At 63.9% G+C, this 225,313-nt stretch carries 215 protein-coding genes, 2 tRNA genes, 1 pseudogene and 1 other annotated feature (1 of these 219 cut by a window edge); of the genes and pseudogenes, 113 read left to right on the top strand and 105 right to left on the bottom strand.

Going from position 1 to position 225,313, the window contains the following annotated elements; all coding sequences use genetic code 11:
- Positions 1–529: the 3' portion of a DUF7847 domain-containing protein gene (locus tag F4U94_RS03545; RefSeq protein ID WP_120251876.1), read on the top strand. Its footprint begins 287 nt before the window's first position; the window shows 529 of its 816 coding nt (coding positions 288–816); its start codon lies off the left edge, out of view; it ends in the stop codon at positions 527–529.
- 4 nt (positions 530–533) lie between these two features.
- Here the strand turns inward: F4U94_RS03545 and F4U94_RS03540 are convergent, their stop codons facing one another.
- Genes F4U94_RS03540 through F4U94_RS03530 form a run of 3 tightly spaced genes read right to left on the bottom strand, consistent with a single transcriptional unit; the run spans position 534 to position 2,481 of the window.
- Positions 534–1,124, bottom strand: a complete 591-nt coding sequence (locus F4U94_RS03540; RefSeq protein WP_120252326.1) for a GNAT family N-acetyltransferase — start codon at positions 1,122–1,124, stop codon at positions 534–536.
- Positions 1,124–2,014: an oxygen-dependent coproporphyrinogen oxidase gene (gene hemF, locus F4U94_RS03535; protein WP_120251877.1), complete on the bottom strand. Its 891-nt coding sequence runs from the start codon at positions 2,012–2,014 to the stop codon at positions 1,124–1,126. The genes F4U94_RS03540 and hemF overlap by 1 nt, the downstream gene beginning before the upstream one ends.
- Positions 2,011–2,481 (bottom strand): tRNA (cytidine(34)-2'-O)-methyltransferase, encoded by a 471-nt coding sequence (locus F4U94_RS03530; RefSeq protein WP_120251878.1) that lies wholly within the window; start codon positions 2,479–2,481, stop codon positions 2,011–2,013. The genes hemF and F4U94_RS03530 overlap by 4 nt, the downstream gene beginning before the upstream one ends.
- A gap of 194 nt (positions 2,482–2,675) precedes the next feature.
- Here F4U94_RS03530 and petA point away from each other — a divergent pair, with 194 nt between their 5' ends.
- The 5 genes from petA to F4U94_RS03505 all read left to right on the top strand — a co-directional run bounded on the left by petA (position 2,676) and on the right by F4U94_RS03505 (position 7,173).
- Positions 2,676–3,242 carry a ubiquinol-cytochrome c reductase iron-sulfur subunit gene (petA, locus tag F4U94_RS03525; protein WP_120251879.1) on the top strand — a complete coding sequence of 189 codons (567 nt, stop codon included), beginning with the start codon at positions 2,676–2,678 and terminating at the stop codon, positions 3,240–3,242.
- An 11-nt stretch (positions 3,243–3,253) separates the two neighbouring features.
- A complete protein-coding gene (locus tag F4U94_RS03520; RefSeq protein ID WP_120251880.1) occupies positions 3,254–4,546 on the top strand; it encodes a cytochrome b in 1,293 nt (430 codons plus the stop codon).
- A 14-nt stretch (positions 4,547–4,560) separates the two neighbouring features.
- Positions 4,561–5,412, top strand: a complete 852-nt coding sequence (locus F4U94_RS03515; RefSeq protein ID WP_120251881.1) for a cytochrome c1 — start codon at positions 4,561–4,563, stop codon at positions 5,410–5,412.
- A 133-nt stretch (positions 5,413–5,545) separates the two neighbouring features.
- The gene (locus F4U94_RS03510) at positions 5,546–6,082 is read left to right on the top strand and encodes an adenine phosphoribosyltransferase (protein ID WP_120251882.1); all 537 of its coding nucleotides are present in this window, start codon (positions 5,546–5,548) and stop codon (positions 6,080–6,082) included.
- Positions 6,083–6,096: 14 nt separating this feature from the next.
- The gene (locus F4U94_RS03505; RefSeq protein WP_120251883.1) at positions 6,097–7,173 is read left to right on the top strand and encodes an endonuclease/exonuclease/phosphatase family protein; all 1,077 of its coding nucleotides are present in this window, start codon (positions 6,097–6,099) and stop codon (positions 7,171–7,173) included.
- Here F4U94_RS03505 and F4U94_RS03500 read toward each other — a convergent pair.
- A complete protein-coding gene (locus F4U94_RS03500; protein WP_120251884.1) occupies positions 7,125–7,790 on the bottom strand; it encodes a 5'-methylthioadenosine/S-adenosylhomocysteine nucleosidase in 666 nt (221 codons plus the stop codon). The genes F4U94_RS03505 and F4U94_RS03500 overlap by 49 nt on opposite strands.
- A 120-nt stretch (positions 7,791–7,910) precedes the next feature.
- Here F4U94_RS03500 and F4U94_RS25310 point away from each other — a divergent pair, with 120 nt between their 5' ends.
- On the top strand, positions 7,911–8,036 hold the full coding sequence (locus F4U94_RS25310) for a hypothetical protein (RefSeq protein ID WP_282957464.1): 126 nt from the start codon (positions 7,911–7,913) through the stop codon (positions 8,034–8,036).
- 82 nt (positions 8,037–8,118) lie between these two features.
- On the opposite strand, the gene F4U94_RS03495 is transcribed toward F4U94_RS25310, so the two are convergent.
- Positions 8,119–8,193, bottom strand: a tRNA-Val gene (locus F4U94_RS03495).
- Between the two features lie 129 nt (positions 8,194–8,322).
- Between F4U94_RS03495 and F4U94_RS03490 the strand changes: the two genes are divergently transcribed.
- The gene (locus F4U94_RS03490; RefSeq protein WP_120251885.1) at positions 8,323–9,654 is read left to right on the top strand and encodes a dicarboxylate/amino acid:cation symporter; all 1,332 of its coding nucleotides are present in this window, start codon (positions 8,323–8,325) and stop codon (positions 9,652–9,654) included.
- 24 nt (positions 9,655–9,678) lie between these two features.
- Here the strand turns inward: F4U94_RS03490 and cpdR are convergent, their stop codons facing one another.
- On the bottom strand, positions 9,679–10,065 hold the full coding sequence (gene cpdR, locus F4U94_RS03485) for a cell cycle two-component system response regulator CpdR (RefSeq protein ID WP_120251886.1): 387 nt from the start codon (positions 10,063–10,065) through the stop codon (positions 9,679–9,681).
- A gap of 142 nt (positions 10,066–10,207) precedes the next feature.
- On the opposite strand from cpdR, the gene F4U94_RS03480 reads away from it, so the two are divergent.
- Positions 10,208–11,101 (top strand): N-formylglutamate amidohydrolase, encoded by an 894-nt coding sequence (locus F4U94_RS03480; protein ID WP_120251887.1) that lies wholly within the window; start codon positions 10,208–10,210, stop codon positions 11,099–11,101.
- Positions 11,102–11,103: 2 nt separating this feature from the next.
- On the opposite strand, the gene F4U94_RS03475 is transcribed toward F4U94_RS03480, so the two are convergent.
- Entirely contained in the window at positions 11,104–12,957 is a 1,854-nt protein-coding gene (locus F4U94_RS03475) for an acyltransferase family protein (RefSeq protein WP_120251888.1), read from the bottom strand.
- A 485-nt stretch (positions 12,958–13,442) separates the two neighbouring features.
- Positions 13,443–14,459 (bottom strand): class 1 fructose-bisphosphatase, encoded by a 1,017-nt coding sequence (locus F4U94_RS03470; RefSeq protein WP_120251889.1) that lies wholly within the window; start codon positions 14,457–14,459, stop codon positions 13,443–13,445.
- A 232-nt stretch (positions 14,460–14,691) separates the two neighbouring features.
- Here F4U94_RS03470 and F4U94_RS03465 point away from each other — a divergent pair, with 232 nt between their 5' ends.
- Together F4U94_RS03465 and F4U94_RS03460 are read left to right on the top strand one after the other, a co-directional pair.
- The gene (locus tag F4U94_RS03465) at positions 14,692–15,477 is read left to right on the top strand and encodes a TerC family protein (RefSeq protein ID WP_120251890.1); all 786 of its coding nucleotides are present in this window, start codon (positions 14,692–14,694) and stop codon (positions 15,475–15,477) included.
- 626 nt (positions 15,478–16,103) lie between these two features.
- Entirely contained in the window at positions 16,104–16,448 is a 345-nt protein-coding gene (locus F4U94_RS03460) for a DUF2322 family protein (RefSeq protein ID WP_120251892.1), read from the top strand.
- Positions 16,449–16,584: 136 nt separating this feature from the next.
- Here F4U94_RS03460 and F4U94_RS03455 read toward each other — a convergent pair whose 3' ends face one another.
- The 3 genes from F4U94_RS03455 to F4U94_RS03445 form a co-directional block, all read right to left on the bottom strand.
- On the bottom strand, positions 16,585–17,955 hold the full coding sequence (locus tag F4U94_RS03455; RefSeq protein WP_120251893.1) for a class II 3-deoxy-7-phosphoheptulonate synthase: 1,371 nt from the start codon (positions 17,953–17,955) through the stop codon (positions 16,585–16,587).
- A 129-nt stretch (positions 17,956–18,084) separates the two neighbouring features.
- On the bottom strand, positions 18,085–18,432 hold the full coding sequence (locus tag F4U94_RS03450; protein WP_120251894.1) for a Rap1a/Tai family immunity protein: 348 nt from the start codon (positions 18,430–18,432) through the stop codon (positions 18,085–18,087).
- Positions 18,433–18,474: 42 nt separating this feature from the next.
- Entirely contained in the window at positions 18,475–19,710 is a 1,236-nt protein-coding gene (locus tag F4U94_RS03445; RefSeq protein WP_120252327.1) for a YceI family protein, read from the bottom strand.
- 257 nt (positions 19,711–19,967) lie between these two features.
- Between F4U94_RS03445 and F4U94_RS03440 the strand changes: the two genes are divergently transcribed.
- Complete coding sequence (locus F4U94_RS03440) at positions 19,968–20,405, top strand: acyl-CoA thioesterase (protein WP_120251895.1); 438 nt, start codon at positions 19,968–19,970, stop codon at positions 20,403–20,405.
- A gap of 21 nt (positions 20,406–20,426) precedes the next feature.
- On the opposite strand, the gene F4U94_RS03435 is transcribed toward F4U94_RS03440, so the two are convergent.
- Positions 20,427–20,816: a DUF983 domain-containing protein gene (locus F4U94_RS03435; RefSeq protein WP_120251896.1), complete on the bottom strand. Its 390-nt coding sequence runs from the start codon at positions 20,814–20,816 to the stop codon at positions 20,427–20,429.
- A gap of 92 nt (positions 20,817–20,908) precedes the next feature.
- Between F4U94_RS03435 and pabB the strand changes: the two genes are divergently transcribed.
- The 5 genes from pabB to F4U94_RS03415 all read left to right on the top strand — a co-directional run bounded on the left by pabB (position 20,909) and on the right by F4U94_RS03415 (position 25,839).
- A complete protein-coding gene (gene pabB, locus F4U94_RS03430) occupies positions 20,909–22,090 on the top strand; it encodes an aminodeoxychorismate synthase component I (protein ID WP_120251897.1) in 1,182 nt (393 codons plus the stop codon).
- 47 nt (positions 22,091–22,137) lie between these two features.
- Positions 22,138–22,761, top strand: coding sequence for an aminotransferase class IV (locus F4U94_RS03425; protein ID WP_120251898.1), 624 nt, complete (start codon positions 22,138–22,140; stop codon positions 22,759–22,761).
- Between the two features lie 140 nt (positions 22,762–22,901).
- A complete protein-coding gene (locus F4U94_RS03420; RefSeq protein WP_120251899.1) occupies positions 22,902–24,104 on the top strand; it encodes a pyridoxal phosphate-dependent aminotransferase in 1,203 nt (400 codons plus the stop codon).
- Between the two features lie 301 nt (positions 24,105–24,405).
- The gene (locus tag F4U94_RS24275; RefSeq protein ID WP_170271897.1) at positions 24,406–24,570 is read left to right on the top strand and encodes a hypothetical protein; all 165 of its coding nucleotides are present in this window, start codon (positions 24,406–24,408) and stop codon (positions 24,568–24,570) included.
- A gap of 153 nt (positions 24,571–24,723) precedes the next feature.
- On the top strand, positions 24,724–25,839 hold the full coding sequence (locus tag F4U94_RS03415) for a zinc-binding dehydrogenase (RefSeq protein ID WP_150411839.1): 1,116 nt from the start codon (positions 24,724–24,726) through the stop codon (positions 25,837–25,839).
- Between the two features lie 215 nt (positions 25,840–26,054).
- On the opposite strand, the gene infC is transcribed toward F4U94_RS03415, so the two are convergent.
- Together infC and thrS are read right to left on the bottom strand one after the other, a co-directional pair.
- Positions 26,055–26,588 carry a translation initiation factor IF-3 gene (gene infC, locus F4U94_RS03410; RefSeq protein ID WP_120251901.1) on the bottom strand — a complete coding sequence of 178 codons (534 nt, stop codon included), beginning with the start codon at positions 26,586–26,588 and terminating at the stop codon, positions 26,055–26,057.
- Positions 26,589–26,718: 130 nt separating this feature from the next.
- Complete coding sequence (gene thrS, locus F4U94_RS03405) at positions 26,719–28,701, bottom strand: threonine--tRNA ligase (RefSeq protein ID WP_120251902.1); 1,983 nt, start codon at positions 28,699–28,701, stop codon at positions 26,719–26,721.
- Between the two features lie 176 nt (positions 28,702–28,877).
- On the opposite strand from thrS, the gene F4U94_RS03400 reads away from it, so the two are divergent.
- Together F4U94_RS03400 and F4U94_RS24270 are read left to right on the top strand one after the other, a co-directional pair.
- Positions 28,878–29,312 carry an ExbD/TolR family protein gene (locus tag F4U94_RS03400; protein ID WP_120251903.1) on the top strand — a complete coding sequence of 145 codons (435 nt, stop codon included), beginning with the start codon at positions 28,878–28,880 and terminating at the stop codon, positions 29,310–29,312.
- A gap of 196 nt (positions 29,313–29,508) precedes the next feature.
- On the top strand, positions 29,509–29,685 hold the full coding sequence (locus F4U94_RS24270) for a hypothetical protein (protein ID WP_161600372.1): 177 nt from the start codon (positions 29,509–29,511) through the stop codon (positions 29,683–29,685).
- 1 nt (position 29,686) lies between these two features.
- Here the strand turns inward: F4U94_RS24270 and F4U94_RS03395 are convergent, their stop codons facing one another.
- From F4U94_RS03395 to F4U94_RS03355, 9 genes are all read right to left on the bottom strand, one after another.
- Positions 29,687–30,052: a DsrE family protein gene (locus F4U94_RS03395; protein WP_120251904.1), complete on the bottom strand. Its 366-nt coding sequence runs from the start codon at positions 30,050–30,052 to the stop codon at positions 29,687–29,689.
- Positions 30,040–30,807 (bottom strand): HesA/MoeB/ThiF family protein, encoded by a 768-nt coding sequence (locus F4U94_RS03390; protein WP_120251905.1) that lies wholly within the window; start codon positions 30,805–30,807, stop codon positions 30,040–30,042. Before F4U94_RS03390 ends, F4U94_RS03395 begins: the two co-directional genes overlap by 13 nt.
- On the bottom strand, positions 30,804–31,208 hold the full coding sequence (locus F4U94_RS03385) for a hypothetical protein (protein WP_120251906.1): 405 nt from the start codon (positions 31,206–31,208) through the stop codon (positions 30,804–30,806). Before F4U94_RS03385 ends, F4U94_RS03390 begins: the two co-directional genes overlap by 4 nt.
- Before the next feature lie 4 nt (positions 31,209–31,212).
- Positions 31,213–31,668: a dUTP diphosphatase gene (dut, locus tag F4U94_RS03380; protein ID WP_120251907.1), complete on the bottom strand. Its 456-nt coding sequence runs from the start codon at positions 31,666–31,668 to the stop codon at positions 31,213–31,215.
- Positions 31,643–32,914 (bottom strand): bifunctional phosphopantothenoylcysteine decarboxylase/phosphopantothenate--cysteine ligase CoaBC, encoded by a 1,272-nt coding sequence (gene coaBC, locus F4U94_RS03375; protein ID WP_120251908.1) that lies wholly within the window; start codon positions 32,912–32,914, stop codon positions 31,643–31,645. Before coaBC ends, dut begins: the two co-directional genes overlap by 26 nt.
- Complete coding sequence (locus F4U94_RS03370) at positions 32,911–33,261, bottom strand: HepT-like ribonuclease domain-containing protein (protein WP_120251909.1); 351 nt, start codon at positions 33,259–33,261, stop codon at positions 32,911–32,913. The genes coaBC and F4U94_RS03370 overlap by 4 nt, the downstream gene beginning before the upstream one ends.
- Positions 33,261–33,557: a nucleotidyltransferase family protein gene (locus tag F4U94_RS03365; RefSeq protein WP_120251910.1), complete on the bottom strand. Its 297-nt coding sequence runs from the start codon at positions 33,555–33,557 to the stop codon at positions 33,261–33,263. Before F4U94_RS03365 ends, F4U94_RS03370 begins: the two co-directional genes overlap by 1 nt.
- A gap of 4 nt (positions 33,558–33,561) precedes the next feature.
- Positions 33,562–35,100 carry a 2-polyprenylphenol 6-hydroxylase gene (gene ubiB / locus F4U94_RS03360; RefSeq protein ID WP_120251911.1) on the bottom strand — a complete coding sequence of 513 codons (1,539 nt, stop codon included), beginning with the start codon at positions 35,098–35,100 and terminating at the stop codon, positions 33,562–33,564.
- Positions 35,101–35,251: 151 nt separating this feature from the next.
- A complete protein-coding gene (locus tag F4U94_RS03355; protein ID WP_120251912.1) occupies positions 35,252–35,983 on the bottom strand; it encodes a class I SAM-dependent methyltransferase in 732 nt (243 codons plus the stop codon).
- Between the two features lie 134 nt (positions 35,984–36,117).
- Between F4U94_RS03355 and mutM the strand changes: the two genes are divergently transcribed.
- From mutM to F4U94_RS03335, 4 genes are all read left to right on the top strand, one after another.
- Positions 36,118–36,930 (top strand): bifunctional DNA-formamidopyrimidine glycosylase/DNA-(apurinic or apyrimidinic site) lyase, encoded by an 813-nt coding sequence (gene mutM / locus F4U94_RS03350; protein WP_120251913.1) that lies wholly within the window; start codon positions 36,118–36,120, stop codon positions 36,928–36,930.
- A 116-nt stretch (positions 36,931–37,046) separates the two neighbouring features.
- Positions 37,047–37,310, top strand: a complete 264-nt coding sequence (gene rpsT, locus F4U94_RS03345) for a 30S ribosomal protein S20 (RefSeq protein WP_120251914.1) — start codon at positions 37,047–37,049, stop codon at positions 37,308–37,310.
- A 441-nt stretch (positions 37,311–37,751) separates the two neighbouring features.
- Positions 37,752–39,143 carry a chromosomal replication initiator protein DnaA gene (gene dnaA / locus F4U94_RS03340; RefSeq protein ID WP_428842946.1) on the top strand — a complete coding sequence of 464 codons (1,392 nt, stop codon included), beginning with the start codon at positions 37,752–37,754 and terminating at the stop codon, positions 39,141–39,143.
- Between the two features lie 45 nt (positions 39,144–39,188).
- Positions 39,189–39,806, top strand: coding sequence for a peptidylprolyl isomerase (locus F4U94_RS03335; RefSeq protein WP_120249210.1), 618 nt, complete (start codon positions 39,189–39,191; stop codon positions 39,804–39,806).
- A 3-nt stretch (positions 39,807–39,809) separates the two neighbouring features.
- On the opposite strand, the gene F4U94_RS03330 is transcribed toward F4U94_RS03335, so the two are convergent.
- From F4U94_RS03330 to secB, 5 genes are all read right to left on the bottom strand, one after another.
- Positions 39,810–41,027, bottom strand: coding sequence for a dicarboxylate/amino acid:cation symporter (locus F4U94_RS03330; protein WP_120249211.1), 1,218 nt, complete (start codon positions 41,025–41,027; stop codon positions 39,810–39,812).
- A gap of 161 nt (positions 41,028–41,188) precedes the next feature.
- The gene (locus F4U94_RS03325; RefSeq protein ID WP_120249212.1) at positions 41,189–41,845 is read right to left on the bottom strand and encodes a DUF4136 domain-containing protein; all 657 of its coding nucleotides are present in this window, start codon (positions 41,843–41,845) and stop codon (positions 41,189–41,191) included.
- A gap of 218 nt (positions 41,846–42,063) precedes the next feature.
- Entirely contained in the window at positions 42,064–43,068 is a 1,005-nt protein-coding gene (gene trpS, locus F4U94_RS03320; RefSeq protein ID WP_120249213.1) for a tryptophan--tRNA ligase, read from the bottom strand.
- Between the two features lie 18 nt (positions 43,069–43,086).
- Complete coding sequence (gene murJ / locus F4U94_RS03315) at positions 43,087–44,676, bottom strand: murein biosynthesis integral membrane protein MurJ (protein ID WP_120249214.1); 1,590 nt, start codon at positions 44,674–44,676, stop codon at positions 43,087–43,089.
- A 144-nt stretch (positions 44,677–44,820) separates the two neighbouring features.
- Positions 44,821–45,321, bottom strand: a complete 501-nt coding sequence (secB, locus tag F4U94_RS03310) for a protein-export chaperone SecB (protein WP_120249215.1) — start codon at positions 45,319–45,321, stop codon at positions 44,821–44,823.
- Positions 45,322–45,523: 202 nt separating this feature from the next.
- Between secB and F4U94_RS03305 the strand changes: the two genes are divergently transcribed.
- From F4U94_RS03305 to F4U94_RS03290, 4 genes are all read left to right on the top strand, one after another.
- Positions 45,524–46,180 carry a Tim44/TimA family putative adaptor protein gene (locus F4U94_RS03305; protein WP_120249216.1) on the top strand — a complete coding sequence of 219 codons (657 nt, stop codon included), beginning with the start codon at positions 45,524–45,526 and terminating at the stop codon, positions 46,178–46,180.
- Positions 46,177–47,439 (top strand): murein transglycosylase A, encoded by a 1,263-nt coding sequence (gene mltA / locus F4U94_RS03300; RefSeq protein ID WP_120249217.1) that lies wholly within the window; start codon positions 46,177–46,179, stop codon positions 47,437–47,439. The genes F4U94_RS03305 and mltA overlap by 4 nt, the downstream gene beginning before the upstream one ends.
- 3 nt (positions 47,440–47,442) lie before the next feature.
- Positions 47,443–48,006: a Smr/MutS family protein gene (locus F4U94_RS03295; RefSeq protein ID WP_120249218.1), complete on the top strand. Its 564-nt coding sequence runs from the start codon at positions 47,443–47,445 to the stop codon at positions 48,004–48,006.
- A gap of 95 nt (positions 48,007–48,101) precedes the next feature.
- A complete protein-coding gene (locus tag F4U94_RS03290; RefSeq protein WP_120249219.1) occupies positions 48,102–49,784 on the top strand; it encodes a putative bifunctional diguanylate cyclase/phosphodiesterase in 1,683 nt (560 codons plus the stop codon).
- 147 nt (positions 49,785–49,931) lie between these two features.
- On the opposite strand, the gene dapE is transcribed toward F4U94_RS03290, so the two are convergent.
- Positions 49,932–51,071: a succinyl-diaminopimelate desuccinylase gene (dapE, locus tag F4U94_RS03285; RefSeq protein ID WP_120249220.1), complete on the bottom strand. Its 1,140-nt coding sequence runs from the start codon at positions 51,069–51,071 to the stop codon at positions 49,932–49,934.
- Positions 51,072–51,149: 78 nt separating this feature from the next.
- Here dapE and F4U94_RS03280 point away from each other — a divergent pair, with 78 nt between their 5' ends.
- The gene (locus F4U94_RS03280) at positions 51,150–52,190 is read left to right on the top strand and encodes a S66 peptidase family protein (RefSeq protein WP_150411848.1); all 1,041 of its coding nucleotides are present in this window, start codon (positions 51,150–51,152) and stop codon (positions 52,188–52,190) included.
- A gap of 247 nt (positions 52,191–52,437) precedes the next feature.
- Here F4U94_RS03280 and F4U94_RS03275 read toward each other — a convergent pair whose 3' ends face one another.
- Positions 52,438–53,703 carry a dipeptidase gene (locus F4U94_RS03275; RefSeq protein WP_120249222.1) on the bottom strand — a complete coding sequence of 422 codons (1,266 nt, stop codon included), beginning with the start codon at positions 53,701–53,703 and terminating at the stop codon, positions 52,438–52,440.
- 101 nt (positions 53,704–53,804) lie between these two features.
- On the opposite strand from F4U94_RS03275, the gene aat reads away from it, so the two are divergent.
- On the top strand, positions 53,805–54,545 hold the full coding sequence (gene aat / locus F4U94_RS03270; protein WP_120249223.1) for a leucyl/phenylalanyl-tRNA--protein transferase: 741 nt from the start codon (positions 53,805–53,807) through the stop codon (positions 54,543–54,545).
- A gap of 35 nt (positions 54,546–54,580) precedes the next feature.
- Here aat and F4U94_RS24925 read toward each other — a convergent pair.
- The 4 genes and pseudogenes from F4U94_RS24925 to F4U94_RS03250 form a co-directional block, all read right to left on the bottom strand.
- Positions 54,581–54,751: pseudogene (locus F4U94_RS24925) on the bottom strand (DUF2155 domain-containing protein); the annotation flags it as partial.
- A gap of 245 nt (positions 54,752–54,996) precedes the next feature.
- Entirely contained in the window at positions 54,997–55,395 is a 399-nt protein-coding gene (locus F4U94_RS03260) for an NADH:ubiquinone oxidoreductase subunit NDUFA12 (RefSeq protein ID WP_120249224.1), read from the bottom strand.
- 57 nt (positions 55,396–55,452) lie between these two features.
- Complete coding sequence (locus F4U94_RS03255) at positions 55,453–55,998, bottom strand: DUF192 domain-containing protein (RefSeq protein WP_172598738.1); 546 nt, start codon at positions 55,996–55,998, stop codon at positions 55,453–55,455.
- Between the two features lie 185 nt (positions 55,999–56,183).
- Entirely contained in the window at positions 56,184–56,525 is a 342-nt protein-coding gene (locus tag F4U94_RS03250) for an endonuclease domain-containing protein (protein ID WP_120249225.1), read from the bottom strand.
- A gap of 138 nt (positions 56,526–56,663) precedes the next feature.
- Between F4U94_RS03250 and F4U94_RS03245 the strand changes: the two genes are divergently transcribed.
- The gene (locus F4U94_RS03245; protein ID WP_120249226.1) at positions 56,664–56,975 is read left to right on the top strand and encodes a terminase small subunit; all 312 of its coding nucleotides are present in this window, start codon (positions 56,664–56,666) and stop codon (positions 56,973–56,975) included.
- Between the two features lie 214 nt (positions 56,976–57,189).
- Here the strand turns inward: F4U94_RS03245 and F4U94_RS03240 are convergent, their stop codons facing one another.
- Positions 57,190–57,711: a regulatory protein RecX gene (locus F4U94_RS03240; RefSeq protein ID WP_120249227.1), complete on the bottom strand. Its 522-nt coding sequence runs from the start codon at positions 57,709–57,711 to the stop codon at positions 57,190–57,192.
- Between the two features lie 139 nt (positions 57,712–57,850).
- On the opposite strand from F4U94_RS03240, the gene F4U94_RS03235 reads away from it, so the two are divergent.
- Both F4U94_RS03235 and F4U94_RS03230 read left to right on the top strand, forming a co-directional pair.
- Positions 57,851–59,620, top strand: coding sequence for a fatty acyl-AMP ligase (locus F4U94_RS03235; protein WP_249042022.1), 1,770 nt, complete (start codon positions 57,851–57,853; stop codon positions 59,618–59,620).
- Positions 59,621–59,733: 113 nt separating this feature from the next.
- Positions 59,734–62,019, top strand: a complete 2,286-nt coding sequence (locus F4U94_RS03230) for a putative bifunctional diguanylate cyclase/phosphodiesterase (RefSeq protein WP_120251916.1) — start codon at positions 59,734–59,736, stop codon at positions 62,017–62,019.
- 2 nt (positions 62,020–62,021) lie between these two features.
- On the opposite strand, the gene F4U94_RS03225 is transcribed toward F4U94_RS03230, so the two are convergent.
- From F4U94_RS03225 to aroQ, 5 genes are all read right to left on the bottom strand, one after another.
- The gene (locus F4U94_RS03225) at positions 62,022–62,771 is read right to left on the bottom strand and encodes a ParA family protein (protein WP_120249229.1); all 750 of its coding nucleotides are present in this window, start codon (positions 62,769–62,771) and stop codon (positions 62,022–62,024) included.
- A gap of 85 nt (positions 62,772–62,856) precedes the next feature.
- On the bottom strand, positions 62,857–63,201 hold the full coding sequence (locus F4U94_RS03220) for an arsenate reductase family protein (protein ID WP_120249230.1): 345 nt from the start codon (positions 63,199–63,201) through the stop codon (positions 62,857–62,859).
- A complete protein-coding gene (gene accC, locus F4U94_RS03215; RefSeq protein WP_120249231.1) occupies positions 63,198–64,550 on the bottom strand; it encodes an acetyl-CoA carboxylase biotin carboxylase subunit in 1,353 nt (450 codons plus the stop codon). Before accC ends, F4U94_RS03220 begins: the two co-directional genes overlap by 4 nt.
- Positions 64,551–64,565: 15 nt before the next feature.
- Complete coding sequence (gene accB / locus F4U94_RS03210) at positions 64,566–65,051, bottom strand: acetyl-CoA carboxylase biotin carboxyl carrier protein (protein WP_120249232.1); 486 nt, start codon at positions 65,049–65,051, stop codon at positions 64,566–64,568.
- Positions 65,052–65,144: 93 nt separating this feature from the next.
- On the bottom strand, positions 65,145–65,585 hold the full coding sequence (gene aroQ / locus F4U94_RS03205) for a type II 3-dehydroquinate dehydratase (protein ID WP_120249233.1): 441 nt from the start codon (positions 65,583–65,585) through the stop codon (positions 65,145–65,147).
- Positions 65,586–65,695: 110 nt separating this feature from the next.
- On the opposite strand from aroQ, the gene thiS reads away from it, so the two are divergent.
- The 13 genes from thiS (at position 65,696) to F4U94_RS03140 (ending at position 76,826) form a co-directional block, all read left to right on the top strand.
- Positions 65,696–66,697, top strand: coding sequence for a sulfur carrier protein ThiS (thiS, locus tag F4U94_RS03200; protein ID WP_120249234.1), 1,002 nt, complete (start codon positions 65,696–65,698; stop codon positions 66,695–66,697).
- A 536-nt stretch (positions 66,698–67,233) separates the two neighbouring features.
- Entirely contained in the window at positions 67,234–68,709 is a 1,476-nt protein-coding gene (gene ffh / locus F4U94_RS03195; RefSeq protein WP_120249235.1) for a signal recognition particle protein, read from the top strand.
- A gap of 117 nt (positions 68,710–68,826) precedes the next feature.
- Positions 68,827–69,276 (top strand): 30S ribosomal protein S16, encoded by a 450-nt coding sequence (rpsP, locus tag F4U94_RS03190; protein WP_120249236.1) that lies wholly within the window; start codon positions 68,827–68,829, stop codon positions 69,274–69,276.
- 5 nt (positions 69,277–69,281) lie between these two features.
- Entirely contained in the window at positions 69,282–69,776 is a 495-nt protein-coding gene (gene rimM / locus F4U94_RS03185) for a ribosome maturation factor RimM (protein ID WP_120249237.1), read from the top strand.
- A gap of 32 nt (positions 69,777–69,808) precedes the next feature.
- Positions 69,809–70,081: an antitoxin gene (locus F4U94_RS03180; RefSeq protein WP_120249238.1), complete on the top strand. Its 273-nt coding sequence runs from the start codon at positions 69,809–69,811 to the stop codon at positions 70,079–70,081.
- Positions 70,078–70,476, top strand: a complete 399-nt coding sequence (locus F4U94_RS03175; protein ID WP_120249239.1) for a type II toxin-antitoxin system VapC family toxin — start codon at positions 70,078–70,080, stop codon at positions 70,474–70,476. The genes F4U94_RS03180 and F4U94_RS03175 overlap by 4 nt, the downstream gene beginning before the upstream one ends.
- 29 nt (positions 70,477–70,505) lie before the next feature.
- Positions 70,506–71,975 carry a serine hydrolase domain-containing protein gene (locus tag F4U94_RS03170; RefSeq protein WP_428842945.1) on the top strand — a complete coding sequence of 490 codons (1,470 nt, stop codon included), beginning with the start codon at positions 70,506–70,508 and terminating at the stop codon, positions 71,973–71,975.
- A 59-nt stretch (positions 71,976–72,034) separates the two neighbouring features.
- Positions 72,035–72,307 (top strand): hypothetical protein, encoded by a 273-nt coding sequence (locus F4U94_RS03165; RefSeq protein ID WP_120249241.1) that lies wholly within the window; start codon positions 72,035–72,037, stop codon positions 72,305–72,307.
- Entirely contained in the window at positions 72,304–73,041 is a 738-nt protein-coding gene (trmD, locus tag F4U94_RS03160; protein ID WP_120251917.1) for a tRNA (guanosine(37)-N1)-methyltransferase TrmD, read from the top strand. Before F4U94_RS03165 ends, trmD begins: the two co-directional genes overlap by 4 nt.
- A gap of 6 nt (positions 73,042–73,047) precedes the next feature.
- Entirely contained in the window at positions 73,048–73,413 is a 366-nt protein-coding gene (gene rplS, locus F4U94_RS03155; protein WP_150411837.1) for a 50S ribosomal protein L19, read from the top strand.
- Positions 73,414–73,460: 47 nt separating this feature from the next.
- Positions 73,461–73,742, top strand: a complete 282-nt coding sequence (locus F4U94_RS24735; RefSeq protein ID WP_120249242.1) for a hypothetical protein — start codon at positions 73,461–73,463, stop codon at positions 73,740–73,742.
- A gap of 19 nt (positions 73,743–73,761) precedes the next feature.
- On the top strand, positions 73,762–76,239 hold the full coding sequence (locus F4U94_RS03145) for a TonB-dependent receptor plug domain-containing protein (RefSeq protein WP_120249243.1): 2,478 nt from the start codon (positions 73,762–73,764) through the stop codon (positions 76,237–76,239).
- Between the two features lie 65 nt (positions 76,240–76,304).
- Complete coding sequence (locus F4U94_RS03140) at positions 76,305–76,826, top strand: GNAT family N-acetyltransferase (RefSeq protein ID WP_120249244.1); 522 nt, start codon at positions 76,305–76,307, stop codon at positions 76,824–76,826.
- A gap of 228 nt (positions 76,827–77,054) precedes the next feature.
- Here F4U94_RS03140 and F4U94_RS03135 read toward each other — a convergent pair whose 3' ends face one another.
- Positions 77,055–78,356 (bottom strand): MFS transporter, encoded by a 1,302-nt coding sequence (locus F4U94_RS03135; RefSeq protein ID WP_120249245.1) that lies wholly within the window; start codon positions 78,354–78,356, stop codon positions 77,055–77,057.
- Positions 78,357–78,444: 88 nt separating this feature from the next.
- The gene (locus F4U94_RS03130; RefSeq protein WP_120249246.1) at positions 78,445–79,245 is read right to left on the bottom strand and encodes a TrmH family RNA methyltransferase; all 801 of its coding nucleotides are present in this window, start codon (positions 79,243–79,245) and stop codon (positions 78,445–78,447) included.
- A 130-nt stretch (positions 79,246–79,375) separates the two neighbouring features.
- Between F4U94_RS03130 and F4U94_RS03125 the strand changes: the two genes are divergently transcribed.
- Complete coding sequence (locus tag F4U94_RS03125) at positions 79,376–80,470, top strand: AI-2E family transporter (RefSeq protein WP_120251918.1); 1,095 nt, start codon at positions 79,376–79,378, stop codon at positions 80,468–80,470.
- A gap of 109 nt (positions 80,471–80,579) precedes the next feature.
- On the opposite strand, the gene F4U94_RS03120 is transcribed toward F4U94_RS03125, so the two are convergent.
- The 6 genes from F4U94_RS03120 to F4U94_RS03095 all read right to left on the bottom strand — a co-directional run bounded on the left by F4U94_RS03120 (position 80,580) and on the right by F4U94_RS03095 (position 84,983).
- A complete protein-coding gene (locus F4U94_RS03120) occupies positions 80,580–80,852 on the bottom strand; it encodes an HPr family phosphocarrier protein (RefSeq protein WP_120249247.1) in 273 nt (90 codons plus the stop codon).
- Entirely contained in the window at positions 80,849–81,253 is a 405-nt protein-coding gene (locus tag F4U94_RS03115) for a PTS sugar transporter subunit IIA (RefSeq protein WP_056683923.1), read from the bottom strand. Before F4U94_RS03115 ends, F4U94_RS03120 begins: the two co-directional genes overlap by 4 nt.
- Before the next feature lie 28 nt (positions 81,254–81,281).
- Entirely contained in the window at positions 81,282–82,208 is a 927-nt protein-coding gene (rapZ, locus tag F4U94_RS03110; RefSeq protein ID WP_120249248.1) for an RNase adapter RapZ, read from the bottom strand.
- Complete coding sequence (locus F4U94_RS03105; protein ID WP_120249249.1) at positions 82,205–82,645, bottom strand: HPr kinase/phosphorylase; 441 nt, start codon at positions 82,643–82,645, stop codon at positions 82,205–82,207. Before F4U94_RS03105 ends, rapZ begins: the two co-directional genes overlap by 4 nt.
- Positions 82,646–82,714: 69 nt before the next feature.
- Entirely contained in the window at positions 82,715–84,310 is a 1,596-nt protein-coding gene (locus F4U94_RS03100; protein WP_120249250.1) for a sensor histidine kinase, read from the bottom strand.
- Entirely contained in the window at positions 84,279–84,983 is a 705-nt protein-coding gene (locus F4U94_RS03095; RefSeq protein WP_120249251.1) for a response regulator transcription factor, read from the bottom strand. The genes F4U94_RS03100 and F4U94_RS03095 overlap by 32 nt, the downstream gene beginning before the upstream one ends.
- A 290-nt stretch (positions 84,984–85,273) precedes the next feature.
- Between F4U94_RS03095 and F4U94_RS03090 the strand changes: the two genes are divergently transcribed.
- The 3 genes from F4U94_RS03090 to F4U94_RS03080 all read left to right on the top strand — a co-directional run bounded on the left by F4U94_RS03090 (position 85,274) and on the right by F4U94_RS03080 (position 88,289).
- A complete protein-coding gene (locus tag F4U94_RS03090; RefSeq protein ID WP_120249252.1) occupies positions 85,274–86,875 on the top strand; it encodes a phosphoenolpyruvate carboxykinase in 1,602 nt (533 codons plus the stop codon).
- A gap of 111 nt (positions 86,876–86,986) precedes the next feature.
- Positions 86,987–87,304, top strand: coding sequence for a hypothetical protein (locus F4U94_RS03085; protein WP_120249253.1), 318 nt, complete (start codon positions 86,987–86,989; stop codon positions 87,302–87,304).
- 166 nt (positions 87,305–87,470) lie between these two features.
- On the top strand, positions 87,471–88,289 hold the full coding sequence (locus F4U94_RS03080; RefSeq protein WP_120249254.1) for a ferredoxin--NADP reductase: 819 nt from the start codon (positions 87,471–87,473) through the stop codon (positions 88,287–88,289).
- Positions 88,290–88,359: 70 nt separating this feature from the next.
- On the opposite strand, the gene F4U94_RS03075 is transcribed toward F4U94_RS03080, so the two are convergent.
- Together F4U94_RS03075 and F4U94_RS03070 are read right to left on the bottom strand one after the other, a co-directional pair.
- A complete protein-coding gene (locus F4U94_RS03075) occupies positions 88,360–90,186 on the bottom strand; it encodes a DUF885 domain-containing protein (RefSeq protein WP_120249255.1) in 1,827 nt (608 codons plus the stop codon).
- Positions 90,187–90,270: 84 nt separating this feature from the next.
- Positions 90,271–90,810: a hypothetical protein gene (locus tag F4U94_RS03070; RefSeq protein ID WP_249042021.1), complete on the bottom strand. Its 540-nt coding sequence runs from the start codon at positions 90,808–90,810 to the stop codon at positions 90,271–90,273.
- A 214-nt stretch (positions 90,811–91,024) separates the two neighbouring features.
- Here F4U94_RS03070 and F4U94_RS03065 point away from each other — a divergent pair, with 214 nt between their 5' ends.
- Complete coding sequence (locus F4U94_RS03065) at positions 91,025–92,332, top strand: family 1 glycosylhydrolase (RefSeq protein ID WP_120249256.1); 1,308 nt, start codon at positions 91,025–91,027, stop codon at positions 92,330–92,332.
- Positions 92,333–92,883: 551 nt separating this feature from the next.
- On the top strand, positions 92,884–94,950 hold the full coding sequence (locus tag F4U94_RS03060) for a TonB-dependent receptor domain-containing protein (protein ID WP_427772785.1): 2,067 nt from the start codon (positions 92,884–92,886) through the stop codon (positions 94,948–94,950).
- Between the two features lie 140 nt (positions 94,951–95,090).
- On the opposite strand, the gene F4U94_RS03055 is transcribed toward F4U94_RS03060, so the two are convergent.
- Positions 95,091–95,543 (bottom strand): NfeD family protein, encoded by a 453-nt coding sequence (locus F4U94_RS03055; RefSeq protein ID WP_120249258.1) that lies wholly within the window; start codon positions 95,541–95,543, stop codon positions 95,091–95,093.
- A gap of 145 nt (positions 95,544–95,688) precedes the next feature.
- Positions 95,689–96,663 carry an SPFH domain-containing protein gene (locus F4U94_RS03050; protein ID WP_120249259.1) on the bottom strand — a complete coding sequence of 325 codons (975 nt, stop codon included), beginning with the start codon at positions 96,661–96,663 and terminating at the stop codon, positions 95,689–95,691.
- Between the two features lie 77 nt (positions 96,664–96,740).
- Here F4U94_RS03050 and F4U94_RS03045 point away from each other — a divergent pair, with 77 nt between their 5' ends.
- Positions 96,741–97,556, top strand: coding sequence for an HpcH/HpaI aldolase/citrate lyase family protein (locus F4U94_RS03045; protein WP_120251919.1), 816 nt, complete (start codon positions 96,741–96,743; stop codon positions 97,554–97,556).
- Between the two features lie 75 nt (positions 97,557–97,631).
- On the opposite strand, the gene F4U94_RS03040 is transcribed toward F4U94_RS03045, so the two are convergent.
- Positions 97,632–98,219 (bottom strand): YdeI/OmpD-associated family protein, encoded by a 588-nt coding sequence (locus tag F4U94_RS03040; RefSeq protein ID WP_120249260.1) that lies wholly within the window; start codon positions 98,217–98,219, stop codon positions 97,632–97,634.
- Between the two features lie 81 nt (positions 98,220–98,300).
- A complete protein-coding gene (gene ubiG / locus F4U94_RS03035) occupies positions 98,301–99,032 on the bottom strand; it encodes a bifunctional 2-polyprenyl-6-hydroxyphenol methylase/3-demethylubiquinol 3-O-methyltransferase UbiG (protein ID WP_120249261.1) in 732 nt (243 codons plus the stop codon).
- 278 nt (positions 99,033–99,310) lie between these two features.
- Between ubiG and F4U94_RS03030 the strand changes: the two genes are divergently transcribed.
- The 3 genes from F4U94_RS03030 (at position 99,311) to F4U94_RS03020 (ending at position 102,752) form a co-directional block, all read left to right on the top strand.
- Entirely contained in the window at positions 99,311–100,576 is a 1,266-nt protein-coding gene (locus F4U94_RS03030) for an aspartate kinase (protein ID WP_120249262.1), read from the top strand.
- Positions 100,577–100,734: 158 nt separating this feature from the next.
- Complete coding sequence (locus F4U94_RS03025; protein ID WP_120249263.1) at positions 100,735–101,748, top strand: NAD(P)H-dependent flavin oxidoreductase; 1,014 nt, start codon at positions 100,735–100,737, stop codon at positions 101,746–101,748.
- Positions 101,749–101,834: 86 nt separating this feature from the next.
- Complete coding sequence (locus F4U94_RS03020; protein ID WP_120251920.1) at positions 101,835–102,752, top strand: hypothetical protein; 918 nt, start codon at positions 101,835–101,837, stop codon at positions 102,750–102,752.
- Positions 102,753–102,866: 114 nt separating this feature from the next.
- Here the strand turns inward: F4U94_RS03020 and F4U94_RS03015 are convergent, their stop codons facing one another.
- Positions 102,867–103,301 (bottom strand): winged helix-turn-helix transcriptional regulator, encoded by a 435-nt coding sequence (locus tag F4U94_RS03015; RefSeq protein ID WP_120249264.1) that lies wholly within the window; start codon positions 103,299–103,301, stop codon positions 102,867–102,869.
- Between the two features lie 99 nt (positions 103,302–103,400).
- Between F4U94_RS03015 and F4U94_RS03010 the strand changes: the two genes are divergently transcribed.
- The 6 genes from F4U94_RS03010 to F4U94_RS02985 all read left to right on the top strand — a co-directional run bounded on the left by F4U94_RS03010 (position 103,401) and on the right by F4U94_RS02985 (position 107,084).
- Complete coding sequence (locus F4U94_RS03010) at positions 103,401–104,141, top strand: SDR family oxidoreductase (protein ID WP_120249265.1); 741 nt, start codon at positions 103,401–103,403, stop codon at positions 104,139–104,141.
- A 215-nt stretch (positions 104,142–104,356) separates the two neighbouring features.
- Positions 104,357–104,677: a DMT family transporter gene (locus F4U94_RS03005; RefSeq protein WP_120249266.1), complete on the top strand. Its 321-nt coding sequence runs from the start codon at positions 104,357–104,359 to the stop codon at positions 104,675–104,677.
- Between the two features lie 120 nt (positions 104,678–104,797).
- Complete coding sequence (locus F4U94_RS03000) at positions 104,798–105,160, top strand: DUF1428 domain-containing protein (RefSeq protein WP_120249267.1); 363 nt, start codon at positions 104,798–104,800, stop codon at positions 105,158–105,160.
- Positions 105,161–105,328: 168 nt separating this feature from the next.
- Positions 105,329–106,129: a VOC family protein gene (locus tag F4U94_RS02995; RefSeq protein WP_150411836.1), complete on the top strand. Its 801-nt coding sequence runs from the start codon at positions 105,329–105,331 to the stop codon at positions 106,127–106,129.
- Positions 106,129–106,620, top strand: a complete 492-nt coding sequence (locus tag F4U94_RS02990; protein ID WP_120249268.1) for a VOC family protein — start codon at positions 106,129–106,131, stop codon at positions 106,618–106,620. The genes F4U94_RS02995 and F4U94_RS02990 overlap by 1 nt, the downstream gene beginning before the upstream one ends.
- A complete protein-coding gene (locus F4U94_RS02985) occupies positions 106,617–107,084 on the top strand; it encodes an SRPBCC domain-containing protein (protein WP_120249269.1) in 468 nt (155 codons plus the stop codon). The genes F4U94_RS02990 and F4U94_RS02985 overlap by 4 nt, the downstream gene beginning before the upstream one ends.
- On the opposite strand, the gene F4U94_RS02980 is transcribed toward F4U94_RS02985, so the two are convergent.
- From F4U94_RS02980 to F4U94_RS02970, 3 genes are all read right to left on the bottom strand, one after another.
- A complete protein-coding gene (locus tag F4U94_RS02980) occupies positions 107,074–108,000 on the bottom strand; it encodes a hypothetical protein (protein WP_120249270.1) in 927 nt (308 codons plus the stop codon). The two genes, F4U94_RS02985 and F4U94_RS02980, sit on opposite strands and share 11 nt — an antisense overlap.
- Before the next feature lie 77 nt (positions 108,001–108,077).
- A complete protein-coding gene (locus F4U94_RS02975; RefSeq protein ID WP_120249271.1) occupies positions 108,078–109,349 on the bottom strand; it encodes an oligogalacturonate lyase family protein in 1,272 nt (423 codons plus the stop codon).
- Between the two features lie 248 nt (positions 109,350–109,597).
- The gene (locus F4U94_RS02970) at positions 109,598–111,058 is read right to left on the bottom strand and encodes an amidohydrolase family protein (RefSeq protein WP_172598739.1); all 1,461 of its coding nucleotides are present in this window, start codon (positions 111,056–111,058) and stop codon (positions 109,598–109,600) included.
- Between the two features lie 103 nt (positions 111,059–111,161).
- Here F4U94_RS02970 and F4U94_RS02965 point away from each other — a divergent pair, with 103 nt between their 5' ends.
- Positions 111,162–112,007 (top strand): LysR family transcriptional regulator, encoded by an 846-nt coding sequence (locus F4U94_RS02965; RefSeq protein ID WP_120251922.1) that lies wholly within the window; start codon positions 111,162–111,164, stop codon positions 112,005–112,007.
- 350 nt (positions 112,008–112,357) lie between these two features.
- Here F4U94_RS02965 and F4U94_RS02960 read toward each other — a convergent pair whose 3' ends face one another.
- Positions 112,358–113,524, bottom strand: a complete 1,167-nt coding sequence (locus tag F4U94_RS02960) for a pyridoxal phosphate-dependent aminotransferase (RefSeq protein ID WP_120251923.1) — start codon at positions 113,522–113,524, stop codon at positions 112,358–112,360.
- A gap of 168 nt (positions 113,525–113,692) precedes the next feature.
- On the bottom strand, positions 113,693–114,853 hold the full coding sequence (locus F4U94_RS02955; protein WP_120249272.1) for a pyridoxal phosphate-dependent aminotransferase: 1,161 nt from the start codon (positions 114,851–114,853) through the stop codon (positions 113,693–113,695).
- Positions 114,854–115,013: 160 nt separating this feature from the next.
- Here F4U94_RS02955 and ptsP point away from each other — a divergent pair, with 160 nt between their 5' ends.
- From ptsP to F4U94_RS02890, 13 genes are all read left to right on the top strand, one after another.
- Entirely contained in the window at positions 115,014–117,287 is a 2,274-nt protein-coding gene (gene ptsP / locus F4U94_RS02950; protein WP_120249273.1) for a phosphoenolpyruvate--protein phosphotransferase, read from the top strand.
- Positions 117,288–117,361: 74 nt separating this feature from the next.
- Positions 117,362–118,342, top strand: coding sequence for a helix-turn-helix domain-containing protein (locus F4U94_RS02945; protein WP_120249274.1), 981 nt, complete (start codon positions 117,362–117,364; stop codon positions 118,340–118,342).
- 69 nt (positions 118,343–118,411) lie between these two features.
- Positions 118,412–119,335, top strand: coding sequence for a tol-pal system YbgF family protein (locus F4U94_RS02940; protein WP_120249275.1), 924 nt, complete (start codon positions 118,412–118,414; stop codon positions 119,333–119,335).
- A complete protein-coding gene (gene tilS, locus F4U94_RS02935; RefSeq protein WP_120249276.1) occupies positions 119,326–120,270 on the top strand; it encodes a tRNA lysidine(34) synthetase TilS in 945 nt (314 codons plus the stop codon). The genes F4U94_RS02940 and tilS overlap by 10 nt, the downstream gene beginning before the upstream one ends.
- A gap of 138 nt (positions 120,271–120,408) precedes the next feature.
- Positions 120,409–120,597, top strand: coding sequence for a hypothetical protein (locus tag F4U94_RS02930; protein ID WP_120249277.1), 189 nt, complete (start codon positions 120,409–120,411; stop codon positions 120,595–120,597).
- 99 nt (positions 120,598–120,696) lie between these two features.
- Positions 120,697–122,646, top strand: coding sequence for an ATP-dependent zinc metalloprotease FtsH (ftsH, locus tag F4U94_RS02925; protein ID WP_120251924.1), 1,950 nt, complete (start codon positions 120,697–120,699; stop codon positions 122,644–122,646).
- A 135-nt stretch (positions 122,647–122,781) separates the two neighbouring features.
- Entirely contained in the window at positions 122,782–123,195 is a 414-nt protein-coding gene (locus F4U94_RS02920) for a hypothetical protein (RefSeq protein ID WP_170271896.1), read from the top strand.
- 266 nt (positions 123,196–123,461) lie between these two features.
- Positions 123,462–124,391, top strand: a complete 930-nt coding sequence (gene msrP / locus F4U94_RS02915) for a protein-methionine-sulfoxide reductase catalytic subunit MsrP (protein WP_120249279.1) — start codon at positions 123,462–123,464, stop codon at positions 124,389–124,391.
- Entirely contained in the window at positions 124,391–124,999 is a 609-nt protein-coding gene (locus F4U94_RS02910) for a protein-methionine-sulfoxide reductase heme-binding subunit MsrQ (RefSeq protein ID WP_120249280.1), read from the top strand. The genes msrP and F4U94_RS02910 overlap by 1 nt, the downstream gene beginning before the upstream one ends.
- A 99-nt stretch (positions 125,000–125,098) precedes the next feature.
- Positions 125,099–126,556 (top strand): IMP dehydrogenase, encoded by a 1,458-nt coding sequence (guaB, locus tag F4U94_RS02905; protein ID WP_120249281.1) that lies wholly within the window; start codon positions 125,099–125,101, stop codon positions 126,554–126,556.
- A 149-nt stretch (positions 126,557–126,705) separates the two neighbouring features.
- Positions 126,706–127,881, top strand: coding sequence for an RsmB/NOP family class I SAM-dependent RNA methyltransferase (locus F4U94_RS02900; RefSeq protein WP_120249282.1), 1,176 nt, complete (start codon positions 126,706–126,708; stop codon positions 127,879–127,881).
- Between the two features lie 77 nt (positions 127,882–127,958).
- A complete protein-coding gene (locus tag F4U94_RS02895; RefSeq protein WP_120249283.1) occupies positions 127,959–128,480 on the top strand; it encodes a tetratricopeptide repeat protein in 522 nt (173 codons plus the stop codon).
- 114 nt (positions 128,481–128,594) lie between these two features.
- Positions 128,595–129,746, top strand: a complete 1,152-nt coding sequence (locus tag F4U94_RS02890) for a ribosomal protein uL16 3-hydroxylase (protein WP_120249284.1) — start codon at positions 128,595–128,597, stop codon at positions 129,744–129,746.
- Positions 129,747–130,012: 266 nt separating this feature from the next.
- On the opposite strand, the gene F4U94_RS02880 is transcribed toward F4U94_RS02890, so the two are convergent.
- The 5 genes from F4U94_RS02880 to F4U94_RS02860 form a co-directional block, all read right to left on the bottom strand.
- Positions 130,013–130,564: a pseudouridine synthase gene (locus tag F4U94_RS02880; protein ID WP_120249286.1), complete on the bottom strand. Its 552-nt coding sequence runs from the start codon at positions 130,562–130,564 to the stop codon at positions 130,013–130,015.
- An 89-nt stretch (positions 130,565–130,653) separates the two neighbouring features.
- Complete coding sequence (gene rsmA, locus F4U94_RS02875) at positions 130,654–131,490, bottom strand: 16S rRNA (adenine(1518)-N(6)/adenine(1519)-N(6))-dimethyltransferase RsmA (RefSeq protein WP_120249287.1); 837 nt, start codon at positions 131,488–131,490, stop codon at positions 130,654–130,656.
- A complete protein-coding gene (gene pdxA / locus F4U94_RS02870; RefSeq protein ID WP_120249288.1) occupies positions 131,483–132,478 on the bottom strand; it encodes a 4-hydroxythreonine-4-phosphate dehydrogenase PdxA in 996 nt (331 codons plus the stop codon). The genes rsmA and pdxA overlap by 8 nt, the downstream gene beginning before the upstream one ends.
- A 4-nt stretch (positions 132,479–132,482) precedes the next feature.
- Entirely contained in the window at positions 132,483–133,868 is a 1,386-nt protein-coding gene (locus tag F4U94_RS02865; RefSeq protein ID WP_120249289.1) for a peptidylprolyl isomerase, read from the bottom strand.
- Positions 133,869–133,954: 86 nt separating this feature from the next.
- Positions 133,955–136,204: an LPS-assembly protein LptD gene (locus F4U94_RS02860; RefSeq protein ID WP_120249290.1), complete on the bottom strand. Its 2,250-nt coding sequence runs from the start codon at positions 136,202–136,204 to the stop codon at positions 133,955–133,957.
- Positions 136,205–136,392: 188 nt separating this feature from the next.
- Here F4U94_RS02860 and F4U94_RS02855 point away from each other — a divergent pair, with 188 nt between their 5' ends.
- The 3 genes from F4U94_RS02855 (at position 136,393) to ndk (ending at position 138,990) form a co-directional block, all read left to right on the top strand.
- Positions 136,393–137,838, top strand: a complete 1,446-nt coding sequence (locus tag F4U94_RS02855; protein WP_120249291.1) for a leucyl aminopeptidase — start codon at positions 136,393–136,395, stop codon at positions 137,836–137,838.
- 61 nt (positions 137,839–137,899) lie between these two features.
- Complete coding sequence (locus tag F4U94_RS02850) at positions 137,900–138,337, top strand: DNA polymerase III subunit chi (protein WP_120249292.1); 438 nt, start codon at positions 137,900–137,902, stop codon at positions 138,335–138,337.
- A 230-nt stretch (positions 138,338–138,567) separates the two neighbouring features.
- The gene (gene ndk / locus F4U94_RS02845; RefSeq protein ID WP_093010670.1) at positions 138,568–138,990 is read left to right on the top strand and encodes a nucleoside-diphosphate kinase; all 423 of its coding nucleotides are present in this window, start codon (positions 138,568–138,570) and stop codon (positions 138,988–138,990) included.
- Positions 138,991–139,192: 202 nt separating this feature from the next.
- Here the strand turns inward: ndk and F4U94_RS02840 are convergent, their stop codons facing one another.
- From F4U94_RS02840 to F4U94_RS02830, 3 genes are all read right to left on the bottom strand, one after another.
- Positions 139,193–140,038 (bottom strand): sulfite exporter TauE/SafE family protein, encoded by an 846-nt coding sequence (locus tag F4U94_RS02840; RefSeq protein ID WP_120249293.1) that lies wholly within the window; start codon positions 140,036–140,038, stop codon positions 139,193–139,195.
- A 99-nt stretch (positions 140,039–140,137) separates the two neighbouring features.
- Positions 140,138–140,797 (bottom strand): hypothetical protein, encoded by a 660-nt coding sequence (locus F4U94_RS02835; protein ID WP_120249294.1) that lies wholly within the window; start codon positions 140,795–140,797, stop codon positions 140,138–140,140.
- Between the two features lie 5 nt (positions 140,798–140,802).
- Positions 140,803–141,477 (bottom strand): glutathione S-transferase family protein, encoded by a 675-nt coding sequence (locus F4U94_RS02830; RefSeq protein WP_172598740.1) that lies wholly within the window; start codon positions 141,475–141,477, stop codon positions 140,803–140,805.
- 133 nt (positions 141,478–141,610) lie between these two features.
- Between F4U94_RS02830 and F4U94_RS02825 the strand changes: the two genes are divergently transcribed.
- Both F4U94_RS02825 and F4U94_RS02820 read left to right on the top strand, forming a co-directional pair.
- Positions 141,611–142,282, top strand: a complete 672-nt coding sequence (locus F4U94_RS02825) for a response regulator transcription factor (RefSeq protein WP_120251926.1) — start codon at positions 141,611–141,613, stop codon at positions 142,280–142,282.
- Positions 142,279–143,619, top strand: coding sequence for a sensor histidine kinase (locus tag F4U94_RS02820; protein WP_120249295.1), 1,341 nt, complete (start codon positions 142,279–142,281; stop codon positions 143,617–143,619). The genes F4U94_RS02825 and F4U94_RS02820 overlap by 4 nt, the downstream gene beginning before the upstream one ends.
- 120 nt (positions 143,620–143,739) lie before the next feature.
- Here the strand turns inward: F4U94_RS02820 and F4U94_RS02815 are convergent, their stop codons facing one another.
- Both F4U94_RS02815 and F4U94_RS02810 read right to left on the bottom strand, forming a co-directional pair.
- Positions 143,740–146,283 carry a TonB-dependent receptor gene (locus F4U94_RS02815; RefSeq protein WP_120249296.1) on the bottom strand — a complete coding sequence of 848 codons (2,544 nt, stop codon included), beginning with the start codon at positions 146,281–146,283 and terminating at the stop codon, positions 143,740–143,742.
- A 331-nt stretch (positions 146,284–146,614) separates the two neighbouring features.
- Positions 146,615–146,688: transfer RNA gene (locus F4U94_RS02810), tRNA-Cys, on the bottom strand.
- Positions 146,689–146,889: 201 nt separating this feature from the next.
- Here F4U94_RS02810 and F4U94_RS02805 point away from each other — a divergent pair.
- From F4U94_RS02805 to F4U94_RS02770, 8 genes are all read left to right on the top strand, one after another.
- Positions 146,890–147,522, top strand: a complete 633-nt coding sequence (locus F4U94_RS02805; RefSeq protein WP_120249297.1) for a protein-L-isoaspartate O-methyltransferase family protein — start codon at positions 146,890–146,892, stop codon at positions 147,520–147,522.
- Between the two features lie 20 nt (positions 147,523–147,542).
- Positions 147,543–149,045: a TolC family outer membrane protein gene (locus tag F4U94_RS02800; RefSeq protein ID WP_120249298.1), complete on the top strand. Its 1,503-nt coding sequence runs from the start codon at positions 147,543–147,545 to the stop codon at positions 149,043–149,045.
- 70 nt (positions 149,046–149,115) lie between these two features.
- Positions 149,116–149,604, top strand: coding sequence for a DUF2497 domain-containing protein (locus F4U94_RS02795; protein ID WP_120249299.1), 489 nt, complete (start codon positions 149,116–149,118; stop codon positions 149,602–149,604).
- 110 nt (positions 149,605–149,714) lie between these two features.
- Positions 149,715–151,757 carry an alpha/beta hydrolase family protein gene (locus F4U94_RS02790; RefSeq protein ID WP_120249300.1) on the top strand — a complete coding sequence of 681 codons (2,043 nt, stop codon included), beginning with the start codon at positions 149,715–149,717 and terminating at the stop codon, positions 151,755–151,757.
- A gap of 38 nt (positions 151,758–151,795) precedes the next feature.
- Complete coding sequence (locus F4U94_RS02785) at positions 151,796–152,011, top strand: hypothetical protein (protein WP_120249301.1); 216 nt, start codon at positions 151,796–151,798, stop codon at positions 152,009–152,011.
- A complete protein-coding gene (locus F4U94_RS02780; RefSeq protein ID WP_120249302.1) occupies positions 152,008–152,604 on the top strand; it encodes an ATPase in 597 nt (198 codons plus the stop codon). The genes F4U94_RS02785 and F4U94_RS02780 overlap by 4 nt, the downstream gene beginning before the upstream one ends.
- A 47-nt stretch (positions 152,605–152,651) precedes the next feature.
- Positions 152,652–155,474, top strand: a complete 2,823-nt coding sequence (locus F4U94_RS02775; RefSeq protein WP_120249303.1) for a valine--tRNA ligase — start codon at positions 152,652–152,654, stop codon at positions 155,472–155,474.
- A gap of 166 nt (positions 155,475–155,640) precedes the next feature.
- Positions 155,641–157,092, top strand: coding sequence for an MATE family efflux transporter (locus F4U94_RS02770; protein WP_120249304.1), 1,452 nt, complete (start codon positions 155,641–155,643; stop codon positions 157,090–157,092).
- Positions 157,093–157,114: 22 nt separating this feature from the next.
- On the opposite strand, the gene F4U94_RS02765 is transcribed toward F4U94_RS02770, so the two are convergent.
- On the bottom strand, positions 157,115–158,773 hold the full coding sequence (locus F4U94_RS02765) for an ATP-binding protein (RefSeq protein ID WP_197716415.1): 1,659 nt from the start codon (positions 158,771–158,773) through the stop codon (positions 157,115–157,117).
- A gap of 236 nt (positions 158,774–159,009) precedes the next feature.
- Here F4U94_RS02765 and F4U94_RS02760 point away from each other — a divergent pair, with 236 nt between their 5' ends.
- The gene (locus F4U94_RS02760) at positions 159,010–160,125 is read left to right on the top strand and encodes an acyltransferase family protein (protein ID WP_232016131.1); all 1,116 of its coding nucleotides are present in this window, start codon (positions 159,010–159,012) and stop codon (positions 160,123–160,125) included.
- Here F4U94_RS02760 and F4U94_RS02755 read toward each other — a convergent pair.
- The 13 genes from F4U94_RS02755 to F4U94_RS02695 form a co-directional block, all read right to left on the bottom strand.
- Positions 160,095–161,099 carry an LLM class flavin-dependent oxidoreductase gene (locus F4U94_RS02755; protein WP_120249307.1) on the bottom strand — a complete coding sequence of 335 codons (1,005 nt, stop codon included), beginning with the start codon at positions 161,097–161,099 and terminating at the stop codon, positions 160,095–160,097. The genes F4U94_RS02760 and F4U94_RS02755 overlap by 31 nt on opposite strands.
- A 43-nt stretch (positions 161,100–161,142) precedes the next feature.
- Positions 161,143–161,580 (bottom strand): Hpt domain-containing protein, encoded by a 438-nt coding sequence (locus F4U94_RS02750; protein ID WP_120249308.1) that lies wholly within the window; start codon positions 161,578–161,580, stop codon positions 161,143–161,145.
- A gap of 95 nt (positions 161,581–161,675) precedes the next feature.
- Positions 161,676–161,888, bottom strand: coding sequence for a sulfurtransferase TusA family protein (locus F4U94_RS02745; RefSeq protein ID WP_120249309.1), 213 nt, complete (start codon positions 161,886–161,888; stop codon positions 161,676–161,678).
- A gap of 4 nt (positions 161,889–161,892) precedes the next feature.
- On the bottom strand, positions 161,893–163,260 hold the full coding sequence (gene der / locus F4U94_RS02740) for a ribosome biogenesis GTPase Der (RefSeq protein WP_120249310.1): 1,368 nt from the start codon (positions 163,258–163,260) through the stop codon (positions 161,893–161,895).
- Between the two features lie 152 nt (positions 163,261–163,412).
- Entirely contained in the window at positions 163,413–164,750 is a 1,338-nt protein-coding gene (locus tag F4U94_RS02735) for an outer membrane protein assembly factor BamB family protein (protein WP_232015798.1), read from the bottom strand.
- Between the two features lie 8 nt (positions 164,751–164,758).
- Positions 164,759–165,457 carry a tetratricopeptide repeat protein gene (locus F4U94_RS02730; protein ID WP_120249311.1) on the bottom strand — a complete coding sequence of 233 codons (699 nt, stop codon included), beginning with the start codon at positions 165,455–165,457 and terminating at the stop codon, positions 164,759–164,761.
- Positions 165,458–165,531: 74 nt separating this feature from the next.
- Entirely contained in the window at positions 165,532–166,404 is an 873-nt protein-coding gene (gene panB, locus F4U94_RS02725; protein WP_120249312.1) for a 3-methyl-2-oxobutanoate hydroxymethyltransferase, read from the bottom strand.
- A 53-nt stretch (positions 166,405–166,457) separates the two neighbouring features.
- A complete protein-coding gene (locus tag F4U94_RS02720) occupies positions 166,458–166,802 on the bottom strand; it encodes a type II toxin-antitoxin system RelE/ParE family toxin (RefSeq protein ID WP_120249313.1) in 345 nt (114 codons plus the stop codon).
- Positions 166,795–167,076, bottom strand: coding sequence for a type II toxin-antitoxin system Phd/YefM family antitoxin (locus F4U94_RS02715; protein WP_120249314.1), 282 nt, complete (start codon positions 167,074–167,076; stop codon positions 166,795–166,797). Before F4U94_RS02715 ends, F4U94_RS02720 begins: the two co-directional genes overlap by 8 nt.
- Positions 167,077–167,175: 99 nt before the next feature.
- Positions 167,176–169,647, bottom strand: a complete 2,472-nt coding sequence (locus F4U94_RS02710; RefSeq protein ID WP_120249315.1) for a TonB-dependent receptor — start codon at positions 169,645–169,647, stop codon at positions 167,176–167,178.
- Between the two features lie 158 nt (positions 169,648–169,805).
- Complete coding sequence (locus F4U94_RS02705; RefSeq protein WP_120249316.1) at positions 169,806–169,994, bottom strand: YezD family protein; 189 nt, start codon at positions 169,992–169,994, stop codon at positions 169,806–169,808.
- A 104-nt stretch (positions 169,995–170,098) separates the two neighbouring features.
- Entirely contained in the window at positions 170,099–170,773 is a 675-nt protein-coding gene (locus F4U94_RS02700; RefSeq protein WP_120251928.1) for an RBBP9/YdeN family alpha/beta hydrolase, read from the bottom strand.
- A gap of 177 nt (positions 170,774–170,950) precedes the next feature.
- The gene (locus F4U94_RS02695) at positions 170,951–171,316 is read right to left on the bottom strand and encodes a PRC-barrel domain-containing protein (RefSeq protein ID WP_120249317.1); all 366 of its coding nucleotides are present in this window, start codon (positions 171,314–171,316) and stop codon (positions 170,951–170,953) included.
- An 88-nt stretch (positions 171,317–171,404) separates the two neighbouring features.
- Here F4U94_RS02695 and F4U94_RS02690 point away from each other — a divergent pair, with 88 nt between their 5' ends.
- Complete coding sequence (locus F4U94_RS02690; RefSeq protein ID WP_120249318.1) at positions 171,405–171,836, top strand: OsmC family protein; 432 nt, start codon at positions 171,405–171,407, stop codon at positions 171,834–171,836.
- Here the strand turns inward: F4U94_RS02690 and F4U94_RS02685 are convergent.
- The 13 genes from F4U94_RS02685 to F4U94_RS02625 all read right to left on the bottom strand — a co-directional run bounded on the left by F4U94_RS02685 (position 171,808) and on the right by F4U94_RS02625 (position 186,378).
- Positions 171,808–172,686: a DMT family transporter gene (locus tag F4U94_RS02685; RefSeq protein WP_269462542.1), complete on the bottom strand. Its 879-nt coding sequence runs from the start codon at positions 172,684–172,686 to the stop codon at positions 171,808–171,810. The genes F4U94_RS02690 and F4U94_RS02685 overlap by 29 nt on opposite strands.
- 203 nt (positions 172,687–172,889) lie before the next feature.
- Positions 172,890–173,690 (bottom strand): class I SAM-dependent methyltransferase, encoded by an 801-nt coding sequence (locus F4U94_RS02680; RefSeq protein WP_120249320.1) that lies wholly within the window; start codon positions 173,688–173,690, stop codon positions 172,890–172,892.
- Positions 173,691–173,755: 65 nt separating this feature from the next.
- Entirely contained in the window at positions 173,756–174,448 is a 693-nt protein-coding gene (locus F4U94_RS02675; protein WP_249042018.1) for a hypothetical protein, read from the bottom strand.
- Positions 174,449–174,548: 100 nt separating this feature from the next.
- Positions 174,549–176,081: a TadA family conjugal transfer-associated ATPase gene (locus F4U94_RS02670; RefSeq protein ID WP_120251930.1), complete on the bottom strand. Its 1,533-nt coding sequence runs from the start codon at positions 176,079–176,081 to the stop codon at positions 174,549–174,551.
- A 129-nt stretch (positions 176,082–176,210) separates the two neighbouring features.
- Complete coding sequence (locus F4U94_RS02665) at positions 176,211–177,341, bottom strand: glycosyltransferase (protein ID WP_120249321.1); 1,131 nt, start codon at positions 177,339–177,341, stop codon at positions 176,211–176,213.
- Positions 177,342–177,424: 83 nt separating this feature from the next.
- A complete protein-coding gene (locus F4U94_RS02660; protein ID WP_170271895.1) occupies positions 177,425–178,966 on the bottom strand; it encodes an ArnT family glycosyltransferase in 1,542 nt (513 codons plus the stop codon).
- A 175-nt stretch (positions 178,967–179,141) separates the two neighbouring features.
- Complete coding sequence (locus tag F4U94_RS02655) at positions 179,142–179,396, bottom strand: ATP synthase F1 subunit epsilon (protein ID WP_120249323.1); 255 nt, start codon at positions 179,394–179,396, stop codon at positions 179,142–179,144.
- Positions 179,397–179,551: 155 nt separating this feature from the next.
- Positions 179,552–180,997, bottom strand: a complete 1,446-nt coding sequence (gene atpD / locus F4U94_RS02650; RefSeq protein ID WP_120249324.1) for a F0F1 ATP synthase subunit beta — start codon at positions 180,995–180,997, stop codon at positions 179,552–179,554.
- 21 nt (positions 180,998–181,018) lie between these two features.
- Positions 181,019–181,903, bottom strand: a complete 885-nt coding sequence (locus F4U94_RS02645) for a F0F1 ATP synthase subunit gamma (protein WP_120249325.1) — start codon at positions 181,901–181,903, stop codon at positions 181,019–181,021.
- Between the two features lie 3 nt (positions 181,904–181,906).
- The gene (locus tag F4U94_RS02640) at positions 181,907–182,494 is read right to left on the bottom strand and encodes a LysE family translocator (protein WP_120249326.1); all 588 of its coding nucleotides are present in this window, start codon (positions 182,492–182,494) and stop codon (positions 181,907–181,909) included.
- A 40-nt stretch (positions 182,495–182,534) separates the two neighbouring features.
- The gene (atpA, locus tag F4U94_RS02635) at positions 182,535–184,064 is read right to left on the bottom strand and encodes a F0F1 ATP synthase subunit alpha (RefSeq protein ID WP_120249327.1); all 1,530 of its coding nucleotides are present in this window, start codon (positions 184,062–184,064) and stop codon (positions 182,535–182,537) included.
- Positions 184,065–184,067: 3 nt separating this feature from the next.
- Positions 184,068–184,622, bottom strand: coding sequence for a F0F1 ATP synthase subunit delta (locus tag F4U94_RS02630; protein WP_120251931.1), 555 nt, complete (start codon positions 184,620–184,622; stop codon positions 184,068–184,070).
- Between the two features lie 184 nt (positions 184,623–184,806).
- Positions 184,807–186,378 carry a S1C family serine protease gene (locus F4U94_RS02625; protein WP_120249328.1) on the bottom strand — a complete coding sequence of 524 codons (1,572 nt, stop codon included), beginning with the start codon at positions 186,376–186,378 and terminating at the stop codon, positions 184,807–184,809.
- A gap of 114 nt (positions 186,379–186,492) precedes the next feature.
- Here F4U94_RS02625 and ada point away from each other — a divergent pair, with 114 nt between their 5' ends.
- Both ada and F4U94_RS02615 read left to right on the top strand, forming a co-directional pair.
- The gene (ada, locus tag F4U94_RS02620) at positions 186,493–187,557 is read left to right on the top strand and encodes a bifunctional DNA-binding transcriptional regulator/O6-methylguanine-DNA methyltransferase Ada (protein WP_120249329.1); all 1,065 of its coding nucleotides are present in this window, start codon (positions 186,493–186,495) and stop codon (positions 187,555–187,557) included.
- 76 nt (positions 187,558–187,633) lie between these two features.
- Positions 187,634–189,151 (top strand): tetratricopeptide repeat protein, encoded by a 1,518-nt coding sequence (locus tag F4U94_RS02615; protein ID WP_120249330.1) that lies wholly within the window; start codon positions 187,634–187,636, stop codon positions 189,149–189,151.
- Here the strand turns inward: F4U94_RS02615 and F4U94_RS02610 are convergent.
- Positions 189,069–189,275 carry a DUF1289 domain-containing protein gene (locus F4U94_RS02610; protein ID WP_120249331.1) on the bottom strand — a complete coding sequence of 69 codons (207 nt, stop codon included), beginning with the start codon at positions 189,273–189,275 and terminating at the stop codon, positions 189,069–189,071. The genes F4U94_RS02615 and F4U94_RS02610 overlap by 83 nt on opposite strands.
- A gap of 309 nt (positions 189,276–189,584) precedes the next feature.
- Between F4U94_RS02610 and yfiR the strand changes: the two genes are divergently transcribed.
- Genes yfiR through yfiB form a run of 3 tightly spaced genes read left to right on the top strand, consistent with a single transcriptional unit; the run spans position 189,585 to position 191,869 of the window.
- On the top strand, positions 189,585–190,124 hold the full coding sequence (gene yfiR, locus F4U94_RS02605; protein WP_197716416.1) for a regulatory sequestration protein YfiR: 540 nt from the start codon (positions 189,585–189,587) through the stop codon (positions 190,122–190,124).
- A 3-nt stretch (positions 190,125–190,127) separates the two neighbouring features.
- The gene (gene dgcN / locus F4U94_RS02600) at positions 190,128–191,366 is read left to right on the top strand and encodes a diguanylate cyclase DgcN/YfiN (RefSeq protein WP_120249333.1); all 1,239 of its coding nucleotides are present in this window, start codon (positions 190,128–190,130) and stop codon (positions 191,364–191,366) included.
- A gap of 8 nt (positions 191,367–191,374) precedes the next feature.
- Positions 191,375–191,869 (top strand): outer membrane lipoprotein YfiB, encoded by a 495-nt coding sequence (gene yfiB / locus F4U94_RS02595; protein ID WP_232015801.1) that lies wholly within the window; start codon positions 191,375–191,377, stop codon positions 191,867–191,869.
- A 133-nt stretch (positions 191,870–192,002) separates the two neighbouring features.
- Here the strand turns inward: yfiB and F4U94_RS02590 are convergent, their stop codons facing one another.
- Complete coding sequence (locus F4U94_RS02590; RefSeq protein WP_120251933.1) at positions 192,003–194,171, bottom strand: primosomal protein N'; 2,169 nt, start codon at positions 194,169–194,171, stop codon at positions 192,003–192,005.
- Between the two features lie 80 nt (positions 194,172–194,251).
- Here F4U94_RS02590 and fsa point away from each other — a divergent pair, with 80 nt between their 5' ends.
- The gene (gene fsa, locus F4U94_RS02585; RefSeq protein ID WP_120249334.1) at positions 194,252–194,905 is read left to right on the top strand and encodes a fructose-6-phosphate aldolase; all 654 of its coding nucleotides are present in this window, start codon (positions 194,252–194,254) and stop codon (positions 194,903–194,905) included.
- Positions 194,906–195,142: 237 nt separating this feature from the next.
- Here the strand turns inward: fsa and F4U94_RS02580 are convergent, their stop codons facing one another.
- Both F4U94_RS02580 and F4U94_RS02575 read right to left on the bottom strand, forming a co-directional pair.
- A complete protein-coding gene (locus F4U94_RS02580) occupies positions 195,143–198,115 on the bottom strand; it encodes an amidohydrolase family protein (RefSeq protein WP_120249335.1) in 2,973 nt (990 codons plus the stop codon).
- 16 nt (positions 198,116–198,131) lie between these two features.
- On the bottom strand, positions 198,132–200,012 hold the full coding sequence (locus F4U94_RS02575) for a gamma-glutamyltransferase (protein WP_120249336.1): 1,881 nt from the start codon (positions 200,010–200,012) through the stop codon (positions 198,132–198,134).
- Between the two features lie 52 nt (positions 200,013–200,064).
- On the opposite strand from F4U94_RS02575, the gene F4U94_RS24265 reads away from it, so the two are divergent.
- From F4U94_RS24265 to F4U94_RS02505, 15 genes are all read left to right on the top strand, one after another.
- Entirely contained in the window at positions 200,065–200,226 is a 162-nt protein-coding gene (locus F4U94_RS24265; protein ID WP_161600368.1) for a hypothetical protein, read from the top strand.
- A gap of 230 nt (positions 200,227–200,456) precedes the next feature.
- Positions 200,457–203,582 carry a TonB-dependent receptor domain-containing protein gene (locus tag F4U94_RS02570; RefSeq protein ID WP_172598743.1) on the top strand — a complete coding sequence of 1,042 codons (3,126 nt, stop codon included), beginning with the start codon at positions 200,457–200,459 and terminating at the stop codon, positions 203,580–203,582.
- Between the two features lie 76 nt (positions 203,583–203,658).
- Complete coding sequence (locus F4U94_RS02565; RefSeq protein WP_120249338.1) at positions 203,659–205,485, top strand: gamma-glutamyltransferase family protein; 1,827 nt, start codon at positions 203,659–203,661, stop codon at positions 205,483–205,485.
- A gap of 768 nt (positions 205,486–206,253) precedes the next feature.
- Positions 206,254–206,589, top strand: a complete 336-nt coding sequence (locus tag F4U94_RS02560; RefSeq protein WP_120249339.1) for a hypothetical protein — start codon at positions 206,254–206,256, stop codon at positions 206,587–206,589.
- Between the two features lie 74 nt (positions 206,590–206,663).
- Positions 206,664–207,926: a TolC family protein gene (locus tag F4U94_RS02555; protein ID WP_120249340.1), complete on the top strand. Its 1,263-nt coding sequence runs from the start codon at positions 206,664–206,666 to the stop codon at positions 207,924–207,926.
- Between the two features lie 3 nt (positions 207,927–207,929).
- Positions 207,930–209,087 (top strand): efflux RND transporter periplasmic adaptor subunit, encoded by a 1,158-nt coding sequence (locus F4U94_RS02550; protein ID WP_120249341.1) that lies wholly within the window; start codon positions 207,930–207,932, stop codon positions 209,085–209,087.
- A 4-nt stretch (positions 209,088–209,091) separates the two neighbouring features.
- Complete coding sequence (locus F4U94_RS02545) at positions 209,092–212,319, top strand: efflux RND transporter permease subunit (protein ID WP_120249342.1); 3,228 nt, start codon at positions 209,092–209,094, stop codon at positions 212,317–212,319.
- Between the two features lie 62 nt (positions 212,320–212,381).
- A complete protein-coding gene (locus tag F4U94_RS02540; protein ID WP_004210793.1) occupies positions 212,382–212,876 on the top strand; it encodes an SRPBCC family protein in 495 nt (164 codons plus the stop codon).
- Positions 212,869–213,492 carry a cation efflux transmembrane domain-containing protein gene (locus tag F4U94_RS02535; protein WP_010338228.1) on the top strand — a complete coding sequence of 208 codons (624 nt, stop codon included), beginning with the start codon at positions 212,869–212,871 and terminating at the stop codon, positions 213,490–213,492. Before F4U94_RS02540 ends, F4U94_RS02535 begins: the two co-directional genes overlap by 8 nt.
- Before the next feature lie 61 nt (positions 213,493–213,553).
- Positions 213,554–213,796 carry a TFIIB-type zinc ribbon-containing protein gene (locus tag F4U94_RS02530; protein ID WP_010338229.1) on the top strand — a complete coding sequence of 81 codons (243 nt, stop codon included), beginning with the start codon at positions 213,554–213,556 and terminating at the stop codon, positions 213,794–213,796.
- A 112-nt stretch (positions 213,797–213,908) separates the two neighbouring features.
- Entirely contained in the window at positions 213,909–214,310 is a 402-nt protein-coding gene (locus tag F4U94_RS02525) for a hypothetical protein (RefSeq protein ID WP_232015803.1), read from the top strand.
- Between the two features lie 49 nt (positions 214,311–214,359).
- Positions 214,360–216,846, top strand: coding sequence for a heavy metal translocating P-type ATPase (locus F4U94_RS02520; RefSeq protein WP_026109590.1), 2,487 nt, complete (start codon positions 214,360–214,362; stop codon positions 216,844–216,846).
- Between the two features lie 114 nt (positions 216,847–216,960).
- Positions 216,961–217,341, top strand: coding sequence for a hypothetical protein (locus F4U94_RS02515; protein WP_232015805.1), 381 nt, complete (start codon positions 216,961–216,963; stop codon positions 217,339–217,341).
- 52 nt (positions 217,342–217,393) lie between these two features.
- Positions 217,394–218,269, top strand: coding sequence for a bestrophin family protein (locus tag F4U94_RS02510; RefSeq protein WP_010338233.1), 876 nt, complete (start codon positions 217,394–217,396; stop codon positions 218,267–218,269).
- A 145-nt stretch (positions 218,270–218,414) separates the two neighbouring features.
- Complete coding sequence (locus F4U94_RS02505) at positions 218,415–219,038, top strand: carbonic anhydrase (protein ID WP_004210803.1); 624 nt, start codon at positions 218,415–218,417, stop codon at positions 219,036–219,038.
- A 103-nt stretch (positions 219,039–219,141) separates the two neighbouring features.
- Here the strand turns inward: F4U94_RS02505 and F4U94_RS02500 are convergent, their stop codons facing one another.
- Positions 219,142–219,663, bottom strand: a complete 522-nt coding sequence (locus F4U94_RS02500; RefSeq protein ID WP_232015806.1) for a pPIWI-associating nuclease domain-containing protein — start codon at positions 219,661–219,663, stop codon at positions 219,142–219,144.
- A 55-nt stretch (positions 219,664–219,718) separates the two neighbouring features.
- Here F4U94_RS02500 and F4U94_RS02495 point away from each other — a divergent pair.
- A protein-coding gene (locus F4U94_RS02495; RefSeq protein ID WP_120249343.1) for an IS3 family transposase occupies positions 219,719–220,947 on the top strand; the annotation gives its coding sequence in 2 pieces (ribosomal slippage) (positions 219,719–220,007 and positions 220,007–220,947; 1,230 coding nt in all).
- Positions 220,000–220,116: a sequence feature (AL1L pseudoknot), on the top strand. Its footprint overlaps the gene before it by 117 nt.
- A gap of 1 nt (position 220,948) precedes the next feature.
- Here F4U94_RS02495 and F4U94_RS02490 read toward each other — a convergent pair.
- From F4U94_RS02490 to F4U94_RS02480, 3 genes are all read right to left on the bottom strand, one after another.
- Entirely contained in the window at positions 220,949–221,326 is a 378-nt protein-coding gene (locus tag F4U94_RS02490; RefSeq protein WP_232015808.1) for a pPIWI-associating nuclease domain-containing protein, read from the bottom strand.
- Positions 221,327–221,460: 134 nt separating this feature from the next.
- Positions 221,461–222,411 carry a three-Cys-motif partner protein TcmP gene (gene tcmP, locus F4U94_RS02485; RefSeq protein WP_017503062.1) on the bottom strand — a complete coding sequence of 317 codons (951 nt, stop codon included), beginning with the start codon at positions 222,409–222,411 and terminating at the stop codon, positions 221,461–221,463.
- Positions 222,412–222,477: 66 nt separating this feature from the next.
- Positions 222,478–223,218 (bottom strand): DUF5131 family protein, encoded by a 741-nt coding sequence (locus F4U94_RS02480; RefSeq protein WP_017503063.1) that lies wholly within the window; start codon positions 223,216–223,218, stop codon positions 222,478–222,480.
- Between the two features lie 177 nt (positions 223,219–223,395).
- Here F4U94_RS02480 and F4U94_RS02475 point away from each other — a divergent pair, with 177 nt between their 5' ends.
- Entirely contained in the window at positions 223,396–224,676 is a 1,281-nt protein-coding gene (locus F4U94_RS02475; protein ID WP_026109591.1) for a three-Cys-motif partner protein TcmP, read from the top strand.
- The last annotated feature ends 637 nt before the right edge of the window (positions 224,677–225,313 follow it).

Genomic DNA, 225,313 nt, shown 5'->3' with positions numbered 1-225,313 from the left:
GGAGGCGTTGCGCCTGAGCTTCGCGCGCCTGCCGGTGCTGATCGGCACGGCGCTGGTCGTGGTCGTTGCCGTGGCCGTCATCTTCATTGCCGCCGCGCTGGTGGGCGTGGTCGCTTCGCTGGCGTCGAAGCAACTGGCCGCTGCGGCCGGCCTGCTGCTTGGCTTCGGTTTGGCGGGCATCGTCTTCTTCGCCAGCATCCGGCTCGTGCTGCTCAATCCGGTGGTGATCGACACGCGACTGGGGGTGATGGATTCGCTGCGGCAGGCGTGGGCGCTGACGCGGGGCTATTTCTGGCGCCTGTTCGGCTTCCTGATCATCGTCATGCTGTTGTCCACCATCGCCGGATCCGCGGCGCAGGCGATTATCGGCTCGCTGGCGGGCCTCGCAGGTGGGGCAGATGCTGCGCGTCTGGCTGGTGGCCTGGCCGGCGCTGCGGTGTCCAGCATCGCCCAGGTCTATATGCTGGTGATGCTGGCGCGCCTTTATCGGCAGGCCCAGCCGCAGGATGTGACGGACATTTTCAGCTGAACGCCTATCGCACGTCCAGCAGCGGCACATGCGGCGCCGCCTCGCGCGGAAGTATGCCCGCCAGTCGTGGGTCGGCGAAGATTTCGATTTCGCGTCCATAGGGCGTGAAACCCGACCTCACGTAAAAAGCCAGCGCGGCCGGGCTGTCGAGCGTACAGGTATGGACCCAGAAACGCTCCACGCCTTTGCGCCAGGCAAGCGATTTGGCCTGTGCCATCAGCCAGCGGCCCAGCCCCTTGCCATTGAGTTCCGGCACCAGCCCGAAGAAACTCAGCTCGCAATTGGGCAGCGACCGGAAATCCAGTTCCAGCAGGCCGACCTCGGTGCCCCGCGGATCGGTGACGGCATAAATCTCCACCGACGGGTCATGCAGGATCGCCGCCAGATCCGAATCGGCCATCACCAGCCGCGAAAACCACAGCCATGGCGTGCCCACCCGGCGGAACAATGTGCGATAGGCGCCCAAGTCCGGCTGTTTCCACGGCACCAGCCGCAGCGGCGCGGGCGGGATGGGGGCGGGGCGGGGGCGTTCCAGCATCTCCAGATGCGTGACGACCGTCGCCACCATGCCCGGCTCGACTGGAATAAAGGGCATCAGCTCCAACTCGCCATCGGCGGCAGGCTCATCAGGATCGCGTCGATATTGCCGCCGGTCTTGAGGCCGAACAGCGTGCCGCGATCATGCACCAGGTTGAATTCTGCATAGCGCCCGCGCCATTCCAGCATGGTGCGATAATCCGCCTCGTTCCACGCCTCATCCATGCGTCGCCGCACGATCGGCGGGAAGGCGTTCAGGAAAGCGTCGCCGACCGCGCGGGTGAAGGCGAAATTCGCGTCGAACGCGGCATCGTCGGCACATTCCAGATGATCGTAGAAGATGCCGCCGACACCGCGATGCACATTGCGGTGGGGGATGAAGAAATAGTCGTCCGCCCATGCCTTGAAACGCGGATAATGGTCCGGATCATGGGCGTCGCAGGCGGCTTTGAGCACATCATGGAAATGCGCCGTATCGTCCTCGCGCGGCAAAGGCGGGTTGAGATCCGCGCCGCCGCCGAACCAGCTCTTGGTCGTCACCAGATAGCGGGTGTTCATATGGACGGCCGGCACATGCGGATTGGCCATATGCGCGACCAGGCTGATGCCGGTGGCGAAGAAGGCGGGATTGTCGCCCGCGCCATGGATGGTCTGGGCAAAGCCGGGAGCAAATTCGCCGCCCACGGTCGAGACGTTGACGCCGACCTTTTCGAACACCTTGCCCTTCATGACGCCGCGCACGCCGCCGCCACCCTCGCCGGGGGCCTGTCCTTCGGCTTCACGGTCCCAGGCCGTAAAGTCGAAACACGCATCGCTGCCCGCTTCCCGCTCGATCGCCTCAAACTCGGCGCAGATCCGGTCCCGCAGCGATTCGAACCAGTTGCGCGCCGCCTGCTGCCGCGCATCGAGCGGGAAAGACACGGCGGGCACGGGATTGCTGGCGGTCATTCGGGAAACTTTCCGGTCTGGCGAAGGGCTTCGGCGACGGCGATGCCCGTGGAAACGGCGATGTTCAAGGATCGAAAGCCGGGCGCCATCGGGATGCGGATGCGGATATCGGCCAGATCGCGCACGTCGGTCGGCACGCCGGCGCTTTCCGATCCCATCAGCAGCACGTCGTCGGGCTGGAACTGCACCTCCGGCAATTTCTGCGACGCATGGGCGCTCATCAGCAACAGGCGGCGGCCCTGCGCGCGCCGATCCGCATCGAAGGCGGCGAAATTGGCATGGCGGGTGACGTCGGCCGATTCCCCATAATCCATCGCCGCACGTTTCAGGCGGGCGTCGGAAAAGGCGAATCCGGTGGGCATGATGATGTCGACCGGCACCTGAAAACAGGCCGCCAGGCGCAATATGGCGCCGACATTGCCGGCGATCTCCGGTTGGTAAAGGGCGATACGCATGGGTTGCGCCATAGTCGATCAAGAGCATTTGCAATAGACTAGGTGATATTGCGACTGGCAAAGCGGGCGCAGTGCGGTTATCACGCCCATCGAACCACGCCGGGGGGAGGCGGGTCGACCCTTGGTCGAGTGCCCAACGCCCTTGATAATCAGCGCCGGTAACGGCATTCCGGTGTGACAGGGAAGTCTTGCAAGGGTAGAGGTGCATGGCGAGCGTTGAACAAACAGACGGTACGGGTCCATCCGGCGAAGATGGCGTACGCCGCCGGGATTTCATCAACATCGCTGCGGTCAGCTTCGCCGGGGTCGGCGGTGTCGCCGTCGTCCTGCCGCTGATCGACCAGATGAACCCCAGCGCCGATGTGCTGGCGCTCGCGTCGACCGAAGTCGATCTCTCGGCGATCCAGCCGGGCCAGGCCATCAAGACCACGTTCCGCAGCCAGCCGCTCTTCGTGCGCCAGCTGACAGCCAAGGAAATCGCCGAAGCCGACAAGGTGGACCCTGCCACGCTGCGCGACCCGCAGACGCTGGAGGAGCGGACCGTCGACGGCAAGAAGCAGTGGCTGGTGACGATGGGCGTGTGCACCCATCTGGGCTGCGTGCCGCTGGGCGCGGGCGAAGGTGAGAATCGCGGCGAATTTGGCGGCTATTTCTGCCCCTGCCACGGCTCGTCCTACGACACGGCCGCCCGCATCCGTAAGGGGCCTGCCCCCAAGAACCTGGAAGTGCCGAAGTATAGCTTCACTTCCGACACCGCCATTCTTGTGGGTTGAGGGGGACCATCATGAGCTTTCCATGGGCTGAACAATATACCCCCAAGCATCCCGTGATGCAGTGGGTCGACGAGAAGCTGCCTTTGCCGCGCCTCGTCTATAATGCGGTCGGCGCCGGCTATCCGGTCCCGCGCAACCTCAATTATTTCTGGAACTTCGGCGTGCTCGCCGGCCTCGCGCTGGTGATCCAGATCGTCACCGGCGTCATCATGGCGATGCATTATGGCGCCAATGACCTGGTCGCCTTCGGCACCGTCGAACAGACGATGCGCGACGTGAACGCGGGCTGGCTGATGCGCTACGCCCACGCCAACGGCGCCAGCTTCTTCTTCATCGTGGTCTATCTCCACATCTTCCGCGGCTTGTACTTCGGTAGCTACAAGGCGCCGCGTGAAATGGTGTGGCTGCTCGGCCTCGTCATCTTCCTGTTGATGATGGCGACCGCCTTCATGGGCTATGTGCTGCCCTGGGGCCAGATGAGCTATTGGGGCGCGAAGGTCATCACCGGCCTGTTCGGCGCGATCCCGGTCGTTGGCGAGCCGATCCAGACGTGGCTGCTGGGCGGCTTTGCCCCCGGCAATGCTTCGCTGAACCGCTTCTTCTCGCTCCACTTCCTGCTGCCCTTCGTGATTGCGGGTGTCATCATCCTGCACATCTGGGCGCTGCATATTCCGGGGTCCTCGAACCCGACCGGCGTGGAAGTGAAGGGGCCGCAGGATACCGTGCCCTTCCATCCCTATTACACGGCCAAGGACGGCTTCGGGGCGGGCGTCTTCCTGATCGCCTTCTCGATCCTGCTGTTCTTCGCACCCAACTTCCTGGGTCACCCGGACAATTATATAGAGGCGAACCCGCTTTCGACGCCCGCGCATATCGTGCCGGAATGGTATTTCTGGCCCTTCTACGCGATCCTGCGCGCCTTCACCGTGGACTTCTTCTTCATCCCCGCAAAGCTGCTGGGCGTGCTGGCGATGTTCGCGTCGATCCTGCTACTCTTCTTCCTGCCCTGGCTGGATACGTCGCCGGTGCGCTCGGGTCGTTATCGCCCGACCTTCCGGAAATTCTGGTGGATCCTGCTCGGCGATGTGGCGGTGCTGGGCTATTGCGGCGGCGCACCTGCGGCAGAACCCTTCGTGATGATCTCGCAGATCGCGGCGGCTTATTATTTCGCCCATTTCCTGATCATCCTTCCGCTGATCGCGCGCTTTGAAATGCCGCTGCCGCTGCCCGGTTCGATCACCGAGGCCGTGCTGGCGACATATGGCAAGACCGACGGTGAAACCGCCGCGGTCCCGGCCGAATAAAGGGGTAGACAGATATGGTTCGCATCGGCGCATTTCTCGTCGGCCTCTTCTTCGCCGGCTGGCTGTTCATTTCCTTCCTCGTGGGTGCCTATTCCTATGTGACGGAGCCACCGGCAGCCACGGTGGAGCATGAGTTCCACCTGGCCCCCAAGCATGTCGCCTTCTCGTTCGACGGCCCCTTCGGCAAATATGACAAGGCACAGCTGCAGCGCGGCTTCCAGGTGTTCAAGGAAGTCTGCTCGGCCTGCCACAGCCTGAAGTTCGTGGCTTTCCGCGATCTGGAAGCGTTGGGCTATAACGAGGCCGAAGTGAAGGCGATCGCCAAGCAGTGGGCGATCAAGACCCCGTCGGTCGATCCCGCCACCGGCGAAGCATCGACCCGCGATCCGGTCCCGGCCGATCACTTCCCCAAGCCCTTCGCGAACAATGTCGCGGCGGCGGCGGCGAACAACAATGCGATCCCGCCAGACCTGTCGCTGATGACCAAGGCCCGCCATCATGGCAGCGCCTATGTCTATTCGCTGCTGACGGGCTTCCAGGACCAGCCGGCCGAACTGCTCAAGCATTTCCCGGACGCCAAAACGCCGGAGGGGCTGCATTACAACCCCTATTTCGCCAACCTGAACCTTGCCATGGCGCCCCCGCTGTCGGCCGAAGGTCAGGTGACCTATGGCGACGGTACCAAGGCGAGCGTGGACCAGATGGCGCAGGACGTTTCGGCTTTCCTGACCTGGACCGCTGAACCCAAGCTGGAAAACCGCCATCGCGCGGGTCTGGCGACGATCATCTTCCTGCTGATCGCCACGGGCCTGGCCTATATGTCCTACCAGAATATCTGGGCGGACAAGAAAAAGGCCGCCGTCTGAAATCTGGCGGTCTGAGACAAAATGACAGGGCGCGGTTCCTTGAGGGGGCCGCGCCCTTTCTCTATTTGTATGGATGCGTTTTCTTAACCGGCGGATGATTCCATCCGCCTCGAAAACGCTCTATGGAGGCGTCATGAGCATCGACAGCCTGACGGCCCTGATCCGCACCATCCCCGATTTCCCCAAGCCGGGCATCATGTTTCGCGACGTGACCACGTTGCTGGCTGACGGTCCCGGCTTTGCCGAACTGGTCGATCGGCTGGTGAATGTCGCCCGCCCTCTGGACGTCGATCTGATCGTCGGGATCGAGGCGCGAGGCTTCATCCTGGGCGCCGCATTGGCCCATGCGCTGGGTAAGGGCTTCGTGCCGGTGCGCAAGAAGGGCAAGCTGCCGGGCAAGGTCGTGGGCATCGATTATGTGCTGGAATATGGAACCGACCGGCTGGAACTGCATGAAGGGCAGGTGCCCCAGGGCGCCCGCGTCATCCTGGTCGACGATCTGATCGCCACCGGCGGCACGGCGCTCGCCGCCGCGCAGCTGTTGCGCGAGCAGGGAGCGAGTGTCCTCATGGCGCTGTTCGCGGTCGACTTGCCCGATCTGGGTGGCAAGGCAGCACTGGAGGCCGACGGCGTCGCATCGCAGGCGCTGATCGTCTTCGAGGGCGAATAGGCCAGATAGGGGCCATGTCGGCGCGACAGCGATGGATATGGAGCCTGCGGACCGCAGCGCTTGGCCTCGCCATGCTGGCGACCGGTTGTGCCACGCCGCTGCCGCGCAGCGCCATCAACTGCGCGGAGGCGACCCCGCCCATCCTCGCCGCGCCGGACCGGGAGCGGGTGACCACTACCCTGACGGTCCTCACCTATAATATCGAGGGGCTGGGCTGGCCCGCCCGCTCCGGCCGCGCGCCGTCCTTGCGCGCCATCGGCGAACGGCTGGCTGCCTTGCGTGCGGATGGGCGGGCGCCCGATATCGTCCTGTTCCAGGAAATGTTCAGCGGCGCGGCCAAGCGGGCGATCGCTGCCACCAGCTATCCCGCCATCGTCACCGGCCCGCGCCGTACCACCCGTGCGGAAGGCGTGACGAAGGAATCGCTCCCCGGCCGATCGCACATCAAGCGCGGCGAGCTGGGCTTGCATTTCACCGGCAGCGGCCTTGCCATCGCCTCACGCTACCCGATCGTCCATGTCGATATGCATGCTTATGGTCGTCGCTCCTGCGCCGGGATCGACTGCCTTGCGAACAAGGGGATCATGCTGGCACGCATCGCCATTCCCGGCGTGCCGACGCCGATCGACATATATGACACGCATATGAACAGCCGTGGCGCATCCCGCGCGCCGGCGCACCGCAATCTTGCCGCCCATGATCGCCAGTCGCTCGAAGCCTCCGCCTTCATCGACCGCAGCCATGAGGACGCCTATCCGCTGATCTTCGGCGGCGATTTCAACATGCGCCATTCCGAAGATCGGTGGGAGAATTTCTCCCGCTACCAGTCGCTCAATCTGGTCCATCGCGTCTGCGCCGATCCCGCATCGGGCTGCGACGTGCGCATGTCATGGGACGGCGACGAACCGTGGATGGATACGCAGGATCTGCAATTTTTCTGGCCGGGTGATACGGTGTCGGTCCACCCGATCCGTGTCGAGGCCATGTTCGACGGCGGTCCCAGCGGTCCCGAACTGTCCGACCATGACGGCTTTCTCGTGACCTATATGCTGTCCTGGCCGCGCAGCGCCGCCATGACGGGCGGCTGTTGACGGCTTAGCGTATCCGGCAGCAGATCCACGACCTGTGCCAGCCGCTCGTCGATCAGGCCCAGCAATTCCATCCATCCATGGATATGCTCCAGTTCGCCTGGCCCATCCGACACGCCACGCAGACCCATGAGCGGCACATGGAAGCGCTCGCAGGCCCGCGCCACCGCAAATGTCTCCATGTCGACCATGTCCGCATCGATCGCGGCATATTCCTCGCCACCAACCACATTGGCGCCGGTCGATAGCCGAACGGATAGCAGGGCAAGCGGCGTCACCAGCGGCACATCGACCGGATGGTCGCTCAATGGCGTCACGCCCTTGGTAAAGCCCAGGCGCGACGCATCCATGTCGCGCCACGACACGCTGGCGATCTGGAAAATCTCGCCCAGCGGGCAAATGCGCGATCCGGCCGACCCCAGACTGACGACCAGATCGGGCCGCGCCTGTTGCCGCTCCAGTTCATGCAACGCCATGCCGGTGGCGAGCGCCGCCTCGATCGGCCCCACGCCTGTCAGCAATGGCGTGAAGCGTGCGCGCAGATGCGGGCCATATTCGGCGTCCACTGCCATGACGAACAGCACACGCTGCCCACCGATCATCTCGCACGCTATCGTCATTCCCGCTCCGATCCGGCGCATTGCCGGTCTGTAATGTTCAGGACACTCCCGTGACATCCGCGCAACCTATAGTCGAGCCTGTGTCTGTCTGCTGAGTTGGCCCGCTTCATGTCCGTTCTGATGTCCCTCCCCATCCGTTCTTTTGATGACGAGACGATTACCCCGGCCGATATCGTCGCCTGGGCGAAGGTCGAACGCGCCCTGTCGGCGAAGCGCGAAGCCACCCGCAAGCGGCGCAAGGGCTAAGGTAGCCACCTGTCGACCCGGTTCTGACAAGTCTGGAAAAAGAGAAAGCCCGCCGCTTCGGATGAAGCGACGGGCTTTATCATGGTGGGCGTGGCAAGGATTGAACTTGCGACCCCTGCGATGTCAACACAGTGCTCTACCACTGAGCTACACGCCCGCCGTGGAGCGGGCCAATAACGGGGGGCGGTGAATCGCGCAAGCAGGAAATTGCATAATCTCAACATTCTTCTGGACAGGGGTGGGGTCGCCCATATGCTGCCATGCAAACAGGGGGACGCCGACCATCATGCTGCCATCGCCAAATTCGCCGGTTCAGGCGGCGCCACGGCTGCCTTTCTACCGTCAGCTTTATGTTCAGGTGCTGGCCGCGATCGCTCTGGGTGTGTTGATCGGCCATGTCTGGCCGGACGCCGGCAAGCAGCTGAAACCGCTGGGCGAAGCCTTCATCAAGCTGGTGAAGATGGTCATCGCCCCGGTCATCTTCCTGACCATCGTCACCGGCATTGCCGGCATGAAGGAATTGGGCGCGATCGGGCGCGTCGCGGCCAAGGCGTTTGCCTATTTCCTGACCTTCTCCACGCTGGCGCTGATCGTTGGTCTGATCGTCGCCAATCTCATCCAGCCGGGCGCCGGCCTCAACATCGATCCCGCCACGCTCGATGCCGGCAAGGTCGCCGACTATGCGCATCAGGCGCATGAGCGCACGCTGACCGGCTTCCTGATGAGCATCATCCCATCGACCATGGTGTCGGCGGTGGCGGACGGCAACATCCTTCAGGTGCTGTTCGTCGCCATTTTGTTCGGCATCGCGCTGACCCTGATCGGCGACAAGGCGCAGCCGCTGATGACCGTGCTGGAAGCAGCCAGCCATGCGGTGTTCAAGCTGGTATCGATCCTGATGAAGGCGGCGCCGATCGGAGCCTTTGGCGCAATGGCCTTCACCATCGCCGAATATGGCGTCGGCACGCTGGCCAATCTCGCCGGGCTGGTCGCGACCTTCTATCTGACGTCGCTCTTGTTCGTGCTGGTCGTGCTGGGCACTGTCGCCTGGGCCGTGGGCTTCAACATCCTGCATCTGATCCGCTATCTGAAGGCGGAATTGCTGCTGGTGCTTGGCACATCGTCCTCGGAAGCGGCGCTGCCCAGCCTGATCGAGAAGATGGAGCGCGCCGGTTGCCGCAAGTCCGTGGTCGGGCTGGTCGTGCCGACAGGCTATAGCTTCAATCTGGACGGCACCAATATCTACATGACGCTGGCGGCGCTGTTCATCGCGCAGGCGTGCAATGTCCATCTCAGCCTGGAGCAGCAAATCTTGCTGCTGCTGGTGGCGATGATTTCGTCAAAGGGCGCGGCGGGCGTCACCGGCGCGGGCTTCATCACCCTGGCGGCGACGCTGTCCATCGTGCCGTCGGTGCCGGTCGCGGGGATGACGCTGATCCTGGGCGTCGATCGCTTCATGAGTGAAGTGCGTGCGCTCACCAACTTCGTCGGCAATGCCGTGGCGACGGTGGTGGTGTCGGTGTGGGAAAAGGGGCTGGACCGCGAACGGTTCAACGCCGCGATGGCGGGCCGTCCGCTCGATCCCACGCCCGATATGCAGGAAGTGGTGCGCGATTAAGGTCGGGCACCGTTCATATGGCGATCAGGGATTGTCGGTAGACGCCGGCACGCTTTCGCTGCCGAACATCCGTTCGACCTCCAGCACCAGATCGCGCAGGTGGAAGGGCTTGGACAGCACCTTCGCCTGCGGCACGGCCTTCCCGGCCTTCAGCGTCACGGCGGCAAAACCGGTGATGAACATGATGCGCATGTCCGGCGCGACCGACGCGGCATGCTGCGCCAGTTCGATGCCGTCCATTTCGGGCATCACGATGTCGGTCAGCAACAAATCGAACCGATCCGATTCGATATGCGGCACGGCTTCTCGTCCAGTCCCGACCGACACGACCTCATAACCCGACCGTTCCAGCGCGCGGGCCAGATAGACCCGCATGCTCTCGTCATCTTCCGCCAATAAAATGCGAACCATTGCCCCCAACATTCCCACTCGGCCGCCCCTCGGCCCTTGGCGCCGATCCGACAGGGTGGCGCGAAGTCCGCATATATGCGACAAGGTTTAAATATTTGCCAGCCGGGTAACCTTTTTTGGCGCGCCGGTGAAAGGAGCCGCATTGGATCAGCCTGCGCCGTGTTTCCCGACGTTTAGCGAGACAGCGTTCGACCTTTATGGCCCGGCCCTTCCCGACCGGCCGATCATCCTGTCCGTGCCCCATGCCGGACGCGCCTATGATGCGGATCTGCTCTCCGCCGCTCGTGTTCAGCCGGAAATCCTGCGCCGGCTGGAGGATCGCTGGGTCGACCTGCTTGCCCACCCGCTGATCGCGCGCGGCTTTTCCGTCGTCATCGCCCGCGCGCCACGCGCCCTGGTCGACCTCAACCGGCATGAACGGGAAATCGACCCCGGCATGATCGCCGATCTGCCGCGCGATGCGACGTTGCAGAGCAGTGCCAAACTGCGCGGTGGCCTTGGCCTCTTTCCACGCCGATTGCCGGGCGCGCATGAATTATGGCGCGGCCCGATGCGCTGGGCGGAGGCGCGCCGGCGGATCGAGACGCTGCACCGGCCCTATCATGCGATGCTGGCCGACATGCTGGCCGCCGCGCGGCAGGCGCATGGCCATGCCATCCTGATCGACCTCCATTCCATGCCGCCTCTGGCGCCGCCGGCCGCCGGTCAGCCGGCCCCGAACATGGTGCTGGGCGACCGGTTCGGGCGCAGCGCATCGACCCGGCTGATGACGCTGGCGGCCGATGTGGCGACCGGCCATGGTTTGATCGTCGCGCAAAATCATCCCTATGCCGGCGACCATATGGTCGATCGCCATGGGCGGCCGGAACAGGGGATCCACGCGTTGCAGGTGGAGATCGACCGGGCGCTCTATCTGGACGTGACGCTGGACCGGCCGGGGCCGGGTGTGGCGCGGATGCAGGCGGTGGTCACGCGCATGGTCGAGGCGCTGGCGGCTGAGCTACCGCGCTCCGACTATGCGCTCGCCGCCGAATAGATTTATCGCGCGTCCGTGACCAGCCGCGCGCCCGCGACGCTCAAATGGTGCGAATCGAAATAGAGCGGCTGGCCGCCTTGTTCGATGGCGCAGCGTCCGCTGGCGCATAGCGCGGCGATCGGGTCGATCAGCCGCACGCCCTTCGCCTGCCATCGCGTGAACAGCGCGCGCAGATGCACGGTCCGCGCCTCTACCCAGGTTCGATCGACGCCATGCGCCTCCGCCAGATGCCCGGCCCGCGCCAGATGGGCGAGGTGGCGCGGTACGTCGAAGGGCTGGGGCGGCACCGGGCCGATCAGCACGACCTCTCGGCCTTCGGCGCGTAGCGCGGCGATGGTGCGGTCCAGCTTGGCGACGAAGCCGGGATCGTCGAAATCGCCATTGGCCCAGAAGGCGGCGAGGTAGATGCGCTTGAGCGCGGGATCGGCACGGATCGCGTCGAAGGCGACGCGGTTGGCGGCGGCGCAGCGCGGATCCTTCGCATCATAGCCCAGCACGGGTGGGCAACTCGACGTCGTGCGCTCGATCAACGACCGCCCTTGTGCGCGCGCTGCCAGCGAGAGGGCATAGGCCAGTTCGACGCCATGGCTGTCCCCCCACAGCATCGCATCGGGCGGCACGTTCGCACCCAAGGTGCAGGGCTGGGCGCCGCGCATATAGCTGTCGTGACACTGCTTGCGCGTGGGGGCGAAATCCGTCTGCCCCGCCATCTGCGCCAACACCTGCGGCGCGAAGCGGGAGGGCCAGCCGCCCATCGCCATCAGGCCGAGCGACAACAGACAGAGCAGCGCGATGGCGCCGCCAGTGAAGCGGAAGATGGTGCGGGCCGGCATCCGCTGCGCGTCGCGGAAGGGGCGCTCGACAAAGCGCCAGGAGGCTGTCCCCGTCAGCAGCGCCGCGCCGATCACGATGATCCGCGTGCTGCCTGACAGCGGCAGGTCGGTCGCATATTCGGTGAAGACGATCAGCGGCCAGTGCCACAGATAGAGCGAATAGGAGATAAGGCCCACGCCCACCATCGGGCCCCAGCCAAGCAGCCGCCCGATGGCGGTACCTGGCGCTGCATGGATCAGGGCCGCCGCGCCCAGCACTGGCGCTAGGGCGGTAACGCCGGGAAAGACCGTGCTGCGATCGTAGAATGCGACAGCGAGTGCGATAGCCGCGAGGCCGCTCCACGCCACCAGTTCGCGCAACCAGCGCGATCGCAGGGGCGGCACGGCGCCCAGCGCCAGCAGCGCGCCGGCGAACAATTCCCACGCGCGCGTCGGCAGCAGATAGAAAGTGAAGCCGCTGGTGTCGCGCTGCATCGCGATGGCGATCGCCAGTGACAGCGCCGCGATCCCCGCCACCACCATCGTGCGCCAGCGCGGCGCGAAGCGGGCGAGCAGCATCAGCAGGATCGGGAAGCCGATATAATATTGCTCCTCCACCGCCAGCGACCAGGTGTGGAGCAGGGGCTTCATATCCGCGCCGCCGGAAAAATAGCCGGTGTCGGTGAAGAACCAGAGGTTGGATGCGAACAGGGTCGCGGCCAGCGCCGATTTCGGCACGCCCTCCAGATCGCCGGGCAGATAGAGAAAAGCCGCCGCCGCCAGCACCGTCAGGATCATCAGCGACAGGGCCGGCATGATCCGGCGGAACCGGCGTTCGTAGAAACGGACGAGCGAGAAGCGCCCTTCATCCACTTCGCGGGCGAGGATGCCGGTGATCAGATAGCCCGAAATGACGAAGAAGATATCGACCCCGACATAGCCGCCCGAAAATCCCGGCACATGGGCGTGGAACAGCAGCACCGGCAGGATGGCGAGCGCGCGCAGGCCGTCAATGTCGCGGCGATAGCGAATCGCGCTGGTCATATGGGGGGCGGAGCCGTGCATCGGTGCGGCTTAGCGGCCAAGCCCTGATATTTGCTTAGCGTCGCGACTCGGGAATGAATGCAGGCTGACACCCCGGACGGCAATGGATTGCGTTTCGTGCAACCATGGTTCCGCCCTTCGCATTTGCGCGGAATCGGTCGCCGAGGCAATAAGACTGTGCCTTTCAGGCATCCTCTCCTAAAAACTTTCGGGCCGGTCTTGCGATCGGCCTTTTTTTTGTCATCGCGCTGGGCTAGAGCGGCATCGCTGTTTGGCGCGCCATATAACAAGTTTCTGGAGAGGAGCCGCCGGTTAAGACCGGCACGGCGAGCCGAAGCAGGGGGGATCGAGCGATATGCTCTCCCCCCTTTTTTCTTTTCCGACGCTATGCCTGCATTCCTCGGCCAGCATGTGTCGCCTTTGCTTGAAACGAACGGAGGGGACGATGCCTCTCGCCACCTCCGTTTCAGATCAGGCGCTCCAGATCAGGCCGTGGCCATTTCCGCGCCATAGGCTACGACCGCCGCCACTTCCGCGCTGTCGCCCAGCACCACGCCGACCCGCTGGTGCAGGCCCTTGGCAGGCACGTCCATGATCGGGATGAAGCCGTCGGTCGCCGCGCCGCCGGCCTGTTCGATCAGGTAGCTCATCGGATTGGCTTCATACATCAGGCGCAGCTTGGCCTTGCCCGGCGTGCGGTGGTCGTAGGGATACATGAAGATGCCGCCGCGCTTCAGGATGCGATGCACGTCCGCCACCATGGAGGCGGTCCAGCGCATGTTGTAATCCTTGCCGCATGGGCCGGCGGTGCCGGATACGCGTTCCTCGACATAGCGGGCGATGGCCGGCGACCATTGGCGACGGTTCGACATGTTGATCGCAAATTCGCATTTGCCCTGCGGCATCTTCATGTCCGGATCGGTCAGCACCCAGCTGCCGACTTCGCGGTCCAGCGTGAATTCGAACACGCCCGTGCCGACGCTCAGCACCAGGATCGTCTGCGGGCCGTAGATGGCGTAGCCGGCGGCGACCTGCTGGCGGCCATCCTGCAGGAAATCCTCTTCGGTCACATCGCGGCCGGCGCAGCCGTCGGGCGCCTTCAACACCGAGAAGATGGTGCCCACGGACAGGTCGACATCGATATTGCTGGACCCGTCGATCGGATCGAACAGCATCAGATATTCGCCCTTGGGATAGCGGTTGGGGATGGGATAGATCGTCTCCATCTCTTCCGACGCCATCGCCGCCAGATGGCCGCCCCATTCATTGGCGTCGAGCAGCAGTTCGTTGGCGATCACGTCCAGCTTCTTCTGCACTTCGCCCTGCACATTTTCGCTGTCCAGGCTGCCCAGCACTTCGCCCAGTGCGCCCTTGCCCACCGAATGGCTGATCGTCTTGCACGCGCGGGCAACGGTTTCGATCAGCAGGCGCAACTCGCCGGGCAGGGCATTGGCCGTGCGTTGCTGCTCGATCAGGAAACGGGTCAGGGTGGTACGAGCCATGAAACGCCTTTCGTCAGATGGACGGAATGTCGCGGCCGTGAAGCCGGACGGAAAAGAATAATGCCAGTCTCGCTAGGGCAGCGGCGCGGCCTAGTCCAGCGGCAGGCAATGTCATCCGTGGCTTGTTAGCGCTGTCATGTGACAAACAATGTCTGTTGGAACAGGCGGGCCGCCCCATCGTTGCGATGCCGTGCCAAAAGGCCCAATATGGGCGTTGGCCAAGAGGAGCGTCATGGACAGTCTGATCACCGCCTTTACCGACCCCACAGCCCTGGCCGCGCTGATCGCGCTGGTGGTGATGGAGGTCGTGCTGGGCATCGACAATCTGGTGTTCATTTCCATCCTGACGAACAAATTGCCCGAGGCGCAGCGGCCCAGGGCGCGCAAGATCGGCATCGGCCTGGCGCTGATCATGCGGCTGATCCTGCTGTCGATGATCGCATGGATCGTCGGCCTGACGCAGCCGGTCTTCAACCTGGGTTTTTCCGGCCCGCTGGACCAGCATGGCGCGCCGACGTTCGAAACCGATTTTTCCTGGCGCGACCTGATCCTGATCGCGGGCGGCCTGTTCCTGATCTGGAAGGCGACCAAGGAAATCCATCATAGCGTCGACCCGGCGCCGGCGGACGGCGTGCTGGACAAGAAGGGCGTGGCGACCATGACCTTCGGCGCGGCGATCGCGCAGATCATCGTGCTGGACATGATCTTCTCGCTCGATTCCATCCTGACGGCGGTGGGCATGACGGACAATCTGGCGGTCATGTATATCGCCGTGATCGTGGCGGTGACGGTGATGCTGATCGCGGCCGATCCGCTGGCCAATTTCATCGCCCGCAACCCGACCGTGGTGATGCTGGCGCTGGGCTTCCTGCTGATGATCGGCGCGGTACTGATCGCCGACGGTTTCGGCGTGCATGTGCCCAAGGGCTATATCTACGCGGCCATGGCTTTCTCCACATTGGTCGAGGTGCTGAACATCTTCGCGCGCAAGGCCAAGCAGCGGGCCGGCGGGGCGTAGGTCGCGACGCGCCTGCGACGCGACAGGAGCGAAGTTCACACCGTTGTCGGCTTTTTTCGGTTCGAAGCGCTCGAGAGGCGATCGCGAAGCGTCCCTTGCGCGACAGCGGCGCGACAGGTGGATCACGGGTGGGCGCCATATGTGCCGCTGTGACGCGACGGTTGCGCGTCCCCTGCGCGACAGTCGGGGGACAGCCACGCGCCACGCACGCGGCGCTGATGCGACAGAGGCGCGCCGTGCGCGCGACGGCGATGGTGGGGGCGGACGCTGATAGGGGCGGTGATCCATTTATCAGGGTGGATCAGATAAAATCCTACATTGGAAGGGTGTTGGATTTGTGGGCGCTCCTGTTACCCTCTCCCGCCTTTGCGGGAGAGGCAACGGAGACTTGGCAGCTTGCTGCCTAGTCGATGTCGGTGAGGGTCTTTCTTCTTTCTGGACAAGCATTTTCTGCCAGCAAGAAGAAAGACCCTCACCCAACCCTCTCCCGTGAAAACGGGAGAGGGCTAAGATAAGCTGCCAGTCCCCTAATCACCCATCCCAGCCTCCGCCCAAGGGCAGCCGATTGCAGCGCGCGCCATAAGATGCGAGAGGCGCCGCGACCTATCAATGCGGGAACATGACATATGCTGGCAACCATCGAACCGGGCGCAATTTTCAAGGATAATCTGGCGCAATTGCCGTCGATCGACGGGCTGGCGCGGGTCGACCTGACCGACGCGGACGGCGTGGTCATCGCGAGCATCGAGAACCAGCCGGGCAAGCAGGGTTCGCTGGCGCTCTATCATTATCTGGGGCAGGCGTTCGGGACGCTGGACGCGGCGGCGGCAGATCATGGGCTGGCGCTGTTCGCCGAGCATGTGGCCGATGCCCGCAATCGTCCGGGCGCGCACCCCAATGTCGATCGGCTGATTGCGATCGCGCAGGGCGGCGCTGCGCTGAACATCGTGGTGGTGGCAGCGGAAGGCTGACGGAGCGTAGCAACCCTAAGCGTTCCCCGGCCTGCGCCGGGGAACGGTTCTTGTCGGCGGCTTCATAGCGTCAAAACTCATGAAGAACGCGGGATAAAAAAGGGGCGGGATCATGCGATCCCGCCCCTTTTTTGCGTCACGCCGCGGCGCGGCGTTCCTTCAGTTCTTCGTTGAGCATTTCGGCCAGCAGGAAAGCCAGCTCCAGGCTCTGCGCCGCGTTGAGGCGCGGGTCGCAATGGGTGTGGTAGCGATCGGCCAGACCTTCGTCGGTGATGGCGATGGCGCCACCGGTGCATTCGGTCACATTCTGCCCGGTCATTTCGGCATGGATGCCGCCGGCGATGCTGCCCTCGGCCCGATGCACGGCGAAGAAGCCGCGCACTTCGGTCAGGATGCGCTCGAACGGACGCGTCTTGTAGCCATTGGCCGCCTTGATGACGTTGCCGTGCATCGGGTCGCACGACCAGATGACCGGATGCCCTTCGCGCAACACCGCGCGCACCAGCTTGGGCAGGCCCGCCTCAATCTTGTCATGCCCATAGCGGGTGATGAGCGTGATGCGCCCGGCTTCTCGTTTCGCGTTCAAAACATCGAGCAGGCGCAGCAGCGCGTCCGGCTCCAGGCTGGGACCGCATTTCAGGCCGATCGGGTTGCCGATGCCGCGCAGATATTCGACATGGGCCGACCCTTCGAACCGGGTGCGGTCGCCGATCCACAGCATGTGCGCCGACGTGTCGTACCAGTCGCCGGTCAGCGAATCCTGACGGGTCAGCGCCTGTTCGAACGGCAGCAGCAACGCTTCATGGCTGGTGTAGAAGCTGGTGCCGCCAAGCTGGGGCACCGTGTCCGCCGACAGGCCGCAGGCGCGCATGAAGTCGAGCGCCTGGCCGATCTGGTCGGCCATCGCCTCGAACTTCGTGGCCCAGGGCGAGCGGCCCATGAAATCGAGCATCCAGCCATGGACGCGATCCAGCGACGCATAGCCGCCGGTCGAGAAAGCGCGCACCAGGTTCAGCGTCGCCGCCGACTGGTTGTACGCCTGCACCATGCGCTGCGGGTTCGGCTCGCGGGCTTCGGGCGTGAAGGCGATGTCGTTGACATTGTCGCCGCGATAGCTGGGCAGTTCCACGCCACCGATCGTCTCGGTATCGGCCGAGCGGGGCTTGGCGAACTGGCCCGCCATGCGGCCGACCTTCACCACCGGCAGCTTCGACGCGAAGGTCAGGACCACCGCCATCTGCAGCAGCACGCGGAACGTGTCGCGGATATTGTTCGGATGGAATTCGGCAAAGCTTTCCGCGCAATCGCCGCCCTGCAACAGGAAGGCGTCACCGGTCACGACCTTTGCCAGGTCCGTCTTCAGATTCCGTGCCTCGCCCGCAAAGACGAGGGGCGGAAACTGGCCAAGCTGGGCCTCTACCGAGGCAAGCGCCTCTGCGTCCCTGTAAAAGGGCATCTGGATGCCCTTATGCTCCCGCCAGCTTTCCGGCGTCCACTTCGCCGCCACGTCGAGTCTCCTTCGCACAAGATAAAATAGGCGCCGCCCCTACGCTTTAGCGGGAGGCAAGGCAAGAATGTACCAGTTAGGCCATGGATGCGCGCAATGAATTGTCGCGATCAGGCTAATCGGCTCACTCTATTTCGTGCAGGGCCAGCGCTCGTTCAAGGCCACGCTGACGAGGACAGAGGCCGGCGCCTTGCGCTGGTCGGGCCAGCGTTCGAGATAGGCGATGACGGTCTTGCGGGCGTCGTCCGCGCTCATCCGGTCGGGCCAGCAGACCGGGCGCGCGCGGCCGATGAACATGTCCTTGCGGATGCCATCCACCACACCGACGATATAGGCGGTGCAGGCCAGCGCATATTCGGGCGCCTTGTTGCGGCATTTGCCGAGCAGGGTGGTGCCGGTTTCGAACATGAACGCCTGTGCCGCGATCGGAGCGGGGGATGCGGCCGCGAGGACGACGGGGAGGAGCAAGAGGCGCATGCGCCAAGACTATATCACACCCCACTCGGCGCGAACGATGTTTTAGTCCTTCCGCTTCGCCGTGAAGGCGAATGTCACCGCCACCTGTGGGGCGAGGCCGTTGCTGCTGTCTCCATTGCCCACGCCAAAGGGCGCGCGGGCGATGGTGGCGCTGCCCGTTATCTTGCGGGTGGCGTCCTTGCCCGACAGGGTGAAGCGGATGCTCTGCGGCTTCGACACGCCCTTGAGCGTCAGCGTGCCGCGGGCGCGGTAGCTGTCGGGGCCGGTGGCTTCCGCGCCCTTGGCGACGAAGGTTGCGGTGGGATGGGCGGCCGCGCCGAAAAATTCGTCGCCCGGCAGCATGCCGTCCTTATAGGCGTCGCCCACGCTGGCCGAGGCCATGTCGATCGTCACCTTGATATCCGCGCTGTCGGGATGGTCGGGGTCCATGACGATGGCGGCGGTCCATTTGGCGAAGCTGCCGCTGATCGTGTCGCCATCATTGCCGACCGAAAAGCCGATGCGGCCGCCGGGCTGCACGGTCCAGGCGGGCGGCGGGCCGGCGGGTTCTTCGGCTGCGGCTTCGCTGGCGTTGGCGGCGGCATTGTCGGCAGGCGCGGCGACGTTGGCCACCTCCGCCGCATTGCTCTCTTCTTCCACCGCATTGTCCGCTTCCGCTGCGACGGGCGCGGTGGTGGCGGCTTGCGGCGCGGGCAGGATCGCGCGGCCGGCAAGGAAGCCGACGGCGATCAGGGCGGGCAGGCCGACCAGCAGGATCGGCGATCGGCCCGGTATCATGCGCCAGATCAGGCCATCGCCCATCATCACATGATGACGCAGCGCGCCCGCGACATGCAGCAGGAACAGCGCGATGCCGAGCCAGGCGAGCAGGCCATGGCCGTTTTCGGCCCGCGCATGGCTCGCTGCAGGCAGCGGCAGATGGGGCAGGGGAATGATGCCGAAAAGCAGCGTCGGCACCTTGACCTTCGCGGTCGATACCAAGGCCCAGCCGGTCAGCGGCGCGCCGAGCATGAAGGCGTAAAGGCCGACATGCACGGCCGAGGCGAGTGCGCCCTGCCAGCCGCCCTCCAGCTTCGCCGGGCGCGGCTTCCAGTAACGCACGGCGATCCGCGCCAGCGTCAGCCCCAGGATCAGCATCCCGACCGACTTGTGCCATTGATAGAGGAAGAAGCCATGCGACCCCAGATCCTCCAGCGCCCAGCCGACGGCGATCTGGAAAGCGAGCAGGGCGGCGATGGCCCAATGCAGGAAGATGGCGGCGCGGCTGTAGCGTTGCATGGTCGTTTCCCTTGGCGCGTCGCCACGGCCGATCCGATGGACCGATACGCGCGATGCCTGATCCGTTATCATATCGATCGCGAAACTAGGCGGGCGCGCGGGCCGAGTCCATTGGGCGTGCCGGAAACGCTTCGTTGCCGCATATCCGCCCTATGTGTCCAAAAGGCCGCACCAGCGTCACTTTTTGCGGGTATGATTGCATCACCCGCCATCCGGGTTAAGAGGCTAGAAACGATCATAATAAGGAATTGCAGGACATGGCCAAACCCGAATCCTGGCGTCTGAACCCGCAAGCCTATCGCTTCGTGACCAGCATCGACACGCGGTTCCAGGATCTCGACACCATGGGCCACATCAACAATGTGGCGATTTCCGGCATTTTCGAAACCGCACGCATCCGTTTCCATCATCATATGGGCCGCCATCCGCAGGAACAGGGCGTGCGCTGGCTGGTGGCGAACGTGAACCTGAACTTCGTCGAGGAATCGCATTTCCCCTATCCGTTCGAAGTGCATTGCGCGATCGGCCATATCGGCCGCACCAGCTGGACGATCAGCTCGGCCGGGTTCCAGAAGGGCGTATGCGTCGCCACCTGCGACACCACGGTCGTCACCCATGGCGCCGAAGGCCGCCGGTCGATCGACGACACGCTGCGGGAAGCGATGGAACTGAACTTCCTGCGCCAGCCGGACTGATAAGGACCGGTCAGGCGTTTCTTAGCGGAAACCGGCCATGCGCCGGCTCCACTGCACGGCGATGACCGCGCCCTTGACCGGCTGGATCATCGCCAGGGCCAGGATGATCGCCAGGCCGGGCCAGATCAGCGCCTGCCAGCCCAGCGGTATGGCCAGCGCGCTGTTCACCTCTATCATCAACGGCACCAAGATATGACCCAGGAGAAGGATCACGATATAGGCGGGGAAATCGTCCGCCTGATGCCCGTCCAGCGCGAGGCCGCAATGCGGGCAGGCCGATGCGGGTTTCAGGAAGCGCGCGAACATCCGTCCTTCGCCGCAGGCCGGGCAACGACCGCGCAGGCCGTGGGCGATGGCGGGGCCGACCGGGCGTTCGCCGGAACTGTCTTCGCGGGGCGTCGGATCGGTCATGGCCCGTCCGCTACGGGCTTTGATGACGCGGCGCAACGTCCCATCGCCGCCATAGCGCCTTCCGCTGATCGTAAAGTCTGTTAGGAAGCGCCATGCGCCTGCCCGGTCCTCATGAAGAATTTTGCCTGTTCGACGATGCCCGTCCGCGCGGCGCGGCGGCGCGGCTCTATCGCGATCCGGTGGAGGTCATCGCCGCGCAGACCATGGCCGATGTTCAGCCTGCGCTGGACCGACTGGCCGAGGCGCGCGAACAGGGCCTGCATGTCGCGGGCTATATGGCCTATGAAGCGGGGCTTGCGCTGGAGGATCGGCTGGCGCCGATCGCCCATGCCCGATCCCATACCGGGCAGGACGGCGCCGCCGGCCCTCTGCTCTGGTTCGGCCTGTTCGAAGGGGTCAGGCTGATCCCGTCGGCCGACCTGCCCGGCCTGCTGCCCGATCCGTCGGGCGCTACGGTCGGTCCGTTGCGGCCGCTGGTCGATGAGGCCGCCTATGCCGCCGCCTTTGGCCGGGTGCAGGATTATATCCACGCCGGCGACATCTATCAGGTGAACCTGACCTTCCCCTGCGACGTCGCGCTGTCGGGCGATCCGATGGCCCTTTATGCCGCGATCCGGCCGCGCGCGGCGGCGGGCTATGGCGGCGTCATCCGCACCGGCGGGCAGTCCATCCTGTCCTTTTCGCCCGAACTCTTCTTCACGCAGGTGCGCGGCCAGCTGACCGCCCGGCCGATGAAGGGCACGGCGACCCGCGCCGCCGATCCGGTCGAGGACGAAGCGCAGATGCGCTGGCTGGAAAGCGACGCCAAGCAGCGCGCCGAAAATCTGATGATCGTCGACCTGCTGCGCAACGACCTGTCGCGCGTGTCGCAGGCCGGCAGCGTGACCGTGCCCGACCTGTTCAAGGTCGAAACCTATCCGACCGTGCATCAGCTGGTGTCGACCGTGCGCGCGCGCATCCTGCCCGGCCTGTCGCCGGTCGATGTGCTGCGCATCCTCTTCCCCTGCGGCTCCATCACCGGCGCGCCCAAGGTGCGGGCGATGGAGATTATCGACGCGGTCGAGCCGCACCCGCGCGGCGTCTATACCGGCACGATGGGCTGGATCGATCCGGAGGGCGACGCGGCGTTCAATGTTGCCATTCGCACCCTTTGCGTCAAAGAAGGCGCGGGGGTGGGGCGCCTTGGCCTTGGCTCGGGTGTCGTCGCGGATTCCGACTGTGCTTCGGAATGGGCGGAGTGTCTGGCCAAGGGGCGGTTCCTTTCACTCCTATGATCTTTGGGGCGCTTGACTTTTGGCGCTGTGGGGCTTGAGAAGTTTCAATGGCATTGGCTGACGGACGGTTCGACCTGTTGGAAACCATGGCTTTCGATCCACTCGAAGGCATCAGGTTGCTGGACCTGCATCTTGAGCGGATCAAGGCGAGTGCCGACGCGCTCGGCTTTCAGTTCGATCGCCATGATGTGCGCAACGAATTGCAGGCCGCGACCTTCCGCCTTCGCGAACGCAGCCGGGTGCGGTTGATGGCGTCGCGCGGCGGATCGCTGGCGATCGAGGTGCGCGCTCATCGGACCTGGCCCGACGCGATCATGCGGGTCGCCGCCGTGCCGCGCCATGCGCCGGCCGACGACCAGCGCCTGCTGCACAAGACCAGCGACCGCAGCCTCTACAAGGATGCGCTGAAACGGGGCGGCACTTATGAGGTCGTGCTGATCGACGCGGCCGGCTATCTGACCGAAGGCTGCTTTTCCTCCATCTTCGTGGAGCGTGGCGACAAGCTGGTGACGCCGCCGCTGTCGCGCGGCTTGCTGCCGGGTATATTGCGCCGCAGCCTGATCGAGATGGGTGAAGCGGTGGAGGGCGACCTGCGCGTCCATGATCTGGAGCGCGGTTTCTTCATCGGCAACGCCTCGCGCGGCATGGTCGCGGCGACATTGCAGCACTGATTGGGGCGCGATAGCCACACTATCCTGCCGTAAAGCCAATAAGCGGCCAGTGGCCGGTTGCCGGATCGTCCGTTGCGCACTAAGGCGCTCCGCGTCCGCCTTATTGCGGGCCTCGGGGATTCTTTCGAAAGATTATTACCATGAGCCAGACTTCCGCTGCCCTCGGTCGCATCCAGCCGTCCGCCACGCTCGCCATGAGCGCCCGCGTGAACGCGCTCAAAGCCGAAGGTGTGGACGTTATTGGCCTGTCCGCCGGTGAGCCCGATTTCGACACGCCCGATTTCGTGAAAGAAGCGGGTATCGAGGCCATTCGCAAGAACCTGACCCGCTATACCGACGTGGACGGCACTGCCGACGTCAAGGAAGCGGTTGCCTTCAAATTCAAGCGCGACAATGGCCTGATCTACAAGCGCAGCCAGATCAGCGTCAATTCGGGCGGCAAGCATACCCTGTTCAACGCGCTGGTCGCGACGGTCGATGCGGGCGATGAAGTCATCATCCCGGCGCCTTACTGGGTCAGCTATCCCGACATCGTGAATTTCGCGGGCGGCAAGCCGGTCTTCATCGAAGGCCCGGCAAGCCAGGGTTACAAGATCACCGCCGCCCAGTTGGAAGCCGCGATCACACCGCGCACCAAGTGGGTGATGCTGAACTCGCCGTCCAACCCCTCGGGCGCCGCCTATTCGGCCGATGAGCTGAAAGCGCTGGCCGATGTGCTGCTGCGTCACCCGCATGTGCTGGTGATGACCGACGATATGTATGAGCATGTCTGGTACGCATCGACCCCTTTCGCCACCATCGCGCAGGTATGCCCGGAGCTGTATGACCGCACGCTGACGGTCAATGGCTGTTCCAAGGCCTTCTCCATGACCGGCTGGCGCATTGGCTTCGCGGGCGGCCCCGAATGGATCATCAAGGCGATGAGCAAGCTGCAATCGCAGTCGACCAGCAACCCCTGCTCGATCAGCCAGGCCGCCGCCGTCGCCGCGCTGACCGGCCCGCAGGATTTTCTGGAAGAGCGCAACAGCGTGTTCAAGAAGCGCCGCGACATGGTCGTCGCCATGCTGAACGACGCGCCGGGCCTCGACTGCCCGACGCCCGAAGGCGCCTTCTACGTCTATCCCGACGCCAGCGGCGTGATCGGCAAGACCACACCCAAGGGCGTGCTGATCGACAGTGACGAAACGCTGATCGGCTACTTCCTGGACGAAGCCAAGGTCGCGGCCGTGCATGGCGCCGCCTTCGGCCTGTCGCCGGCCTTCCGCATCAGCTATGCGACCTCGGACGATGTGCTGAAAAAGGCCTGCACGCGAATTCAGGAAGCATGCGCCGCGTTGAAATAAGCGGCGCCACTTCGCATCTGCGACACGGGAAGGACCGGCGTGAAAGCGCCGGTTTTTTTCCGATATGTCATAAAATGGAAACGGTCTTTTTCGCGCCGCACCGTCTTGCGATTGGCGCGGCATGGCTTATATGCCCGTTGCATAGAGAAACTGATTAAAAGGCTGCATCCGTTCGTCGTTCTATCGCTGGCATTGGTCGAAACCCGCTCAAGGGCAGGTGGCCGTTCAGTCAGGGGCAAGACGCATGGAGCTAGTCAGCAGGTCTAGAAGGCCTGAAAGATATATGAGAAAGGCGTCTGCCATGTTGGCATTCCTGAAGTCCGACCTGTTCCTGCGCTTCCTGGGCGGTTTCGCCATCGGTGCGGTCGGCATGTTCATGCTCCAGCCGGAGGATTCTCCGGTGCTCGGGTCTACCGCGATCGCGGCGACCTCGACCAACGCTGCCGGCAACGGCCAGGCGCTCTGATCGCGCGGCGCTGACTATTCCGGCGGCGATGATCGTTGCCGTCCTTTTGCCTGACATCATGATATGCGCCGCGGCCCGATCGAAACCGGTCGGGCCTGCTTGCACTCGCGCGCCGAGTGCCTACCTGCCTTCCATCATCACGGGAGCAGCAGCATGACCGACACGCACGGCCTCAAGATAATATCCACCCTGACGGATGACGGGCGACTGGTCGTCGAACTGGCGGAGGAAAGCCTGCCGCCGCCGCAGGGGCACGAAATCCTGATCCGGGTGGAGGCGGCGCCGATCAATCCGTCAGACCTGGGCCTGCTGTTCGGGCCGGCCGATGTGGCCGATGCCGATTATGGCGAGGGCCGTATCGTGGCGCAGATGCCCGACGGCGCACGCCGGGCGATGGCGGCGCGGGTCGGGCAGGCGATGCCGGTCGGCAACGAAGGCGCTGGCACGGTGATCGCTGCGGGCGATTCGGCGAAGGCGCAGGCGTTGCTGGGCAAGCGCGTGGCCTGCGTGCCGGGCGGCATGTTCGCCCAATATCGTATCGTCGACGCCCGAACGGTCATGCCCCTGCCGGATGAGGCCACCGCCGAGCAGGGGGCGTCGGCTTTCGTCAATCCGCTGACCGCGCTGGGCTTTGTCGAAACCATGCGCCGCGATGGGCATGGCGCGATCGTCCACACTGCCGCCGCCTCCAATCTGGGCCAGATGCTGGTCCGGATCGCGCGGGAAGATGGCGTGCCGCTGGTCAACATCGTGCGCAGTCCGGCGCAGGTCGCGATCCTGAAGGGCGTGGGCGCCGACCATGTGGTCGACAGCAGCAGCGAGACGTTCGGCGAGGATCTGCGCGTGGCGTTGCGGGCTACTGGCGCGACGCTGGCCTTCGATGCGATCGGCGGCGGGACGCTGGTGGGGCAGATATTGCACGCGATGGAGCAGGTGGCGTCGGAGGGGCAGGTCTATAGCCGCTATGGCTCCAACAGCGCGAAGAGCGCCTATATTTATGGCGCGCTCGACACCGGGCCGACCATCCTCAATCGCAATTTCGGTTTCAGCTGGAATGTGGGCGGCTGGCTGCTCTTTCCCTTCCTGCAAAGCGCGCCGTCCGAAGTGGGCGAGCGGATGCGGGCGCGGGTGCGCGACAGCCTGACCACGACCTTCGCCAGTTCATATAAGGCGCGGATTTCGCTGAAGGACGCGCTGACCCGCGAGGCCGTGCTGACCTATAATGCGCGGCGTACGGGCGAGAAATATCTGCTGGTGCCCAACGGATAGGGGGGCGGGGGGCGGCGCTCTACGTTCGTCATTCCGGACCTGATCCGGGATCCCGCTTCTTCTGCCGCCATGTGTGTTTGATCCTAAGAATAGCGGGATCCCGGCTCAAGGCCAGGATGATGTTATGGGTGATCAACATCCATTGCCCCAAAACCAAAAAGGGCGGGGTCTGCATCCAGACCCCGCCCTTTTTGCGGTTCGTATGATCGAACGGCTTATTTCGGTGCCAGCACCATGAGCATCTGGCGGCCTTCCATGCGCGGATAGGCTTCGACCTTCGCGATTTCGCCGACATTTTCGGCCACGCGCTGCAACAGGGCCATGCCGAGTTGCTGGTGGCTGAGTTCGCGGCCGCGGAAGCGCAGGGTGATCTTCACCTTGTCGCCGTCGCCGATGAAATCATGGACCTTCTTCATCTTCGTATCATAGTCATGATCGTCGATGTTCGGACGCATCTTGATCTCTTTGAGTTCCTGCGTCTTCTGGGTCTTGCGGGCGATATTCGCCTTTTTCTGGGCTTCGTACTTGAACTTGCCGATGTCCAGAAACTTGCAGACTGGCGGATCGGCGTTCGGGGAGACTTCGACCAGGTCGAGGCCCACATCGGCCGCCTGCTCGATCGCTTCCTGCGTAAACATCACGCCCAGATTTTCGCCTTCGTCGTCGATCACGCGCACCTTGGGCACGGTGATGAACTCGTTATACCGGGGGCCGGACTTCGGCGGCGGCGCCAGCGGGCGGCGCATCATTGGGGGACGTATAGCAGTATCTCCTACGGTCGTTTCAAAAACGGATGGCTCTTAGCGGCTTTTTGGCAAAGCCGAAAGGGGTCCGTGCCCTCGCGCAAGCGAAATCACGAACCCTTGTGGCATTGCTGCCTCACTGCATATCGGGTGCGCGCGCCTCGATTGCAAGACGCGAAATGACATCGTCGAGCGAAAGGATGCTCTGCCCGTCCTTGCCCAACTCGCGCAGCGCGACCGTGCCTTCGTCCGCTTCGCGCCGTCCCACGACCAGCAGATTGGGCACCTTGGCCAGGCTATGTTCGCGCACCTTGTAATTGATCTTCTCGTTCCGGACGTCGATTTCGGCACGAATGCCCGCCGCGCGCAGCTTTTCCACCGCCGCCTTGGCATAGTCGTCGGCGTCCGACACGATGGTCGCGACGACGGCCTGCACCGGGGCGAGCCAGAGCGGGAATTTGCCCGCATAATGTTCGATCAGGATGCCGATGAAGCGTTCATAGCTGCCGAAGATCGCCCGATGCAGCATGACCGGACGATGCCGTTCGCCATCCTCCGCAATGTAGCTGGCGTCGAGTCGTTCGGGCAGCACGCGGTCCGACTGGATGGTGCCGACCTGCCAGGTGCGGCCGATCGCGTCGGTCAGATGCCATTCCAGCTTGGGCGCGTAGAAGGCGCCTTCGCCCGGCAATTCTTCCCAGCCATATTCGGGCGTGTTGAGGCCGGCGGCGGCCACCGCGTTGCGCAGCTCTTCCTCGGCAATGTCCCACACTTCTTCGCTGCCGAAACGCTTTTCGGGGCGCAGGGCCAGCTTGATCGAATAGGTGAAGCCGAAATCCTTGTAGATCCGGTCGGCCAGCGCGCAGAAGGCGCGGACTTCCTCGACGATCTGGTCTTCGCGGCAGAAGATGTGCGCATCGTCCTGCGTGAACTGGCGCACGCGCATCAGGCCGTGCAGCGCGCCATGCGGCTCGTTACGGTGGCAGCAGCCATTTTCGTAGAAGCGCAGCGGCAGGTCGCGATAGCTTTTGATGCCCTGGCGGAAGACCATGACATGCGCCGGGCAGTTCATGGGCTTCAGCGCCATCCACTCGGCGTCATTCGACACCAGTGGGCCTTCATCCTCTACATTGGGAACTTCGTCGGGGATGACGAACATATTTTCGCGATATTTGCCCCAATGGCCGGACTGCTCCCACTGGCGCGCGTCCATCACCTGCGGGGTCTTCACCTCGCGATAGCCGGCATCGTCGATGGCGCGGCGCATATAGGCTTCCAGCTGACGCCAGATCAAATAGCCCTTGGGGTGCCAGAAGACCGACCCATGCGCTTCCTGCTGAAGGTGGAACAGGTCCATCTCCGCGCCCAGCTTGCGATGGTCGCGCCGGGTCGCTTCTTCCAGGCGCGTGAGATGTTCGGCCAGCTGCTTCTTGTTGAGCCAGCCGGTGCCGTAGATGCGGGACAGCATCGCATTCTTCTGGTCGCCGCGCCAATAAGCGCCCGACACCCGCGTCAGCTTGAACGCGGCCGGGTCCAGCCGGCCGGTGGAGGCCAGATGCGGCCCACGGCACATGTCGTACCAGCCGTCGCCCGAATGGTAGACGGTCAGTTCCTCGCCCTGCGGCAGTTCGGCAGCCCATTGCGCCTTGAACGTCTCGCCGGCCGCTTCCCATTGCGCGATCAGCGTGTCGCGGGCGATGACTTCGCGGCGCAACGGCTTGTTGGCGGCGATGATCTTGCGCATCTCCGCTTCGATCGCGGGCAGGTCTTCCTCGGTAAAGGGGCGGTCCTTGGGCGCAAAGTCATAATAGAAACCATCGTCGGTCGACGGGCCGAAGGTGATCTGCGTGCCGGGGAACAGGCTCTGCACCGCTTCGGCCAGAACATGGGCGAAATCGTGCCGCGCCAGTTCCAGCGCGTCGGCCTCATCCTTGCTCGTCACCAGGGCCAGCTGCGAATCCTGTTCCAGCGGGCGACCGATGTCGCGCAGTTCGCCATCGACGCGCGCGGCGATCGCGGCCTTGGCCAGACCCGGCCCGATCGCCGCTGCAATATCCGCCGGAGTAGTGCCGGGCGCGACTTCGCGCACGGAACCATCGGGCAGGGTGATCTTGAGCATGGCGGACACGGGGGGTCTTTCTATTGAAAATGTCAGGTCGCGCGGCATCCAGAAAGCCGCGCCTTCCCCTTAAATGGGCGGTCGGTCCTGTCAATAGAACCCCTCTTGCCAAGATGCGGCAGGCGATGCATGATTTATGTGCTGATATATCATATTTTCAGCATGAGGAGGGACGTATGGCTTTGAGCTTTGCAACACCCCAATCGGGCGATCAGGGGACGCCCATTTCCGATCTGAACACCACGCCGTTGATCGACGTGATGCTGGTGTTGCTGATCATGTTCATCATCACCATCCCGATCCAGACCCACAGTATCGGCGTCGACCTGCCGGGGCAGGCGACCGCGCAGACGATCCCCATGGACCCGGTGAAGAACAAGGTGACGATCGATGCGGCGGGCCTGATCCGCTGGAACGGGACGGCGATCGATCGCCTGACGCTGCGCCAATATCTGGCCGCGTCGCTGCGCATGCCGGTGGAGCCGGAATTGCGGTTCCAGCCGGAGGCCGATGCCCGTTACCTGACCGTGGATGCAGTGCTGGCCGACATCAAACGGTCCGGCGTCACCCATCTCGGCTTCGTCGGCAACGAACGCTATCGGGATTTCTAGCGTTCCCGATGTAATGCGCCTGATTCATGTGAACTGTTCCCCGGCGTAGGCAGGGGGCCAGTTCAGAGCGTGGAACTGAACCCCTGCCTACGCTTGAGCGGACCAAGTTAGAGCGACGATGGTATGACAGCCTCTGTGCCTTGTGCCCTGCCTGCGTCCCCTGTACACAGGCGCGCATGGAAAGGGGGCAGGGCGCATGAAATCCATTCGATATGGTCTGATCGCCTTCTTCTGCCTCGGCGCCATCTGGGGCGTGGCGCATATGGCGACCTTGCCGGCATCGGACGGCGCAGGCATTCCCGGTTTCGATGTCGCACCCGCCGCGCAGCATCAGGCGCAGGGCAATTGGCGCTATTTGCCGGTTCTTCGATAAGTCAGGCCATCAACAGCCGGGCGCCGTCGTCCACTTGTTGCAGGAAGCCGATCGGTCCGCCGATATCGACGCCCTCGGGCAGGTCCGTCGCGCTCATGCCGCTCAATGCCAGCCCGCTCTGACAAGCGGATAACGCAACGCCCAGCGCCAGCGATTCGGCCAGCAGCGCGGCCAGATCCGGCAGGCCCGCCGCCCGATGATCGGCATCGCGCAGGCCGGCGATCGGCGCCCTGAGCAGCGCGACCGCATCGAGTTGCAGGAAAATCGCGGCCTCCCCGCCCATCGCCGCCTGCGCCGCCGCCAGCATCAATGCGCCGCGCAGCCGCTCCGCATCGGTAGTGGCGACGACGATGTTCAGGGCGCGCATAGGGCGGCCGCACAACCGGGGCAGGCGGGATCCTTGGGCACATCCAGCGTGCGGAAGCGCATGGACAGCAGATCGGCGATCAGCAGCCGTCCCGCCATGTCCGTGCCGAACGGCACCAGCGCGCGGATCGTCTCCAGCGCGGCCAGGCTGCCCATCGCGCCGGTCAGCGCGCCGATCACGCCGGTTTCCGCGCAATTGCGTTCGGATGCATCCTCCGGCGCGCCGACCAGGCAGCGATAGCAGGGCTTGTCCGCTTCCCAGCCGCGATAGGTGGCGATCTGCCCTTCGAACGGCCCGACCGCCGCGGATACCAGCGGAATGCGCAGCCGTTGGGTCGCATCCGCCACCGCCAGCCGCGTGTCGAAATTGTCGCAGCCGTCCAGCACCACATCGGCCTCCCGCAGGATCAGGTCGGCATTGGCCGCGTCGATCCGTGCGTTGATGGGGATCAGCTTCACGTCCGGATTGAGCCGCGCCACCGCCGCCATCGCCGCTTCGGCTTTAGGCGCGCCGACATCGGCCGTGCCGAACATGATCTGCCGCTGAAGGTTGGACAGGGCGACCGCATCATGGTCGATCACCCGGATGGTGCCGACGCCGGCGGCCGCCAGATAGAGGATCGCCGGGCTGCCGATGCCGCCCGCGCCGATCACCGCCACATCGGCGGACAACAGCCGGGCCTGACCCGCGCCGCCTATTTCCTTCAGGATGATATGCCGGGCATAGCGATCCAGCTGCTCATCGCTTAGCGTCACGGCGCATCGGACCAGAGGAAGCGGACCTGCGAGCGCATCCAATAGGCTTGCGTCGCGCCGCTCTTGGGAAAGCTGTTGCGCAACGAACTCAGGATGCGGCTGCTCACGAACTTTTCCACTTCGGGGCAGCGCGCGTTGACGGGGGCGATCTTCAACGGCTTGCCGTCGCCCGACAACAGGAACAGCATGTCGATTTCCAGCAGATGCGACCCCTGATGGTCGACCGCGCCGCTACATTCGCCACGGCGATAGAGGCGGGCGACATCTTCCGACCATTCCGGGGATTTGCGTCGACCCAGCCAGCCGTCGATGACCGGCACGCTGCCCAGATACTGCGGCATCGGCGGCGCGGCGCCCGCTACCGGGGTTGCGGCCAGCATCAGCGAAAGCAGCATCGTCATCGCATCACACTCCTGTCGATCCGAACCCGCCCTCTCCGCGAACGGTATCGTCCAGACTATCGACTTCCGCAAAGCTGGCAAGCTGCACCGGCGCCACCACCAGCTGGGCGATCCGGTCGCCGCGCGCGATGGGGAAGGGCGCGTCGCCCAGGTTGATGAGGATGATCTTCAATTCGCCGCGATAATCGGCATCGATCGTGCCGGGCGTATTGGGCAGGCTGATCCCATGTTTCAGCGCCAGTCCCGACCGGGGGCGCACCTGTACCTCATAGCCTTCGGGAATGGCCATCGCAAAGCCGGTCGGCACCGCATGACGGCCACCGGGCGCCAGCACCAGCGCCTCCGCCGACACGACATCCATCCCCGCCGCATGGGCGGTGGCATAGGCGGGCACCGGCAGCCCATCGCCATGGGGCAGGCGCTTCAGCTGGATTTCAATCGGGGTAAGAGGCGAGGGCATGGGCAACCTTTTCGATGAGTTTGTCGGCCACCTCGCTTTTGGGGAGGCTGGGCCAGGATTCGATGCCGGCGGCGCTGACGATCTGCACGGCGTTGGAATCGCCGCCCATCACGCTCATGCCGGGAGGGCCGGACACATCGTTGGCGACGATCCAGTCCGCGCCTTTTTTCGCCAGCTTGGCCTGTGCATGCTCGGCAATCTTCTGCGTCTCGGCGGCAAAGCCGACCAGCAGGGCCGGGCGCTGCGCATGATGGCCCAGCGTCGCCAGAATGTCCGGATTCTCGACCAGAGCGAGCGGAGCGGGCTGGCCGGAGCCATCCTTTTTCAGCTTCTGGTCGGCCGCATCGGCGGTGCGCCAGTCGGCCACGGCCGCAACCATGATCGCGGCGTCGGCGGGCAAAGCGGCTTCGACGGCGGCCAGCATCTGTCGCGCGGTTTCCACATCGACCCGATCGACGCCTGCGGGCGTGGGCAGATGGACCGGGCCTGCGACCAGCGTGACGCGCGCGCCCGCCTTCGCAGCGGCGGCGGCGATGGCGAAGCCCTGTTTGCCCGACGATCGATTGGCGATGTAGCGCACCGGATCGATCGGCTCGTGCGTCGGGCCGGCGGTGATGAGGATATGCTTCCCCGATAAACGGCCGTTCGGTTCGAGCCTGTCGAGAACCGGTTGTGCAGAGCGCTTCTCGACTTCGCTCGAAGCGAACGGTGTTTCGAGCAGCCGCGCAATCTCCGCCGCAATGGCTTCGGGTTCGGGCAACCGCCCTTTTCCAAATTCGCCGCAGGCCATGGCGCCGTCGTCCGGCTCCATCACATGCACGCCATCGGTGCGCAGCTGGGTCAGGTTCCGCTGGGTCGCGACATGATGCCACATGCGCACATTCATCGCCGGCACGGCCAGCACCGGCTTGTCGGTGGCGAGCAGCAAGGTGGTCGCCAGATCGTCGGCGATGCCGTTCGCCATCTTGGCCAATATGTTCGCGGTCGCGGGCGCCACGACGACCAGATCGGCCTGCCGCGACAGCTGGATATGCCCGATTTCCTGCTCGTCCTTCAGGTCGAACAACTGCGTGAAGACATGATCCTCGGTCAGCACGCCCAGGGTCAGCGGTGTCACAAATTGCTGCGCGCTTTGCGTCAGCACCGCTCGCACCGCAACGCCGCGCTTGCGCAGCAGCCGCACCAGTTCGAGCGACTTATAGGCGGCAATACCGCCGGAGACGATGAGGAGAACGCGCTGGGTCATTCGCCGATCCGATCCAGTTCCGCACGGCATAGAATAGCCAAATCAGTCAGGTCTGACGTGGCGGTGATCCATATCCGTTCCGGCGCGACTCTCTGATATTGATGGGAGATGATGTTGCGGAGCCTATACATATCGTTCCACCGCATGTGCGGGAAACGGGCCTTGAACCCCAGCGTCAGTTTGTTCGCCTCTTCGCCGATCATGGCAAGCCGATAAGCCAGAAGATCGATATCGTCATGGTCGCGAACAAATTCAGCCAAATCTGTCTTTACCAAACGCGCATGAATCCGGTCGATCAGCAGCAGGATCACCTCCAGCCTGGTCGCGTCTCTTTGATCGTCATCCATCAAAAAACGCGCACCGTGTCTGCGGCTGCGTGTCGCGCAACGCGCGGATACAGAGCCTGCCGTTCGACAAGGTCAACTTCTGCTCGCAATATGTGAGACAGCCGCTCCTGCAAACCTATAAATTCCAGGAGGCCGATCTTTGGTGTCGCGGCAATATCGCACATCAGATCGACATCGGAATCCGGACGCGCATCGTTGCGCGCCGTGGATCCGAACAGATAAAGCGCCGCCAGCCCCGCCGCGCGCAGTTCCGCTTCATGCGGCTTGATCCGGGCAATGGCTTCTTCGCGCGTCATGGCCTCAAGATAAGGTAAGCAACGCCATAGCGCCAGCCCCGGCCGCCGCCGCGATGACCGCCACCAGCGCATAGCGCCAGCCGCCACCCACGCGGATCAGCTTCACCTCGCTCAGGGGCGGGGGAGGCGGGGCGCCGCCCTTTTCCGGGAAAGCGTCCTCGATCCGGCGGACCAGCCCCGGCAACCGTTGCAGCGTGCGCCAATTTTCGATCAGCGTGTCGGCGGCCTTTGCCTCCGGCCCCAGCTCGTCGCGCAGCCAGTTCTTCACATAGGGGCCGCTGGTTTCCCACAGGTTGATGTCGGGGTCGAGCGCGGTCGCCACGCCCTCCACCATCACCATCGTCTTCTGAAGAAGGAGAAGATGTGGCTGGGTCTGCATGTCGAAATCGCGGGTGATGGCGAAGAGGCCGTCCAGCATCCCGCCGACCGACAATTCGCGCACCGGCTTGCCGCGCATCGGCTCGCCCACCGCCCGCAAAGCCGTCGCGAATTCGTCGACATTATGATGGCCGGGCACATATTGCGCCTCGAAGTGAATCTCCGCCACGCGTTTGTAGTTGCCGGTGATCAGGCCGTAGAGAATTTCCGCCAGCCACATGCGCGCGCGCCGGTCGATCCGGCCCATGATGCCGAAATCGATCGCGACGATGTCACCATTGGGCGTCACGAACAGGTTCCCCTGATGCATGTCGGCGTGGAAGAACCCCTCCGCGATCGCCTGCCGCAGGAAGGCGTTGACGAGGCGTGCGGCCAGATCCTTTATGTCGTGGCCCGCCGCGATCAGGGCGTCGCGATCGGAAATCTTGATCCCGTCGATCCACTCCATCGTCATGACCTTGCCGGTCGTGCGATCCCAATCGATGGCGGGGATGCTGTATCCCGGCATCGCCTCCATCGCCTCGGCCAGTTCGGAGGCGGACGCGGCTTCGCGGCGCAGGTCCAGCTCGCGCGCGGTCCAGCGCTTCATGTTCGCGATGACGAGGCGCGGGCGCAGGCGCGCCAGTTCGCCGCCCAGCATTTCGACATGGGCGGCGGCCCATTCATAGGTCTGGATGTCGCGGTTGAATTTCTCGATCACGCCGGGGCGGATCACCTTGACCGCGACGTCGCGCCCGTCGGTGGTCAGCGCGCGATGCACCTGCGCGATCGAGGCGGCACCGACGGGCACTTCGTCGAACCGGCTATACATGGCCTCCAGCGGGCGGCCGAAGCTGGTTTCGATCTGCGCCCGGATCGTGTCGAACGGCACGGGGGGCAGGGCATCCTGCAAGCGCAGCAGATCGTTCGCCGCATGATCGCCGACCAGATCGGGCCGGGTCGCCAGCGTCTGGCCCAGCTTGATCGCAGCCGGACCGATCGACTGGAAGGCGTCGGCATAGCGGGGCTGCTTGGGCACGCGCGCGCCGAAACGGGCGATGCGGACGAGGCGGCGGACCGGGCCGGGCGTGAGCGGATCGCGCTCGATTCCCGTCAGCGCGCCATGCCGCGCCAGCGTGCGGCCCCATTTTACGAGGCGCCAGAGATGCGTGATATGAGCGGTCATGCCAATTCTTCCCCCCTCCCTTTCAGGGAGGGGCTGGGGGTGGGTAGCGAGCGAAGCGAGCCTTGTTCCATCTCCATAGGGCATAGGCGCCGCTGCGCGGCGCACCCACCCCAACCCCTCCCTGACAGGGAGGGGCTTTTGGAAACAGGCGTCAAATCTTCCAGCCCGAATGGATCGCGACCAGCCCGCCCAAGATCGGCTCGACCTTCGTGTTCACGAAACCGGCCTCGCGGATCATGCTTTCGAATTTGGGCATGGGCGGGAAACGGCGGATCGATTCGATCAGATAGCGATAGCTGTCGGCATCATTGGCGAACAGCTTGCCCAGATGCGGCACCAGCTTGTGCGAATAGACGTCATAGACGTCCGAAAAGCCCGGCCAGGTGGTGGTCGAAAATTCCAAGCAGAAGAAACGCCCGCCGAACTTCAGCACCCGGTTCGCTTCCCGCAGCGCCTGGTCGATATGGGTCACGTTGCGGATGCCGAAGGCGATCGTATAGGCGTCGAACGCGCGGTCGCCAAAGGTCAGCGTCTCGGCATTCTGTTCCGACCAGATCAGCCCCTCATAGCCCTTCTTCTGCGCCCGCTCGACCCCCACGGCCAGCATTTCGGGGTTGATGTCGGACACCGTCACCTGCGCGCCATGCTTGTGCATGCGAAACGCGATGTCGCCGGTGCCGCCCGCCATGTCGAGAATCTGCTCGCCGGCGCGGGGCTTTACCCGACGCACGAACTGATCCTTCCACAGCCGATGCGCGCCGCCGGACATGGCGTCGTTCATCAGGTCATATTTGGCTGCGACATTGGAGAAGACTTCGCGGACCATGCCCGCTTTCTGTGCGGCATCGACGTCGCGATAGCCAAAGGATGCTGTTTCGCTCATGCGCCTCGCTCTAGCCGCAGTTCCGGCGCCATGCCAGCGCGAACGCGCGCATATGACGCTTTGGCGACGGCCCCCGTCGCAGCCCCCGCCGCAGCCCCTGTCGCAGGACGGCTTTAGTCCCTACATGATGGCCTATGCCTGAGCTTCCCGAAGTCGAAACAACCGTCGCCGGCCTGCGCTCCGTGCTGGAGGGCAGCGTCCTGACCCGTGTGGAGCCGCGCCGCGCCGACCTGCGCTGGCCGATTCCCGTCGACCTGCGCCAGCGGATGACCGGCGCCACGGTGACGGGCCTGTCGCGCCGCGCCAAATATGGCCTCATTGAAACCGATCGCGGCGACATGATGATCTTTCACCTCGGCATGTCGGGGCGCTGGCGAATCGATCCGGCGGAGATCGGCGCGCATGACCATCTGCTGTTGGAAACAGGAAAAGGCCATGTCCTCGCGCTCAACGACCCGCGCCGATTCGGATCGCTCGATCTGGTGCGGTCGGACGCGTGGCAAAGCTATACGCCCTTCACTCGCATGGGGCCCGAGCCGCTGGGACCGGATTTCGATACCGCCTATCTGGCCGGCGCGCTCAGCGGCAAGGGGACGTCGATCAAGGCGGCGCTGCTCGATCAGCGGATCGTGGCGGGCCTGGGCAATATCTATGTGTGCGAAGCGCTCAACATGGCCGGCATCGCGCCGACTCGGGCGGCGGGCAAGATCGGCCGGGCGCGACTCGCGCTGCTGGTGGAGGCGATTCGCGATGTCCTGTCGGCCGCCATCGTCGCGGGCGGTTCCACCCTGCGCGATTATGCGCGGCCGGACGGAGAGCTAGGCTATTTCTCCAAACAATGGCGCGTCTATGGGCGGGAAGGCGAATCCTGCCTGTGCGGCGGCACCGTCCTGCGCCGGGTCGATGGCGGCCGATCGACCTTCTTCTGCCCAAAATGTCAGAAATAGGCTGGCCCGAATCCGTTGACGCCTGCTCCGATACTCTGTAAGGGGCGCACCTTCACGAGGCATGTCGGCAGTTCGGCGGGCCTCTTCCCGAGATTTGATGAGAACCGAGGAATAGAATGGCCAATACGCCGCAAGCCAAGAAGCGCATCCGTCGCAACGAGCGTCGCGCCGCAATCAATGGCGCCCGCATCAGCCGGATCCGCACCCTGGTGAAGAAGGTGGAAGCCGCCATCACCGCTGGTGACAAGGATGTTGCTGCAACCGCTCTTCAGGCCGTTCAGCCTGAGCTGGCCCGTGGCGTTGCCCGCGGCGTGCTGCACAAGAACACCGCATCGCGCAAGTTCGGCCGCCTAACCAAGGCTGTCAGCGCGATCGCCTAAAAGCCTCTGGCTTTACGGACGCATTAAAGGCCCGCCCCGGCTATCGGGGCGGGCCTTTCGTCGTTTCTTCACAATAACGTCACTTTAACGATCGACCAATTTCCCGCGATTCGACGCGCTGCGGCATAAATTGCAGCTAATAAAGTGTTGAAAAACTGTCATAATTTGATTGTCGGCGGATTCCCGCGGCTTTGCCGAGTCAACGGCTTTATTTCACTTTTTTGAACCAGGCTGCCCTTGATCCCATGAAGCAGGCCCGTCTATTTTTGAAATCCGGCCGCCGTCGAATCACCTTGAGGCGGCCATCTTGAAAGATTGATTGTCGTGGAGAATCCGGAAACGGGGGCGTTTCCGGGTCAGGCTTCGTGCGTCTTTTTTCCTGCCCGATAACGGGGGGCATAGTTGGTAGGGTCGTCTAAGGTTATGAAGGATAGTGTGCGCGTGGTTGGTTGGCAGGACGGACAGGTGGACAAGGCCGACGCAGGTCTGGAATCCGCCTGGACCGCGATCCGCGCCGGCCTGCGCCGAGATGTCGGCGCCCGCATGTTCGACCAGTGGTTGAAGCCCGTGCGCCTGGGCGATTATTGCGCCGAATCGCAGACGCTCGACCTGCTGGTCGCCAGCGACTTCAGCGCCAATTTCGTGTCCGGCCAGTTTGGCGACCGCCTGCGCATGGCCTGGCGCAGTGCCAGCGTCGGCGTGCGCGAAGTGCGCCTGCGCCGGGCGACCGACGTGCCCGGCCCGCGCCTGCTCGAAGTCGTGCATGTCGAAGCGGCGGCCCCTTCGCTCGTCGAAGCGCCGGTCGCGATCGCGTCCAACTTCCTGCCGCGCCATGGTTTCGACGCATTCGTGACCGGCGACACCAATCGCCTGGCCTTTTCGGCGGCGCAGGCGATGGCGGGCGAAGCCACGCCGCGTTTCAGCCCGCTGTTCATCCATGGCGGCACCGGTCAGGGCAAGACGCACCTGCTGCACTCGATCGCTCGCGCCTTCTCCGCGCACAGCCCGTCGCAGGCGGTGCTCTACATGTCGGCCGAACGCTTCATGGTCGAATTCGTGAACGCCATGCGCGCCAATGAGACCATGGCGTTCAAGGGCCGGCTGCGCGCCGCGCGCCTGCTGCTGATCGACGACATCCAGTTCATCGCGGGCAAGGGATCGACGCAGGAGGAGTTTCTCCACACGATCAACGACCTGATCGATACCGGCGCGCGCATCGTCGTGACCGCCGACCGGGCGCCGCAGCTGCTCGAATCGATCGACCCGCGCATCCTGTCGCGTCTGGCCGGTGGCCTGGTCGCCGACATTCAGCCGGCCGGCCTCGACCTGCGCCTCGCCATCCTGGAGGCCAAGCGCGCCGTGGCGGGCGATCCGCCGGTGCCCGACGCCGTCATCGACTTTCTGGCCCGTTCGATCCGGTCGAACGTGCGCGAACTGGAAGGCGCGTTCAACAAGCTGGTCGCCTATGGCCAGCTGACCGGCCGCTCGATCGACCTCGACTTCGCGCAGCAGATGCTGGCCGATGCCGTGCGCGCCAATGCCCGTCGCATCACCGTGGATGAAATCCAGAAGGCCTGCGCCGCCCATTTCAAGATCGACCCGTCGGAAATGCGCTCCAAGCGCCGCGCCCGCGCGGTCGCCCGCCCGCGTCAGGTGGCGATGTACCTCGCCAAGAAGATGACGCCGCGCTCGCTGCCCGAAATCGGCCGCATCTTCGGTGGCCGCGATCATAGCACGGTGATCCATGCCGTGCGCACGATCGAGGCGCTGCGGGAGAGCAACCCGGATATGGACGCCGACGTCCGCGCGTTGCAGCGCCTGCTGGAAGGCTGAACGCAGCCCTCTGGCGCCTGCCGCAAGACAGGCTAGGCTGGGCGCATGATTCGCTCCCTAGCCCTGCTGCTCGCCACCCTGCTGACCCTTTCGCCCGTCGCGGCGCAGACGGCGCCAGCCGCGCCGCCTGCACCGGCGTCCCATGACGTGCGGGTCGCGCTCGATACCAGCGCCGGCCCGATCATCGTCGCCGTCCATGTGGACAAGGCGCCGGTCACTGCCGCCAACTTCCTGAAATATGTCGACCAGAAACGGTTCGACGGCACCGCTTTCTATCGCGGCGTGGGCGCGGCCGATTACGGCTTCGTGCAGGCCGGGGCACAGAACGACCCCAAGCGCATCCTGCCGCCGATCAAGCATGAGCCGACCACGCAGACCGGCCTCACCCATGATGACGGTGCGCTGTCGATGGCCCGCTATGCGCCGGGCAGCGCGACGGGTGACTTCTTCATCGTGCTGGGCAAGATGCCTGCCATGGACGCCCTTCCCGAAGCACCGGGCGACAATCAGGGCTTTGCCGTCTTCGCCCATGTGGTGGAGGGGCTGGACGTGGTGAAGGCGATCCTCGCCGCGCCCAAATCGCCCACCGCCGGGGAAGGCGTGATGAAGGGCCAGATGCTCGCCGCCCCGATTCGCATCGTCACCGCGCGGCGGGTGCCTTGATTTTTACGCCCGATCCAAAATCCGGCCCGCCGCCATGTCGGCGGTGACGTTGCCGACCGTGCGGAAGATGTCGGGCACCGTCTCCACCGCCAACAGCAGGGGCAGCGCCTCCACCGGCACACCCATGGCCAGGCAGATGGGACCGGTGGTGGTGAAGAAGGTGATCTGGCTGGGCAGGCCGACCGCCGCCAGGCTGACGATCGCGGCCACCAGCACGCCCATCACCAGTTGCGCCGGGCCGAGCGCCGCCCCGTTCATCGCCGCCACATAGAGGGCGACGCCCAGATTGGCCGGCGGACTGGTGATGCGGAACAGGGATATGGCGAGCGGCAGGACGATGCTGCGCGTGGTTTCCCGCACGGCGAGCGGGCCATCGCTCGCCTGAATCATCGCGGGCAGCGACGCGATCGAGCTTTGCGTGGAGAAGGCGATGGCCTGCGCGGGCACAGCGGCGCGGACGAAGCGGCCCAGCCCGATTCGCCCGGCGATCATGACCAGCGGATAGACGAGCAGGGTCACGATGACGCAGATCAGCACGATGAAGCCGATATAGTGAAGCAGCGCGCCCGCCGTCGCCAGACCGGATCGCGCGCCTGCCACCAGCGCCAGCGCGAAGACGCCGACAGGGGCCAGCCACAACACCCAGCCGACCACGACCAGCAGCGCATCGGCCAGCGCCTGAAAGAAGCCGGTCAGCAGCGCGCGGCGCGCTTCGGCGATGCGGGTGACGGCAAAGCCGAAGATCAGCGCGAACAGCACCACGGCCACCACCTGCCCTTCGCTGGCGGACTTCAATGGATTGACCGGGATGAAACCCAGCAGCCAGTCGGCAGACGGGCGCACGTCCGGTACTTCGGCCACGCCCTCCGCCCCCGCCAGCGCGCCGACGGCCCCGGCCGGCACGGGCCAGACATGCAGCATCATCGGTCCCACCAGCGCCGCGACGGCCGCCGATCCGACCAGCAGGATCGCGAACAGGGCGATCGCGCGCCCGGCCAGGCCGTTGGTCCGCGCACTGGTCGCCGCCTGGGTGATGCCCGTCACCAGCAGCGCGAAGATCAGCGGAATGAGCGGCATTTGAAGCCCGCCAAGCCACGCCTTGCCGATCGGCTGGGCCAGCGCCACGATATCGTCCCCCCATGGCCCGCCCCCTTCCGCCAGCGCGATCCCGCAGGCCAGGCCCAGCACAAGCGCGATCAGGATGCGGACGGTCAGGGACATGGGTGTGAACTTCCTGGCAAGGGTGCCTGAATGGCAACGGGCCGGGGCAGGCTATCCGCTATGCGGACGGACGAAACAGGGAAATTTCAGTCCCATGACAAAAAAGCCGGCGCATCCTGCGATGCACCGGCTTTTTGAACCGCATGAAGCGGGGTCTGTACTCAGCCCCGCTTTTCGGGCGGCAGCGTCACCTTCACATCTTCGCCGCTCTTGCCGGGGAAGTTGGTGAACATCACGTCGATCAGGTTCGGCACCAGATAGGTCAGCTTGTTGGACAGCGACTGGGCGCTCGCCTTGCCTTCGAACAGGCGGCGATTGTCGGCTGCGCGGTCGATCTTCAGGCTGAGGTCGCTGGTATAGACGGTGTAGCTCGACACGTCGTTGAAACCGCCACCGCCAAACAGCCAGGGATCATAGAAGCCATAGCCCCATGGGCGACCCCAACGGCCGCCAAAGCCACCGCCCCACGGCCCCCAGGCCGATCCGTACCCGCCGCCAAAGCCGGTCGAGCGGACCTTTTCACGGCCATTGTCGACATCATAGGCGACGCGCACGATCAGGTCGGCGCGGGCCGGGTCGCTGGCCGCGACATAGCCGGTCTGGGCCAGACGCTGCCCGACCAGGTCGGCATAATGGGCGAATTCCAGCCCACCGGCCAGGCGCGGATCGTCGGCGACGACGGTATAGCTTTGCCCGGCAGGGGCAGGGAGTTGCTGGAAGCGGGCGACATTGGCCTTGAAGCCAGTGGTGCAACCGGACAGCGCGACCAGCGCCAGAGCGGGCGCTGCAATCAAGCCGAACTTCTTGAAACGAGCCATGTTTTTACGTCCTATTTCAGGCGAACCCGCCTGCGACCATCTTTGCGCCCTGTCATAGCAAAACGCAACTGAACATCGTTTGAACGCGCGAACCCATCGAACGGGCGCAAAACCATGTTCTCACACTTACGACGCTGCGGAGATGGCTATTCCGTACCCCAAAGAAAAGGGGCCATCCTTTCGGACAGCCCCTGTGACTTTGGCGCATCAGTCGCGGGTTAGCGCATCAGACCCATCGCATCATAGGCCGCGCGCAGTGTCGGCTCCGCCGCCGCCGCCGCCTTGGCCGCGCCCTTGTCCAGGATCGCGTCGAGCGCGGCATCTTCGGTACGCAGCTCCAGGAAGCGCTGGCGAATCGGGCGCAGCGTTTCCACCAGCACCTCGCCCAGCGCCGGCTTGAACGCGCCGAAACCCTTGCCCGCAAATTCGGCGCAGACCGCATCGGTCGTCCGCCCGGTCAGCGTGGCCAATATGCCGACCAGATTGCTGGCTTCCGGGCGACCGGTCAGGCCCTCGGCCGTTTCGGGCAGCAATTCCTGATCGCTCTTGGCCTTCTTCACCTTGGCCATGATCGCATCGTCATCGTCGGTCAGGTTGATGCGGCTCATGTCGCTGGGGTCGGACTTCGACATTTTCGCCGTGCCGTCGCGCAGCGACATGATGCGCGCCGATTCCTTGGGGATGATCGGGGCGGGCAGGGTGAAGAGGTCGACACCGAAGTCGGTGTTGAACTTGGTCGCGATGTCGCGGCACAATTCCAGATGCTGCTTCTGATCCTCGCCCACCGGGACATGGGTGGCGTTGTAGATCAGGATGTCGGCGGCTTGCAGCACCGGATAGACGAACAGGCCGACCGAGGCGCCCTCGCGATCCTTGCCCGCCTTGTCCTTGAACTGCGTCATGCGGTTCAGCCAGCCGATGCGCGCCGTGCCGTTCAGCAACCAGCACAGCTCGGCATGGGCCGGCACGCGCGCCTGATTGAACAGCACGCTGCGATCCGGGTCGATCCCGGCGGCCACCAAAGCGGCGGCCATGTCGCGCACGTTGCGGATGCGCTGCTCGCGCCCTTCATGCACGGTGATGCTGTGCATGTCGGCCAGGAAAAAGAAGCACTGGCTATCCGCGTCCATCTCATCCTGCATCCGCACCCAATTGCGGATCGCGCCCAGATAATTGCCAAGGTGCAGATTGCCGGTGGGCTGGATGCCGGAAAGGACGCGCATTAGGAGATCCGTTCTTCTTCAGTTTGCATGTTTGCGGCGCATCAGCGCCTTGATGTCGGACAGCCGATAGGCCCCCGTGACGACGGACGCCAGCCCGTAAAGCGCCACGCCAGCACCCACCAGCACGGCCAGCGCGGCATAGCGCTGCACCATCGCGCCGGTCAGCCAGGGATCAAGCAGATCCTCGCCCGCCCACAGCGCCACGCCCATGATGAGCGCGGCGATCGCCAGCCGGGGCAGGCGGCGCCGCAGCCCCTCATCGGCCGCGAAATGGCCGCGCTTCACCAGCGTGGTATAGAGCATCGCGACATTGATGGTGGAGGACAAAGCCGTCGCCAGCGGCGGGGCGACATGGCCCAATCCGAAACGGGCAAGCGTCGGAATCATGGTCAGGTTGCCGACGATGTTGATGAGGATGGACAGCATGGCATAGCGCACCGGCGTCTTCGTGTCGCCGCGCGCATAATAGCCCGGCGTCAATACCTTGACGAGGACGTAGCTGGGCAGGCCGATCGAGAAGGCCGACAGGGCCCAGCCGCAGCGCATCGCATCTTCCGGCGTGAAGCGGCCATATTGGAACAGCCCCCGCACGATCGGTTCGGCCACGACCAGAAAGGCGACGGTCGCCGGCAGCGTCAGGAACAGCGCCAGTTCGATGCCGCGATTCTGCGTCTCCATCGCCTCGGCCTCCTGCCCCTTGGACAGCATGCGCGAAATGGTGGGGAGCAATATGGTGCCGAGGCCGATGCCGATCAGGCCCAGCGGCAACTGATTCAACCGGTCGGCATAATAAATATAGGTGATGGAGCCGGAGGCCAGCAGCCAGCCGGACAAAGCGGTGGAGATCAGCAAATTGATCTGCGAGGCGCCCGCGCCGGCGGCGGCGGGCAAGATCTTGCGCAGCAATTCGCGCACGTCGCCATCCAGCCGCGGGCGTTTCAGTTTCATCGACACGCCCGACCGCTTGCACGCCCAGATCAGCCAGAGCAGTTGCAGCGCGCCGCCGATCGTCACCGACATGGCCTGCACCCGCGCCGTCTCATATTCGTCGGCGCCGTGGAAGAACCACAGCCCCGCGATCATCGCGACGTTCAGCAGGATGGGCGCGGCGGCATTGACCCAGAATTTGTCGAGCGAATTGAGGATACCGCCCAGCAGCGAAGCGAGGCTGATCAGCGCCAGATAGGGAATGGTGATGCGCGACAGGGTGACGGCGAAGGCGAATTGATCCGCCGTCGGGTTCTGCCGTGCAAAGCCGCCCGAAAGCGCCCAGGTGATCGGCCAGGCGGCGGCGATCAATATGGCGGTGAACAGGATCAGGACCGGCAGCAGCACCGCCAGCGCCCGCTCGGCAAAATCATAACCGGCGGGCAGTCCGCCTTCGCCCGCCGCCTTCTTGTTGAACAGCGGGATGAAGGCGGCGGAAAAGGCGCCCTCGGCAAAGAGCGCGCGAAACATGTTGGGCAGGCGGAAGGCGACGCCGTTGAACGCATCCGACGCAAAGCCCGCGCCGACATAGCGCGCCGCCAGCGAATCGCGCACCAGCGCCAGCACCCGGCTGGCGAGCGTCAGCCCACCGACGGAGCCAAGGGCGCGAACGAGTTTCATGGGACCATCCTTAGCCCCTCCCCTTCAGGGGAGGGGTTGGGGTGGGGGAGTGCCCCACGCACTGTACCAAGAGGATGGCCCCCACCCCGTACCCCTCCCCTGAAGGGGAGGGGCTTAAGAAGGCCAGCCACCATCACCAAATTATCAGGCGTGACCGGCCGGTTCGCCTGCGGTCTGCTGCATCTGCTCGGCCTGCTGCAGGTAGAGCGAGCCGAAGTCGATCGGGTCGAGCAGCAGCGGCGGGAAGCCGCCGTCGCGGATCGCGTCGGCCAGCACGCGGCGGGCGAAGGGGAAGATGAGGCGCGGCGCTTCGGCCAGCATGAAGGGCTGAACCTGATCTTCGGGCACGTTGCGCATGCCGAACAGCGCGGCATAAAGCAGTTCCACGGCAAAGGCGGTGCCCTGCGGCGCGATCGCCTTCACGTCGATCTTCAGCGCGATTTCCAGCACGTCGTCAGCGACGCGTTCGGCGCCGATGTTGAACTGCACGTCGATCTGCGGCTGGTCCTGCCACTGATATACCGCCGGCGCGTTCGGATTTTCGAACGACAGATCCTTCACATATTGGCTGATCAGGGCGATCTGCGGCGCGGTGTCGGCGCCATTGCCCAGGTTCGTGGTGATGTGGTCCGTTTCGTCGGCCATGCTCTTCCCTTGACTTTCCTCTGGTCCGGCGGCGGGAAGCCGCCGAATATCTCGACCCGCGCGCTTAGCAGGGGCTTTCCGACAGGGCAATGGCGGCGCTGGGGGCTTTGCTGCCCTAATGGATAAGCCCCTATTTGAAGTTGCGTGCAAACATGCCTATGTTGGCCGGAACATTATCCCACGCAAAAGGGTATAGCCTTCCGTGTATGTGATCGTCATCCTCGCCATGATCGCCGGTTTTCTGGCGCTGCGGCTCTATTCCGTGCTGGGCAAGCGCACCGGCCACGAGCAGGAGCCTGCGCCGCGCCCCGCCGATGAACGCGCCAAGGTGACGGTGCTGCAACCCGGCCCGGCATCGCAGAACAGCGGCGATTCGGTCCGTCTGGCCGAAGGGCTGATCGGCCCCGGCGCCGAAAATGACGTGCGCGCCCTGATCGCCAGCGATCGTAATTTCGATGTGCCGCAATTCGTGGAAGGCGCCAAAAGCGCTTACAAGATGGTGCTGGAGGCCTTCTGGCGCGGCGACCGCGACGAACTGGCCTGGCTGTGCGACGATGATGTCCGCGCCTCCTTCGAAGAATCGATCGCGGCGCGCGAAGTTGACGGCCATGTCCTCGACAACCGTCTGGTCCGCATCGAAAAGGCGCAGATCGTCGAAGCCTCGGTCAATGGCCGTATCGCCGAAGTCGCCCTGCGTTTCGAAGCGGATATCGCCGCCGTCACCCGCGACAAGGACGGCAATGTCGTCGCCGGCTCGCTGACCGATGCGGTGGGTACCAAGGATATCTGGACCTTCACCCGCGATATTCGCAGCGCCGATCCCAACTGGAAGCTCAGCGAAACCGACGAAGCGGCATGATCGCGCGTCAGTCGGGGGCAGCGCTGCTTGCGGCGCTGATGCTGTCCGCCTGCGCGGGTGGCGTCATTCCGCCGTCCGCCGGTGGTCCCGCGCCCACGCGCCCGGCGTCTGGTGGCGGATCGAGTGGGGAGGCGACCCGTCCCGTTCCCGCCACGCCGCGCCCGACCCTGCCGGTCGATCTGCCCGCTGACCCCGCGCTCGACAAGGCGACGGCCGCCGGCCTTGGCGTCACGCGCGGCCCGGATATCGCCAGCCTCATTCCCTCGGGCGAACGCTCCCGCCTCGCGCTTCAGGCCTTCCGCATTTCCTGCCCGACGCTGATGCGGCGCACCGACGCCAGTGGCCTGACCAAGGGGTCCGACTGGAACAATGCCTGCGCCGCCGCCTCCAGCTGGCCCGAAGCGTCCGCCAGCGAATTTTTCTCCCGCTATTTCGAAGCGGTGCAGGTGGGCGACGGCACGGCCTTCGTCACCGGCTATTATGAACCGGAAATCAGCGGGTCGCGCACCCGCCAGGCCGGTTACGACGTCCCCATTTACCGCCGCCCGACCGACCTGATCGACGTCGATCTCGGCCAGTTCAGCGACAGCCTGAAAGGCCGCACCATTCGCGGCAAGGTGAACGGCACCAAGTTCGTGCCTTTCGACGATCGCAGCCAGATCGTGTCGGGCACGCTCGCCGGCCGGGGTCTGGAATTGGCCTATGCCGCCGATCCGGTGGAATTCTTCTTCCTTCAGGTGCAGGGCAGCGGCCGGCTGAACCTGCCCGACGGTGGCGTCATGCGCATCGGCTATGATGGGCAGAATGGCCGCGACTATACCGGCATCGGCAAGCTGATGAAGGATCGCGGGCTGATCCAGGCCGGCTCGATGCAGGACATCATGCAATATCTGCGCGCCCATCCGGCCGAAGGCGCAGCGATCATGAACGAAAACAAAAGCTTCGTCTTCTTCCGCGAACTGACCGGCGCCGGCCCGCTGGGTGCGCTCGGCGTCCCGGTGACGGCGGAGGCGACCGTTGCCGCCGATCCCAAATTCATCCCCTTGGGCGCGCCGGTGCTGCTGTCGCTCGACCGGGCCGAACCCAATGGCATCTGGATCGCGCAGGATACTGGCGGCGCGATCAAGGGTGCCAACCGCTTCGACAGTTTCTGGGGTGCAGGTGCGCGGGCGCGCGGCATTGCCGGCGGCATGTCGGGGCGCGGCAGCGCGCTCATCCTGTTGCCGATCGGATCGGCGGCCCGCCTCGCCAAGCCCTGACCCATGGCCCGGCGGCGGCTGTCCAATGACGAACAAGCGCTCTGGACCGCGCTTGCCCGGACGGTCAGGCCGCTCCGCCCCACCGCGCGCGCGGTCATCGCGCCTGCCACGCCCAGCATGGAAGAGTTAATCGACCTCCCGGTCGTGAAAGGCTCCGGCAAAACAAGGTTAACGCCGCCGCCGTCCCGGATGATCGTCGCACCGCCCGCCCGCACCCCCGCCGCCGTGCTGGACAGCGGCTGGGAACGGCGCATCCGTAGCGGCACGATCAGCCCGGACATGAGCATCGACCTGCACGGTCACACCCTGTCCATGGCGCATGCCCGCCTTAACCAGGCGATCGCACAGGCCCTGACGCGCGACGTCCGCGTGCTGCTGGTCGTGACCGGCAAACCGCCCAAAAGCGCCGGTGCGGGCGCCGCATCGCGACGCGGCGCCATCCGCGGCGAGATCGGCCACTGGCTCGAAACCAGTCCCTATGCCGATCGCATCGCCAGCGTGCGCATCGCCCACCCGCGCCATGGCGGCGATGGCGCGATCTATTTGATATTGCGCCGCAAAAAATGACCCATTTTTGTCAGACTCGCTGATCATTTCTTAACCACTGTCCTTCATATCCCAATGATCGGAGGTTCTGCGGAACGGTATCGGGCGGGAGGCACATGCAGGGCGTGACGTTGAAAAGCCGCGCTGCTGCCTTCGCCTTCGCCGCGGGGGCGCTGGTGTTCATCCTGTCGCTCGTGCTCGGCTATACGCCGGGGCAGGCGGATGATCTGCTTCAGGTCGGCCGCGCCCTCATCATCGCCATCCTGTGCGGCACGATGAGCTGGGCATCGGCCCGCCGCACCATCGCCACCACCGCCACCGCCATCGACGCTGCCACGGAGCGGCTGCTGTCCGCCGCCCATGGCGACCTGCAATCGCATGTCCCGGCGGAGATCGGCCAGGAATTGCCCGACCTGTCGGTTGCGATGGAAAGCCTGTTCAGCCAGGTGCGCACCAATCTCGACCATGTCCAGACGCTGGCCCTGTTCGACCAGATTACCGGCCTCGCCAACCGCACCAGCTTTTGCCGGCAGGTCGAACGGCTGCTCGCCGAACGCGACGATAACGGCATCGCCACCCTCTTCTTCATCGACCTGGACGGGTTCAAGGGCGTCAACGACACGCTGGGCCATGCGGCGGGCGATCAATTGCTCGCCCGCGTCGCCGGTCGCCTGCGCGAAGTGGTGATGGCGCAGGTCAGTACCGGTGGCGGTGATGCCGTGATCGGGCGGCTTGCCGGCGACGAATTCACCATGTTCTTCCCCCATCTGTCCGGCCCGGCGGCGGCGCATCGCATCGCCCGCGCGATCCAGTTCGCGCTGGGCGAACGGTTCGACCTTGGCAGCCAGCATGTGGAATTGGGCGCGTCCATCGGCATCGCCTGCTATCCCGACCATGGTGCCACGCTCGCCGACCTGCTGCGTGCGGCGGACATCGCCATGTATCATGCCAAGCATCAGGGCCGTGGCCGCGCGGAAATCTACACCGACGCGCTGGCGCTGGAGGCGGAGGATCGCGCCGAGCTGGAGCGCGACCTGCTGCGCGGGCTGGAGCGGGACGAATTTCTGCTGGAATTTCAGCCGCAGATCGATGTGGCCACCGGCCGCGCCGTCACCGCCGAAGCGCTGGTCCGCTGGGCGCATCCCGAACGGGAACTAGTCATGCCCGGTGCCTTCGTTCCGATCGCGGAGGAAAGCGGCTCCATCGTCGCGCTGGGCGACTGGGTGATGGGCCGCGTGTGCCAGACGGCGGCACGCTGGATGCAGGCGGGCATTCATCAGCGCATCGCCATCAACATTTCCACCCGCGAACTGGCGCAGGCCGACTTCTTCCTGCGCCTGCGCCACGCCATCGCCACCCATGGCGCGCGGCCCTCCATGCTGGAGCTGGAGATCACCGAATCGCTGGCGATGGAGATGGAGCCGCGCGTGCTGGAGCAGCTGCGCGCGCTGCGCCGCGACGGGGTGCGCATCGCCATCGACGATTTCGGCACCGGCTATTCCAATCTCGCGCGGTTGAAGGAACTGCCCGTCGACCGGGTCAAGATCGACCGCAGCCTGGTCCGCGACATCGCCACCTCGGCCGAAGCCCGCACCATCTGCTCCGCCGTCGTCGGCCTGATTCAGGGCCTCGGCATGGAAGTGGTGGTCGAAGGGATCGAAAGCGAAGCGCAGATGGACGTGCTGCGCGTCATCGGCTGCACCCTGTTCCAGGGCTATCATCTGGCGCGCCCGACGGGGGAGCAGGCCTATCTGGCGCAATTCGCCCCGCGGCGGCCCATGGCTCGGGATGTGGGGTAGGGGATGCTCTTATTCCCCCTCCCGTTTACGGGAGGGGGTTAGGGGGTGGGCTGGACGTCGTGACAGCCCACCCCGCTGCGACTAACGCGCTGCGCGCCTAAGTCTCGCTGCCCCTCCCGCCTGCGGGAGGGGCGTTCAACGTTCCACTCACCCCAGCGCCCGTTCCACCAACAGCGTATAAATCCGCGCCAGATCCCGCAGATCCTGCACCGCGACCGCCTCATCCAGCTTGTGCATGGTCGCATTATTCAGCCCGAACTCCACCACCGGGCAGATCCGCGACAGGAAGCGCGCGTCCGATGTGCCGCCCGTGGTCGACAATTCCGTCTCCACGCCGGTCACATCGCGGATCGCGCCGCTCACCAGATCGCTGAACGCACCCGGCGCCGTCAGGAAGGATTCGCCGCTGATCCTGGCTTCCACCGTGCCGCCTTCGGTTGCCGCGATCGCCTTGATCCGCTCGATCAGCGACGCGCCTGTATGCTGGTCGTTGAAGCGGATGGAGATGCGCGCGGTCGCCGCGCCGGGGATGACATTATGCGCGACATTGCCGACTTCCAGGTCGGTAATCTCGATATTGCTGGGCTGGAACCAGTCGGTTCCCGCGTCCAGCACCTCCGCCTCGATCGCCGTCAGGATGCGCACCAGCTTGGGGATCGGATTGTCGGCCAGATGGGGGTAGGCGACATGGCCCTGCGCGCCCGCCACGCGAATCCACATATTCACCGACCCGCGCCGGCCGATCTTCACCACATCGCCCAGCCGCGCCGACGATGTCGGCTCGCCCACCAGGCACAGGTCCGGGCGCAGGTCGCGCGCCTTCATCCGGTCCATCAGCGCCAGCGTGCCGTAAACCGCCGGCCCTTCTTCGTCGCCGGTGATGATCAGGCTGATCGTACCGGGCAGATCCTCGGGCAGGGCGTCCAGCGCCGCGACGAACGCCGCGATCGACCCCTTCATGTCCACCGCGCCCCGGCCATAAAGCAGGTCGCCGCGAATCTCCGGCGCGAACGGGTCGCTGGTCCATCCCGCGCCCGGCGGCACCACGTCCAGATGCCCGGCAAAGGCGAAATGCGGGCCAGCGCCCGTCGTGCGCCATGCCAGCAGATTTTCGACCGGCCCGTCAGGCGCTTCGCCCACCACGAACCGGTCCACGGTAAAGCCGCGCGGCACCAGCATCGCCTCCAACGCGGCGAACACCTCGCCGGTGGCAGGGGTTACGGACGGGCAGGCCAGCAGGCGCTGGGCCAGTGCCACGACATCTTCATTGCTGCTGGTCATGCTCATCCTGTCGCGTTAGCGAAAGCCATGTGCCTTGGCCAGTGTCACGAAGCTGGCGCCCACGGGACGAGAGAAGGGACCATGATGCGGATCGATCGACGGGACATGATGGCCGGCGCGCTGGCGGGCATGGGCGCGATGCTGGCGGGCCTGCCGGCGATGGCCGCGCCGACGCCATGGGTAAAGCCGCCCCGCCTGCGCGCGGGCGATACGGTCGGCCTGATCGAACCGGCGGGCTTCACCGACGACAATTTCGACCTGGACCTGGTCAAGGACACGATCACTGCCATGGGGCTGAAGCCCAAGGCCGCGCCGCATCTGGCGGGCCGCTACGGCTATCTCGCCGGCACCGACAAGGATCGCGCGGCCGACGTCAATGCGATGTTCGCCGACCCGGATGTGCGCGCGGTGTTCGCGGTACGCGGCGGCTGGGGCTGCGCGCGCATCCTGCCGCTGCTGGACTTCGCCACCATCCGCAAAAATCCCAAGCTGCTGGTCGGCTTTTCGGACATTACTGCGCTGCATCTGGCTTTCGCGGCGAAGGCCGGCTTCACCACCATCCATGGTCCCAATGCGGCGAGCAGCTGGGGCCAATATAGCTGGGACGCCTTTCGCGCCGTCGCCTTCGATGCTGCGACGCCGACCTTCGCCAATCCGGTCGGGCATGAGGATCGACTGGCGCAGCGCGTCGGCCGCGTCCGCACCTTCCGCCCCGGCGTGGCGCGCGGGCGATTGCTCGGCGGCAACCTGACCGTGCTGGCGGCGTTGATGGGCACAAACTGGCTCCCCGATTTCGACGGCGCGCTGCTGTTTGTCGAGGATGTGGGCGAACAACCCTATCGCATCGACCGGATGCTGACCCAGCTGACGCTGGCCGGCATATTGGGCCGCGTGAAGGGCGTGATCTTCGGCCAATGCACCGATTGCGGGCCTGGCGGCCCCAGCTATGGCGGCTTCACCTTGTCGCAAGTGCTGCAACAGCATCTGGAGCCACTCGGCATCCCCGCCTTCCAAGGCGCCCAATTCGGCCACGTCGCCAACCAATATAGCCTGCCGATCGGCATAAAGGCGGAAATGGACGCGACGGCCGGCACGATGCGCTTGCTGGAAAGCGCGGTGGTTTAGGGCGGGATGGGCAGAGAGCGGACTTCCCTTATCCCTCTCCCCCTTGGGGGAGAGGGCTGCGCAGACTTGGCAGCTTGCTGCCTAGTCGGAGCTGGGTGAGGGGGAAGCGACCTCGCGATAGTACGCCAATCTTGCGCCAGCCCCCTCATCCAACTGCGCCTAACCGCTACGCGGTAAGGCTTCATATCCTTCTCCCTCAAGGGGAGAAGGAAGGTCCGCTTCCGGCAGCCTCCCGACCGAAAGCCGACTATTTCACCCCGTCCAGCCCCGCCACGGTCCCGGTCCCGGCCGGCTCGCCCGCCATCCCAGCCGCGACCTTCTCCGCCGCCGCCATCACGCGCAGCACATTTTCACCGGCCAGCTTGGCGACATCCGCGTCGCTCCAGCCCCGGCGCATCAGTTCGGCCAGCAAGGCCGGATAGGTCTGCACCCCGCTCAGCCCCTGCGGCAATGACCCCACGCCATCGAAATCGCTGCCGATGCCGACATGGTCGACGCCGGCCACTTTGGCGATATGGTCGATATGGTCGGCGACCTGCGACAATGTCACAACGGGTTCGGGATTCGCCTTCTCCCAATCCGCCAGCGCCTTCTTCGCGCCCTCGGGATCGCCGATATACAGGCCGTTGAATGGCGGCGCATTATAGCGGGCAATCTCGCCGCTGCGCGCCGCGCTCCAGATGCGGCGGGCTTCCGACACATATTGCGGCGCATAATTGACCATCACCACGCCGCCATTGGCCGCGACCTGTTTCAGCACCGTGTCCGACACGTTGCGCGGCGTGTTACAGATCGCCCGCGCGCTGGAGTGGGAGAAGATGACCGGCGCCTTCGTCACGCGCAGCGCGTCCAGCATCGTGCCCTCGCTCACATGGCTCAGGTCCACCAGCATGCCCAGCCGATTAAGTTCATGCACCACCGCTTCGCCGAACGGGGTCAGCCCATCATGCTGCGGATTGTCGGTGGCGCTGTCGGCCCAGGCGATGGTGCGCGCGTGCGTCAGCGTCAGATAGGATGCGCCCAGCTGGCGATAGCTGCGCAGCACGGCCAAGCTGCCGTCGATCTGGCCGCCGCCCTCCACGCCCAGCAGCGACGCGACCCGCCCGGCCTTGTGCGCCGCGCGCAGCTCCGCCGCCGTGTTCACGAAGGCGAAGTCCTTGGGGTAACGCCGCGCGAAGCTGTGCGCCAGGTCGATCTGCTCCAGCGTATCCTTCACCTGTTGCAGTTCGGGCAGGTCGGCCGACACCCACACCGACCAGAATTGCCCGCCCACGCCGCCGGCGCGCAACCGCTCGATATCGGTGTGGAAGGTCGCCGGGTCCAGCCGGTTCAGCGGCACCGTCCAGCGCTGGTCCTTGACCTTGTCGGCCAGCGCTTCGGGCCAGTCATTATGCCCGTCGATCAGCGGCGTGGCCTTCAGCACCTTCGCCACCCGCGCGGCATAAGGATCGGGCGCGGCATGAGCGGCGGTGGCGAGGAGGAGGGGCAGCAGGGCCAAGGGAAGAGTTTTCATGGGCGCGGAAGCTAGGGCCAAGACGATACGTGTCAATCCGGCAATGACTTGGCACGGCGGGGCTTTCCCCTTCCGCTGCGTCTGCTACCCTTGGCGTCAGAATGATGATCGATCCGCTCGTCCTGTTGCAGGCCTATTCCATCGGCGTATTCCCCATGGCGGATGATCGCGACGCGGATGAGGTCTATTGGGTCGAACCCAAAAGGCGGGCGATCCTGCCGCTGGATGGTTTCCACCTGTCGCACTCCCTGGCCAAGACCATCCGCCGCGACCGATTCGCCGTCACCGCCAACCGCGCCTTCCCGCAGATATTGGCGCTCTGCGCGCAGGCCGCGCCGGATCGCCCCTCGACCTGGATCAACCATCAGATCGAAAGCGCCTATCGCCTGCTGCACGAATCCGGCTTCGCCCATTCGATCGAGGTGTGGGAGGGGGAGGAGCTGGTCGGCGGCCTCTATGGCGTGGCGATCGGCCGGGCCTTCTTCGGCGAATCCATGGTGTCGCGCCGCACCGATGCGTCGAAAGTGGCGCTCGCCTGGCTGGTGGCGCGGCTACGGGCGGGTGGCTTCACCCTGCTCGACTGCCAGTTCATGACCGATCATCTGCGCAGCATGGGCGCGATCGAAATCAGCCAGCGCGACTATCTTCAGTTGTTGGCGGGCGCGACCGGCGGCGTGGCGCTGGGCGCAGCGGCGGGCGCGTCCGTGCTCACTTCGGGATCGGGCGCGGCGGCGGAACGGGCCTTCGCGCCGCTGGCGGGCTTGCCCTCGGCGCCCAGCTTGACCGTGTCGGGACCGGTTTCGGGCCATTCCATCGTGCAGCTTCTGACCCACACGTCATAGATCGGGTGCTGCACGACATTGCGGTCGGGCCGTTCGCGGAACAGCCAGCCGGAAAAATTGCGCCGCCATTTGCCGTCGGCGCTGCTGCGCACGTCCAACTGCACGAAAGCGCCGGTTTCCTGCACATTTTCCCATGGCGCGCTGGTTTCGCACGCCTGCAAGCGGACGATCGCATCGCCCACGCGCAGCGCTTCGCCCGGCTTCATGGTCAGGTCGCGGGTCAGGCCGTTGCGCTTGTTGAGCAGGCCGATGACGGCACTACGCTGCGCCATCGGGGTGCCGGACGTCGCGCCGTTGGTCGCGGCGCGGATCGGCGCGCTTTCCACCTTGACCGGGCCGCTCTGGTTGGCGGCCGGCACATCGGACTTGCCGCAGGCGCCGAGCGCCAGGGCACAGGAAAGCAGGGGCAGGGAGTAGAGGATCGGCGGGACGCTTCCCGCCGGACGCCGGGTCATGCCGCGTCGGGGCTCCACGCCTCGTAATCGCCGGTCGCCTTCTGGCGCAGGCCGCCCTTTTCGAGCGCGCCTGACGGGCGATAGGCATTGCTGGTGCCGGTGAGGTTGACGCTCGATTCCTTTTCCCAGATGCGCGGCGGCGGCAGGAAGCTTTCGGGCGCACCCTCGATCGAATGATGCAGCCAGCCATGCCATTCGGCCGGCACGCGGCTGGCGTCGTTGGCGCCATTATACATGACCCAGCGGCGCGTCAGGCCATTGGGGTCGGTGCCGCCTTCATAATAGATATTGCCCTGATGATCCTCGCCCACTTTCGTGCCCTTGCGAGCCGTAAAGAGCCAGGTGCCGAAGGTGGCGCCATTCCACCAGGTGAAGACGTTAGCCAGGATTCCCATGCGCCAGCGCTTAGCCCCGATGACAGGCCATTGGCAAGGGCGCTTGTGCCGGGGCGATCAGGATTTCGGGCAGAAACTCAGGCGGTCCCACGCTTCGTCCGGTCGGGGCGATCCGATCGCGCAATTCCCCCAGCTGACCCTGTCACCCTCGGCGATGCCCAGTTCCGCCGCGCGCCCGCCGCGCAGTTCCAGCACCGCCGCCACCGGCACGCCCGCCGACACCGGTTCGCGCGCATAGGGCTGTGCCTCGCTCTTCAGAAACGCGATCGTCCCGTCAGTGTGGATGAACAGCATGTCGAGCGGGATCAGCGTGTCCTTCATCCAGAAACTCGCGGTGCGCGGCGGGTCCATGGGAAAGAGCATACCGCTGTCCGCCTCCAGTGCCTTGCGGAACATCAGCCCCTTTTCCTGCGCCTGCGGCGAGGCGGCGACCTCGACATCGAAGCGATGCGTGCCCTTGGCGGTGCGGATGACGACGGGCAGGCGCCCACTGGCCACCTGCGCCTGCGCACCATTGTCGGCAGCGGGCTTAGGACTGGAACAACCGGCCAGCAGGCCGATGGAGAGGAGGGCAGAAGCCAAAAGTGGGGACAGGCGGATCATAGGACCGATGCCTAAAGCGATTCGGCACGCAAGGGGAGGGGGTAATGCGTCGGCACATGGCACGGATGTGACCCGATCAGGGAAAGGCTGGTGACGAGCAGCGGCGGACGTTTTCAAAGCCCTCTCCCGCCTTCGCGGGAGAGTTCAAAGCAGGCACGTGACTGCTTTGAAGGGTGAGGGTCTTTTTACTGGATCAGCGCCAGACGGATGGCCTCAATTGCGCCATCAAAATTCTCGATCGCATCGTGGTTCCAGATACGCAAAAGTCGATAACCCTTGGCCAGCAACAATGTCGATCGCGCTAAATCCCTGTCTTCGTTATGTTGGCCACCATCGAGTTCGATGATCAATCGCCGCTCCACGCACAGAAAATCGACAATGAATGGACCGATCGTTGCCTGACGACGAAATTTGAACCCATCCAATTGGCGATTGCGAAGAGCGGCCCAGAATTTTTGTTCGACATCCGTCGCGTGTTGGCGCAGTGGCGCCGCGTGTGGGCTGATCTGACGTCGGACGGGCGGCATCGCTCCGTCGTACAGAAAGAAAGACCCTCACCCAACCCTCTCCCGTGAAAAACGGGAGAGGGCTAAGAAGCCGACCGCTCCCTTCTCACCCCCAAATTGCCCTTCCAAAATAGGATTTCGTCTGTTCTATCCTTGTCGATGGAACAGCCTTTCGCCCCCAATCCGCCCGCGCCCGCCGCGACCCTTTCCACGACTGGCGCCCCCGCCAAACGCGCCCATTGGACGCCGGACCGGCAGCGCCGTTTCCTCACCCATCTGCTCGCCACCGGCAACGTTACGCAGGCGGCCCGCGCCGTGGGCATGTCGCCGGCCAGCGCGCATCGGTTGCGTCGGCGCCTTTCGGGCACGGTGTTCGACCGGACATGGAGCCATGCGCTGGCGCTGCACGCACAAAGCCTGGCCGATCCCTTTACCGACCCAACCCGCCAGCATGGCGTGACCCATGCGTGACCTGACAGGCGCGTCCCTGTCGCGGAGCGAGCGCGCACCCATGACCCAAGTGGCGCGCAGCCATGCCCCTTATGGCGCGCCGCCGTCGCATCATGCGTGCATCGGCGGCGCACGACTGTCGCACTCGCCTGTCAACGCGGGATATGAACGGTGTGAACTTTGCCGGCCAGCCCCGCCAATGACCCAATAGTGACCCGATGATGACCTTGCCGGCCTATTCCTCCGCCAATGCCTCGCCTGGGGCTGCATCCACCCAGCGCCGCGCCATGGCATAATCATGGCCCGCCCGCAGGAAGGCGGCGATCGCCTTGTCCCGCTGCTTGGGATCGAGCGGCCCGGTCGCATAAGGGCCGACCCGCTTGCGCCGGGCGAAGCGCTCGGCCGCATTCCACGCCTCCGATGCGGTGTTCGCGTCCGCCTGCTCCCGGTCGCCTTCCGCAATGCCGGCGGCACGCAGCGCCTCGTCTATCCGCCGCGCGCCATAGCCCCGCCGGCCAAGCGACCCGCTCTTCATCACGGCAAAGCCGGCATCGTCGATATAGCCCAGGTCCACGAAGCGATCGGCCAGACCCTCCGGATCGGCCGGCTCTTCGCCGCCCCAGCCGCGCTCCTTGATCTTGCGCTTCAGATAGGCCAGCAACTTCCCCCGGCTGGTCGCAAAACGCGCGACATGGCGCAGCGCCATGTCGCGCAGCGCCTGTTCATCCAGCGGTGGGGGGAGGCGTTTGCCGGTCATGATGACACTTAATGACCGATGCGCCATGTTTATGCCACAGTCGGGCCGGAATTTCACCGTGCCTTGTCGGCTAATAAGCGAGATTGGCATGGAATAGGCGGTGCAAGCGGCGGCCAAAGCTGCTAGCGGCCCCGCTTTCATGAGTTTTAAGACATTGGGTGAAACCAATATGACGGGTTCGCAAGAGATGATGGCACCAACGCCGACCACTGATGATCTGCCACGCCGCTTCTCGGACTTCGAGACGCTGGGCGAAGCGCTGGACTATGCGGCGCTGGGCAAACGCGGCCTGAATTTCCATGACGCCCGTGGCAATCTGGCCCGGCCCTATCCCTTCTATGAACTGCGTGCTGACGCCATCGCCTGCGCCCATCGCCTGATCGCCCATGGCGTCAAGCCGCAGGATCGCATCGCGCTGGTCGCCGAAACCGGCGCCGATTTCGCGACGCTCTTCTTCGGCATCGTCTATGCCGGCGCCTGGCCGGTGCCGCTGCCGCTGCCCACTAGCTTCGGCGGCAAGGAAAGCTATATCGACCAGCTGAATGTTCAGCTGTCCAGCTGCGACCCGATGCTGTTCCTCTTCCCCAAGGAGCTGGAAGAGATGGCGGGCGAGTCCGGTCGGCAAAAATCGGTCGAAAGCATCGCGTTCGAGGATTTCCTGGCGCGCGAAGCCATCCCTGTCGACCTGCCGCAGGCGCAGCCGCAGGAAATCGCCTATCTGCAATATAGCAGCGGCTCGACCCGTTTCCCGCATGGTGTGGCCGTCACCCATCATGCGCTGCTCTCCAACCTGTCGGCGCACAGCCACGGCATGGAAGTGCAGGACAGCGATCGCTGCATCAGCTGGTTGCCCTGGTATCATGACATGGGTCTGGTCGGCTGCTTCCTGTCGCCGGTCGCCAATCAGGTGTCGACCGATTACATGAAGACGGAGGATTTCGCTCGTCGCCCGCTCGCCTGGCTGGATCTCATCAGCCGTAACGAGGGCACCTCGATCAGCTATTCGCCGACCTTCGGCTACGATATCTGCGCCCGCCGCATGTCCAGCCAGACCAAGGCGCAGGATCGCTTTGACCTCTCCCGCTGGCGTCTGGCCGGCAATGGCGCGGACATGATCCGCCCCGACGTGATGCAGAGCTTCGTCGACGCCTTCGCCGACGCCGGCTTCAGCCCCAAGGCGTTCCTGCCCAGCTACGGTCTGGCCGAAGCGACCCTGGCCGTCACCATCATGCCGCCGGGTGAGGGCATCATCGTCGAACTGGTCGAGGAAACCGACCTGTCGGGCGGCGATGCGCCGGAGGGCCGTCCGCAGCGTTTCCGCTCCATCGTCAACTGCGGCAAGCCGGCCAAGGACATGGTCGTGGAAATCCGCGACGAGGATGGCGGCCTGATGAACGAGCGTCAGATCGGCAAGGTGTGGACCACCGGGCCGAGCCTCATGGTCGGTTATTTCCGCGACGATGCCGCGACCGCCGCCTGCATGGCCGACGGCTGGCTCGACACCGGCGACATGGGCTATCTGTCCGACGGCTATCTCTACATTGTCGGCCGCGCCAAGGACATGATCATCATCAACGGCAAGAATCACTGGCCGCAGGATATCGAATGGGCGGTGGAACAGCTGCCCGGCTTCAAGCAGGGCGACATCGCCGCCTTCGCCATCACCACGCCCGGTGGTGAGGAAGCGCCCGCCGTGCTGGTCCATTGCCGCACGTCGGACAATGAGGAGCGCTCGCGCCTGCGCGACCAGATTCGCGAGCGGGTTCGCGCCATCACCGGCATGAATTGCGTCGTGGAACTGGTGCCGCCGCGCACCCTGCCGCGCACCTCTTCGGGTAAACTCAGCCGGTCGAAGGCGCGCAATCTCTATCTGACCGGCGAAATCCGGCCTTACGATATCGCGGCATAAACGCCCGGTAAGGTTACCGATTGCTAACCCATGGCTGGTAACGCCGGCATGTGGGTAGCAAGATCGATCAGAGCGAAGAGCCGGGTCGACAGGAACGGGCATCGCTTCGGGCGATGATGGGACTGTCATCGATGGCGGACGAAACCGGCATGCGCGTGCTGGAGGCGCAGCTGCGGTCCGCCGACAGCGTCGCCATCCTGCGCCATGGCATGAACATGTGCGGCCTGCTTTTCCTGTGGCAGGTGTTTTCACATTGCTGCCCGCTGATGCTGCTTGCCGGCTGGAGCGCGGCGCTGATCGTTGCCACGGCCGCCGCCATCGGCCTGAGCACCCATCGCGGCGGGGCGAACGGGCCTTCGGACCTGCGCCGCCATGGGCTGGGCGCGCTGTTGCAGGGGCTGGTCTGGGCCAGCTGCATGGCACTCATCGGCCGATCCGGACAGACGACCGAATTGATCGCGCTCTGGACGCTGGTCAGCTGCATCATGGTGTGCGGCGCGATCAGCTATGCCGCGACCCCGCTCGCCGCCAGCGCCTATCTCCTGCCCTGCATCGTCGGCCTCTTCTTCATGTTCGACGACCATGGCCAACTGCCGCTGCGCGCGCTCGCGACCAGCTATGCCCTGTCCCTGCTCGCCGGCTGCTTCATCTACGCCCGCACCTTCGCCCGCCAGCACAGCACCACGGCCCAACTGGCCGAAAAGAGCGAGGTGGTGAGCCTGCTGCTGCGCGAATATGAGGTCGGCGGCTCCGACTGGCTGTGGCAGACCGACACGCTGCGGCGGATCAGTGGCGTGTCCAGCCGCTTCGCCGAAACGCTGGGCGTCGAACCCGCGCAGCTGGAGGGCGTGTCGATGGTACAAATCCTGGCCGGCAGCGGTTGGGACAATGGCCGCTTCGCCGCTGGGCTGCACAATTTGGCCGACCATCTCAAGCGGCGCGAGAGTTTCAGCAACCTCGTCCTGCCGGTCGAGATTAAGGGGCAATGGCGCTGGTGGGAATTGTCCGCGTCGCCCCGGCATGACGAACATGGCGTGTTCCAGGGCTTTCGCGGCGTCGGCTCCGACGTCACGATCCAGCGCGAATCAGCGGACAAGATTGCGCAACTGGCACGTTTCGACCCGCTGACCGGCCTGCCCAATCGCAGCCATCTGCGCGAAGTGCTGGATCAGGCGATGGATACGGCGCGGGGCCGTTCGCCCGGCTGCGGCTTCATGATGATCGACCTCGACCGGTTCAAGTCGATCAACGACACGCTGGGCCACCAGATCGGCGACAAGCTGCTGAGCCAGGTGGCGCGCCGCCTGCGGCAGGTCTGCGATGCGGGTGAATTTTGCGGGCGCTTTGGCGGCGACGAATTTGCCGTGGTCCTGCCGCATGTCGCGGACGGCGCGGTCATCCCCCGGCTTGCGTCGGCGATCATCGGTGCCTTGTCGGCGCCCTATCAGGTCGACCAGCATATGTTGCATGTCGGCGCGTCCGTTGGATCGGCGCTGTCACCGATGGACGGCCGCGAATCCGAAGCGCTGATTCGCAGCGCCGACCTGGCGCTCTACCGGGCCAAGGATGACGGCGGTGGCGTACATCGCGCCTATGAGCCGCAGCTTCATGCCCAAGCCGAAGAGCGGCGGCAGCTGGAACTGGCGTTGCGCGAGGCGTTGGAAAAGGAACAGTTGCATGTCCTCTATCAGCCGGTGGTCGATGCCGATCAGGGGGTAGTGCTGGGCTTTGAGGCACTGGTGCGCTGGACCCATCCGCAACTGGGCGCGATATCGCCGGTCAAGTTCATCCCGGTGGCGGAGGAAGCACGGCTGATCGGGCCGATCGGCGAATGGGTGTTGCGCACCGCCTGCATGGAAGCGGCGACCTGGCCGGACGACGTGCGGATCGCCGTGAACGTCTCGGCCGAACAATTGGCCCATCCCAGTTTCGTGTCCGCCGTCGTCTCCGCGCTGGCGCAGAGCGGGCTGGAGGCGCGACGGCTGGAGCTGGAAGTCACCGAAAGCGTCTTCATGGGCGAGGATACGGGCGCGCTCAAAGTGCTGGATCAGTTGCTGGGCCTTGGCATCCAACTGTCGCTCGACGATTTCGGCACGGGCTACAGCTCGCTCGGCTATCTCAGTCGCACCCGCTTCAACACGATCAAGATCGACCGCAGCTTCGTCGTGGGCGCATCGAAGAACACGGCGGAAAGCCTGGCGATCATCCGTGCCGTGGTGACGCTGGCGGACAGCCTTGGCATGGCGACGACGGCCGAAGGCGTGGAAACGGAAGCGGAATTGCAGATGGTCCGCCGATTGGGCTGCAAGAAGGTGCAGGGCTATTTTTTCGGCCGGCCGATGCTGCCCGAAGATGCGGCCCGGCTGTTCCCTGCGCCGCAGCGCGTCGCCTTAGGTTGACCCTATTTCGCCAGCAGCTGCCGTTCCACCTGAGTCCATAGCGCAGAGAAGGCCTGCGCCGGGGGCGACGCCGGAGCGAAGACGCCTAGTGGCTTGCGGCGCACCGTCATCTGTTCGATCGTGCTGGACATGGGAATGGCGGGCCAACCCGACTGGCTTTCCAGCGCCGTGCGATGCAGACTGCGGCGGCGATCGACCATCGAATAGACCGGCAGGATCGGCGCATGATTGCCGCCGCGCTGCACCAGATAGCGGGCGACTTCGCCCATGGCGCGTTGCGACAGGGGGGACGGGATGACCGGGATGACGATCAGGTCGGCGGCGCGGAGCACCTGCTCGCTGGTTTCGGTCAGGCCCGGCGGGCAGTCGAGGATGATGCGGTCATAATCGCGGCCCAGGCTTTCGATCAGCTTGGCCAGCCGCTTCTTCTTGTCCATTTCGCGGAACAGATGGTCGAGGCTGCGCAGCGAGGTGTCGGCGGCGATCAGGTCGAGCCCCGGCACGGTCGATGGCTGGATCAGCTTGCGGACGTCCACATCCTTGCTGAAGATCGCCTGCGCCGCATCGCGGCTTTCCGTGTCGGTGGACAGGAGCCAGCTGGACGCCGCCTGCGGATCCAGATCCCAGAGCAGCGTACGCCGCTTCGAGATGCAGGCCGAGGCCCAGGCCAAGTTGATCGCGAAGGTGGTTTTCCCCACGCCGCCCTTGAGGCTGTAGACGGCGATGGTCGCCAATACCGGTTCCTTTGCCATGAATGGGGAAGCTAAGGCTTCCCGCCATCAAAGCAAGAACTCAAATCAGTCCCTTGTTACGGTTGCGTGACAAGGGACTGGATAATCACAGGATTTCCAGGACCTTGTCCTGCGGGCGGCAGAAGCGGACGCCCTTTTCCGTTTCGACGAAGGGGCGGTTCACATAGGCGGGGTTGGCCGCCATTTCGTCCAGGATCGCGTCGCCATCCATGTCGGACAGGCCGCGTTCTTCGGCATCGGTGCCCATCTTGCGGATCGCTTGCGCCGGAGTCAGCCCGGCGTCGGCGAACAGCTGGACCAGCTTGTCGCGGGTGAAGGGCGTCTTGAGATATTCGACCACCTCCACCTCGACGCCCGGCGTTTCCTCAAGAATCGCCAGCGTCTTGCGCGACGTGCCGCATTTGGGATTATGCCAGATGGTGGCCTTCACTGGCCATCCTCACGGGCGAGCCATTCTTCCAGCCACTTGATCGTGTAGTTGCCGTCCAGAAATTCCGGATCGCGCAGCAGGGCCTGATGCAGCGGGATGGTGGTCTTCATCCCTTCGATCACATATTCCTCCAGCGCGCGGCGCAGGCGCATGATCGCACCTTCGCGGGTGCGGCCATAGACGATCAGCTTGCCGATCATGGAGTCGTAATAAGGCGGCACCTTATAGCCCTGATACAGGCCGCTATCGACGCGGACGTGCATGCCGCCCGGAACATGATAGCTGGTGACGGTGCCCGGCGAGGGCGCGAAGGTCTTGGGATCCTCCGCATTGATGCGGCATTCGATCGCATGGCCGGTGAAGCGGATATCGTCCTGTGTGACCGACAGCGGCTTGCCTTCGGCGACGCGGATCTGTTCGCGCACCAGGTCGAGGCCGGTGATCATTTCCGTCACCGGATGTTCCACCTGAAGGCGGGTATTCATCTCGATGAAGTAGAATTCGCCATTTTCCCACAGGAATTCGATCGTGCCGGCGCCGCGATAGGCCATGTCGGCCATCGCCTTGGCACAGATGCCGCCGATGCGTTCGCGCTCGGCCTGCGACAGGACGGGCGAGGGGGCTTCTTCCAGCACCTTCTGGTGGCGGCGCTGGAGCGAGCAGTCGCGTTCGCCCAGATGGATGGCATTGCCATTGCCGTCGCCGAATACCTGGATTTCGATATGACGCGGATTGCCCAGATATTTTTCGATATAGACGGTCGCGTCGCCAAAGGCGGCCTTCGCTTCCGAGCCCGCCTGCTGCATCAGCGTTTCGAGGCTGTCGGGCGAGGTGCACACCTTCATGCCGCGACCACCGCCGCCCGAAGCGGCCTTGATGATCACCGGATAGCCGGCGGCTTCGGCAATCGCCTTGGCTTCTTCCACATCGCTGACCGCGCCGTCCGAACCGGGGACGAGTGGCAGGCCCAGCGCACCGGCGGTACGCTTGGCTTCGATCTTGTCGCCCATGGTGCGGATATGTTCGGGCTTGGGACCGACGAAGGCGAGGCCGTGCGCTTCGACGATCTCGGCGAACTTGGCGTTTTCCGACAGGAAGCCGTAACCGGGATGGATCGCGTCCGCGCCGCTGATTTCCGCTGCCGAAATGATGGCAGCGATGTTCAGATAGCTGTCCTTGGCCGCGGGCGGCCCGATGCAGATGGCTTCGTCGGCCAGGCGCACATGCATGGCATCGGCGTCGGCGGTGGAGTGCACCGCGACGGTCTTGATGCCCATTTCATGGCAGGCACGGTGGATGCGAAGCGCGATCTCGCCACGGTTGGCGATCAGCAGTTTCTCGATGGCCATAAGCTTGTGCGGGCCTTATTCGATGACGATCAGCGGCTGGTCATATTCGACCGGCTGACCGTTATCGACCAGTACGGCCTTGACCGTACCGGCGACGGGCGCGGCGATCGCGTTCATGACCTTCATGGCTTCGACGATCAGGATGGTTTCGCCGGCGGCGACCTGCGCACCCACGCGGGCGAAGGGGGCGGAGCCGGGTTCGGCCGACAGATAGGCGGTGCCCACGATCGGCGACTTGACCACCGTGCCCGACGGCAGAGCGGCTTCGCCAGCAGGTGCAGCGACGGGGGCCGCGACAGGCGCAGCGGCAACGGGGGCGGCGGCCGGCGCGGCGGCATAGACGGGCGCAGCGGCCGATGCGGCCTTGCGAGCGACGCGGATCTTGCGATCGCCATCCTCAACCTCAATCTCGGTGAGGTTGGTGTCGTCCAGCAGCGCAGCGAGATCGCGCACCAACTGTACGTCCACCTGCATTGCGCCCTTTTCTTGTTTGTCGGTCATGTGAAGTCCCTGGCCGGTGAATATCGTTTCTGGTGCCCGCGCCTATGCGCATTTACGGCAAAGCGCAACTTTCGTGCGCCAAAACGTAAGGCGTTACAGTTCCAGCGCGGCTTCCAGCGCCAGCATGTAGGACATGGGGCCAAAGCCCGCGATGGTGCCCTTGGCCGCCATGCCGACATAGCTTTTATGGCGGAAAGGCTCGCGCTTGTGGGGGTTGGAGAGGTGGATTTCGATAACGGGCACGGTGATGCCCTTGATCGCGTCGTGCAGCGCGATCGACGTGTGGGTGTAGGCGCCGGGATTGATGATGACGGCATGGGCGCCTTCCGCATGGGCTTCCTGCAGCCAGTCGACCAGATAGCCTTCATGGTTCGACTGGCGGAAGACGATCTCCACATGGGCGCGGCCGGCGACATCCTCCATGCGTTCGGCAATGTCGTCCAGCGTGTCGTAGCCATAGATTTCCGGCTCGCGCGTGCCCAGCATGTTGAGGTTGGGGCCATTGAGAACGTAGATTTTGCGCGTGTCGGCCATGGCGAACCCTTCTGATGTTGCTTGGCGGGCAAGGCCGCCCCTATATGCGCACGATCCTTAGCCCTTCCCGTCTCGCCTAGTCGAGACTCCTTCTTGTCCGGGACAGCGCAGTGAGCATAGACGGCACCATTTCCATCCACATCAATGGCGAGCATCGCCGCATCCGCGACGGGCTGACGCTGGCGGACCTTGCGAGCGAACTGGGTTTCGTGCCGGAAAAGGTGGCGGTGGAGCGCAATCTGGAGGTCGTGCCGCGTTCGACCCTCGCGCAGGTCAAGGTCGAGGATGGCGACGAATTGGAGATCGTGCATTTCGTTGGTGGTGGCGACGTCGCCGCAGTCGATGACGATAGTTGGAGCGTGGCGGGCAAGACGTTTCGGTCGCGCCTGATCGTGGGCACCGGCAAATATAAGAGTTTCGAGCAGAATGCGGCGGCGGTGGCCGCTTCGGGCGCGGAGATCGTGACCGTGGCGGTGCGCCGGGTCAATGTGAGCGACCCCAAGGCGCCGATGCTGACCGACTTTATCGATCCGAAAAAGATCACCTATCTGCCCAATACGGCGGGCTGCTTCACAGGCGAGGATGCGATCCGCACTCTGCGGCTGGCGCGGGAAGCGGGCGGCTGGGATCTGGTGAAGCTGGAGGTGCTGGGCGAGGCGCGTACGCTCTATCCCGATATGGTGGAAACGCTGCGCGCGACCGAAGTGCTGGCCAAGGAAGGCTTCAAGCCGATGGTCTATTGCGTGGACGATCCGATCGCGGCGAAGCGGCTGGAGGATGTCGGCGCGGTGGCGATCATGCCGCTGGGCGCGCCGATCGGGTCGGGCCTGGGCATCCAGAACAAGGTGACGATCCGCCTGATCGTGGAGGGCACCAAGTTGCCGGTGCTGGTCGATGCGGGTGTGGGCACGGCGTCGGAAGCGACCGTGGCGATGGAGCTGGGCTGCGCCGGCGTGTTGATGAACACCGCGATCGCCGAGGCGAAAGACCCGATCCTGATGGCCGCCGCGATGAAGGCGGGCGTTGAGGCGGGCCGCATGGCCTATCGCGCCGGGCGCATGGGCAAGCGACTCTATGCCGATCCGTCGAGTCCGCTGGCCGGGCTGATCTGAGCCGGCGCGACGCGACAGTCGCGCGACAGGGCGAAGTTCACAGTGTCGTCGGCCTATTCGGGCCGGACGCGCTCGCGAGGCTTTCGCGAAGCGCCTGTGCCGCGTCACACGCGCGGCGGTTGGGTCACACGTGCGCGTCATTGGTGCGCCATCGGGGCGACGCGGACGCGCGCTAGAGGTGGCGTGTATTGAATGATCGCTCGACAGGCGCACTTTGGCGTTTGCGCGCGAGCGAGGATCTGGGGGCAGGTGGCCGGCGGCGGTTCCATTCCGCAGGTTAGATCGAAGGCCGGCCGGGTAGGAAAGCGGTTTGTGGTCGAGGCGATTGGCGGCTTTTCAAGGGTCGCTTGCGCTTTGATCGGCTTTCCCGTAAAGGCGCCTCTGCAATCGGTCGGTCCGCCGTCCGTACTCTGACGACTCCAGGGCGCCCGCATGGGGCATCGGATGGACGCTGGCCGGCGAGGTTTCGCCCGCCGGCGATTTTGTCGTTTGATGGGTAGGCACAGTTTTCCGGGCCTTTCGGCCCAAATGAGGTGATGATGTTCGATTCGCTAAGCGATCGTCTCAGTGGGGTATTCGACAAGCTGCGTGGGCGCGGTGCGCTTACGGAGGACGATGTCCGCGCCGCGATGCGCGAAGTGCGAATCGCGCTTCTGGAAGCCGACGTCGCGCTGCCCGTGGTGCGCCAGTTCGTCGATCAGGCCACCGAAAAGGCCGTCGGCAGCGACGTGCTGCGATCGGTCACGCCCGGCCAGATGGTCGTCAAGATCGTATCCGACACGCTGACCGAGACGCTGGGATCCGAAACCAGCGACCTGATGATCGATGTGGCGCCGCCTGCGGTCATCATGATGGTCGGCCTTCAGGGTTCGGGCAAGACGACCAGCACGGCGAAGATCGCCAAGCGGCTGAAGGAAAAAGAGCGCAAGAAGGTGCTGATGGCGTCGCTCGACGTCCAGCGTCCGGCCGCGCAGGAACAGCTGGCGGTGCTGGGTACGCAGACCGACGTCGCGACCCTGCCGATCGTTGCCGGGCAGCAGCCGGTCGATATCGCCAAGCGCGCGTTGCAGGCGGCGAAGCTTCAGGGCTTCGATGTGGTCATGCTCGATACCGCAGGGCGCCTGCACGTCGATCAGGCGCTGATGGACGAGATGAAGGCGGTGGCCGACGTCGCCAATCCGGCCGAAATCCTGCTGGTGGTCGATTCGCTGACCGGGCAGGACGCGGTGAATGTCGCGACCAGCTTCACCGCGCAAGTGCCGCTGACCGGCGTCGTGCTGACCCGTATGGACGGCGATGCGCGCGGTGGTGCGGCGCTGTCGATGCGGGCCGTGACCGGCCGTCCGATCAAGTTCGCCGGCACGGGCGAAAAGCTGGACGCGCTGGAGCCGTTCCATCCGGCTCGCGTGGCGCAGCGCATTCTGGGCATGGGCGACGTCGTGTCGCTGGTCGAACGCGCCGCCGAGACGATCGACGCGGAAGAAGCCGACAAGCTGGCCAAGAAGATGGCCAAGGGTCAGTTCGACATGAACGACCTGCGCAGCCAGCTGAACCAGATGCGTCGCATGGGTGGCCTTGGCGCGCTGGCGGGCATGCTGCCGGGCCTCAAGAAAGCGCAGGCGGCGATGGCCAATAGCGGCGCGAACGACAAGACGCTGATCCATCTGGACGCGATGATCGGTTCGATGACGCCCAAGGAGCGGGAAAAGCCCGCTTTGATCAACGCCAAGCGCAAGATCCGTATCGCCAAGGGCGCCGGCCGCACCGTGCAGGACGTCAACCGTCTCCTGAAAATGCATCAGGAAATGGAAGGCGCGATGAAGAAGATCCGCAAGATGGGCGGCCTCAAAGGACTGGCCAAGATGTTCACCGGCGGCGGCATGGGAGGCCTTGGTGGCCCCGATGGCGGCGCGGGTGGACCGCCCGACCTATCGGGTCTGGGTGGCCTGGGCGGATTGGGTGGCAATATGCCGAAGCTGCCGCCCGGCTTTCAGAATTTCATGAAGAAGTGAAGTAACCGTCATCCCAGCGAAAGCTGGGGCCTCACTGCCCCTGAAAGGCAAGAGAGGCGCCAGCTATCGCTGGGATGGCAATCCTAAAGAGCAGTTGAGTTAGAAAGGTTTAGTTCCATGGCAACCTCCATCCGTCTGTCGCGCGGCGGCTCCAAGAAGCGCCCTTATTACCGCATCGTCGTGGCCGACAGCCGCGCACCGCGTGACGGCAAGTTCATCGAGCGCATCGGCAGCTACAACCCCGTTCTGCCAAAGGGCGACGAAAAGCGCGTCGTTCTGGACATCGATCGTGCCAAGCACTGGGTCGAAGCCGGCGCGCAGCCGACCGACCGCGTCGCCCGCTTCCTGGACGCCGCTGGCGTGAAGGAGCGCAAGGTGCGCAACAACCCGAACAAGGCCGAGCCGGGTCAGAAGGCCAAGGATCGCGCCGAAGATCGTGCTGCCAAGGCTGCCGAAGCCGCTGAAGCTGCCGAAACCGCCAAGGCTGCTGCCGCTGAAGCCGCTGCTGCTCCGGCCGCCGAAGAAGCACCGGCTGAAGAAGCTGCTGCCGAACAGGCTGAAGGCTGAGCATAATGACAGACAAGCCCGTCACTCTGGCCGCGATCATCGGTGCGCATGGGGTGGCGGGCGATGTCCGTCTGAAGCTCTTTGGCGAAGGGGCGGAAAGCCTCAAAAGCTACAAGAGCTTCGATGTGGCGGGGCGCACGCTGACGTTGAAGTCGGTGCGCCCCGGCCCCAATGGCGCGGTGGCCCGCTTTGCCGAAATCGGCGATCGCGGCGCGGCCGAAGCACTGCGCGGTACGGCATTGACCGTGCCCCGTTCCGCCCTCCCGCCGCTGGCCGAGGGCGAATATTATCATGCCGACCTGATCGGCCTGCCCTGTACCGCCAGTACCGGCGAAGAACTGGGCACGATCATCGCGGTCGAGAATTTCGGCGCGGGCGACATCATCGAGGTGGAGCGTCCGGCGGTCGAGGGCCAGAAGGCCAAGCGTTTCATGGCGCCGATGCATGCGGTGACCGTGGGCGACGACAGCGCCGTAATTGACGCAGCCTTCACGGAATAGTATATACTCTTCGTATATACGGAGGGTCCGTCATGGGCGAAGAGTATAAGGCCAAGATTTTCAAATCGGGCAACAGCTTGGCGTTGCGCCTGCCCAAGGCTCTGGGCCTCGCCGATGGCGAGGAAGTCGTGGTCATCCCCCATAACGATGGCAGCTTCTCCTTCTGGAAGCAGGATCAGTCACAAGAGATATTGCTGGGCCTGTATGGCAGCATGTCGGCGGGCTTCATGAGCGATGGGCGCGGTGACGTCGATCAGGCGGATCGTGACTGGGGTGATGATGGCGGCGCGACGGCGGTTGCGTGACTGAACTTTCCCATCTGCTCGACACCAATGTCTGCATTGATTTTCTGTTGGGACGTAGTGCGCCTTTGGCCCAGCGCATGGCAGCCAGCCTAGGCGCATTGGCCGTATCTGCGGTGACGGCAGCGGAATTGCGGGTGGGTAGCCACATGTCGGCCGATCCGGACGGCGATATGCGGCGGATTGATACGTTCCTGTCTCTGATGCAGGTTGTGGCCTTCGACGATGCGGCGTCGCATATCTATGCGAACGTGGTACGACAGGTTGGGGTGCGTCGGCGTGGCTTCGATCGGTTGATCGGAACGCAGGCGCTGGCTCTGGGTCTGATACTGGTCACGCGCAATGATCGAGACTTCGCCGATATTCCTGGCCTGAAAGTGGAGGATTGGACGCAGTGACGGGGCGCTTCTTCTCATGGTTGCTGTGCTTGGCCCTAGTGCCGGCGACGGCGCAGGCAGCCGATGAGAGGAAGATCGAGGCGGCTCTGCCGGCCATCGACAAGCTGTTCGCCGATTTTCAGGTGGATAGCCATGCGCCCGGCCTGGTCTATGGCATCGTTGCCAATGGGCGTCTGGTCCATGTGAAGGGGCTGGGCGTGCAGGATCTGGTGCAGAAACGCCCGGTGACGCCCGACAGCCTGTTCCGCATCGCGTCGATGACCAAGGCGTTCACGGCACTGTCGATCCTGAAGCTGCGCGAGCAGGGCCAATTGTCGCTCGACGATCTGGCGGAAACCCATGTGCCCGAAATGCGCGGCTGGACCTATCCGACCAAGGACAGCCCGCATATCCGCATTCGCGACCTGCTGACCCATAGTGCGGGGCTGGTCGACGACAATCCCTGGGGCGATCGGCAGACACCGCTGCCGGAGGCGGATTTCACGCGCATGGTGCAGCAGGGGGTGCCGTTCAGCAGCGCGCCGGGCAGCCACTATGAATATAGCAATTTCGGCTTCGCGCTGCTGGGGCGGATCGTCGCCAACGTCTCTGGTCTGCCCTATCGCCGCTATGTCGAGCGAACGCTACTGACGCCGCTGGGCATGACGTCGAGCGGCTATGAGATCAGCGAATGGCCGGTCGAGCGGCGGGCGATCGGCTATCGCTGGGAAGATGGTCGGTGGAAGGCGGAACCGGCGATGCGCGATGGCGCGTTCGGCGCGATGGGCGGGTTGCAGACGAGTGCGAACGACTATGCCCGCTGGATCGCTTTCCTGCTGTCCGCCTGGCCGGCGCGGGATAACGCTGACGATGGGCCTGTGTCGCGCGCCTCGGTCAGGATGCTGGCGGAGGGGAGCAATTTCGTCACCATCGCCCAGCGCAATGGCGCGAGCGGGCCGTCAGCCTGCCGTCAGGCGGCGGCCTATGGCTTTGGCATGCGGATCGCGCAGGATTGCGACCTGGGCCTGACGCTGGCGCATGGCGGCGGTTATCCGGGCTATGGCAGTCATGTCATGCTGATGCCCGACCATGATGTGGGGATCTTCGTCTTCACCAACCGCACCTATAATGGCGGCGCGGGTCCGGCCTGGGACGCCGCGATGGCGTTGCAGAAGGCCGGTGCGCTGGTCGAACGGGTGCTGGCGGTGTCGCCGTTGCTGGCGGAGGGCTATGCGACGGCGGGGCGCATCTATGCCGCGGGTGACGTGGGCGTGGCGCGGGACCGGTTGGCGATGAATTTCCTGATGGACAGCGAGTTGGACAGCTGGCGGCGGAAACTGGCGGGACTGAAAGCGGAGGTCGGGGCCTGCCAGAGCGATGCGCCGATCAAGGCGAGCGGTGGCCTGTCCGGCAGTTTCACATGGGTTTGCGAGAAGGGGCGGGTGAGCGGATCGATCCTGCTGGCGCCGACGCGCGAGGCGCAGATTCAGGAATTGAAGCTGGCGGTGAAGCTGCCCTGACGCGGGCCGGGGTTGAGGCGCAACTGGACGGGGCAGCGCGCATCGCCTAAGCGCGGGCCATGGCGCAAATCCTTACCGCAATCTACCTGTTCGCAATGCTGGCCGCAGGTTGGCGCCTGTTCGGCGTCGACTGGTCGCGCGGGGCGAAGCTGTCCACTGCCGTGACGCTGATCTGCCCGATCCCGCTGCTGTTGCTGGTTCCGGCATTGCTGCACCCTGGCCGGCCCTTTGGCGACCTGATGCGGGCGAGCGGGCTGACCTTGCTGCTGTGCGGGGCGCTGTGCATGGCGGGTGGCGTGTCGGCCGCCTGGGTCAGGACGCGACGCGCATGAGCTTTGCCGCGCAGATATTGACCCTTTACCCCGACATGTTTCCGGGGCCGTTGGGGGCTTCGCTTGCGGGCAGGGCGCTGGCCGACGGCAAATGGTCGTGCAACCCCATCCATATCCGCGATTTCGCCGCCGATCGGCACCGTACCGTGGACGATACGCCGGCAGGCGGCGGGGCGGGCATGGTACTGCGCGCGGATATATTGGCGCAGGCGGTCGATCATGCGCTGGACAAGCGGCCCGACCTGCCGGTGCTGGCCATGACGCCGCGCGGCACGCCGATCACGCAGGCGCGGGTGCGGGCATTGGCGCAGGGGCCGGGCGTGACGATCCTGTGCGGCCGGTTCGAGGGGTTTGACGAGCGGATTTTCGACGCGCGCCCGATCGAGCAGGTCAGCATGGGCGACATCATATTGTCCGGCGGGGAAATGGCTGCTTTGCTGCTGCTGGATGCTTGTGTTCGGCTGCTTCCCGGTGTAATGGGCGCGGCTTCCAGCGGAGTCGAGGAGTCCTTTGAAACGGGGCTGCTCGAATATCCGCATTATACCCGCCCGGTGGAATGGGAGGGTCGCGCGATCCCGCAAGTGTTGCGATCGGGGGATCATGCGAAGATCGCCGCCTGGCGGAAACACCAGGCGGAGGCAGATACACGGCTAAGGCGGCCGGACCTTTGGGAACGTCACATCGGCGTTCGGGACCGTTCGCCCTCTGGTGCGCAGCAAAAGACCAAGGACTGACGTTACATGAACATCATCCAGCAGATCGAGGCGGAAAACATCGCCGCTCTCGCCAAGGATATCCCCGAATTCCGTCCCGGTGACACCCTGCGCGTCGGCGTGAAGGTCATCGAAGGCGAGCGTAGCCGCGTTCAGAACTATGAAGGCGTGTGCATCGCCCGTTCGAACAAGGGCATGGGTTCCAACTTCACCGTGCGCAAGATTTCGTTCGGCGAAGGCGTGGAGCGCGTATTCCCGCTCTATTCGCCCAACCTCGATTCGATCACCGTCGTCCGTCGTGGCGTCGTGCGTCGCGCGAAGCTCTACTATCTGCGCGGCCGCACCGGCAAGCGCGCCCGTATTGCCGAGCGTCGCGACAACCGCGAAGGTTAATGGCACGGCTGTCGAGCGTTTAAAAACGCTTCTTGACAGTTGTAAAAATGAAACAGGCGGTGACCCCCGGGGTCGCCGCCTTTTTCTTTATGTTACAGATATTTGAATTGCTCAACGGTCACCCGGTAATAGGTGCCTGCGCGAGGATTTTGCAGTGCGGCATAAATAGCATTTCGCCTGATGGCGGATTTATGTCAGCCTTCCGTTTCCAGACATTGCTGAGTGTTTCCATTCAGGATCCCTATGGGTTCGAGGATGAAGACGTTCATGCCAAATACAGAGGTATATTGAAGATAATAAAAAATATCAGGGAGAGGCCTCTTCGATAATATATTAGGGGGCTGTTTCATGAACTATAGAGGTCTGGTTTCTCGCGCGGCGATTGCCATCGCGATAAGTTTTTCTTCTGCTGTATTTGCCCAGGATAGCGCGCCGCAGGCTGCTGCGGTTGATGAGGGCGCTGCCATCATCGTGACCGGCACACGCGCCACCGGCGTAACCGCCGCCGAAAGTGCCGCACCGATCAAGGTGCTGGACGCCGCCAGCCTTGAGAAGGTCGGGCAGCCCAACCTCAATCAGATCCTGACCCAACTGGTCCCCTCCTTCACTGCCGAGGCCTTTGGCGGCGACACCGCCAACCTGACCCTGTCGGCCCGCCTGCGCGGCCTCAGCCCCAACCATGCGCTGGTTCTGGTCAACGGCAAGCGTCGCCATGGCACGTCCAACCTGCATGTGCTGAGCGGTCCCTATCAGGGTGGCGCCGCGCCCGACCTCGACATGATCCCGCCCGGCGCGATCGGCCGGATCGAGGTGCTGGAGGACGGCGCTGCCGCCCAATATGGGTCGGACGCGATCGCCGGCGTCATCAACATCATTCTGAAGGACGACAAGGACAGTATTTCGGGCAGCTTTACCGGTGGCCAATATTATGAAGGCGATGGCACCACTTTTTCGGGCAGCATTACCTTCGCGCCGAAGATCGATGACGACACCTATCTGAACTTCACCATGTTCCACCGCTATCACGGCTTTTCGCAGCGGGGCGGCGTGGATTCGCGCATCTATAACGAAGACGGATCGATCCGGAGCGATGTGAGCGCGGCGCATGCGGCGATGGTGGCCGTGGGCCTGCCCAACGCCCCTTATACCAACCGCATCGTCGGCGATTCCCGCTCCACGCTCAGCACCATCATGTATAATGCCGGCCATGATTTCGGCGGTGTCGAGCTTTATGCCTTCGGCAGCTATGGCCGGCGTGAAGCCAGCGCTTACGAAAATTATCGGCAGCCCTGGCGCGTGTCGCGATCCCCGGTTCTGGGCGTCGCCGGGGAGCAGATTCTGTATAGCGCGACCGGCTTCAACCCGCGTGAGGCGATTAAGGAGGATGATTTCTCCAATACCGGCGGGATCAAGGGGGAAGCCGGCGGTTTCCGCTGGGATATCAGCACCACTTATGGCCAGGATTATGCCAAGCTGTTCACGCTGGATTCGGCCAATCGCACGCTGTTCATCAACACCGGAAAAACGCCGGGCAATTTCTATGACGGCTTCCTGAAGGCGTCGGAATGGACCACCAATATCGACATCGCCAAGGAGATAGAGGTGGGGCTGGCCGCGCCGGTCAACGTCGCATTCGGCGGGGAATATCGCGAAAATCTGTTCCAGATCGGCAAGGGCGACTTTGCGTCGACCTATTTCGAGGGCGGGCAATCCTATCCGGGTTTCCTGGCGACGGACGCGGGCAAGCATAAGCGCGATAACAAGGCGGCCTATCTGGACGTCGCGCTCAGCCCGGTCGATATCTGGAAGATCGACGGCGCGGTGCGGTTCGAGGATTATAGCGATTTCGGCACCAAATGGACGTGGAAGGTGACCAGCCGCGTCGACTTCACCGATCAGGTGGCGCTGCGCGGTACGGTGAGCACCGGTTTCCGGGCGCCGTCGCTGCTCGAATCCTATTATAGCTCGACCAATGTGGGGCCGACATCGGCCTATGTGCAATTGCCGCCGAACAGTGCCGCCGCCAAGCTGCTGGGCTATGACGACCTGAAGCCGGAAACATCGACCAACTACAGCCTGGGCCTGGTGCTGCGGCCCATTCCCAAGCTGAACATCACGCTCGACGCCTATCAGGTGAAGATGAAGAACCGCATCGTCGGGACGGGATCGATCGTCGGCCTGACCGGTGGCGTCGTCACCAACCAGGCGGTGCTGGATGCGATCGCGGCGCATGGCAATGTGCTGGATCCCTATGTGCTGGAAGTGGGTGATGCGGGCATCAACCTGTTCACCAACGGCGCGGACACCCGCACCCGCGGCGTCGACCTGACCGCCAGCTATCCGACCCCGGTGGGCGAGGGATCGATCCTGTGGACGCTGTCGGCCAATTACAACACGACCAAGATCACCAGGCTGCGCCTGCCCGAAGATCTGTACGCGGCGGATGCGCGCAGCGTGCTGGAAAAGGCATCGCCCAAATATAAGGTGATTGCGGGCGGCCTGTTCACGCTGGGTGGCCTGAGCGTGACGCTGCGGGAAACCTTCTATGGCAAGTCGTCGCAGGTCGTCATCTACAACGGTACGACCCCGACGGTGCGGGCCGGGGCAGCGGCGATCACCGACCTGGAAGTCAGCTATGAACTGACCAAGGGGCTGACGCTGAGTGCCGGCGCGAACAACCTGTTCGACAAGAAGGCATCGACCGTGCCCAATGGTCCGGACGGCCTGCCGATCGATGGCGGCGCGGTGCTGGATGCGCCCGTCACCTTCACGCCGTACGGCATCAACGGCGGTTACTGGTACGGCAAGGTCGGCTTCAAATTCTGATTTGATATCGACGCGTGAAGGCCGGTCCCTTGCATGGGGCCGGCCTTTGCTGTTTCAGACAGTCCATGACACGACTGACCCACCGACTGGCGACCATCGCCGACGAAGCTGCCCTGCCCGCCCTGATGACGCGGGCGATCGAGCAATTGCAGGGGAGCTGGCTGACGCCCGAGCAGGTGGCGGCCAGCCATGGCTTCATGGGGCTGGACAGCCGGCTGATTGCCGATGGCACCTATTTCGTGATCGAGGACGGGGCCGACATTGCCGGCTGTGGCGGATGGAGCTGGCGGGCGACGCCCTATGGCGGCAATCATAGCGCAGGGCGCGACGACCGGCCGCTCGATCCTGCGACCGAGGCGGCGAAGGTGCGGGCGATGTACACCCACCCCGATCATGTGCGCAAAGGTGTGGGGACGTTGATCTTGACGCTGTGCGAGGCGGCGGCCAGGGCGGAGGGGTTCGGCGCGCTGGAACTGTCCGGCACGATGGCCGGGGTGCCGCTCTATCGCAGCTTCGGGTTCGAGGGCGTACGCGAATTCGAGGATAGCGGCGTGCCGATGCTGCTGATGCGCAAGGTCATAGCTTAGAGCATGATATCATGCGGCTGATTTAAAAGGCGTGTTCCCCGGCGCAGGCCGGGGTCCAGTCCACGCTTTGAACTGGACCCCGGCCTGCGCCGGGGAACATTTCCTATGCGTCAGCCTGATCGCGTCTTGGTATAAGCTATTAGGCGCGGCAGGCTCTCATTTTCCGCGGCTCCGCGTGAATCAAAAAGGGTTCACGCGGAGCCGCAGAGACGCCGAGAAGAAAGGGGTTCAGGCGTTGCGGCTGGTGAACCAGAGGCCGGCGAGGCTGATGAGCGCCGCTGCCGACATATAGAGGCCGACAAGGCCCACGCCCTGCATGCCGATGAGCCAGGTGGCGACGATCGGGGCCAGCGCGCCGCCGATGATACCGCCGAGGTTAAAGGCGAAGGACGCGCCGGTATAGCGCAGCTGGATGGGGAAGAGGGCGGGGAGATAGGCGCCCAGCGGCCCGTAGATGAAGCCCATGACGAACAGCGCAAGGCTGAGCGCCACGAAGATCGGCAGCAGCGCGCCGGTGCCGATCAGCGGGCCGAAGACCAGGCCCATCGCCACCGTGCCGACGCAGCCCCAGGCGAGCGCGGTGGTCGGCGTGGTGCGGTCCGACCACCAGCCGGCTAGGACGATGCTGACCGCCATGAACAGGATCGCGCCCAGCTGAATGGCGAGGAAGATTTCCCGGTCGATCTTGAGCGCGGTGGTGCCGTAGCCGAGTGCAAAGGCGGTCGCGATATAATAGACCGCGAAGCAGGCGGCGCAGGCGAAGGTGCCGGCGATCGCGGCGCCCAGATGCGAGGAAAGCAGGGTGGCCAGCGGTACGGCGGGCGGCGGCGTTTCCTTCTGCGCAGCGGCGAACTCGGGCGTTTCGGTGAGTTTGAGGCGGACCCACAGGCCCAGGATCACCAGCACGGAACTGCCGATGAAGGGCAGGCGCCAGCCCCAGGCGAAGAAGTCTTCGTCGGACAGGAAAGCGCCCAAGAGCAGGAACAGCCCGTTGGCGGCGATGAAGCCGACCGGGGCGCCAAGCTGCGGGAACATGCCGAAGCGTGCGCGCCAGCCGGGCGGGGCATTCTCCACCGCCAGCAGCGCCGCGCCGCCCCATTCGCCGCCCAGGCCGAAGCCTTGGCCGAAGCGCAGCAGGCACAGGATCAGCGGCGCCCAATAGCCGATCATCTGATAAGTGGGCAGGAAACCGATGAGCAGCGTGCAGCCGCCCATCAGCATCAGCGAGGCGACCAAAGTCGCCTTGCGGCCGATGCGGTCGCCATAATGGCCGAACACGGCCGCGCCGACCGGCCGAGCGAAGAAGGCGAGGGCGAGGCTGCCATAGGACGCCATCAACTGCGCGGAGGGGGAAGAGGCGGGGAAGAAGAGCGAAGGGAAGATCAGGCTGGCGGCGGTGGCGTAGATGTAGAAGTCGTAAAATTCGACCGCCGTGCCGATCAGGCTGGCCGCGAGCACCCGCTTGTGCCGCCACATCTCTCCCATGCCGCTCGTCTGTGTCACGTCTTTTCGCCCCCGTCTTTCCCGCATTCTGTTCCGCCGATCGGTTCCCCGGCAAAGGCCGGGGTCCGGATCGAAGCGTGGAACTGGACCCCGGCCTTCGCCGGGGAACGCTATGTTATCCGCGCTGCCGTTTCTGGTTCAGCAATTCATAGGCCATCACCGCCGTCGCCACGGCTGCGTTCAGACTGTCGGCCCTGCCCAGCATCGGCATCTTTACCAGCTGGCCGCATTCGGCCTCGTAGGATTCGGGCAGGCCCTGCGCTTCGTTGCCGACCAGCAGGAAGCTGGGGCTGGCGTAGCGGGGTTCCTGATAATCTTGTGTGGCTTTCAGGCTGGTGCCGATCAGTTCGCCGGGGCCTTCGCGCAGCCAGTGCATGAATTCGCCCCAGCGCGCCTGGGTGATGGATTGGGTGAAGAGCGCGCCCATGGAGGCGCGGACCGATTCGACCGAAAAGGGGTCGACGCAATCGTCGATCAGGATGAGGCCGCCCGCGCCCACGGCGTCGCCGGTGCGCAATATCGTGCCCAAGTTGCCGGGATCGCGCAGCGATTGGGCGACGATCCAGATGTCGGCCGTGCTGCGATCCAGTTTGTTGAGTGGGGTCAGCCGGTCGCGATAGACGCCGACCACCGCCTGGGCATTATCCTTGCCGCTGATCTTGGACAGGATGTCGGGCGTCGTTTCGATGACGTCGCCGCCCGCATCCTCGATCGCGTCGATCAGTTCCAGCGCCAGCGGATGCGTCGATCCGGCGTGGAACAGCATTTCGGGCAGTACGCCTTCCTCGCGCGCTTCGGTGAGGATGCGTAAGCCTTCGGCCAGGAAAAGCCCCTCCGCCTTGCGATGCTTCTTTTCCCGCAAGGATCGGACGCGCTTCACCAGCGGGTTTGAAAATCCGGTGATTTCGCGTGCCACGATCGTTACTGGTCCCAAAAGAGCGGAGGAAGCGGCCTCCTTACCCATGGAAAGGTGAAAAGGACAGGGGGCAGGTTATGATGATCGTTCCGCAATGGATTTGGGGCGCGAATTTTGCGAAGGGACGGACATGGATGCCAAAACGCCCCCGCCGCTGAACGTCACGCCGAAAATCGAGGATGGCTTCTTCCTTGGCGTCGTGCTGACCGTGTCGATCGCCTTTGCGATGGTGATCGAGCCGTTCTTTGCCGCCGTGCTGTGGGGCGTGATTGCCGCAATCGTGTTCGCGCCGCTCAACCGGCAGATATTGTCGGCCATCCCTAAACATCCCAATGGCGCGGCGCTGATCACATTGCTGCTGATCCTGGGCGTGGTGATCGTCCCGGCCTTCGTGCTGGGCGCGGCCTTGTTGCAGGAAGCAGCCTATTTCTATGGCAAGATCCAGTCGGGCGAGATCAATTTCGTGCGGATATTTTCCGATACGATCGCGGCGCTGCCGGACTGGCTGCGGCCCTATGTCCGGCGGCTGGGCCTCACCAATTTCTACGCCGCGCAGGAAATGGTGACGAAGGGCGTGACCAGCAGTTTCCGTACGCTGGCGGCGCAGGCATTCCAGATCGGGCAGAGCGCGTTCAGCTTCCTCGTCGCGCTGGGCGTGATGTTGTACCTGACCTATTTCCTGCTGCGCGATGGTGAGGCCTTGTCGCAGCGGATCGCCACCGCTGCGCCGTTGCGGCCCAGTCAGCGGACGGCGCTGATCGAGCAGTTCGTCATCGTCATCCGCGCCACGATCAAGGGCAGCATCGTCGTCGCCATCGTGCAGGGGCTGATCGGCGGCATCGTCTTCTGGGCGCTGGGGATACAGGGGGCGTTGCTGTGGGGGGTGCTGATGGGGGCCTTCTCGCTGTTGCCGGCGGTGGGGACGGGCCTGATCTGGGTGCCGGTCGCCATCTATCTGTTCGCGACCGGGGCGATCGTGAAGGCGGTGATATTGGTCGTGTGCGGCGTGCTGGTGATCGGCATGGTGGACAATGTGCTGCGCCCGATCCTGGTGGGGCGCGACACGCGTATTCCCGATTATGTGGTGCTGATTTCGACGCTGGGCGGGCTGGAGCTGTTCGGCTTCAGCGGGATCGTGATCGGGCCGGTGATTGCGGCGCTGTTCATCGCGACATGGAATATCTTCACGCGGATGCGCGGCGCGGATGCAGTGGTTGAGGGGTAGAAGGCGGGTCCATTTTCGTGAGGTGGCATCCCCCTCACCCAGCTGCGACTAGGCAGCAAGCTGCCAAGTCTGCGCAGCCCTCTCCCCCGAGGGGAGAGGGGTATTTATCTCACTCTTCGCCGAATTTATCTTCGACCAGGCCGACCAGCTTGCCCAGGGAATCGACGGCTTCGGGGCCGGTGGCCTTGATGATGATGCTGTCGCCCATGGCGGCGCCCAGCATCATCAGGCCCATGATCGACGTGCCGGTGACATGGTTGCCGTCCTTGCTGACGACGATGTCTGCCGGCAGGCCGCTGGCCAGGGTCACGAATTTGGCGCTGGCGCGGGCGTGGAGGCCGCGCTTGTTGCTGATACGGACTTCCTGGCTGATTTCATTCATGTGGTGCTGCCCAACAGTTCCGACGCTACGCTGATATATTTCTGCCCCGCTTCGCGCGCGGCGGCAACCGCGGCGCGCACGTCCATGACCTTGCGTGCGCTTTCCAGGCGGATGAGCATGGGCAGGTTGATGCCGGCGATCACCTCAATCTCGCCCGCCTTGAGTAGGGAGATGGCCAGGTTGGAGGGCGTGCCGCCGAACAGGTCGGTCAGCAGGATCACCCCCGATCCGCTGTTCACGCGAGCGACGGCCGTCGCGATGTCCGCGCGGCGCAATTCCATGTCGTCTTCCGGCCCGATGCAGATCGTTTCGATCTGCTGTTGAGGCCCGACCACATGTTCCATGGCCACGACGAATTCGGTCGCCAGCGACCCATGGGTGACGAGTACGAGTCCGATCATGTGCTTTCGCGGCCCACCTTTGTCATGATTATGCTTTCGGGCCTCCCGGACGACGCTTCTCCAGACCATCCTGGGGCGTCGATTCAATATTGCGGTGCAAGATGGTGGGCGAAAAGCCGGCCTCTTGCAAGTATTTCGCGACACGTTCCGCCACATGGACGGAGCGGTGCTTGCCCCCCGTACAGCCGAACGCGACGGTGATATAGGCTTTTCCGCCCTCCGAATAGCGCGGCAGCAGGGTGGTCAGCAGATCCTCGATCTTGCCCACCGCTTCGTCATAGGCAGGGTCCGCAGCGATATAGGCGGCGACTTGCGCGTCCAGACCGGTTTTCGGCCGCAGGTCCGCGTCCCAGTGCGGATTGCGCAGAAAGCGCATGTCGAACATCAGGTCGGCATTGCGTGGCACGCCGCGCGAAAAGCCGAAGGACAATATGGTCAGCACCGGGTCCGACAGCCGCTCGCGCGAGAAGCGGTTGCGGATTTCCTGTTGCAGCGAGTTGCTGGTGAAGCCGGTGGTGTCGATCACCTGCGTCGCCCAGCGGCGCAGCGGTTCGGTCAGTTCGCGTTCGCGGGCGATGCCGTCGGCGGCCGGGCGGTCGAGCGCGAGGGGGTGGCGGCGGCGCGTCTCGGCAAAGCGGCGCTCCAGTTCGGTGCCGGAGCAGTCGAGGAACAGGGTTTCGATGTCGTGGCCATGGCGTTCGCGCATCGCTTTGATCCGCTGGACGATGGCATTGGCGTCGAAATCGCGGGTGCGCGCATCGATGCCCAGCGCCAGCGGCCGTTCGTCCGCGCCGGCATGACCGGCGGGCAGGGGGGTGTCGAGCAGCCGGTCGAGCAGGACGAGGGGGAGGTTGTCGACCACTTCCCAGCCCATATCCTCCAGCGTCTTGAGTGCCGTGGTCTTGCCGGCGCCAGAAAGGCCCGACAGGAGGAGGATCGTCTTGGGCTGGGTCATGCTGCGTCCAGTCCCAAAGTGCGTAGTGCCAGTTCGACCTTGATCGGGGCGGAGGCTTCGAACGGGGAAATTTTCACTACGGGCACGGCGATGCCGGCGACGGTGCGATGGACCGGCTCCAGTGGCATGCGATCGACCGTATCGAACAGGTCGGCGATCAGGGCGACCGGCGCGTCGGACAAGGCGGCCATGGCGACGATACCGATGCCGCGCACCTCCATCTTGCCCCGGATCGTGTCCGGCGCGGTGGCGACCAGCCGGCCGTCGATACGCTTGACCAGAGTGTAATCGTCACTGACCAGGGCGGCGCCACGGTCGATCAGGCGCAGGGCAAGGTCGGACTTGCCGCTGCCGCTTGGCCCGCGCAGCATGACGACGCGGCCATCAATGGCCACGCTCGTTGCATGCAGCGTCTCTGATGAAAGTGCGCGTGCCATAACCCCTTGGCGATCCTTCTAACCTGAGTTGCAGGGGATAGCTATGCCTTTGGCGGGCGACCCTTCGTCCTATTCCGACACGATGCCGGGATCGCGCGCCACCGCCATGGGCAGGCGGACGACGAAGCGGGCGCCGTTCTGCGCATCTTCGCGGTCGCCGATCGCGATCTTGCCCTGATGCCCCTCCACGATCGAACGGGCGATGGCAAGGCCCAGGCCCGAATGTTTGCCGAACGTTTCCCCTTCCGGCCGGACGCTGTGGAAGCGGCGGAAGATATGTTCGCGCTCCGATGGCGGGACGCCGGGGCCTTCATCTTCGACACTGACCAGCACCTGATCGTCGGCGACGGTGGCGATGATCCGGACCAGTCCGCCTTCGGGCGAGAAGGAGATGGCGTTGTCGATGAGATTGTCGAGGACGCGGATCAGCCGGCCTTCCTCTCCCAGCACCACCGCGACATCCTTGCGCGGGCGGGCGAAGGCGAGGCGGACGCTGCGCGGCACGCCGCGCGCCTCCCGCGCGATCACCATCTTTTCGATGAGCAGGCCAAGATCGATCGGCTCGAACCGGGTGCGGGAGAGTTCGGCATCGACGCGCGAGGCTTCGGCGATGTCGGTGACGAGGCGGTCGAGGCGGCGGACATCGTCCTGCGCGATGGCCATCAACTGTTCACGCTGATCCGGGCGATCCACCCGGTCGAGCGCGTCGAGAGCGGAGCGGAGCGAGGCGATCGGGTTCTTGAGTTCATGGGATACGTCGGCGGCGAAGGCGTCGGTCGCGTCGATCCGCTGGCGTAGCGCCAGGCTCATGTCGGACAGGGCGCGGGCGAGCATGCCAATTTCGTCGCGCCGTTCGGGCAGGCGAGGCACCGTCACTTCCCGCGCGCGACCCAGACGCACGCGGACGGCGGCGCGGGCAAGGCCCTGCAACGGGCGGACGATGGTGCGGGCGAGGAAGAGCGAGAGCAGGACCGAGGCCAGCACCGCGACGGCCAGCACCATGCCCAGCCGCAGCCGTTCGGCCCGGACGATGCGGGTGATGTCGCGGGCATTTTCAGTCGCGAGCAGGCTGGAGCCGTCGCGCACCGGCGCGGCGGCCGAGATCATGAAGGTGCGGTCGGGGGCGTAGCGGTTGAGCGCCTGCGGCCGGCCGGATTTGCGCGCCAGCAGCAGTTCGGGCCAGGCATCGGCGCGATCGACCGTCGGCTCCTCGAAGTCGGGGGGGCGGTCGGCGGACACGATCTTGTCCACCGCCTTGTCGAGGAAGCGCGCGACATGGCGCTGCCATTCCTCTTCGGACGGGGAACGAAGGCGATAGCGCGGCGCATCCATGGTGAAGCTGTCGGCGATCAGGCCGCCGCCCGGCGCATAGCGGCGCACCCGGTCGCCGGTCTGGCGCGAATAGGCCGCGATCAGCGCATTGTGCCGGTCGGCCGGGGCATTTTCCAGGCCGATGGCGAGCAGTTTCAATTCACGCGCCGACTGTTCCAGCCGATCGTCGACGATGCGGGTGCGATAGCTGTCGAGATAGAAGAAGCCGCCCGCCAGCAAGGCGAGGGCGAAGACGTTGACTGCCAGAATGCGCGGCGTGAGGCTCAGTCGCCCCGACCAGCGCACCGACAGCGGCACGCAGTCATTCTTCGGAGAATCGGTAGCCGGCGCCATAGAGGGTGTCGATTGCATTGAAGTCGGAATCCACCTCGCGGAATTTGCGCCGCAGTCGCTTGATATGGCTGTCGATCGTGCGGTCGTCGACATAGACGTCGTCCTGATAGGCGGCGTCCATCAACTGGTTGCGGTTCTTGACCACGCCGGGGCGCTGCGCAAGCGTTTCCAGGATCAGAAATTCGGTGACGGTCAGGGTCACGTCCTGCCCGTTCCATTTCACCCGATGGCGCGCGGGGTCCATTTCCAGCCGGCCACGGATGATCGGGTCGGCCACCGGCTGGTCCGGGGCGTCGGGCGTCTTGCTGACTTCGGCGCGGCGCAGGATGGCGCGGATGCGGGCGAGCAGCAGGCGTTGCGAGAAGGGTTTGGCGATATAATCGTCCGCGCCCATGGCCAGGCCCAGCGCCTCGTCCAGTTCATCCGCCTTGGACGTCAGGAAGATGACCGGCATCTGGCTCTTTTCGCGCAGCCGTCGCAGCAATTCGATCCCGTCCATGCGGGGCATCTTGATATCGAAGACGGCAAGGTCGGCGGGATTGTCCAGCAATGCCTTCAGCGCGCCTTCGGGATCGGAATAGATGCGCGTCAGAAAGCCTTCGGTCTGAAGCGCGATCGACACCGATGTCAGGATATTCTTGTCGTCATCCACCAGGGCGATGGTTGCGGTCATGCAGGGTCCCGTGATCGTGAGAAAGGGGGATATGGAGCCAGCGTTAGACGAAGGTGCGCCATGTCGCAAGGAAGGGGCTGGGCCGACATGGTCGGTCGATCCTGCGGTACAAGCGTCGAAATTCGGGACATATGGGGTATTTCGGGGATTTGACGCTGTGCGCGCAAAGCCCTATGCCAATGCCTGTCAGCAGCAAGAGACGCCGCGTTTATACAAGCGGCGCTCAAGGGGCGGATCGATCGCATTCGCAAACAGCGAAGCGGTAGGGAAACCATATCAGGAGTAAAGGCGTGCAGGCCAAATCCTCAATCACCCTGGCCGACCAGGGCATCACCACCCATGCCACCGAGTTCTGGAACCTGGGCACGGCGCCGCTGGTCGAAGCGGCGGTCCGCAACGGCGAAGGTATCCTGTCCAAGGACGGTCCGCTGGTCGTGAAGACCGGCAAGCATACCGGCCGGTCGGCAAGCGACAAGTTCATCGTGCAGGATGCCGAGACGCAGGGCACGGTGTGGTGGGGCAAGACCAATGTGCCCATGACGCCGGAGCATTTCGCCGCGCTGAAGGAAGATTTTTTCAAGGCGCTGGGCGACAAGAGCACGCTGTACGTGGCCGACCTGTTCGGTGGGTCGCAGCCCGAACATCGTGTCAAGGTGCGCGTCATCAACGAGCGCGCCTGGCACAATCTGTTCATCCGCACGCTGCTGGTGCGGCCGAGCGCTGAGGAACTGACGGACTTCGCGCCCGAATATACCATCATCGACCTGCCGACCTTCAAGGCCGACCCGGCCCGCCATGGTTGCCGCAGCGAAACGGTGATCGCGGTCAACTTCACCGAGAAGCTGATCCTGATCGGCGGCACCAGCTATGCCGGCGAAATGAAGAAGTCGGTATTCGGCATCCTCAATTATCTGCTGCCGGTGAAGGGCGTGATGCCGATGCACTGTTCGGCCAATATCGGCGCGAATGGCGATACGGCGGTCTTCTTCGGCCTGTCGGGCACGGGCAAGACGACGCTGTCGGCGGACGCCAGCCGCACGCTGATCGGCGACGATGAGCATGGCTGGTCGGATACCGCCGTCTTCAATTTCGAGGGCGGCTGCTATGCCAAGATGATCAACCTGTCGGCCGAGGCCGAACCGGAAATCTTCGCCACGACCAAGCGGTTCGGCACGGTGCTGGAAAATGTCGTGATCGACGAGGAAACGCGCGAGATCGACCTGGACGATAACTCGTTGGCCGAAAATAGCCGCGGTTCCTATCCGATCGACTTCATCCCGAACACGTCGGAGAAGAATCTGGGTCCGGTCCCGAAGAATATCATCTTCCTGACGGCGGATGCTTATGGGGTTCTCCCGCCAATCGCGCGGCTGACGCCGGAACAGGCCATGTATCACTTCCTGTCCGGCTATACCGCGCGCGTCGCGGGGACCGAGATCGGCGTGACGGAGCCGACCGCGACCTTCTCCACCTGCTTTGGCGCGCCCTTCATGCCGCGCCATCCCAGCGTCTATGGCAATCTGCTGAAGGAGCGGATCAACAAGGGCGGCGTGACCTGCTGGCTGGTCAATACCGGCTGGGCCGGTGGCAAGGCGACGATGCCGGGCATCAAACGCATGCCGATCAAGGTGACGCGCGCATTGCTGAACGCGGCGCTGGACGGCAGCCTGAACGAGGCGGAGTTCCGTACCGATCCGAACTTCGGTTTCGACGTGCCGGTGGCGGTCAATGGCGTGGAGCCGACCATCCTCGACCCGCGCGCCACGTGGGCCGACAAGGACGCTTATGATGCGACCGCCGCCACGCTGGTAAAGGCGTTCGTGGACAATTTCGCGCAGTTCGTGGACCATGTCGACGATGGCGTGCGTGGCGCGGCGCTGGTCGCCGCCTGATCCATCGCGACAAGGCAAGCAAGGGGCCGGGGGCGTGATCCCCCGGCCCTTTTGCTTTGGATCGAGGGCGCAAGCTGCTATTATGCGGCCCAACCTTTTGAAGCGGGAGTTATGGGCATGTTCGACGATCTGATCGGTAAATTCGGTGGGCTGGAAGCGATCGCAGCGCAGATCGGCCTGACGCCGGAACAGATGCAGGGGCTGTTCAGCGAAATCAGCGCCAAGATCGGTTCGGGCGAGACGAGCGTGACGGCGCTGGCCGAAGTCGCGGCGGAACATGGCGTGTCGGCCGACAAGTTGCAGGAATTGCTGGGCACGTTCGGCGGGCCGGAAGCGATATTGGGCCAGCTGGGCGGATTTTTCGACAAGGATGGCGATGGCAATCCGATGAATGAGCTGGGTGGCATCGCCAAGGGCCTGTTCGGTTAAGCCATAGAGTTGGGCGCCCGGACGAAGGGCGCCCTATCGGGACCACAAGTTTTTTTGGCCTTGCCTTAATGGTGCGGGCGGGCCATTCGCGGATTTCGACTTTATTGCGAACGATCCGCAAAAGGCGTCGCCGGTGCGATGCCATATAGACTGCAAGGATGGACTGTTGACCGACGAGACGATCGAAAAGCCGGTTCTGGAACCCACCGGCGCGCTTTCCGTGGAAACCGTGCTGTCGGTGAAGCATTGGAACGAGCATCTTTTCAGCTTCCGCATCACGCGGCCCGCCAGCTTCCGCTTCCGGTCGGGCGAGTTCATCATGATCGGCCTGAAGGGCGATAATGGCAAGCCGCTGCTGCGCGCCTATTCGATCGCCAGCCCCGCATGGGACGAGGAAATCGAATTCCTGTCGATCAAGGTGCAGGATGGTCCGCTGACGAGCAAGCTCCAGAAGATCGAGCCGGGCGACCAGATCTATCTGGGCCGCAAGCCGACTGGTACGCTGGTGACCGACGCGCTGTTGCCGGGCAAGCGGTTGTTCATGCTGTCGACCGGTACCGGTCTGGCGCCGTTCCTGAGCCTGCCGCGCGATCCGGACGTGTATGAGTTTTACGAGCAGGTCGTCGTGGTCCATTCGGTGCGCCGGGTCAGCGATCTGGCCTTCCGCGACGAGATGGAAGGCAAATGGTCGGAAGACCCGCTGGTGTCGGAGCAGGCGCCGACCCAGTTCCATTATGTGCCGACCGTGACCCGCGAGCCGTTCGATGGCCACACCGCGCGGATCGACAAGCTGGTCGAGAGCGGCGCGTTGTTCGAAGGGATTCCGGGCGCGGCGAAATTCGACCCCGAAACCGACCGGATCATGATGTGCGGCAGCATGGAGATGATCAAGCAGTTCGGTGCCTATTTCGAGGAGCAGGGCTTCACCGAAGGGTCGAATGCGGCGCCTGGGCAGTTCGTGATCGAGCGGGCTTTTGTTGGCTGAGGGACGACGGTCGTGAGAATAGGGAAGGCCGGGGGAGCGATCCTCCGGCCTTTTTTCATTTTGGATCCTGTTACGCCCCCTTCCGGTCCGCGACATAGGCGTCGACATTTTTCGCCAGCACGGTCATCGGTACGCCGCCGCCCTTGACCACGGCGTCGTTGAAGAGGCGGAAGTCGAATTTTTCGCCCAGCGCCTTTTGCGCCATGCCGCGCAGGCGGACGATTTCGCCGTGGCCGACCTTGTAGCCGCAGGCTTGCCCCGGCCAGGCGCAATAGCGGTCCACTTCGGCCTGGACGTCCTCGACGCTGGAGCCGTTGGTGGTGGCGAACCAGTGGATCGCCTTTTCGCGCGTCCAGCGCTTGGCGTGGAGGCCGGTGTCGACCACGAGGCGGCAGCAGCGGTAGGCGATGGATTGCAGATAGCCCAGCCGCCCGGCGATATCGCCATCATAGGCGCCCAGCTCGTCACCCAGCTGCTCGGCATAGAGCGCCCAGCCTTCGCTATAGGCGTTGAAGGCGAGGAGCGAGCGGATGAGGGGCAGCTTGTAGGTATATTCGCCCTGCCAGATATGGCCCGGAATCCCCTCATGATAGCAGAGCGTGGGCAGCGAGTAGCGGGGCCAGATGCTGGTGTCGCGCAGGTTTATATAATAGTTGCCGGGCACGCTGCCGTCGATCGAGCCGGCGCCGGCATAGGCACCGGGTGCGCCCGCTTCGATCTCCACCGGCACGCGCTTCACGATGAGGTTGGCGGGGACCAAGGTGGCGAAGGCGCGGGGCAGGCGCGTGCGGATGTCGGCGAGGCGGCCGTCGATGAAGCTGAGGATCTGCTGACGGCCATTGTCGTCGTTGGGGAAGAGATAGCGCGGATCCTTGCCCATGGCGGTCATGCGTTCGCCGACCGTGCCTTTCGTCATGCCCAGTTGTTTGAGCAGGCCGTCCATTTCGGATTGCAGCGCGGCGAGTTGGGCAAGGCCGAGCTTGTGGACTTCGTCGGGCGACATGGTCGTGGTGGTGCCGGCTTTGAGCGCCCAGGCATAATAAGCGTCGCCGTCACGGAATTTCCAGACGCCTGCATCCATCGTCGCCTTGGCGCGCTGGCGCTGGAGTTCGGCGACCTGGGCGGCGAGGGCGGGGGTGACGGCGTCGCGGACGATCTGCGCGGCCTTGGCAGCATAGTCGCCGGGCATGTCCTTCGTGCGGCGGGCGATGGAGGCGACGGGGACTTGGCTGTCGATCGGTTGGGCCTGCACCGCTTTCATCTGGGCCAGCGTCTTGTCGAGCAGGAAGGCGGGGGCGATCACGCCAAGGCCGGCGTCATGGCGCAGACGTTCGGTTTCGCCATTCAGGTTCGCGGCATAGAGTTGCAGGCGGGCCAGATAAGCGTCGGCGTCGGCGCTGCTTTTGATGCCATGATTGCTGTCGAGGAAATCGGGGGTTTCGACGAAGCTGCCGGTATTCTGCGCCACGGCATAGGGGCTGTTGCGATAGGACCAGTTGCTGTTCATGATCGCCATGTCGCCGAAGGGGAAGGTGAAGCCTTCCGCAGCGGTTTCATGCGCGGTCAGCACCACTTCCACATCGATGCGGGTCGCGGGCGAGAGCGGGGCGAGGTCGATGGCGCGCAGCCGGGCGAGGCGATCCTGCACATGGGCGGCGATCTGCGCCTGACCGGCCGGCGTCTTGTTGCCGAGGCGGCTTTTGAGCGCGGATCGGGCGCCGGTGTCGATGCCAAGGCCGCTCGCCGTTTCGGGGGCATCGGCCAGCATCGCTTCGGCCATGTCCGCCAGCAAGGCCTGCGCGGCGGTATCCGCGCCGGTGGCAGCGCGAGCAGGAAGAGCGCCGAGGGTGACGGCGGAGGCGCCGGCTGCGAGCAGCGCGCGGCGGGTGGTCAGCATGGGGGAAGTCTCCGGTGGGTTTTGTCCCCTTAACTTCGCATATTTCCCGCAGATTTCGACATCTTATTTCCTACCGGCGACAGATTATGACAAGGACGGGGTGCTGCGTGGGGCGCCTCCGCCGCCGCTGGCCTGCACCAGGATCGGGTGCAGCCGCGACCATTGTTCGGGCGAAAAGGGGCCGCGTTCGGCAAGGTCGGCGAGCAGGCGGCGATGCGCGATCCGCTCGCGATGGAGCATGGTGGCGTGGCGGTTGCTGGCATGGGAGCGCAGGGCGGCGAAGAGCAGGCGGTGATTGGGCTCGCTGCGCGTGCCGACGACCTGGCCGCGCCGGACGATCGGCCGCTCCAGCCGTTCCTGCCCAAGGGCGACGGCGCGGGCGCGGCTTTCGTCCAGCCCCATTTCCAGCGCCCAGTCCCAGGCGGCGGCGAAGCTTTCCGCGCCGGGCCGCGCCCGCAGATAATAGGCCGATCGCGGCGTACAGCCGGCGCTGCGCGCCGCCTGCGCCACCACGCCATGGCGCGACAGCGCGGTGATGAAGGCGATTTGGGCATCATGCGTCCACCCCCGCGCACGGCGGGCGAGGGTGACGGGGGCGAAATGGAGAAGATCTGGCTGGGTCATGCCGGGGAGGGTGGCATGCGGGCGGGGGTGTAGGACAGGGAAATAGGAGGTGATCAGCCATTAGGATTAGTGACACGCTTGCGTGAACGAAAGATGCTGACGCTGGGGCTGAACGTCGCTAACCATAGACTCAGGCTATGGAAGTAGAAAATTTTCATATTATTTTTCGATGCATGCGCTCGTTACAATGCCGTAAAAGATGAGGGGATATTGAATGGACGTATCGCGCCGTACGCTTGTGAAGATCGGAATTGCTGCAACGGCTACCGCGTCCACGCCAGCGATCGCCCTAAGCCGCGCGGGCGCGGCTTTCCCATCGGGATTCCATTGGGGCGCTGCGACTGCGGGGCATCAGATCGAAGGCAGCAACGTCAATAGCGACTTCTGGGTGTTGGAGAATACCAAGCCAACCACCTTCTCGGTGCCGTCCGGTGACGCATGCAACAGCCTGTTTTTGTGGGAGGCGGACCTTGATCTGGCGAAAGCGATCGGGCTGAACGCTTACCGGTTTTCGATCGAATGGTCCCGCATCGAACCGCAACCGGGTCAGTTTTCGATTGCGATGCTCGACCATTACAAGCGTGTGATCAACGGATGCCGCACGCGCGGGATGACGCCGATGGTCACGTTCAGCCATTGGACTGTGCCTGTGTGGTTCGCGGCGCGTGGCGGTTGGACGATGGCGGACTCGGCCGATCTGTTCGCCCGCTACTGTGATCGGGCCATGCGCCATTTGGGGGCAGAAATCGGCATCGCCTTCACACTGAACGAGCCGAACGGATTGTTGATTGCGTTGCGTATGTTGCCACCGCAAGTGGTCGAAGCGCAGACTGCGATGCTTGACGCCGCCAGCAAGGATCATGGCGTGTCGCATTTTGTCGGCGGTCCCGCATTCGGGCAAATCGAGGAAATGTTGCCGAACATGCTGCACGCGCACCGCTTAGGCAAAGCGGCGATCAAGGCAGTGCGATCGGACTTGCCCGTCGGCGCGACCCTTGCGGTTTCCGACGAACAAGCGGTTGGCCCGCGCAGCAAGCGCGATGCCATGCAGCAAGCTTTTTACGGCGCGTGGATCGACAATGTGAAGACCGATGATTTCGTCGGCGTGCAGAATTACAACCGTAATGTCTGGACGGAAACCGGCAAATTGCCTCCATCGCCCGGCGCGACACTGAGCAGCGAAGGCAATGAGATTGTGCCAGGCTCGCTCGCAGGAGCGGTCAGATATGTGCATGAAGCGACCAAACGACCGATACTCGTGACCGAACACGGTTATTACATTACCGACGACGCGATCCGCGCGAAGCAACTGCCGCTTGCCCTGGCCGAACTGAAGCGGGCGATGGACGAGGGAGTGCCGGTCCTGGGGTATGTTCACTGGTCCCTGATGGACAATTTCGAATGGACTTCTGGTTATGCACCCAAGCTGGGTCTGGCCTCAGTGGATCCGGTAACATTTCAGCGTACAGCCAAGCCGAGCGCCGCAATTTACGGCCGCATCGCTCGTCAAAACGCACTATGAAACGGGATGCGCTTTGGTATCGGGCTGATTGGGTTGGAAGGGTGCAAGCCTCCACTTCGCCCGCAAGGCTGCGGAGTGGCGGGGAGCAAAGGTCGGTTCTGATTTGAAGCGCATGTGCTGAGGTTCAACCTGGACGATCTTGCCAATTCCCAAGCTTGTGATTTTTGCACATCGAAGATGTCAGTTCGCGAGTGTCCGCTTTCTGAAACGATAATTGACGCATTGGATGGCTGGAATTGGCGCATAGCTGATAGCCAACTATGTTTTCCTTCAAGGGATGCTCAGCATCATGGCGTGACAAATGTGGCTGCCTCACCCTCTGCAATGCCCAACCCGTCCCATCCACCGCCAATCCGTCTCCCTTCTGTAAGGAATGGTTGCCGCCGCCATCCGCCTGCTTACCCTCATTGACTCATCTTCCCCGGCCCTCTCAACGGCGGGTGTATTACTGATACGCATTTGCATTAGCTGAGGGGGATATCATGGGGTCGATGCGGTTGCGCGCTGTGGGGCGGGCTTTTGGTGGGGCTGGGCTGATTGCGCTGGCGGTGATGGGGCAGGCGGCTGTCGCGGCGCAGGCGCCCGATGCTGCGCCCGTGGAGGGCGACAATAGTAACGCGATCGTCGTGACGGCGGCGGGCTATGAGCAGAATATCGTCGAGGCGCCGGCCAGCATCACCGTGCTGGGCCGCGAGGAGTTGCAGGAGAAGCGCTTCGGCAGCCTGGCCGAGGCGTTGCAGGATGTGCAGGGCGTGGATGTCGGCGGCGAAGCGGGCAAGACCGGTGGCCTCAACATCTCCATTCGCGGCATGCCCAGCGACTATACGCTGGTCCTGATCGACGGCCGCCGCCAGAATGCGCCGGGCGGGGTGACGCCGAACGGCTTTGGCGAGACGTCCACCAGCTTCCTGCCGCCCTTCTCCGCGATCGACCGGATCGAGGTGGTGCGCGGGCCGATGTCCACGCTCTATGGGTCGGATGCGATGGGCGGCGTCGTCAACATCATCACGCGCAAGGTCGGCATGCGCTGGGTCGGCACCGCGACCGCCGAAAGCACGATCCAGGGCGACGATCGCTTCGGCAATATCCAGTCGGTGAACGGCTTTGCGCAGGGGCCGATCATCCGCGACCTGCTGGGGCTGACGCTGCGGGGCAGTGTGTTCCATCGCGAGGGATCGAATATCGATATTCCGGGCGATCCGGCGCTGACGCTGGGGCGCAATCCGGTGCGGTCGGACGTTTATAATTATGGCGGGCGGTTGAGCCTGACGCCCCATGCCGATCATGACCTGTGGGTCGAATATGACCGCAACGAGCAGAGTTATGACAATAGCGAGGGGCAGCTGGGGACGCTGGGGTCGGGTGGCTATGCGCCGGAACAGCGGTTCAACCGGTCCAACTATGTGATAGCGCATAGCTGGCGCATGGGCTTTGGCCAGCTGGACACGACGCTGACCCGCAACGAGACGGAGACGATCGGGCGGCTGATCCCCAATGGCACGCCGGGGGCGACGCCGGGCGCGCCGCGTACGCTGGAGGCACGCAACGACATATTGGATTCGCGCTTTGCGGGGAAGGTCGGGGCGCTGGCCTTCACCGTCGGCGGGCAATATTGGAAGGCGCGGATGGTCGAGGGCGTGGCGCCCGAGCCGTTCAAATTCACCCAATGGGCAGGCTTTGCCGAAGCCACGCTGACCGTGGTGGACGGGTTCAACATCACCGGCGGTGCGCGCTACGACAATCACAGCACTTTCGGCGATAAATGGTCGCCGCGCGTCTATGGCGTGTGGAACATCAATGAGGCGCTGACGCTGAAGGGCGGGGTGAGCCGCGGGTTCAAGACGCCGCGTGTCGAGCAGATCGCGGAAGGCATCATCGGTTTTGGCAGCCAGGGGCGCGTGCCGCTGCTGGGATCGCCGGGGCTGACGCCGGAAACCAGCACCAGCTATGAAGCGGGCCTCTATTATGACGGGCAGGGCTTATTCAGCGGCAATGTAACGCTGTTCAACAATGATTTTACCGACAAGATCGCCAGCGGGCCGGGCGTGCCCAATTGCCGCTTCGCGTCCGCGCCCAACCTGCCGGGTTGCGTGGATGTGGGCAATTTCCCCAATGTCGACGTCTTCAGCCAGTCGATCAATATCGACAAGGCGCGCACGCGCGGTGTCGAGGTCGCGACGCGCTTCGCCTTTACCCCGGCTTTGTCGCTGAGCGCCAATTACACCTATACCGAGACGGAGCAGCTGAGCGGGTCGGAGGAAGGCTTGCCGTTGATCGGGATGCCCAAACATATGCTGAACGGCAATCTGCGCTGGAAACTGGGCGATAAGGCGAGTGTGTGGGCGCGGGCGGAGGTGCGGTCCAGCCGCTATCGCGGGGCCAATGTGCAGCAAACCGCCGTGGGCGACTTCCGAAGCTATGAGGTGTTCCATCTGGGCGGATCATATCAGCTGACGCCGGCCTTCCGCCTGGCCGCGACGGTGTATAATGTGGTGGATACCGATTATGCGATCTATGTGCCGTATCGGACGGCGGCGAATGCGACGGCTTATACGCCGGCCTATTCGATCAATCAGGAAGGGCGGCGGTTGTGGCTGTCTGCCACGGTCGATTTCTAGAACCGCTCGCTATTCAGCGCTGACGGCCTGCAAATGGCGATTCCTCACGCTTCCGGTGCTCACGTACTTTTAGTACGCTGCGCTCCGGGTCGCGAGGCATCACCATTTTCGGCACGTCATCATCTGAATATCGAACGGTTCTAAGGTATTAGATTTTCAACCCGGATGATCGTGCCATCCACGCCTACCACCCGCATGCGGGTGCCGGCGGGGGTGTCCGGGCCGGTGGCGCTCCAGACGCTGTCGCCGATCTTGACGCGGCCTTCGCCGGCGATGATGGCATCGACGACCGTGACGCTCTGGCCGATCAGGCGGGCGCTGCGGTCGTTGAGCAACGGATCGGACGAGGGGACCGGGTTGTCGACATACCAGCGGCGGCCGGCCCAGACCGCGAGCAGGCTGAGCGCGGCGAACAGCAGCAGCTGAAACGGCAGGGTGATCGGCAAGGCCAGCGCGACAAGGCCGGTGATGGCCGCGGCAATCGCGATCCAGATCAGGAAGACGCCGGGCATCAGCACTTCGGCGATGCCGAGCAAAGCGGCGAAGACCAGCCAGCCCCAATGATCCTCCAGCAGGGTGAGGAGGTCGGTCATATGTGGGTGGCCCGGTGATCGATGGTTGGGGGTACGCCCTGCGCGCTGTTTTCAGCGGATGGGTTGGGAGATGGATTCCCGCCTTCGCGGGAATGACGGGATGGGGCGGGGAACGGGTTGGGCATGGCGAGCCTGTCCACGCCGGTCATCCCTGGTTTTGGCCGAAGGGGCCGCGGCGGGGGGCGGATGGGGGCGTTGGGGTGGGCGTGCCGTCCGTGCCCAGCGCATCCTTGGCCAGCTGACCGATGCCGCCCAGCGTGCCGATCAACTGGGTCGCCTCCACCGGGAAGAGGATCGTCTTGGCATTGGGGCTGGTGGCGAAGGCGGCGACCGCTTCGGTATATTTTTGCGCGATGAAGTAATTGAGCGCCTGCGGATTACCCTCCGATATCGCCTGCGACACCATCTGGGTCGCCTTGGCTTCGGCCTCCGCCTCGCGCTCGCGGGCTTCGGCGTCGCGGAAGGCGGCTTCGCGACGGCCTTCGGCTTCCAGGATCTGCGATTGCTTCTGCCCTTCGGCGCGCAGGATTTCGGCGGCGCGGGCGCCTTCGGCATCCAGGATGTTCGCGCGCTTTTCGCGCTCCGCCTTCATCTGGCGCCCCATGGCGTTGACGATGTCGGCGGGCGGGCGGATGTCCTTCAGCTCTACGCGGGTGATCTTGATGCCCCAGGCGTTGGTCGCATGATCGACCACCGACAGCAGCCGGGCATTGATCTCGTCGCGCTTCGAGAGGGTTTCGTCGAGGTCGAGCGAGCCCATGACGGTGCGCAGGTTGGTGGTGGCCAGCTGCATGATCGCCACGTAAAGTTCGGATACTTCATAGGCGGCCTTGGCGGGGTCGAGCACCTGAAAGAAGACCACGCCGTCGACCGACACCATGGCATTATCCTTGGTGATGATTTCCTGCCCCGGAATGTCGACGACCTGCTCCATCATGTTGATCTTGCGACCCACGGCGTAGAAGAAGGCGGGGTAGAAATTGAGGCCGGGCTTGGCGACTTCGGTGAACCGGCCGAAGCGTTCGATCGTATATTGATAGCCCTGCCGCACCACCTTCACGCTGACGGCGAGGTAGAAAAGCACGAGGCCCGTGAGCGTCAGTGCGAAGGTCGTCAGCATCGATGTCTCCCCGTTATCGCTTGGATTATGCGCCCTATTCGTTAACGGGGAAAGTCAAACCGTTCCAGGAGAGTATCATGTTGCTGCGCCACGCCCGTTCGCTGCTGTTCCTGCCCGCGTCCAATGCCCGCGCGATCGCCAAGGCGCGGACCTTGCCGTGCGACATGGTGATATTGGACCTGGAGGATGCGGTGCCGGTCGATGCCAAGGACAGCGCGCGCGACGGCGCGGTGGCGGCGCTGGCGCAGGGCTTTGGCGGCCGGATCGCGGCGGTGCGGATCAATATCGAAGGCACGCCCTGGCACGGGGTGGAGATGGTCGCGGCCAAGACGGCGGCGCTGGATTATATCGTGCTGCCCAAGGTGGAGCATCCCAAGCAGGTCAAGGATGTGTTCAGCGTGTGCCAGAAGCCGGTGATCGCGATGATCGAAAGCGCGCGGGGCGTGCTGGCGGCGAGCGAGATTGCGCGGTCGGAGGGCTGCGCCGCACTGTTCATGGGCAATAACGACCTGCGCAAGGATCTGGGAATTCCGCCGTCGGCCGGGCGGGCAGGGTTGTCTTATGCGATGCAGGCGGTGGTGCTGGCGGCGCGGGCGGCGGGGATTGCGGTGTTCGACGGGGTGTTCAACCGGCTGGATGATCAAGCGGGGCTGGAGGCGGAATGTGCCGAGGGCTATACGCTGGGCTTTGATGGGAAGACGCTGATCCATCCGAGCCAGGTGACGGTGGCCAATCAGATGTTCGGTCCCGATGCGCAGGCATTGGCGGACGCGCGGCGGCTGGTCGCGGCGGCGAACGGCGGGGCGGAGCGGTTCGAGGGCCGCATGATCGAGACGATGCATGTCGAGGAAGCGCAGGCGCTCATCGCGCGGGCGGAGGCCGTGGGGGCGTAAGGGGCGGTCGCTATTGGGGATGGGCGCAAGACTGGCGTACTGCCGTGGGGTTGCCTCCCCCCCACCCATGCGGCCTTAGCGTTTTTCATATTTCCAGTTGCGGCTTTTACCTTGGGCGATCCATTCGATCGCCTGCGCGATGCGCTTGTCGCGGGTGGGAGCGGTCTTGGCTTCGATGATCCATTCGCAATAGTCGCGGATCTTGCCGGGCGGGAAGCTGGACCAGATCGTAGCGGCGGCCGGGTTGGCTGCGATCGCGGCGGTGAGCGCCGGGGGGACGGGGAGTGGTTCGCGTGGGCAGCGGTCGGTCCTGCGGGGCGGTTTGGCGCCGGCGTCGATCAGGGCGAGGGCTTTGGTCAGCAGGGTTCGCAGATCATCGTCGCAAGGGAGGTCGGTCAGGCTGGTGAGTTTGCCCAGATGGCCCATGCCTTCGCGCGGTTTTTCGGCGTCGCTATACCAGAGGTTGACCGCCGCATGGCTCTTGAAGGCGGCCATCGAGGCGAGATTCTTGGTCTTGTAGAGGAAATGGGGAAAGCCCCATTTGATCGCTTCGGTCACGTCCGGATGCGCGGCGTGGACGAGCGCGCGGACATGGGTGAGGATCGGGCGGGCGAAGTCGGCCTGGGCGGCGATATAGGTGTCGACTTTGGATTCGTCGGTCATGGTCCTTCCACCCCTCATCCAACTTCGCCTAGCCAGCAAGCTGGCAAGGCTTCGTATCCTTCTCCCCCGAGGGGAGAAGGTTTATGTTCTGTGCTTCGCCGTCAGCAGGTAATTGATCGCGGTGTTGGCGGACAAGGTGAAGCCGCGGGCGGGGTCGAAGCTGAGGCCGATGCTGTCGGTGACGTCGAGGCCGGCCTGATCCAGCAGCGTGGCCAGTTCTTCAGGCGTGATGAATTTGTGCCAGTCATGCGTGCCCTTGGGGATGCCGCCGACGCTTTCGCCGATGGTGATCATGGCGAGGCGGGAGAGCGGCGTGCGGTTGGGGGTGGAGAGGATCATCAGGCCGTCGGGCGCGAGTTTGCCGGCCAGCGCGCGGACGAAGGCGGCGGGGTCGGCAACATGCTCGATCACTTCCATCGAGGTGACGAGGTCGAAGCCGGTATCGGCCATGTCCTCCACCGGGGTGGCGCGATAGTCGATGGTCAGCGCTTGACCTGCGGCATGGCCCTGCGCCGCGGCGATATTTTCAGGGGCGGCGTCGAGGCCGATGACGGTGGCGCCGAGGCGGGCGAGCGGTTCGGTGAGCAGGCCCGCGCCGCAGCCGACGTCGAGTGCGCGCTTGCCGGTGAGGGGACGGAAGGCCTGCGCGTCGCCGGGCCAATGGCGGTCGATCGCGGTGCGGATGTAGCGCAGGCGCACCGGGTTCAGCTTGTGCAGCATCGCGCTGGACCCTGTGGGATCCCACCAGTCGGCGGCCATGGTGCCGAAATGGGCGGCTTCCTTCGGGTCGATGGTGGCGGTATTTTGGGTCATGATGCGCCTTGGTCTACGGCCCCCAAAAGAAGAACGGCCCTTCGACAGGCTCAGGGCGAACGGGGAGGGGTTGTTTCGATTATCCTGAAGGCTGCTTTTAGCAGGCCATGGGCAGGAGGCAAATGGGCCTATCCTGGTAAAGCCAAAAGAGTGAGCGCCGGATGCCGCGACGCGTATGGCAGGATTGCTTGCCATATGCGCCTGCGCTGCTAATAGGAGCGCCGTTTAGCCCTTTTGGGATATTTTCTTTCATAATAACGGATAGGTTCGACAAGCAAATGGCGCGCATCGTGATGAAATTCGGCGGCACCTCCATGGCGGGGATGGAGCGAATTCGCAACGTGGCGGCGCGCGTCAAACATGTCGTCGAACAGGGGCATGAAGTCGCCGTCGTCGTGTCCGCCATGGCGGGCGAGACGGACCGGCTGGTCGGTTTCTGCAAGGAAGCGTCCGCCCTCTACGATCCGGCCGAATATGATGTGGTGGTTGCCGCCGGCGAGCAGATCACCAGCGGATTGCTGGCCATGACATTGAAGGCGCTGGGCGTGGATGCGCGCAGCTGGCTGGGCTGGCAATTGCCGATCCGCACGATCGAGGCGCATGCCAAGGCGCGGGTGAGCGACATCGATACGCTGGACCTGCTGGCGTCGATGCGGTCGGGCACCGTGGCGGTGATCCCCGGTTTTCAGGGCATGATGGCCGATGGCCGGGTGTCGACGCTGGGCCGGGGGGGGTCGGACACGTCGGCGGTCGCGGTGGCCGCCGCGATCAAGGCCGATCGCTGCGACATCTATACCGACGTCGACGGCGTCTATACCACCGACCCGCGCATCGTGGCGCGCGCGCGCAAGCTGAACCTCGTCACTTACGAGGAAATGCTGGAACTGGCCTCGGTCGGTGCCAAGGTGTTGCAGACGCGCTCGGTCGGCCTCGCCATGAAGGAAGGCGTGGTCGTGCAGGTGCTTTCCTCCTTCGATGATCCCACCCAGACCGATCTGCCCGGTACGCTGATCGTCAGCGACGCGGAACTGGAAGCCAAGCTCAAGGAAGACAAGATGGAACGTCAGCTCATCACCGGCATCGCCCATGACAAGAATGAGGCGAAGATCATCGTGACGCGCGTGCCCGACAAGCCCGGTGCGGTCGCCAACATCTTCGTGCCGCTGGCCGATGCGGCGATCAACGTCGACATGATCATCCAGAATGACAGCAAGGACAATGAAGAGACGGACGTCACCTTCACCGTCCCGCGCGCCGACCTGGCCCGCAGCGTCGACATTCTGGAAGCGAACAAGGACGTCATCGGCTTCTTCCGCATCATCACCGATACCGAAGTCGCCAAGATCAGCGTCGTGGGTGTGGGAATGCGCAGCCATGCCGGCGTCGCCGCCACCATGTTCAAGACGCTGGCCGAGCGCGGCATCAATATCGAAGCGATTTCGACGAGCGAAATCAAAGTTTCGGTGCTGATCGACGAGGATGAGACGGAATTGGCGGTGCGTGTGTTGCACACCGCTTATGGTCTGGACGCGCCGATCGCGTAAATTTTCTATTCCCCTCCCTTCCAGGGAGGGGCTAGGGGTGGGTGCGAGCGAAGCGAGCCTGCCCTTTGGTCGATAGCTTGGGGCGCCGCTGTGCGGCGCACCCACCCCAACCCCTCCCTTGAAAGGGAGGGGCTTTTTTGGTTTTGAACGGATTATATATGACCCACGCCAAGCTCACCTCCCTCATGGCTCGCGGCACCGAATTTTTCGGCAGCCAGAGCGCGATCCTGTGTGGGGCGATGAGCTGGGTCAGTGAGCGCAATCTGGTGGCGGCGATTTCCAATGCCGGCGGGTTCGGCGTGATTGCGTGCGGCGCGATGACGCCCGAATTGCTGGATGCGGAGATCGTGGCGACCAAGGCGCTGACGGACAAGCCGTTCGGCGTGAACCTGATCACCATGCACCCGCTGCTGTTCGACCTGATCGACATATGCGCGAAACATGATGTCAGCCATGTCGTGCTGGCCGGTGGCTTGCCGCCCAAGGGCAGCATCGAGGCGATCAAGCAGAAGGGGGCCAAGCTGATCTGCTTCGCGCCCGCGCTGGCGCTGGCCAAGAAGCTGGTGCGGTCGGGCGTGGATGCGCTGGTGGTGGAAGGCATGGAAGCGGGCGGCCATATCGGTCCGGTCGCGACCAGCGTGCTGGCGCAGGAAATATTGCCGGAAATGGCCGCCCAAGTGCCTGTGTTCGTCGCGGGGGGCATCGGCCGGGGCGAGGCGATCGCCGCCTATCTGGAAATGGGCGCGGCGGGCGTACAGCTGGGCACCCGCTTTGCCTGCGCCAGCGAAAGCATTGCGCACCCCAATTTCAAGAAGGCGTTTTTCCGCGCATCGGCGCGCGATGCGATCGCCAGCGTGCAGATCGACCCGCGTTTGCCGGTCATCCCGGTGCGTGCGCTGAAAAATGCGGGGACCGAAGCCTTCACCGCCAAGCAGCGCGAAGTCGCCAACCTGCTGGACAGCGGCGCGGTGGACATGATGGAAGCGCAGTTGCAGATCGAACATTATTGGGCCGGCGCGCTGCGCAAGGCGGTGATCGACGGCGATGTCGAGGGCGGATCGTTGATGGCGGGCCAGTCGGTCGGCATGGTGACGAAGGAAGAGCCGGTCGCCGACATCATCGCCCAGTTGATGGCGCAGGCTGCCGAGGCGCTGGAACGGCGAGTCGCTTAAAGGGTTGCGGTGAGTCGCGGGTTAGGCATATTCCCCCTAACCCACGACCGGCATGGCCGGTGCCTATCGTCCTGCCGGAGAATTTGATGTTGTCTTCGCGCCTTATCGGCCGCCTTTCCCTTGTCTCGCTGGCCGTGCTGGCGGCCTGTTCGACCCCGCCGCCGCCGCCGCCACCCGCGCCGCCGCCGCCGGTGGTGCCGACCATCCGCCCGGTGCCGCCATCGAACGCGGCCGAGGGGATGAGCATTCCGGAAAAGGATGCGGACGGGAAATATCTGACCGCCAATCGCGGCGTCACGTCCAATACCGCGCTGTGGCATATCCGCATGGCGCTGAACGTCGCGGCGCTCAATTGCGACAAATATGGGCCGGCTGCGCGCAACCAGTATAACCAGATATTGGCGCTGCATAAGGCGACTCTGAATAGCGCCAATGCGGCGGTCGATCGCAATTATAGCGTGGCCTATGGCAGTTCGGGCATGGCGTCGCGCGAGCGGTTGAACACGGTCGTCTATAATTTCTTCGCGCTGCCGCCGGTGATCAAGAATTTCTGCCCGGTCGCGGTGACGGTGGGGCAGAAGATCATCGCCATGCCGTCTTCGCAATTGCTGGAGGAGGCGCCTGCGCTGCTGGCCGAGCTGGAAAAGCCGTTCCAGGAATTTTACGCGGCCTATGCCGACTATCTGCGGCGGCTGGCCGAATGGCAGTCGCGGTTCGGCGCCACGGTGACGGTCGTGGTGTCGCCCACGCCGCTGCCGCCGCCGCCGGTGCCGCCGGGCGAAGCGCCGCCCAAGGGGTGGACGCCGACATATAAGAGTTCGATCGAGGCGACGGCGCCTGCGGCGGGGGCTGTGCCTTCGACAGGGGTGGTGCCTGCGCCGTCAGCCGCGCCATCTGCGCCGTCAGCGGTGACACCGTCCGGGCCGCCGGCCCCGGCGCGGACGCTGCCCGACAACAGCACGCCCAAGCTGATCGTGCAGCCGGTGCCGACGGCGGGCGAGTAATAGCAAGACGGGCATATGACGTGTTCCCCGGCGCAGGCCGCGGGGTCCAGATCGGAGCGGGGAACTGGCCCCCGGCCTGCGCCGGGGAACGTAGAGTCATAGGTTCGCCTCGTTTTAATCCCGCGCGTCGAAGGTGGTGCGGGCGTTTTCTACCGTTTCCAGATTGCGTTCGGCCCAGACCCAGACGCCGCAAAAGGCGGCGCTGAGGCTGTTGCCGAGCGGGGTCAGCGCATAGTCGACGCGGGGCGGCACGACGGCATGGACCGTGCGGGTCAAAAGGCCGTCGCGCTCCATCTGGCGCAACGTCTGGGTCAGCATCTTCTGGCTGATCCCTTCCACCAGCCGCCCGATTTCAGTGAAGCGCAGCGTGCCCTTCGCCTCCAGCTCCTCCAGCACCAGCAACGTCCATTTGTCGGCGATGCGGCCGATCAACTCGTTGACGAGTCGTTCGATTCGCGGGTCGATGTCGGTCGGCGGTTCATGCGCCAGATACTGTTCGGCCTGCGCGATATCGGCGGCGGCGAAGCGGGTTTGGAGCGGATTTGCCATTTCTCACCTTCGGGTAACTACAGCACTTTGCGGTGCCTACTTTCCAAAAGAGAGCATAGGGCTAAATTGCGGGGCAAGCCAATCGAAAGGAGCTTTCCCATGCAATCCACAGGCAACACCATCCTCATCACCGGCGGCGGGTCGGGCATCGGCGCGGCGCTGGCGCATGAATTTCATGCGGCCGGCAATCAGGTCATCATCGCCGGGCGGCGGCAGGCGGTGCTGGACGCGGTCGTGGCCGATCATCCGGGCATGGCGGCGGTGACGCTGGACATGGAAGATCCGGCGGCGATCAAGGCTTTTGCGGAGAAGCTGGTCGCGGATTTCCCGGCGCTCAATGCCGTGCTGCTCAATGCCGGCATCATGGTGGCGGAGGAGAAGATCGACCTCGCCATCGCGGAGGCCACGGTGGCGACCAATCTGCTTGGTCCGATCCGGCTTGCCCATGCGCTGCTGCCGCATCTGGAGGCGCAGGCGGCGTCGACCATCCTGACCGTGTCGTCGGGCCTGGCCTTCGTCCCGTTGGTGGCGACCCCGACCTATAGCGCGACCAAGGCGGCGATCCATGGCTGGTCGCTGGCGATGCGGGAGCAGTTGAAGGCGACCAGTGTTGAAGTGGTGGAGATCGTGCCGCCCGGCGTGCAGACCGACCTGATGCCCGGCCATGCGGAAAATGACCAGATGATGCCGCTGGCGGACTTCATCGCCGAGACGATGGGATTGTTGCGGCAGCAGCCGACGCCCGCGGAAATCCATGTCGAGCGGGTGAAGTTCCTGAGCGAGGCGACGAAGCGTGGGGAATTTGGCCAAGTGTTCGGGATGCTGAACGGGGCGCATTGAGAACTGGTGCTCCTGCGGACGCAGGAGTCCAGGATTTAGGGCACATCGTTCGACCTTGGGCGACTGCTTTCGCAGGAGCACGGTCTTTGCTGGGCTTGCCTCTCGGCAGAGGCAGGCCTATTTGTCTTCGCCGCAAGCGAGGCCACGTCCTCCCCCGGCACGTCGGGTTTTCAAGTCCGGGACGGCCCGGCTCTCTTTTGGAAAGGAGAGCCGTCATGGCCTGGATCTATCTCTTTATCGCCGGTGTGCTGGAAATCGTCTGGGCCTTTGCGATGAAACAGTCGCACGGGTTCAGCCGGCTGGTGCCCAGCCTCATCACATTGGGCGCGATGGTCGCGAGTTTCGGGCTGTTGTCGCTGGCGATGCGCAGCCTGCCGCTGGGCACCGCCTATATGATCTGGACCGGGATAGGAGCGCTGGGCGCGTTCGCGGTCGGGGTCGCCTTTCTGGGTGAGGGGCTGAGCGTCGCGCGGTTGATCGCGGCGGGGCTGATCCTGGCCGGGCTGGTGCTGATGAAGCTGTCGGCGCAGGCTTAGGCGCCTTCGGACGGGCCGTTCTTCTTTTCGCGTCATCTGATATAAGCGATGCGCATAATGGCATGCGCGTCGTTTAACCTTAGGGTTGCGCGACGACGAGCGACGAAGAGGAGAGAGAATATGGCCTATATGGACGGATTCGTGATCCCGGTGCCCAAGGGCAATAAAGAACGCTATCGCGAGGTCGCGGCCTATGCCGCACCGATCTTCATCGAACATGGCGCGCTGCGCATCGTCGAATGCTGGGGCAGCGACGTCAAGATCGGCAAGACCAACGATTTCCGCACCGCCGTGATCGCGGAGGAGGATGAGGAGGTCGTCTTTTCCTGGATCGAATGGCCCGACAAGGCGACCCGCGACGCGGGCGCCGAGAGAGTCATGAAGGATGAACGCATGCAGCCCAAAGAGGGTGAGGACATGCCATTCAGCGGCGCGCGTTTGATTTATGGCGGGTTTGAAGTGTTGCTGGACGCGAAGGCCTAGGATTGATCGCCATTCCGCCCAGGCGGGCCTGCAAAGCGCGCTTTTCTGCGTTCCGGTGCTCACGTACTTTGAGTACGCTGCGCTCCGGTACTCGAAAATCACGCTTTTCGGCTCCACCTGAACGAAATGGCGATCAATCCTGCAATTCCAAATTTCAGGAGAAAGACGATGACCGATTTTGGCGGCAAATTCTTCTGGTATGAATTGATAACCAGCGATCCGCAGGCGGCGCTGGCTTTTTATGGCGATGTGCTGGGCTGGACGTCGCAGCCTTTCGGCGGCGAGCGGACGGACGATCCCTATCATGTCGTGTCGGGCAGCGCGGGTGCGGTCGGCGGGGTCATGGCCATCCCGGCCGAGGCCAAGGACTGCGGCATGGCGCCCTGGTGGGGTGGCTATATGGGATCGGCCGACGTCGATGCGGATGCGCAGCGGCTGAGCGCGGCGGGCGGCAAGGTGATGCGGCCGGCCGAAGACATAACGGGCGTCGGGCGCTTTGCGGTGATGGCCGATCCGGGAGGGGCGGTTTTCATGCTGCTGAAAGGATCGAGCGACGGGGGGATGGAAGCGGCTTCGCCGATGGCGCCGGGCCATGTCGGCTGGCATGAACTATATGCTGGCGATTTCGACAAGGATCTGGCCTTCTATACCGGGCAGTTCGGTTGGACGACCGGGGACGCCATGGATATGGGCGAAATGGGCAGCTACCAACTCGTGTCGCAGACCGGGGGCGGCGATTTTCAGGATATGACGGGCGGCATCATGCCATGCCCGAAGGAAATGCCGCGACCGGCGTGGCTCTTCTACTTCGTCGTCGACGATATCGATATGTCGGTGGAGAAGGTGAAGGCGGGTGGCGGCACGGTGCTGAACGGGCCGATTGAGGTGCCGGGCGGCGGATGGATCATCCAGGCGAGCGATCCGCAAGGCGCGATGTTTGCGGCTGTCGGCAGCAAGGGGGAGGCGTGATGGACAAGATCACCCCCTGCCTGTGGTTCGACGGCAATGGTCTGGATGCGGCGACTTTTTATGTGTCCGTCTTTGGCGGGTCGATCGATCATGTCAGCTACTATCCGCAGGAGAATCCGTCGCCATCGCCGCTGGCTGGCGGGAGCGTGCTGCTGGTCGAATTCACCCTGTTCGGGCAAAGCTATCAGGCGTTGAACGGTGGGCCGCAATTCACCTTCGACGAGGCGATATCGCTGTCCGTGGCGTGCGAGGATCAGGCGGAGCTGGACCGGCATTTCGACGCGCTGACCGCCGATGGCGGCAAGGATGGGCCGTGCGGATGGGTGACGGACAAATATGGCCTGTCCTGGCAACTGGTGACGCGGCAGATCATGGACAATTACAAGACGGACGACACAGCCGGCATCGCCCGCATGATGGGGGTCATGATGTCGATGCGGAAGTTGGACACCGCCGCGATGCAGGCGGCCTTCGAAGGGAAAGCGATATGAGCAGCGCTGAGCATGAATTGTCCGTGACCTGCCATATCGCGGCGCCGCGCGAGATATGCTGGAAGGTCTGGGTGGATTTGAAGGAGGAATGGTTCTGCCCCAAGCCCTGGCGGGCCGAGGTGATCGAACAGGATCTGCGCCCCGGCGGGCGGAGCGCGGTGCAGATGTTCGGGCCGAATGGCGAAGAGACGGGGCCGATGGAGGGCGTGTTTCTGGAGGTGGTGCCGAACGAACTGGCGGTGACGACGGACGCCTATGCGTCGGGATGGATACCGCAGACGGCGTTCATCACCGGGCTATGGCGGTTCGAGGATGAGGGCGAGGGCACGCGCTTCACCGCGACGGCGCGCCATTGGGATGCGGAGGCCAAGGCACGGCATGAGGAAATGGGCTTTCATCCGGGTTGGGACCAGATGATGGAGCAATTCAAGGCGCTGTGCGAAACGTCTGCCGCTAGCGCCTAGCGGGTTCGGGTTCGTCGTCGGGGACCAGTATTTCCGCCGGATCGATTTTCGACATGGCGATGGCGGCGCGCATGAACAGCAGGGTGGGGCGGGGCGACGCATCGCCTTCGTCCAGCGCCCATTGCCGCGATGCGCGCGCCAGCAGGGCAGGCCAGTCGTCAATGGCGACGCCATGCCCCCGCAGCAGCAATGCGGTCGAGGACCAGTGGCGTTGAAGCAGGGCGATGAAGCCGGCATATTCCGCGCCATCGCCGACGCTGGCATTCGTCATTTCCGTGAAGATTGGTGCAAGCGCGGCGACGGGCAGGCCGTTTCCGGCATGGACCAGCAGGGAATCGCCGTCTTCGGCCACCAGACCGTTCAGCGCATCGCCGAAATAGCGCAGCCGCCCGTCGACCGTCGCCACTTCTATCAACGGGGCCGCCATGCCGCTGCGCTGGGCGCGGGCCCGCACCAGCAACTGACAGGCGAAGCCCGCCAGCACGCCGAAGCTTTCGGGCGGGGACGGGGTGCGCGGCGGACGAAAGCGGTCGATCAGGCGGCGGACGATCGCCGCGTGCGGATCGACGACCATCGGCAGGTCATCGGCTTGTGCGTCGATCCGGTCGAGGCCCCTGCTGACGTGCCGCACCCACAGCCAGAAGACCAGCGTGAAGAGCAGGAAGCTGCCCGCCACCAGCGCGAACAACGGCATTGCATAGGCGTTTCTGATCGGCCGTATGAACAGAGGCAGCAGCGCCATGATCGGCAACATCGCCAGCGGCATCAGCCAGCGCAAGCCCCGGCGCAGCATGATCTGTTGCCGCGCATCGATCAAATAGCGCCCGCCGAGCAGGCCGAACGGCATGAACAGCGCGCGCCCGTCGGCGGTGTGGCCGAACGCGCTGTCGAAAAAGCTGTCCGCAAGGTGGCGCATGACTATCCTGTAGAGCCGACATTGTCAGCGCGACAGCATGATGGCGTCGGGTTAATATGCGTTTATGCGAAGGCGGCTTATGGGGCCTTCGCCACTTCCACGGCGTAGATCGCCGGTTTGCCCTCCACATTGGCGCGGTAGACCAGCCATTGGCCGTCCGGTGTGAAATGCTGGTTGGGCTCGAGCGTGTAGTCCTGTTTCGATAGGTCGGCGAGGCGCTGGGTTTCCAGGTCGCCGGCCGCGATCAGCCGGTCGCGGTCCAGCGTGTCGGGTGCGCGAGGGTTGGTATCGGCGCGGGGACGGAAGAGGCTGATATATTTGCCTTCGTCATTGCCGTCGCCCGAGAAGAGGCGGTTGTCGGGGGAGGAACTGAAATGATAGCTGCCTTGCCCTGCGCCTAGCCGGTACCAGAGGCGCTTGCCGCTGCGCACGTCGAAGCTGGCGAGCCAGCGGACGCCCATCGGCTGAATGAGGTCGTACCAGATGGTGCGGCCGTCGGGCGCCCAATATTCATGGCCGGCGATTTCGCCCTGAAAGGTGCGCTGATGCACCTTCGTCTTCTGGCTGCCGTCGGTGCGGATGGTCCAGATGCGGTCGACCTTCTGCCACGGCCCCTCATGACAATACATGAGCAGCGTCGGGTCGGAGGGGGAGAAGAGGACGTGGTTCAGCCAGTCGCTGGACTGGGTCACCGTCTTTCGTTCGCCGGTGCGGATGTCGATGGTGAAGATTTCCATCGGCACGCCGGCGGCGAGGCGCCGGGCCATCCATTGTTCCTTGGCGACTGCGAAGGGCAGGGGCTTTCCATCCGGACCGTTGGCGGCATAGGTGGGCGAGCCGGTCTTGGGATCGCGATTGCCCTGCGCGGCGATGGCGGCAGGGGGCGGGGCGAGTTCGCGATGGCCGGCGAGCAGCGTGTCGTCGGCATTGATCGACGCGATGCGGCCGCCGGGCAGGTCGGCGATGCGGCGGCGTTTGCCGGTGTCGAGATCCACCGACCAGATGGTGGAGGCGGCTTCGTTGCCGATCGGGCTGGTGCTGTAATAAGCGACGGCCGCGCGATTGCCGACGAAGAGCAGGCGGTCGATCTTTTCTTTCAGGACGAGGCGGGTGGTCCAGTTGGCAGTGTCGGCGACGCGGATGCCCTCTGGCGTCAGGTAGATCATCCGCTTTCCGTCCGGGGTGAACGGGTTATAGTTGAAATAGAGGCCGTAATTGCCGGGCCGGTCATCGACGCGGACGATGCGGTGGCCGGTGGTGGGGTCGATCCACGAGGCGGGCTTGGGTGCGGGCGCGGCGGCAATCAGCAGCGGCAGGAGTCCAAATAGAGCCAGCCGTTTTCCGCGCATTATCGTCTCCACACATCCATTCTGTGGAACTTGGTAACGCATGGTGGAAATTTAGGCAATCGAAGGGATAGGATTTTGCTTGGCACGGACAATGGCATCGCGCGCAGACATCGACGCATATCTGGCGTTCCCCGGCGCAGGCTGGGGTCCAGCCCCTTGCGTGGCACTGGACCCCGGCCTGCGCCGGGGAACATAACGTCACGGTTCAAATCATGGCCCGGTGCTGAACGACGCGAGACGGCAGCGGGTCAGGGGGCCTTGTTCCAATCCGCGACCTTGGCCTTCGTGTCGGCGAGCATCGCGTCAAGGGCGGCGCGGTCGTAGCTTTTGCCGCGCATGACGACGGTGGCGATGGCGCGGGTCGCTGCGATATCCTGCAACGGATTGCGGTCGAGCAGGACGAGGTCGGCGGCCTTGCCAGCCTCCACGCTGCCATAGCGGTCCAGCTGGCCGAACCAAGCCGGGCCGGCGCGGGTGGCGGCGGAGAGCGCCTGGGCGGGGGTGAGGCCTTCTTTCACGAACAGGGACAGTTCGTCATGCAGGCCGATGCCGGGATAGTTGAAGCTGTTCAAAAAGCCCGCGTCGGTGCCGGCGATGATCGTGACGCCCGCCTTTTGCAGCAGCGGCAATATGGCGGCCATGCGTTCGAAATGATCGTGGCGCGCGGTGATGGCGGCGGCGTCGGCCGCTGCGGCGCGCTGGATGCGCCAGTCATAGGTCTTGCGCAGTTTCGGGCCGATATAGGCGAGATAGGGATCGTTCGCGTGGGTGTCGCGGTCGAGATAGGTGATGATGCGGCTGCCGTTCAGCGTCGGGGTGACGAACACGCCCTTCGCGGCGAAATTGCGATAGGCGGCCATGGCGGTGGCGCTGTCGAAGCCGGTGTCGAGGCGGTGGCTGGCCTCCGCCCGGTCGATGCGGCCGGCGGCGAAATCGGCGGCGATCGCGGCTTCTTGCCTGACGCCGGCCTTATAGGCGTAATCGAGATGCTCGATCGAACTGATGCCGGCGTCTACCGCCTGGCCGACCGTCAGCGCCATCGGGATATGGCCCGAACTGCGCAGGCCATGCGCCTTCGCCTGCGCAACGGCGTAGAGGAACAGGTCTGGCTTCAACGTGCTGTCGGTGATCTTCACGAAGTCGACATGATCACGCTGTTGCAGGCGGGTGATGGCGGCGTCGACATCGGCCTGGCTGCCGACCTCGATCGTACCTTTCCAGACAGGCGCGATCCCCTCGATCTTGGCGCCGGAGGTGAGGAGGCGCGGGCCGAACAGGCTGCCGCTGGCGATGTCGTGGCGCCATTGGAGGACATTGTCGGGCAGGTCGCCCGAACAGTCGCGGATGGTGGTGATGCCATGGGCGACATAGAGGGGGAGGAGCGCCTTATTCTCCTCGATCAGGTCCGGGCCGCCGCCGAAATGGACGTGCATGTCCCAGAGCGCGGGGATGAGGAAGCGGCCCTTGCCCTCGATCGTGCCGGCGGCTTGCCAGTTTTTGGCGATGGCCTTGTCCGGGCCGACGGCGACGATATCCGGGCCGCGCAGGACCACGGCCTGATCCGGGTTTGCGCGGCCATGCTCGACGTCGATGACGGAGACGTGGCGGATGATCATGTCGCCCTGTTGCGGGGCGGGTGCGGCCAGTGCGGGCGCTGGAGACGCGATGAGGGCGATCAGGGGCAAAGTGGTGGCCAGCAGGGTCTTCATCTTCGGTCCGCGCTCCGAAAGGGGATAGGCGATTTTAGCTGCTTGACCACCATGCGCAAATTAGATGTTGGAATGGATAGCATGCACATCGATAATGATGGCCATGTTCGATCCCCGCCTGCTGCGCAGCCTTGTCGCCATTGCCGATAGCGGCAATTTCACCCATGCGGCCGAGCGGCTGAACATGACCCAGTCGACCATCAGCCAGCAGATCGGCCGGCTGGAGGCGATGGCGGGGCACAGGCTTGTCGACCGTTCGGCGCGACCGGTGTGCCTGACCGCGATGGGTGAGCGGCTGATCGGTCATGCGCGGCGGATACTGTTGCTGAATGAGGATGCCGCGCTGCTGCTGCGCGATCCGGCGGGGACAGCGGCGATCTCCATCGGCCTGCCGGAGGATCTGGCGACGGGGGCGATGGCGCAGGCCTTTGCCGGGTTCGCGCGGGCGCACCGGCATATCAGGCTGGACGCGACGACCGGGCTGAGCCGCGACCTGGCGCAGCGATATCGGCAGGGGGAGTTCGATATCGTGGTCGTGAAGGAGGCCGAGACCGGGGCGGATTGTCGGGCGGCCTTTGCAGAGCCTTTGGGCTGGTTCGCGGCGGCCGAGGGTGTGGGCGTGGTGGATGAAGAGGCGTTGCCACTGGTCTGCTTTCCGGCAGGGGGGCTGTATCGCGATCAGATGTTCGCGCAGCTGGAGCGGGAGGGGCGGCGCTGGTTCGTGGCCTTTTCGGGGAGCAGTTTGCAGAGCGTGGTGGCGGCGGTCGCGGCCGGGGTGGGCGTGTCGCTGCTGCCGCTGGCGGCTGTGGGCGGGGCGAAGCTGGTGCGGCGAACCGATCTGGGCGGGGTCGCGCCGATGCGGGTGTCGCTCTACGCGCGCGAGGGTGATGGGCCGCTGGCGGAACTGGGGCGGGCGATGGTGGCGGTGCTGGACGCGCGGGCTGGGTGAGGGGAATTGGCGCGATCGCGCTGTATTCGCGTGAGGTTGCTTCCCCCTCACCCAGCTCCGACTAGGCAGCAAGCTGCCAAGTCTGCGCAGCCCTCTCCCCCATGGGGAGAGGGATAAGGCGTTCTCGGCAGGAATTAGACATGTTCCCCCTCCCGTTTACGGGAGGGGGTTAGGGGGTGGGCGGGACATCGTGATAGCCCACCCCGCTGCGACTAACGCGCTGCGCGCGTAAGTCTCACTGCCCCTCCCGCAGGCGGGCGGGGATTATATTCTTCGCACCTTCATCCACCGCCACCAAAAAAGGCGCCCGGTTGCCCGGACGCCTTTTCATTCGTGACGGTGGGAGCCGTTTACGCCTTGTAGACCTTGTCCACGGCCGCGCGGAATTTGGCCATGTCGTCGGCGCTGCCGACGGTTACGCGCGAGACGGTGGGCCAGATGGGCCAGTTGCGGCCGATCTGTACCTTTTCCGGGGTGGCGAGCAGGGCGGCCTGCATTTCCTTGGCCGGCTTCTTCCAGTTGACCATGAACATGTTCGCCTGGCTGCCGGGCTGTACTTCGATGCCCTTCTTGGCCAGCCATGCGATCGTTTCGTCGCGGTTGCCGATCATTTCGTTGCGGCGCGCCTTGATGAGGGCGGCTTCCTTGTACACCGCATTGCCGCAGTGCATGGCGGTGATCGCCAGGCCGCCGGCCGAGGGGCCGAAGAGCGAAATGCGCTTTTGCACTTCGGGATCGGCGAAGGTGAGGCCGAGGCGTACGCCGGCCATGCCGAACAGCTTCGAGAAGGTCCGCATGACAATGATGTCCTTGCGGTTGCCGATCAGCGAAGCGGCGCTGGGTGCTTCGGAGAAGTGGATATAGGCTTCGTCCACCAGCAGCATCGCGTCGGCGGGCTTGTTGTCCAGCAGCCACTTGATGTCGGCCAAAGGCGTGATGGTGCCGGTCGGGTTGTTGGGCGTGCAGATATAATAGAGGCCCGCGTTCGGATTGGCGGCCAGCATCGCCTTTACGTCATGACCCTTGCCGATCGCCTGGGGCGCCTTGGCAATGGGCGCCTTCATGTAGTCGGCGGTGCGCCATGCGGATTCGAAGGTCGGGTCGGCGGTGACCAGGCCCTTGGTCGGCGAGCAATAGGCCGCCACGATGCTGACCAGCGGGCCGCCCGAACCGGGCCAGGGCATGACCTGCGCTTCGGGAATGCCTTCGACCGTGGCGACGGTGGTGATCAGGTCGCCCTTATAGTTGTCCGGGTCGTACCAGTTGCCGAACGAAGCGGCTTCGGCCGCGGCCTGAACGCCCGAGGGGAAGGGGCCGGTCCAGCATTCGTTGGAGCCGATGCGCACCGCGCCCTTGACGCCGCGGGCGGCCTGCTGCTGCGCCATGGCGCTGCCGCCCAGAAGCGAGCTGGCGGCGACGCCGGCGCCCAAAAGCGCGGCGACTTCACCCAGTTGGCGGCGCGAATAGCCGCGCTCTATCAGATCGTCCTGGGCATCCTTGTTCAGCATCATGGTCATGTCGTCCGTCCCCTTGTCCTGCAAACAATGTGGTCATGGGGAAAGACGAAAGGGCGACGCATTTCCGCAATGCGCCGCCCTTTCTTTTCTGTAATTTTTCTGGAGTGTCGCACCGCTCTGGCGACATGAATGAAAAGTGGGGTGTCCTGCTGTCCGGATGCTGTTGCGTTAGGCCTTCCACACCTTGTCGACGGCGGCGTTGAAGGCTTCCATTTCGGCCATCGAGCCGACCGACACGCGCGAGACATTGGGCCAGATCGGCCAGTTGCGGCCGATCTGCACATTGGCGGCGAGCAGGGCGGCCTGCATGTCCTTGGCGCTCTTCTTGCCCCAGTCGACCATAAACATGTTCGCCTGGCTGCCGGGGATGACCTTGATCCCCTTGGCCTTCAGATGGCTGACCGATTTTTCGCGGGCGGCGTTCATTTCGGCGCGGCGCGCCTTGATGAGGTCGGCCTGCGCGACCGAGACGGTGCCGCAGGCGACGGCGGTCATCGGCAGCATGCCGGTCACCTGTCCGCCGTCATAGCGCATCATCTTTTCCATGAGCGTGGGCGAGGCGAAGGTGAGGCCGAGGCGCATGCCGGCCATGCCGAACAATTTGGAGAAGGTGCGCAGGATCAGCACGTCGTCGCGGGTGGCGGCGAGCTTTGCGGCGTTGGGGCCATCGACCCAGTGGATATAGGCTTCGTCCACCACCAGGATCGAATCCTTGGGCTTGTTGTTGGCCAGCCATTCGATGTCGGCGACCGGCGTGACGGTGCCGGTCGGGTTGTTGGGCGAGCAGATATAATAGACGCCCGCATTGGGGTCCGCCGCCAGCATCGCCTTTACGTCATGGGCGTAATCCTTGGTCAGCGGCACTTTCTTGACCGGGGCGCCGAGCCAGGCGGCGGTGCGCCAGATGGCTTCATAGGTAGGGTCGGCGGTGACGATGCCGCGCGTGGGCGAGGCATAGGCGATCGCGACGCGGCTGAGCGGATCGGACGATCCGGGCCAGGCGACGACGCGGTCGGCCGGAATACCTTCGACCGAGGCGACGGCGTCGAACAGCTTTTGATGTTCATTGTCCGGTTCGTAGCGATTGCCTTCCTGCACCAGCTTGAACGCGGCTTCGGCCGCGACGGGGAAGGGGCCGGTCCAGCATTCGTTGGCGCCGATGCGCACGGCGCCGGCAACTGCCTTGGCCGCCTGTTGCGCGCCTGCGCCCGTGATGCGGATGACAGCCGCGCCGGCGCCCAGCAGCGCCGCGACCTTTGCCATCTGACGGCGCGAATAGCCGCGTCCGATCAGTTCCTGTTCCATTGCCGGTTCGAGTTGCGTCGCCATGATCCCTCTTCTCCCTCCATGCCCGCGTGCGGGCTTTCAGCCTGCTGGACGAATGTACAGATTGTTCCCGCCATGCAAATCAGCTCTGCTTAACAATATTGCGGGTCCGATCATAGGAAACGCCTTGGAAAGCGGTGCGTCAATCTGATAGCGCAATGAAATGCCCAGCACCCCCGCCGCCGCCGCTCGCCAGATCCTCATCCGATTGCAGGAGGTCATGGCCGCGCGCAACAGCGCCCAGGCCAAGCTGAACAAGGTGGTGGAGATTATCGGCGAGTCGCTGTCGAGCGAGGTCTGCTCCATCTATCTGGTGCGTGAGGGCGTGCTGGAACTGTTCGCGACCCGCGGGCTGAAGCAGGAGGCGGTGCATGTCACCCGCATGGCGATGGGGGAGGGCCTGGTCGGCCTGATCGCCACCAATGTCGAGACGCTGAACCTGGACGAGGCGGCGTCGCACCCCGATTTTTCCTATCGCCCGGAAACCGGCGAAGAATTGTTCCACAGCTTTGCCGGCGTGCCGATCGTGCGGCGCGAGCGCGCCATCGGCGTGCTGTGCGTGCAGCATGCCGACCCGCGCAAATATGAAGAGGTCGAGATCGAGGCGCTCCAGACCGTCGCCATGGTGATGTCGGAGCTGATCGCGAACGCCGAACTGGCCGATGACGGCCCGGCCGACGCGCGGATTGCCGATACCGGCACCAGCATGTTGCACGGCCTGCAACTGGTGATGGGCATGGCACGGGGGCATATCGTGTTCCACCAGCCGCGCGTGCATATCGAACATACGGTGGCCGAGGATGTGGAGGCGGAGCGGCAGCGCGTCTTTTCCGCCTTTGCCAAGATGCGCGAACAGATCGACCGGATGACCGGTGCGGCCGAGTTCGGCATGGAGGGCGAGCATCAGGAGGTTTTGGAAACCTACAAGATGTTCGCTTATGACGAAGGGTGGACGCGGCGGATCAACGAGGCGATCGACAGCGGCCTGACCGCCGAAGCGGCGATCGAGCGGGTGCAGCAGCGCACGCGCATGCGGATGCGGCAGATCGACGATCCGTTGCTGTCCGACCGGATGCACGATCTGGAGGATCTGGCCAACCGGCTGCTGCGCATCGTGTCGGGACAATTGGGCACGGCAGCGCAGATGGGGTTGCGGCAGGACGCGATCCTGATCGCGCGCAACCTGGGCCCGGCCGAGCTGCTGGAATATGACCGCCGCCGGTTGAAGGGCGTCATATTGGAGGAAGGGTCGCTGACCGCCCATGTCACCATCGTCGCGCGCGCCATGGGCGTGCCGGTGCTGGGGCGCGTGCGCGACATCCGCCATCTGGTGACGGAGGGCGATCTGGTGCTGATGGATGTGGGCGCGAACGCGCTGCTGATCCGCCCGACCGCCGACATGGAAGAGGCGTTCGAGAACAAGTTGCATGTTACGCAGAAGCGCCGGGCCGAATTTACGGCGATGCGCGACCTGCCGTCGGTGACCGCCGATGGGCAGCGGGTCGAGTTGATGGTCAATGCCGGGCTGCGCGAGGATGCGCAGGCGCTGGACCTGGTGGGGGCGGACGGCATCGGCCTGTTCCGCACGGAATTCCAGTTTCTGGTGTCGGCCACCCTGCCGCAGCGGGAAAAGCAGCAGCGGCTCTACAAGGATGTGCTGGACGCGGCAGGCGACCGGCCGGTCATTTTCCGCACCGTCGATATCGGCGGGGACAAGGCGTTGCCCTATATGCAGCGCGACGATGACGAGCATGAGGATAATCCGGCGATGGGCTGGCGCGCACTGCGGCTGGCGCTGGACCGCGACGGGTTGATGAAGGCGCAGGCACGCGCGCTGCTGGAGGCGGCGGCGGGCAAGATGCTGCACATCATGTTCCCGATGGTGTCGGAACCATGGGAATATGAGCAGGCGCGCGCGCTGGTGGAACATCAGCGCGAATGGCTGGTGTCGCAGAAGAAGAAGCTGCCGATCGCGGTGAAATATGGGGCGATGCTGGAAGTGCCGGCGCTGGCCGAAGTGCTGGACCTGTTGCTGCCCAAGCTGGATTTCCTGTCGATCGGGACCAACGACCTGACCCAGTTCCTGTTTGCCGCCGATCGGGCGCATCCGCGGCTGGCCGAGCGGTACGACTGGTTGAGCATCGCTATCCTGCGCTTTCTGGACCGGGTGGTGCGCACCTGTCAGGACCATAAGGTGCCGGTTGGCGTATGCGGCGAGATGGGCGGGCGCACGCTGGAGGCGATGGCGCTGATCGGCCTGGGCATCCGGCGCCTGTCGATCACGCCCGCGTCGGTGGGACCGGTCAAGGCGATGATCCGGGCGGTGGATGCCGAATCATTGCGCGCGCTGATGCGCGAGATGCTGGATGGCGGCGCGGTCGACATTCGCGCGCGGCTGACGCAATGGGCGGTCGAACGGAATATCGAACTCAGTTGATTAGGCGGGATGCGGCGTTGACAACGCCCGTCCCGCAATGAGACAAGGCCGGCCATTACAGGTCGCGGAGCAGCATGGCAGACGAAGCAGAAACCCAAGCCGGCGCCATCGGCGCGCCGGACGCGCAGCTTTCCACCCCCGGCGCGAAGTTGCGTGCCGCGCGGGAGGCGCAGGGCCTTTCGATACAGGATGTTGCGACCCGCACGCGCATCGCCGTGCGCCAGCTGGAAGCGGTGGAGCGGGACGATTATGCCGCGCTGCCGGGCATCCCCTATGCCGTCGGTTTCGCACGCGCCTACGCCCGCGCTGTGGATCTGGACGAGGTGGAGATCGCTGCGGAGGTACGCCATGGCGTGCATAACAGCGATATCGGCGCCAACCGTTATGAGGCGTTCGAGCCGGTCGATCCGGCGCGTGTCCCGTCGCGGGCATTGGCCTGGACCGCTGCGCTGATCGTGGTCGTGCTGATCGCGGGCTTCACCATCTGGCGCACCCAGTTGCTGACGCCGCCCACGGCCGAGGAAATCGCGCAGGACAAGCAGGAAGCGATCGCCGCGCGTCCGGCCGGCGTTGCCCCGGCCGCACCCGTCGTGCAGACCGTGGTGTTCACCGCGGTGGACGATGTGTGGTTACGCATTGTGGACGAAGCGGGCGAGCGGCTGAAGGACGGGACGCTCAAGAAGGGTGAGAGCTTCACCCTGCCGGCCGAGGCCAAGGGGCCGACCATATTGACCGGTCGCCCGCAGGCGCTGACCGTGACCGTGGGTGGCAAGACGATCCCGCCGCTGGGCGCGCCCGATCGCACCATTTCCGACGTGCCGGTGAGCGCGGCGGCGCTGTTGGCGCGGGCGGCGGAGACGCCGGCCGTGCCGGGCGCTGCGCCGGCCGCTACCGCGCCCGCGCGTACACCGGCTCCGCGTCCTGCCCAGCGTCCGACGGCGGCGGCCCCGTCGGCAGCCAATGGCCAGATCGCCGGACAGCCCGGCGGGTTGAGCGTGCCGTTGCCGGCAGCGCCTGCGCCGGCGGCGGGCGGCGCGACCGGTACCCAGCCCTGAGGCATGTCGCGCTTTACCGCGCGGAATAACGGCTTATGGTCAAGCCAACAGATTTAGTCGGGGATCATCATGCGTAACGCCCTCTTTGCGACATCGGCCGTGCTGCTGGCGATGGCCGCGCCCGCCATCGTTCAACCTGTTGCCGCGCAAAATGCGCCGGTCGAGGTCCGGGTTGATCGGCTGGAAAAGGAAATGCGCGCGGTGCAGCGCAAGGTTTTCCCGGCCGGCACGCCTATCGAGGCGGAGATTACCCGTCCCACCACGCCCACGGTCGCGCCCGGATCGCCGGCATCGACCCCGATCGCGGACCTGACCGCGCGGGTGGGGGCGCTGGAATCTCAGCTGGCCTCCATCACCGGACAGGTAGAGGAAAATAGCTACAAGCTGCGCCAGCTGGAGGCGGCCTTCACCAAATATAAGGCGGAGAATGACGCGCGGCTGGCGGAGCCGGCGCCGGTGGCGCCCGCCGTGTCGGTTCCGGTCACGCCGACGCCGACTGCTGCTGCGCCCAAGCCTGCCGCACCCAAGCCCGCAGCGGCGGCGCCGGTCGCCAGCGAAGCGCGCAAGGCCGCCGTGGCGGCGGTGGAGCGGCCCGATACCGGCGATGCGGCGGGTGACGCCTATAATTATGGCTTCCGCTTGTGGGACGCGAAATTCTATCCCGAAGCGCAGGGGCAGTTGAAGGCGACGGTGGAAAAATATGGTTCCAGCCCGGTCGCCAGCAAGGCGCAGAATCTGCTGGGCCGCGCCTATCTGGACGATGGCAAGCCGGCGCTGGCGTCGGTCGCCTTCTACGAAAATTACCAGAAGCGCCCGCGTGGCGACCGCGCGGCCGACAGCCTGACCTATCTGGGCGAGGCACTGATCCAGCTGAAGAAGCCGGCCGATGCCTGCAAAGTCTATCAGGAACTGGAGCAGGTCTATGGCGAGAGCCTGTCCAACAGCCTGCGCGGGATGATGACGGCCGGGCGCGCCAAGGCGAAGTGCAGCTAAAGACGCAGATTGCGGCGCTGGAGGCGCGGCTGATCGCAGCGACGCGGGCGCTGGTCGGGGACGATCCGGCGGCGCGGTTCTGCGTGGCGGTATCGGGCGGGCCGGACAGCATGGCGCTGCTGTTTCTGGCCGCGCGCGCCTTTCCGGGGCGGGTTGCGGCGGTCACGGTCGATCATCAGTTGCGGGCGGCGTCGGCGGACGAGGCGGCGATGGTCGCGCGCTGGTGCGCCGAACGCGCCATTCCCCATGCCATATTGACGCCCGATGCGCCGGTGCAGGGCAATGTTCAGGCCTGGGCAAGGGCGACGCGATACCGGTTGATCGAACATTGGTGCGCGGGGCAGGGGATCGCGTGGATCATGACCGCCCATCATGCCGACGACCAGCTGGAAACGATGCTGATGCGGTTGAACCGGGGATCGGGTGTCGCCGGGCTGGCTGGGGTGCGGGGGCGATCCGGCCGGGTGATCCGGCCGCTGCTGGGGATGCGCAAGGCCGATTTGCAGGCGTTGGCGGACGCGGAAGGGCTGCCCCATGTCCAGGATCCGTCCAATGCCGATCCGCGATTCGACCGGGCGGCGATGCGGACGGCGCTGGCGCAGGCGCCCTGGCTTGACGCGCAGGCGGCGGCCCGCAGTGCGGCGGCGCTGGGGGAGGCCGAAGCGGCGATCGCATGGAGCGCGGCCGAACTGGCGCAGGCGCATGTCCGCAGCGACGGGGCAGGATGGCGGCTGGAGCGGACCGACCTGCCGCGCGAATATCTGCGGCGGCTGGTGCTGCATATGGTGGCGCTGGCCGATGCGCCGGTGCCGCGAGGCGAGAGCCTGGATCTGGCGCTGGCCGAGGCGGCCGCCGGGCGGCAGGCGAGCCTGGGCGACTGGCTGCTCAAGGGTGGCGCATCATGGACGTTGATGCCCGCGCCGCCACGGCGCTAACCTGTGGATCGATCGTTACGGAAAGGTTCCACGGACTATCGCGCAAGCCCCACGCTTTGCCGATTAGGCGCAGCGAAATGACCTTTCCTTAACGCGCATCATGCTATCGGGCGGGCTTTCTAGCGGGGAATTTGGTGCATGGTGGAGTTTGCGGCGCTGACCTATGGCCTGTTGGCCAGTGTCATTCTTTCGGCGGCGAAGCGGAACCGGATGCTGGCGCGGCCGCATCCGCCGCTGCTGCTCTATGTCGGTTATCTGCTGTGTGGCCTGTCGGCCGGGTTGGCGCTGGCGCTGGGCTATGTTGCGCTGACGTTGCTGGGCGCCTGACCGTCGACGAGAAGGGCGTGAAATAGCGGGCGCGTTGGGCCTGAGCCTGCTTGCGCTTTTGCGGACGCGCCCTATCTTGGCCGGTGAAAGTGAGTGATGATGAACGACGAGAAAGACCCGCAGGGCAACCCCTGGATCAAGAGCGCCATGATTTGGGCGGGCGTGATCGTCGCCCTGCTGCTGTTCGTGTCGCTGTTCGACAGCCGCACGACATCGGCTGCGGGATCGGCCATCGCCTATTCGGAATTCCGTTCCAAGGTGCAGGAAGGGCAGGTCAAGGACGTCGCGATCGCGCCGGACCGGATCAGCGGCACCCTGTCGAGCGGCCAGAAATTTTCCACGGTTCCGGTCAATGATCCGGGCCTGACCGGCTTGCTCGACGACTATAATGTCAAATATTCGGGGCAGGCGCAGGACCAGCCGAGCTTCTGGCAGATATTGCTCTACCAGTCGTTGCCGTTCCTGCTGATCCTGGGCATCGCCTTCTTCGTGCTGCGCCAGATGCAGAAGGGGGGCGGCGCCGGTGGCGCGATGGGTTTCGGCAAGTCCAAGGCCAAGTTGCTGACCGAAAAGCATGGCAAGGTGACGTTCGATGACGTCGCCGGCATCGACGAAGCGCGCGAGGAATTGCAGGAAATCGTCGAATTTCTGAAAGACCCGAGCAAGTTTGCGCGTCTGGGCGGCAAGATCCCCAAGGGCGCATTGCTGGTCGGTTCGCCCGGTACCGGCAAGACATTGCTGGCGCGCGCGATCGCGGGCGAGGCGGGTGTGCCCTTCTTCACCATTTCGGGGTCTGACTTCGTCGAAATGTTCGTGGGCGTGGGCGCAAGCCGCGTGCGCGACATGTTCGAGCAGGCCAAGAAGAACGCGCCCTGCATCGTCTTCATCGACGAAATCGACGCGGTCGGCCGTCATCGCGGCGCGGGTCTGGGCAATGGCAATGACGAGCGCGAACAGACGCTGAACCAGCTGCTGGTCGAGATGGACGGGTTCGAGGCCAATGAGGGCATCATCATCGTCGCGGCGACCAACCGCCCCGACGTGCTGGACCCCGCACTGCTGCGTCCGGGTCGTTTCGACCGTCAGGTCGTGGTGCCCCGTCCCGACATCGAGGGTCGCGAGAAGATCCTGGCCGTCCATATGAAGAAGGTGCCGCTAGCGCCCGACGTCAATCCGCGCACGATCGCGCGCGGTACGCCGGGCTTTTCCGGCGCGGATCTAGCCAACCTGGTCAACGAGGCGGCTTTGACGGCGGCGCGGCGCGGCAAGCGGCTGGTCGCCATGGACGAGTTCGAGTCGGCCAAGGACAAGGTGATGATGGGTGCGGAACGCCGCTCCATGGTCATGACCGACGACGAGAAGAAGATGACCGCCTATCATGAGGCGGGTCATGCCATCGTATCGGTCCATGAGCCGGCGTCCGACCCGATCCACAAGGCGACGATCATCCCGCGCGGCCGTGCGCTGGGCATGGTGATGCGCCTGCCGGAACGCGACAGCTACAGCTATCATCGCGACAAGATGCACGCGAACATGGCCGTCGCCATGGGCGGGCGCGTGGCCGAGGAAATCATCTTCGGTTACGACAAGGTGTCTTCGGGCGCTTCGGGCGACATCCAGTACGCTACCAAGCTGGCGCGCGACATGGTCACGCAATGGGGCATGTCGGACAAGCTGGGTCCGCTGCAATATGAAGAGCAGCAGGGCGAGACGTTCCTGGGCTATTCGCAGAGCCAGCGCGTCCACATGTCGGACGAGACGGCCAAGCTGATCGACGCGGAAATCCGCGCTCTGGTGGAGCAGGGCTATGCCCGTGCGCAGGACTTGCTCAAGGGGCATGAGGACCAGCTGCACCTGCTGGCCAACGCGATGCTGGAATATGAGACGCTGAGCGGCGAAGAGATCAAGGCGCTGCTGGAAAAGGGCGAGATCACCCGCGACGACGGCACGACGATCAAGCCTTCGGTCATTCCGGTGGCAGGCTCTTCGATCCCGCGCACCCGCAAGCGCAAGGGGCCGTTCGGTGAGGCGTCGCCTGCTGGGGCCTGAAGCCTGGGTTCAGGAATGTAATGAAAAAGGGCGTGGCCGATGGCTGCGCCCTTTTTCATTAGCGCGGGGATAGCGCCACGTAAAAGCGTCATGCTGCCGATATAGGTTTGTCGGGAATATCAGGAAGGTGACAGCGTGAACGGGTTGGCGGATATGATGCTGGCGATGGCTATGTTTCTGGCTGGTCCGCTGGACGGCGGTGCGGAAACTGTATCGGCGGCGTCCGTCCGGACGCTGGAGCAGGCGGCGCGTGCAGGGCAGATGGCGCTGGCGAAGGATGGACATGCCGTTCCTGTCCGGGGCGTGGCAGTGGCCGAATGCCTCGTCTTTTTCGAGACGGCTGCGCAGCCTGGAGTGGTCGGGGGCGTGTCGTTCGACTTTTCGACGGAGAGCGTCGTCAGGGATGTTGCGGCAGATCTTATCGAGATCAGGCACTTGGCGGGCGGATCGCAGCCTTTGCTGATCCGCCATGAGTCGCGTGGAACGGATCTGCGCGACGCCCTGCTGGACGTGAAAGATCATTGCCGGAACGGGACGTCGATCTTTTAGCGATAGGCCGGCGGCGACCGGGTATTCGGGTTGTTCCGCCCGCGCGCGCATGAGGGGCGATGTCGCACAGTGTCGACCACGGGGGCCTGATGGCGTGTCGGGCGTGGCCGATGGTGGCGCCCATCTCGGATCCTGGCGCATGGGGTGCGAAGGCCCTATGCCCTTTGGGGCATATCGGTCGGCCCGCGCGTTTTGGATCGTCGTCATTCCTGCTGCGTTCAGCAAAGGGCCGCTATCGCAGGCAGCCATTGGCCAGGAGATATAGCGTGCTCATTCGCCCTCCAGCGGACTTTAAGGATTGCGACGTCACCGATCATGGTCTGTACCTGCGCCGGCGGGAATTCATTCTCGGTTCTGCGGGGGTGGGCGCGGCATCGCTGATCGGCGGATCGGCGGCGCAGGCCGCGGCGCTTAAATATAGCCCCAATCGCATGGCGATCGACGAGGACAAGACGCCGCTGAAGGACGTCACCGGCTATAATAATTTCTACGAATTCGGGACCGACAAGAGCGACCCCGCACTTTACGCCAAGATGATGAAGACGCGCCCCTGGACCGTGACCGTGGCAGGGCTTTGCGAGAAGACGGGGCAATATGGGATCGACGACCTGATCCGTCGTTTTCCGCTGGAAGAGCGCATCTATCGCATGCGCTGCGTCGAAGCATGGTCGATGGTGATCCCGTGGGTCGGATTTCCTCTGGCCAAGCTGATCAAGGCGCTGGAGCCGACGTCTCAGGCGAAATATGTCGCGTTCCAGACGTTGCGCGATCCCCGGCAGATGCCCGGCCAGCGCAGCGACATATTGGATTGGCCCTATCAGGAGGCGCTGCGGCTGGACGAGGCGCTCAATCCCCTGACGTTGATGGCCGTCGGCCTGTACGGCCAGACCCTGCCCAATCAGAATGGCGCGCCGATCCGGTTGGTGACCCCATGGAAATATGGGTTCAAGGGCATCAAGTCGATCGTGCGCATCCAGTTTACCGCCAACCGCCCCAAGACGAGCTGGAATATATTGGCCCCGCGCGAATATGGATTTTACGGCAATGTGAACCCGGACGTTGATCATCCCCGCTGGTCGCAGGCCAAGGAGCGGCGGATCGGCGAATTTTTCCGGCGCAAGACTTTGCCGTTCAACGGCTATGGTGATCAGGTGGCCGGCCTGTATCGCGGCCTCGATGCCCGAACGCTCTATTGATGGCGCGCGCGACGGGGACCATGGCGCGCCGGATCGAGTCCGGCCTGATCTGGCTGTTATGCGTGATGCCGCTCCTGATCCTTGCGGGGCAGGGGCTGACGGATGGGCTGACGGCCAATCCGGTCGAATATGTTCTGCGCGCGCTGGGCGTGTGGGCGTTGCGATTTTTGTGCGTCACGCTGGCGATCGGCCTGATCGCGCGATTTGGCCTGTGGCGGCGGGCCATGGTCTATCGCCGTCGCATCGGCCTGTGGGCGTTCGCCTATGTCTGCCTGCATCTGACGACCTATATCCTCGTCGATCAGGCGCTCGACTGGCCCGGCATAGTCAAGGATATCGTCAAGCGCCCCTATATCACCATCGGCATGGCGGCCTTCATCCTGTTGATCCCGCTGGCGGTCACATCCGTCAACAAGGTGCGGCGGGCGATGCGGCCGCGTCACTGGCTTTGGCTGCACCGGTTGGTTTACCTGATCGCGGTGCTGGGCGTCGTCCATTATTATCTGCTGGTAAAGGCCGACCATCGCGACCCCATCCTTTACGGGGTCGTCATCCTGGCCCTGTTGGGTGTCCGTTTGATCCCCCGGCGGCGCGGCGCAATTAAATGAGTCATGGGGTCTGGCCGTTTGGCCCCGGAGTGGTTACATGGGCCGCCACAAATCCCCAGGGGTCAGCCAGCAGCCCCGCAGCAGAAAGTGGCTTTTTCCATGGACATCCGCCTCGGCCTCACCTTTGACGACGTGCTGTTGCAGCCCGCCGAATCCGATGTGCTGCCCAGCCAGGCGGATACGTCCACCTATGTCACCAAGGCGATCAAGCTGAACATCCCGATCCTGTCGTCCGCGATGGACACGGTGACGGAGGCCGACATGGCGATCGTGATGGCGCAGTTGGGCGGCATCGGCGTGCTGCACCGCAACCTGACAGTCGAGGAACAGGCCGATGCGGTGCGCGCGGTCAAGCGGTTCGAAAGCGGCATGGTGGTCAATCCCATCACCATCCTGCCCACCGCCACGCTAGCCGACGCGCAGATGCTGATGCAGCGGCACAAGATCAGCGGCATCCCGGTCGTGGAGCAGAGCGGCAAGCTGGTCGGCATATTGACGCACCGCGACACGCGCTTTGCAGAGAACCCCGCGCAGCCGGTCAGCGAGCTGATGACGAAGGACAATCTGGCCACGGTCAAGGTCGGCGTGGGTCAGGAAGAGGCGCAGCGCCTGTTGCACCAGCGCCGGATCGAAAAGCTGCTGGTGGTGGACGATGCCTATCATTGCGTGGGCCTGATCACCGTCAAGGACATCGAAAAGGCGGTCACCTATCCGCAGGCGACCAAGGACGGCACCGGCCGCCTGCGCGTGGCCGCCGCCTCCACCGTGGGGGAAAAGGGGCTGGAGCGCAGCAAGGCGCTGATCGACGCGGAATGCGACCTGATCGTCATCGACACCGCCCATGGCCATAGCCGTCAGGTGGCGGTCGCGGTGGAAGCGGTGAAGAAGCTGTCCAACCATGTGCAGGTGGTCGCCGGTAACGTCGCCACCGCCGAGGCGACCAAGGCGCTGATCGGCGCGGGCGCGGACTGCGTGAAGGTCGGCATCGGACCGGGCTCCATCTGCACCACGCGCGTCGTCGCGGGCGTGGGCGTGCCGCAGCTGACCGCCGTGATGGATTCGGCCGAGGAAGCGCACAAGCATGGCGTGCCGGTGATCGCCGATGGCGGGCTGCGCACGTCGGGCGACGTGGCGAAGGCTCTGGCGGCGGGCGCAGGTTGCGTCATGGTCGGGTCGCTGCTGGCGGGCACGGCCGAAGCGCCGGGCGAAACCTTCCTGTATCAGGGCCGGGCGTATAAGAGCTATCGCGGCATGGGCAGCGTCGGCGCGATGGCGCGCGGCAGCGCCGACCGCTATTTCCAGGCGGATATCAAGGACCAGATGAAGCTGGTGCCCGAAGGGATCGAAGGCCAGGTGCCGTTCAAGGGTCCGGCCAAGGATGTCATCCATCAGCTGGTCGGCGGCGTGAAGGCCGCGATGGGCTATACCGGCAGCGCCACGATCAAGGATTTGCAGGAACGCGCGCGTTTCGTGCAGATCACGAACGCGGGGCTTTCGGAAAGCCATGTTCATGACGTGACGATCACGCGGGAAGCGCCCAATTATCCGACGCGTTGATTTTTCTTCATTCCCCTCCCTTTTAAGGGAGGGGTTAGGGGTGGGTGCGCCGCGTAAGCGGCGCCTCTGCCCAGCAGGGCGAGCATGCTGCTCGCTTCGCTCGCACCCACCCCCGGCCCCTCCCTTGAAAGGGAGGGGGGAGGAATGGCATGACACCCTCTGCCCGCATACAGGCCGCTATCGATCTGCTCGACGCCATCATCGCGTCGGCGCGCGATGGCGGGCCGGCGGCCGATACGCTGATCGCACGCTATTTTAAGGAACGGCGCTATGCCGGGTCGCGGGATCGGCGGGCGGTGCGCGATCATGTCTATGACGCGATCCGCCGCGCAGCCGAGCGACCGGAGACGGGGCGCGAGGCGATGATCGGCGTGGCGCAGGCGCGGCCGGATGTCGCGGCCTTGTTCGACGGATCGGCCCATGCGCCGCTGCCGATCGAGCCGGGTGAATTGGGCGCGCAGGCGGGCGCGGTGCCGGCTTGGTTGCAACCCTTACTGGCCGCGCCGGTGGAGCAGGATGCGTTGCTCGGCCGGGCGCCGGTGGATGTGCGCGTGAACCGGTTGAAGGCCGATCCGGCCGCCGTCGCGCCGATGCTGCCCGATGCCGTGGCGATCGCGGGGCTAAGCGATGGGCTGCGCCTGCCCGAAGGCTATTCGATCGAGCAGCAGGCCGCCTGGGCCGACGGGCTGGTCGAGGTGCAGGACGCCGGGAGCCAGTGGATTTCGGCCGCCTGTGGCGTGCAGCCGGACATGACGGTCGTGGATATGTGCGCGGGCGCGGGCGGCAAGACGCTGGCGCTGGCCGCGGCGATGGCCGGTCAGGGCACATTGATCGCGGCGGATACGATCCGGTCGCGGCTGGCCCGGCTGGAGCCGCGCGCGGCGCGGGCGGGCGCGACCTTCATCGAAACGCTGCTGCTGGACCAGAGTCATGAGGCGCGGGGCCTTGAGAGCCTGCGCGGCAAGGCGGATGTGGTGCTGGTCGATGCGCCCTGTTCGGGCACGGGCACCTGGCGGCGCAACCCCGAAGCGCGATGGCGGTTGACTCAGGCGCGGCTGGATCGGCTGGTTGGCGAACAGGCGCGGATATTGGATTTCGCGGCACCCTTGCTGGCGCCGGGCGGGCTGCTGGTCTACGCGACCTGCGCGCTGACCGACCGGGAGGGACGGGGTCAGGTGGATGCCTTCCTGCGCCGGCATGATGGCTGGAGTGCCGAGCCGATCGACCTGCCCGTGGGGCGCTCGCATGGCGAGGGACTGTTGCTGACGCCGGGGCATGACGGCAGCGATGGGTTCTTCTTTGCGCGGCTGCGCCGGGGGGCGTGAAACAGGCCATGGACAAGCGCCCGCAAAATAGCGACACTTGTTCCGAATTAACGCCTGAAACATGGCTGGAGATAGTAATGCGTTTTACCCCCGCCTCGATCGCGCTTGCCGTCGTTTTGACCACCGTGTCGAGCGTGGGGCTGAGCCAGAAGCCCGATAGCCAGATCAGCCCGCAGTCGGTGGAATGGCAGAAGGCGGGCGAAGCCGCGCACAAGGCCGGCAATCTGGAAGGTGCGACCGATGCGCTGGAAAGCGCGCTGGCGATCGACCCGCGCAACCGCGCTGCCTTCGTCGAACTGGCTGAGGTCGCGCGCGCGCAAGGACTTCAGGGCAAGGCGATCCGGCTCTACAAGGAAGCGTTGCTGCTGGATCCGACCGATATCGTGGCGCTCGCCGGGCAGGGCGAAGCGATGGTAGAAAAGGGCGCGATCGCCAAGGCGAAGGATGTGCTGGCGCAGGCGCAGGCCGTGTGCAAGGGCGACTGTGCGCCGGTCGGCAAGCTGGCCGCCGCGATCCAGAAAGGACCGCCGGCTGTCGCGATGACGACGGCGAAGGACACTGATCCTGCGGCCAAGAAGGCGCCGACCGAGACGCAATAAGGATTGGTTGGCAGTCAGCTCAACCAATCCTGATCCTTTTGACTTCGCCGTCCGGGCGGGGCAAGGCCGGGGCGACGGGCGCATGATGCGGGTCGTTTTCTGGCGAGATTTTCCATGACCTTCACCGACTTCGACGTCGACCTGTTCCTGCGCGACTATTGGCAGAAGAAGCCGCTGCTGATCCGCAATCCTTGGGGCCGCTGGGTCAATCCGGTGGAGCCGGACGAACTGGCCGGGCTGGCGTGCGAAGAGGGCGTCGAATCGCGGCTGATCGGTCGGGCGGACGGGCGCTGGACGGTGGAGCATGGCCCGATGCCGGAGGATCGCTTCGGGCATATGGGCGCGGCGCCCTGGACGCTGCTGGTGCAGGCGGTGGACATGCATGTGCCCGATGTCGCGGCGCTGATCGCGCCCTTTCGTTTCGTGCCCAACTGGCGGATCGACGATGTGATGGTCAGCTATGCCACCGACGGCGGCGGCGTGGGCGCGCATTATGACCAATATGACGTGTTCCTGATCCAGGGGCTGGGGCGGCGGCGCTGGCGCGTGGGGCAGCATTGCGATGCGGATACGCCCTTGTTGTTGCAGGAGGATCTGCGCCTGCTCGCCGAGTTCGAGCAGACGGACGAATGGGTGCTGGAGCCGGGCGATATCCTCTATGTGCCGCCGGGGATCGCGCATGATGGCGTGGCGATCGGCGACGATTGCATGACCTATTCGGTCGGTTTTCGGGCGCCCGCACGCAGCGAACTGGTCGAGCAATTTTGCGCCCATGTCGTGGGTGAGATGGTGGACGACGATCGCTATGCCGACCCGGACCTGACCGTGCAGGCCAATCCGGGCGAGATCGATGCAGCGGCGCTGGCGCGGTTGCAGGCGATGGTGATGGATGCGGTGCGCGATCCGGCGGCCTTTGCCCGCTGGTTCGGGGCTTATAATAGCGAGCGCAAATATCCCGAACTGGACTTCCGGCCGGAGGAGCCGATCGCCGCCGAGGATGTGCGTGAATTGGTGGAGGATGGCGTCGCGCTGTGCCGTAATCCGGCGAGCCGGTTCGCGTTCGTGGCGCAGGGGGAAGGCGGGCTGACCCTGTTCGTGGATGGGCAGGCCTATGATTGCAGCGGAGCGGCGGCGGTGCTGGCCGGACAATTATGCGCGGCCGACAGGCTGGTGATCGATTCTGCGCTGATCGAGGATGAGGCGGCGGTGGCGCTGATCGTGACGCTGTTCAATGAGGGCAGCGTCAGCTTCGACCCGGAGGACTGAGCGATCCGCACGCGGCTGAGCATTTGCGCGAAGAAGACGCGCTTTGCGTCGCAAGAGGCGGCACTGGCGGTGGCGTTGCGCGCGGATGTGCCTTTGCGGCCCTATCGGTGCGATCGGTGTCGGCAATTTCATCTGACCAGCCGGACCAAGGGGAAGCGGGTACTGCCCGGGACGATTGTAGGCGGAAATTGATGCGTCATTGAGAGCGTGTAGTGGGCGTTCCCCGGCCTTTGCCGGGGAACATGAAAGGCAAGGGCAGCTAAGGGTTAGCCGACTTGCACTTCGCGCCATTGCCCCGGTTGCAGGCCGTCCAGCGTCCAGTCGCCGATACGCCAGCGGACAAGGCGCAGCGTGGGATGGCCGACGGCGGCGGTCATGCGGCGGACCTGGCGGTTGCGGCCTTCGCGGATGGTGAGGCTGATCCAGCTGTCGGGGATGCTCTTGCGCACGCGGATCGGCGGGTTGCGGGGCCAGATGTCCGGCGTGTCGATGCGTTCGACATCGGCCGGGCGGGTGAGGCCGTCCTTGAGGTCCACGCCCCGGCGCAGGTCGGCGAGCGCTTCGTCGGTAACGTCGCCCTCGACCTGCGCCAGATAGGTTTTGGCGGTCTTGTACTTGGGATCGGCGATGCGCGATTGCAGGCGGCCGTCGTCGGTCAGCAGCAATAGGCCTTCGCTGTCGCGGTCGAGGCGCCCGGCGGGATAGACGTCGGGAATGGCGATGCAGTCGGACAGGGTCGCGCGCGCGGTGTCTGTGCCGCGATCGGTGAATTGCGAGAGCATGTCATAGGGTTTGTTGAACAGGATCAGGCGGGGCATGGGCTATCCAGACTATGCTTCGATACGAGCCTTCGACAAGCTCAGTCTCTACTCAGCAGGAACGGATTGGCTGAATAAAGGATGGTTTCCTAGCGGCTCAATATGCGGGCGACGTCGACAAATTCTTCGACGCTGACCGTTTCGGCGCGGCGTTGGGGGTCGATGCCGATCTGCTCCAGCGCGTCGAGCGCGCCGGGGAGGCCCTTGAGGCTCTGGCGCAGCATCTTGCGGCGCTGGCCGAAGGCGGCGGCGGTGAGGCGTTCGAGAAATTTGAGCTGTACGCCGTCGGGCGCGGGCTTTGGCGTGATGTGGACGACCGCCGACATGACCTTGGGCGGGGGCGTGAAGGCGCTGCGGTGGACCTTCATCGCGATCTTCGCGTCGCTGCGCCATTGGGACAGGACGGCGAGGCGGCCATAATGATCGGTGCCGGGCTTGGCGACGATACGTTCGGCCACTTCCATCTGGAACATCAGCGTCAGGCTCTGCCACCAGGGGAGCGGGGACCATTCCGCCGAGAGCCAGCCGACCAGCAGGGGCGTGCCGACATTATAGGGCAGGTTGGCGATGATGTGCGCGCCCGCGCCCGTTTCGGTCAGGGCGTCGACCTGCATCGCGTCGCCGGAAATGACGCGCAGCTGGCCGGGGAAGGCTTCTTCCAGTTCGGCGAGCGCGGGGAGGCAGCGATGGTCGCGCTCGACCGCGACCAGCTTTGCGCCGGCGCGCAATATGGCGCGGGTCAGGCCGCCGGGGCCGGGGCCGACCTCGAACGCCGGGGCGTCCCTGAGCGGGCCGGGGATCGCGGCGATGCGATCCAGCAACTGTTCGTCGAGCAGGAAATTCTGGCCGAGCGCCTTGCTGGCATTAAGGCCATGGCGCGCGATCACGTCTCTGAGGGGCGGCAGGGCCGGGCGGGTGTCAGCCATAAGCGATGCGGGCGCGGGCGGCTTCGGCCGCCATCTTGAGTGCGGCGATCATCGCGCCGGGATTGGCGCTGTCGGTGCCGGCGATGCCGAAGGCGGTGCCATGGTCGGGCGAGGTGCGCACGATCGGCAGGCCCAGCGTGATGTTGACGCCATCGTCGAAATTCAGCGTCTTGATCGGGATCAGCGCCTGATCATGATACATGCAGAGCGCCGCATCATAGGTTTCGCGGGCGCGGGCGTGGAACATGCCGTCGGCGGCGAGCGGCCCGAATATGTCCAGCCCTTCCGCGCGCAGCGATTCGATCGCGGGGCGGATGACGTCGATCTCTTCCCGGCCCAGCGCGCCATTTTCGCCGGCATGGGGGTTGAGGCCGGCGACGGCCAGACGCGGGCGGGCGATGCCGAAATTGCGTTGCAGCCCCTTTACCGTGGTCAGCGCACGGGCGCGGATCAGGTCGATCGTCAGCACGGACGGCACGTCGGCCAGGGCGATATGGATGGTGATCGGCACGACCTTCAACGACGGTCCGGCCAGCATCATCACCGCATTATGCGCCGACACGCCGCAGCGTTCCGCGACGAATTCGGTCTGGCCCGGATGGGTGAAGCCGACGCCGTACAGCTGTTCCTTGCCCACCGGAGCCGTCACGATCCCGGCGGCGGACCCCTGACGGGCCAGGCCGACCGATACTTCGAGCGCCTGGAAGGCGGTGCGGGCGCCGTCGATGCTGGGCGTGCCCGGCACGATGGCGCCCGCGTCCGCGACCTGAAGGCAGGGCAGCGCCTTGTCGAAGACCGATGCGGCCTCCTCCGGGGAGCCGATCGGTGCGATCGGTCCCAGCCAGACGGCACGCAGCGAGGCCGCGTCGCCCACCGCGAAGAAGGGCGGCAGGCCGCGCGCTTCGCGCATCACCCAGCTTTTCGCGACGATCTCCGGCCCGATCCCGGCGGGATCGCCCAGCGACACCGCGAAGGGTGCGAGAGGCAAGGCGTCAGTTATATTCGATCACCGCATCGCGACGAAGATCGCGCAGATAGATGCGGGCGCGCTTGTTGACGCGTTCCTCTTCCAACTGCGCCATGATCTGTTCGGCGTTGGGCGCATTGGCCGAAGCCGGTTCGTCACGGCCGCAGACCACCAGGACGCGGACACCGTCATTGATCGAACCGAAAGGCGGCGTGGCTTCACCGACCTGAAGGTTGACGAGAATGTCCTGCAACTGCGGCGGCAGGTCGCGCACCTTCACATTGTCGTTATCGACAACGTCGGCGCCGATCTTCTGACCGACCTCATTGGCCTGACCGCAGCCCTTGATCTCCTTGATCGCGGCGGCGAAGCTGGCGGCCTTGGCGCTGGCCTGTTCCTTGGTCGTACCCTGCGGGAAGAGGACCGACAGCTGTTTCAGGCTGAGCAGCGAATCGCGCGGATCGGCGGTCAGCACCTTGCGCTTATCCATGACGTAGATCAGCGACACGCCGCCGGCGACCGGGACCGGCCCGGCAATCTGACCGACCTGCATTTCGGTCGCGGCCTGCGCCAGTTCTGGCGGCAGCTGCGCCGGGCGGACCCAGCCCAGATCGCCGCCGACCGCCGCCGTGGAGGCTTCGGAAAACTGGCGGGCATAGGCCTGGAAGCTGCCACCCTGCTGAATCTGCTGGATGATGTTGCGCGCGTTGGCGATGATCTGTTCCTGATTTTCCGGCGTCGCCGACAGGTAGATTTCACCGATGCGATATTCGTCGCTGCCCTTGGACGCGTTCAACCGGTCGACCACCGACTTCACTTCGTCTTCAGACACGTTGACGAAAGGCTGGATGTTGCGCCGTTGCAGGCGGCTCCAGGCCAGTTCGCCCTCGATCTGGCGCTTGATGCTGGCGGCAGAGCTGCCCTTTTCGCGCAGATAGGCGTCGAACTGGGCCGGCGACTGACGGAAATTCGCCGCAACGCGCTCATAGCTTTGCTGGATTTCGGCCGGGTCGATCTTGATATCGTTGGCGGCGGCTTCCTGGATCTGGAGCGTTTCGTCGATCAGATTGCGCAGCACCTGCACGCGCAGACGTTCCTTTTCCTCCGCTTCCACCTTGCCGCCATTGGCGGTGATGATGAGGGCGAGGCGCTGGTCGATGTCGGTGCCGGTGATGATCCGGTTGTTGACGATCGCGGTCGCCTTGCGGACGTTCGGGTCGCTCTTGCCGAAGACGGTGACGTCCTTGGGCAGGTTCAACTGCTGGCTGGCGACATTGCCGTCATCATCGACCGTCTGGGCGACAGCCGGCTGAAGGCCGGCGCCGAGCAGCGCGGAGGACAGGAGCAAGGTGCGAAAGCCCGAGCGAACGCCATGAAACAGGCTGTTGGGCGAGGAAACGACAGGCAGCATCGTCGGCAATAATCTCCAATACGAACCCGCACATGATGCGCTGGTCCGCCTTAACCGGCCCTGACGGGGATGCAGGAGCCTGTTCCTTATATACCAATATTGCGGAAAGCTAGACGTAGCTGGAAGCCATTGCCCTTTCGCGCGTCGCCATTGGTCTGGTAACTGCGGACCCAGGTGAAGCCCAAGGTCAGGCAATCATCCTCATAAGCGAAGCCCAGGCGGTGGCGGACAGGTTCGAACCCGTCGGCTTCGCTGATCGGATCTTCCTTCGCATCGGTCAGGTCGATGACGGTCGAACCGAAGACGGACCAGAAGCGCGCGAACTGGGCGCGGGCGCCGAGGCGGATTTCCTCGCGGTCCTGCAAATCCTCGAGTCCCGACATGACGTTGCGGTTGAGCCGCAGATAGCCCGCCATGACATAGGTATTCTTGCTGCCGATCGTCGTGTCGATCTCGTTCCGGCGGACCGACAGATTATCCTTGTCCAGCCGGTAGCGGTGGGTAAGCGCAATGAAATCCTTGTAGCGCACAGTGGTGCGGCCGACGATGTCGGACGTGCGATCGGACAGGCCGGTACCGTCGGGCAGGATGCTTTCGCGGCTGTCGAGGCGATAGCTTTGACCCACGATGCTCTGAAGCGAGAAATTGGGCAGGTCGAGGCTATATTCCAGGCCATAGGTGATGCGCGAACTATCCTCGAACCGGTCGTAGCCGGCGAAGCGGTTGAGCGCGAAAAGATTGCTGTCCTCCAGATCGACGGCGCGGGCGTCTTCATTGGGGAGGGAGAGGTTGGCGATCTTGGGCGAGGCGACGATCTGAACGCGCGGGGCGATACGCTGGACGCCGCCGAACGCTTCGCCGATGAATGGCCAGCGCATGTCGATGGCCGCCGCCGCGATGCCGCGCGATTGCCAGCCCGGATCGCCGGCATAGCTGACCACGGAGGTCAGCGCATTGTCGCTGCTGTGATAGACGTCGCCGCGCAGATAGCCGGTGAAGGTCACTTCCTGACCCAAGCCGGTCAGTTTGCGCAGATTCCATTCGGCCCCGACGAAGGCGCGCTGCGTATCCTGCCCATGGGTGCGGGTGATGGCCAGCGTGTTCGCCTGCAATTGCAGCACGCCGCCCAGCAGCGGGTCGGCGATCCGGCGACGATAATCGATGAGGGGGAGCGCGATCGGCGTCTGCCCCTGCGAATCGCCCTGACGCAGCGTCTGGACCGCCCAGCCACGAATCGACAGATAGCTTTTGTCGTCGATCCGCTGCGCACCGATGGTCGAACGCAGGCGATCTTCGCGACTGATATCGTAGCGGCGCAGGAAGGTGCGGTCGGTGGCGAGGCGGATCGAGCCGTCCAGGCTCCATTCGGGCGACAGCTGCATCTTGCCGCTGGCGTCGATATAGCCGCGAATATCCTTTTCGGCGTTGGTCGAAACCGCGTCGCTGCCGATGCCCAGGCGGCGGCCATAGGTGGCATAGCCGGTGACGGTGTAGGCGCCGCGATCATAGAGATGGCGGTAGTTGGCCTCCAGCATCGGCAGGACGCCGGTATAGACGTGCGGCGTAATGGTGACGTCCCGATTGGGCGCCAGTTTGAAATAATAGGGCAGAGCCGCTTCGAACCCATTATTGCGGTCGTAGCGCAGATTGGGGACCAGCAGGCCGCTGCCGCCGCCTTCGCCCACCGGATGCGACAGGCCGGGCAGCGGGATCAGCGGCAGGCCGAACAGTTCGATATTGGCGTTGGTATAGGTGACGCGTTCGCGGGTTGGGTCGTAGACGACCTTGATCGCGTTGATCTGCCAGGTGGGTTCCTTGGGGCAGCCGTCGCTGTCTTCCACCGCGCAGCCGGTATAGGTGGCGCGATTGAGCGTGTAGACGCCGTTGACCCGCGTGCCCTTGACCGAGGCGAGGCGACCGCCGGACTGCAGCACCAGCAGCATATTGTCGACCGCGCCGTCCTTGAGCGTGTCGGTGACGTCGAAGCGATCGCCATAGGCGATATTGCCGTCGGCATCGATGATCGAGACGTTGCCCTGCGCCTCCACCTTGCCGCTGGTGCGGTCCCACACGACCTTGTCCGCGCGCAGGCGATTGCCCTCCCGCAGCAATTGCACATTGCCGTTGGCGGTCACGACCTCGCTATTGCTGTCATATTGCAGCGCGTCGGCGGCAAAACCGATCTGGTCGTCATTTTCCGGCGTGGGTGCGTCGGGCGCGCTGATCGGCGCGGCAGGCTCGTTGAGCTCTTGGGCCAACAGGTCCGGCGCGGCGCCAAGCGCAGCGGTGCCCAGCAGGGCGGCACGGAAGGAAAGGGAGAACAGGGCGTTTTGCAAGCAGTGGTGCCTCAATAGACAGGCGCATCAGGCTGACCCGCCTATCGCACACAAGCCGTGTCGGCAATCGCCCGTCGTGCATTGGCCATGGGAAAATCGGTCGAACGGCTTTGCCAGACGGGGAAAGCCGCACTATCTGGCAGACAAGAGCGGTGCGCGCCGCATCAGACAAGAGGAAAAGAACCCCGATGGATATCCAGTTCAGCCCGACCCGTCCCGAAGCCGACACGCTGGCCTTCGTCGTGCCCAAGGGCGGATTCGACGCCCTGCCGCTGGCCGCTGCGCCCGTTCTGGCCGCCGGTGCCACCGCGTCGCGCTTCACCGGTGAGGTCGGCACGAGCTTCGAAAGCTTCGTCGAGGAAGGCGGCAAGACGCTGCGCGTGCTGTTGCTGGGCGTGGGGGCCGGCAGCGAGCAGGACTATGAAAAGGCCGGCGCAGCGCTGACCGCCAAGCTGAACAATAGCGGCGCGACTCATGCCGCCGTGGAATTTTTCGGCGGGGCGAGCGCCGAGCAGGCGGCGCATCTGGCGCTGGGCGTGCAATTGCGCGGCTGGCGGATCGATACCTATCGCACGCGCCAGGCCGAAAAGGCCAAGCCCACGCTGAAGACCGTCACGCTGGTGGCGACCGGTGCGGACGCGGCGTGGGACAAGCAGGCGGCGATCGCGTCGGGCGTGGCCTTCACCCGCGAACTAGTGTCGGAGCCGGCGAACATCCTCTATCCCGAAAGCTTCGTGGAACGCTGCCAGCATCTGAGTGAACTGGGCATCAAGATCACCGTGCTGGACAAGGCGGCGATGGAAGCGCTGGGCATGGGGTCGCTGCTGGGCGTGGCGCAGGGGTCGGTGCGCGAAGCCCGGCTGATCGCGATGGAATGGGACGGCACCGGCGGCACGTCGGACAAGCCGGTCGTCTTCGTCGGCAAGGGCGTGACGTTCGACACGGGCGGCATTTCCATCAAGCCGGCCGCCGGCATGGAAGACATGAAGTGGGACATGGGCGGCGCGGGCGCGGTCGCCGGCGCGATGAAGGCGCTGGCCGGACGCAAGGCGAAGGCGCATGTGGTTGGCATCTGCGGCCTGGTCGAGAATATGCCCGACGGCAATGCGCAGCGTCCCGGCGATATCGTGACGTCCCTGTCGGGTCAGACGATCGAGGTGCTGAACACCGACGCCGAAGGGCGGCTGGTGCTGTGCGATGCGCTGACCTGGGCGCAGCGCACCTACAAGCCGGAAGTGATCGTCGATCTGGCCACGCTGACTGGCGCGATCATCGTGTCGCTGGGTACGGAATATGCGGGCATCTTCTCCAACGACGACGGTCTGGCGGGCGACCTGATCGCGGCGGGGCAGGCGGCGGGCGATCCGCTGTGGCGCTTCCCGCTGTCGCCGGCCTATGACAAGCTGATCGACAGCCCGATCGCCGATATGAAGAATATCGGCCCGCGGTTCGGCGGGTCGATCACAGCGGCGCAGTTCCTCAAGCGCTTCATCGAGGATGGCGTGAAATGGGCGCATCTGGACATTGCCGGCATGGTGTGGGCGGACAAGCCCGGCGCGACATGGGACAAAGGCGCGACCGGCTATGGCGTGCGCCTGATCGACCGGTTCGTGGCGGATAAGTTCGAAGCGTAAGGATAAACGTCATCCCCGCGCAAGCGGGGATGACGAACTTCTATTTACAAGGGTATCGTCCATGCAGGTCGATTTCTACCAGTTGAGCCGCGATCCCGTGGACCAGGTGCTGCCCGCGATCGCGGCGCGTATCCTGGGCCTGGGCGCGCGGCTGCTGGTGGTGGCGCAGGAGGATGATCGGCTGGAGCGGATTTCCGCGGGGCTTTGGGCTGGGGCGCCGGAGAGTTTTCTGGCGCATGGCCGGGCGGGTGCAGGCGGCGAGGCGCATCAGCCGATCCTGCTCGGCGCGACCTGCGACGCGGGCAATGGCGCGCGGCATATCGCGCTGGCCGATGGCGTCTGGCGCGACGAGGCGCTGGGGTTCGAGCGCGCCTTCTACTTCTTCGACGCCGACACGATCGATGGTGCGCGGGCGAGCTGGCGGGTGCTGAGCAAGGCCAATGGCGTAGAGCCGCGCTTCTGGCGGCAGGATGGCCGCAAATGGGTTCAAGGGCCGTAGGCAGGCCCTCAGGCCGCCCAGCCGGGCCTGCGAAGCGCGCTATTCTGCGCTCCGGTGCTCACATACTTGAAGTACGCTGCGCTCCGGTGCTCGAACATCACGCTTCTCGGCTCCGCCCGAACGGCCTGACGACCTACCTACGCACATAAGCGAAGCCCCCTTGCGGCCCGGCGCGGGCGCGTCTAAAGGCCGCGCAACTTTATTCCCAACAATCTGGAGTTTCGAGGGCCATGGCCGTCACGCGCACCTTTTCGATCATCAAGCCCGACGCGACCCGTCGCAACCTGACCGGCGCGGTCGCCAAGATGCTGGAGGAGGCCGGTCTGCGCATCGTCGCTTCCAAGCGCATCCGCATGAGCCGCGAACAGGCCGAAGGCTTCTATGCCGTTCACAAGGAACGCCCCTTCTTCGCCGACCTGGTCGCCTTCATGATTTCCGGCCCGGTCGTCGTGCAGGTTCTGGAAGGTGAAGACGCCGTGAAGCGCAACCGCGACATCATGGGCGCCACCAACCCCGCCAACGCCGACGCCGGCACCATCCGCAAGGAACTGGCCGAATCGATCGAAGCCAATTCGGTCCATGGTTCGGACAGCGAAGAAAATGCTGCGATCGAGATCGCCTATTTCTTCAAGCCGGAAGAAATCGTCGGCTAATCACCGATCGTCCCGATGGACACAGAAAGGCCCGGCGCTCTTATGGAGCGGCCGGGCTTTTTCTGTTTTTCTCCACATCCGTTCGGTTCGAGTAGTCTTCGAGCGTAGTCGAGAAGACGTATCGAGAATGTTAGCGCGGACTTCTCGACGGACGGTTCTCGACAGGCTCGAACCTGCTCGAAGCGAACGGTGGGTGGGATGGTTAATGTGGCTGGATTGGCGCGGGGGCTTCGACCCGCACCGGGTCGGGCGTGCGGGCTTTGACGAACAGCTGCCAGGAGGACAGGGCCAGCACACCCGCCAGCAGCGGTTGCAGCACCTTGTCCGGGGCGTGGGAGGAGAGGTAGCTGCCCACGATCACGCCGGGGATGGAGCCGATCAGCAGGTTCATCAGCAATATGCCGTTGACGTCGCCCATCAGCCAGTGGCCCGTGCCGGCGATCAGCGCCAGGGGCACGGCATGCGCGATGTCGGACCCGACGATGCGGGCGACCGGCAGGCGGGGATAGAGGATGAGCAGCACCGTCACGCCGATCGCCCCGGCGCCGACGGAAGAGAGGCACACGGCCACGCCGATCAGCGCGCCCAGCGCCGTGGTGCCGTAGAGGATCGTGCCGGCCGAATGGGTGGTGCCAAGGTCGCCGCGATGGCGGAACAGCCATTTGCGGCCGATCACCGCCACCGACGTCAGCGCCAGCAGCGAGGCGAGCGAAATGAGGATGATATGTTCGGTCGACTTGCCGACATCGCCGATCCATCCCAGGACGACCAACGTGACGAGCGCGGCCGGTACGCTGCCCGCCGCCATGCGCCGGACGATCGGCCATTCGATCGTGTCGCGCTTGCCATGGACGGCGGACCCGACGATCTTGGTCAGGGCGGCGAAGAGCAGGTCGGTGCCCACGGCGGTCTTGGCACTGACGCCGAACATCAGCACCAGCAGCGGCGTCATCAGCGATCCGCCGCCGACGCCCGTGACGCCCACCAGCACGCCGACCAGCAGCCCGGCCACGGCATGGAAGAGGTCGATCGATCCCAACACGCTCATGGCGCCCGTCTTATCCTTATAATATGCAACCCTGCGCCTTGCCTTCCAGCCGTTTCAGGGGCGTAACACAAGCGGGTTTCGGGTTTCAGGGCGTGAACTTCAGCTTTTGGTGAGGCGTGCCCAGCGCGCATCGGCACTTGGCTGGGCGGCGTCGGCCTTGACGGTTGCGACCCGCGAAATGCCGCGCAGCGCCACGCTGTGCCCTGCGATCCAGCCGCCCTTGATGCCATAGCCGATATCGTAGAGCGCGACATTTTCATGCGCGTCGCCGCCCACCACGAAACGGGTGGTGATGACGACCGGCAGCCGCTCGTCGCCCACGCTGTCGTCGGGCAGCTTCGCCTTGGCCCGCGCTTTCTTGAGCGCGCTTTCGAACCAGCCGGCCTCGATCCGCGGGTCGCCGGTGGTGTCGACCGGCGCGATGCCGAGCGCGCGGGGGAAGATGATGGTCTGGCTCTGGATCAGCTGGTCGGGATCGGCGGTTTTGAGCGCGATCCGATCATCCTTCACCGACTCGGCGTTCAGGACCAGGATGGCGGCGCGGCTGGACGCCTTGCGGCTTTCGGCGGCGCGTTCGGCGGCCTTGTCCGCGCGTTCATCCTTCTTGTCCGCCCAATTGAGATAGAGGGTGAGGGCGGAAATGGAAACGGCCAGCACCGCCAGCACTTCGCCCAGCGTGATCCAGCGGCGGCGAATCGCGGCGGCTTCCGCTGCGCGCTCCTTCGCGGCCTCCTTGGGCATTTCGGGCGTATCGCTCATGGGCGTTACACCGCCTGCGGGGGGATTTCGAACCGGTCGATCACCCAATCCTCCGCCTGGGCGCCGCCGATCCATTCCTGCATCCAGGGATGGGCGATGACGGCGCGCATATAGGCTTCGGCGAAGCGGGCGACGGGCAGCTGATAGGTGATGAGGCGGGTGACGACGGGCGCGAACATTACGTCCACGGCGCCGAACGCCCCGAACAGGAAGTCGCCTTCGCCACCGTGACGCGCGCGGGCCTGCGCCCAAAGCTGCATGAGGCGGGCCAGATCCTGCGCTACCGCGTCCGACGGGGGTGTGGCGGGGTAGATTTGCCGGATGTTCATGCTGTGCTCGCGGCGCAGCGCGGCGAAGCTGCTGTGCATTTCGGCAGCCATGGACCGGGCCATGGCGCGCGCGGCGGGATCGGTCGGCCAGAACAGGTCGCCATCCGTCTTTTCATTCAGATATTCGACGATGGCCAGGCTGTCCCACACCACCACATCGTCGCCATCCCACAGGATCGGCACCTTTCCGGAGGAAGGAGCGAACTCGTCGCCCTCCCGCCGTTTCTCCCACGCCTCGTCATAGAGAGGGACGACCACTTCCTCGAAAGGGAGGGCGGAGAGTTTGCAGGCCAGCCAACCGCGCAGGGACCAGCTCGAATAGGCCTTGTTGCCAATGAACAGCTTCATCATGTCCCCTTCTTAGACGGGGGAGCGGCGACAAGTCGAGAAGGAAGGCAGTGTCGGGATGGTCATCGGGGGCGGGGGGCACTATCCTGTCGGCGACAGTCACTCGCTTGGAATCGGACCGGTATATTTCATGGGCATGCACGTTCTTCTGGCCGAAGATGACAGGCAGTTGCAGCGGCAGCTGGCCGAGCAATTGACGCAGTTCGGCCATCAGGTGGAAACCGCCGACGACGGGCTGGGTGCATTGGCGATCATCGGCCAGAAGGCGTTCGATATCGTCATCCTGGACTGGATGATGCCGGGCGTGGACGGGATCACCGTGCTGCGCCAGTTGCGCGAAGGGGGCATGAACGTGCCTGTATTGATGCTGACCGCGCTGGGGCAGGTGTTCGACAAGGTCGAAGGGTTCGATGCGGGGGCGGACGATTATGTCGTGAAGCCCGTCGATCCGCTGGAATTGAACGCGCGGGTCAATGCGCTGGTCCGCGCCCGCCGCACGACCGACCAGCCATCCGACACGGTGAGCGCCGGGGATATCACGATCAGCCCGTCGCGCCTGCGCGCCTGGCGGAACGGACGGCCGCTGAACCTGTCGCAGACGGAGTTCAAGCTGTTGCTGGAACTGGCGCGGAATGCGGGGACGATCGTCACCCGGCCGATGCTGATCGAGCGGATCTGGGGGCTGGACTTCATGCCGACGACCAATCTGGTCGATGCCCATATCCGCCATCTGCGCGTGAAGCTGACCGAGCATGGCGACGATCCGATCAGCACGCAGCGCGGCATGGGCTATCTGCTGCGCGCATGAGGTGGCGTCCGCAATCGCTGCGCGGGCTGACCATCGCCTTTCTGGCGCTGTTCCTGACCGTGACGATGGCGGCGGGACTGGGTACCTTCTTTGCGACGCTGTCCATGGTCACGGCGCTGGTGGACGAGCGGGTCGAGGCGGAAAGCCATGCCATCGCTCCGGTGGGCGCGGCGTTCGACCAGGCGGAATGGCAGGCGCGGATCGCCGATATGGCGCGCGAGCGCGACACGGCCGACCTTGGCATGTTGCTGACCGACGCGCAGGGACGGCGGATTGCGGGGAATGTGCGCTTCACCCGACCATTGCCGCTGGGCTTTTCCGCGCTGGACCGGCGCGACCGGATCGAGGGGCTGAGCGCCGGCCGGGTGCTGGTGCGCGACCTGGGGCAGGGGGTGCGGCTGGCGGTGTTCGCCGAAACCGAGCCGATCGACGATTATTTCGCGATGCGGCGGCGCATTTATATTGCGGGTTTCGGGGCGATCGTGGTGGTCGTGCTGGCCGGGCTGCTGCTGTTCCGGCGGTTGATCGGCGAGCGGATCGAGCAGATGCGCCTGACTGCCGAATCGATCATCGACGGCGATATCGCCCGCCGCGTGCCGCTGGTCGGGGATGGCGGCGAGTTCGATCGGCAGGCCGGCGCGCTCAATCGCATGCTGGATCGCATGGGCCAGCTGATGGCCGAGGTGCGCAACGTGTCGAACGATATCTCGCATGAGATGCGTACGCCGCTGGCGCGGTTGCGCGGCGAACTGGCATTGCTGGAGCAGCGGGAGGTGGCGGAGCCGGTGCGCGATGCGCTGCAATTGGCGATCGGGCAGGCGGACGAGCTGCTGGCGATGTTCGGGGCGATGCTGCGCATTGCCGAAATCGAAAGCGGTGCGCGCCGGGCCGGGTTCCGGCCGATCGCGCTGGACCAGCTGGTCGAGGAGATGGTCGAGATGGTCCGGCCGGCGGCAGCGGAGAAGGACCAGCGCATCGCCATCATCCTGAACGAGCCGGCGCAGTTGGAAGGCGACCGGCAATTGCTGTCGCAGATGCTGGTCAACCTGCTGGAAAATGCGGTGCGCCATACGCCCATGGGGGCGGATGTGCGGGTGTCGCTGGAGCAGGCGAGTTCGGGGATCAGGCTGGCGATCGCAGATAATGGTCCGGGCATAGCGCCGGATCAGCGGGCGCTAGTGATGCGACGGTTCGGCCGGACGGATGCGAGCCGGCATAGCAAGGGCCATGGGCTGGGCCTGCCGCTGGCCGATGCGATCGTGCGGCTGCATCGCGGCGCCCTGACGTTGGAAGATGCAGGACCGGGCCTGCGTATCGTTATGACCTTTCCCACATAAAAAACCGGCGTGGCGGTTGGCCGCCACGCCGGTTCAGAGCAAATCACTGGTCCCGAAGGATCAGTCTTTTGTTGGTCGCATTTTGCGAGCCGTCAGCTGTGCCAGCTGACTTCAAAATGCTTAGAATTTGAAGCTGGCTTCCACGCCGTAGGTGCGCGGCGCGTTGAAGTTGCCATAGTCGCCCAGCACATTGGCGATGCTGCCGCTGGTCACGCTGCTGGTCGGCGCGGCAGGCAGGCTGTTCGACGGGTCGCGGCGGAACACATATTGTTCGTTGAACAGGTTACGGCCCCACAGGCTGAGCGTCAGGTTGCGACCGTTGCCCGTGCCGATATCGGCCAGCGAAACGCGACCGTTGAAGATCAGCGAGCTGTCATTCTTCGTGGCGAACTGGTCGAAGGCTTGGGTAGCCTGCGAATAATTGCCGTCGAAGTGGAATTTCAGCTTCGTGTCGCCGCCGCCGACCGGCACCGCATAGTCGATCGATCCGCTCGCGGCGTTGCGCGGCGTGAACACGATGTAGAAATTCTGATAGACGCTGGTCGAACCACCGGCTGCGGCGGTTGCGGTGATCAGCACCGGCGGGATCTTTGTATAGGTGTAGGCGTAGGAGGCGTTCAGCGTCAGACCTTCGACCGGGTTCACCGTCAGGTCCGCCTCGATCCCGCGGATCTTGGTGGTGCCGGGCGCGTTGATCGTGACCAGGTTGTTGAAGCTGCTGGCGCCGACGAACTGGATGGAGCTGATGTCCACCTGGCTGTCCTTGCGGTCCATGATGTAGCCGGCCAGGTTGAAGCGGGCGCGGTTGTTCCAGAAGTCCGACTTCAGGCCGACTTCGTAGGACTTCACGTCTTCAGGATCGAAGGCCTGATAGTTGGACGTGCGCGAGCTGGCGCCGCCGGCGCGATAGCCGGTCGCATATTTCGCATAGACGTGCAGGTCGTTGCTGACGTCATAGGCGACGGTCGCCATCGGGTTGAAGCGGTTCCAGCTGGCATCGAGCGGCTGGTAGCCGACGCTGGCGGCAGGCGGGTTGGTGTCGTAATTCACATTGCGCGAATAATGCAGCACGCCCTTCTTCTTGTCGTGCGTGTAGCGGCCGCCGACGGTGATGTGCAGCGCGTCGGTGGCGTTCCAGGTCAGCTGGCCATAGCCGGCATAGCTTTTCGACCAGACTTCCGAAGCGCGATCGATCGAGCAGCCATTGACCGCCGAGCCGACGAAGGCCGGGGTGGATGCGGTGCAGAAGGGGATGGTGACATAATTATAGCCGGTGATGGCGCCCGCTGCGTTGCGGATGGCGACTGCGCCCATCGAGCTGGGGGTGGCGGCGTCATCGCTGACATGTTCGTTGAAGTAGAACAGGCCCGCGACATAATCGATATTGCCGAAGGTGCCGACGGCCTGAAGTTCCTGGCTGAACTGGCGCTGGCGCAGGTCGGCCAGGCTGTAGCGGCTGAAGGCGCAGGGTGCGGCAGCGGTGCAGCCGGCTGCGGTGCTGCCAAGGGCCGGGCTGACCAGCGGCGGGCGATGGGCGCCACCGCTATTGTCCCACTGGGTGGCGTCCACGCCGCGCCATGCGGTGATGGAGCGCAGTTCGATCTGCGGCGACACTTCCCACTTCAGCATATTGGTAAAGCCGTGGGTCTTGTCGACGCTGACCTGCTGCGGCACGCCGATGTCGGCGGTCTTCATGCGGGTGTCGCCGTTTATGACCACGCCGGGCATCAGCGGCTTGACCGGGCCGCCGGTCAGGTTGGTGTAGGCGGTGCCGGGCAGGGTGCAGGCGGCATGCGATGCCTGGGTGCCGTTGGCGCAGCCATTGGGGTTGTAGTTCAGCAGCTGGCTGTAGAAGGGCGTATTTTCGTCCTTCGCGACATCATAGGAGAAGTCGTTGGTGATGCTGCTGGTCGGCTGCCAGCGAACCGCGGCGCGCAGGCCCTTGCGGTTATAATAGTTGAAGCCGGCCTGACCCGCCATCGGGTTCTTGGTCGTGGCGTCCTGATGTTGGATCACGCCGTCCAGCTTGACCGAGAAGCCGGCGATCGAGGGCAGGTTGATATGGGCATTGGCGTTGCGGCCGCCATAATTGCCCGCGCCCGCTTCCACGCGGCCGCCCCATTCGCCGGTCGGCGCCTTGCTGACGATGCTGAGCGCGCCGCCTTCGGTGTTGCGGCCGAACAGGGTGCCCTGCGGACCCTTGAGCACTTCGACGCGCTCGACGTCGAACAGTGCGGCGTTGAGGCCATGCTGGCGGCCCATGTAAACGCCGTCGACATAGATGCCGACGCCCTGTTCGCGGGCGGGCTGGTTGGCGTCGAGCGGAACGATGCCGCGAATACCGATGGTCAGCGCGGACTGGCGCGCTTCGAAGGTCGCGATGCGCAGCGAGGGTACGGCGCCATCGGCCAGATCGTAAAGGCTGGAGACGTGGCGATCCTTGAGCGCCTCCGTGCTCATCACCGCCATGGAGATCGGCGTTTCCTGAAGATTGGTTTCACGCTTGGTCGCGGTGACGACGATTTCGCCAAGGCCGGCGTCGCCCGGCGTGTCGGCAGCGGCGGTCGCATCGGGCGTGGCGGTCTGGGCGAAGAGGGTCGGCGCGCTCAGGCAAGCAAGTGCGGCCCCGGCGAGCAGCGTCGCCCGAGTGAATCGGTTTAACATGATGAAAACAAACCCCTTTTCAACGTTTATTCGTTCGTCGAAAGGGCTGATATGGCGCTATCAAGACAGTTGGATGCAAGATTGAAGACAAGCGCGGCGCCGGACCTTCATCTTCGCATCATTTAAGGCGCATGTGCCTGATTTTCAGGATGTTTATAGGCGCCCAACGAGCGGAAAATAATTTTGTCGTGGCAGCATGCCGGAAGCCGATGGGGCAAGGCAAGGGATAAATCCCGTCAGGCCGACAATCGCCCGCGCGACTCCATCGCCCGGCATGCCCGGCTGCCATGGTCGATGATGCAAATGAGAGTCGCAGCCACGCGAACAGATTTGGAGGCCCGAGCCGGAATCGAACCGGCGTGCAAGGATTTGCAATCCTCTGCGTCACCACTCCGCCATCGGGCCTCGGCGTGGGACGCCGCAGATGTGCGGCTTTGGACGCAAAGTCAAGCCGCCACTGTCGTCATAGCGTCAAGAATCTTGGGTCATGCCGCGCAAAGCCGCTTGGCGCGGGGCGCATGCTGATTTAGAGGTCCGATGACATGCTTAGTGTATTGCATTGCCAATACAGTTGTGCCAAGCCCACTGGATCAAGCGAGAACTATCGTGACCGAGCAGAATTATTCTTCGATGCGAACCGCCATGGTCGAGAGCCAGTTGCGCACCAGCGACGTTGATGATCAGCGCGTGATCGCCGCGATGGCCAAGGTGCCGCGCGAAGCCTATGTGCCCGCAGAACGCCGGTCCATGGCCTATGTCGATCGGCCGATCCCGCTGGCGGGCGGCCGTGCGCTCAACCCGCCGCTGGTCACCGGCCGCCTGCTGACCGAGGCGCAGATCGCGCCGGGCGACAAGGTGCTGCTGATCGGCGCCGCCACCGGCTATGCCGCCGCTTTGCTGGTGGACATGGGCGCGGTGGTGACGGCGGTCGAGGAAGAGGGCGTTCTGGAGATCGCGGTGCCCGGCATCACCGTCGTACGCGGCGCGTTGAATGCAGGCGCGGCCGATGGCGCGCCCTATGACGTGCTTTTCATCGACGGCGCGGTGGAGGAAGTCCCCGCAACGCTCGTTCAGCAACTTGCCGAGGACGCCCGCGTGGTGACGGGCGTCGCGGATCGCGGCGTCACGCGCCTGAGCAGCGGCCGGGTGGTTGCTGGGGCGCTGGGCCTCAACAGCCTGGTCGATATCGAAATGGTGGTGTTGCCGGGGTTCGGCGCACCGAAGGCTTTTGTGTTCTGAAATATGATGGGCGGGGATAGATGACGGCGAAGCGCATATTGTATCGGCATCATGCCGCAGCCGCTTTGCTGTTGCTGTCCTCCGCCCTTTCCGGCCCCTTGGCGGGTGCGGCGCAGGCCGAGACGCTTCAGGGCGCGCTGGCCAAGGCCTATACGTCCAACCCGACGCTGACCGGCGCGCGTGCCGGCCAGCGGGCGACGGACGAGAATGTGCCGATCCAGAAGGCCGCCGGCCGCCCCAATGCGGACGTGACCGGCAGCTTTTCCGAAAGCGTATTGAAGCCCACGATCAGCTTCACATCGCCGCAGCGCACGGTGAATGCGCAGGCCAGCCTGAACGTGCCCATCTATTCCGGCGGCGCGGTGCGCAACGGCGTGAAGGCGGCCAAGGTCCGGGTCGAAGCAGGCCAAGCCAATCTTCGCGGGACCGAGGCCAGCATCTTTTCGCAGGTGGTCGCGGCCTATATGGACGTGCTGCGCGACAATGCGGTGCTGTCGCTCAACCAGTCCAATGTGAAGGCGCTGGAGGTCAATCTTCAGGCGACCAACGACCGGTTCGAGGTCGGCGACGTGACGCGCACCGACGTGGCGCAGTCGCAGTCGCGCCTGGCGATCGCCCGGTCGGACCTTCAGACGGCCGAAGCCAATCTGGTGTCGAGTCGCGAAAATTATCTGGCGCTGGTGGGTGAGGCGGCCGGCACGCTGGATGCGCCGCCCGCACTGCCGGGTCTGCCTGCCACGCCGCAGATCGCGGTGCAGGTCGCGCTCAACGACAATCCCGACATATTGGCGGCCAAGCAGAGCCGGATCGCGGCGGGCTATGATGTGAAGGTGGCGCGGGCAGGCCGCCTGCCGACCGTCACCGGCTTCACCCAGGCGGGCTATACCAATTATCTCCATACGCTGGGCGGCACCGCGCAGGATGCGCAGGGCAATGCGGTCGAAGGGCCGCAGATCAACAAGCAGGCCGCCGCCGGCGTGCAGCTCAGCATCCCGCTCTATCAGGGCGGCCGGCCCGCCGCGCAGGTGCGCCAGAATCAGGCGCTCGAATCGCAGGCGATCGAGCGTGAGATCGAGGTGGAGCGCAGCGTCATTTCCCAGACGCGTGCCGCCTATGCCAGCTGGCAGGCGTCGTTGGAGAGCATCGTATCGAATCAGAAGGCGGTGGAAGCCGCGGATCTGTCCTTGGAAGGCGTGCGCGCGGAAAATAGCGTGGGCAGCCGCACCATCCTCGATATCCTGAATGCCGAGCAGGAAGCGCTCAATGCCAAGGTGTTGCTGGTGACGGCGCAGCGCAACGCCTATGTCGCGGGTTTCAGTGTTTTGGCGGCCATGGGCCATGCCGAAGCAGGCGATCTGGGCCTGGATAGCGGCACGCTCTATGACCCGATGGTCAATTATGAGCGGGTGAAGGGCAAGTGGCTGGACTGGGGTTTCGACGGCAAGCCCGCGCCGGTCGCCACGCGGACCGTTGACACGCCTGCGCAAAACGCCAATGTCGCACCGGGCACAAAGCAGCCTTAACCGCTTGTTAACCCGGCTGGGTAATTTTAACGGTTAAGGATGCGCAATGCGGGTTGGACGGGGACTATCCATGGGTGACATGACCAAGGAACCCTCGATGGAAGAGATACTCTCCTCCATCAAGCGGATCATCGCCGAAGAGGGCGAGGAAGCGGTTCAGGCCGCGCCCCGCCGTATGCGGGCCGAAGCGAAGGCCGCGCCCGCGCCGGTGGAGCCGGTCCATATCGAACCCGTCGTCGAAGAAGTATTGGAACTGACCGACGAAATTGCGGAGGAGGAAGCCGTGCCCGCCCTCAAAGCCACGCCCAAGACCGCACCCGTCGCCGAGACGGATACCGACGATTCGATCCTGTCGGTGGAGAGCGAAGTCGCCGCGCGCCATTCGCTGTCTGCGCTGTCCTCCATGCTGGTCACGCCCAAGGATGGCGGCGACAATACGCTGGAAGGGCTGGTGCGCGCGATGCTCAAGCCCATGTTGAAGGAATGGCTCGATACGCGCCTGCCTTCGATGGTCGAAGAGATGGTGGCGAAGGAAATCGCGCGCATCACCGGGCGCTGATTCGCGTTCTTGCGGTCGCTTTCGCGGCGGCCTAGACCCTTGGCATCCTGACGGCGCCGATCGCGCGCCGCCTGCACGATGTTGGACTGTTCGATCCAGGGGTGATTTTCATGAAGAGATTTTTGCTCGCAGCCGTCGGCGCGATGGCTCTGGCCGCCGCGCCCGCACTGGCGCGTCCGTTCACGCCCGCCGACATGGTGGGGCTGGACCGTATCGGCGCGCCTGCGGTGTCGCCGGATGGCAAATGGATGGCCTATCAGTTGCGCAGCACCGATCTTGCAGCGAACAAGGGGCGGACGGACCTCTATCTGCTGGACATCGGCAAGGTCGGGCAGGCACCCAGGCTGATCGCGTCGAAGCCCGACAAGAATGAGGCGTCGCCGGTTTTTTCGTCCGATGGATCGGCGCTCTATTTTCAGTCCAACGCCAGCGGCGACGACCAGTTGTGGCGCGTGGCGCTGAGTGGTGGCGAGCCGGTGCAGATCAGCAAGGCGCCGGGCGGTATCAGCGGTTTCCTGCTCAGCCCCGATGGCAGCAAGGTCGCGTTGTGGGCCGATCGGCCGGTGGGCGCGAAGACGATCGACGATGTGAAGGCGGACGCGCCCAAGGATGCGGGGTCGGGCCGTGTCTACGACCAGTTGTTCGTGCGCCATTGGGATACATGGGCGGACGGCCAGCGATCGCAGATCTTCGTCATGCCGGTCGCCGGCGGCCCCGCCGTGTCGGTCATGGGCGCACTGGTCGGCGATAGTCCGTCAAAGCCCTTTGGTGGCGCGGAGGAAGTCGCGTGGAGCAAGGATGGCAAGACGCTGTTCTTTGCGTTGCGGGAGGCGGGGCGAATCGAACCGCTGTCGACCAATCTCGACATCTTCTCCGTGGTTGCCGATGGCAGCGCGGCGCCGGTCAACCTGACGCAAGCCAATGATGCGACCGATACGCTGCCGACCGTGTCTCCGGACGGCAAATGGCTGGCCTATGTCGCGATGAAGCGGCCCGGCTATGAAGCGGACCGGCAGGTGCTGATGCTGCGCAACATCGCGACTGGCGCGACGAAGGCGCTGACGGAAGGATGGGACCGGTCGGTGGCGTCGATCGCCTGGGAAGCCAATGGCAAGGGGCTGCTGGTCACGGCCAATGACGTGCTCGACAATCCGGTGTTCCGGGTCGATGCCGCGTCGGGCAAGCTGGTGCGCCTGACGCAGAAGGGGCATGCGGGGAGCGTCGTGCCCTTGCCGCAGGGCGGCTTCGTCTATGCGATGGACAGCATCCAGTCGCCCGCCGATTTCTGGAAGATGCCGGCTAAAGGAAAGCCGGTCCGCCTGACCGATGTGAACGCGGCCAAGCTGGCCGGGGTGGATGACGTGTCGGTGGAGCGGTTCAGCTTCAAGGGCGCCAATGGCGACACGGTGTGGGGGCAGATCGTCAAGCCGCTCAACCCGTCCGCCAGCGGCACGGTGAACAAGCGGCCGGTCGCCTTCCTGGTGCATGGCGGGCCGCAGGGCAGTTTTAACGACAGCTGGTCCTATCGCTGGAATCCCAAGGCGTTCGCGGCGCATGGCTATGCGGCTGTGATCGTCGATTTCCATGGCAGCACGGGATATGGTCAGGCCTTCACCGACGCCATCAACAAGGATTGGGGCGGCAAGCCGCTCGAAGACCTGAAGCTGGGGCTGGCGGCGGCTGCGGCCAAGGATGCCGAAGTCGACGCGGGCAATGCCTGCGCGCTGGGCGCCAGCTATGGCGGTTACATGATGAACTGGATCGAGGGGCTATGGGCCGACGGGTTCAAGTGCATCGTCCAGCATGACGGCGTCTTCGACGCGCGCGCCATGGCGTATGAAACCGAGGAATTGTGGTTCGATGAATGGGAGCATGGCGGCCCCTATTATGAGAAGCCCGAAGAGTTCGAGAAATGGAACCCGGTCAATCATGTCGCGGCGTGGAAGACGCCGATGCTGGTGGTGACGGGCGAGAAGGATTTCCGCATTCCTTATACGCAGGGGCTGGCCGCCTTCACCGCGCTCCAGCGGCGCGACATAGCATCGAAGCTGCTGGTGTTTCCGGACGAGAATCATTGGGTGCTGAAGCCGAAAAACTCGCTGCAATGGTATGGCGAGGCGCTGGGCTGGCTGGACAAGTGGACGGGGAAATGACCCTTTGAGCAGATCGCCCGGCCTGCTATATTGACCCCATGGCAAAGATGAAGGTCGATATCGTCGATGGTCCCATCGACCTCGGCAAGCCGGGCAAGCCGAAATACCGCACCGTCCACAAGGACGGGAAGGTCGTGAAGCTGCGCGTGGTCGATGCCGACAGTCCCAATTTCGGCGCGGAGTTTCTGGCCTCGTTCAAGGCGAGTGTGCGCAAGGCGCGGGAAGAGAATCGCGCGATCAAGGCGAAGGATTGAGCGGGAAGGGCCATGCCCGCCCGCGCCTGTGGATCGTGGCGGGGCCGAACGGCTGCGGCAAAAGTTCCGCTTATGGGCGCAGCGATGTGGCCGAATTCGATGGGTCCGTGTGGATCATCAATCCCGATCTGCTGACGGTACGCCTGCGCGATGGCGAAAACCTGGATCAGGAAGCGGCCAATCTGGCGGCGGTGCAGCGGATCGAGGCATGGCTCGATGCCTCCATCGATGTGCATCAGACGATCGGCGTCGAAACCGTCCTTTCCAGTCCCAAATATCGCCGGCTGGTGGAGAAGGCCCAGTGCAAGGACTTCGAGATTCTGCTGATCTATGTCTATCTGGATTCGGTCGAGCGGCAGTTGGAACGGATCGCCTATCGCGTGGCCAAGGGTGGCCATGATGTGCCGCCGGACAAGGTGGCGGCGCGCCGGGCGCGGTCTTTCGCGCAACTGCGCTGGTTCTTCGACCGGGCGGACAGGGCCTGGATTTTCGACAATAGCCTGTCCGAACCGCAACTGGTGGCGCGCAAGGGCGATGGCGGCATCACCATCCGGTCGGGATTGCCGCAGGAGGTCATGGTTAGCCTGATCTGACGCGTTGCCTCTCTTGCGTGTCGCGCCCCAGCCGTTAAAGCGCAACCATGACCGAACTGCCCAAAACCTTCGACCCCGCCGATATCGAATCCCGCTGGTACGCCCATTGGGAGGCGAACGGCCTGTTCCGTCCCGAACGACCGGACGCGGTGCCCTTCACCATCGTGAACCCGCCGCCCAACGTTACGGGCAGCCTGCATATCGGCCATGCGCTCGACAACACCTTGCAGGATATCGTGATCCGGTACGAGCGGCTGCGCGGCAAGGATGCGTTGTGGGTGGTCGGCACCGACCATGCGGGCATCGCGACGCAGATGGTGGTCGAGCGGCAGTTGAACGCCAAGCAGCAGAAGCGCACCGATTTCACCCGCGAACAATTTGTCGAGAAGGTCTGGGAATGGAAGTCCGAGAGCGGCGGCACCATTACCGGCCAGCTGCGGCGGCTGGGCTGCTCCATGGACTGGGCGAACGAGCGCTTCACCATGGACGAGGGCTTTTCGAAGGCGGTCGTGAAGACCTTCGTGGAACTGCACAAGCGGGGCCTGCTCTATCGCGACAAAAGGCTGGTGAACTGGGACCCGCATTTCCGCTCCGCAATCTCCGACCTTGAGGTCGAGACGGTGGAGACGAAAGGCGGCTTCTGGCGCTTCCGCTATCCGCTGGCCGATGGCGTCACTCTGGCGGACGGCAGCGACCATATCGTCGTCGCGACGACCCGGCCGGAAACGATGCTGGCCGACATGGCGATCGCCGTGCATCCCGACGACGAGCGCTACAAGGCCGTCATCGGCAAGGAGATTCTCCAGCCCATCACCGGCCGCCGGTTCAGGATCGTGGCCGACGAACATGCCGATCCGGCGCTGGGCACCGGCGCGGTCAAGATCACGCCGGGGCATGATTTCAACGATTTCGACGTGGGCAAGCGTGCGGGCTTCAAGGCTGGCGACATGCTGAACATGTTCGATGCCGACGCCAATGTCGTGCAGACCGCCGACGGGCTGATCCCCGATCGCTTCATCGGGCTGCACCGTTTCCGGCATGACGGGCTGGACGGCGCCCGCGAGGCCGTGGTGGCGGAGATGAAGGCGCTCGGCTTCCTCGTCCCCCATGTCACGAAGAACAAGGAAGGCGAGGACGTCGTCGCCGATTTCGAGCCGCGCACGATCCAGACGCCGTTCGGCGACCGGTCCAACGTGGTCATCGAACCCTGGCTGACCGACCAATGGTATGTCGATGCCGAAAAGCTTGCGGTGGCGCCGATGCAGGCCGTGCGCGACGGCGCGATCGAGATCGTGCCCAAGACATGGGAAAAGACCTTCTTCAACTGGATGGAGAATATCCAGCCCTGGTGCGTGTCGCGCCAATTGTGGTGGGGGCATCAGATCCCGGCATGGTTTGGGCCTGCGCGTCTCGGAGAAGAGCCGGATGAACATTCCGTTCGCCCTGTTCCTTTCGTTGCTGAAGGCGAGCAAGATCTCCTGCAACAGTTGCGGGCATATTATGGTGAAACTGCGGATTTCGAAGTTTATGGCAGCACCGAAGATTTTCTTAAGCGTGGCTTAGAGACAGAAAATACGCTGAAGCTGGACATTGTTCGTGATGATGACGTCCTCGACACCTGGTTCTCCTCCGCGCTGTGGCCGTTCGGAACGCTGGGCTGGCCGGAGCAGAGCGAGAAGCTCTCTCGCCATTATCCCAATGATCTGCTGATTTCCGGCTTCGATATCCTGTTCTTCTGGGACGCGCGCATGGCGATGCAGGGGATGGAGTTCATGGGTGAGGCCCCGTGGAAGAAACTCTATCTCCACGGTCTGGTCCGCGCGGCCGACGGGCAGAAAATGTCCAAGTCCAAGGGCAATGTGGTCGATCCGCTGGGCCTGATCGACAAGTTCGGCGCGGATGCGCTGCGCTTCTTCATGGCGGCGATGGAAAGCCAGGGCCGCGACGTGAAGATGGATGAGAAGCGGGTCGAGGGGTACCGCAACTTCGCGACGAAGCTGTGGAACGCCGCGCGCTTCCTCCAGTCGAATGGCGTCACGGCCTCGACCAGTCATGAAGCGCCCCATGCCGCATTGCCGGTCAACCGCTGGATCATCGCGGAGACGGTCGCGACCGTGCAGGCGATTGACACGGCGATGGTCGAACTGCGCTTCGACGCGGCCGCCAACGCCATCTATCATTTCGTGTGGGACCAGTTTTGCGACTGGTATATCGAACTGACCAAGGGCGCGATGGACGAAGAGACGCGCGCCGTCGCGGGATGGGCGTTCGACCAGATTTTGGTGATGCTGCATCCCTTCATGCCGTTCATCACCGAAGAATTGTGGCACCTGACCGGCGAGCGGTCCAACGAGTTGATCGTGGCGCAGTGGCCGCAGGCGCTGGCCGCCGTGGATAGCGATGCGCAGGCGGAGATCGACTGGCTGATCCGGCTGGTGAGTGCGATCCGCACCGCGCGGACCGAACTCAACGTACCGCCCGGTGCGAAGCTGCCGATGGTGGTGCGCGACGGATCGGAAGAGACGCATCGCCGCCTCGATCGTCAGGGTGTGGCGCTGGCGCGGCTCGGCCGGGTCGAAAGCCTGACCTTTGGCGAACCGCCGGCGGGCGGCGCAGCGCAGATCGTGGTGGATGAGGCGACCTTCATCCTGCCGCTGGAAGGCGTGATCGACATCGCGGCAGAAAAGACCCGCCTTGCCAAGGCGTTGGCCGCGGCGGAGAAGGAGCGGGATGGTCTGGGCGGTCGCCTGTCCAACCCCAGCTTCGTCGAGAAGGCCAAGCCCGAAGCCGTTGCCAAGGCGCGTGAAGATCATGCCGAGAAGACCGCCGAAGCCGAGCGGCTGAAGGCGGCGCTGGAGCGACTGGGATAAGGTAAGCCCCTAACAGCCGGGCATAAAAGCTACTATCGTTCGTGCTGTGCTTGTCGAAGGTTGATCCACTCTTAGAAGAGAGAGGACGGCCCTTCGACAGGCTCAGGGCGAACGGAGGGAGAGAATGTCTCTCCCTTGGATCGGCCTGCGTGGAGGGAAACAGAACATGGCAGCGAGCAGACCGGGCAGCAAAGACCTGACGCAGGGGCCGATCGGCGCCACGCTGCTGATGTTCGCCATTCCCACGCTGGCGTCAAACATCCTCCAGTCGCTCAACGGATCGATCAACGCAATCTGGGTCGGGCGCTTTCTGGGCGCGCAGGCGCTGGCGGCTACCGCGAACGCCAATATCATCATGTTCCTGATGTTTTCGGTCGTGTTCGGCTTCGGCATGGCGTCGACCGTGGTGATCGCCCAGTCGGTCGGTGCGCGGGATATCGACGCGGCGCGGCGGGCGTTCGGATCGGCGGTGGGCTTCTGTTCGATCCTTGGGCTGGGCGTCGCGATTGCGGGCTGGATCGGGGCGCCGGCGCTGCTGCGCATGCTGGCGACGCCCGCAGAGGCCTATGATCTGGCGCTGGTCTATCTGCGCGTCATCTTCTTCGCGATGCCTGCGACCCTGCTGGTCGTGATGATCATGATGGGTCTGCGCGGCGCGGGCGATGCGCGCACGCCGTTGATCTTCATGATCGTGAGCGTCGCGATCGATCTGGTGCTGAACCCGGTGCTGATCCTGGGGCTGGGGCCGATCCCGGCCTATGGCATTGCCGGGTCTGCGGCGGCGACGGCGGCGGCTGGGATCATCAGCCTGATCGGGGTGGTCGCCTTCATCTATGCCAAGGATATGCCGTTGCGGCTGCGCGGCGCGGAATTGCGCTATCTGTGGCCGGCCGCCGACCAGCTGCGCATCCTGGTGGCCAAGGGGTTGCCGATGGGATTGCAGATGATCGTCATGTCCGCGTCAGGGCTGGTGATGATCGGCCTGGTCAATCGGGAGGGGCTGCTGGTGACGGCGGCCTATGGCGCGGCGCAGCAGATATGGACCTATTTGCAGATGCCGGCGATGGCGATGGGCGCGGCGGTCAGCGCGATGGCGGCGCAGAATGTCGGCGCCGGGCGATGGGACCGGATCGGCAAGATCGCCGACTATGGCATTTCCTATCTGCTGGCGATCACTGGCGCGATGATCGTCATCATCCTGCTGTTCCATGCGTCGTTGCTGTCCCTGTTCCTGGGGAGCAATCAGGCGGCGATCGACGCGGCCTGGAACATGCAGTTGCTGGCCAGCTGGAGCTTCATGATCTTTGGCGTTACCATGATATTGTTCGGGGTGATGCGCGCCAATGGGGTGGTCGTGGCGCCGCTGATCATCCTGACTTTCACGCTGTTCGGGGTGCGGCTGGGCTTTTACGAGCTGGGCTATCCGGTGCTGGGCGCGGACGCGCTGTGGCTCAGCTTCCCGGTGGGGTCGGGGGTGGCGCTGCTGCTGGCATGGGCGGTCTATGCGCGCGGCGGGTGGCGCAAGGCGCGCCTGATGGTGCCGGTCCATGAAGAGGAATGCCGCGAGGCGGTGAACAGCGAAGCGGAACCGGCCGGGCGGATCGCGCCGGTCGGTTGACGCCCCTGCCTAACGTCTCTTCCTAACGCCCCTGGTTGCGCCAGCGGGTGATGGTGCGTTCCAATATGTCGGCTTCGCTGCCGGACTGCCGCCACAATTCGGTGAAGCTCGGGTCGCCCGATGCGGGGCGGCGATGTTCTTCCAGATTGTCGAGCGCGACGCGGATCGGCACGGCGACGCCTTCGCCGCAGATGATCGCCTCCCGATTGCGCAACGCGGGGATCGAATCGAGGAAGCCGCGCGCGCCTTCGGGCATGGCGGCCTTCACGAAGGCCTGATCGCGATCGTTGTTGAGGCGCATGGAAATGATGGTGCCGCATTGCGACAACACGCCTTCGGCAAGGTCGGACGGGCGCTGGGTGATGAGGCCCAGCGATATGCCGTATTTACGGCCTTCCTTGGCGATCCTCTCCAATATCTTGCGCACGGCTTGACCGTTGCCGGTGGTGGTGTTGGGGATGTAGCGATGCGCCTCTTCGCAGACGAGGAGGATGGGCCGCTGCGGTTCGTCGCGCGCCCAGATGGCATAGTCGAAAACCAGCCGCGACAGCACCGACACGACGGTCGAGGTGATGTCGGACGGCATGGCCGACACGTCGATGATGGAAATAGGCTTGCCGTCGGAGGGCAGGCGGAAGATCTTCGCCAGGAAGGCCTGCATCGTGTCGGCGACCAGCATGCCCGAAAACATGAAGCTGTAGCGCGGGTCGGCCTTGATCTCGTCGATCTTGGTCTTCAGGCGCATATAGGGCAGCGAATTGGTGCCCTTGTCCAGCTTGCCCATTTCATTCTGCAAGATGGTGGTCAGGTCCGACAGCAGATAGGGGACGGGCGAATCGACAGTCAGGCGCCCGATGCTTTCGGCCAGGCGGTTCTTCATACGCGCCGCGAGCAGGCATTTGGCCAGAATGTCGCTGTCCACCGTGCGTTCGGAGCCGGAGGAGGTGACGAACACTTCGCAATGTTCCTCGAAATTCATCAGCCAATAGGGCAGGGCCAGGTTGCTGACGTCATAGACTGCGCCGTTGGTGGCGAAGGCCGCGCCATATTCGCCATGGGGGTCGATCATGACGATATGCCCCTGCGGCGACAGGTCGCAGATGCGGTGCAGGATCAGCGCCGCGCTGGTCGATTTACCCGTACCGGTGGAGCCGAGCAGCGCGAAATGCTTGCCCAGCATGGAGTCGACATAGAGGGCCGCGCGCGTATCCGTGGTGGGATAGACGGTGCCGATTTCCACATTGGCGCGGTCGTCGGCGGCATAGATCTGCTGCATGTCATGGCCGGACACCGGAAAAATGTCGGTGCCGGGCGTGGGATAGCGGGTGACGCCGCGCCGGAAGCGATAGATGCGACCGGTCAGCTTCTCCTCATCGCCTTCGCCCAGAAAGTCGATGTCGGCGACGATGCCCTTGCTCGCCTGATCCAGTGTCATGGCGCGGACGCTGGCGACCAGCCAGCTATTGCCGACGCGCATCTTCACCTGGCTGCCGACCTGGCCCGCCATGGCGATGCAGGGATCGGGATCCTGGCCCAGGATCGCCAGCGTCTGCGCGTCGATCAGCACTTTGGAGCTGGAGCCGGCGATCTGGAACACCATGCCCATCGATTGGACCGAGCCGGGATGTCCGTGCGTTGCGGCGGCAGGGGTGAAATGTTGTGCACCCGGCATATGGGTCATGAGCCTTCGTCGTCCCTTCGACCGGAAAGGCTTCCGGTTAACAGGCCGCTTCTAGGGAAAAGAGGTAAATATTGGCTTAGCTGCCTTGCTCGCCACGCTACCGGGCGCCCCGCCAGCATGAAGCGACAGGGTTAAGAGACGCCGAGCCGGGGTCCGATATGGACCAAATGCATGTTCGGGCAGGAACATGGGAGGAGGTTCGGGCATTGAGAAGGCGTAACAATCTGGATGGCCGCTTGCCCGATATCCCCAATCCTGATGGAGCGCGCCGCTCCGACGCGATCGCGATAGCCAGGGTCATCTGTATCCTGGGCGTCGTTTACGTGCATGCCTGGACGGGTATGAATGGAGAGGCGCTGCATGCGCTGCGGGGGACGGGCCAGGAAAATCTGCGCTGGTTGTTGATGGAATTGTTCGGGCGCAGCGCGGTGCCGCTGCTGGGCCTGATCTCCGGCTGGCTGGTGGCCAATAGCCGGCGCACCCGCGACTGGGGCGAACATGTCCGGCGCAAGGCGCGCACGATCCTGCTGCCCATGGCGCTGTGGAACATCATCGGTATCGTGCTGGTGTCCGGCGCGGCCTGGCAATTGGGGCTGGCCGCACCGGTGCCGCAGTCGGTGTGGTGGACGATCGACGAGATTTTCATCATTACCCGCAATCCCGACATCAATGTGCAGATGCCGTTCCTGCGCGACCTGTTCCTGTGCATGATGGCCGCGCCGCTGCTGGTACGCCTGCCCAACTGGTCGTTGCTGCTGATCGCGCTTGTTGCCGCCGGATGTCAGATTGCCGGTTTTGGCCCGCCTGTGCTGATGCGGGCATCGATCCTGGTCTTCTTCGCGCTCGGCATATTGGCGCAGCGTGGCGGCTGGGCGGAACGCGTGGCGGCGCGGCCGATGCTGTTGCTGGCCCTGCCATTTGCGTTGCTGATGGCGGGGCAGCTTTATGTGGCGGTTTCCACCACCGACGATGCCTGGCCCGCGGCGCAGCGGGCGCTGGATCTGACGTTGCGGATCGCGGCGGCTGTCGCCTTCTGGCGTCTTGCCTGGGGGCTGGCGGCCAGTCCTGCGCGCGCGGTGCTGCTGCGGATCGAGCCCTATGCCTTCTTCCTGTTCAGCGCGCACCTGATCCTGATCTGGCTGGGTGGGCCGGTGCTGGGCGGCGTGTTCGGGCGGATGGGTTCGCCCTTCTACCCCTTCTACCTCGTCGCGCAGCCGTTCATCATATTGGGCGTCGTGATGCTGATCGGCGGCGGGTTGCGCAGGGTTGCGCCGACCGCCGCCGGCATATTGAGTGGCGGCCGGCTAAAAAAGCCTGAACCTCAGACGGTTTCGCGGCTCGCCACCTGCTGAGCCGCCGCCATGGCGATGGCGAAGCTGTGCTTGCGTGCGGCCGGATCGAAAATCTGGCCGGTCAGGATCAGCTCGTCCGCCTGGGTACGACGGAGGAAGGCGGCGATGTCGCGTTCCACATCCGCCTGCGTCCCGATGCTGGAGACGCTGAGCACGTCGGACAGCATCGCCTGTGCCTGCATCGGCAGGCCTTCATAATATCCCGGCACAGGCGGTTGCAGCTTGCCCGGCTGACCGGTGCGCAATCGCACGAAAGCCTGCTGCATCGAACTGGCGAGCAGATGCGCTTCCGCCTGCGTATCGGCAGCGAAGACATTATAGCCGGCCATCACATAGGGATATTTGAGCTGAGCCGAGGGCCGGAAGTCGCGGCGGTAGATTTCGATCGCCTCGTCCAGCGCGGCCGGTGCGAAATGCGATGCGAAGGCGTAGGGCAGGCCGAGCGCGGCGGCGAGTTGCGCGCCATAGAGGCTGGAGCCGAGGATCCAGAGCGGTACGTCCGCGCCGGCGCCGGGCGTCGCCTGGATCGACAGGCGTTCGTCATTGGCGAAATAGGCCTGCAATTCCATCACGTCGCGCGGGAATTGGTCGGGGCCGCCGGACAGGTTGCGGCGGATCGCCTGCGACACGCGCTGGTCGGACCCCGGCGCGCGGCCGAGGCCCAGGTCGATACGGCCGGGGAAGAGCGCGTCGAGCGTGCCGAACTGCTCCGCGATCAGCAGGGGGGCATGATTGGGCAGCATGATGCCGCCCGCGCCGATGCGGATGGTCGATGTCGCCTGGCCGATATGGGCCAGCACGACCGCCGTGGCGGCGGAGGCGATGCCCGCCATGCCATGATGTTCGGCCACCCAGAGGCGATGATAGCCCAGCGCTTCGGCATGGATGGCAAGGTCCGCCGCATTGGCAAGCGCCGTGGCGACGCTATCGCCTTCGCGGACGGGGACGAGGTCGAGCAGGGAAAAACGGGTCATGCCCCCCATATGGGAGCATGAAGGGTTTTACTTCAAGACCTGATCAAACGGCCCGGCCGAATGTCGGCGTGGGGGCTTCGGTGCGGCGACCAAAGCCGGTGGGGCGGCGGGCGACCAGCGGATTGGCGTCGCGGTCCAGCAACGCCATGGTTTCGGAAAAGCAAGGGCGCAGCGCGACGACGACTTCAATCAGTTCATCCGGGCTTTCGTGCATTTCGACACAGCGGCGGGCCACCATCTCGATCTCTTCGGCCATGCTGCTCAGGCGATAGGCGCCGAACTGGGCCGATTCGCCCTTCAGCGTATGGGCAGGACGAATCAGCTCTACGGCGCTACGGGCGCGAAACGCATCTTCGACAGCGCTGATGGACTTGACGCCATCTTCGCGGAAATAGCCAAGGATGCGCAGAAAGGCGGTCCCCAACTCACCGCGGGTGCGCGAAAATTCGCTCCAGTTGACCAGTTCGGTATCTTGGGACACCCGTGCCGCTCCTTCATTCTAGCGAAGCAAACATAGACGCTGCCGGTAAATAGCAGGTTAAAACGGGCGACGATGCCGTCGGTCGTGCGGGATGTTCAGCCGGCCCGTTCTAGGGCGAAACGATGATCGCCGAGCGCGGAAAACTGCCATCCCTGCGCCTGTGCCAGGGCTTCCAGTTCGCGCGGGGCGACCGGGTCGTCCGCCTCTATCACGATGGCGCGCGCATCGCGCAGGGCACGGGCGGCGCGCAGGGCGGGCCAGGGACATTTCATGCCCCTGGCGTTCACGATCGTCGGATCGGAGGCCATGGCCCTATTTGGTCGCGTAGGGGTTTTTCTGGCTGCGCAGCGTCAGGCGTACGGGCACCGCACCGAAGCCCAGTTCCCGGCGGATGCCGTTCACCAGATAGCGGCGATAGCTTTCCGGCAAATCGTCGAGGCGCGTGCCGAACAGCACGAACGTCGGCGGGCGGGTCTTGTTCTGGGTGATGTAGCGCAGCTTGATCCGCTTGCCGCCCGGCGCCGGCGGCGGATTGGCCTCCAGCGCGGTTTCGAACCAGCGGTTGAGGATGCCGGTCGATACGCGCTGCGACCAGGCGGTCCGCGTTTCGAAGGCGACATGGATCAGGTCGTCCAGACCCTTTCCGGTGGACCCGGAAATGGTCATGATCGGCACGCCGCGTACCTGCGCCAATCCTTCGTCCAGCGCCTTCTTGATCCCCTGGTAGAGCGCCGAACCATGTTCGACCGTATCCCATTTGTTGAGCGCGACGACCAGGGCGCGGCCTTCCTCCAGCACGCGGTCGGCGATGCGCAGATCCTGCGCCTCCAGCCCGCGGGTGGAATCGATCATCAGCACCACGACTTCGGCGAAGTTCACCGCGTTGATGCCGTCCGATACCGCCAGCTTTTCCAGCTTTTCCTGTACCTTCGCACGCTTGCGCATGCCCGCCGTGTCGATCAGGCGGACGGGGCGTTCCTGCCCTTCACGGCTGGTCCACATCCAGTCGACGGCGATGCTGTCGCGGGTGATGCCGGCTTCCGGCCCGGTCAGCAGGCGGTTTTCGCCCAGCAGCCGGTTGATGAGCGTGGACTTGCCCGCATTGGGGCGGCCGACGATGGCGAGCTTGAGCGGTGCGCCTTCCTCATCCTCGTAAAAATCCTTCTCTTCGGCCTGAAATTCTTCGCGGTCGAGATGGGGCAGAAGCGCCTGGAACAGGTCGGCCAGACCCTGGCCATGTTCGGCGGAAAAGGGAATGGGTTCGCCCAGCCCCAGGCTGAAGGATTCCATGACGCCGTCGTCGGCGGCCTTGCCCTCGGCCTTGTTCGCCAACAGGATGACGGGCGCGTCATTGGCGCGCAGCCAGCGGGCGATTTCCTCGTCCAGCGGGGTGATGCCCGCGCGGGCGTCGATCACGAACAGCGCGACGTCGCAATCCTCGACGGCGGCTTCGGTCTGCATCCGCATCCGGCCGGGCAGGGAGTTGGCATCCTCATCCTCATAGCCGGCGGTGTCGACGATGGTGAAGTCGAGGCCGAGCAGGCTTGCCTCCCCCTCACGCCGGTCGCGGGTCACGCCGGGCTGGTCGTCGACCAGCGCCAGCTTCTTGCCGACCAGGCGGTTGAAGAGGGTGGACTTGCCCACATTGGGACGTCCGACGATAGCTACCGTGGGCAGCATGCCCGTATTCCTTCCGATTCAAAACATCGTGCACCTGCCTGGGCAGGCATCACTTCAAAAACGCAATGCTCCTGCGAAGGCAGGAGTCCAGTCCAAAGGCAGGATCTGGACACCTGCCTTCGCAGGAGCACGCTGTAGCATGAATGGCGGCGTTAACGGAACGCCGTCAATTTTCCGTCATCGGCCAGCACATATAGCATGTTGTTGGCGACGATGGGGGACAGCGACATGGACTTGCCCATATCGACGGTCGACTGGACGGAGCCGGTCGTCGGATCGACATAGACCATTTCGCCGCGCGTCGACACGACGATCAGGCGGCCGCCGGCCAGGATCGGGCCGGTCCAGCGGATCGCCTTGTCCTTCTTCTTTTCCTTTTGCCAGCGGCGCAGCTGGCTGACCCAGCGGATCTTGCCGGTGGCGCGCGCGACGCACAGCAGACGCGCATCGCTCGTCACGGCAAACACCCATTCGCCGACCACGGCAGGCGTCGAAATGCCGGCGATGTTGATTTCCCACAGGCGCTGGCCGCTGGTCAGTTCGTAGCTGGCCATGCGACCGCCCTGACCGATGGCGAACACCCGGCCACGGTCGATCACGGGATCGGCGTCGATATCCGTCAGCGAGGCGACGGCGGTGGAGATGCTGGTGCGCGACAGCGCATCGCCCCACAATGTTCGGCCATTTTCATAGCGATAGGCGTTGATTTCACCCGAGCTGTAGCCTGCGATCACCGTGCCCTGCGCCGCGGCCGGCGCTGCCACGCCGAAGATGCCGGTCACCTGCAACGTACCGCTGTCGGTCCATTGGGTTTCGCCATCGCTCTGGTTCAGGGCGAAAATCTGGTTGTCCTGCCCCATCACATAGACATGGCCGTTTTCCAGCGTCGGTGCGCCGCGCAGCGGGCCGCCCGGATGCTTCTTCCAGACGATCGCGCCATCGGCGACGTTGAGCGAGAATACGTCGCCCAGGCCCGTGCTGGCGAACACCTTGTCGCCCAATATGCTGACGCCGCCGCCGAACAGCGCGCGGCCATTGCCCTTGCCCTCCGATGGCAGGTTGGTCTGCCACAGCTTCGAGCCGCTGGCCGCGTCGAACGCGATGACATGGGCGCCGGCGTCGGTGACGAACAGCTTGCCGCCGGACACGACCGGCGACGCGGCGAGGCGCGCCTGGGGCGAACTGCCCTCGATCTTGCTGCTCCACACCTGGCTGGGCGAACCGCCCAGCGAGACATGGCCCATCGTCTTGGACGGATCGCCGCCCGGCTGCGCCCAGGCATCGTTGACATAGGGGGCGGGCAGGGTGACCGGCACATCGGCCAGGCTCGGCTCCACCTCGACACCCTGTTCGTTGCTCAGGATCGAGACGCGATTGCCGACCACGGGGGTCTTGGGGCCGCCCTTCTTGCCGCCGACGACGCCGCAGCCCGCCAGCAGCGCGACCATGGCGGCCATCGTTACCAGCCGGCCCATCTTCATGCTTGCCATCCGCTCGATCATCCTTCGGTGGTTTCGGTCGGAATTTCGACCGCGTCGATGCCCATGACACCCGCCATCTGACGGGCGCGTGAACGGATCGATTCGGGCACATTGGCGTCCTTCGCCAGGCCCGCGAACATCGGACCGGCCAGGTCGGCCTTGCCCATTTTCATATAGGCGACGGCCACCAGCTCGCCGGCGCTGCCGAACCAGGGCGCGCCCTCTACGGCCAGCGGCTTCAGTCGATCGACGACCTGCTGGGGCTTGAGGCTTTCAAACTCCAGCGCGGTCTGGCGGATCAGCGCCAGGTCGCGATAGGGCTGGTCCAGTTTCGAGTCGGCGGCAATGGCGGCGTAGAGCGCGATCGCGCCCTTGCTGTCGCCCTTGCGCGACGCGACGCCCGCCTGCGTGAGCAAGGCAGCGGCGCGATAGCCCGGCTGGCTGGCCTTGGTCAGCGTTTCCAGCTGCTTGGCGTCGGGCGTGCCGCCGCCCGCAGCCGTCGTCAGCACCGTATCCATCTGCTCGGACACGGCCTCGGACTGGGTCTTGCTATAATGCTGCCAGTAGAGCCAGCCGCCGAACGCGGCGAGGCCAAGGACGACGAGCGCCAGAGTCAGGCGGCCATAGCGCTCCCAGAAGGTCAGAAGCTGGTCCTGGCGGACGGCTTCGTCGACCTCGCGCATGAAGGCTTCGCTGTTTTGCGGCGTGAGGGCCACGTCATTCTCCGAGAAATAGAACAGAAACTCTGCCGGAAGGCGCGATCAATAGCGGTGCTTATGCCACAGGCAAATCAAATTTTGGGTCGATACACCTGATCGTCGCCCGGAAAGCTGCGGTCGCGTACATCGGCGGCGTAGCGTTGCGCCGCATGGCTGATCGTTTCGGCGATATTGTCATAGCGTTTCACGAACCGGGCGGTGCGTTCGAACATGCCCAGCATGTCTTCCGTCACCAGCACCTGCCCATCGCAGCGGGCCGACGCGCCGATGCCGATGACGGGGACATCGACGCTGTCGGTCACGGCGTTGGCGATATCCTCCAGCACGCCTTCGATCACCATCGAGAAAGCGCCGGCCTGCGCCACGGCGCGGGCGTCGGACAGGATCTTGGCATGTTCCTCCTGCGTCTTGCCCCGCGCGCCATAGCCGCCCAGCGCGTTGACCGCCTGCGGCGTCAGGCCGATATGCGCCATGACCGGGATGCCGCGCTGGGTCAGGAAGCCGATCGTTTCCGCCATGGCGACGCCGCCCTCCAGCTTCACGCCGGCCGCGCCGGTTTCCGCCATGATGCGGCTGGCGCTGGCGAAGGCCTGTTGCGGGGAGGCTTCGTAGCTGCCGAAGGGCATGTCGACGAGCACCACGCTATGATAGCTGCCACGCACCACGGCGGCGCCATGGGCGATCATCATGTCGAGCGTGACGGGCAGGGTGGAGGGCAGGCCGTAAATCACCTGCCCCAGCGAATCGCCGACCAGCAGCATGTCGCAATGCGGATCGAGCAACTGGGCCTGACGCGCGGTATAGGCGGTCAGCATGACCAGCGGTTCCTGCGTCTTGCCTTCGAACTTGCGCCGCTGGATGGCCGGTACGGTCAGGCGTTTCATCGGCGAAGGCGTGGGGTTGGCGCGGCTGGTCGCGGTGTCGAGCGTGAAGGTCGTGGACATGAGCGCGGTCTAGCCGAGCGCAGGGCGCGGCGCAAATGGTGGGGTGGCGCCTTTTATTTTGGACCGCTGGCCAGCAGCCTGTGTGTCAATAAAGTTTGCATGTCACGGCGACCGTCGGCGATCATGAGGATGTCGACCACCTTATCGTCGAAATGATAGATGATGCGATATGGCCGTGACAGCAACTGCCGATAATCGCGGACGCCCAGCGCATCCAGTTCGTTTGGAACGCCCCCGCGCAAGGGGAAGGTTCGCAACATTGCCATACGATCCAGCAAATGATCGACCAGCCTGTCTGCCTCTTCGGGCGAACGCTGTTCTGCAATATGCGAACGGATGGCGGCAAGATCGTCCATGGCAGTATCGGCCAGTTGGACGGGGTAGGCCGGTTCAGTCATCGGTTTCGCGCCGTCGTGCTTCCAACCGTTCCTTCACATCAGCCAGTGGGGTGACGCGCCCTGCGCGGATATCTTCCATCCCCAACGCCAGAACCTTGAGCATCGCCAGGGTTTCCTGCGTCTGTTCGTAGGAGCGGATATCCTGAATGACTGCCTTCGCTTCGCCATTCTGGGTCAGGATCATCGGCTCGGCGCCATCGTTCAGGTCGGCAAGCACTTCGGCTGCGTTCGCCTTGAAATAGCTGATCGGCTTGATCCGTGTGGAATAGCGCATGATGATACCTCGGGCTGAATATGGACCATATATAGTCCATTTGCCGTGGCGATGCAAAAAAAGGGCGGCATCGCTGCCGCCCTTCTTACTTCACGTCGATCAGAAGCTGAACTTGATCGTGCCGCCCCAGGTCTGGGGATCGCCGACCTGGCCGGCGATCAGGCCGGTATTGCCCGGTGCGACCTGAAGATTTTCGATATAATTGACGTCGAAGGCGTTGCGGACCCAGCCGAAGACGTCGAACCCTTCGCCCCGGAAGCCGGCGCGGAAGTTGGTCAGCGCATAGCCCTTCACTTCGGTATAGATGGACGGCGAAGCGTTGCTGTTCCAGTGCGAGCGGTAATTGCCGTCGACGCCCAGATAGACCTGACCGTCCTTCGCCAGCAGCGTGACCGGAACATTATATTCCGCGCCGTAGGAGAAGGCCCATTTCGACACGCCGGGCAGATCCTGGCCGGAAATGTCGCATTGCGGGCGGCTGTAGGACGGCGTGGTGGCGGTGCCGGCCTGGCCGGCCGGGCTCCACAGCGCCGGGTTGGTGGTGATGGTGCCGCCGGACAATTCGGGCGGGCAGGGTGCGTTGGTGAACTTCTTATACTTGGCGTCGGTATAGGCGCCATTGGCATAGGCGGTGAAGCGGTCGCTGACGACGACCTTGAAGTCCGCTTCGATACCCTGCGACCGGACCTTTTCCGCATTGGCGAGGTAGCCGCGCACGGTGCCGAACTGGCCGCCATTCACAGTTGCCTGGAAATCCTTGATCTCCGTACGGAAGGCGGAGAGGTTGAAGGTCGCACGACGATCCCAGAACTGGGTTTTCAGCCCCAGCTCGAAATGATTGACCGATTCGGGCTTCACCGTGCTGGCGTCGTAATTGACGGTGTTGTCAGCGTTGAGCGGCAGGCCGTTCTGATTGATGCCCAGCGTCTTGAAGCTCTTGGCATAGGTCGCATAAGCGAGGATGTCGCGCGTCACCTTGTAATTGACATTGAAGTCATAGGTGAAGTTCCACGCGCTGTCCGACGGTGCGCTGACCTGCGGCTGATAGACGCCGCATTGCGACGTTGTGCCTGCGATGGTGCCGGGGGCCGGGGTCGCGGTGCAGCTGATCGCCTGACCCTGCGCGTTGGTCACGACCCGCTCATAATAGCCCGATTTCTTGTCGTAGTTCAGGCGCACGCCCGGCTGGATGGTCAGCGCGTCCGTCACCTTCCAGCTCAGCTGGCCGAACAGGGCGGCGCTGTCGGCCTTGAGATATTGGGTGTTGCTGGCGGTCAGGCCCTGAAGCGTGGCGGGGTTGGCGGCGTTCGCGCCGGTCAGGCTCCAGCGGGCAGCGTCAGCGCCCTGCTGTTCGGTGCCCTGCGTGTCGATCCGCTGCTTGAAGCCGAACAGGCCGACGACGAAGTCGACGTCCTTGCTTTCGTAATTATAGCGGAATTCCTGGCTATACTGGTCCTGCTGCGAGGGGTTTTGCGAGCGCGACACGACCGACAGGCCGGTGAAGTCGCGGTCGTTTTCCGGCTTCCAGTCCCAGAAGCGCCAGGCGGTGACGGAGGTCAGCGTGCCGGGGCCGACATCCCATTTGATCTTGGCCGATACGCCACCGATCTTGTTGCCGGCGTTCAGGTTGGAATCGAGGTCGCTCAACCGGTCATAGGGGTTGCGGCTGGGGACGGCGTAGTTGCGGCCCGGATTGGCGGCGTTGATCGCGGCGACCAGTGCATCATATTGACGGGCGATCGGGCGTTGCGTCGTACCGACCCGCACGAAGGTGGTGCCGCAGCATTCGGGGTCTTGCTTGCTATAGTCGCCCGACAGGGTGATGCTGAAATCTTCGCTGGGCTTGAACAGCAACTGGCCGCGAATGCCCAGATTATCCTGCTCGTTGATCCAGCGCTTGCTGGTCACATTATAGAGTGTGCCCCGGCGGGTGGTCGATGCGATCGCGATGCGGGCGGCGACCGTTTCGGACAACGGGCCGGAAATGGCGGCCTTGGCCTGCTTGTAATTGAGGTTGCCCACGCTCAGTTCGGCGCGGCCTTCGAAATCGAAGGTCGGCTGGTTGGTGGTGATATTGATCGCGCCGGCCGTGGTGTTCTTGCCGTAGAGCGTGCCCTGCGGGCCGCGCAGCACTTCGACCTGGCTGACGTCGAGGAAGTCGAAGGTCGCAGCGGCAACGCGGCTGTTATAGACGTCGTCAACATAGATGCCCACGCCCTGTTCGAACCCGTCGCTGGTCAGGCCGAACGGCACGCCCAGGCCACGGATGTTGACCGACGTGTTGCGCGGATTGGTGGTGTAGACCTGAAGCGTGGGGGCGAGCTGCTGCAGCTTCACGATGTTGAAATTGCCGGTCGCCTCGATGCTGTCGCCCTTCACGACGGAGATGGCGAGCGGCACTTCCTGCGCGGTTTCCTGACGGCGGCGGGCGGTGACGACGATCACGTCGCCGCGAACATTGGGCTGCTGGACTTCATCCGCCGCCGGCTGCGCGGCCTCCTGCGCAAAGGCGCCGGGCGTGATGATGGAAGCGCCAGCCGCACTGGCGAGCAACAGGAAACGCGCAATCATGATATTCCCCTTATATCCGGATGTCCGGTCGTTGTGATTGCGGCCATGCCGATGATCCGGTCAGGCCGACAGTGTCGGGGATGAAGCTGTGTGCGGCTCACCCCCCGCCGCATGGGCCGTCCAGCGGCCCGAAGATTAAGCGCCCCCTTGTTGACCCCTTAGTTGGTCAGGCGCGTCTTTTCCGTCACGTCGATCTGAACCACGCGCGCGTCATGAACGGTCAGCGTGATCGATCCGAAGCGCAACGCCTCCAGCACGCCGCGCACCTTGTCGATGCTGGCGGTGATGTCGGCCCGCTGCCCGTCGATGCGGGCGTGACGGAGTTCGATGGTTTTATGTTCGCTCATGGACACCTCTAATCCCGTCTAATATCTCAACTTTAGAGATAGACAAAAAAGCAAATATAAGGGGCGCGCAAGTTTGCCTTGTCGCGCCCCTCGGGGGTGAGCTTCTAGGGGTGGAGGGTAGGGCGCGGGGCTTTGCTGCTGCGATCCTGCTGGGCCATGGGCAAAGCGGGGCGCATCTGCCGCATGGCGGACGCCTGTTCCTGCGCATTGTCGATCAGCCGTTCGAGCAGTGTCTGTCCGAATTGCCAGTCGCCCAGACCCGATTGCGCGTTGATATGGCCGGCATAGCCTGCATCGACAAACTGGCTGCCCCAATTTTTGCCGATGCTGTGAGCGCGCTCGAAAAAGATGTAGGGGTCGTCGCGGCTACCCACCAAAATGGACGGGAAGGGCAGTTGCGCGCGCGGGGTCGGGCCGAAGCCGCCGATCGTCTCGGGCGTTTCCATCCGGTCGCAATCGGGCGGCGCCACTAGCAGAGCGCCCGTCACCGGCCAGCCATAGGCCTGGCTTTGCAAGGCGCCCCACCAGGCGACGGCCATGCAGCCCAGGCTGTGCGCGGCCAATATCACCGGCCCGTTCGCCTCACGAATGGCGGCATCCAGCCGCGTGACCCAGGCGTTGCGGTTGGGACTGGCCCAGCTGCCCAGATCGACGCGCTCGCAATCGCCGCGCTTTTCCTCCCACAAACTCTGCCAATGATCCGGCCCGCTGTTGTTCAGGCCGGGGATGGTCAACACGACCGGCTGGCGCGCGTCACCCGAAAAACCGAATCGCTCCATGCTCTGATCCTCATCCTTCAAGTCGAGCCTTCTACAGTAATTCTATTTATCCGGTAGACAATGGCCAAGCGATGAATTGTGGTGGAATCTAGGCAGCCGGAATGTCGTTACGCAGACATGTGAACGGCCGGGACGACACCGTGCCGTCCCGGCCGCCATGCGGGCATCGGTCGCGCGTCACCAGGGATACATAAGCCCATAATATTCGTACACATTCCGCCCATAGCCTTCGTCATAATCGGGCTGCCGGTCGGTGGCATAGCGAGGGGCGTTGTCGAGCAACTGCTTGTCCAGATCGACGACATAGCCGCCCTGTTCGGTTTCATAGGTCAGCATCGACCAGGGCAGGGGATAATGGTCATGGCCCATGCCCAGAAAGCCGCCGAAGGACAGTACGGCATAGCGGACCTGCCCGGACCGCTTGTCCACCATGAAGTTGGAAATCTTGCCCAGCCGCTCGCCTTGGCGGTTGTAGACGGCGGTGCCCTCGACCCGGTCGGAGGCGATCAGGTCGCCGCGATTTTCAAGCGGTAGATCAGTCATTGTCACTCTCCTGCACGATTGTCTCTGTTACGATGCAACCATGGGGGACCGCCGGGGTTCCTCCGGCTCACAACAAGGAAGATTGCCCATGAAGATCAATCGCAGCGGCTCGGCCGTATGGAGCGGCGGCCTGAAGGACGGGAAGGGCACGATCTCGACCCAGAGCGGCGCGCTGGACGCCTATCCCTACGGCTTTGCGACTCGCTTTGAAGGCGTGCCGGGCAGCAATCCGGAAGAACTGATCGCCGCCGCGCATGCCTCCTGCTTCACCATGGCGCTTTCGCTGATCCTGGGCGAAGCTGGGCTGACGGCGGAGAAGATGGAAACCAGCGCCGTCGTGACGCTGGAAAAGCAGGACGAAGGTTTCGCCGTCACTGCCAGCCACCTGACGCTCAAGGCCACCATCCCCGGCACCGACGACGCGACCTTTCAGGAACTGGCGGCCAAGGCGAAGGCCGGTTGCCCCATTTCCAAGCTGCTGAAGGCGGACATCAGTCTTGAGGCGGAGTTGCTAGGCTGACGAGCGGTTTCCTGGCGCGGCGATGCTCGCGCCAGGCGATATAGAGGCCGCTGGCGATGATGAGGGTCGCACCGATCCAGGTCGTCGCCATCGGCCAATCCTCGCCGATGGCCACACCCAGCAGGGTGGTCCAGATGATCGCGCTATAATCCATCGGCAGCACGACCGACACCGGCCCCCAACGCAGCGCTGCGGTGAGGCAAAGCTGTGCGATGCCGCCGAACAGGCCGATGGTCAGCAACAGGCCCCAGGTAACGGGATCATGCGCCTGCGCGACGAAGGGCATGGCGATGCCCAGCGGGATCATCGATAGGGCCGTGAACCAGAACACGACGACGCCGGCCGCCTCCGTCCGGCCCAGTTCGCGCAGGACCAGGCTGACGCTGGCGGTCATCAGCGCGGCGGCGATGGCGACGGCGACGCCCTGCATCGGGAAATGGCCGGCGTCCGGGCGGATCATCACCAGCACGCCGACAAAGCCGATCAGCACCGCCCCCCAGCGATGGATGCCCGTCACTTCCCGCAGGATCAGGGCGGACAGGATCGTGCCGAAAATCGGCATGGTGAAACCGATCGTCGCCGCCTCCGCCGGGGGCAGCAGGATATAAGACAGGAAATTCAGGAGCATGCCGGTCAGGCCCAGCATCATGCGGCTGGCATGGACGCGGATGCGCCGGGTGCGAATGGTCTGCAAGCCGCCAGCCATCGCGACCCAGGCCAGCACCACCGGCAGCGCCAGCGCCTGACGGTAGAAGAGCGATTCCACCACATGTACGCCGCGCTCGCTTGCCACACGCACGGTGATGAACATGACCGACAGGCAGATGACGGCGATCAGGCGCAGCCCAATGGCGAAGAACGGGCGATGGGGGCGGTCGGCGGCGGTCACGCTTCCGCCTTAGCCACGACGCAAAGTAGCGCAAGTCTAGCGATCATCATCTTCGTCGCCCCGGACTTGATCCGGGGGCCCGCTACCTTGTCGGTGGGACATGACTAACAGCTGGACCTCGGGGCAAGCCCGGGGTGACGGAAGTTGGCGATGTTTGCCTTGGTTTACTTGGCCGGCTTGCGGAATTTCAGCGTCATGCGGTCGCTTTCGCCGATCGCCAGATATTTGTCCTTGTCGACATCCTTCTGGCTGAGCGTCGGGGGGAGGGTCCAGACGCCCTTGGGCCAATCGGCCGTATCCTTGGGATTGGCATTCACGTCCGACGCGCCGACATATTCGAAGCCGGCGGCCTGCGCGATGCGGCGGATGGTCGACACCTTCAGATAGCCGCTGCTCTTTTCCAGCGCCGTGTCGCGATCCTCGGGCAGGCGATGATCGACCACGCCCAGCGTACCGCCGGGCTTGAGCATATCGAAGAAGGCCTTGAAGGTCGCGGCCTCATTGCCGGCCATGACCATGTTGTGCACGTTGCGGAAGGTCAGGACGGTATCGACGCTGTTTGCCGGGATGGCGCTGTTTTCCTCGGGATAGGCGACGACCTTCACCTTGCCATAGACGTCCGGCTTGGCGGCGAGGAACTGCTTGTAGCCATCCAGATAGCGGCCGGTCGGTTGCAGTGCGTAGAAGCTCCCATGGTCGCGCAGCAGCGGCGCCAGGATTTCGGTGTACCAGCCACCGCTCGGCGCATATTCGACGACCGTCTGCTTGGGCGTCACACCGAAGAAGGCGAGGGTTTCGGCCGGGTGGCGATATTTGTCGCGAACGGTGTTTGCCGGGGTGCGGCTGGACGCGGCGATCGCGGTGGCGATCGGATCGGCCGCCTGGTGATGGCCGGCATGTTGGGCGATGACGGCGCCGACCGGCAGGATGAGGGCGGCGGCGGCAAGCAAGGCGGGAAGGCGCATCGGGCAATCCTCTTATCGTGATGATTGTATCCGATGTGCCTGCCCTTCACTGGCATGACAAGCGTTTAGAATTCCCGGATCAGCCTTATCCCTGCCTTGGGTCGAAAGACGCCGCCATGCGGCCTTTCCGCGCCGATGCCGGCCTGCACATTGACCTTGTCCGCCAGCCGCTGGTGGATTTGGGGCATCGCCAGCATATAGCCGTCCGCGCCGCCGCGATAGTTGAGTTCCAGCCCCAATATCTGTCCGTCGGTGCTGTCGTAAAATAGCGAATGGTTGACGATGGCCGCATTGCGCCCGCGTCCGCCGGAAAGGGAGACGTTGCCAAGCCCCGCCATTGACACGCTGCTCCAGCGGTCATTGTAGCGATGCGCCACCATATAGGCGAAGCTGCTGCGATAATGGCGGGCATCGCGGTCGTAAATGCCCAGATATTGTACGCCATGGGCGCTGCGCCCGCCGTTGAACGTGCCGAGGGCCGCCTGCAACCCCAGCTTCAGTTCCACCAGCCGGCCATCCTCGAACGGCAATTCGCCTTCGATCGCGAAACCGTCGGCCAGCGCATATTCGACTTCGGGCGCCCATTGCACGCTGCGATCGGCGCCGGACAGCGATGTGGTCGCCAGCGTATTGGCCTCCATCTCGCCCCGTTTCGCGCCCAGCGGCCGCATCATGTCGAAGACCATCGGCTCGGGCACGTCGGGATAGTGTGTTTGGGCCTTCGCCGGTGCGCATAGGCCGATAAAAAGAAACGCCACCCCGTGGCTGACGGGATGGCGTATGGTTCGTCGAAACACTGGATACTCCCTGCATCGTTGCAACTGAGGCACTTACGCAGGGGGAGAGACTCTTATTCCATCAGAGACAGGCTTCCAGGAAAGGCTGATCGAAACCGAACATCCGCGCCTTGTCCAGCGTGTAGGGGCGCAGGCCCATCGAGCGATATTCGCCGATGATCTTCCCGCTGTCATCCTCGTCATGATATTCGAATTTGAACAATTCCTGGGTGACGATGACGTCGCCTTCCATGCCAATCACCTCGGTCACGTTGGTGATGCGGCGCGAACCGTCGCGCAGGCGCTTCACCTGGATGATCAGGTCGACCGAATCGGCGATCTGCTTGGAAATCGCTTCCTTTGGGATCTTGATGTCGCCCATCAGAATCATGTTTTCCATACGGCCCAGGCACTCGCGCGGGCTGTTGGCGTGGAGCGTACACATGGACCCGTCATGGCCCGTATTCATCGCTGCCAGCAGATCGAAACATTCGGCGCCACGAATTTCGCCCAGGATGATGCGATCAGGCCGCATACGCAGGGCGTTCTTGACCAGATCGCCGATGGTGATCGCGCCCTGACCCTCCAGATTGGGAGGGCGGGTTTCGAGCGGTAGCCAGTGGGGCTGCTGAAGCCGCAATTCGGCCGCGTCCTCGATGGTCAGCACGCGCTCGCCCGGATCGATCATCTTCGACAGGGCGTTGAGCATCGTCGTCTTGCCCGAGCCGGTACCGCCGGAAATGACGATGTTGAAGCGGCAGGCGCCGGCGATCTTCAGCGCCGTCGCCATCTTCGGCGACATCGCGCCCCATTGGGCCAGCATGTCGATGGTGATCGGCTTGGCCGAAAATTTACGGATGGAAATCGCCGTGCCCTTCAGGCTCAGCGGCGGCACGATCACGTTGACGCGGGAACCGTCGGGCAGGCGGGCGTCGGCCAGCGGCGTGGTCTGGTCGACGCGGCGGCCGACCTTGTTCACGATCCGCTGGGCGATCTGGAACAGATGCTCCTCATCGCGGAACTTGATCGGGGCAATGATCAGCTTGCCCTTCTTTTCGATATAGGTCTGTTCCGGGCCGTTCACCATGATGTCGGTGACGTCCGGGTCGGACAGCAATTCTTCGAGCGGACCAAGGCCCAGCAACTCGTCGACCAGTACCTTTTCCAGCGCGAACTGTTCGCGCCGGTTCAGCGTCAGCTTCAGTTCCGCGAGCACTTCCATGATGATCGGGCGGAATTCCTCCGCCAGTTCATCCTTGGTCAGGGTCGCGGCCGCTTCGGGATCGACACGTTCCAGCAGGCGGGGGAGCACCTGCTCCTTGATCTTGTGGACGCTGGCCTCGAAACCCTGCGGTCCGGCATCGGGCAGATGTTCGGCATTGGCACGGTCGGACAGGCGCGCCATGGCATCGGCATTGCGCTGCATCTGGCTGGTCGGCGCCGCCAGCGGATCGAAGGCCGCTTCGCCCGGCAGGGATGCGATGTCCAGCGGCGGGAACTGATCGCCACCGCGCGGCGCCTCTTCACGCGTCGCCACGCCGCCTTGCATCGGCCGGGCCACCCCGAAGCCGGGCTTGATCCCGGCAGGTCCATTTTTCCGTCCAAAGGCGCTCATGCTTCTCCGCCACTTTGTCGCGACCGGCCCCGCCACCCCGGAAGGGTCCGATCATCTATGGGTGATAAAGGTGAATAGGCTGGAAACTTTGATAAAAGGCTAATGGCGCATTAGGATAGGCAGAGCGGTTCAGTTGGCCTTCCGCCAAGTGAATATACTGCCCATGGCGTAATTCCATACAGACCCAACCGCTGCCCCCGCCAGTCCTGCCAGCCACCATCGATAGCTGTTTTCGAAGAGCCACTCGCCCACACCCACATTGGCCACAGCTCCCAAGCCGCAAATAATGTAAAAGCTCAATAGGCCACCGAATATCCGAAGACCTTTCAGTCGCCGATCGCGATAAGTAAAACTGTTGTTGAGTAAAAAATTGAAGGTCATCGCACTGAACACTGCAGTGACCTGGGCAAAGCCAAAGCCCAGATTGAGTTTCAGCAGGAGCGACAGGATGGTCATGTGGACGATAAGGCCCAGTGCGCCGACGATACCAAATTTGATAAATTTGATCGGAACCCAGCGACCGACGCGCTTTTCGATCAGCATTTCCAGATAGTGAAGCACGACCATGGAATCGAGCTTGCTCTCACCATGCTGCCGAGCACGGAAAACATAAGGATGTTCACTCAACTTGAGCGGTGTTGGCGCCGATGACATGATGTCCAACAGGATCTTGTATCCGATTCCTGATAGCTGCGGAGCCAATTCCACGAGACGATCGTGGCGTATAGCAAAAAGGCCGCTCATCGGATCGCTCATTTTCGATCCTGTCAGGAACGTGGCCAGCCGGGTTGCGGCTTGGCTGATGCGTAAGCGCGATCGCGTCCAGTCTCCCGTCGACCCGCCTTCAGCGTAACGCGTGCCTGTGGCTATATCGTGTCCGCCTTCCATGATCGCGCGATAGAAATGCGGCAGCAGGCTTTCGTCATGTTGAAGGTCGCCGTCGATGACGGCAACTACCGGAGCGGTCGATGCCAGCATGCCTTCGATGACTGCAGACGAGAGCCCCCGTCTGTTAAAACGCCGTATCAGTCGGATGCGGCGGTCCTGTACAGCGATCTGGCTGATCAGTTCGGGCGTTCCATCTGTCGAACCATCATCGACGAACATAATTTCCCATTCTACGCCAATCAGGGCGGCCCCTATGCGTGGGATCAATTCGGCGATGTTGTCGCGTTCGTTCAGAACAGGGACGACAACGCAAATATCGATGGGACTAAGGGCAACGCCAAAGTCAAACTGGCGATGTAGGGCCTGTTGCATTCACATCTCCGAACGGGACATTTGACAAACGGGTAACCGAAATTGGTTAACGAAAAGGCGCGCAGCCGTTGGCGTGATGCAGATCAATAGTCCGCATAGGGCAGGAATGGCCGCATCCCTTTGCTCTTGGCTAAATCGTTCCGCGCATAGACGTAGAATATTCTGTCGGGGTGTCGGATGGCTGCAACCGGACGATAGTCTTTCATCAGGGCGCTACGGAGCACGGGCAGCGTATCTCGGTTCATCGTCGGTATCACCGGTGCCGCCGCTGTGATGATCGCGCCTGGCCGTGTGGCGAGCACTCGCCGCATTTCTTCCACCGTGTCTGCGCCAATCGCGTGCTTCTCTACCTCGTTGCTCAGATGGTCGGGATAGGCGAAGCGTGTGGGGATGCAGGCCTGCGTCGTCATGTAGACCACGGCTGGTCCGTCGAAAATGAACAGACAGTCCTTTTGGACATAGGGACTGACTGCGGCCGTCAGTTCCATGATCTTTTCATGCTTTTCCCGATTATAGGTGAAGCTGGAATAACCGGGCATACCCCAGATTATAAGGAAGATGCAGACTGGCACACCGGTCAGCGGCCGGATCATCAGTGGCGCTATGTAGATGAAAATGGGCGGCAACACTGGTAGGAAATAATGATCATAGAAATTGCCGATCATGACAAAGCCGATGAATGCCGCAAATAACCAACCCGTGATCAGGATGAAATCTTCCTGCTTCCCATTAAGGCGTTGCATTTGCCAACGGCGCATAACGGCGAAAGGGAAACAGACTTGAAGCGGAATAGTGACGATAAGAAAGAAGTCTCTGGCGTGGGCAAGAAATTTTGCACTAAGCCGACCACGATCGAATATTGACCAGAAATTGGCATAGGCAAATTCGGGCAAGTGCCCGATGGCCGCGTACCAGACCGTCGCACCCAATGTCGGTACGATACCCAGCAAACCATATCCTATGGCAATGGCGGCGACCATCATGGGGCGCTGTCCCGTCAGCCAAATTCGCCGTAGGAACCACAGGCCCAGAAAAAGACTTTCTGCAACGGCCGTATATTTGATCTGGAGTGTAACGCCGCATAGCGCCATCGCGACTGCGCCCAGGCGCGCGATGTGTCGAGGACATGTGCTGTCGTTCGAACGAAAAGCGAGCCATGCGGCCGCGGCGACAAACAGATTGTAGAATACCGGAGACTGGCCTGCGCTGCCCGAAAATAAGTTAAGCCAGCAAAGATAGCCTAGGCCAGCGAGAATTCCGGCCAAGTTGTTGGCAGAACGACGGGCGATCAACCAGATAAAGCCGGCCGTTGCCCCGGCAAAGAGGGCTGCGGTGATCTGATATTGGATGAAACCATCCCCACCCATCAGCCGCGTTGCAGCATATATCAAGAACAGGCCGATCGGCTTGCGATCCCATATGTCTACATAAGGAATCGCGCCGTGTATCATCCGGTCGGCCAAGACGAGGTAAAATTCCTCGTCCAGGCTGACATCTGAATCGCCATATGCGGGGCTGCGCAAAACAACGGCGAGGATGATCAGAAGAATGAAAGGATAATATCGCCGTAGGAAGCTCGGGATATAATGGGACTGGCGGAATATCGACCCGAAGGGACGATCCATATTTACAGGCCATAGCCGCGACATCACTGACACCTGTTATTTAGCTAACTTAGGTCGTGCATGTCGAGAAATGGTTAGGATCGCATTAACCGCGACCGGAAAGAAAATAAGGCCCAGACAAGCCGGGCCTTATTTTATCATATCGGATATATCGTGGCCGACGATCTCCGGCTGATCAGCCGGCCTTTTCGGCGAGAACCGTCAGGCCCTTTTCATTCACCTCGGCAAAGCCGCCTTCGACCGGAATGATTTCCGGTGCGGCGCCGGCCGTTGCGAAAAGCTGGATATTGCCGTCGCGCACGGTCGACATGAAGGGCGCATGACCCTCCAGCACGCCGAAGTCGCCGTCGGTGCCGGGAACGACCACCTGATAGACCTCTTCCGAGCGGACGAGCTTTTCCGGGGTCACGAGTTCGAAATGCAGTGCCATTTTTTCGATCCTAAGCCCCTCCCTTTCAAGGGAGGGGTTGGGGGTGGGCGCCATCGCAAGGCGATGGCCTGCAACCTCTAAGGATAGGTCAAAAGCTCGCTGCGCTCGCGACCCACCCCAACCCCTCCCTTGAAAGGGAGGGGCTTTTTATAGGCTTAAGCCGCTTCGGCGGCCAGCTTCTTGGCCTTTTCGACGGCTTCGTCGATGCCGCCGACCATGTAGAAGGCGTTTTCGGGCAGATGGTCATACTCGCCTTCGACCACGGCCTTGAACGACTTCACCGTGTCTTCGATCTGGACGAACTTGCCCGAAATGCCGGTGAAGACTTCGGCGACGTGGAAGGGCTGCGACAGGAACTTCTGGATCTTGCGCGCGCGGGCGACGGTCAGCTTATCTTCTTCCGACAGTTCGTCCATGCCCAGGATCGCGATGATGTCCTGCAGCGACTTGTACTTCTGAAGGATCGACTGCACGGCGCGGGCGGTGTCATAATGTTCCTGACCCACGGTGCGCGGCTCCAGAACGCGGCTGGTCGAATCCAGCGGATCGACCGCCGGATAGATGCCCAGTTCCGAAATGGCGCGGTTGAGAACCGTCGTGGCATCAAGATGCGCGAACGAAGTCGCAGGCGCAGGATCGGTCAGATCGTCCGCGGGAACATACACGGCCTGAACCGAGGTGATCGAACCCTTGTTGGTCGAGGTGATGCGCTCCTGCAGCGCGCCCATGTCGGTCGACAGGGTCGGCTGATAGCCCACGGCCGAAGGAATACGGCCCAGCAGAGCCGACACTTCCGCGCCCGCCTGCGTGAAGCGGAAGATGTTGTCGACGAAGAACAGAACGTCCTGATTTTCGACGTCGCGGAAATATTCGGCGATGGTCAGACCCGACAGGGCGACGCGCGCACGGGCGCCCGGCGGTTCGTTCATCTGGCCGTACACCAGCGCAACCTTCGACCCTTCGCTGATCGCGTTGCCGTCGGCGTCCTTGGCGATGACGCCCGCGTCGAGGAATTCGTGATAGAGGTCGTTGCCTTCACGGGTGCGTTCACCCACGCCCGCGAAGACCGAGGTGCCGCCATGGCCCTTGGCGATGTTGTTGATCAGTTCCTGGATGAGAACCGTCTTGCCGACGCCGGCGCCGCCAAACAGGCCGATCTTGCCGCCCTTGGCATAGGGGGCCAGAAGGTCGATGACCTTGATGCCGGTGACCAGGATCGCGCTTTCCGTCGACTGGTCGACGAACTCGGGCGCCTTGGCATGGATGGGCGAGCGCAGTTCGGTCTGGACCGGGCCACGTTCGTCGATCGGTTCGCCCACGACGTTCAGGATGCGGCCGAGCGTAGCCGGGCCGACGGGCACCTTGATCTGCGCACCGGTGTCGGTGACGTCCTGACCGCGGGTCAGGCCGTCGGTCGAGTCCATCGCGATGGTGCGAACGGTGTTTTCACCCAGATGCTGGGCGACTTCCAGCACCAGGCGCTGGCCGTTGTTGCTGGTTTCCAGCGCCGAGAGAATGGCCGGGAGTGCATCCGGGAAGGTCACGTCGACGACGGCGCCGATGACCTGCGAAATGCGGCCTACATTGTTGGTGGTTGCCATGACTTATGTCCTTGCCTGCACTTAAAGGGCTTCGGCGCCCGAGATGATTTCGACGAGTTCGGTGGTGATCGCGGCCTGACGGCTGCGGTTATACTGGATGTTCAGCTTGTTGATGAGGTCGCCGGCATTGCGGGTCGCATTGTCCATCGCGGTCATCGACGCACCCTGTTCCGACGCATTGTTTTCCAGCAGCGCCTTGAACAGCTGGATCGAGATGTTGCGCGGCAACAGATCGTCCAGGATCGCTTCCTCGCTCGGCTCATATTCCACCGTGGCGGGGATGGCGTTGCGGTCGGCATCCGCCGGGATCTTGACCGGGATGATCTGCTGTTCGGTCGGGATCTGCGCCAGGGCCGACTTGAAGCGCGAATAGAAGAGGTGCGCGATGTCGAACTTGCCGTCCAGGAACATCTTGCTCAGTTCCTGCGCGATGGCCTGCGCCTGGGCGAAGCCCGGCTCCTTCGTGCCGGTCGTGTCATATTGCGCGACGATCTTGCCGGGGTAGGTGCGGCTGATGACCGGACGACCCTTGCGACCGATCAGGTAGAATTGCACGGTCTTGCCGTCCAGTTCCAGCTCGCGCGCTTTGGCGAGAGCGGCCTTGACGATATTGGCGTTGAATGCGCCGGCGAGGCCGCGGTCGCTGTTGGCGACGACCAGCAGATGCACCTGATCCTTGCCGGTGCCGGCGAGCAGCGGCGAGGCGCCTTCGCCCGAACCGCCAGCGATCTTCGACGCGAGCGAGGCCACGACGGCTTCGAGGCGGCTGGAATAGGGGCGGGCGGCTTCGGCAGCGGCCTGCGCCTTGCGCAGCTTCGCAGCGGCGACCATCTGCTTGGCCTTGGTGATCTTCTGCGTCGACTTCACCGAGTCACGGCGAAGCTTCAGTTCCTTGAGGCTAGGCATAGTTCAAACATTCCGAGCAAGGGCCAGACGGCCCGCGAGACCAAAGAAACCGACGCCCATGGCGCCTTCGAACCAGCGCATCGCGCTGCTTTGACCGACCTTGCGGCCCGCCTTGGTAGCGAGCAGCGCGAGCAGGGCGCACCAGACGAAACCCAGTGCATAGACGATCGCGATCAGCAACATGCCCTGCCACGGCGCATCCGGGCCGGTACCGACGAATTGCGGCAATGCGGCCAGGAAGAAGATCGCGACCTTCGGGTTCAGCACGGTGCTGACGAAACCCTGCATGAAGGGCGATCCGCCGATCCGCAGCTTTTCCGTCGTCGCCGGCGCCGGTTTGATCGCGCCGCGCAACAGTCCGATGCCCATCCAGGCCAGATAGAGCGCGCCGGCGATCTTCACCGCCATGAACAACCCCGGCACCGCGTTCAGCACGCTGAGGAAACCGAAGCCGCACAGCAGCATGTAGAACAGGCCGCCCAGCTGGATGCCGCCGATCGTCGCCATCCCCGCCTTCAGCCCACGGCGCGCTGCGTGACCGGCCACCAACATGGTGTCCGGTCCCGGCAGCAGCACCAGACCGATCGACATCACGGTCCAGGCAAGAAGGGAGTGGGCGGTCAGCACTGACTTAGGCGAAGGTCTTGCCGAACGAGTCCAGCGCAGCCTTCAGCTTGCTCTTCGCGTCGTCGCCCAGATCCTTGCTGTCGCGGATCGCGGTCAGCACTTCGGGGTGGTCGTGACGCAGATAGGCGAGCATCAGCTCTTCGTAACGGGTCACGTCCTTGACGGCGACGCTGTCGAGATAGCCGTTGGTGCCCGCGAAGATCGACGCGGTCTGCTCTTCGAACGGCAGGGGCGAGAACTGACCCTGCTTGAGCAGCTCGGTCAGGCGCGCGCCGCGGTTCAGCAGCTTCTGCGTCGATGCGTCGAGGTCCGAACCGAACTGGGCGAAGGCCGCCATTTCGCGATACTGGGCCAGCTCCAGCTTGATCGAGCCGGACACCTTCTTCATCGCCTTGGTCTGCGCGGCGGAACCGACGCGCGACACCGACAGGCCCACGTTGATGGCCGGACGGATGCCCTGGTAGAAGAGGTTGGTTTCCAGGAAGATCTGGCCGTCGGTGATCGAAATCACGTTGGTCGGGATGTACGCGGAAACGTCGCCCGCCTGCGTTTCGATGATCGGCAGCGCGGTCAGCGAGCCCGAGCCATTTTCCTTGTTCATCTTGGCAGCGCGCTCCAGCAGGCGGCTGTGCAGATAGAAAACGTCGCCCGGATAGGCTTCGCGGCCCGGAGGGCGACGCAGCAGCAGCGACATCTGGCGATAGGCCACGGCCTGCTTCGACAGATCGTCATAAACGATGACGGCGTGCATGCCGTTGTCGCGGAAATATTCGCCCATGGTCACGCCGGTATAGGGGGCGAGATACTGGAGCGGCGCGGGTTCCGAAGCGGTCGCGGCGACGACGATGGAATATTCCATCGCGCCATTTTCTTCCAGCTGCTTGACGATCTGGGCTACCGTCGAGCGCTTCTGGCCGATCGCGACGTAGATGCAGTAGAGCTTCTTGCTCTCGTCATCGCCGGCGTTGGCGGCCTTCTGGTTGATGAAGGTATCGATCGCGACGGCGGTCTTGCCGGTCTGGCGATCGCCGATGATCAGTTCGCGCTGGCCGCGGCCGACGGGGACGAGCGTGTCGATGGCCTTGAGGCCGGTCTGCACGGGTTCATGAACCGAGGTACGCGGGATGATGCCGGGCGCCTTGCGCTCGACGCGCATGCGCTGGTCGGACACGATCGGGCCCTTGCCGTCGATCGGGTTGCCCAGACCGTCGACCACGCGGCCCAGCAGGCCCTTGCCGACGGGGACGTCCACGATGGTGCCGGTGCGCTTGACGGTGTCGCCTTCCTTGATCTCGGCGTCCGAGCCGAAGATCACGACGCCGACATTGTCGGCTTCCAGGTTCAGCGCCATGCCCTGCACGCCATTGGCGAACTCGACCATTTCGCCCGCCTGGACGTTGTCGAGGCCATGGACGCGGGCGATGCCGTCACCCACGGTCAGCACGGAACCGACTTCGCTAACCTGCGCTTCGGTGCCGAAATTGGCGATCTGGTCCTTGATGACCTTCGAAATTTCTGCGGCGTTGATATCCATGACTTAGCCTTTCATGGCCTGTGCGAGCGTATTCAAACGGGTGCGGATAGAGCTGTCGATCATCTGGCTGCCGATCTTGACGACCAGCCCGCCCAGGATCGCGGGGTCGACCTTCGCGTCGAGCGTGACGTTGCGGCCGACGCGTGCCTTGAGGCTGTTGGCCAGGGCAGCGATCTGGTCGGCGTCGAGCGGGTGGGCGCTCGTCACTTCGGCGCGGGCTTCACCCTTGTGATTCGACAACAGCGTTTCATAGGCGCGGATCACGGCGGGCAATTGGCCCAGGCGACGGTTCTGGGCGAGCACGCCCAGAAATTTCGTCGTCAATGCGTCGGTCCCCATGGAGGATGCGACGGCGGCGATCGTCTTGCCTGCTGCGTCACGGCTGAGAACCGGGCTGTTGATCAGCCCCTTGAAATCGGGCGACTGCGCAATAGCTTGTTTCAACCCGGCAAGGCTGTCCGCCACCGTGTCGAGCGATTGTGCGTCGCGAGCCAAGTCGAACAGCGCCACCGCGTAGCGGCCGCTGAGACTGGCCTGAATGCCGCTATTAATCTCCACGCGCCTGCCGTCCTCCGTGATTTGCGGGTCATGCAAAAAGAGGGCGCGGTCTGATCCCGTCCCGAGCCCCTGTTGCCGGGCCGGTTAGCAGTGCGATTATGACTATGCAAGTCATGTGACGCGATTCCAGCGATAGTGCGAAAAACGCCCTATTTGACTGAGTATTTCCGCTGCGACGAATCGGTCATTCGGCAGGATCGGCCGGTGCAAGCCGTCCCTTTTGGCAATGATAGACGATCCGCTCGTTGGGTTGAGCCGGAAGCAACGTTGTCACGTCGCTCTGGAGCGTCGCGATCCGCGACAGGAGTCCGGAGTCGCTGCCGCAACCCTTGATCGGCCCTTTGCCCGGTCCTTCCTTCAAAAGGGCGCGGGCCTTGTCCATCGTGTCGATGTCGGGCAGCCAGCGTTGCACGCGCAACGTGCCGGTGGCCGGATCGAATTGGCTGCTGGTCACATAATTGCCGTCGTCGGGGACGGAGGTGCGCTGCCACACCGTGCCCGACGCGACATATTGGGTATCGCCGTTGACGCAGCCGCCATCGGCCCAGTTCAGCCCGATATCATTGGGTTGCGATACGGTCAGGCGGCTGCGGGCCAGATCGACCTTGCAGATATTTTCGCCGGTCCAGGCGAAGGCGCCGTTGCCGACCACGCTCTTGTCCGCGGGCAGCTTCATCCGCTCGTCCACGCTGGCGAAGCTGGGGCGCAGGAAGAACAGGCCCAGCGCCGCCAGCAGCAGCACACCGCCACCGGCCAAGAACCAGGTGGCCTGTTTTTCCTTGCCCTGATTGTAGAAAAGGCCACCCGCGCCCAGGCCCAGTACGGCGAGTGCCAGCAGCACGGCGGCGCCGGCCATCGCATTCTCGCGCGCGGTGATGACGTCGCGTTCGGCCGCATCGCGGGCGCGGGTCATTTCCTGCTCGCGCGCGTCGGCGCTGGCGCGGCTCTTCTGTTCGGTCGCCTGCGATTCGCGCTGGGTGATGCTCGCTTCGGCAGCGTCGGCCTCCGCCATCGACCGGCAGGGGACGATGCTATGGAGCGACGATACGCCCGCCTGCCGCAGGAAGGAGGCGACCTCGCGCCAGGAGACGGCAAAGCCGAATTCCGCATCATTGCCGTCCGACACGGAGCCGAAGCTGTTGACGCCCAGCACCCGGCCGCAATCGTCGGCCAGCGGCCCGCCGCTGTTGCCGGCTGCCAGCGGGGCGGTGTGCAGGATGGTGTCGAAACTCTGGCTGGCTCGGCCCGAGGAGATGTTGCCGCTGGTCTTCACCGTGGCGAGCGGCTCCACCAACTGCTTGAGGCCCAGCCCCTGCGCCCGGTCGACCGTGCCGGGATAGCCGATGGCGGTGACATGCTGCCCATCCGTCACCGCGCCGGCATAGAAGGTCGATACCGGCAGATGGCCTTGCTCCAGCTGGATCAGGGCCAGGTCGTTGCCCGGCGAATAGGCGATGATTCGCCCGCCATAGGTTTTCGTCCCCTCCGACGGGATCACGCCGATGACCAGATTCTTTTCTTCGCGGGCCAGTTCGACGACATGGGCGTTGGTCAGAACCTTGTCCGGGGCGACCGCAAAGCCGCTGCCATGGCCCACGAAATAGGCGTCCGATCCATCGGTCGCGACCAGCGCGACGCGGACCACGCCGCGCGCAGCGGCGGCGATATCCTGCTGTTCGGCATGGAGGGACGCAGGCGCCAACAGCGCGAACGTCAGGCCAAGGATCGGGGCGAAGCGGCGGAGGAGGGCGGTCATAGCTGTGCGCATCAATATTGCATGGCGCGCGCCGCGCAATGTGGAAAAGACGAAATGCTTTGATCGCAAGGCGCGGGAAGCAGGGCGACGGGCGATCGTCTATCCCCTATCGTCATGAACCAGATGACTCGCCTTGTCCCCGCCCCCTTGCCCGACATGCCCGATCCGGACGCCTGCTGGGCCGCTTTTCTGCGTCGCGACCGGGCGATGGACGGGCTGTTCGTCGGCTGCGTGGCCACTACCGGCATCTATTGCAAGCCAAGCTGTGCGGCGCGCCACCCAAGACGGGAGAATATGTCCTTCCAGCCCGATCCTGCAGCGGCGCGGGCGGCGGGTTTTCGCGCCTGCCTGCGCTGCCACCCGGATGCGGTCGGGCGGGATCGGCTGGCGGTGGAGAAGGCGATCGCCTTTATCGAGGCGGCGGAGGAGGTACCCTTGTTGGAGACGATCGCCGCCCAGGCCGGCTATGCCCCGCATCATTTCCATCGCCTGTTCAAACGGGAAACGGGCCTGACCCCGGCCGCCTATGCGCGGGGCCTGCGCGCCGCGCGGCTGAAAGATGCGCTGGCGCGAGAGGGCCGCGTGACCGACGCCATCTATGAGGCGGGCTATAATGCGCCCAGCCGCGCCTATGCCGATGCGAGCCAGCATCTGGGCATGACGCCGAGCGCGTGGAAGGATGGCGGGCGCGGCGCTTCCATCCGCTGGCGCACGGTGGACAGCAGCCTGGGGGCGATGCTGGTGGCGGCGACGGACAAGGGGCTGTGCCGCATCAGCTTCGGGGAAGGAGAGGCGGAATTGCGCACTCGCTTTCCGCAGGCCGATCTGCAACCGGCCGATGCAGAATTGGACGCCATTGCGGCGCGGGTCGCCATGTTGGTGGATGATCCGGCTGCGGGTGCGGATTTGCCGACCGATGTGCGCGGCACCGCCTTCCAGCAGGCGGTCTGGGCCGCCCTGCGCGCCATCCCGCCCGGCGAGACGCGCAGCTATGGCGAGATCGCCGCGGCGATCGGTCGCCCCGGTGCCGTCCGGGCGGCGGGCACGGCGTGCGGCGACAATAATCTCGCCATCCTCATCCCCTGTCACCGTGTCGTGCGCCGCGATGGCAGCATGGGCGGCTATGCCTGGGGCCTGGACAAGAAGCAGGCGCTGCTCGCCAAAGAAAAAGGCAAGTAACGGGGAAATTTCATCTTTTCATTCAGCCAGCGCTCCGCCACCTTGCCCTCAAGGTCTTTGGGGAAAGAGTGGATCGATGCGATTCTGGGTGAAGGCGCTGGCTGGTTTTGGCCTGGCGATGGCGAGCATGGAGACAGCGCAGGCGGCCTGGTGGCAGGCGCAAACGCAGCATTTCACCGTCTATAGCGAGGGCCGGGACGAAACGCTGCGCGGCTTTGCCGAGCGGCTGGAGAAGTTCGACTTTCTATTGCGGCGCCTGACGGGCGTGGACAGCCCGGAGAAGGGCAGCCCGGTGAAGGTCTACCTTCTGTCCAGCGAAGCGAAGGTCCAGAAACTGGCGCGCAATTCCCGTATCGCAGGATTTTACACGACGTCGGATCGCAATGCCTTTGCCGTGCTGTCGCGGGAGAAGAAGGTCAGCAAGTTCGATTTTGGTGCTGAAGAAGTGTTGTTCCACGAATATGCCCATCATTTCATGCTCCACCATTTCCCCGCCGCCTATCCGGCCTGGTATGTGGAAGGTTTTGCCGAATTTTTCTCGGTCGTGAAATTCCCGCAGGATGGGGCGATCGAATATGGCCATATCCCCTTGGCACGCTTGCCGGGTATGAAGCTCGGGACGCCCTATCCGGTGCAGAATCTTTTCGCCCGCGATGCAAATGGCCTTAGCATTCGGGATGGCGACCGCTATTATGGCACCGCCTGGCTGCTCACCCATCTCTATCAATATGATAAGACCGGTCGGCGTGAGGAGATTAAGCGCTATCTCAATGATCTCGCCACCGGCGTTCCGAACGTGCAACCCGACACCTATTTTGCGGGTGGATTGGCGGGGCTCGAAAAGGCGTTGAATGCCTATATCAGGCGATCTTCATTGCCCTACAACAAGCTTACGGTGAAGGAGATGAATATCGGCACGGTCAGTGTCACGCCTATCGATGGCGCGCAGGCGGAGCTGGTCGAGGATGAATTGTCGTTGATCAACCATCCCCCGACTGACGCTATACCGGGCATAGTGATGGCCATCCGCACCACCGCCGCCAAATATCCCGACAGCGCCTATGCACTGGCCTTACTGGCGGAGGCGGAATGGGATGCCGATAAGGCGGACGCGGCGCTGGCCGACGCCGATCGGGCGATCGCGGTCGACCCCAAATCCTCCCGCGCCTATGCGATCCGCGCAGAAGCCTTGCTGGCCCGCGCCCAGGACAGCAACAAGGATGAGGATTGGAAGGCGGCGCTGACGTCCATCGTCCGCGCCAACCGCGCCGATACGGAAGACCCGGTGCCGCTTGCGCTCTTCTACCGCTATCACGCCATGCGCGGCGGCAAGATGCCCGATATCGGCTATGACGGGCTGTACAAGGCGTTCAGCCTGCTGCCGCAAAATCCCAATTACCGATTCCAGATCGCGCAGGCGATGGCCTATCGTGGCAACTATGCGGCGGCGTCGACCATGCTCGACCCGATCGCCTTTTCCCCGCACGGATCGGACATGCGGCAGGCGGCGATCAAGATGAAGGCGGACTATGACGCGCAGGCGGCGGAGAAGAAGGCCGGCGCAAAGGCTGAAAATCCCGCACCCGCTTCATGACCGCTGCGCGTTGCGTGTCGCCCAGGCTGCGCCAATGGACGATCTCCTCGATCGTCCGGCCGCAGCCGGCGCAGGCGCGTCGGTTCTGATCGAGCGAACAAAGGTTGCGGCAAGGACTTTCCATCCCGCGACTTTAGGCTGTGATGAATGGGCTTTCTACTCATTCGCCATGTGGTGGGCTTCTATAATCGTTCCCCGGCGCAGGCCGGGGTCCAGTCCCACGACCTGAACTGGCCTCGGGCCTGCGCCGGGGAACATCGTGTCGTAAGTTTGTTGGAATCGCATAGAAAATCCCGCCTGTCCGACGGCCTTTCGCCAGCGATGCCCCGCCCGCCACCATGCCATGTCGCGAGCGGAATGAATTTTGCTGTATTTTACGTCTGATTAACTATAGTCGAGCCGACCTTGATGAGTCTGGGGGCTGAGGTCGGGCTTGCGCAGTTTATTCTTCACTTTGTTGTTGTTGCTGCCGACCGTCGCGCTTGCGGTGCCATCAGTCCAGCCTGCCATGTTGCCGATCGGCACCGACGCGGATGCGCGCGCGGCCAGCACGGCGCGCATGGTCGGCGCGATGCTGGAATATACACGCTGGCCCACACCCCGACCGGTGCTTCGCCTCTGCCTTGCGGGCACTGCCCGCTATGCCGGGCGGCTGGCCGACATCAGCCTGTCCAACGGTGCGCAGCTGCAATTGTCCAGCCTGACCGGCGCGGGTGCGACCCGGTCCGAAGGCTGCGACGCCCTCTATATCGGCCAGATCGACTCAGCACCGATGCAGGGTCTGGTCGCGGGCACACGCGGCCAGCCGGTCCTCACCATAGCGGAGGATGATCCCGATTGCGGCAGCGGGGTGATCTTCTGCCTGCTCTACGCGCCGCAGACCCTGTCCTTTCAGCTCAATATCGACGCGGTATCGCGATCGGCCGTCCGGATCGATCCCCGCGTGCTGCGCCTGTCGAAAGGAGGCTATTGATCCATGTCAGCCCCCGTCGATAAGCCCCTGCCAACCCCCTGTCTGCCGACATTGGGTCAGGTGCTGGCCCGCGCGCATATGCGCCTCATCCTCTTTGCCGTGCTGATGGCGGGCGTGACCCTGACCGTCACCGGCGTGCTCGTCATTCGCGGCTATGCCGATCGCAATCTCGCGCTGATCGCACAGACGGTCGCCTATACGGTCGAGCCGGCGCTGATCTTCGACGATATGGAGGCTGCCCGCAGCGGGATCGCCGCCGTCGCCGCGTCCGAAAGCGTCCATCGCGTCGATGTGCGCACGCCCGATGGCCGGGCACTGGTCAGCTGGCGGCGCCCCGGCGACGATATCATGACCATGATAGAGGGCAGCATCGCCAATCTGGTCGCCTCCGCTCCTGCGACCGTCGATGTGCGGCGGGGGGATCGGCTGATCGCGCGCGTCAGCGTCCATGGCGGGGCGGAGGGGCTGGGCCGCTTCATCCTGTCGGGCCTGGCGACCGCGATCGCCTGCCTCGTCCTCACCCTGATCGCGACCTGGACGCTGGCGCGCCGCCTGCAACGCGACGTCACCGACCCACTCAGCCGAATCGCCGATGTCGCTCATGAGGTGCGCGCCAATCGCCAGTTCGACCGGCGTGCCCCCCATGCGCATATTCGTGAGGTTGATCAGCTCGGCCGCGATTTCAACGCCTTGCTGGAGGAGTTGAACGATTGGCATAGCGGCGTCCTGTCGCATAATCGCATGCTGGAACGGCAGGCGACCCGCGACGCGCTGACCGGCCTTGGCAACCGTGCGATGTTCGAACGCGCGCTGCCCGCCACCATCGCGCAGGCCGATGCGCTCAACCTGCCCTTCGCTATCCTCTATCTGGACGTGAACCGGTTCAAGCCGGTCAACGACACCTATGGCCATGATGCGGGCGACGCGATGCTGATCGTCATCGCCGCACGGCTGCGCGCCGGGCTGCGCAGTGGGGATCAGGCCTTTCGCCTGGGCGGGGACGAATTTGCGCTGATCCTGGCGCCGGGCGTGGGCCAGGAGGAAATGGAGGCGGTGCAGGCGCGCATTGCGGATGGCATGCGCCAGCCGATCATGCTGCCCGGTGGCGAGAGCGTCGACGGATCGCTCAGCATCGGCAGCGCCCGCTATCCGCAGGACAGCGCCGACGCGCGCGACCTGCTGCGCCATGCCGACGCGGCCATGTATGCGGCCAAGGGGCGGCGCGCAGGCGGCAAGGAATAAGGACTGGAATGATGCACAGGATTTTGCCGATCGGCTTGCTGGGTCTGCTGGCCGCCTGCCAGACGGTACAGCAGCAGCGGCCGGTCGGCTTCACGCCGCAACAGGTCGGCGCGCTGCAACGACAGGGGTTCGAGCAGGCGGGCGACGACTGGCAATTCGGCATGGCCGACCGGCTGCTCTTCGCCAGCGATGAAAGCACATTGATCCCGGATCAGAAGGTCGCGATCGGCCGGATCAGCGGCGCGCTCGTCGGGGTCGGCATCCATGGCGCGCGGGTCGAGGGACATACCGATTCGACCGGGGCGGCCAGTTATAATGAAGCGCTGTCGCTGCGTCGGGCGCAGGCGGTGGCCGACGCGCTGATCGGCGGCGGCATGACGCAGCCGACGATGCGGGTCGTGGGCATGGGCGCGCGAGTGCCGGTGGAAAGCAACAGGTCGGCGACCGGCCGGCGGGAAAATCGCCGGGTTGTCATCATCGTCTCACCAGCCGACGCCGGCTAAACTGCGTTTCCATTCAGATGATGACGAGTCGAAAATGGTGGATTTTCGTGACCCGGAGCGCAGCGTACTAGAAGTACGTGAGCACCGGAAGCGCGGAAAGACGCCATTTGCAGGCCGTCAGGGCTGAATGGCGTCACATGAAGCTGTAGGGATCGACATCCACCGCCACGCGCGTGCCTGATTTCCAGGCGAGGTTGCCCAGCCATTCGCGGATCGCGGCCTGAACATCCACCTGCCGCGTGGCGTGGATCAGCAGGCGGTGGCGATGCCGCCCGCGCAGCACCGACAGCGGCGCAGGGGCGGGACCATAGACGCGCATCCCCTCTATCACCGGCGCCGACTTGCCGATCAGCCGCGCGGTCTGCGCCGCTTCATCGGCATCCTCGCTGGACACGATGATCGCGGCGAAGCGGCCGAAGGGCGGGGCATTGGCGCGCCGTCTATTCTCCGTCTCCACGGCATAGAAACGCTCGGTATCGCCTTCGATCAGCGACTGGATCACCTCGCTGCCCGGCATGCGGGTCTGGATATAGACTTTGCCCGGCTTCTCGCCGCGTCCCGCACGCCCGGCCACCTGCACGATCTGCTGGAAGGTCCGCTCGGCCGCGCGCAGATCGCCGCCCTCCAGCCCCAGATCGGCGTCGATCACGCCCACCAGAGTGAGGTTGGGGAAATGATAGCCCTTGGTGACGAGCTGCGTGCCCACGATGATATCGACATCGCCCGCCTCCACCGACTTCACGAAATCGGCGGCGCGGGCGGGCGACCAGAGCGTGTCCGACGTGGCCAGTGCGATGCGCGCCTGCGGCCACAGCGCCTTCACCTCGTCCGCGATCCGCTCCACGCCCGGGCCGCAGGCGACGAGCGAATCCTCTTCCTTGCAGTCCGGGCAGCGGCGCGGCGCGGGGATCACATGGCCGCAATGATGGCAGGCCAGCCTGTGGGTCAGCCGATGCTCGACCATCCAGGCGGTGCAATTGGGGCATTGGAATCGATAACCGCAATGGCGGCACAAGGTCAGCGGCGCATAGCCGCGCCGGTTGAGGAAGAGCAGGCTCTGCTCTCCCTTCGCCATCACCTCGTCGATCGCCTTGACCAGCGGCGGCGCGATCCAGCGGCCCCGCTCGGGCGGATCGGTCAGCAGGTTGACGCCCTCGATCCCCGGCATCTGCGCCCCGCCGAAGCGCGACGGCAGCTTGATCTCCGCATAGCGGCCCAGTTCCACCTGATGCCGCGTTTCGATGGCGGGCGTGGCCGATGCCAGGATGACCGGGAATTTCTCGATCAGGCCGCGCATCACCGCCACATCGCGGGCATGATAATGGACGCCGTCTTCCTGCTTGAAGCTGGCCTCATGCGCTTCGTCCACGACGATCAGGCCAAGATTCGGATAGGGCAGGAACAGCGCCGACCGCGCGCCGACCACCACCTGCGCCTGTCCCGATGCGATGGCGCGCCAGGCCCGCCGTCGCTCGGTCTGGCGCAGGCCGCTATGCCAGTTGACCGGGATGGTGCCGAAGCGCTTTTCGAACCGCTCCAGAAAAGGTTCGGTCAGCGCGATTTCGGGCAGCAGCACCAGCACCTGCCGGTCCGCACGAATCGCCGCCGCGATCGCCTCGAAATACACCTCCGTCTTGCCCGACCCGGTGACGCCATCCAGCAGGAAGGGTGCGAAATCATGCGCGCGCACCGCGTCCGCCATCTGCTCGGCCGCGCTGGTCTGTGCCTCCGACAGGATGGGTTGGGCATGGGCCGGATCGGGCATGGGGAAGGGCGTATCGACGCTGACTTCGACAGGCTCGAAAATATCCTGCTTGATGAGGCCGCGGATCACCGCGTCGCTCACCCCGCCGATCATCGCCAGTTCGCGGATCAACCCCTGTCTTTCGCCGATCCGCTCCAATGCCTGCGTGCGCTGCTCCGTCATCCGGTCCGGCACTGCCCCGGTGGCTTTATATTCGATCACCGTCCGCGCGCCCTCCAGCGCCGCCATGGACGACAGCGCCATGCGCAGCACGGCTGCGGGCGGCGCCAGATAATAGTCCGCCGTCCATTCGATCAGCCGGCGCAGCGTTTCGGGCAGAGGCGGGGCGTCCACCACCTCCAGCAGGTTGCGCAGCCGATTGTCGCCGACTGTCTCGATATCGGGGAAGCTGTCCTCCTCCCACACCACGCCGATCAGCTGGCGCGGGCCGAGCGGGGCGACGACGATGCTGCCGGGCTTGACGGTCATGCCATGGGGCACGCGATAGTCGAGCGGGCCAAGGGCGGCGTTGAGGATGAGGACGCGAGCGCGGGACATTGCGCCCATGTAGGACAGGCGGCCCCCAAGACGCTATAGGCGCGGGCAACGAATCACTTTTTTGCGCAAAGGGCATCCCTGTGAAATTCTTCGTCGATACCGCCGACACCGCCGACATCCGCGATCTGGCCGCCACCGGCCTGCTGGATGGCGTCACCACCAACCCGTCGCTGATCGCCAAGTCGGGCCGCAAATTCCTGGAAGTCGTCGAGGAAATCTGCGGCATCGTGGACGGCCCCGTCTCCGCCGAAGTCGTCGCGCTCGACCATGAGACGATGATGAAGGAAGCCGAAATCTTGCGGAAGATCGCGGACAATGTCTGCATCAAGGTGCCGTTGACCATCGACGGCCTCAAGACGTGCAAGGCGCTGACCGACGAGGGTACGCTGGTCAACGTCACGCTGTGCTTCTCGGCCAATCAGGCGCTGCTCGCGGCCAAGGCCGGCGCCAGCTTCATTTCGCCCTTCGTGGGCCGTCATGACGATAACGGCTTCGACGGCATGGCGCTGATCGGCGACATCCGCCTGATCTACGACAATTATGGCTTCGACACTGAAATCTTGGTCGCGTCGGTCCGTCACCCCATCCATGTGCTGGAAAGCGCCCGCATCGGCGCCGACGTGATGACCGCACCGCCGGCCGTCATCCGCATGCTGTCCAAGCATGTGCTGACCGACAAGGGCCTGGAAGGCTTCGCCGCCGACTGGGCGAAGACCGGCCAGACGATCCTGTAAATATCGTCGCAGCGGATCGGGCGCTGACATCGGCGCCCGATCCCGCCACCAAATCCATCCGGCCTATTTGCCGGTCGTCAGGGCGTTTGCGCCTGACGCCTCAGGAGGCGATGGGCTGGCGGTGACGCCCGAACATGCGCGCGTCACCGATCTGGTCAGGAACCATCGTCGCCTGTCGCTGCGGTCGCCGTCAAACAGGCATGGCGCGCCGTGCGCCATGCCCGTCCAGGCGATGCATTATTTGCGCGTGCCGCCTGCGATCAGGTCGGCGACGTCGTGGGTGACGCCGTTCACCATCACCTTTTTCACCTTGAACGTATTGGCGATATTTTCGCGCGGGTCGCCATCCACCAGCACGATATCGGCCAGCTTGCCCGGTTCGATCGTGCCTGCGTCGAGGTTGAGATCCTTCGCCGAATTGACGGTCGCGGTCTGAAGCGCCTGGAAAGGCGTCAGGCCCGCATCGACATAGGAGGAAATCTCGGCGTGCAGATTGTTGGCGATCATCGTGTCGGTGCCAGCCGTGATCAGCGTGCCCGCATCATACATTTTCTTGAGCGCTTTATACTGTCCTTCCAGCAGGGGTTTCAGCATCGCGGCCATGGGATCGTTGCCGCTGATCGTTTCGCGCGCCCAGACGGGGTAGAGGTTCATGCGGGGATCGTCGCGATAGGTCGGGTTCTTCGCCAGATAGGGGTTCATCGCGCCGAAATGGGTGGGGGTGAGCGTGCGGCCGCTGCGGCCGAACAGCTGGATGACATCTTCATAGGCCATGCCCTGCGGCCCCTGTTTGGGGGAATAGCCGCGACGGCTGGTCGCGCCCATATGTTCGGTGGCGTCCACGCCGGTGAAGGCAGCCGGGAAGATTTCATGGCCGCTGACCGGGATGCCCATCTCATGCGCGGCACGGACGATCTGCCGCTGATAGAGGTCGGGCATGCGGACATAGCTTTTGATCATGTCATATTTGAGCGCGCGCATCCGGGTGAATTCCCGTTCCAGATGGGCGGGGCTGGAGACGGCGACGCCCATCTTGTAATAGACGCGTTGCCATTCGAGCAGCGGCCCCGCGACATAGAGGCGGGGTGACAAGCGCACGCCCGATTCCGCCGCTTCGCGATCCTCCACCGCGTCATAGACCTGCGTGCCCGGATCGCGCACCGTGGTGATGCCATAAGCGAGCCATGCGCGTTCGAGGTTGGACCCGAAATCCTTTTGTGCATGGCTGTGATGTTCGATGAGGCCGGGGATGGCGGTAAGGCCGGTGCCGTCCACGAAATGCTCCGCCTTGTGCAGGGCCGGGTCGTGATCGCGGATTTCGGCGATGCGGTGGCCGTCGACGATGATGTCCTTGTCATGCTGCGTCACGTCGCGGACCGAGTCCACGAGGTTGCTGACATGGATGACGGTACGACCCGTCGGATTGGCGATGCGGTAGGTCAGGTCGAGCGGGATATCCGTGATCGCGCCGGTTTCGATGTCGATGGATTTGAGCGCATCGGCCGACTGGAACAGGATCGTCTTGTTGTCGGCCGCCCAGGTCGGGAAATAGCTGATGTCCGAGGTGTAGGCGCGTGGCGGGCCGAGCGGCTTACCATCGGCGGCGACCGGCCAGATTTTGAGCAGCCCTTCGTAGATGGCGGCCATCTTCGTGCCGTCGGGCGACCATACCGGGCCGCCGCCCGCGCGGGTGTCCATCGACATATTGTCTTCCGGTATCTGCCAGAAGGGTTTTCCCACGCCATCCGATGGGATCATGTAGATCTGGTTCGTCCCTTCGCGGAAGCTGTTGGAAAATTTGTGAGAGAGCGCGATGGCGACATATTTGCCGTCGGGCGACCAGCTGGGGCTGCCGGGCTGACCCAATGATCCCTGAAGCCGGGTGATCTTGCCGGTGGCGACATCCACGACGCAGACGCCCGCCACGCCCCAGCGGCCGTCGACGTCGATATAGGCGATGCGCGTGCCGTCATGCGACCAGGCCGCACCCAGCGGCTGGGTGTCGATGTCGGTCAGACGGCGATCCTTGCCGCTCGACAGGTCGCGTATCCATAGCTGCGGCAAGCCGCCGCCCTTGTCGGAGGTGTAGACGAGGCTCTTGCCGTCGGGCGACCATGCTGGGTCGGTGTCGAGCGCGCCGTCCTTCGTCAGATTTTCCGGCGCACCGCCCTTGGCCGACATGACATAGAGATCGCCCAGCGCGGCGAAGGCGATGCGGCTGCCGTCGGGCGAAAGGGTGGGGTGGACGATGCCCAGCGCCTTGCGCGGGGCCGTGCTGTCCCAGTCGCGTTTGGCGCGGGCATAGACGGGCTTCACGACTTCGAGCGTGGCGGCGAAGTCCACGGTGGACAGCGCCGTGCCGTTGCGGCTGCGGATCTTGCCGTCCGAGACATAATAATAGCCGCCATTCTTCCCCCAGCTGACGCGGAAGGGGAAGACATTTTCGGTGCCGCTGACCGTCTTGCCGTCGATGTCGAGATGGCTGCCTGTCGCGTCCTGCACCACATAGGCGAGTTGGCCGTCGGGAGCGAAGGAGGGGGCGTCGATCTTGCCCTCCACCTGCTTGAGCAGGCTTTCCTTTCCGTCCGCGACGGTGGTGACGTAGAGGGCGGTCTTTGCCCCATCGATGCCGGCATAGGCGATGCGCGCGCCGTCGGGCGACCAGCTGGGCAGGCGATCCTCGCGACCGTTGCTGCTGATCTGCTTCATCGCCCCGCTGGCGATGTCGAGCGTCCAGATGTCGTAATTGCCGCTGCGGTCGGACGAGAAGGCCATGGTCTTCCCGTCGGGCGACCATGCGGGTTCGCGGTCGTCATAGGCGCCGTCGGTCAGCTTCTTCATGTCGCTGCCGTCCGGCTTGATCGTCCACAGATCATAGCCGCCGTCGCGATAGGAGAAATAGGCAAGGCGGGTGCCGTCAGGCGACCAGACCGGCTGGCGCGCATCGTTGAAATAGTCGGTGATCCGGGTCGCCTTGCCGCCCTTGACCGGCACGATCCACAGGCTGCCCTGCAAATCCATCGCGACCCATTTGCCGTCGGGCGATACCGATACGGCCATGGAGGTGCCTTCATGCACGTCGAAGGCGACGGGCTTTTCCCCGCCCGGCGGCGGCAGGTTGGCGGGCGCTTTTGCAGGAGATTGGGCGATGGCGGTAGTGGCGCTTGCCGACAACAGGGCGAGTGACAGGAGCTTGATGGCGGATTTCATGGTCGCTGTATTTCCCTTACCAGCCGAAGACATAGCGTTCGCGGCGGACATCCGCCCCGCCGCGCAAGGTGCCGCTGCCCGGCACGACGCCGGTCGCGACGATGCCGGTGGACACGGCGAACGGCCCCAGCACATCGAGTTTGTGGCCGCGCGCAGTGAGGTCGTCCCGCACCGCCTGCGGCACGCGATCCTCTATCTCCAGCACGCCCGGTTCGTCCTTCTTGATGCCGAAGGAGCCATGGAAATGGTTGGAATTGATGCGGGGCGCCTCGATCGCGGCCTGAAGCGGCTGACCGAAGGCCAGGACGCGCAGCAGGACGTTCATGATCTGCTGATCCTGATTGTCGCCGCCCGGCGTGCCGATGGCCAGATAGGGCGCGCCGTCCTTCAATACCATGGAGGGCGACAGGGTCGTGCGGGGGCGCTTGCCGGGTGCCAGAACATTGGGGCTGGCGGGGTCGAGGTCGAAGACGGTGAGGCGATTGCTCATCGGCACGCCGGTGTCGCCCGCGACATAGGCGCCACCGAGCATCCAGCCGCTGCTGGGGGTGCAGGAGAAGAGGTTGCCGTCTTTATCGACCACTTCGATCGCGGTCGTGTCGGCGGTGGGCTTGGGCGGAGCCTTGAGCATGTGCGGCGTGAAGACGGGCGTCTTGCGCGTCTTGCCCTCATACGCCCATGGATCGCCGAAACGATGGTCGAGCGACGCCTTCGGCCCGATCTGTTTCGCGCGGGCGGCGGCATAGTCCTTCGACATCAGCCCCTTCATGGGCACGGTCGCGAAATCGGGATCGCCGAAATACATGTTGCGATCGTCGAAGGCGAGTTTGATCGATTCCGCCACCGTATGGAGATATGGGGCGGACCCCGGTTCCATCGCCGCGATGCCGGCCGCTTCGGCGATGTTGAGGGCCATCAGCATGGCCGGACCCTGGCTCCAGAAGCCGGCCTTGTACACCTGATAGCCGAACACATTGGTCATTATCGGGGTTTCGATTTTCCCCTTATAGGTTGAGAGATCCTCATAGCGCATCAGGCCGCCGTCGCGCTCCATGGCGGCGCCGATGCGGCGGGCGATGCCGCCCTTGTAGAAGGCGTCGCGTCCGGCCTGGATGGCGGCCTTGCGGTCCTTGGTCTTCGTAAATGCTGCCCGGTCCGCCTCCGCGATGGTGCGCATGGTGCGGGCAAGGTTGGGCTGACGGAAGATCTCTCCGGTCTTGGGCAGTTTGCCGCCCGGATAATAGGCGTCGTAGGCGTCCTTATATTTGGACGTCGCCTTTTGCTGGCTGACGAAGACTTCGGCCAGGAAATTATACATGACGAAACCATCTGCCAGTTCAATGGCGGGCTGCATCACCTGATCCAGCGTCATCGTGCCATTGAGTTGTAGTGCCAGCGCCATGGCGTCGACCATCGCGGGGACGGTGCCGCCATTGGGGCCGTTGCCGGGGATGACGCCGGCGGCGGCGAACTTGTCCGGCGTGGCGAGGCCGGGGGCGACGCCCTGACCGCTCACGAGGGAGATTTTCTTCGCCTTCGCGTCGAAGATGATGGTCGGCGCTTCGCCACCGAAGCCGAAATGCGAGATTTCGGTGACGGCCGCGGCGAACACCGCCGCGACCCCCGCGTCGGTGGCGTTGCCGCCCGCCATCAATATGCGCGTGCCCGCCGCCACCGCATAATGGCGACCGGCCGCCACGATGCCGAAATTGCCGACGATTTCGGGACGAAGCGTCTCGCCGGCACTGACCAGCCTGGTCGGCTCGATCGCCGCCTTCGGCTTCATTTCTGTCGTCTGTGCCTGGGCGGATGTTGCCGTGCCCAGCGCCGCCAAACCACCTGCTGCCATCGTCGCGAAGTCGCGCCGGCTCAATCCCTGCTTTTCGGTATCGCTCATCAGTGAAAATCCCCTGTGGTCGGCATTGGAGGTGCAGCCCGAGGGAAGACGCGTGCCTGCCGACGTCATTCATAACGCGCAAGTCGCCCAGATCCTCCACCTGCCGAAGAAAATTGAAATATTACAAAATATTTCAAAATTCATGGCGGAAATTTCGCGTTCATTTGTTTTACATGAAGGATCGTACGTAATTGCGGATGTTGCGTCCGACTGACTTTGCCGCTGTGAGGGTAGTGGCAATCTAGGCAATCCGTGCCGGGAGAGAATGCCGGAACTCCAGTTTTCGGGAGGGTCCGCCAATGCAAGCTCTGAACCAACGTCAATTGTGGCGGCCGTCTTTCAATTTTCGGCGCCCTTATTTCGCGCCATCCCGATCGCTGAACTGAAAAGGTCTCGCGTCGGGAGGGTCGGCGCATGTGCTTCATAACAGGGGAAGAACGAACCATGAGCAGTAGCAGGAAGACAATAGTCGCGCTCGCAGGTGTCAGTCTTTGGGCATTGACGGCCGGCACGGTACAGGCACAAGGCGCCAACGACGTCGCGCCACAGGCCGACGAACCGCCCAGTGCGGAAATCGTCGTGATCGGTTCTCAGATCAGGGGCGCAAACACGGCCGGGGCATTGCCGGTCAGCATTGTGGGCGAAGACCAGATCGAAGCGGTCGCGGCCGTATCCGGCGCGGATCTTTATCGATCCATCCCACAACTTGGCGGCGTCACTTTCAATGAACAGGTACTGGGTGGCGGTAATGCGAATGCCGCGCGCGGCGACGTTTCGACCGTGTCCTTGCGCGGCCTTGGCCAGGGCAATACGCTGCTCCTGATCAATGGCCGCCGTACCGTATTGCACCCGACGTCGCAGGCGATCACGGGTGTCGTCGATTCCGGCGTGCCGACATTCGGCTATAATGCCAACACCATTCCGGTCGGCAATATCTCTCGTGTCGAAGTGCTTCGCGACGGGGCCGCGGCGCTATATGGATCGGATGCAGTCGCGGGCGTCGTCAACAACGTCCTCAACTCCGATTATAAAGGCGCTAAGTTCGACGTTCAATATGGCGGCGCCGAAGGGACCAATCTTCGCGAATTTCAGGCCAATGGTCTTGTCGGTTTCGATTTCAACGAAGGACGCGGCAATATCTCGATATTCGGCGGCTATGCGCAGAAATCGAAATTATATCTGAGCGATCAGGATTATACCGCCAGCGTCGACCGTCGTGGTTATGTGGCCGGAACTCCTTTCGCCAATGTCGCGGCATGGAACGGCACGGCTACGGCTACGCCATGGGGCACGTTCCGGGTCGTTCGCCCCGGCGGCGGCGCGGTGTTCCTGAACCGGACGCTGACCAGCAACGGCACAGCCTTCACGAACAGTTCCGGCCAGTTTCATATCCAGCCCAGCGCCAATGCAGGATGTCGCATCGCGTCGGGCACGCCCAACACCTGTTATGACGACGGCAATGGCGTGACGGAAATGTCGGGCGCGGATTCCAATCTTCGTTTCAATTCGCCCGCGACCTTCGACGACCTGACCGTGCAGCCATCGGTCAAGCGTATCAACATCTTCTCTTATCTGAACTATGAACTGTCTGACTCGCTGTCTTTCTTCGGCGAACTCGGCTTCTATCGTGGCAAGACCAGCTCGACCATCGGGGCGCCCGGATCGCTGGCCAATATTCCGATCACCGTGGCGGCCAATGCCTATTGGAACCCGCTTGGGCCTGTTGGATCGCCCAATCGCCTGCCGGGGCTGGATCCCGCGGTCGTCCCGGTAACCGGCCTGCCGATCCAGATCACGTCGCTGACTTACGCCGATGTGGGGTCACGCAAGGTGGACGTCACCAATTACCAATATCGGTTCCTGGGCGGCCTGCGCGGCAATGTCGGCAATTTCGAATGGGAATCGGCGGGCCTTTATAATTGGGCGACCGCTGCGGACACGCAGGAAAATTTCTCCAACACGTTGCTTCAGGCAGCCATCAATCGCACGACGTCTGACGCTTACAATCCCTTCAACGGCGGTTGCGTCAACACGCCATCGGTCGGCGATTGCACGCCCAACAACCAGGCGACGATCGACAGCTTCATGATAGAGGCCACCCGCAAGACCCGCACGTCGCTGGCCTTGTGGGACTTCAAGGTGTCGAATGCCAATCTGCTGGGTTTGTGGGCGGACAATAGCATCGGTGTCGCGGCCGGTATCGAATGGCGCCGCGAAACCTATCACGACAATCGCTCGACCTATCAGGGCGGCATTGCCGGCGTTGATACCACCTATACCGACGCCGTCACCGGCGTCTTCTACGGTTCGGACCTTGGCGGTGCCAGCCCCAGCCCGGACGTGCGCGGCAAGCGCAACGTGAAGTCGGCCTATGCCGAACTGGCCATCCCGATCTTCAGCCCGGAAATGAACATCCCGATGTTCCGGCGCCTGAATTTCCAGCTGGCCGGTCGGTACGAGGATTATAGCGACGTCGGATCGGTCGCCAAGCCCAAGGTCGCGGCGTCGTGGGAGTTGCTGGAAGGCATGATGTTGCGCGGTTCGTGGAGCCAGGGCTTCCGCGCGCCGAACCTGGAAGTCATCAACACGTCCACGCTGGATCGCGTTAATGGCGGTTTCGACTATGTGCTGTGCGACGCCGACGTCCGCGCCCGCCGCGCGGCCAATTTCTCCAGTGCCGTCTGCAACGTGTCGGTGCTGCGTCGCAGCGGCGGCAACCCCAATCTGAAGCCTGAAGAATCCACCAGCTGGAGCTTTGGCGCGGTCTTTTCTCCGCAACTGGGCGATGGCCTTGGCAAGGTCACCTTCACGGTCGATCGGTGGAAGATCCAGCAAAAGAATGTCGTAGGTCTGCTGGACTATCAGAATGCGCTCAATCTCGATTATCTGATGCGCGTTCAGGGGAGCAGCAATCCCAATGTCATTCGCCGTGATCCGACGGCGGACGATATCGCGCGGACGAACGGCACCGGCCTCGCGCCCGTTGGCGAACTTCTTTATGTCATCGCCAACTTCCAGAACCTGCTGCCGGTCACCGTCCAGGGTATCGATTTCAATCTGGACTATGTGCTGCCCAATACCGGGATTGGCAGCTTCTCGCTGAACGTCAACGCATCGCGCCTGATCAGCTATTTCGTCGATGCGCCTGCCGGTGTGCAGCAGGTGATTGCCGGACAGGCGGCCGGTCAGATCAACGCCGGTGTGCCGATCCAGGGCGGTGGCGACGTCATCGGTCGCGACGGCCAGCCACGCTGGCGCATATCGGCGACCTTTGACTGGTCGCTGGGTCCGTGGAAGCTAGGCGCCTTCACCCAATATATCGACAGCGTCTATGAAAATGGCGTGCGCGATGCGGCGGCCAATCCCTGGACCGTGAAGGGACAGACTACCGTCAACCTCTATGGTCAGTACACGATCAAGAATGACGGGCCGTTGAACGGCACGACCATCCAGATCGGTGCGCGCAACATCTTCGACAAGGATCCGCCGCTTTCGTCGGGCGGCTATCTGTCGAACCTCTACCAGCCGCAGGCGCGCTACTGGTATACCAGCCTGAAGAAGGTCTTCTGAAGACTATGGTAAAAGGATGCGGCGTCCGCCGGGATGCTGCGCCCTTTCTCTCCTGCGATCAAGAAAAGAGACTGATATGCCCTTGGACCGTCGGGAACTCATCGCCGCCGGCTTGACCGGCGCCTTTGTCGCTGCTCTGCCGGCACGCGCGCTGGCCCAGTCGGGGAGCCGGGCGCCCGATGCCCCCCGGACCGGCAGCGCCACCGTTGCGGCCCATCGTGTCGAGGTACCCATGCCCAACGGCGGGGTCACGGCCGGGCACCCGCTGGCGGCCATGGCGGGTACACGTATGTTGATGCGGGGCGGCACGGCGGCCGACGCCGTGGTCGCGGCCATGGCGGTGATGAATGTCGTGGAACCATGGGCATCCAGCGCGGGGGGCAATGGTTTTGCCACCTGTCTGGATCGCAAGGCAGGCAAGGTGCATTCGCTGGCCTTCACGGGCGCTGCGCCGCGCCTGCTGGACCCCCAAGGCGATCCCAAGGCGCTGGACCATGGGCCCAAGGCGCTGGCCGTGCCGGGCGCGTTCGGTGGCTGGATCGCGCTGGCGCGAAGATTTGGCAAACTGCCTTTGTCCACCTTGCTGGAGCCGGCGATCGGCTATGCACGCGACGGTCATCCGCTGGATGCATCGATCGCCAATTTCATCACCCGCGCGCGCAAGACGCTGGCACTGTATCCCACCAGCGCGGCCATCTTTCTGCCCGCCGGGGAACCGCCTGCGCCGCGGTCGCTGTTCCGCAATCCCGATCTGGCCAAAACATTCCAGGCGCTGGCTGATGCCGAGACGGCCGCGCTGAAAGGCGGCTTGGACCGGGACCGGGCCTTGCAGGCGGCCTACGACTATTTCTACACCGGGCCGATCGCGCAGGAATTTGCACGTTTCTCGACCCAGACGGGCGGCTGGCTGCGGCTGGACGACCTCAAAGCCTATCAGCCGCGATGGAGCGATCCGGTCACCACCAATTATCGCGGACTGGATGTTCATGCCAGCCCGCTGACATCGCGCACCGGGCTGGAGCTATGCGAGCAGCTGAATCTGGTGGAGGGGTTCGATCTGGCGACTTTGCCCGCCGACGGGCTGCGGCTGACGCATCTGTTGATCGAGGCGATCAAGGTCGCGAAAGCGGATGTCTATCGCTATGCGGCCGATCCTGCCTTTGCAAAGGTGCCGGTCGACATGCTGCTGTCCAAGGCGTTCGCGGCGCAGCGGCGCAAACTGATCGATCCCGCCAAGGCGGGCGTCTATCCCGAAGGTGCGCGGATTGCGGGCTTTGACCAGGCGACATGGCGTTCACGGGATGAAGATCGGACGCGGGGCGGAGACACGACGAGCCTGTCGGCGGTCGATGCGGACGGCAACGCCATCGCGGTCACGACGACGGTGGGCGGCGGCTTCGGCACGTTCCTGGTGATGGGCGACACCGGCATCCTGTTCAACAACGGGCTGCGGGTGGGGTCTTCCGCGCCCTATGCGGGGCATCCCAACGCCGTCGCGCCGGGCAAGATTGCATTGCTGGGCAATGGCCCCACGATCGTGCTGGACAAGGGGCGGCTGAAGCTGGTGTTCGGATCGCCAGGCGGCGAGACGATCGGCCAGACGCAGTTCCAGTTTCTGGTCAATGTCGTCGACCGCGGCATGTCGATACAGGCAGCGATCGAGGCGCCGCGCTTCGCGCTGGATGCGGACCCCAATTTCTACAAGGCGGGCGCGGCGATCACCGTGCAGGCGGAAGGACGTTTCGCCGACCCGGTGCTGCAAGGGCTGGGCGCGATGGGGCACCGGGTCGAGCAGGTCGGTCCCTATGCCATCGGCAGCGTGCAGGGGATATTGGCCGATGCGTCGGGCGCCCGCATGGGCGGGGCTGATCCACGCCGCATGGGCTATGCCGTGGGCTTCTGAAGCGGCACGGCGTGGCCCTGTATGTACGGAAAGGCGAAGATGGGCGCGCGCTCGAAATCGGCCATTCTTGCATCCCAGAGGATCACGAAAATGAACTGAAGGAGCAGTCTTACTGACAACCGACAAGTTGTGTCGGTTGTCAGCAAGACTGCTCCTGACCCCCCAGAGTTTCCGGTGCTTTTGTCATCAGAGGATCACGGCTGATTTTCAACTTCTGCTCCTCTGGAAGGGGGGCATTGTCAACTTCTGCTCCGATCCTTGTTTTATGGGCGCGGCAAAGGGGTCTGCTGGCGGACAAGTGTCGCTGGCGGCCATGCCGACAAATCAGATTCACGAAGATCGCGGCGAGGTCCGGGGTAGATCGCGGACACGTTCGGCGCTCAGCGGCATCATATCAATGATGACGAATGACGGAGCGCTTCTGAGGTCCATGTAGGCATTGCCGATGAAGCGGCCTCACAAAGCCTCTGCCTGATGTGCTGTGTTATTCCGATGGTTCTGTAATGCCCATAAGACGGGGGTTGGCTATTTTGGCAAATTGCGCCTTGTGTCTGGGCTGGTATGTAAATTTATTCGGATGATACTTATCGGCGCCATGATGTATATTCGATCGCATCATAGTTTAGGTAAAGTTAATCCGTGATGATATGGTGTATCAGTGCGCTATCATGGCACAATGATCTGATGTAACATTCAGAAACAGTCCAATATGCCGCGATTTTACTTTTGCAGATGACATTCTGCGGAAAGCCTACTATGTAGCCTGTCATGCGCCGCTTGGGACGTTTCCTGCTCTGCCTGATTTCGTTGTCCATGCTGACGACGACGATGGTGCATGCTCAGGAAGTTCCTAACGCTCAGGCGCCCACGATCGAATGCTCCGGTTACGTGCATAGCGATGGCGATGCCGACCAGACGCAGGGTGATGCCGACAAGGGCATGCCGCACCATCATGGTGGTTGTCAGGGCGCTCCGGCGTTTGTGCCGGCTTCGGCCAGCGATGATGTGCTCCCCTCCGCGGTGAACGCTCCTGCGTTCATTCCTGCGCCGATCCCGTCCAAGCGCTGGGCCATCGGTCCCGACCTACGCCCACCCATAGCCTGACAGAGCCATAGTGGACCGTTGCGCCTGAATTCAGGCCGCCGGTCGTCCATGACTCGTGTTCAGGATTCCTATTCATGTTCCGATCCATTGCAGCCTTATTGGCTGCCGTGTCCTGCGTCGCTGTGGCGCAGGCACAGGAGATGCCCGCTGCGGTAGCGGGGGCATCACCCTATACGCTTGATCAGGCGGTTGCCGCCGCTGGTGGCAGCGCCCCGGCGGCTGAAGCCGCGCAGGCCAATGTCGAAGCGGCCCGCGCCGCACGTACCGTCGCTGGTCTTCGTCCCAATCCCACCGTGCAGACGCAGGTGGAGAATATCGCAGGAAGCGGACCGTATCGCGGCGTTGGTAGCGCCGAGTCGACGGTCAGCATGGCTGTTCCCATAGAACTGGGTGGCAAGCGGTCCGCACGCATCGCGGTCGCTAATGCCCAGACCGACAAGGCGCTGCTAGTCTCGGCGATCACGCAGGCAGACATCAGGCTGCAGGTCACGCAGCTGTATATCGAAGCGGCTGCTGCCGAACGGCGTGTCCAGACGGCGCGCGATCAGGCGCGCATAGCCGGCGACGCCGCGAACGCTGCGAGTGTACGGGTAAAGGCCGGGCGGGCCTCTCCAATCGAGGAGCAGCGCGCCAATGTCGCGAAGATCAACGCCGATGCCGAACTGGTTCGGACTATCCGGCTGGCACAGGCCAGCCGCGCTAATCTCGAGCGTCGGATTGGGCAACCGATGGGCGGACCGCTCGATACGGCTTGGTTGGAGCGCTTGCCACGTGGCTACGGTCCCGAAGTCCCACCGAGCGCGGTAGGTACGCTGGCCCTGGCTGCCGCAGACGCGGACCTTGCCGTAGCTGATGCCAATGTCCGACTCGCCAATTCTCAACGAGTCCCCAATCTCGAAGCTGGCCCCGGTTTACGCAGGCTGTCAGCCACCAACGATACGGCCCTGATCTTCACGGTCACGATGCCTATCCCGATCTTCAATTCGGGCAAGGCGGCTGTCGCGCAGGCTCGCGCGCAGCGCAATCAGGTGGAAGCCCAGAAGCGTATGACGGCACTCGACGTCGAGCAGGCCATCACCGACGCGCAGACATCGGCATCGAATGCCGCAGTCACTGCACAGACGGCTACTGGTCCTGCCCTTGAGGCAGCTCAGGAAGCGGCTCGTATTGCGCGCATCGGCTATCGCGAAGGCAAGTTCGGCCAGCTCGATCTGCTCGATGCCGAACGTACGCTCGCCCAGACGCGCCTCGCGGCCATCGACGCGCTCGCCTCTTACCAGAATGCCCGCGCGCAGCTGGAGCGCCTGACAGCGCCCGCGCCGGAACAGGGGAACTGATCCATGACATCTAAGAAGATCATCTACGCCGCCTTGCCCCTGTCCCTGATGCTGGCGCTCGCCGCTTGCGGAAGCGGTGCCGAGGAGAATCCGTCCAACGACGCGGCACCCGCTGCTGAAGCAAAGGCAGGGGAGAAAGCCGAAGAGGGCAAGATCACGCTCTCGGCCGATCAGATCGCATCGGCTGGCATTCAGACGGCGCGCCCGATGATGGGCGGCTCGGGCACGATCGAGCTCCCCGCTACCATCGATGGCGACCCTCAGGGCACGCAGGTGGTATCGGCCGCGATCGGTGGCCGCGTGGTTTCGCTGACCCGTAACCTTGGGCAGTCGATCGGTCGCGGCCAGACGCTTGCCGTGATCGAGAGCCGCGAGGCCGCCTCGCTCAACGCCGAGACCGAAGCTGCTCGCGCACGGCTGTCTCTGGCGAACAGCAATCTCGCCCGCGAACAGCGTCTGTTTTCGCAGCGCGTCTCGCCTGAGCAGGATCTCATCGCTGCACGCACCGCAGCGACCGAAGCCCGCATCGCCCTTCGTCTGGCGCAGCAGCAGGTTTCTGCTGCGGGCACGGGTGGCGGCGGCCTCAATCGCATCGGCATCGTGGCGCCTATGTCGGGTCAGGTTATCGGCCGCAGCGTGGTGCTGGGGCAGACGGTCGCGGCGGATGCTGAATTGTTCCGCGTCGCCAACCTTTCGAGCGTGTCGCTTTCGCTCAACCTGCAGCCGCAGGATGCGGGCCGGGTGCGTCCGGGCGCAACGGTGAATATCAAGGCAGCTGGTCGACAGGCGACCGCGAAGGTGACGTTCGTGTCGCCGGCGCTCGATGCCAATACGCGACTGGTTCCCGTCATCGCGACTCTCGACAATCGTGATGGCCTCTGGCGCGTCGGCGAGCCGGTTACGGCATCGGTCGCGCTCACCGGCAGCGGCGGCGATGGCGCGATCCGTGTGCCGCTGACTGCCGTGCAGACGGAAGAGAGCCGGTCGGTCGTCTTCGTCCGGACCAAGACCGGGTTCCAGGCAACCGCCGTCCAATTGGGCGACAGTGCCGGCGACAGCGTGATCATCAAGTCGGGCCTGAAGGGCACCGAGGAGATCGCCACCGTCAATAGCTTCACGCTCAAGGCCGAACTCGGCAAGAGCGAAGCCGCGGAGGACTGAGCCGATGATCGCCCCAATCGTAACATGGGCGGTTCACAAGCGCTGGCTCGTCCTGCTGCTGACCGCCATTGCCGCCGTGATCGGCGCCGCCGCCCTGTCTCGCCTGCCTATCGACGCAGTGCCGGACATCACCAACAATCAGGTGCAGATCAACGTCCGTGCGCCCGCGCTTTCGCCCGAACTGGTCGAAAAGCAGGTGGCGTTCCCGATCGAGACTGCGCTCGCCGGCATTCCGGGCCTCGAATATAGCCGTTCGCTTAGCCGCAATGGTTTCGCGCAGGTGACGGCGGTCTTCTCCGATCAGACGGATATCTTTTTCGCCCGCCAGCAGGTCGGCGAGCGCCTGACAGGCGTGTCCGAGAACTTGCCCGATGGCGTAACGCCCGAAATGGGCCCGATCGCCACCGGTCTGGGCGAGGTCTATATGTGGACCGTCCGTCTGGAGCATCGCAAGGACGACAAGCACCAGCCGGGTGAACCCGGCATGCAGCCCGATGGCAGCTACATCACGCCGGAAGGCGAACGGCTGACGAACGACACCGACAAGGCGACCTACCTGCGTACCGCGCAGGACTGGATCGTTTCGCCGCTGCTGAAGAACACTCAGGGCTTGGCCGGCGTCGATTCGATTGGCGGCTATGCCAAGCAGTTCCTCGTCGTGCCCGACGTCCAGCGCCTGGCTTCGATGGGGATCACGCTGACGCAGCTCAGCACAGCCCTCGAACGCAACAACAACAGCGTCGGTGGCGGCTTCGTCAATCGCAATGGCGAAGGTCTGGCAGTCCGTGCGGACGCTCTTGTCCGTAACGCCGACGAACTTTCCAAGATCGTGGTGGCCACCCGGGAAGGTGTACCCATCACCCTTGGTCAGGTTGCATCTGTTCGTACCGGTCAGGCGATTCGCATGGGGTCGGCGTCCGAAAACGGAACTGAGGTCGTCGTCGGCACCGCCATCATGCGGATCGGCGAGAATAGCCGCACCGTCGCGACCGCAGTCGCCAACCGGCTGGAGGAGATCAACGCCTCACTGCCGCCAGACGTAATCGTCCAGCCTGTGCTGAACCGTACGGCGCTGGTGAACTCGACCATCAAGACGGTCGCCAAGAATCTGGGCGAAGGCGCGGTCCTTGTCATCGTGGTGCTGTTTCTGCTGCTCGGCAACTTCCGTGCCGCGCTGATCGCCGCCGTCATCATCCCGGTGACCATGATGCTGACCGGCTTTGGCATGTTGCGTGCCGGGGTGTCAGCGAACCTCATGAGCCTTGGCGCGCTCGACTTTGGCCTCATTGTCGATGGCGCCGTCATCATCGTCGAAAATGCCCTGCGACGCATGGCTGAGCATCAGCATCACGAAGGGCGTCTGCTCACCGTGAAGGAACGGCTGGATACGGTCGCTTCTGCTGCCCGGGAGATGATCAAGCCGTCGGTCTATGGCCAGGCGATCATCATCCTCGTTTATGTGCCGCTCCTCACCCTGACCGGTGTCGAGGGCAAGACCTTCGTGCCGATGGCGCTTACCGTCATCATCGCGCTGGTCTGCGCCTTCATCCTCTCCCTGACCTTTGTTCCCGCCGCGATCGCCCTGTGGCTATCCAAGCGGATCGAAGAGAAGGAAGGACGGATCATGAGCTGGCTCAAGGCCCGCTACGAACCCGGTCTCGACCGGGCGATGAAGCGGCCTGTAGTCACTGTCGGCGCTGGTGTCGGTGGTTTCGTTCTCGCGATCCTGGCCTTCATGTCGCTGGGACAGGTTTTCCTGCCGCAGCTCGATGAGGGCGACCTGTTGATCCAAGCCCTGCGTATTCCGGCGACGTCGGTGCAGCAGAGCCAGGCGATGCAGGTGCCGATCGAGCAGATGATGTCGAAGCAGCCGGAGGTGAAGTTCGTCTTCTCCAAGACCGGTACGGCCGAACTGGCATCCGACCCGATGCCGCCCAACGCCACTGATATGTTCGTCATCCTCAAGGACCGGAAGGAATGGCCGGACCCCAGCCTGAAGAAGGAGGAACTCATCTCTCGGATCGAGGGGGAACTCGCCAAATTCCCGGGCAACGCCTACGAGATCACCCAGCCGATCCAGATGCGCTTCAACGAGCTCATCGCCGGCGTGCGCGGTGATATTGCGGTCAAGGTCTTCGGGGACGACTTCAACTCGATGAACGCGACGGCGGAGAAGATCGCCAGCGTCCTGCGCCGCACGCAGGGGGCTGCCGACGTGAAAGTCGAGCAGACCACGGGCCTTCCGATGCTCGACATTCGGGTGAATCGCGACGCCATGGCCCGCCTCGGCGTTACCGCTCAGGACGTGCAGGACATCGTGAACGCAACGCTGGGCGGCCAGCAGTCGGGCATGATCTTCGAAGGCGACCGCCGTTTCCCGGTGGTGATCCGTCTTTCCGAAGATCAGCGTGGTGACATCTCGCTGCTCAGTCAGGTCCAGGTGCCGACCCCGAGCGGCCAGTTTGTTCCGCTGGCCAGCGTTGCGGATATCCGCGTCGTCGACGGTCCAAACCAGATCAGCCGTGAAAACGGCAAGCGTCGTGTCGTTGTCCAGGCGAACGTGCGTGGCCGTGACGTTGGCGGCGTGGTCGCAGATGCGCAGGCTGCCATTGGTAAGGAAGTGCGTCTTCCTCCAGGCAGCTATCTCGAATGGGGTGGCCAGTTCGAGAATCTGGCATCGGCTCAGGAACGCCTGCAACTGGTGATCCCGGCCTGCTTTGTCCTGATCCTGCTGCTCCTCTATGGAGCGTTGGGGTCGGTCCGTGATGCAGCGATCGTGTTCACCGGCGTTCCGCTCGCTCTGGTGGGTGGCGTGCTGGCCCTCTTCTTGCGGGGCATGGACTTCTCCATCTCCGCAGCGGTCGGGTTCATTGCGCTGTCCGGCATCGCGGTCTTGAACGGCCTCGTCATGGTGTCCTCCATTCAGGATCTCATGCGAACCGGCATGGAGCGCGCCGAAGCCGCTCGGGTGGGCGCGCTTCAGCGTCTGAGGCCGGTGGTCATGACGGCGCTGGTTGCGAGCCTTGGCTTCGTGCCGATGGCCCTGGGCAGTGGTGCTGGCGCCGAAGTCCAGAAGCCGCTGGCGACGGTCGTAATCGGCGGCCTGATCTCCGCGACGCTCCTGACCCTGTTCGTCCTGCCGACGCTCTATGCGCGATACGGCCGCACGACGATGGTCGAGGAGGATGATCCAGAGATCGAGGTCTCCCCGTCTGTTCAACCGCAGCACTGATGTGACGGGAGGGCAGCAACTGCCCTCCCGCCTCTTCCTGATCGAAGGAAAGGATCAGACCGATGAGAGAGGAAACCATATTCAGTCCTCAGATCTCGCGTTTGCGGGCGTGGACGCTGTTGGCCGACCTCAATCGCTATGAAGCATGGCATCCCCACTATCGCTTTGGCGCGGGGGTCGTCGAACTTGGGAACAAGATCGACATGACCTGGACGCTGATGGGCAAGCAGGCATCGCTGGAAGCCAGAATTGTAGCCAATGATAAGCCCGATATCATCCGCTGGAGAGCAGCCACATTGCCGCTTTTCAGCATCGAAGAGGGGTATGAAATTTATGAGGATGAAACCGGTCTGCATGTCCGGCACAGCTTCGAATGCAAGGGCATCCTTGGATTGTTGGCACGCCCGCTAGCCACAGGCCTTCGCCGTCAAATGAGAACGCAGGATGCGAGTTTCATGGCGGCGGTGAAGCGCACGATCCGCGCAGTCTCTCCAGCCAATCGCCACAAGCGGCGCTCGCTCAGCGTGATCAAGGGCAGGGGGAAGAGCGATGGATGAAGCAACGAGCGGCGTCAATCAGCGCTTGGAGCGTAACACGCTCTGGATCGTGCTGATCCTCAACGTCCTCATATCTGCAGCCTTCTTCATCGTTGGCTTTACTGGAGATTCCAGCGCTCTCATCGCCAATGGCGTCGACAATCTGTCGGATGCGCTCGTTTATGCGCTGAGCCTTGTAGCCCTGAGCCGAGGCGTCACGTGGAAGAGCCGAGCGGCAATGTTCTCAGGCTCCATGCTGCTGGTCTTCGCAGTCGGCATCCTCATCGACGTCGGTCGTCGATATGTCTACGGCAGCGAGCCCATTGGCACGGCCATGATGGCGATGTCGGCTGTGGCAGCCATCGTAAACTTCATCTGCCTAAGGCTGCTGCAACGGCTTGAGCAGCCCGACGTCAACATGCGCGCAGCTACAACCTTTAGCTTCAACGACTTCATTTCGAATGGCGGCATTTTGATCGCCGGCGTGCTGGTTTGGTGGCTCGGCACAAACTGGCCGGATCTTCTCGTCGGCGTCGCCACTGCGCTGATCGCCATCAAGGGCGGGGTCGAGATCCTGAAGGATGCTCGTAGCGAAATTCGGGAGGCCAAGGGCCGCCCAGAAATCAAGGAGGCCTGAAATGACAACTCGTACTTCTCCGCAAGGACTTCCCTGTCCGGTCTGCAAGGTCGACCTGCTCATGAGCGAGCGGCAGGGCATCGAGATCGACTATTGCCCTCAATGTCGTGGCGTCTGGCTCGACCGCGGTGAACTCGACAAGATCATCGAACGCAGCATCAGCGAAACTCAGCCGACCGAACGGCGTGAAGGCACGCTTGGTGTGTTCGGCTCAAAGCATGGAAGCGATCGTGGCGACAGCCACGGATCTCGGGGCGGCCACCATGGTCGTCGCAAGGGCTTCCTGCGCGATCTCTTCGACTGACAACCAGCTTGGCCGCCGCACCTACCCCCTGTGTGCGAGAACGGCCCGCGTCATGGGCGGCATCCCTCGCCGCCCATGACGACAGTTTCTTCCTCCTGATCCGGGAAACAACATGCGCCTGAAACAATATCGTTTGAGCCGTCTCTCCCTGACCGTAGGAGGCCTGATGCTCAGCCTGATGGGATGTCAGCAGAATGGTGGCGGCGATGAAAGCCGTCATGATCGCAATTCCATTCCCACGCTCGTTGGGGAGCATCTCTACGCATGTGAGGATGGAACGCAGCTGGACGGCGATTTCCTGGTCGATGGGCTGACCCTCGATCTGGCGATCCTGCCGAACCAGAAGCCGATCCGTCTGACTGCGCCCGACACGGGCCTGACCTATGTCGGCGATAAGCTCAATGTCAGCCTGACCGGCGTCGACACGTTGAAGCTAGTACGCGCCGATCAAAAACCGCTGATCTGCAGGAGAACCCGGACGATCAGCAAGCAGGGACGCCTGCATCCACCCTGATGGCAACTGTTTTTACCGAAGATAGCGTGTCCCAACCAGGATGATGGTCATGATTCAAAAACTCCGCCTTGATGTCCCCCTGCTGCTCCCCGAAGTCACCGACACGGCTGATGGCTGCGTTTCGCGCCTGATATCCTTGATCGAAAGCCGTCCCGGTGTTTCTGAAGTGCATGTCACGAAGGAACCAGCCGGCACACTGCCGCAGCTGTGCATCCACTATGATCCGGACGCGATCTCTCTTCCTCGTATCCGGGAGCTGGCGAAGGCGGCGGGGACGCAGATCGCAGAGCGCATCGGCCATGCGGTGTGGGAGGTCGACGGCATTGGCCATCAAAGGCGTGCCAGGTCTATTGGCGAAACGCTTCGCGCGCTGCCAGGCGTGCTCGAAGCCGAGGCCATTCTTCCCGGGACGGTGCGGGTTGAGTTTGATCGCACGATCACGTCGGAGGATGGCATTCTCACGGGGCTTCGCGATGCCGGTGTAACACCCAAGGCACTCGCGGCTTCCGGAAAGAAGCCCGTGGCGCACGACCACGACAAGGATCACGATCACCCGGCTGTCGAGAAGCACGACCACGATCATGGGCATGGCGGACTGCTTGGGCCCAACACCGAGCTGATCTTCGCTCTTGCCTGCGGCGGCGCGCTGGGGGTGGGCTACCTCATCGAGACGTTCGTGACGGCCCCCGCCTGGGTGCCGTTCGCTCTCTTCATCGCGGCTTATGTGTTCGGCGGCTTCTACACCGTGCGTGAGGCTATCGAAAATCTGCGCCAGAAGCGCTTCGAGATCGATACACTGATGCTGGTGGCAGCCGCTGGTGCGGCGGCGCTAGGCGCTTGGGCCGAAGGTGCCTTGTTGCTGTTTCTCTTCAGTTTGGGGCATGCACTCGAGCATTACGCCATGGGCCGCGCCAAGCGTGCGATCGAAGCTCTGGCCGAGTTGGCGCCGCGAACGGCCACCGTTCGGCGCATGGATGGTGGCTCCAGTGTCGTGCCGGTCGAGGAACTGGTCCTTGGTGATGTCGTCATCATCAAGCCGGACGAGCGCATCGCCGCCGATGGCTTCGTCATCAAGGGCAATTCTGCGGTCAATCAAGCGCCTGTCACTGGCGAAAGCATCCCGGTCGACAAGGAGCCGGTCGAAAGCGCGGACTCTGCTCGGGCCAATCCTGATCGCGTCGCTGCAGCCAGCAGGGTCTTCGCCGGCACGATCAACGGCAGCGGCCTCATCGAGATCGAAGTCACGCGCCTATCGAACGAGAGCACGCTCGCCAAGGTCGTGAAGATGGTCAGCGAGGCGGAGACGCAGAAGTCGCCGACCCAGCGGTTCACTGATCGCTTCGAGCGCTTCTTCGTGCCTGCCGTTCTTGTCTTGGCATTCCTGCTTCTATTCGCATGGGTCGTCGTCGATGAGCCATTCCGCGACAGTTTCTATAGGGCGATGGCCGTCCTTGTGGCCGCCAGCCCCTGCGCGCTGGCCATCGCGACGCCGAGCGCCGTGCTGTCGGGTGTCGCCCGTGCCGCGCGGGGCGGCGTCCTGGTAAAGGGCGGTGCGCCGCTCGAATTGCTGGGATCGCTCGATGCCATCGCGTTCGACAAGACCGGCACGCTGACGATGGGCGAGCCACGCATCCAGCAGATCATCCCGGCGCCTGGCGTCACCAAGGAAGAACTGATGGCGCTGGCGGTGGCTGTAGAAAGCCTCAGCGACCATCCCTTGGCCCAGGCAATTGCGCGTGATGGGCGCGAGCATATTGGCGATCATCCAGTTCCGGAGGCCGAAAATCTGAAGAGCCTCACGGGTCGCGGCATCTCGGCTCTTGTCGGTGAGGATGAAGTTCTCATCGGCAAGGCCGAGATGTTCGGCAGCGACGGCATAGCCCCGCTGTCCGGCGAGATGGATACCGCGATCAAGACGCTCCGGGAGGCAGGACAGACCAGCATGGTCGTGCGCAGCGGCTCCCGGGATATGGGGGCTATCGGTCTTCTGGATACGCCGCGCGAAGCAGCCCGCGCGGCGCTGGAACGCCTGCGCGAGATCGGCATCAAGCGGATGATCATGATCTCGGGCGATCACCAGCGGGTGGCTGATGCCATAGGCAAGCAGGTCGGGATCGATGAAGCCTGGGGCGATCTTATGCCCGAAGACAAGGTCGAGGCCATCAAGAAGCTGAGGGCCGAGACAAAGGTCGCGATGGTCGGTGATGGCGTGAACGATGCGCCCGCCATGGCGACAGCGACCGTCGGGATTGCGATGGGCGCAGCCGGCTCGGATGTCGCGCTGGAAACCGCCGACGTGGCGCTGATGGCAGACAACCTGTCGCATCTGCCGTTCGCTGTCGGTCTCAGCCGGAGCACGCGCTGGGTTATCCGGCAGAATGTGTTCGTCAGCCTGGGTGTCGTCGCCTTCCTCGTTCCGGCGACCATCCTGGGTCTTGGTATCGGACCGGCTGTCGCCCTTCACGAAGGATCGACGCTGTTGGTGGTTATCAACGCGCTGCGGCTTCTGGCGTATCGAGATCCGGTCCGTGTCTAAGCAGGACGCGGACCACCATCGAGAAGCGACGTGAGGATCGGAAGATTCGACGCCATCTTCGTCGGGACAGGCATACTGATATGCGTCGCTCTCGCTGTGGTGGGAGTGTGGGCGATGTCCGGCGTACTGCACGCACCACTTAATGATCCTCCCGCCACGAAGCGTGTGCATTTTACGATCCAGCCGGGCGAAACGCAGCGCGTAGCAGCCTATGTGGCCGGGGAGGGGACCGTACGGTTCGTAAGCGAGAGCCGCGGCGCGAAGGTCCGCTATCGCCTTCGCCTGGAAGATGGGCACCAAGGGTCCATTCTTGCCGATACGATTGCTTCGGGCATTCAGCGGGGGGAGTTACGTCCGCAGCATGGCAGCCTGTACGAATGGTCTTGGAACAACCTATCGCCTGGGCCGGTGCATGTTGGCTTCTTTGCCGAGGGCAACTTCGACATCCTGAACCGAACAGGCGCTCGTCAGCCTGAATCCTTGGTGGCCCCCTGATTTTAAGAATTGGGCGCTACGCCTCTCACATCATAGATAATGGAGCACCGCGATGATCGTCGGAGCGCGTCCCCGCCTGCAGCAGATCATACTCGAAATCTGGAAGCCACTGACCATCCTGTTTGCCTGGGATGTGGCAGTCACCATCTTCCACCGGTTCATGCCAATCAAGGAGCCTGCGCTGCCAGTCGCGCTGTTCGGCACGGCCATAGCTTTGTTTCTCGGCTTCAGGACGAACGCCGCTTACGCCCGCTGGTGGGAGGCGCGCACCTTATGGGGCGCTTTGATCAACGCCTCGCGCAGCATGGCCCGTTTGTGTCGCAATGTATTGCCGGCTGGCCCGGAAGCGGAAGCTATTGTGCTGCGGCAGATCTCTTTCGCGCACGCGATGCGGTGCCGGCTGCGGGGGCAGGATCCGACAGAGGATATTAAGCGGCTGGCGGGCAAGGAGGCCGCCGAAGTGGCTGCCGAGCGTACGAACCGCCCCAATGCGTTGCTCGAGGACATGTCTCGGATCGTGTCTGGAGCGCGGACTGACGGGAAGATCGACACCATCCAGCAGTCCCTGTTCGAACGAGTGATGATCGATATCGCCAATGCCCAAGGGGGCATGGAGCGCATCAAGAATACGCCGCTGCCCAATGGCTTTGAGTTCATGCCGAACTTCTTCACGCGGCTGTTCTGCGTGCTGTTGCCGATCTCGTTGGTGGAGACGTTGGATCTCTACACACCGATCGGATCGACCCTGATCGGGATGATCTTCCTGGCTGCGTTGCGGATCGGGCAGGATCTGACGGACCCGTTTGCCAACACCGTCCATGACGTGCCGCTATCGACGATGTGTCGGACGATCGAGATCGATCTTCTGGAGTCCCTAGGGCGGAAGGGGCCTGGGCCACTTCCTCCTGTGGCGGGAACGCAGTGGTAGAGTAGGGGATCAAAGGCCGGACGTAGCCGTTACACCCTTCAACAGGCCGTAAAGGGGCGGAAATCAATCGTTACGATCGAGTTGGGCGCCGGCGACAGGCGGTTCCTATCTGCCTTGCGCGCCCATTCATTTAAAGGAGTATGAAGTGGCAACAGCAAGCGTAATCAGCACGCAACCGACCCCGGACGAGGCCCTGCAGCGTCTGGTCGACGGCAATGAGGCATTCGTGGCCGATGCGCCGGTGCCGGCCGACTTGTCACGCGAGCGGCGACTGGCGCTCGCAGAAGGTCAGCAGCCGTTCGCGACGCTGGTGGGCTGTTCGGACTCTCGCGTTGGCCCAGAACAGCTGTTTGGCGCCGGCCTCGGCGAACTGTTCATTGTCCGGACTGCCGGTAACAACGTGGACACCGCCGGCATGGGGTCCATCGAATATTCGGTGGCCGTGCTGAAGGTGCCGCTCATCGTCGTGTTGGGGCATGAGAAGTGCGGCGCCGTTGCGGCTGCAGCCGACGTCGTGACGAAGGATACACGGTTTCCGGGTAGCATTGCTCGTATGATCGAGCCGATCGTACCGGCCGTCTTGGCAGCTCAGCGCAATGTCGGCGAAGACAAGCTGGTCGATACCGCGGTCGAGGAAAACGTCCGGCGTATGGTCGAACGCCTGCAGAAGTTCTCAGAGCCGATGCTGATCGAACCGCAGGAGCGTGGCGAGTTGAAGGTCGTGGGCGCCGTGTACGAACTGTCGACCGGCCGGGTTCGCTGGCTCTAAAAGCGCAGGCCTTCCCGACGGACATAATCAGAGTTTGGCTGGTTATGTCCGTCGGGAGTGCGCGGATATCATGGCGGTGATAGTCGCCCTTTGATGCTGAGCGTCATTTGTAGAAGCTGCTTGTGTCGACTTTTACTCGCACGTCTGACGCGGTCACCGTCAGCGGGTCGCTGATGGGAAGTTCGATTTCTGCCTCATAAGGATATTCGTCAGTGTCGCGGGAGCCGATATCGTTCGCAACATCAGATCCTGAGCCATATTGCAGTTCGACCACAACGGATCCGGTCACCTCGTAGTAGATCGTGTTGGCATCCATGTCGGTGACCACGATTTCGTCGACCCAGTGATGGTCAATTGCGGTGTGGGTAGACAGCTCATCGAGCTCCTGGATTGCTTCCCCAATCATCTTCTCGAACACGGCGGTCTGCATCGCTCCTGCGACTGCCTCTTCGATAAAGTCCCGGCTCTCTTCAGCCGCATCCAGTAGGGCGTTGATTCCGTCGAGAACTTCGCTGAAAATCCGCCTGATTTTTGAACCGTCGGCTAGGATGGTGTTTGGGCGGACATGTGTAGAGCGGTTTAGCGCATTCACCATTTCAATCAATTCGTCGGCATGGGGCTTCACCTTGAACCGCCCCGGGTTTGCCGGAGGCTCCAACTCCTGAGAAGGTGGAGCCTGTATGAGCAAGACAACGAACAAGTTTGCGCCGGAAGTCCGCGAGCGCGCGGTGCGTATGGTGATCGATCACGAACGTGATTACCCCTCTCGCTGGGCAGCGGTGGTTTCGATTGCGGAGAAGATCGGCTGCGTTCCGCAGACGCTGCATGAGTGGGTGAAGAAGGCTGAGGTCGACAGCGGCAAGCGCGCGGGCGTCCCGACCGAGGTAGCCGACAAGATGAAGGCACTGGAGCGCGAGGTCCGCGAGCTGCGACAGGCCAATGAGATCCTGCGCAAGGCATCGGCATATTTTGCCCAGGCGGAGCTCGACCGCCCGTTCCGGCGATGATCGCCTTCATCGACGATCACCGCGATGCCTATGGGGTCGAGCCGATCTGCCGTGTCCTGCCGATCGCCCCATCCACTTACCACGAGCGCGTCGCAAAGCGGCAGGATCCGACACGCCTGTCGGCGCGGGCGCAGCGGGACGTCGCCCTGAAGCCCGAGGTCGCGCGCGTATTCGCCGAGAACTTCGCGGTCTACGGCGTGCGCAAGGTCTGGCGGCAGATGATGCGGGAAGGCTTTCCGGTCGCCCGCTGCACAGTCGCGCGGTTGATGCGGGAGATGGGCTTGGCAGGGGTGATCCGGGGCAAGCCGGTGCGCACAACTATCAGTGACAAGGCGGCGCCATGCCCTCTCGATCACGTCAACCGCAAGTTCTACGCGCCAGCGCCGAACATGCTGTGGGTGTCGGACTTCACCTACGTCGCGACCTGGGCGGGGTTCGTCTACGTTGCCTTCGTCATCGATACCTATGCTCGGCGGATTGTAGGTTGGCGGGCCAGCAGAACGGCCCATGCCAGCTTCGTGCTCGATGCTCTGGAACAGGCGCTTCACGATCGTCGGCCGGCCCATCGGGGCGGCCTCATCCATCATAGCGATCGCGGGTCGCAATACGTCTCCATCAAGTACACCGAGCGTCTCGCCGAAGCCGGGATAGAACCCTCAGTCGGCAGCGTCGGCGATAGCTATGACAACGCTTTGGCCGAGACGATCAATGGCCTTTACAAGGCTGAGGTGATCCACAGGCGTGGACCATGGCGCAGCTTCGAAGCAGTCGAATATGCCACGCTCGAATGGGTCGACTGGTTCAACCATCGTCGGCTGCTGGAGTCCATCGGCAACATCCCTCCTGCCGAAGCCGAAGAACAATATTATGCTGCCGCGGCCAACATCGATATGGCAGCGTGACTCACAACCCAATGCCTCCGGCAGACCCGGTGCGGTTCACCTCGAACTTCAGTATGTCCTTTACGAATTGGTCTGAAAGGCCGGCCTTGATGATGTAATTCGCCCGTTGCCTCCTCGTCACTGTATCGGTGTCTGGTGCTTGCACGAACCAGACGCATGCGCGGACATCTTCGTCAGGTGACAGTTTGTGGATGATATGACCGATCGCTTCGCGCAGGCCGGCTGCTACGAAGTTTCCACGGATTGGGTTGCTCTTGCTCTTCCCTACTTTGATGCAGCCTTTGAAGACTGTTTTCAGGAATTTGTCCCGATCGAAACGCTTTGCGAGAGCGCGTGACGCTTCGCTGATCTCGCGCCAGGTAGCAATCTCATTTGTCATTATTATTCCATTTCAACATCATATTTTGATATTTCTGTCCAAGTTTCGATCTTGAGTTGGCCGGACTTCACTCAGTGCCCTTAGGCAGACGACATCGAAACGCTAGCTGGACTGATGCGGGATGGTGCTTGTCGTCACCGGGACGAAGGCAAGGTTCGTCCACCAAACTTTTTAATCTGAGCAGCGACGCCCCTCTTGATCAGCGACACTGCCCGTTCGTTGGGGTTTCCGCTGAGCAGGAACAATGAGAACTGGCGCAGCTTATGTCGGGTCAAGATCGGGATCGGCTCGGACACGAAACTGAAGATGGTCCGTAGGCGTTCGGCCGCGAATTTTTCTACCTTGTCAGGGTCGGCACTTCGGTTGGGCGTTGATGTGGCCGCAAAGTCGAAGAGGTCCGAAGGCTTGGGGGTGTACTTGTAGAAGTGCTGCTCCCAATCGGGGGTGCCGAAAACCTCATTCAGCGATGCCCTTTTTCCAGCGTCGAGAGCCGCATGGTCGTGGCTCAACTGCCGAAGAGCAGCGTGAAGCGGAAAGAGATACCATACGTCGGCACGCTGAGTGTTGGCGAGGTATCTTAGCGTGTCCCATCGAACAGACATGCCGTAGGGGTCGAGGAATACGACGGCGCGCTGAAGTCCGCTCCGGCCCGGCTGCGTCCAAGGGCCATTGGAGAAAACCTTGCGCAGTTCGTCGTTGGCATCCCCAGGGACGCATCGGATGTCGCGGTTCGGGAAGTCGGATTTCACCCGCTCAAGGGCGGCGAAGCGCTGCGGATCCTTCTCGATGAATACGAAGTGCCGGAAGGGCGGATCAATGGCTATCGCACGACGTGCAGATCCCTCCAGACGGACGCGCTCCATGACGCCTGGTTCTGGGCTAAAAAGCCCAACCGACTTGCTTTCGATGGTGCGGTCACCTGTCCCGGCGAATGCATCGATGTACCATGTTTCAAACGGGTTGGTCGGAGATGGGCTCGATTGAAGCGCCCGGGTGTAAAAGTTAAGGTAATCGGAAACGGCGTTGAGTTTGATCTCGGTCCAGCCGCCACCAAAGGTATGTTCAGCTCTTTCCACATCGGCCATGTCGGGTTTGTCTCGGTTAGGCCTCAGCGGCACCGTTGATCTTGTCTGGTGGGGATATGCCCGTTGTTAAGCGGCGCGCGAGGCTACGGGAACCGGCAGCTCGTTCCATTCGCGCCCGTCGAGATCACGGCCGCCGGTCTTTGGCCGGATGCCGCCCCATTGTTTGAAGAAGAACGCGACGCCTTGTTCGGCGCATAGGTCGCGAATTTCACGCGCCCATTCGATTGCCATCGGCCGCGCGCCCGGCCCACTTTCGCCGCCCGCAATAACCCAGTGAATGCCCGTGAGATCAACTTTTCCGACTGAACCGATCAGCGGTTCTACGGAAAGGAAGCGGACGCCAGCAGGTGCATCTCGCAGATGCGTAATACGAGCGCTGGATTTGCTGTCTTCGACCGACACACCGAGCCAAATGTGAGCCGGTGGTGTGGCATCACGGTAGCGCCGCTTGAGATAGCTGCGCATCAGCGAACTACGTTTCGTCAACACTTGGAAGACGTGCCAATCCGCCTTTTCCATCGTATCGAAGACCTGATCGATGAAGGTGCGGGGCACCTCCTTGTGGAATAGGTCGCTCATCGAATTGACGAAGATCATCCGGGACCGCTTCCAAGCGAGCGGTTGCGCTAGCCGTTCAGGCCGAAGGGTGAGGTCGAAGCCATGTTCGAAAGGATGACCTGGGATGCCGCGCCACCGTTCAGAGAAGCGGGCGGCATAGCAATTGTCGCAGCCGGCAGTAATCTTCGTACAACCCGTCACCGGATTCCACGTCGCATCTGTCCACTCGATTGCACTGCCGTCGGCCATAGTAACGCGCCCCTAGAACGTACCATGAATCTTGGCATATCGCGAATCGTGGGGCAACGAGTTTCGGTGCCAAAACTGGAAAATATGAGCAAAATGAATGAGAAGGGGATAGACAGTTGCTGTAAGTATTACTCATAACTTGTCTATGGCGGCAGGGCGCCAGCGAGGCATCAGTCCATGGCAGGTAATCTGGGTTACGATTGGATCGTGGGCGGTAGTCTGCCCGAACTCGGTCGCCACAGTGCGGCAAAGCATGAGATATTCGATGCCTATGTTGGGGCGTACATTCGTACATTGACGAAGAGTCATCGCACCCGTGCTCTCAACCTCACTATCGTTGATGGGTTCTGCGGTGGCGGTCGCTATACGCTTGATGGCGGTCAGGTTGATGGGTCTCCACTTCGAATGTTGGCTGCAGTGGACCGGGTTCGGGCTGAGGTTGCAGCGGCACGGACACGTGGCATTGCGATCAATGTCGACTTTGTCTTCGTCGATGCGAATCGTAACCATATCGATTTTCTACGGGATCTTCTGGAAAGCGAGGGCCACGGCTCTCGGATCGGGCGGGACATCCATATCATCACGTCGAAGTTTGAAGAGGTAGCTGGGGATGTGATCGCACGCATCCAGGCAAGAGGGCGGGCGCATCGATCCTTGTTCTTCCTGGATCAATACGGATGGAGTTCAGTCACATTCGCTACAATCCGCAAGATCATGGCAGCCCTTCAGAACCCGGAAGTGGTGCTGACCTTCATGGTAGACCATCTGGTAAATCTGCTGAACGACAGGATGATCGACACCGCAGGCTTAGCGGCGGTTGATCTCGGTCGTAGTGATGTCCAGGACATGCTGCAAATGAAGCAGATGCGGGGTTGGAAGCGCTTCATCCAAAACACGCTCTACGAGCATATCCAGCGGAACACTGGTGCCGATTATTACACGCCGTTTTTCATCCACCCCGAAGGTGGATCTAATCGGGATTACTGGCTCCTGCACCTGTCGAAGCACCATTCGGCTCGAGAAGAAATGGGCAAGATCCACTGGGGAATGGAAAACACGTTCGAGCATTTCGGTCGGGCGGGCTTTAACTCGCTTGGCTTTAATCCAAGCGAGGATGTGCGGAAGGATATGCTGGACTTCGGCTTCAACGACAACGCGCGAACGAGGTCGGAGAACGCCGTTGTCGACCAACTCGCCAGGATGCTTCACGCACGGGCTGTTGCCGGGAAGGGGCCGCTGACCAAGAAAGAACTGTTCGCATCCCATTGCAACGAGGCGCCGGTAATCGGTGAGATCGTGGATGCAGCGCTGGCCGAACTACGCAAGGCGCAGGATGTGATTATCACTGGCAAGGATGGGGCGTTGCGACGGTCGGTGAAGACGTTCGCTTGGGATGACGAGATCAAGGTGTCTCGGGAGCCTGGCCTTTTCTCTGTGTTCGATCAAAGAGCAGCGTGACAGGTCAATTATTTCAGATGCCGTATGTCAGCTACCAGATCCTTTTGTAGGTTGTTCCTTTGAGGCTGGTGAGCTTGGGGTCTCTAGGCATCAGGTCGATGCATCGCTGGAGCGATGGGATATCGGTAGCGAAATCGATGGGCCTCACATTGCCAAGTTCGGGGTTTGGCGTAGATACAAAAACCGCGCTGTCATCCTTTGATTCAAACAAGCGGGATGCCATGGCAATGAGAATTTGGTAACAAGACACCCGCTGACGCATCAGAGCGTAAGATGCACAACGACGATGTGTGTTTTGGCGGAAGGGCTGTGGGCCGCCGCCTTCCGCGTCGGGCTTATTGTATTGCTGAGCTCGTTTCCTTCTGAGCCACGACTCTTCGATACCTAGTAGGCGTTGGACGGGCCATCCGCCGGAAATCATGTTCTCGATAGCATCTATGTCTGCGAGGAGCCGCGCATAGGGGACTCCTCCTTCCATGCAGATATGACGCGGTGTTGTGCCGTTAGATGGTATCGCTCCGGTGAGGGCCGCCTTGCGGTGATCGGCTGATATTTCGAGATGGCACCGGTGCAAGCGCCGGTGTTTGCACCGATACTAGGAACGGTGCGATGACTCAGATCACGGTAATTTCAGGCC

It is taken from the genome of Sphingobium limneticum, from assembly GCF_008710155.1.
GTDB lineage: Bacteria > Pseudomonadota > Alphaproteobacteria > Sphingomonadales > Sphingomonadaceae > Sphingobium > Sphingobium limneticum.
This window is presented reverse-complemented; position numbering and strand designations above follow the sequence as displayed.

Excerpts from the sequence above, each read along its gene's own strand:
- F4U94_RS03395 (WP_120251904.1), bottom strand. The coding sequence starts at position 30,052 with ATGCGCGCCCTGAACATCGTCGTCGCCACTACCGATGCGGAGCGGCTG.
- F4U94_RS03325 (WP_120249212.1), bottom strand. The coding sequence starts at position 41,845 with ATGGCTCGTTTCAAGAAGTTCGGCTTGATTGCAGCGCCCGCTCTGGCG.
- F4U94_RS02710 (WP_120249315.1), bottom strand. The coding sequence starts at position 169,647 with ATGATTGCGCGTTTCCTGTTGCTCGCCAGTGCGGCTGGCGCTTCCATC.
- F4U94_RS02990 (WP_120249268.1), top strand. The coding sequence starts at position 106,129 with ATGGACAAGATCACCCCCTGCCTGTGGTTCGACGGCAATGGTCTGGAT.
- F4U94_RS02945 (WP_120249274.1), top strand. The coding sequence starts at position 117,362 with ATGGCAGACGAAGCAGAAACCCAAGCCGGCGCCATCGGCGCGCCGGAC.
- rplS (WP_150411837.1), top strand. The coding sequence starts at position 73,048 with ATGAACATCATCCAGCAGATCGAGGCGGAAAACATCGCCGCTCTCGCC.
- F4U94_RS03415 (WP_150411839.1), top strand. The coding sequence starts at position 24,724 with ATGACCGACACGCACGGCCTCAAGATAATATCCACCCTGACGGATGAC.
- mutM (WP_120251913.1), top strand. The coding sequence starts at position 36,118 with ATGCCTGAGCTTCCCGAAGTCGAAACAACCGTCGCCGGCCTGCGCTCC.
- F4U94_RS02520 (WP_026109590.1), top strand. The coding sequence starts at position 214,360 with ATGATTCAAAAACTCCGCCTTGATGTCCCCCTGCTGCTCCCCGAAGTC.
- F4U94_RS03010 (WP_120249265.1), top strand. The coding sequence starts at position 103,401 with ATGCAATCCACAGGCAACACCATCCTCATCACCGGCGGCGGGTCGGGC.
- F4U94_RS03365 (WP_120251910.1), bottom strand. The coding sequence starts at position 33,557 with ATGACGCGCGAAGAAGCCATTGCCCGGATCAAGCCGCATGAAGCGGAA.
- ubiB (WP_120251911.1), bottom strand. The coding sequence starts at position 35,100 with ATGACCGCTCATATCACGCATCTCTGGCGCCTCGTAAAATGGGGCCGC.
- F4U94_RS02515 (WP_232015805.1), top strand. The coding sequence starts at position 216,961 with ATGTCCGGCGTACTGCACGCACCACTTAATGATCCTCCCGCCACGAAG.
- F4U94_RS03425 (WP_120251898.1), top strand. The coding sequence starts at position 22,138 with ATGGCATTGGCTGACGGACGGTTCGACCTGTTGGAAACCATGGCTTTC.
- F4U94_RS02575 (WP_120249336.1), bottom strand. The coding sequence starts at position 200,012 with ATGAGCGATACCGAAAAGCAGGGATTGAGCCGGCGCGACTTCGCGACG.
- dgcN (WP_120249333.1), top strand. The coding sequence starts at position 190,128 with ATGTCAGCCCCCGTCGATAAGCCCCTGCCAACCCCCTGTCTGCCGACA.
- F4U94_RS03225 (WP_120249229.1), bottom strand. The coding sequence starts at position 62,771 with ATGGCAAAGGAACCGGTATTGGCGACCATCGCCGTCTACAGCCTCAAG.
- F4U94_RS02830 (WP_172598740.1), bottom strand. The coding sequence starts at position 141,477 with ATGATGAAGCTGTTCATTGGCAACAAGGCCTATTCGAGCTGGTCCCTG.
- F4U94_RS02510 (WP_010338233.1), top strand. The coding sequence starts at position 217,394 with ATGATCGTCGGAGCGCGTCCCCGCCTGCAGCAGATCATACTCGAAATC.
- F4U94_RS03435 (WP_120251896.1), bottom strand. The coding sequence starts at position 20,816 with ATGACCGATCCGACGCCCCGCGAAGACAGTTCCGGCGAACGCCCGGTC.
- accC (WP_120249231.1), bottom strand. The coding sequence starts at position 64,550 with ATGGCCATCGAGAAACTGCTGATCGCCAACCGTGGCGAGATCGCGCTT.
- rpsP (WP_120249236.1), top strand. The coding sequence starts at position 68,827 with ATGGCAACCTCCATCCGTCTGTCGCGCGGCGGCTCCAAGAAGCGCCCT.
- F4U94_RS03240 (WP_120249227.1), bottom strand. The coding sequence starts at position 57,711 with ATGACCGGCAAACGCCTCCCCCCACCGCTGGATGAACAGGCGCTGCGC.
- F4U94_RS02745 (WP_120249309.1), bottom strand. The coding sequence starts at position 161,888 with ATGGCCTCCGATCCGACGATCGTGAACGCCAGGGGCATGAAATGTCCC.
- F4U94_RS03045 (WP_120251919.1), top strand. The coding sequence starts at position 96,741 with ATGTTGCTGCGCCACGCCCGTTCGCTGCTGTTCCTGCCCGCGTCCAAT.
- dapE (WP_120249220.1), bottom strand. The coding sequence starts at position 51,071 with ATGAGCATGACCAGCAGCAATGAAGATGTCGTGGCACTGGCCCAGCGC.
- aroQ (WP_120249233.1), bottom strand. The coding sequence starts at position 65,585 with ATGGCCGACACGCGCAAAATCTACGTTCTCAATGGCCCCAACCTCAAC.
- F4U94_RS03255 (WP_172598738.1), bottom strand. The coding sequence starts at position 55,998 with ATGATCCGCCTGTCCCCACTTTTGGCTTCTGCCCTCCTCTCCATCGGC.
- F4U94_RS02715 (WP_120249314.1), bottom strand. The coding sequence starts at position 167,076 with ATGCGCTATTCCACACGGATCAAGCCGATCAGCTATTTCAAGGCGAAC.
- F4U94_RS03250 (WP_120249225.1), bottom strand. The coding sequence starts at position 56,525 with ATGCCGCCCGTCCGACGTCAGATCAGCCCACACGCGGCGCCACTGCGC.
- F4U94_RS02720 (WP_120249313.1), bottom strand. The coding sequence starts at position 166,802 with ATGACTGAACCGGCCTACCCCGTCCAACTGGCCGATACTGCCATGGAC.
- F4U94_RS02695 (WP_120249317.1), bottom strand. The coding sequence starts at position 171,316 with ATGACTGATCTACCGCTTGAAAATCGCGGCGACCTGATCGCCTCCGAC.
- F4U94_RS24275 (WP_170271897.1), top strand. The coding sequence starts at position 24,406 with ATGTTGGCATTCCTGAAGTCCGACCTGTTCCTGCGCTTCCTGGGCGGT.
- F4U94_RS02690 (WP_120249318.1), top strand. The coding sequence starts at position 171,405 with ATGAAGATCAATCGCAGCGGCTCGGCCGTATGGAGCGGCGGCCTGAAG.
- hemF (WP_120251877.1), bottom strand. The coding sequence starts at position 2,014 with ATGACCGCCAGCAATCCCGTGCCCGCCGTGTCTTTCCCGCTCGATGCG.
- F4U94_RS03260 (WP_120249224.1), bottom strand. The coding sequence starts at position 55,395 with ATGGGAATCCTGGCTAACGTCTTCACCTGGTGGAATGGCGCCACCTTC.
- F4U94_RS02475 (WP_026109591.1), top strand. The coding sequence starts at position 223,396 with ATGGCAGGTAATCTGGGTTACGATTGGATCGTGGGCGGTAGTCTGCCC.
- F4U94_RS02850 (WP_120249292.1), top strand. The coding sequence starts at position 137,900 with ATGCAGGTCGATTTCTACCAGTTGAGCCGCGATCCCGTGGACCAGGTG.
- F4U94_RS03500 (WP_120251884.1), bottom strand. The coding sequence starts at position 7,790 with ATGACGATAGCGTGCGAGATGATCGGTGGGCAGCGTGTGCTGTTCGTC.
- trmD (WP_120251917.1), top strand. The coding sequence starts at position 72,304 with ATGAGCTTTGCCGCGCAGATATTGACCCTTTACCCCGACATGTTTCCG.
- F4U94_RS02825 (WP_120251926.1), top strand. The coding sequence starts at position 141,611 with ATGCACGTTCTTCTGGCCGAAGATGACAGGCAGTTGCAGCGGCAGCTG.
- F4U94_RS02550 (WP_120249341.1), top strand. The coding sequence starts at position 207,930 with ATGACATCTAAGAAGATCATCTACGCCGCCTTGCCCCTGTCCCTGATG.
- F4U94_RS02970 (WP_172598739.1), bottom strand. The coding sequence starts at position 111,058 with ATGAAGACCCTGCTGGCCACCACTTTGCCCCTGATCGCCCTCATCGCG.
- F4U94_RS03025 (WP_120249263.1), top strand. The coding sequence starts at position 100,735 with ATGACCCACGCCAAGCTCACCTCCCTCATGGCTCGCGGCACCGAATTT.
- trpS (WP_120249213.1), bottom strand. The coding sequence starts at position 43,068 with ATGCGCGTCCTTTCCGGCATCCAGCCCACCGGCAATCTGCACCTTGGC.
- F4U94_RS03030 (WP_120249262.1), top strand. The coding sequence starts at position 99,311 with ATGGCGCGCATCGTGATGAAATTCGGCGGCACCTCCATGGCGGGGATG.
- coaBC (WP_120251908.1), bottom strand. The coding sequence starts at position 32,914 with ATGACCCAGCGCGTTCTCCTCATCGTCTCCGGCGGTATTGCCGCCTAT.
- F4U94_RS02765 (WP_197716415.1), bottom strand. The coding sequence starts at position 158,773 with ATGACCCATATGCCGGGTGCACAACATTTCACCCCTGCCGCCGCAACG.
- infC (WP_120251901.1), bottom strand. The coding sequence starts at position 26,588 with ATGATGCGCCGCCCGCTGGCGCCGCCGCCGAAGTCCGGCCCCCGGTAT.
- ptsP (WP_120249273.1), top strand. The coding sequence starts at position 115,014 with ATGCCCAGCACCCCCGCCGCCGCCGCTCGCCAGATCCTCATCCGATTG.
- F4U94_RS02880 (WP_120249286.1), bottom strand. The coding sequence starts at position 130,564 with ATGCCCCGCCTGATCCTGTTCAACAAACCCTATGACATGCTCTCGCAA.
- F4U94_RS03530 (WP_120251878.1), bottom strand. The coding sequence starts at position 2,481 with ATGGCGCAACCCATGCGTATCGCCCTTTACCAACCGGAGATCGCCGGC.
- ftsH (WP_120251924.1), top strand. The coding sequence starts at position 120,697 with ATGAACGACGAGAAAGACCCGCAGGGCAACCCCTGGATCAAGAGCGCC.
- F4U94_RS02625 (WP_120249328.1), bottom strand. The coding sequence starts at position 186,378 with ATGACCGCCCTCCTCCGCCGCTTCGCCCCGATCCTTGGCCTGACGTTC.
- F4U94_RS03115 (WP_056683923.1), bottom strand. The coding sequence starts at position 81,253 with ATGATCGGACTCGTACTCGTCACCCATGGGTCGCTGGCGACCGAATTC.
- panB (WP_120249312.1), bottom strand. The coding sequence starts at position 166,404 with ATGTCCACGACCTTCACGCTCGACACCGCGACCAGCCGCGCCAACCCC.
- F4U94_RS03290 (WP_120249219.1), top strand. The coding sequence starts at position 48,102 with ATGCAGGGCGTGACGTTGAAAAGCCGCGCTGCTGCCTTCGCCTTCGCC.
- F4U94_RS02930 (WP_120249277.1), top strand. The coding sequence starts at position 120,409 with ATGGTGGAGTTTGCGGCGCTGACCTATGGCCTGTTGGCCAGTGTCATT.
- cpdR (WP_120251886.1), bottom strand. The coding sequence starts at position 10,065 with ATGGTTCGCATTTTATTGGCGGAAGATGACGAGAGCATGCGGGTCTAT.
- F4U94_RS02560 (WP_120249339.1), top strand. The coding sequence starts at position 206,254 with ATGCGCCGCTTGGGACGTTTCCTGCTCTGCCTGATTTCGTTGTCCATG.
- secB (WP_120249215.1), bottom strand. The coding sequence starts at position 45,321 with ATGGCCGACGAAACGGACCACATCACCACGAACCTGGGCAATGGCGCC.
- F4U94_RS24735 (WP_120249242.1), top strand. The coding sequence starts at position 73,461 with ATGAAACAGGCGGTGACCCCCGGGGTCGCCGCCTTTTTCTTTATGTTA.
- murJ (WP_120249214.1), bottom strand. The coding sequence starts at position 44,676 with ATGAAACTCGTTCGCGCCCTTGGCTCCGTCGGTGGGCTGACGCTCGCC.
- F4U94_RS02540 (WP_004210793.1), top strand. The coding sequence starts at position 212,382 with ATGAGAGAGGAAACCATATTCAGTCCTCAGATCTCGCGTTTGCGGGCG.
- F4U94_RS02665 (WP_120249321.1), bottom strand. The coding sequence starts at position 177,341 with ATGCAACAGGCCCTACATCGCCAGTTTGACTTTGGCGTTGCCCTTAGT.
- F4U94_RS03515 (WP_120251881.1), top strand. The coding sequence starts at position 4,561 with ATGGTTCGCATCGGCGCATTTCTCGTCGGCCTCTTCTTCGCCGGCTGG.
- F4U94_RS02535 (WP_010338228.1), top strand. The coding sequence starts at position 212,869 with ATGGATGAAGCAACGAGCGGCGTCAATCAGCGCTTGGAGCGTAACACG.
- F4U94_RS24270 (WP_161600372.1), top strand. The coding sequence starts at position 29,509 with ATGAAATCCATTCGATATGGTCTGATCGCCTTCTTCTGCCTCGGCGCC.
- F4U94_RS02570 (WP_172598743.1), top strand. The coding sequence starts at position 200,457 with ATGAGCAGTAGCAGGAAGACAATAGTCGCGCTCGCAGGTGTCAGTCTT.
- F4U94_RS03460 (WP_120251892.1), top strand. The coding sequence starts at position 16,104 with ATGCTGGCAACCATCGAACCGGGCGCAATTTTCAAGGATAATCTGGCG.
- F4U94_RS02525 (WP_232015803.1), top strand. The coding sequence starts at position 213,909 with ATGCGCCTGAAACAATATCGTTTGAGCCGTCTCTCCCTGACCGTAGGA.
- ffh (WP_120249235.1), top strand. The coding sequence starts at position 67,234 with ATGATGTTCGATTCGCTAAGCGATCGTCTCAGTGGGGTATTCGACAAG.
- F4U94_RS03245 (WP_120249226.1), top strand. The coding sequence starts at position 56,664 with ATGGAACAGCCTTTCGCCCCCAATCCGCCCGCGCCCGCCGCGACCCTT.
- F4U94_RS02655 (WP_120249323.1), bottom strand. The coding sequence starts at position 179,396 with ATGGCACTGCATTTCGAACTCGTGACCCCGGAAAAGCTCGTCCGCTCG.
- F4U94_RS03520 (WP_120251880.1), top strand. The coding sequence starts at position 3,254 with ATGAGCTTTCCATGGGCTGAACAATATACCCCCAAGCATCCCGTGATG.
- F4U94_RS03335 (WP_120249210.1), top strand. The coding sequence starts at position 39,189 with ATGATTCGCTCCCTAGCCCTGCTGCTCGCCACCCTGCTGACCCTTTCG.
- F4U94_RS03445 (WP_120252327.1), bottom strand. The coding sequence starts at position 19,710 with ATGCAACGCTACAGCCGCGCCGCCATCTTCCTGCATTGGGCCATCGCC.
- mltA (WP_120249217.1), top strand. The coding sequence starts at position 46,177 with ATGATCGCGCGTCAGTCGGGGGCAGCGCTGCTTGCGGCGCTGATGCTG.
- F4U94_RS03275 (WP_120249222.1), bottom strand. The coding sequence starts at position 53,703 with ATGAAAACTCTTCCCTTGGCCCTGCTGCCCCTCCTCCTCGCCACCGCC.
- F4U94_RS02910 (WP_120249280.1), top strand. The coding sequence starts at position 124,391 with ATGGCGCGCGCGACGGGGACCATGGCGCGCCGGATCGAGTCCGGCCTG.
- F4U94_RS02660 (WP_170271895.1), bottom strand. The coding sequence starts at position 178,966 with ATGGATCGTCCCTTCGGGTCGATATTCCGCCAGTCCCATTATATCCCG.
- F4U94_RS02835 (WP_120249294.1), bottom strand. The coding sequence starts at position 140,797 with ATGAGCGATACGCCCGAAATGCCCAAGGAGGCCGCGAAGGAGCGCGCA.
- F4U94_RS03540 (WP_120252326.1), bottom strand. The coding sequence starts at position 1,124 with ATGCCCTTTATTCCAGTCGAGCCGGGCATGGTGGCGACGGTCGTCACG.
- F4U94_RS02530 (WP_010338229.1), top strand. The coding sequence starts at position 213,554 with ATGAGCGAGCGGCAGGGCATCGAGATCGACTATTGCCCTCAATGTCGT.
- rimM (WP_120249237.1), top strand. The coding sequence starts at position 69,282 with ATGACAGACAAGCCCGTCACTCTGGCCGCGATCATCGGTGCGCATGGG.
- rapZ (WP_120249248.1), bottom strand. The coding sequence starts at position 82,208 with ATGACCCAGCCCAAGACGATCCTCCTCCTGTCGGGCCTTTCTGGCGCC.
- F4U94_RS02565 (WP_120249338.1), top strand. The coding sequence starts at position 203,659 with ATGCCCTTGGACCGTCGGGAACTCATCGCCGCCGGCTTGACCGGCGCC.
- F4U94_RS03330 (WP_120249211.1), bottom strand. The coding sequence starts at position 41,027 with ATGTCCCTGACCGTCCGCATCCTGATCGCGCTTGTGCTGGGCCTGGCC.
- F4U94_RS02735 (WP_232015798.1), bottom strand. The coding sequence starts at position 164,750 with ATGGCAAGCATGAAGATGGGCCGGCTGGTAACGATGGCCGCCATGGTC.
- F4U94_RS03355 (WP_120251912.1), bottom strand. The coding sequence starts at position 35,983 with ATGAGCGAAACAGCATCCTTTGGCTATCGCGACGTCGATGCCGCACAG.
- accB (WP_120249232.1), bottom strand. The coding sequence starts at position 65,051 with ATGACCGACAAACAAGAAAAGGGCGCAATGCAGGTGGACGTACAGTTG.
- F4U94_RS03450 (WP_120251894.1), bottom strand. The coding sequence starts at position 18,432 with ATGCGCCTCTTGCTCCTCCCCGTCGTCCTCGCGGCCGCATCCCCCGCT.
- F4U94_RS03095 (WP_120249251.1), bottom strand. The coding sequence starts at position 84,983 with ATGACCGCAACCATCGCCCTGGTGGATGACGACAAGAATATCCTGACA.
- F4U94_RS02985 (WP_120249269.1), top strand. The coding sequence starts at position 106,617 with ATGAGCAGCGCTGAGCATGAATTGTCCGTGACCTGCCATATCGCGGCG.
- guaB (WP_120249281.1), top strand. The coding sequence starts at position 125,099 with ATGGACATCCGCCTCGGCCTCACCTTTGACGACGTGCTGTTGCAGCCC.
- F4U94_RS03125 (WP_120251918.1), top strand. The coding sequence starts at position 79,376 with ATGGATGCCAAAACGCCCCCGCCGCTGAACGTCACGCCGAAAATCGAG.
- ndk (WP_093010670.1), top strand. The coding sequence starts at position 138,568 with ATGGCCGTCACGCGCACCTTTTCGATCATCAAGCCCGACGCGACCCGT.
- tcmP (WP_017503062.1), bottom strand. The coding sequence starts at position 222,411 with ATGGCCGATGTGGAAAGAGCTGAACATACCTTTGGTGGCGGCTGGACC.
- F4U94_RS03070 (WP_249042021.1), bottom strand. The coding sequence starts at position 90,810 with ATGACCCAGCCAGATCTTCTCCATTTCGCCCCCGTCACCCTCGCCCGC.
- F4U94_RS03505 (WP_120251883.1), top strand. The coding sequence starts at position 6,097 with ATGTCGGCGCGACAGCGATGGATATGGAGCCTGCGGACCGCAGCGCTT.
- F4U94_RS03420 (WP_120251899.1), top strand. The coding sequence starts at position 22,902 with ATGAGCCAGACTTCCGCTGCCCTCGGTCGCATCCAGCCGTCCGCCACG.
- F4U94_RS02980 (WP_120249270.1), bottom strand. The coding sequence starts at position 108,000 with ATGCGCCACCTTGCGGACAGCTTTTTCGACAGCGCGTTCGGCCACACC.
- pabB (WP_120251897.1), top strand. The coding sequence starts at position 20,909 with ATGCGCCTGCCCGGTCCTCATGAAGAATTTTGCCTGTTCGACGATGCC.
- F4U94_RS02610 (WP_120249331.1), bottom strand. The coding sequence starts at position 189,275 with ATGGAAAGTCCTTGCCGCAACCTTTGTTCGCTCGATCAGAACCGACGC.
- yfiB (WP_232015801.1), top strand. The coding sequence starts at position 191,375 with ATGATGCACAGGATTTTGCCGATCGGCTTGCTGGGTCTGCTGGCCGCC.
- F4U94_RS02545 (WP_120249342.1), top strand. The coding sequence starts at position 209,092 with ATGATCGCCCCAATCGTAACATGGGCGGTTCACAAGCGCTGGCTCGTC.
- F4U94_RS02795 (WP_120249299.1), top strand. The coding sequence starts at position 149,116 with ATGGGTGACATGACCAAGGAACCCTCGATGGAAGAGATACTCTCCTCC.
- F4U94_RS03230 (WP_120251916.1), top strand. The coding sequence starts at position 59,734 with ATGATGGGACTGTCATCGATGGCGGACGAAACCGGCATGCGCGTGCTG.
- F4U94_RS03105 (WP_120249249.1), bottom strand. The coding sequence starts at position 82,645 with ATGGCACGCGCACTTTCATCAGAGACGCTGCATGCAACGAGCGTGGCC.
- F4U94_RS02555 (WP_120249340.1), top strand. The coding sequence starts at position 206,664 with ATGTTCCGATCCATTGCAGCCTTATTGGCTGCCGTGTCCTGCGTCGCT.
- F4U94_RS02900 (WP_120249282.1), top strand. The coding sequence starts at position 126,706 with ATGACACCCTCTGCCCGCATACAGGCCGCTATCGATCTGCTCGACGCC.
- F4U94_RS02960 (WP_120251923.1), bottom strand. The coding sequence starts at position 113,524 with ATGACCATGATGCTGAACAAGGATGCCCAGGACGATCTGATAGAGCGC.
- rpsT (WP_120251914.1), top strand. The coding sequence starts at position 37,047 with ATGGCCAATACGCCGCAAGCCAAGAAGCGCATCCGTCGCAACGAGCGT.
- F4U94_RS02775 (WP_120249303.1), top strand. The coding sequence starts at position 152,652 with ATGACCGAACTGCCCAAAACCTTCGACCCCGCCGATATCGAATCCCGC.
- F4U94_RS03085 (WP_120249253.1), top strand. The coding sequence starts at position 86,987 with ATGGGCATGTTCGACGATCTGATCGGTAAATTCGGTGGGCTGGAAGCG.
- F4U94_RS03470 (WP_120251889.1), bottom strand. The coding sequence starts at position 14,459 with ATGGCTCGTACCACCCTGACCCGTTTCCTGATCGAGCAGCAACGCACG.
- F4U94_RS02480 (WP_017503063.1), bottom strand. The coding sequence starts at position 223,218 with ATGGCCGACGGCAGTGCAATCGAGTGGACAGATGCGACGTGGAATCCG.
- F4U94_RS02855 (WP_120249291.1), top strand. The coding sequence starts at position 136,393 with ATGGATATCCAGTTCAGCCCGACCCGTCCCGAAGCCGACACGCTGGCC.
- F4U94_RS02790 (WP_120249300.1), top strand. The coding sequence starts at position 149,715 with ATGAAGAGATTTTTGCTCGCAGCCGTCGGCGCGATGGCTCTGGCCGCC.
- F4U94_RS02840 (WP_120249293.1), bottom strand. The coding sequence starts at position 140,038 with ATGAGCGTGTTGGGATCGATCGACCTCTTCCATGCCGTGGCCGGGCTG.
- F4U94_RS02670 (WP_120251930.1), bottom strand. The coding sequence starts at position 176,081 with ATGAGCGCCTTTGGACGGAAAAATGGACCTGCCGGGATCAAGCCCGGC.
- rsmA (WP_120249287.1), bottom strand. The coding sequence starts at position 131,490 with ATGGCTGACACCCGCCCGGCCCTGCCGCCCCTCAGAGACGTGATCGCG.
- F4U94_RS02770 (WP_120249304.1), top strand. The coding sequence starts at position 155,641 with ATGGCAGCGAGCAGACCGGGCAGCAAAGACCTGACGCAGGGGCCGATC.
- F4U94_RS02615 (WP_120249330.1), top strand. The coding sequence starts at position 187,634 with ATGCGATTCTGGGTGAAGGCGCTGGCTGGTTTTGGCCTGGCGATGGCG.
- F4U94_RS03440 (WP_120251895.1), top strand. The coding sequence starts at position 19,968 with ATGGCCAAACCCGAATCCTGGCGTCTGAACCCGCAAGCCTATCGCTTC.
- atpA (WP_120249327.1), bottom strand. The coding sequence starts at position 184,064 with ATGGATATCAACGCCGCAGAAATTTCGAAGGTCATCAAGGACCAGATC.
- F4U94_RS02965 (WP_120251922.1), top strand. The coding sequence starts at position 111,162 with ATGTTCGATCCCCGCCTGCTGCGCAGCCTTGTCGCCATTGCCGATAGC.
- F4U94_RS03235 (WP_249042022.1), top strand. The coding sequence starts at position 57,851 with ATGAGTTTTAAGACATTGGGTGAAACCAATATGACGGGTTCGCAAGAG.
- F4U94_RS03020 (WP_120251920.1), top strand. The coding sequence starts at position 101,835 with ATGTTGTCTTCGCGCCTTATCGGCCGCCTTTCCCTTGTCTCGCTGGCC.
- atpD (WP_120249324.1), bottom strand. The coding sequence starts at position 180,997 with ATGGCAACCACCAACAATGTAGGCCGCATTTCGCAGGTCATCGGCGCC.
- F4U94_RS02890 (WP_120249284.1), top strand. The coding sequence starts at position 128,595 with ATGACCTTCACCGACTTCGACGTCGACCTGTTCCTGCGCGACTATTGG.
- F4U94_RS02680 (WP_120249320.1), bottom strand. The coding sequence starts at position 173,690 with ATGCGCCTTCCCGCCTTGCTTGCCGCCGCCGCCCTCATCCTGCCGGTC.
- F4U94_RS02580 (WP_120249335.1), bottom strand. The coding sequence starts at position 198,115 with ATGAAATCCGCCATCAAGCTCCTGTCACTCGCCCTGTTGTCGGCAAGC.
- F4U94_RS03075 (WP_120249255.1), bottom strand. The coding sequence starts at position 90,186 with ATGCTGACCACCCGCCGCGCGCTGCTCGCAGCCGGCGCCTCCGCCGTC.
- F4U94_RS25310 (WP_282957464.1), top strand. The coding sequence starts at position 7,911 with ATGTCCCTCCCCATCCGTTCTTTTGATGACGAGACGATTACCCCGGCC.
- F4U94_RS03145 (WP_120249243.1), top strand. The coding sequence starts at position 73,762 with ATGAACTATAGAGGTCTGGTTTCTCGCGCGGCGATTGCCATCGCGATA.
- F4U94_RS02785 (WP_120249301.1), top strand. The coding sequence starts at position 151,796 with ATGGCAAAGATGAAGGTCGATATCGTCGATGGTCCCATCGACCTCGGC.
- aat (WP_120249223.1), top strand. The coding sequence starts at position 53,805 with ATGATGATCGATCCGCTCGTCCTGTTGCAGGCCTATTCCATCGGCGTA.
- thrS (WP_120251902.1), bottom strand. The coding sequence starts at position 28,701 with ATGCTCAAGATCACCCTGCCCGATGGTTCCGTGCGCGAAGTCGCGCCC.
- F4U94_RS03060 (WP_427772785.1), top strand. The coding sequence starts at position 92,884 with ATGGGGCAGGCGGCTGTCGCGGCGCAGGCGCCCGATGCTGCGCCCGTG.
- F4U94_RS03120 (WP_120249247.1), bottom strand. The coding sequence starts at position 80,852 with ATGAATGAAATCAGCCAGGAAGTCCGTATCAGCAACAAGCGCGGCCTC.
- F4U94_RS03135 (WP_120249245.1), bottom strand. The coding sequence starts at position 78,356 with ATGCGGGAAAGACGGGGGCGAAAAGACGTGACACAGACGAGCGGCATG.
- F4U94_RS03165 (WP_120249241.1), top strand. The coding sequence starts at position 72,035 with ATGGCGCAAATCCTTACCGCAATCTACCTGTTCGCAATGCTGGCCGCA.
- F4U94_RS03510 (WP_120251882.1), top strand. The coding sequence starts at position 5,546 with ATGAGCATCGACAGCCTGACGGCCCTGATCCGCACCATCCCCGATTTC.
- F4U94_RS03055 (WP_120249258.1), bottom strand. The coding sequence starts at position 95,543 with ATGACCGACCTCCTCACCCTGCTGGAGGATCATTGGGGCTGGCTGGTC.
- ada (WP_120249329.1), top strand. The coding sequence starts at position 186,493 with ATGAACCAGATGACTCGCCTTGTCCCCGCCCCCTTGCCCGACATGCCC.
- F4U94_RS02700 (WP_120251928.1), bottom strand. The coding sequence starts at position 170,773 with ATGGAGCGATTCGGTTTTTCGGGTGACGCGCGCCAGCCGGTCGTGTTG.
- F4U94_RS02590 (WP_120251933.1), bottom strand. The coding sequence starts at position 194,171 with ATGTCCCGCGCTCGCGTCCTCATCCTCAACGCCGCCCTTGGCCCGCTC.
- F4U94_RS02800 (WP_120249298.1), top strand. The coding sequence starts at position 147,543 with ATGACGGCGAAGCGCATATTGTATCGGCATCATGCCGCAGCCGCTTTG.
- F4U94_RS02995 (WP_150411836.1), top strand. The coding sequence starts at position 105,329 with ATGACCGATTTTGGCGGCAAATTCTTCTGGTATGAATTGATAACCAGC.
- F4U94_RS03465 (WP_120251890.1), top strand. The coding sequence starts at position 14,692 with ATGGACAGTCTGATCACCGCCTTTACCGACCCCACAGCCCTGGCCGCG.
- F4U94_RS03100 (WP_120249250.1), bottom strand. The coding sequence starts at position 84,310 with ATGGCGCCGGCTACCGATTCTCCGAAGAATGACTGCGTGCCGCTGTCG.
- F4U94_RS02820 (WP_120249295.1), top strand. The coding sequence starts at position 142,279 with ATGAGGTGGCGTCCGCAATCGCTGCGCGGGCTGACCATCGCCTTTCTG.
- F4U94_RS02940 (WP_120249275.1), top strand. The coding sequence starts at position 118,412 with ATGCGTAACGCCCTCTTTGCGACATCGGCCGTGCTGCTGGCGATGGCC.
- F4U94_RS03490 (WP_120251885.1), top strand. The coding sequence starts at position 8,323 with ATGCTGCCATCGCCAAATTCGCCGGTTCAGGCGGCGCCACGGCTGCCT.
- F4U94_RS03000 (WP_120249267.1), top strand. The coding sequence starts at position 104,798 with ATGGCCTATATGGACGGATTCGTGATCCCGGTGCCCAAGGGCAATAAA.
- F4U94_RS03385 (WP_120251906.1), bottom strand. The coding sequence starts at position 31,208 with ATGACGATGCTGCTTTCGCTGATGCTGGCCGCAACCCCGGTAGCGGGC.
- F4U94_RS03050 (WP_120249259.1), bottom strand. The coding sequence starts at position 96,663 with ATGCTGACGACCTTCGCACTGACGCTCACGGGCCTCGTGCTTTTCTAC.
- F4U94_RS02975 (WP_120249271.1), bottom strand. The coding sequence starts at position 109,349 with ATGCGCGGAAAACGGCTGGCTCTATTTGGACTCCTGCCGCTGCTGATT.
- F4U94_RS03005 (WP_120249266.1), top strand. The coding sequence starts at position 104,357 with ATGGCCTGGATCTATCTCTTTATCGCCGGTGTGCTGGAAATCGTCTGG.
- ubiG (WP_120249261.1), bottom strand. The coding sequence starts at position 99,032 with ATGACCCAAAATACCGCCACCATCGACCCGAAGGAAGCCGCCCATTTC.
- F4U94_RS02645 (WP_120249325.1), bottom strand. The coding sequence starts at position 181,903 with ATGCCTAGCCTCAAGGAACTGAAGCTTCGCCGTGACTCGGTGAAGTCG.
- F4U94_RS03280 (WP_150411848.1), top strand. The coding sequence starts at position 51,150 with ATGCGGATCGATCGACGGGACATGATGGCCGGCGCGCTGGCGGGCATG.
- F4U94_RS02815 (WP_120249296.1), bottom strand. The coding sequence starts at position 146,283 with ATGTTAAACCGATTCACTCGGGCGACGCTGCTCGCCGGGGCCGCACTT.
- der (WP_120249310.1), bottom strand. The coding sequence starts at position 163,260 with ATGCTGCCCACGGTAGCTATCGTCGGACGTCCCAATGTGGGCAAGTCC.
- dut (WP_120251907.1), bottom strand. The coding sequence starts at position 31,668 with ATGCCCTCGCCTCTTACCCCGATTGAAATCCAGCTGAAGCGCCTGCCC.
- F4U94_RS03140 (WP_120249244.1), top strand. The coding sequence starts at position 76,305 with ATGACACGACTGACCCACCGACTGGCGACCATCGCCGACGAAGCTGCC.
- F4U94_RS02705 (WP_120249316.1), bottom strand. The coding sequence starts at position 169,994 with ATGAGCGAACATAAAACCATCGAACTCCGTCACGCCCGCATCGACGGG.
- F4U94_RS03040 (WP_120249260.1), bottom strand. The coding sequence starts at position 98,219 with ATGACCGACGAATCCAAAGTCGACACCTATATCGCCGCCCAGGCCGAC.
- F4U94_RS02640 (WP_120249326.1), bottom strand. The coding sequence starts at position 182,494 with ATGTCGATCGGTCTGGTGCTGCTGCCGGGACCGGACACCATGTTGGTG.
- F4U94_RS03295 (WP_120249218.1), top strand. The coding sequence starts at position 47,443 with ATGGCCCGGCGGCGGCTGTCCAATGACGAACAAGCGCTCTGGACCGCG.
- F4U94_RS03180 (WP_120249238.1), top strand. The coding sequence starts at position 69,809 with ATGGGCGAAGAGTATAAGGCCAAGATTTTCAAATCGGGCAACAGCTTG.
- F4U94_RS03400 (WP_120251903.1), top strand. The coding sequence starts at position 28,878 with ATGGCTTTGAGCTTTGCAACACCCCAATCGGGCGATCAGGGGACGCCC.
- F4U94_RS03065 (WP_120249256.1), top strand. The coding sequence starts at position 91,025 with ATGGACGTATCGCGCCGTACGCTTGTGAAGATCGGAATTGCTGCAACG.
- F4U94_RS03475 (WP_120251888.1), bottom strand. The coding sequence starts at position 12,957 with ATGACCAGCGCGATTCGCTATCGCCGCGACATTGACGGCCTGCGCGCG.
- F4U94_RS02490 (WP_232015808.1), bottom strand. The coding sequence starts at position 221,326 with ATGACAAATGAGATTGCTACCTGGCGCGAGATCAGCGAAGCGTCACGC.
- F4U94_RS03370 (WP_120251909.1), bottom strand. The coding sequence starts at position 33,261 with ATGGATGACGATCAAAGAGACGCGACCAGGCTGGAGGTGATCCTGCTG.
- F4U94_RS03015 (WP_120249264.1), bottom strand. The coding sequence starts at position 103,301 with ATGGCAAATCCGCTCCAAACCCGCTTCGCCGCCGCCGATATCGCGCAG.
- petA (WP_120251879.1), top strand. The coding sequence starts at position 2,676 with ATGGCGAGCGTTGAACAAACAGACGGTACGGGTCCATCCGGCGAAGAT.
- F4U94_RS02955 (WP_120249272.1), bottom strand. The coding sequence starts at position 114,853 with ATGGCGACGCAACTCGAACCGGCAATGGAACAGGAACTGATCGGACGC.
- F4U94_RS02865 (WP_120249289.1), bottom strand. The coding sequence starts at position 133,868 with ATGCTGCCTGTCGTTTCCTCGCCCAACAGCCTGTTTCATGGCGTTCGC.
- F4U94_RS02895 (WP_120249283.1), top strand. The coding sequence starts at position 127,959 with ATGCGTTTTACCCCCGCCTCGATCGCGCTTGCCGTCGTTTTGACCACC.
- F4U94_RS02755 (WP_120249307.1), bottom strand. The coding sequence starts at position 161,099 with ATGACCCGTTTTTCCCTGCTCGACCTCGTCCCCGTCCGCGAAGGCGAT.